The organism is Fulvivirga marina (genome assembly GCF_016775155.1).
In the GTDB taxonomy this organism is placed as follows: domain Bacteria; phylum Bacteroidota; class Bacteroidia; order Cytophagales; family Cyclobacteriaceae; genus Fulvivirga; species Fulvivirga marina.
Genome location: NZ_JAEUGD010000031.1, coordinates 57672 through 288357 on the forward strand (window position 1 = coordinate 57672; position 230686 = coordinate 288357).

Consider the following 230686-nt stretch of genomic DNA (forward strand, 5'->3'; position numbering starts at 1 on the left):
GACCTGTTCCATAAGACCGACCCTATACAATCTGAAGAAATAGCTAAGCTTGAAAATTATTTAAAAACAAATCTTGTGGAACTTGTTGTGCAAATCAAAAAATATAATCCTCAAGTTCTAATTGGCTCCTCAGGCACCTTCGATACATTAAGCGACATTTACTGTGAGGAGAACGGTTTTATAAAAAATGAGAATGATGGCGAAACCCCACTATCTTTGGAAGGGTATTTTAAAATACACCATAGTTTGCTATCAAAAGCAATGGGTGAAAGAATGAAGATTCCGGGCATGATTGAAATGAGGGTTGATATGATTGTAGTGGCATCTTGTCTCATCAACTTCCTACTTAAACTACACTCATTCAATGACATAAGAGTATCCACCTACGCATTAAAGGAAGGTGTTCTAGATCAGATACTTGAAGGGCATTTTTAAGCTATACGCTCGTATATTTCGATTATAATACTAATTTTGCCTGCCTATGGAGGAAATATTTTCAGTTGACAAACTAAGGGAATTTACAATCAATACTTTTTTGGCTATTGGCTGCTCAGAAGCAGATGCAGGCCTTGCTACTGACGTGCTAATAAAAGCAGACCTCAGAGGTATTGACTCACATGGAATTGCTAGACTTATAGGTTACGTAAGACTATGGGAAGCTGGCAGAATAAACCCTGCCCCAAAAATAAAAGTTGTTCATGAAACACCAAGTACTGCTGTCGTAGATGGAGACAGTGGACTTGGCTTGATAGTAGCTCCACAGGCTATGAATATTGCCATGGACAAGGCTGACCAAGTCGGCACAGGTTGGGTTTCTGTCAAAAACTCTAATCATTTCGGCATTGCTGGTTATCATGCAATGATGGCCCTGGAAAGAGATATGGTTGGCATGGCAATGACCAATGCTAGTCCGTTGGTTGCTCCTACCTTTGCAACAGAACGTATGCTAGGCACAAACCCTATTGCTGTTTCAATCCCCACAAAAGAACAGCCCCCTTTTGTAGCAGATCTCGCAACTACTACAGCTGCCAATGGAAAGCTTGAAATCCTTCAAAGAAAGGATAGTGAAGCTCCCTACGGTTGGATACAGGATAAAGCAGGAAACCCTTCAAAAGATCCCCACGAGCTAAAAAACGGCGGTGCGTTACTACCGCTAGGTGGAGATAGAGAACACGGCAGTCATAAAGGGTATGCTTTAGGTTCGATTGTAGATATATTCTCAGCGGTATTCTCAGGTGCGAATTATGGTCCGTGGGCACCTCCCTTTGTAAGCTTTCTTCCCTTATCGGAGAATCCTGTTGGCGAAGGGCTTGGTCACTTTCTTGGAGCCATGCGCATAGACGCTTTCAGACCGGCAGATGAATTCAAGTCTCATATGGATAACTGGATTAGCCGATTTCGTTCCACTGAGGCCATTAAAGGAAAAAAAGTATTGATACCCGGTGATCCTGAAAGGGAAATAGAAGCCATAAGACAAAACGATGGTATTCCCCTGAACATAAATGTAGTTGAAGACTTAAAATCTGTCGCCAAAAAACTTAAACTTGAACAACTTTAGAAAGAGAAATAAACTCTAAAGACCCAGGGTGAATCGTAAGGTCCGTCATTATTGTATGTGAGGTCATACATAGCCAGTAAGTTAACAGCACCTCTGTTGCCTAAAGGTTGCGATATTCCTCCTCCCAATAAGAAGCGAGTAGCACTATCCCTATTATCCCTGTCATCCAAAAGATTAGAATCAAAATTTATATAATCATACTCAGCCTGGGCAAAAAACTGATCAATGCTATAGCGTGTAAAAACATTCCCTCCCCAAAGGTTATCTGATATATCGTAATTTTTAAGCTTAACATATTGGTAAGTAACCCCCACCCCGGCAGACCACTGCTGAGTGATCATATACCCTACAATAGGAGATAGTGTAATATTTGTTTGCTGACTACTTCCTGAAAACCCCATGCCTCCACCAAAAAATATACGATCTTTAAAGGTAGGGTTGTTGTCAAAATCAACATCTTTCTGAGCCATTACCAAACTACTGGCAAAACAGTAAAATAATATCAGGAGTATAAGCTTTTTCATTATTCTTCCACAACTACAAACAGATCTTCTGTATCCTTTTTCATGTAGTACTTTTCTCGAGCAAATTTTTCGAGCAACTCATCATTACTGAGTAGTTCCTCCCTATCTTTCTTTACTTCCTCGATTTTCTGAAGGTAATATGCTTTTTCATCCTCAAGAGTTTCAAGTTGATTTTTCAACTTTATTTGCGAAACAAGATCATTGGCATCAATAAACAACATCCAAACTAAAAAGAAAAAGCTGAATAAAAAGAAAAAGTTCTTCGTGAATTTAGGAAGTTTCATGACCACTGAAGTTAAAGAAATATACCCTTAATTTAATAAGATATTTTTAATGCTAAAAACAAAAAAGGCTTCCTTTGCAATGTTTGCAAGGGAAGCCTTTGATATAAATATTACTTAGAAGTTTCTGCCAGGGAAAACAGCAGTTTCTCCTAGTTCCTCTTCAATCCTTAATAGTTGATTGTATTTAGCCATTCGATCAGATCTGGATGCAGAACCTGTCTTAATTTGTCCTGTATTCAAAGCTACTGCAAGATCTGCAATAGTATTATCCTCAGTCTCACCTGAACGATGTGACATAACGCTCTTATATGAGTTTTGCTTTGCTAGATTAACGGTATTGATAGTTTCTGTTAATGAACCTATCTGATTAACCTTAACGAGAATTGAATTGGCCACGCCTTGGTTAATTCCTTCTTGAAGTTTCTTTACGTTGGTAACGAAAAGATCATCTCCTACTAACTGTACTTTCTTGCCAATCTTTTCTGTCAATGTCTTCCACCCACTCCAATCATCTTCTTCCATTCCGTCTTCAATAGAAATAATAGGATACTTATTAACCCATGAAGCCCAATACTCAACCATTTCATCTGAGGTCAACTTTTGACCCGTTGATGCAAAATGATAAACCTTATTCTTTGTATCATAAAATTCTGAGGAGGCAGCATCCATGGCTATAAATATATCTTCACCAGGTTTATACCCTGCCTTTTCAATAGCTTTTAGAACTACCTCTATGGCCTCTTCATTTGACGCAATATTCGGAGCAAAACCTCCCTCATCACCAACATTGGTAGACAATCCACTATCAGCGAGTACTTTTTTCAAATGATGGAACACTTCAGTCCCCATTCTTAACGATTCCGAGAAAGTATCGGCCTTTACAGGCATTACCATAAACTCTTGAAAATCTATTGCATTATCGGCATGACTACCTCCATTCAATATATTCATCATAGGAACAGGAAGTGTATTTGCGTTCACCCCTCCTATATATCTAAAGAGAGACTGACCAGACTCCTGTGCCGCAGCTTTGGCAATAGCCAAAGATGTTCCTAAAATGGCATTAGCACCTAATTTGGCTTTATTATCAGTACCATCTGCTTCAAGCATTATTTTGTCAAGCAGATTTTGGTCATAAACGGAAAACCCAATAAGTTCTTCTGCCAGAATGCTATTTACATTGTCAACGGCTTTCAAAACACCCTTTCCCATGTAAATTTTCTTATTTCCATCTCTAAGTTCTACGGCTTCATATTTACCAGTAGATGCACCTGATGGAACAGCAGCTCTTCCAAGAATACCATTTTCAGTTACTACATCTACTTCTACCGTCGGGTTTCCCCGGGAGTCAAGGATTTGCCTTGCGTGAATACTTTCAATTAAACTCATGATCTATTATTTAGATTTTATTAATTCAACAAATTGATCGAAAAGATAACGTGAATCATGAGGACCTGGGGAAGCCTCAGGATGATATTGTACAGAAAATGCCTTTTTTCCCATTACATGTATACCAGCTACTGTTTGGTCATTCAAGTGAATATGTGTTGCTTCAACTATATCAGAGCTTTCTACATCATCCGCAGAAATAGAAAAGCCATGATTTTGTGATGTGATCTCACAAAGTCCGGTTGTAAGATTTTTTACTGGGTGATTTAACCCTCTATGCCCATGGTGCATTTTATATGTGGTCACTCCACATGCCAGCGCTAGAACCTGATGACCTAAGCATATACCAAATAAGGGGTGATCATCCGCAAGTATACTTTTAACCGTTTCCACTGCGTATGACATGGATGCAGGGTCTCCGGGCCCGTTGGAAATAAAATAACCATCAGGATTCCACTCTTTCATTTCCTCATAAGTAGTCTTTGCAGTAAAAACTTTGCAGTAAACACCCCTGGAAGCCAAGTTACTCAATATACTGGCCTTTACTCCCAAGTCAAGTACTGCCACTTTTACTGCTGATTGTTCATCACCTACAAAATATGGCTCCTTTGTAGATACTAATGATGACAACTCGAGTCCAACCATAGAGGGCACTTTACCCAACTCAGCCTGTAAGTCATGTCCCTCTAACTCTGACGAAATGATAGCATTCATGGCACCCTTACTCCTGATGTGCCTTACAAGTTTTCGTGTATCTATATCTGCAATTCCCACAACATCATTACGTTCGAGATATTCCTGTAGACTTTCTGTTGCCAACTTTCGACTATACACATAAGAATAGTCATTGACAACTAAACCACTGATTTTAGGAGAATCTGACTCTTCTTCAACATCAAGAACTCCATAATTGCCTATATGACTATTAGTGTTAACGATAATCTGACCATAATAAGAAGGGTCAGTATATATCTCCTGATAACCGGTCATACCGGTATTAAAACAAATTTCCCCTCCTCGGGTACCTTTCTTGCCTATTGCGCTACCCTCGAATATTGATCCATCCTCTAGCAACAAGTATGCCTTGTCCTTATGTTGTAACTTCATTTGCATATTTTTAACCTTCTAAAGCCGTAGTGTTTTTAAAGCCTTGAAATTGGTGATACAAAAATAAAAAAAGGGATTAGATATAAATCCAATCCCTTCAATTTTATAACAATTTTCAATTTCACTTTTCTGATTTGCTATCTTCATTGCTATCAGCTTCCGGCTCTTCTACCTTCTTTTCTTTCTTAGCTTCTGGTTTTGGTGCCTTGGGCTTTTTTTCCTCTGGAGCCTCTGCGGCAGCAGTTTCTGACTTTTTACCTCCTCTACGACTTCTCCTAGTCTTAGTCTTATCGGCTTTCTCCCCACCAAGCAATAACTCATTATAATCAACCAACTCTATAATACACATATCTGCATTATCCCCAAGTCTGTTACCAGTTTTTAAAATCCTAGTATATCCGCCTGGTCTGTTAGTGATCTTTTCGGCAACCTCATCGAACAAAGTTTTTACAGATTGCTTATCGTTAAGGTATGAGAATACAACTCTTCTAGAGTGAGTCGTATCTTCCTTTGCTTTAGTTAACAAAGGCTCAACATATTTTCTTAAAGCTTTTGCTTTGGCAACTGTTGTTGTGATCCTTTTGTTAAGGATCAACGAACTTGCCATATTAGAAAGCATGGCTTTTCTATGAGGAGCTGTTCTGCTTAAATGATTAATTTTTTTCCCGTGTCTCATTTTTACTATTCTTCATCAAGTTTATACTTGGACAAGTCCATACCGAATGTCAAATTCTTGTCCTGAACCAACTGCTCAAGTTCTGCCAAAGACTTCTTACCGAAGTTTCTGAATTTCATCATATCGGAAATTTCCAACCTTACAAGGTCTCCAAGAGTTTTAACATCAGCTGCTTTCAGGCAGTTATATGCTCTTACAGAAAGGTCAAGGTCATTAAGAGAAGTTTTCAAAAGTTTTCTCATGTGAAGCATCTCTTCGTCTACCTGCTCAATTTCTCCACCTTTGTCCGTCTCCAGTTCAATTGACTTATCTGAGAACAACATAAAGTGCTGAATCAAAATATGAGCCGCCCCTTCCAATGCCTTTTCAGGGTGGATAGACCCGTCAGTTTCTATATCAAGAACCAGTTGTTCATAATCAGTTTTTTGCTCAACCCTTGTATTTTCAATGCTATATTTCACATTCTTGATAGGTGTGAAGATGGCATCTATAGGAATATATCCAAACACTTGCTCAGAAGGTTTATTTTCTTCAGCCGGCACATACCCTCTACCTTTCTCTACAGTCAACTCTACCTCCATATCAACCGACTCATCAAGATTACAGATAACCAAATCAGGGTTTAGTATTTCAAAAGCTGACGTACCTTTAGCAATATCTCCTGCTTTGAGTTCCTTTTGATTCTTAACCGTAATAGTTATTTTGTTATCAAAAGACTCACCTACCTTCTTGAACCTAACCATCTTTAGGTTTAGAATGACTTCAGAAACATCTTCCACCACACCTTCAATAGTAGAGAATTCATGCAAAACCCCAGGAATCTTAATTCCTGTAACAGCATATCCCTCTAAAGAAGATAATAATATTCTTCTTAAAGCATTACCAATAGTAACACCGTAACCCTTTTCCAGCGGCTTAAAAGTGAACAAGCCGTGAAAATCATCCGCCTTTTCCATCACGACTTTGTCAGGCATTTGAAATGCTAAAATTGACATAGGTTTTTAACTTTTATAGTTATAGCCTGATACCTATTAGGTACCAAGCTAATAATTCTTTAATGATTATTTCGAGTAAAGCTCGACAATCAGCTGCTCATTTATATTCTCAGGAATCTCATCTCTCTGAGGCATGGCAACTAATTTTCCTACCATTTCACTTCCATCCCACTCTAACCATGGAAATCTTTTAACTCCATGCGTAGCCAGACTATCGGTAATTGCCTCAAGAGATTTTGATCTCTCACGTACCGCTACCGTATCACCTGGTTTCAATGAAAAGGAAGGTATATTAACTATTGACCCGTTAACAACAATATGTTTATGCAACACAAGCTGTCTTGCAGCTCTTCTGGAAGGAGCAATTCCTAATCTAAAAACAGTATTGTCCAATCTAGACTCCAAAAGTTGAAGAAGGATCTCACCAGTAATACCTGACTTTCTAGACGCTTTATCAAAAAGATTAGCAAATTGCTTCTCTAAAACGCCATATGTGTATTTGGCCTTTTGCTTCTCCATTAATTGGATAGCATATTCCGACTGCTTTTTTCTTCTACCTCTACCGTGCTGTCCAGGAGGATAGCTCTTCTTTTGCAGTGCTTTACTAGGGCCAAAAATAGGCTCATTAAATCTTCTAGCTATTTTTGCTTTCGGACCTCTATATCTTGCCATTATAAAATTCTTTTCTCTTTATAAATTATACTCTACGTCTCTTTGGTGGTCTACAACCATTATGAGGTAACGGAGTTACATCCTTTATGGTAGTGATTTCAATTCCAGTGTTCTGGATCGTTCTGATAGCAGATTCTCTACCTGCACCAGGTCCCTTTACATAAACCTCTACCTTTCTCAATCCTTGATCATATGCCTTTTGAGCACAGTCCTGAGCTGCCATTTGAGCAGCATAAGGCGTATTCTTCTTAGACCCTTTGAAGCCCATTTTACCAGCAGATGCCCAAGATATCACTTGCCCTGAAGTATTAGTCAGCGAAATGATAATATTATTGAACGAAGCCTTTATGTGAGCCTGACCAATAGCTTCAACAGCTACTACGCGTTTTTTTGCTTTATCTTTTCTTTTTTGTGCCATTTTGCGTTACGCTATTTTATCTTATTTCGTTGCTTTCTTTTTATTGGCAACTGTCTTTCTCTTACCTTTTCTGGTCCTAGAGTTATTCTTAGTTCTTTGACCTCTAACCGGTAGGCCCTTTCTATGTCTCAAACCACGGTAGCACCCGATATCCATTAATCGCTTAATACTCATTTGTATTTCCGATTTTAGAACACCTTCTACTTTGAAGTTTTCACTAATGATGTTACGGATGGCTGTAGATTCGTCATCTGTCCAGTCCTGTACTTTTTTATCCCTATCCACACCTGCTTCAGTTAAAATTCTCTGAGCTGTGCTTCTTCCAATACCAAAAATATAGGTAAGAGCAATCTCACCTCTTTTGTTATCCGGGATATCTACTCCTGCAATTCTTGCCATAGTGCTTAGCCTTGTCTTTGTTTAAACCTAGGATTCTTTTTATTAATCACGTAAACCTTTCCTTTTCTTCTGATTATTTTACAATCAGCGCTACGCTTCTTTACTGACGCTTTAACTTTCATTTTACAATTACTTATATCGATAAACAATTCGTCCTTTAGTCAAATCATATGGCGACATTTCTAACTTAACTCTGTCACCAGGTAAAATTTTAATATAGTTCATTCTCATCTTACCAGAAATATGCGCTATCACCTCATGACCATTTTCCAACTCCACTCTAAACATAGCGTTAGAAAGTGCTTCGGTAATTGTACCATCCTGTTCAATAGATTTTTGTTTAGCCATATTAAAATTTAAAATTCTCTTCTATAAATTTATGAGTCGTTAAAATCTCTGTTCCAGTTTCAAATATTGCCACTGTATGTTCATAGTGTGCTGAAGGTCTTCTATCTGCTGTCCGTATAGTCCATCCGTCTGCTTCCTGCACTACACTTTTAGTTCCTAAGTTAACCATGGGTTCAATGGCTATTACTAATCCGTCTTTGAGTTTAGCTCCTCTACCTCTTTTTCCATAGTTAGGAACTTCAGGGCTTTCATGTAAATTTCTACCTATACCATGCCCCACAAGTTCTCTTACAACTCCGTAACCGTAGTCCTCAACATAGCTCTGAATAGCATAAGCCAGATCACCTATCCTATTTCCATATACAGCCATCTCAATACCTTTATACAGCGACTCTTTTGTCACTTTTAACAACTGCATAACCTCTTCTGTTATTTCGCCTACCGGATATGTATAAGCGGAATCACTGTGAAAACCCTTAAAGAATACTCCACAGTCCACAGAGATTATATCTCCTTCTTTTAATTCATATTCACTTGGAAAACCATGAACAACATTTTCGTTCAAGGATATACATAATGAAGAAGGGAATCCGTTATAATTTTTGAATGACGGTACCCCCCCATTATCTCTTATAAATTCCTCTGCTATTTGGTCCAATGTGATAGTCTTCACACCAGGTTTAACCATTTTAGCAACTTCTCCATGTGCTTTACCAAGTATTAAAGCACTCTCCTTTATAAGCTCAACCTCTTCTCTGGATTTATAATGAATCATTCCAGATTAAGCTGCTGCTATTTGTGAACGTCCCTTAACTTTACCCGACTTCATCATACCTTCGTAATGTCTCATGAGCAGGTAACTCTCTATTTGCTGTAATGTATCAAGTATTACCCCAACCATAATCAATAATGAAGTACCTCCATAAAATTGAGCGAAGTTAGGACTAATTCCAGTCTTTACCGCAAAAGCCGGCAAAATAGCTACTAAAGCTAAGAAAATAGACCCAGGGAGCGTAATTTTCGTTAGTACCTGATCAATAAACTCTGAGGTTTGCTTTCCAGGTTTTATACCAGGTATGAAACCTCCGTTACGCTTAAGGTTATCAGCAATATCATTAGGGTTGACCGTAATTGCCGTATAAAAGAAGGTGAATAATAATATCAGGATACCAAACACTAAGTTATATTGCCATGAGTAAGGGTCTGAGAATGTTGAACCAATATAAGACCCCACCTCACTTTCCTTCCAAATACCCGCAATTAAAGGAGGTATAAACATCAAAGCTTGTGCGAAAATTATAGGCATAACACCTGATGCGTTTATTTTCAAAGGGATATAATCCCTCTTTCCTCCATAAAGTTTATTACCTATTACTTGCTTAGCATATTGGATAGGGATTCTTCTAACAGCTTGGGTAAGCATTACCACAGCCATTACCACAAAGAATAGAGCTACAATTTCTAAAACGAACATCAACGCCCCACTCATTCCTCTTGACATTGCCTCACTTACCAAAGATCCCGGGAACCTTGAGATGATACCAATCATAATAAGCATTGATATTCCATTACCGATTCCCTTATCTGTTATTTTTTCACCTATCCACATACAGAACATAGTTCCAGATACCAAAATAATCATTGATGAAACCTGAAAGAATGCAGGATCATACATTATAGCCTCAGATGGAATAGTGGCAGCTAGATAACCTGCCGATTGAGCCAATGTTATAGCAATGGTCAAAACTCTTGTAATCTGTGTCAAACGCTTCCTTCCAGATTCGCCCTCCTTTTGAAGCTTCTGAAAATATGGGACAGCCACAGTTAATAACTGAATGACAATAGATGCCGAAATGTAAGGCATAATACCTAACGCAAATATAGAGGCTCGACTAAAAGACCCTCCTAAGAAAGTATTTAATAAATCAAATATTCCCCCCTGCGCTCCGCTGCCTAAAGCATCTGGATCAACACCTGGTAAAACAATAAAAGACCCCAATCTAAACACGATTAGGAATCCTAAGGTATTTAGGATCCTAACTCTTAAATCTTCTATTGAAAATATGTTCTTTATGGTAGTGAAAAACTTTTTCATAATTATAGTTGAGTCACTTTCCCACCTGCAGCTTCAATAGCCTTAGAAGCTGATGCAGAAAAAGCATGAGCGGTTACATCTACTTTGGATTTCAACTCTCCCTTTCCTAATATTTTAATTAGGTCTTTTTTTGCAGCTAAACCATTTTCAACAATTAAATTAACATCAACTGCAGTTGCCTTGGTTTCATCCACTAATTTTTGAATAGCATCAAGATTGATTGCCTTATACTCGATTCTATTAGGATTGGTAAAACCATATTTGGGCACTCTTCTTTGAAGCGGCATTTGTCCACCTTCAAAACCCATTTTTTTAGAGTAACCTGATCTAGATTTAGCTCCTTTATGCCCTCTCGTAGATGTCCCTCCTCTTCCGGAACCTTGACCACGACCAATTCTCTTTTTAGTTTTAACAGAACCTTCAGCAGGTTTTAACGTATTTAATTTCATCTGTTATTTATTTTGCCTAACGCCTGATTACCAGACTCGGAATATATTTTATACTTCAGTTACAGATACTAAGTGACTAACCTTATCGATCATACCACTAATCTGCGGTGTTAACTCTACTTCAACAACTTTATCGATTCTACCTAAGCCTAATGCCTTTATTGTACGCTTTTGTCTTTCAGGCCTTCCTATTGTACTTCTTACTTGCGAAATTCTAACTTTTGCCATCATCTTAACCGTTAAATACTTTAGATAAAGAAACTCCTCGGTCCTGTGCAACTGTAAATGCATCTCTCATATTTGTAAGTGCATCAAAAGTGGCCTTTACTACGTTGTGAGGGTTTGAAGAACCTTTGGACTTTGCAAGTACATTATGCACTCCAGCACTTTCCAGTACAGCACGCATAGCACCACCAGCGATAACTCCCGTACCCGCAGAGGCAGGCTTAAGAAGCACAAAGCCACCTCCAAATTTACCAATAGCTTCGTGAGGTACAGTCCCTTTAATTACCGGAACTTTTACTAGATTCTTTTTAGCGTCATCAATGCCTTTAGTTATTGCATCTGTAACTTCATTAGCTTTACCAAGGCCATATCCAACAACACCATTTCCATCTCCTACAACCACAATAGCAGAGAAGCTAAATCTTCTACCACCTTTAACAACCTTAGCTACACGCTTAATAGCAACAACCTTTTCTTTAAGGTCTATTTCGCTAGCTTTTACTGATCTTATATTACTTTGAGACATAATGCTTTAAAATTTTAGACCTCCCTCTCTAGCACCTTCTGCTAAAGCCTTTACTTTACCATGGTATAGGTAACCATTACGATCAAATACAACTTGTTCTATACCTCCCGCTTTTGCCTTTTCTGCGAGTTTTGACCCTACTGATTTAGAAACATCAATGCTATTTTTCGTCTCACCTAGTTCCCTAGAAGAGGCTGATAACAAAGTATGCCCTTTAGTGTCATCAATAATCTGCGCGTAGATACCTTTATTACTCTTAAAAACAGAAAGTCTTGGTTTTTCAGAGGTACCAGAAATTTTATTTCTGATACCCTTCTTAATTCTGAGTCTTCTTTTATATTTATTGAATGCCATCTCCTTAATTATTTAGCAGCTTGTTTACCAGCTTTACGTCTAACATGCTCTCCTACAAACCTCACACCTTTACCTTTGTAAGGCTCTACAGGTCTCAAGGCTTTAATTTTAGCCGCTACCTGTCCGATAAGTTGCTTATCATTTCCCTCTAGAGTAACTATTGGATTTTTACCCTTTTCAGTTTCTGCAGAAACCTTCAACTCTGCAGGAATGGCCATAAATATACTATGAGAGTAGCCTAAGCTTAGCTCTAGAACATTATTCTGAGCCGTTGCCTTGTAACCTACCCCTACCAATTCTAATTTTTTAGTATACCCAGTGCTAACCCCTTCAACCATGTTATTGATCAATGAACGATAAAGACCATGAAGGGCTTTATGTCTCTTTTGCTCTGTTGGTCTTTCAACGGTCAACACGCCTTCGTTTTCAACCAATTTAAAGGCAGGGTCTATATACTGGGTTAGCTCACCCTTCGGTCCTTTCACCACCAAATTGCCTTCTTTATCGTCAAAGGTGTATGAAATACCGCTAGCAAGCTTTATTGGTTTTTTCCCTATTCTTGACATTGATGTTTATTATTAATTAGTATACGTAACACAATACTTCGCCACCTACATTCATATCTCTGGCTTCCTTATCCGTAATAACACCACGGGAAGTAGAAAGGATAGCCACACCAAGACCATTTAACACTCTTGGCAAAGAATCAGCTGAAGCGTATTTTCTTAATCCAGGCTTACTAACTCTTTCTAAATGAAAGATGGCTGGTTTTTTTGACTCAGGATTATATTTCAAAGCTATTTTGATATTTCCCTGATGATTATCTGTCTCCTCGAACTTATAGTTCAGAATATACCCTTTATCATGAAGTACTTTAGTCATTTCCTTCTTGATGTTAGAAGCAGGAATATCAACGACCCTGTGTTTGGCCTTGATAGCATTCCTCAAACGGGTTAAATAATCTGCTATTGGATCTGTCATTTTCTTCTTTATCTAATGTATAACTGCCGCCCGTATGAAACAGGCCTGCAAAGATACAGAACTATTTTTTTGAATAAAACAAAAAGAGAATCTTTTTACCAGCTGGCCTTAGTAACACCAGGTATTTTGCCATCAGAAGCCATTTCTCTGAAAGTTACCCTAGAGATACCAAACTTACGCATATATCCTTTAGGTCTACCTGTTAGTTTGCATCTATTGTGCAACCTTACTGGTGATGCGTTTCTTGGCAACTTATCAAGGCCTTCATAATCTCCAGCCTCTTTTAACGCCTTACGCTTAGCAGCATACTTTGCCACTAATTTCTCTCTCTTTTTTTCTCTTGCTATAACAGCTTTTCTTGCCATAATATTTTATGATTTACTTGCGTTACTTGCGAAAGGCATACCAAACGCTTTCAACAGTTCGAAACTTTCTTCGTCTGAATCAGCAGTTGTAACAAAAGTAATGTCCATACCACTGATCTTATTTACTTTATCTATACTAATTTCAGGGAAGATAATTTGTTCCTTCACTCCAAGTGTATAGTTACCTCGGCCATCAAAACCTTTATCATTGATGCCTCTAAAATCCCTAACGCGAGGAAGTGCAATAGCCATTAGCCTATCCATGAACTCATACATTTTGTCACCTCTTAAGGTTACTCTGGCTCCGATAGGCATACCATCTCTTAACTTAAAGTTAGAGATTGATTTTTTCGCTTTTGTAGCAACGGCTTTTTGTCCGGTAATAGTAGTTAACTCTTCTATACCTGTATCGATAAGCTTCTTGTCTGCAACAGCAGCACCGATACCTTTATTGATACATATTTTAACTACTTTAGGAACCTGCATTATCGACTTGTACTGAAACTTGTCCTTAAGTGCAGGTATAATTTCCTTTTGGTATTTGTCTTTTAATCTAGGATTAGCCATTTTTAATAATTTCTCCAGTTTTCTTAGAATATCTTTGCAGCTTACCTTTATCGTCTGCTTTTCTTCCCGTTCTGGTGGCCTCACCAGTTGCCGGATCTTTCAGCATCAAGTTACTTATATGAATCGCAGCTTCAGTCTTCTCTATTCCACCTTCAGGATTTGTAGCAGATGGTTTCACATGCTTGGTAACTACATTTACACCTTCGACAACCGCTCGCAACTTAGAAGGCATAACTTCCAGCACCACACCCTCTTTTCCCTTGGAGTTACCTGCAATTACTTTTACAGTATCCCCTTTTCGTATGTGTAGTTTGGGTTGTTTATTTTTTCTTCTTTCCATGATTATAATACTTCAGGTGCCAGTGAAACAATTTTCATGAATTGCTTTTCACGCAATTCCCTAGCTACAGGTCCAAAAATACGAGTGCCTCTTGGCTCATCATTAGCTGTAAGCAATACAGCGGCATTATCCTCGAATCTGATGTAAGAACCGTCTTTTCTTCTTACTTCCTTTTTAGTTCTAACAATAACGGCTTTAGAAACCGTACCCTTTTTCAGGTTACTGGATGAAAGTGCTGACTTCACTGATACAACAATTTTGTCACCAACTGAAGCATACTTCTTACCAGTACCTCCCAATACACGAATGCAAAGAACTTCCTTTGCACCGCTATTATCTGCCACGTTTAATCTTGACTCTTGTTGTATCATCTTATTTAGCCTTTTCTATGATTTCAACTAATCTCCACCTTTTGTTCTTACTCAAAGGACGAGTTTCCATAATTTTCACAGTATCTCCGATACCGCACTCGTTCTTTTCGTCGTGAGCCGTAAACTTGGTAGTTTTCTTAACAAACTTACCATAAATAGGGTGCTTTTCTTTACGTAGTACAGACACAGTAATGGACTTCTCCATCTTGTTGCTGACAACCTGCCCTATTCTTTCTTTTCTTAATTTTCTTGACTCCATGTAAATATTATTTAGCAAGTTCCTTAGCCCTAATTTCTGTTTTTAACCTGGCTATCAATTTGCGCGTTTCTCTGATTTTCATAGGATTCTCGATTGGAGAAATCTCATGAGCAAATCTCATCTTTCTGTATGCTTCCTGCTCACCTGCCAGTTTTTGCTTCAGTTCTTCTATGCCTAATGCTTTAATCTCTGAATTTTTCATCTTTATTATGATTCAACGTAATCTCTACGTATTGCAAACTTAGTTTTAATAGGAAGCTTCATCTGTGCCAATCTTAACGCTTCTTGTGCCAACTCTTTCTTAACACCACCGGCTTCAAAAAGAATTGTACCAGGCTTAACAACTGCTACCCAATACTCAGGTGCACCCTTACCTTTACCCATCCTTACCTCTGCGGGCTTCTTTGTAATAGGCTTATCAGGGAATATACGAATCCAAACTTGCCCTTCCCTTTTCATTGCTCTGGTCATTGCAATCCTTGCTGCCTCTATTTGTCTGGAAGTAATCCATCCAGCCTCTAGGGCTTTAATACCAAATGCTCCAAACGCAATTCTGTGACCACGCTGCGCTAATCCTTTTATCCTGCCTTTCTGCTGTTTCCTGAACTTAGTTCTTTTCGGCTGTAACATAATTTTATGACTTTAGATTTGCGCAACAAGGTGCGCAATCACCTTATGACTTATTTATTTCTTCTACGTTTAGGACCGCTATCTCCAGAAGCTCTTTTTCTTCCTCCTCTTCCACTTCCTCCTGAGTTAGCAACTCCTACATTTGGAGAAAGATCTCTCTTTCCATAAACTTCTCCCTTGAAAATCCATACTTTGATACCAATCTTACCATATACAGTATTGGCCTCACAGATAGCGTAGTCAATATCAGCTCTCAACGTATGCAATGGAATTCTACCATCCTTGTACTGCTCGGTACGAGCCATTTCAGCACCACCTAATCGACCTGATACTTTTATTTTGATCCCTTGAGCTCCAACTCTCATGGCAGATGCTATTGCCTGCTTCATTGCTCTTCTATATGAGATTCTTGCTTGCAACTGCTGAGCAACAGAGTCTCCCACAAGTTTAGCATCAAGCTCCGGTCTTTTTATTTCAAAGATATTGATCTGGACATCTTTGCCTGTAAGCTTTTTCAGTTCTTCCTTGATCTTATCAACTTCGGCACCACCTTTACCAATTACAACACCAGGACGTGCAGTATGAACCGTTAAGGTAATTCTCTTTAAAGTTCTTTCGATGATAACTTTAGAAATACCACCTTTCGGGATACGAGCAGCCATATATTTTCTAATATTATGATCTTCGATCAATTTATCAGAAAAAGTATTTCCACCATACCAGCTGGAATCCCATCCTCTTACGATGCCAAGTCTTAAAGCAATAGGGTTAACTTTCTGTCCCATTATTTATCTTCTTTTTCTTTTTTCTTAGTACTCTTTTCTGCTACAGGTGCCTTGCTATCCAGAATCAATGTAACATGATTAGATCTCTTTCTGATTCTATGAGCTCTACCCTGCGGAGCAGGTCTTAATCTTTTAAGGATTCTTCCACTGTCTACGTAAATTGATTTTACATAAAGATCAGCATCCTCCAGGTCCACATCCTGATTACCTTGTTGCCAGTTAGATATTGCAGAAAGCAACAATTTCTCTAACCTGGCAGCACCTTGCTTAGGCTCAAATTTTAATATGTTCAATGCCTTATTAACCCCTTCGCCACGGATAAGATCTGCAACGAGTCTCATCTTTCTGGGAGAGGTAGGTACATTCTTTAATTTAGCTACTGCCTCCATAATTATCTTTTGCCTTTATCTTTTTTACCTACGTGTCCTCTGAAATTTCTGGTTGGAGCAAATTCACCGAATTTGTGACCTACCATGTTTTCAGTTACGTACACAGGGATAAATTTATTTCCGTTGTGAACAGCGAAAGTGTGTCCTACAAAATCAGGAGAGATCATTGACCTTCTTGACCAGGTCTTAATTACAGATTTCTTTCCTGAATCATTCATGACATCGACTTTTTTCTCGAGTCTGAAATCTATATACGGTCCTTTTTTTAGTGATCTAGCCATTATTTCTTCTTACCTCTACTGATGATTAGATTATTTGAATATTTCTTAGGCGTTCTGGTTTTCTTACCTTTCGAGTAAAGACCCTTTCTAGATCTAGGGTGCCCTCCTGAGGACTTACCCTCACCACCACCCATTGGGTGATCAACAGGGTTCATAGCAACACCTCTTGTTCTAGGTCTCTTACCTAACCAGCGGTTTCTTCCCGCCTTACCTAGTCTAACGTTCATATGATCAGAGTTAGATACTGATCCTACAGTAGCCAGACATGTAACTAATACTTTTCTAGTTTCACCTGAAGGCAATTTGATAGTAGCATATTTTCCTTCTCTTGCAGTGAGCTGAGCGTATGAGCCTGCACTTCTTGCCATTGCTCCACCTTTACCAGGCTTCAACTCTATATTGTGAACGATTGTACCTAAAGGAATTTTTGCGAGGGGTAATGCATTTCCTACTTCAGGAGCTACTGATTCTCCTGATTTAATCTCTTGACCAACCTGAAGTCCTTCAGGTGCCAAAATATAGGTCTTTGCTCCATCAGCATAATATAACAATGCTAAACGCGCAGATCTTGTAGGATCATATTCAATGGCCTTAACAGTTGCCGGCACATCAAATTTATTTCTTTTAAAATCTACAATCCTAGTCTTTCGTTTGTGACCACCACCAATGTAACGCATGGTCATTTTTCCAGAATTGTTTCTACCTCCAGATCTTTTGTTTGTTACAACCAGTGACTTTTCAGGCTCAGACTTAGTAATCTCAGTAAAGGCAGGAGCTATCCTGTATCTTTGCCCTGGAGTAACTGGTCTTAATTTCTTAATTGCCATCTCTTCTTAATGATTAAATTTCGCTGTAAAAATCTATTACTTCACCATCCGCTACCGTTACAATAGCTTTTTTGTATGACGGGGTTCTTCCAGTAACGACTCTGGACTTAGTATACCTGGACTTTGCTTTACCAAGGTAATTCATGGTATTTACATCCTCCACAGTAACTCCGTACATTTTTTCTACAGCCTTCTTAATCTCCACTTTATTAGCTTTGCGATTTACAATGAAACCATACTTGCCTTTCTCATTTAAAGCAGAAACTTTTTCTGTAACCAATGGCTTTATTAAAACACTCATTTTTATTTCTTCAATAAGTTATCAATCTTCTCTACTGAGCTTTCGCTAAGTATTAAATTATCAGCATGCAACACATCGTAGGTATTCAGACTGTCTGCTGTTATTACCTTTGTGTTCTGTATATTTCTTCCTGAAAGTACAACATTTTTACTGTTCTCAGCAAGAACCAATAGTGTCTTTTTATCTCCTAAGGAAAGGGCCTCCAACATCTTAAGGTATTCTTTTGTTTTAGGGGCTTCCATATTGAAGTCCTCAACAATAGCTATACTATTATCCTTTGCTTTGTAGGTCAATGCTGATTTTCTTGCCAACTCTTTCAATTTCTTATTTAGCTTGAAAGAATAGTCTCTTGGAGCAGGACCAAATACACGTCCACCACCTCTAAACACGGGTGACTTTATGCTACCCGCTCTAGCTGTACCAGTACCCTTTTGCTTTTTGATCTTTTTAGTAGATCCACTTATTTCCGCTCTTTCTTTTGACTTGTGAGTACCCTGTCTCTGATTAGCAAGATACTGTTTAACATCAAGGTAGATCGCATGATCGTTTGGCTCGATACCAAATACTTCTTCAGAAAGACTTATTTTCCTTCCTGTATCTTCACCACTATATTTTACTACTGAAATGTCCATTACTTCTCGAGAATTACAGTTGAATTATTTGCCCCTGGTATAGAACCACTTATTAAAATCAAGTTCTTTTCAGGTATGATTTTCATTACTTGAAGGTTAATAGCTTTAACCCTATTACCTCCAGCTCTACCAGCCATTCTCATACCTTTAAATACTCTGGCAGGATAAGAAGCACCACCAATAGAACCTGGGGCCCTTAATCTGTTGTGCTGACCATGAGTACTTTGCCCAACACCACCAAAACCGTGTCTTTTAACAACACCCTGGAAACCTTTACCTTTAGATGTACCAATTGCATCAACGAAGTCTCCTTCCTCAAACACATCACCCACCTTAATTTCCTGCCCCAATTGCACACCTCCCTCAAACTCCATTCTGAAATCCCTAAATTCCACGAGCTCTTTCTTAGGAGTAGTGTTAGCATTCTTAAAATGCCCTAGCAACGCTTTAGGAGTATTTTTCTCTTTACGTTCTCCAAAGCCTAACTGGACAGCTGTGTACCCATCAGTCTCCTCATTTTTTACTTGTGTTACTACACAAGGACCAGCCTCTATCACCGTGCATGGGACGTTTTTCCCAGCGGCACTGTAAATGCTAGTCATTCCGATTTTCTTTCCTATAATACCAGACATTTTAAAATCTTTATAAGCGTACTTTAGCTATAGCTTTTACGGTTTTTCCGCAAAAGGACTGCAAAGATAGTAACTTAAAGCGAGTTACCAAATACTAGTTATTAAATTTTTTAAAGAATAATATTTGGGGGTAGTGCGGTCTGCCTTACTTTACTACGAGGGTGCAAAGATGCGATAAATGTTTAAATATGGCAAGAGTTATTTTCACTGACTTAAATTATTGATTTAAGTCCTCGTTCTCATATTAGGCTTTTAAAGATCTATGATCGATAAACTTTACTGGCTTTCGGCTGGTTTTGGGGTATATGAGTTTAAGAATTTCAGATTCAGACACCTCCTCAAGCCCTGGAGTGACACGTAAAAGTGTTCGGAACTTATCGGCAAGCTTCTTTCTCTCATATTTCACTCCGGTGCTATACTTAACGGTAAGTTCATCATTACCGTATTGGTCAGCAGTTGCCAACACTTGATAGTAACCAATACTATCATCATTATCCAAGAGGTCAAAGATAGCGGGAGGGTAGCAGGTTGTTCCTTTGTATTTTATCAATTGGTTCTTTCTACCTAATACTGGGCTTACTCTAAGCGTATTGCGCCCACATGAACATGGTTCATCTAATATAGCGCACATGTCCCCGGTTTTAAACCTTATTAGAGGCATGGCTTCCACTCCAAGGGTAGTAATAGTAAGCTCTCCCAAGGTTCCTGCAGGGACTGGCTGGCCATGATCGTCAAGGACCTCTGCTACAAGAAGTTCTGGGTGTAAGTGACCTCCCTGTCCTTGCGAACATTCTGTGAATGCAGCTGCCATTTCAGTAGAGGCATAGGTAGAATAGAGTTCGATGCCCCACTTTTCAGTTATCTTTTCACCAAGTGCATTGAGAGAAAGGTCGCCTTTTCTAATGGGTTCCCCGATACATATTGCTTTTTTAACGGAGCTGTTTTTAAAATCTATACCCTCAACCTCAGCGTATTCAATTAACTTAACCAAAAAAGATGGTACAATAATGAGTGCTGTTGGCTTAATTTCCTGTATTGTCTTCCATTGTAACTGAGGCAAGCCCGGCCCTACTCTTACCATACCAGCACCAAGCTCTCTGGCTCCTAGCGCATAAGCTAGACCTGCCATGAACTGACGGTCCAAAGTGGTAGTAAGTTGATATATTTCGCTTTCATCACCTCCAGTGCAAGCCAACGATATGGCTTCATTATATGCAAGCCTTTTTACATCATTCTCTGTTAAAGGAACTGTAACCGCTGCCCCTTCCGTGCCGGAAGTGTTGCAATATTCTACAATTTCAATAGGTGATACACACCAGAAATCCTGCTGATATTTTTGCAAATGCCCTTTGTTTGTTGGCGGAATTAACTTGAGATCATCAATAGAATTAATGGATTGAACATCGACCTGATGTTTATCAAAATGACGCTTATAAAAAGGTGATCTCTCACTCACAAACAAGAGCAATTTTTTAAGTTCTTCGAACTGATGGTTTGATATATCTTCCTTTCCCCTGCTTTCTAATGGAGGTATATTCATGGCCGAATTGACTTTTACTGGATGTTCAGATGTTTACGGCATATTTTCAAGCCTTCCTCGATATGCTTTCTCTCACTCTTTTTGGCGATTTCCAGATCCAGCGCAATATTATAATATTTTTCAGCCTCTTGCCAAGATTCAATACTTTTAAAATAATCTCCCAAGTAGAAATAAGTTAAAAATCCATGAGGGTTACTTTCTATAAATCTATTTACATCCTCATTATGCAAAACAAATTCACCCCCTTTCGCCAGATGTTTCTGAATTTTTCCTCTTATCTCTACAAAATCAATATATCTCTTATATCTATCGGTAAACAAAAAAGCATCTTTACCAATACTCAAAGAGTCCGTATATGTAAACTGTTTTTTCTTTGTCTCCTTGAAAATTTTGTTCAGGTCATAAGCTATAAAATCGCCTAACTGATAAGGAGGGGCGGAGACCCAGGCGATCATCTGCTCCGGTGAGAAAATAACAGAATGATGTGCTATAAGTTGATTAATAGCTTTTTCATTGGCAAGACCTATGTCCTCTCCATCAACACCTCTTTTATCCCTTAGCACAAGTGCTACCTTTTCCGGGTTAAGTGGTGCCAGTGAATCTATCAACTGACCAACACGCTCATACCGGTAATCCGAAACTCCCTCCTGTAAATACTCCTGGTTGAGCGGATCATCTTGTAGTTCATTACTTTGAAAATGATTTGTAATTATCATTTCACTATCATTTTCTTCATATAGTGCGGTTGCTTCCGGGGTTTTCTCAATCAACGCAGCTCTGCCATCCTGCTTCGAACCTATTAGAAAGGTCTCCGCCACAAAAGATTCATATGACCTCGCAATATCATATGCCTCGTCGATGGTTCCAGCATATTGTAAAATCTGTCGAGCAATAATCGACACTGGCGTTTTCCCCATAGAAGGAATACCGGATTTAGCCGAATTGAGCGTCACCGTCAACCCCATTTCGTTCATTCCTGAAACAACGCCACTAAAGCATGCCCAGGTTACTGACATAAATTGGTAACCATCATCAGGATTGTAAAAAGCCACCATTCTATCTTTTGCAAATTCCTCCCCGAAATAAAAATCAAAGTTCCGCCCTATAAGTAATTTGCCATTCTCTGATTTCTCGCCTCTCACGGCAAACGAGGTACAACCTACAAGGTTCATATTCTGCAATGCATGTCCAATATCATGAGCCGCATGATAGCTCAGCCCACGATGGTACTTAGGTGATATATAATCAAATGAGTCAGCCATATATTGTGAAGACCCATATATTTCTTTTAAATATTCTTCGGGAACATATTCATCAAGGTCACGATGAAACCAGCCCACAACATACTTTAAGAAGTTGAGATAAGAACTTGATGGCACTCTATTTTCAATCTCAGTGATAAACGAACTCTCTTTCTCAGCCAGTAGTTGCTGTGCCAAAGCACCAAAAGCTAACCCACGCTCATACGGATCGCCCCGAAGGTAAATTTCCCAGATCTCTTTATCATTTTTATGAATCCAGCTGCCATCGATAGTAGCATAATGATCATCTCCTAAATTTTCAACTTTCACATGGTCTATCTCCTGCCCCCCGGCAAGAGGGGATGACATGTGAACATTAAAAAAATAGATGGCAACTAATACTAACAGCACCAGCACAAAAACACCAAATACGATCTTAATTTTTTTTCTCATTACGTCTATGGAACAGGTCTTTAGTCTCTATATTGATCTTCAATATTTTCTCCCATTGTACCTCTTAATCTTTGCCAAAAACTTTCCCGTTCAGGAAGTGCTTTAAAGTCTTCCTTAAGAGCAATTTCAGGGTCAATAATTACATCTAAGAAGTGTAGCTGCTCTAAAATGGTGTACTGAATGGGCAGATATTTTATTTTAAACGGTCTGCTCTCTGCATATTGTTGCAGGAAAAACGATTGAAAGGGATCTGTAGCCAGGGCTATTTTCTTAAACCCTTTGGACTTTGCTAATTCATATGAATAAAACAGATTCTCAGTACTATGCTCAGCATTGGTTTCTGTAAAAATCAGATTTTCGGGCACCCCTAATTCAATAGCATATTGCTTCATGATGGTACCCTCAATATACGGTGAGTATACTGCGCTTCCAGAATAAATAATATGCTTTGCTAACCCTTTCTCCCAAAGGTATTTTGACCAATATATGCGTGTCTTCATAATATCATGCCATTTACCTTTATAAGGATAGCCGGGAACAATAATGACGTCATAGGGCGCATCCGTTATTGCATCATGATACGTATCTCTAGTGGTTTTCTTTAAATAGAAATAAAGCATTACTATGGACACAAGTGCAACCACATGAAGCCAGAGAACTACTTTAACTATCCTATTTTTAAAGAACCTTTTTAACATCACTCTTCAGTAGTTGATTCAATGATCTTATTCATTAAATAATGGTGACCTAATATCTCCGAGCAGGTGGTGATAGCTCCAATTGTAACCCCTAGCACTCCATGCATGTTAAGGTTCTGACCTGTAAGTAACAGGTTTGGAACTTTGGTCTTAGGCGATATGAATGATTTCAATGGGTTTTTATAATCCTTTTTCACCCCATAAAGTGAGCCATCCTTAGTACCGATGTAATCTCTATAGGTAAGCGGTGTAGAAGTGTAATAAGCCTCTGTATTCTCTCGAATGTCAGGAAACTTCTTCTCCAGTTCATCAAATAATACCTGGGCTTTTTTCTCCTTAAAAGCTTCATACTCTTCTCCCCTGTCAGATTTATGCGATACTGTATTGAATGTGTAGTCCCATTGAGAAGTTTCATCAAAGTGCATATAGGCCATCATTATTATACTATCAGCATACTTTTCGGATTTGCTTGTAGCTCCACTGAACACTGCATATCCCGTTGGCCAGTTATTTTCATATTCAGCTCCGATCCAAACATCCGGATCTATAAAGTGATAGTAATTACAATTAAAATTAGGGATAGTACCTGGCTTAGGAACTATATATAAGATGAATACTGAAATTGAATTTTCGAGACTATTAATCCTCTTTCTATACGCCTTCCTTATTTTGCCTTCCTCTATCATGTCAAGAGTAAGCGAAGGGTGAATATTTGATATAAATGTCTTCCCCCTAAATTTTCTACCATCAGCAAGCACAACATGGTCGACTTCATCACCTTCAAATACAAAGTCTACAACTTCTGCATTCTTTAGCACCCTACCACCACATCGACGAATATTGCGTGATAGCAATATGGCAATCTGCGAACCTCCATCCACACATTTCCAAGAACTTTCAATATATGAGTTAATCACCAGTGCATGAACATACAATGGTGTTTTATCCCCTTCTCCTGCATATAAAAGATTGGTACCAGCCAGTATCATCTGCAATCTCTCATTAGAAGTACAGCTTGCTATGAAATCCCGCGCATTGATATCCAGAAATGGCGCATCATTAAGCTGCCCATTCATTGGCTTAACGTCATACATGGGGAACTTGCTGCACACTTCTCTGATCTTATCACAATACTTGATAATACCTTCTCTCTCTTCAGGAAAGTAGCTACTCATGGTTTCTATAAAGTTATCGTAGCCCTGGGCATACTTATACTCCGTATCATCTCCCTCGAAGGTAACCACATCAAAACCATTCATATCCATTCTCTTCAGTTTAAGGTCATCTACTATTCCCAGATACTTAAAGTATCTATATAGATTTTGTCCCTTTCCCAAACCTCCTATATAATGAATACCCGTATCGAAAATGCGTTTGTTTCGTGAAAATATCTGAAGGTTTCCTCCTATCTGTTTATTCTTTTCTAAAACAAGTACACTATACCCTTCACGACTCAGAATGGTACCACACTCCAAGCCTCCCAGGCCACTCCCAATAATAACTATATCAAAACTTTCCATTTTCAATTTTGGGTTAACACGAAAATTGTGTTCGACGTTCGCTTCGTATTATCAATTACTTCAAGCTTAAACTTATTTCTTTCAGCAAAATGTTGTATTGTATCAGAAGAAATGAAGTTGAGGGTATTTCTTGTTTTGTTAAAACCACTCCCCGTTGAAAATACTTCTGTAAGTTCAGTTCCTCTATGCCTCTCTTTTTTATTAGAGTCTCCATCTCTTATGATCAGTTTACCTCCAGCATTCAGTCTTACCGCCATATTATTTAATAGTGTTTCCTGTTCGCGTACAGTTAAATAGTGCAACACATCGCTTACTATAAATACGTCAGCCTTACCAACCTCTACGTCTAGCACATCTCCATGTTCAAAGGTTATATTTGCCGGTTTATCCGGACAGTTTTGTGCCACAAATATCTTTTCTTCATCATAATCCACCCCCAATATTTCTCGATCTTCACTACTAAATCCCAATGCATACGCCATAGGCCCATAGCCACACCCAAGATCTACGACTCGTCCTTTTTTAGGCACCAATTCATGGAACAATTGATACCCATTCTCAAGTTTGTATTTAACTTTAATATACCACTCAAGGACAGGCCCCTTAAAAAGGTAGTTCTTTAAGATTACTTCCTTAAAAAAGTTCGGATTCTCTTGTTTCTCCCTTAACCTATTATACTCTGACTTAAAATACTTACTGATCTTCTTGGTTCTCTCCCTATAACCAACCCCGTAAGCAGGATCATTATATGCTATTCGAGGAAGAAACTCCGTTGTGATCTCGGTCCTTTTAAGGTAGAAATCGTCACCTCTCGTCATAGCAAAGCTGGTACCATGTAAAAGCACCGGCTGAATATCTAACCTAAAATGTTCTGCCAAGAAAAATGCTCCTTTATGAAAACGACCTAACTCTGCTGTTCTGGATCTTGTACCTTCCGGATAAACTATAATTGAGTATCCCTCTGCTATTATTTTTTCAATCTTTTCGAGTTGATTTTCCAAGCCTTTTGAGGCGAGTATGAAATCAGCATACTGAACGGATTTACCAAAAAGCGGTGAGTTATACACCCAGTCATTGGTCACCATTACTACTTTAGGATTAAACATCAATAAAAGCAGGATGTCCATAAATGAATGGTGATTACTGATGATCACAGACGGTTTGTCAAAATCTATGTTATCCTTTCCGACAACCTTTTTACGAATATTGATCATCACATATATTACTAACCAACAGAAAAATTGAATGAGCTGGTGAAAATAATGTTTCCGCTTTCTCTCAGAAGCCCATGGAATCCGACTAACCCACCTAGCTACAACCAGCATGAGACATCCAAAAACAAAGCAGGTAAACGCCGCAACGGTCCTTAAAAATGAGGCAAACGTAAAAGGAATAACATGCTTCTTCTTTCTCCTAAGAATGAATAAATTATAAAGCATGTGCTCCACGGTAAAAGTGATGAATACTACTGAAAGGATACCAATAATAGCCAGAAAAGCGATTGACTTTAGGGCCGGATGCTCTGCAAATGCCAATACGCCTATACCCAGCAAGGTGGTTACTGTTGAAAGTATTATTGACTTTTTGTATGAGGCCAGGTTATCGGTTCCATATGCGTATTGCTGGGTTAAGCCTCGCACAACAAATATGCTATAATCTATACCTAACCCGAATATGAAAGTACAGATGATAATATTAACAATATTAAAGGTAAGCCCAAGCCAACCCATTAAACCCAAGACCCAAAGCCAGCTTAGTAAAATGGGCAAGAAAGCAATAAGTGCAAGTTCTAACCTCCCATAGCTGACCAACAGTATAAGAAATACCACTATCAAAGAGATGTTTACCAAATTACTAAAGTCCTCTCTCAACAACTCTACCAGCTTATTAGTCAGGTGGGTCTTATCAAGAATCACTATTCCAGATAGCTTTGACAGCGTTTTTAAAATGGCTGGTTTATTTTCCTGCGATAGTGAAATAGTCGATAAAACAGAAACATTCCCATTAGCACCTTTGATCAGTAGCTCATCACCCATGACTGATAAGATATTTTCAATACCTTCCTCCGATATTGTTGTATAATCCTTGCTCAATACCTGGGTAAAACTGGAAAAGGTTCCCTCTCTAAACCCATAGGTTTTAGCTGCTTCATTCAAGCTATTTACTACACTATCACGGCTATTGTTTTCCCAAAAGCTCTTCCAATTTTTCACACCCTCCCTCTGACGCTCTGGTGAGGGTATTATATTATTCAGAGTATAGAAATCATATATGGAATCTTGTGCTTTTAAGCGTTCCATTTCCTTCAGGAGTGCCCTATTAGCTTGCAGTGCTTCATTGATGTTGTTTCCGCTAAAAGCAACATAGATATTATTAGCTGAAAAACTCGAAATAGCATTAATCCTTTCCTGGTAAGTTTCCAGATGCTCAGGCATATAATTAAGCTTAAGCATGTTATTTTCAAAGGATACTTGCTTCCAGGTAAAAAAACTTATGGTTGTCAGTACTACAAGTATAATTCCAGCCCAGGCCTTTTTGTAAAATGGATAGGCTGCCAACCAACTTACCAGTCTCTCTACTAAATTCTTATTGGAGGACTTAGGATTAGGTTTCTCCTCCTCTCTTATGATCATATGTGGGAGGAAAATCAATGTATAAAGAACTGCTGCCAAAACACTTACACCCGCAAAAATCCCCAGATCCTGCAAGGCTGAAGACCTAATAAATGTCAGGGAGAGAAAAGCACAGGTCGTGGTAATACTACTCATCAGCAAGGGAATGGAAAGGTCCTTAAACAGCGCTTTCACATCCTTTTCCTTTTTATAGTGCGTAAAAAAATGCAGAGCATAATCGATAGTAATACCCAGAAGGACTGAACCAACACCTAACGAAATAACCGAAACACTATCTCTTACTACAGCCAAAAATGCAATCGCTACTATTGCTCCAAATACACCAGGAGTAACCACGATAATAAAAGTGCCAGCGTTTCTATAGAAGAATGAGATAAACACAAACAAAGCTACCAGAGCAAGGCTCACTGTAATATATATATCTCCTTTTATACGACCTGCATTAGCCACCGCAACTGCTGCTGGCCCAAAGTATTCTACTTTTATTGCTCGATTAGCTGTTTCAAGGTGGTCCTTCAGTTGGTTAATCCCTTCAATCAATCTCCCGTTATTTGAAGTCTCATTAGGCGGATTGCTTAAGGTCACAAAAAAGATGAGGTGGCGATTATCAGTTGTTACAATATGGTTTTGATACAAGTTGAAGTTATTATCAAGCTGCTGATCTCGCATACGTTGCAAAGGAAATGCCGCCAGCCCCAATGGGTCCTTGATAAGCATTTTTGTCACTACGCCAACCGGTGACAGCAGTTGTTTATAGGTACGCCGCACGGATTGTTCTATGGCCTTCTTTTCAATTCTGGTTTCTATTTGTTCATAATCTTCTGGCTGTAGATAAAAAGGAAGGTGGCTATAGTAATAATCATACATCATCTGCATTTGTTCATCAGGAACTTCCCTGATGATTTCATCAATGAATTCTGAGTAACCAGCAACCAGAGAATCTGAAAATGAGTGTGCTTCTGCCACCAATTGGTCTGGATCTGCCGAAGTTGAATCCTTAAAATAGAGATGCACCACCAACCTGTTGTTGATCTTAAGACCTTCAAAAACTTTATTGACCGATATCACCTGCTCATCCTTCGGAATTATGTTGAGTATATTCTCCTCAAGACGAATAGTCATAGCCAAATAAGTAGCTCCTGAAAGGAAGAGTACCAAAAAAATGAAGGATATTATCCTGCGCGCTCTAACGAATTTATAAATTTGATAAAACAACTTTGACATGCAGTATTAAGATGGGGCTATTTACAATCAGCGACAAATGTAACCAGATTTTCTTACAGGCTGGTAAGACTATCTCTCGCTTCACTTTTCAAAGGTCTTCTTATCATAAAGTACAGCAGAGTTAATAGCCAGGCCAATATTCCCATAGCAAGCGCCAACGCAATAGCACCCACAACATATTGCACCAAATTGGCCTGAATAGTATCGAATGTAATACCTGAGTGAAATAACATATCATTTCTGGGATCATCAACAAAAAGTGCTCCTAACCTATAACTACTATAAATAATCACAGGGATCATGGGAGGAATACTGATATGCGCTGCTACTACAAATAAAGCTTTATTAAGCTTCATCAAATGAGATAGTGCCACACCGACTATCAGCTGATATCCCCAAATAGGGAATATCCCCATAAAGACACCAAATCCAATAGAGAGAGCTTTAATTCTTACGGGCTCTTCCCTATTGAGCAAGTTCTTCTGTGCAAATTTTTTAATATTCTCCCGGGTTAAGGACTTGATGAACCGAAAGGGTATGTAGTATAGCAAGGCGAGTATAAAAAACCATGTGTTTAAAATGCTGATTCTAGTAAAATCAACAAATGGTCTAAAATGAGATATTCGCTTTTTCCCTGGCTCATAATGCACGCGGATAGGGATGTTCCTAACCTTTATTCCCTTCCATGAAGCTTTTACAATCACTTCTACTTCAAACTCAAACCGTGAAGTGATATACCTGATCCCCTGCATCTTTTTAATAGGATACAGGCGATAGCCAGACTGCGTATCCGTTAATTTTACTCCTGTATCAACATAAAACCAGAAATTGGAAAATTTATTACCAAAACTACTCTTACCTGGCACATTTTTCTGGCTCATATTCCTAGCCCCAATAACAAGGCTATCTGGCTCCTTTCCAATCTCTCTTAAAAATTTTGGTAGATCTTCAGCAAAATGTTGCCCATCACTATCTACAGTTATGGCATATTCATAACCCTTGCTTAATGCATATTTAAAAGCTTTTCTTAGCGCAGCTCCCTTTCCCTTGTTTATTTCATGATGGATTATTTGTATTTGGTCACCAAAAGATTTTATGATTTCAAGGGTGTTATCAGTAGCTCCATCATTAACAACAATTACATCTGAAATGTAATTAAGCACATCTGTTATCACTTTTGATAATGTACCTGAGTTGTTGTAAGTAGGGATAACAACACAGCATTTATATTGCCGAAACTGTGATTTGTAATCCATGATAATCACTTCAGTTCAAAAAGGCCTTTAAACTTAAAATTGACCTCACCATTATCAAGAAAGGTACTTGCCGTCGCTGCCAGTCCTTTTGGCACTTCTTTGGTAAGAATATCAAATTTCAATTGGGCATCTTTCGTTGGATCAACCAGTTTTACATATTTAATGTTTACTCCTTCTGACATAAACCATGACTTTCCGGTCTCCTGACTTATGATTTCTTTTAATATTTCCAGAAGACAGACACCCGGAAGTACCGGCTGTTGAGGGAAATGTCCTTTAAAAATGTCATGATCAACATTTAACGATACGTTTACCATGTAGTGCCCTACCTCAGGCTGTACTACCTTACCAAGGGTATATAAGTTTCCTTTTAACATGCTCATCTCTCCAATAATTTCATTTCCATCTTCATCTTAATGTAGCGATGATTTACACATATTTCATCAGGAATGTGATCATCGTTGGTATAAAAGAAGGAAGCTTTAGTCTTAAAAAAAGTAAAAGTATTTTTAGTTTCTGCCTCCCTTACATCATTATTATTGGCTAGTTTAACCTTAATAATCCCAGCTCCTTTTACTTTATAGCCGTCCTTCCTTTTTCTCACTTTATCCGGGTTCTGCAAATCTGTCAAAAGCATAATGCTGAAATCCCTAGCCATAATTTTTCTAATGACTGCCCGTTCCATTCCTTTAGGTACTTTATTCCAGATCAACTCTCCATTCTCAAGCACGAAATCCATTATTGATGGTCCAAGTTTAGATAAAAGAACAACCCGATACGCTTCCCCTTCCTTTTTTACAACCATTAACCCACTAAAGCTATATTCCTTATAGGCAAAAACCGTATTGTAGATGAGCCCATTTTCGGCATGATTTATATATGGCTCTGGCAGATGTGTTTTTTGCCCATAAGCCATTACCGTCATGCATACACTTAAAATTGTAAGGAATAAAACTCGCTTATTTAAAACCATGATCATTGAATTGCGAGAACATTTTACTCTCACTGGAATGAAAATTCGCTATCAGGAATTGATGCATTTATTTTTTTATTGTGGAAGGTTATCAGGGTATAATCTCCTTCGTACTCAAAAAGCTGAATTCTATTCACGGTATAATCACTTTTCTCAAAATAGATATCAATTTGCTTTACATAGCTCTTCAACTGCTCTTCCTGAGGGTTGAGCCTGGTTAAATATAGCTCATTATTCTCCAGATAAGAAATATCAAAACGCTCTTCCTGCAAAACGTTGCCCCGAACACTATTTATGATCAGATCATTTAACTCCTTAAAGATTTTACTATTCTTGATTTCAAATGAATTAACCTTTCCTTCATCATTGATCTTGATCTCCTCGCCATTGAGTAATATGGCATAGTTATAAGGATTGGTGTATGACCACTTTAACAGATCTGGTTTTTTAAAGTGCATTGTACCTGATGACTCTACCCCATTGGATAATATACTCAGGTATTTATTTTGATTAAACTTAGCCTGTATTGTATTGGTTGTCGATGCCATTTGATTGATCCCTTTTTTAAAACTTTGTATATCTTTCATACTTACAAAGTCATCATTCTGAAACAACAGCATTGAAGGGAACATTATCAAGTATATAAGCAACTTACTCATAATCAATTAAGTTTAAATATTTCGTCGATAGTGACGCATGTATAATTCTTCTCCCTGGCATGAAGCAAAATTGCTTCCAAAATTTGAGCCGTTTGCTCTCTGTTATCATGGAGCAATATGACTGACCCCGCCTTTAATTTCGAAATTACCCGTGCGGTTACTTTTTCAGGATTCTTAACCGCTGTATCAAAAGAACGCAAATTCCACCCAATTACCTGCATATGTGTCGTTTTTACTGCAGCAGCAATTGCAGGATTGGTTACTCCGTAGGGTGGTCTGAAACAATTTACTGTTTTACCTGTGATATCTGTGATCAACCTATTTGTCTTTCTTATTTCATCGGCAATTCGCTTTTTTCTGAAAAGAGAAAAGAGTGAGTGATGAGAGTATGAATGATTGCCAACCACATGCCCCTCATCAACTATTCTTTGCGCTATTGCCGGATATTCTTCTATATTCTTGCCAATCAAAAAAAATGATGCTTTTGATTTATACTTGCTTAATATATCCAGTACGCTTTCAGTAAACAAGTGAGGGCCGTCATCAAAGGTAATTGCTATTTTATTTTCAGTATTCTCAGGAAAAGTATAGGCGGATAAAAATACATTATACTTCATTACAGAAGAGCCTATAACTAAAAAGGAAACAAATACAAGAACCGCCAGCACGTAGACAATCCAATGGACGAAACTGAAATAGTCCAGCAAAACTACGCCTGACATAATTACTAAGAACACATTCCGTACTATCACAAAGCGTGTCATAGGGATAACAGGGATATGGTATGATTCACTCCTTGATAGTGATTGTAGATCAATACTTTTGTTAAGCCACTGGTATTATTTCCAGAAATTAGGATCTTGGGAAAAATACATTGCTTACGAAGCATTTCAGACCCCACGTTAAAGGCATATGCAGAAGCAGTAAAATATTCCCCTGTTACTTCTTTGAAATTTATCACAGGTATATCTGGGGTAAACATCTGTATTATCTCTTTATAATATGGATCTCCCAACCCTTCTCCTATACCAAGTATCAATGCATCCACTTCATTGGTATCAACGTTATTGCGCCTTAAAAAGCTTTTTACTCTTTCAGTGATCTGTTGCGTAGTTATATAATTGACGGTATCTAAACCTTCAATACAAACAGCACCATCTATTTTAGTATTTGAAATCATAAAAAAACACGCTCCCTCACCCAATAGAGTGTTTCCACCACAATTCATGTGGGTCAGGATATTATGTACCTCCGATGTCATTTCATCCGTACCACCAAGTAGTACATGGTCAGCACCTTCATAAATGCGCATCATGGCATCGGCAAGAGCGTTTTCAAAAGAATGTCCTCTATTTACATAGGTGAAATTATCTTCGGAACATTGCAGCATTAATGCCAACTGACCAGCGATTGTATTGTGAGTGGATTGAATAAAAGCAGTAGGAGATAACAGTCCCTCCTCCTCATTAATTATTTCCCTTAGAAATTTTTCCGTATCCTTTATACACCCCAGACCAGTGCCCACAACTATTGCATCCGGTTGTCCTATATCTGCTTCAGCAAGCACCTTGTTTCCGGTTGCTACACTCATTTTTATAATCCTACTCATGCGTCGTGCCAACTTCGGATCAATTACACTTTTATAGTCAGGCTCTATCGCTAGTTGATAGGGAAGATCTGATGATTGCCAGACATCCAGGTACTTTTCCGAATCAAAAGTATTCTGCGGCGTAATAGCTGACGATGCTGTGATGTATACCTTCATTATGAAATGTCTGCAAAAATAAGCGATGAACAGTTGCCTCCAAACCCAAACGAGTTAGAAAGCACATGTTGTACTTTCATAGGAGTCAAGGAAGTCACTGGCGATTTGATCACCTCCATTGACCTGGAAAAATTCAGGTTGGGGAATATCATTTGGTGTTGAATGGCCAATATGGAAAATACAGCTTCAATAGCTCCTGCTGCACCCAACGTGTGACCGGTATAAGCCTTGGTTGAACTATATGAAGGAACCTCTGCCCCAAAGACCTCTTTTATCGCACGGCTCTCTGATAGATCATTATTAGCTGTGCCTGTACCATGCGCATTTATATAGTCAATCTTTTCTGGAGGCACACCTGATATGCTCAGCGCCTTTTTCATTGCCATTAAAGCTCCTTTTCCCTCTGGTGAGGAAGCTGTCTGATGGTAGGTGTCATTGGCATTGCCATACCCTACAAGTTCAGCCAGAGCAGTACCTTTTCTTTTATTCAGTGATTGCTCTGATTCCAAAACAAGAAACGCCGCTCCTTCACCAAGGTTAAGGCCTTGACGCTCCTCATCAAACGGCTTGCAGTAAGCTTGATCAAGTATTTTTAGAGAATTAAATCCATTCAGTGTAAACAGAGAAAGAGCATCCGTACCTCCAGCAATTACACAATCTGCCATGCCTGATTTTATCACTCTCCCAGCATTCATAATTGCATTGGCTGAAGATGAACAAGCCGTACTTATAGTTTGCAATATCCCCTTCAGACCTAGTTTATTAGCAACTTTCATTGTGGAATAACCACAATCATGCCCTTGAAATGAAGGTATGTAATCCACTTCTTTCTCCCTCAGCACATCCTGGTAGGCCCACTCTGAAATATCCATTCCTCCAACACTCGTTCCATTGATAAGTGCAGTATTATCCAAAATTTTGGGTGTTAAACCAGCCGTCTCCACTGCTTCTTGGGCTGCTAATATAGCTAGCAAAGTTGTACGTGATGTGATCAAACCTTGTAAGCCAACCAGCTCGGCCAGTTCAGCGTTCGAGACCTTCAGTTCCCCCACAGGCATATCCTGATGAATAGTGCCTAGAAGTGAAGGATTACTTATGCCACTCTCGGAAGATCTCAGAGCAGTAAAATTACTATCTGCACCTATCCCCAAGGACGAAACTATACCGTATCCACTGACATAGACCTTTGGCTGCACGTCACTACTTTTTATTCCTTTCAATAAAAGCTGCTATTGTATTTATAGATTGAAAAATCTCCCTTCCCTCTTCAGGGTTTTCAATTTTCAATCCATAGTTTTTCTCAAGCAACACAATCAATTCCAGAGCATCAATAGAATCGAGTCCCAGTCCACCTCCAAACAACGGTTCATCGTTGTCAATATCTGCTGCATTTACATCTTCCAAATTCAACGCTTCTATTATAGCTGCCTTCAGATTATCTTTAAGTTCTTCCATTTAATTAGAATATAATTTGATTGAAATTTTTATCAAAGTTTTGGGATAATGGGGTATCAGTATCATTTTGACTACTTACAAGATAAAGCTCCGCAACGTAATCATTATCAGAATAATCAACAAAACCAGTGATACAATATTGATAAAGTTCTACTTCAAAAAGGTGCTTCACATAAGTATGCATAAACTCTGCATCTAATTTTTCCATAAGAAAGCAGGTATTTTCTCCTGTAATTTTATGACGGATACAAAGCTCTCCAAGCATGATATTAGGCAGGGTATAGACAAAGACTGCAGGGCTCGGAAAGTAATTATTTTTATCAGCGATTGAGTCATAATGCCTCTTATCTGAGCTTAGTGACGAAGACTTATTTCCCAAAACAATTGCCACCTTTTCCCCATCCCAATGATCAATATGGCTGGTAAGTAGCTCAGTTCCTAAAAATGCAAGCTGACACAGCTCGTCCATTTTAAAGAACTTGGGATATTGCACTGTTAAATACCTGTATAATTCCTTTCCAAAAAGGTTAAATGTCAGGTTTTCCTTATTATTCAAAACAAGCTCGCCATGAGCGTATGCTGAGATTGGGGTAATTCTGCTATGAGCTTGTATATGAAGTTTCATCTAATATTCACTAAACATTTTTATAAACTACTGCTGCATTACACCCTCCGAAACCAGAGGTGGTTTTTAGGGCATACTCACATGCACTAATAGTTTTTATTGACCTTACTATATTGAGGGGCTTTGTAGTACCCATGTTTTGAAACCTTATTGAAGGGATGAGTTCTCCAGCCTTCATCTGCTTTATGGTTATGATTGACTCAATTACTCCAGCAGCACCTAAAGTATGTCCAAAATAACCTTTTAAACTATTCAAAGGTGTACTACCTAAACCTATAGCATCAAAAGCAATGGCTTCCATTTCATCATTAAACATGGTTGCCGTACCATGTGCATTAATGTAAGCGAGGTCTTCAACTGATATCCCGGCATGCTGTAGTGCTCGTTTCACTACCAGCTTCAAACCCTCCCCGGTTCTTGAGGGGCCTGAAATATGGTTGGCATCATTGGACTGCGATCCTGATAAAACCCTGACGAGCTCCCTTGGATTTTTAGCAAGAGATTTATTCCGGGTTATAATCATTGTTCCACACCCCTCTCCCAAAGAAACCCCCTTTCTATCAGCATCATATGGTCTGCATGGTTCATCACTTATAGCTTTGAGGCATTGAAAGCCACTGACCACGAATTCACTCAAGATATCGCCCCCGGTAACAATAGCATGATCATACAGACCTACCTCAATCAACCTTTTGGCAGTTAACACTGCCGAAAGCCCTGAAATACATGCATTTGAAACGACAACTGGTGGATGTAGCAGGTCAAAATGTGCCGCGATGGCATTAGCCATTACCTCCATCTCTATGCGCTTCTTACTAATTGTTCCTTTATAATCCTTTGCCAATAGATCTATATTACCTTTTGTAGAGGACAGTACCAGTAATGTTCGTTGTTTATTAAGGCCAGAAGTGTGACTCAATGCATCGGAAATGGAGTGAATGAACAGTTGTTCAAGAAATGTGTAACTACTCTCCGAAGAACCACTCAATGCCTTCTTGAGATCTTGCTTGAGAACCGCTCCATAAAATGGCTCGGGGTAATAAACACTGCTATGGATTTTATCAATACCAGAAACACCCTTTCGACATGCAGCATGATTTGATGCTGTATCTAAACCCAAGGGGCTGGTTATATTATCCGCAACTGAATATATTTCCATAGTTACTTCACGCCTTGTACGTCCCAATGCTCCTTCCAATTCTGAAAGAAATCAGGAACAGTAAGGTGCAACTCATGCTGTTTAGTTAAAAAAACCTGCTCTGACCTTCCTGTAGCATAGACCTCATTACTGTCTGCATGATAAAGTCTATACTCGAAAATAATCTTTGCTGCCGGTGAATCTATAAAGGTTGTCTCAAGCATTACCGGATCGTTGTATTTTACCGGTTTTTTGTAGTTACAATCTATTTTCACAATAGGTATCAGAAAACCATGATCATCATACACATCCAAATAACCCAGATTGTAGGCTCTCCCGAAGCTTTCACGGCCATCTTCAAAATACTTTATGTAATGACCATGCCAGAGGATACCCATACTATCTATCTCATTAAATCTTACTCTTATTTGAGTTATATCCTTTAGCATTAATCCTGATCTTCTTCCGGTTTAATAAAAATTCTCAGCTCGCATTCAGCTATGGTATTTTCACTTTCATCATAAACACGCGCCATAGCTATTTGCATGTTCATCACTTCATTCACAATCTCCACTGAGGTATTGATGTTATCCCCTACCAATGGCAGTTTGTGGATTTTTAGTCCTTTAACAGAAGCTATAAAACCTACCGGCGCTTCTTTCCGAGATAAATGGGCCTGAATGCCCGCAAATAATGCTGCTGTTTGAGCCATGTTCTCAACGAGTCCCGCTTCCTGCAATTGCCCCTCATTAACCAGCAAATTATCATTGGATACCTTTAACCCAGAGACCACAGACTTTTCGCCATGGCTGTGAAGTGAAGAAACCATTACAAAAGGGTGTCGCTGAGGTATATACTTTAATAACTCGTTTCCTTCTTCCAGTACAGTCATATTTTTAAATCTTAACCAAGCCTAACACATATCAGGCCCTTGAATTAGAAGTTTACTGAACTCTTCAATTATTCAACCTCAGCTCCTTTTACATCTTCACTCCAAAAGTCGTAATAGTTAAACCACTGCATAGGAGACTGCTTTAATTTCCCTTCCAAATGTGTCACATACTGCTCCAGTAACTCCTCAGCACTGGAGTTTGCCTGACGAATTGGGGTAGCAGAAAGGTGATATGTTTTACCTTTACCACGCACGGCATAAGCAAACGAGAAAGGCACCTTAAGCTTTGTTGCAATGGTAAAGGGCCCCAACGGGAAAAAGGCATTTTTCCCCATGAATTCCTTTTGGGCTACTCTACCGCCAGAGGTGAACCTATCCCCGTGCATGCAAATAACCTCTTTATTTTTTAAAGCTGCATTGATCTTGAAGATATGTGACAGGTCGTTTTTAATAGCGATAATGTTCACATTCCTATCTTTCATTACCTGGTCTAGAAAGTTCTTTATCTTCTCATGCTCGGCCTCATAAATCAAGATATTGGTTTTAAGCTTGATCTTATCCAGTAAAAACCCTGCTATTTCCCAGTTTCCGAGATGCGCACTAATCACCACACCCCCAGTTTCCTTCAATGTTCTGAGGTGCTCTACACCATCAAAAGTATAGTTGAACTCTTCTGATTTACCAGAGCCAATGGCCACTTTATCGATCAGGGTCTGTCCAAAAATATAATAGCTCTTATAAACGGACAAAGATGCCTGTACTCTGGCGAGGCCAACTATATCCCTAAAATAGCGATAAATAGCAGAAGTTGATCTCGGAGCAAAGATAACATAGTAACATGCCACTATTCTTAAAAGAACATATGCTGCACCTACTCCCGACTTTTTAAGAATATAAATGAAAATTTGATAACCCAGAAGGCCACCACGTGTTTTGCCCTTCCAAGACGACATTACACTGCCTCGGCTTTCTGAATTACGTATTCGTAGAAATCCTGAAAAGTATTAATACCAACAAAATCCTCCGGATTTACCTTAAAACCAAAGTTACTTTCAATCTCCACCACAAGATCAACATAGTCAAGACTATCGAGGTCCAGTGTCTCTTTCAAATTGGCTTCAGGCTCGATTACCTCAGGTTCAACTTCAAACTCATCCACCAGGAATCCATTTATTTTCTCAATGATCTCGTCTCTATTCATCTCCGTTTTGTAAAATATTTAGTCAAATTTTTTGATGACCAGGCTTGAATTTGTACCCCCAAACCCGAAAGAATTCGACAAAAATAAATCAAAATCCTTTTCTACAACATCAAAAGCAAAGTTTAAATCTTTTAGTTCATCCTCAGGATCCTCAAGATTGATGTTTGGAGCAATAAAACCATTTTGCATCATGAGCAAAGAGTACACAATTTCACTGGCCCCAGCCATCCACATTTCATGACCTGTCATAGACTTCGTTGAGCTGAGATAGGGCTGCTTCTCTCCAAAAACTTTCAGTATTGCTTTTCCTTCATTTAGGTCACCTGCCAAGGTAGATGTAGCATGGGCATTTATATATGCAATTTCAGCTGCCCTTACTTTAGCCTGTTCTAGGGCCATCTCAAGCGAACGAGCCGGGCCATCTATATTAGGGTGAGAAATATGATCTCCGTTGGAAGAAAACCCATACCCAATAACCTCACCCAAAATGTTTGCTCCTCTTTTCTTCGCCGACTCAAGGCTTTCTATAATTATTGTGGCCGCACCTCCACTAGGCACCAATCCATCTCTTTTTTTATCAAACGGCCTTGATGAAGCAGATGGATTTGCTTCCTGGATTGAAAAAGTACCTAACCCATCAAAACTACCCATGGAATGATAATTCACTTCCTGTGCTCCTCCGCATATTACTTTATCCTGCATGCCACTTTTCACCATCATATAGCCCAGCCCAATGGCATGAGAGCCACTGGCACATGCAGCACTGACAGTGAAATTTATCCCTTTCAATTTAAAAATGGTAGCCAGATTCATAGTCACCGTACTATTCATAGACTGGAAGATGGAACCACTACCAATTAAGGCTGTATCCTTTTTTATTCGTAATGTATCGACTGCTTCTATACATGGTTTTGCTGAGCTGTCATTTCCGTAGATGATCCCTACGTTTTCATTTGCCAAATACTCTTCGTCCATATTGGCAAGCTTCATAGCCTCTATAGTAGCCATGTAAGCATATTCTCCTTGCTCCGCAAGACCTATGCGTTGCCTGCGGTTAAGCATGGCCTTCAACACCGGTCTTTCCACAATACCTGTCAAAGAAGACCTGAACCCTAAATTTTTACGCTCGGAATCTAAACCTATACCCGACTTGCCATGATACAAAGAATCCTTAACCTCTTCGAGGTTTCTTCCTATACACGAATAAATACCTATACCGGTAATAACTACCCTGTTCATTTAAACTGAATCTGTTTAATACAGACCTCCATTAATTGAAATTGTTTCTCCTGTAATGTATGAGGAGGCATCTGATGCTAAAAAACCTACTACTTTGGCTACTTCCTCCGCTGTTCCAAACCGACGCATAGGAATTATAGATTTGTATTCCTTCTCGTCGATACTCTCTGTCATCTCTGTCTTTATAAAGCCAGGTGCCACGGCATTTACAGTAATGTTTCTTCTGGCAACTTCCTGAGCCAGAGCCTTTGTTGCACCTATTACGGCTGCTTTTGCAGCCGAATAATTTGTCTGCCCCGGCAACCCCTTTAAGCCGGAAAGCGAAACTACATTGATGATCCTTCCATTTTTGGCCTTGACCATGTCCTGCAACACGCTTTTAGTAACATTATAAAAACCTCCCAAGCTGACATCCACTACGTCATCCCACTCCTCATCTTTCATCCACATCATGAGGTTATCTTTCTTAATACCGGCATTATTAACCAGCACTTCAATTTTTTTTTCTACGTTGGTCTTTTTCCATTCTCCAAGCACCTGGTTAGTTTCTTCCCTGTTGGCCACATTAAAAGGTAAAAGCTCAGCTGCTTGCCCCTCCTGTTCCACTGCAGCTTTCACTTCTTCTGCGGCCGATTTGTTGGAGGCATAGTTTATTAAAATATTATAACCTTGCTTTGCTAGCTGAATGCAAATTGCTTTGCCAATACCACGGGAACCTCCCGTAACCAATGCATATTTCATAGACGTGTTTAATTCTAAATCGTCTTTTTTAAACGATTTGCAATTTATTCATATAATTTTTCACTTCCAATAAATGTATTAAACCTTCAGTAAAGAATTTTCCATCATGAATTTCTTCACTTTTTTCAGGTCATTATAAATGGGGTAGTCACCGCTAAACTCAGGCACCATCTCTCTTATACTTTCATAAATTCTCCTGCTTTGGGAAGACAAGCCTTCCGTCTTTTTCAGATAATCCAATGCCTGCACAATAGAAATCACTTCAATAGTTAATACCTCAAATGTATTTTCAATAACTTTTTTGGCACATGTTGCAGCATTTGTGCCCATACTTACGATATCCTGATTATCATTATTATTGGGTATACTGTGAATATACATTGGGTTAGATAGCATTTGATTCTCAGCGGTAGTTGAGGTAGCAGTAAACTGTACCCCTTGCATACCAAAGTTGAATCCGAGCTTCCCTAAATTCACAAACGGGCTTAACACCCCGTTTAATTGAGGGTTCATCAGAAAATTCAATTGCCTTTCTGCCAGCATTGAAAGTTTAGCGACAGCTATTTTTAGCTTGTCCATCTCAAACGACACGTAGTCTCCATGAAAATTACCCCCATGAAATACATTGCCATTTTCAGCATCAACAATAGGGTTATCATTGGCAGAATTTATTTCTTCCACCAGCAGTTTTTGTGCCTCCACAATGGTTTCATATATAGCTCCCAGTATTTGAGGTACACATCTTAATGAATAGTACTCCTGAACTTTATTGCTAATGATATCCTCTTCTATATGATTATTGTAAAGTTGCTTCTCTCGCTTCCTGATATATTTGCTATCAGCCATACCTTCACGCATCAGCTTTGCAATATGTTGCTGCCCTGAATGTTTCTTTGTCCTGTTCAGTTCGGCTGAAAAATAATCGTCATAGGAATCTACCATTTCGCATATCATAGCTGATATACCCACTGACCACTCAATAGCCCGCTGCGCGTATATGGCATTGATAATACCAATACCTGTCATTACACTGGTACCATTCATTACGGCAAGCCCTTCTCTCAACTTTATAGACATGGGTTGGACACCCAACTCAAAAAACACTTCTTGTGTTGGTCTTCTTTGCTTATTATAAACCACCTCTCCTTCTCCAATCATTACTAAAGCCAGATGTGCAAGTTGCACAAGGTCTCCACTGGCACCAACGCCTCCATGTTCAAAAATAACTGGCGATATTTGGTGGTTCAACAAATCGATCAATACCTGAATAGCTGAAATGTTAACCCCCGAATACCCGAGTGACAGGGTATTAAGCCTGGCCAGCATTGAGGCCTTTACATAAATGGGATCGAGAATATTACCCAGCCCTGAAGCGTGGCTACGGATCAGGTTGTATTGAAGATCCTTTTGCTCTTCCTCGCTTATTTTATACTGCGCCATAGGACCAAATCCTGTATTGATCCCATAGATTACCTTGTTTTTTGAAAATTCACTTAGAAAAGAGTAGCTGTCATTTACGACCTTTCTTGCCTCATCTGTTAAACCTACTCTTCCTGTTTCAAAAACTGCTTTTTCTATATCTGCTAATGTTAATGCCCCCAATCCTATTTTTACCATCACTCTGAACTAAATTTTTACAGTTTTTAAAACTAATTGGTAAACTAATATTTTATTTGCGCAACGAATCACAAAACAAATTATTAAGCTATTATTAAACAAAGTTTTATATTAGTTTTTTGTGATTGGGTAAGACCTTTAGAATTAAATTACTACTGGAATGAATGATTTGGAAACAGAGGAAAAAGTTGATGTACTGGTAATTGGGGCTGGCCCTTCAGGTACAGTAGCCGCGGCTATCTTACATAAAAATGGTTTCAATGTAAAAATTGTAGAAAAACAGAAATTTCCACGTTTCGTAATAGGCGAAAGCTTACTACCAAGATCAATGTATAACTTTGACAAGGCTGGGTTCATTGATACAATTGAAAAAGCAGGTTTTCAAAAGAAGTATGGCGCCAAGTTTGCGGACAAATATGAGGTCTGTGATTTTGATTTCTCCAGCCAGTTTTCTGACGGCTGGACATGGACCTGGCAGGTAAAACGTGACCGCTTCGATCACATACTCGCTGAAGAAGTTATAAAAAGAGGTATTGCCCTAGACTATGAATCTGAGGTAACCGCTGTAAGGTTTAATGAGGACGGCTCTTCTGTAACCCAAGTAAAAAAAGAAAACCACACCTCAAATATTCATGCACGGTATATTGTAGACTCAAGCGGATATGGAAGGGTTCTTCCTCGATTATTAGACCTTAACGAACCATCGAAACTACCTGAACGCAGTTCCTTTTTCTGCCACGTAAAACCAAAAGAGGTTACTAGTGACAAAGAAAGAATGCGGATAATCATTATTGTTTATACGTGTGATATATGGGGTTGGGTAATTCCTTTTGCTGATGGCACTTCTTCTATAGGCATTGTTGGCTCTCCTGATGGCGTCCATAGGTATAAGGGCACAAAGGAAGAACAGATGAGAAAGTGGATAGCAGAGATACCTGCATTGCAAGAGCGGTTTACCGATTGTGAAATGGTGTTTGAACCACGGACCATCACAGGATATTCTTCTGAAGTAAAAAAACTTTACGGCAATGGCTATGTGTTAACCGGCAATGCTTTGGGTTTTGTGGACCCTATTTTCTCATCGGGTGTTACTCTGGCTACTGAGTCGGGAGCACTAGCAGCAGAACTGGTCACCGACCAGCTCGATGGAAAAGCCGTTGATTGGGAAAAGGACTACTCTGAATATATTATCAGTGGTGTAGACGTTTTCAAGACTTTTGTTAATGCCTGGTATTCCGGAGACCTACAAAAAATATTCTTCAGCGAGAGCCCTAATGAAAAGATAAAACAGCAGATATGCTCTGTACTAGCAGGTTATGTATGGGATAACAAAAACCCATTTGTAAAAAAACATGACCGTGCACTTAGTAATCTTGCCAAAATAGTTTCCTCCTAAAACAAATCCTCGGGCTACATTAAGATCCGAGGATTAAATCTTTTGTTAATAATCAGGCAGACACCTATTTCCCTTTTTTATAACGCTTTTTCTCTATTTTAAAATCGTCACCACTTGCTTTAATGGTATTATAAATTGTACGTGCCCAGTAGTTTCTGAATCCAAAACCTCGGGCTTCGGTAGTATAGCTTCGAGCCCAAAGTATTTCTTTGCTGGCAATATCAAAGAAAACCACATAAATAACCGCACTTTGCCTGTATTTATTCAAAGATTCCACCACATACACTAACCCTAAACCTTGATCTGCTTTCTCTAGGTCATAATCATTGATAATTTCCTGGATCTTGCCCTTTTCAAACATATAGCTATCATTGATCACCAACTCATCCACTTCAGGAATATCATTCCTCCGGTCAACTACACTCAGGTCAGTAACTTGCCCCTCTTTATAATAAGCCTTTTGCAGGTCATATTTATCAGCTTCGTTAAGCACTAGATGATTCCAGGCATTAAAATATTTATATTTAATCTCATAGGGTTCATTAAAACCTTCTGACCCTATGCACTTTACATTGGAATAGTCAAGACCACACCAGACAAATTTAGAACTCTCGAATAACAGCTTTCTGCCTGACTGGGCCTGAACAACTAAACACAGAAACATTAAAATCGTTGACAATAAAATTTTTCTCATGGCTAATGGGATTTTACACATCAATTACACTAAAATTATACATAATATTATAAACATATAATCACATGAGCAAGATTTCATCAAGAGGTTTCAGAGCACCTCCTGAAGTACTTTAATTGAATTAATCTCCTTCAGGGAATCTACATTGGTTTGGAAGAACTTAATAATATGATCAAGCATTTTCCTTCTGGAACTATTATTGAGCTTAGCTGACTCTTCATATGAATTATCCATCAACTCTTTAGCTAACTGAGCTTCCTCTGCATAAAAAACATCCAGAAAGTCTGAACTTTCAATACCAAACCCCAGGTATTTGGATAGTTTGAGCATAAATTGAAGGTGAAAGTTCTGATAGTCGCTTTCCAGATGATCCAGAATTTTAATGGAATGGTATATAAATTCAAAAACATCGTGAACATCTCCCTCCTCTTTGACACATTTATATAGGACTTCTGCCACAAACATAGCAATGGCTGTTTTTCTGATATCGGTTGGTATGGTCTGGAAAGGGCTACCACATTTTACTTCCGAAATTCTGTTAATATCGGCCGACTCTTTATAATAAACTACCAGTTCCAATAAAGTCAGGGGTTGGTAAAGGGCTATTTTCCCTTTTGACGACTTACTTCTGACACCATTGACAATATAAGTTTGAAGCCCGAATTCTTCAGTAAACACCTTGGCTATGATCGAGGTGTCCCGATACTTAAAATATTTAAATACAATACCTCTGGTTTTATGAAGCATCAGTTTACTACTGCTATTTTACCAACAAAAGTATCTTCCCCGTCTTCAGAGGCACTGAACACCAAGTATATGCCTGAAGCGGCTCTATTACCATTATAATCTGCAACATTCCATGTAGCAGTACCCCCATTTGCCTGTTCTTGCCAGATCAGCTTGCCTGAGGTGTCTGTAATCTTCACGATAGCGTCTGACGCAAGCCCGGATATGCCTACTGTTCCATTAAAATCTTCTGTTATAGGGTTGGGGAATATCTTAACATCAGAATGTACATCTCTGGCCTCAGTAGCTGTGCCTCTATAGGACACAATACCTTTACTGGTAGCGAAAAACACTTCTCCTGTCTTAGGGTGTATTTCTATATCAAAAACCCGATTATCGGGAAGCGGACTATTTCCTTGATCAAAATGTAATATTTGTTCATCAGCAGCATCATTAAACAGCCATGCTCCTTTTGTGGTCCCAATCCATTTACGATTTCCTCCATCAACTTCAATACTCAACACATCCTCATCTTTGAAGAGCAGCCCATTTTCAAAGATAGGTTCTATAGCATCAACGTTCCCTTCCAGCACTTCGGAAGGTAATGTAAACACTGACACACCATTATTTGTACCTACCCATACCAATCCCTCCTTATCAACAGCAAAGTCATACACCTTATCTCCCTTCAAACCTCCGTTATTAACAACATCCGACAGAAATCTATATATCTTACTTTCAGGTTCATAGACCAGTATACCTCCCTCTACAGACGGATCTGTAATCATCCATACCTGATTATTCACCATCATAACTTTTATCGGATACTGGGCTACAGTAAGATTGAAATCATGCGACGACCAGTTCCCTCCCTTATCCAAAAAATGTAGTGGGTAAGCTGCTCCATAATTAAGCACCCACAACCCTTCATTGGCTTTTGCCAAACCAGAAACTATTACCCGACGCTCCAAAAGATCCAAATTTTTCAGAGGGCTATTGGTCTCGTCAATAATGGCAGTTTCTCCACTGTCAGTAATTTTTAGCAGCCCATAACCTGCAGAGGCCAAGATCAAACTGCTTGATGCTTCATGATATACCCCGTCTACTATATCATTAAACTCAGGAATAGCCCGATTAACACCAGCTGTATTATAGCTTTGCCAGCCATAACTATCAAAAACATAAAAACCTGCCTCATTATTCAATGGAGTTATGCCAGGATTATAGCCACCAGGGAACGCATATATAGAATTACTAAACTGCCCAAACCTAAAAATATCATTTTTGTATGGCCCGTTCAGAGTAAAGGATTGAAACTGTCCTGCATAATCTGAAATTAATCCGTTTTTAGCATCAGCGACCCAGAGATTCCCCTCCTGATCGCCAATGGCCATATTAGCTGCAGTAAATAGATCATTTTGAAGCGGTGTTTGCAGAAGCTGTGAAGTAAGACTTACCACGGCTCCATCATAGATCACTAAAGCACCTCCATCATATGTAGATGCATTATCAAACCCAACACCTGTCAATAAGCCTGTTGCTTGCCATACGCTTTGATACTTGTATAATTGATCTTCATCAATTCCCGCTATTACCATATTGCTCAGCGAAACCACAATTTCTACAGGACCTTCGGGAATGCCATCTCCGGCACCATATCTTTTCCAATTCTGATAGTCCAACAAATTTGTTCCATTCACTAAGTTAGCGGCAATTACTCCTTCCTCGGTAGCAAGAAAAAGGCTATCACTCCAAACAGTGGCTTGGTTTACCTTCAAAGGTTGGGCTCCCGCACCTAACTCTCTGTATGTCTCTGATACTTCAAGTCTATTTAAATCAAACTTTAGCACACCATAGTCGGTGGCCATATATGCAAATGACCCGAAACTTATAATGTGATTTATCTTCTTTGAGCCAATAATTTGCGAAGTAGAGATGAGATCAAGGTTAAAAATTTGGTTATCACGGATTACATCCAGATTACCCGAACTATATCCTATCAACAATTGAGAGGTAGTTTTATCAAAATAAAGTGAGCTAATATCCTCTGCCTGTAAACCATCTATCTTGGATATTTTTGAAATACTGTTGTCTTCCTTATTAAAATAGAAAAGACCGCTTTCCGCTGAGGAAAATATTCTGTTTTCAGCCTCCACAACATGCTCTATATTGTAATAAGAGTAATGTGTACGCCAAGTACCAATGGGTATATCATTTTGGGCCATTGACGAATGCCATGTTACAAAACAGAAAATAAATATAGCTAGTCTGTTCACTTGCTTGATTTACGATCGTTCATTCCTTCAAAGAAGCTTCTTCTACTTCTGGCTTCGTATTCTTGTTTCTCACCGAGCAGAACTTTCCCCTGATCATCTGTTAACCTAAAAGAAAAAGATGCCAGCTCACCCGACCGGGCACATATGGCATGCACTTTAGTAACAAATTCTGCTACCGCAAGTAAGTTGGGCATAGGTCCAAAAGGTTTACCTTCAAAATCCATATCCAAGCCTGCCACGATCACACGCTTACCACTGTTTGCCAACTTATTGCATACTGCAACTATCTCTTCATCAAAAAATTGAGCTTCATCGATCCCAACCACATCACAGTCACCAGCCATGAGAATAATATCATCGGCAAAATCTACAGGTGTAGACCTTATGGCATTTTCATTATGGGATACAACATCACTTTGATGATACCTGACATCAACGGCAGGTTTAAAAATCTCTACCTTCTGCTTCGCGATAAGCGCCCGGTTCAATCTTCTTATTAACTCCTCGGTCTTCCCGGAAAACATACATCCGCAGATCACTTCAATCCACCCTGTCTTCTTGGTTCTACCAAAATTAGGCTCTACAAACATTCTTCAAAAATAGTAATTAGATGTGAGACTTAAGATATACGACTCCGGTTTTGATATTAGAAACAGGAAGTTAGAGGTAAAGATTAGGCATTGAAAAATAGGAAGTTGGTCAAAAGTGGTGACATTCCCGAACTGATTTTCAATCTGAATACTTCATGTGTGGTAATTTACTGGTTTCAGGTACTTTTATTATGATCTCACCTTTTTCTATAATGCACTGGCAGGTTAATCTTTCATTAGCTTTCAGAGCATTCATCTCTGCAAAGCGCTTCTCATGTACGGTAAGGGGGGAAAGGTTTTCTTCACCTTCAAGTATTATTGCCTTACAGGTTGTACACCTGCCTTTACCTCCGCAGGCATGCATCCAGTCAATAAAATTATCCTGAAGCATTTTCAATATTGACACAGACATTTCGTTGCTTGAAATGATTTTGTTATCGAGATTTTTGACAACGATTTTAGGCATATTTACTAACTTTATAGGTGTATTTGCCTGGTAAAGGTATAAACGATAATTGATTAGGGTAATTGAAACGTATGGAAAATAATCTTAATAGTAAGGGAATCGAAGACTATTGCAACAGGTTCTGTGAAGTTATAGCTTCTCAGCATTTTAATAATAACGAAACAATATCAGGGAAAGAGATACTTGAGCTTCAGGAAATAAGGCAGATTAATTTATTCGTAATCAAGTATTTATTATCAGAATGGACAAAGGAAGTCACCAAACTCAAAAGTCCGTACTTCAATTATAATGCTCCAGAAGCTAAAGCTGCATTAAAAGAGTTTATGAATATTCTTTCAAGGCATATCTCTGTAACAAAAGAGCACTTTATGCCTTTGCTAAAGCAAGCCACCAGAGACACTTTACTTCTAGTTTTCTCTCCATATGATTACTACATGCATCTTATTCATGCTCCTGAAACACAGGAATTATCCCTCAAAGAACTCAAAAGAATGTCGAAGTATGTAAAGATCAACAATAATTTACTTCAGGCACTTATAGGTAAAATCGAAGAGCAAGGTCATCAAAGAATCTCTGAAGAGAAAGCCGGAAAGCTGCTTAATGAGGTATTCCACAATATTCAGGAAAGCCCGGCGGATACCGACGAATACCTTGAAGTGTTTTCAAGAGTACTTCCACTTACCGAAGCCATTATTTATGGTGAACCTTCCAAAACAAATGATATTGTCAGTACCAAACAACAACCTCCTGAAGAAAAATCTATAAATGAATTCGTAGAGAATACTGTTTCTACAATTAATGACAAACACTCAATAGAGCATAAACCCACAATTGCAGAAAGTCATCGTAAACAGAAAATCGAAAGCCTGAGAAAACACATCAGCATCAACCAAAGATTTATGTTTATCAATACGCTGTTTTATGGTGACGAAGAAATTTACAACCGTGCCATTGACTATCTGGATAACTGCGAAGATCAGAGATCTGCGTCCCTCTATCTGACTTCCGAATACCCGGAGTGGGACAACGAGAGTGAAGAGGTTGGAGAATTTATGGAGCTTATTGAAAAACGCCTTCCATAGGCGCTTTCTTTATCTTATCAATACCTGCATCCTGTGAGCATCCAGCTTCAGGAAGATAAAAATCAGAATAGTAAACCCTATAAGGGAAGACCCGCCATAGCTAAACATTGGAAGTGGGATACCTATAACAGGAAACAGTCCAATAGTCATTCCGATATTTACAGCAAAGTGGAAAAACAAAATGCAGGCTACACTATATCCATAAACCCTTGCGAAGCGCCATTTCTGCCTTTCTGCTATAAAGATGAGGCGAAGCAGCAAAGTCACAAACAGAGAGATCAAGATAAGGCTTCCTATCCAGCCGTGTTCTTCCCCTATAGTACAAAAGATAAAGTCCGTGCTTTGTTCAGGAACAAAATCAAATTTGGTTTGTGTCCCTTTCAGAAAGCCCTTTCCCGAAAATCCACCGCTACCTATAGCGATTTTGGATTGAGTTACGTTCCAGCCGTATCCCAAGGGGTCCGCATCAGGATTAATAAGTGCTTTGATCCGGTTTTGCTGGTGAGGTTTTAGCACATCTGAAATTACATAGTCAACACTTTTTATCACCCCTGTAACCAAAAGTGCTCCGGCAATGACCAATACTATCCTTTTTGGCGTTCTTTTCCCAAAGAAGATAACAAGTCCAGCAATGGATACTATACCTATATAAAGATACAGGTGATTAGGTACCAATAAGGTTAGAATAAAGATAACCGAAGCGGCTGCACCTAATAAAAGCAGCATGGGGGACATCCCTTCCCTAAAAAAAACAAACAGGAAGATTGAATAAACCATAGCAGTACCGGTGTCGCCCTGCAGCATAATAAGAATAACGGGCAGCCCAATGATCCCAAACAGCACTACCTGATTTTTCATATTATCCATTCTAAACCCACTGGTTCCTATAAATTTGGAAACAGCCAGTGCTGTTGCAAATTTGGCAAACTCCGAAGGCTGGAGTCTGAAAGCTCCTATTTCAAACCATGATTTGGAGCCGGCAACTTCTCTACCAAATACCAGAACGAAAATGAGTAAAAACATTATTCCCCCAAAAATGAAGTAGCCAAAAGTGTCATAAAACTTAAAATCAACAACAAGTATAGTTATAATCAGCACCACTGAGGCAGCAATAAATATCAATTGCCTACCACTGTTTAATGTTGTACTGAATATATTCTGAGCCGCAGACTCATCATAAACCGCTGCATATATATTCAACCACCCCAATATGACAATAAGAAAAAACAATAAAATTGTTACCCAGTCCAACTTGCTTACTATACTATCCGATCTTCTCACTATAAAAACTCTCCTTTCTTCACATATGCCTCTATATGAGGACGCTGAGTCTCTCCTAACAGGTATTTTTCTATCATTAAACTTGCAATTGAAGCCGCAGCTCTGGCACCCTGCCCTGCATCTTCCACATAAACGGAAACTGCTATTTGTGGATTATCCCTGGGAGCAAAAGCTATAAAAACTGAATGGTCAGGCAGTGGATCATTTTGCACAGTTCCTGTTTTCCCACATACCGCTATATCTTTTAATTTTGCCCGATATTGCCCTGTTCCCGACTCTACTACTTTGGCCATAGCCTCAACCGCTATATCAAAGTGCTCAGGAGAAACTGAAGTGTAGTGCTTCTTTGTATACTTAGGAAGCGGTTGGCCTGTTTCTCCAACAGACCTGATCAAGTGAGGGATATAATAGAACCCTCTATTGGCTACAGTAGCAGCAAAATTTGCCATTTGAAGAGGTACTACAAGGTTTTCTCCCTCTCCGATTGCAATAGAATAAATATTAGAATATTTCCACAACCTGTTATTATATGCCCGGTCATAATATGACACACTAGGTACCATCCCTGACTTTTCATTAGGCAGGTCAATCCCTAACGGCGATCCTAAGCCAAAGCTTTCTATATGCTTGTGCCACTTAGCCAGGCCTATACGCGTATCTTCATAAGTATCCTGAGAAATCTCCTGGTTTACAACACGCTTCATTACGGTATAAAAATATGGATTGCACGAGTGCTTAATAGCCCCCACAAGATCTTCAAATGAATGTGGACCGTGACAACCAATTATACCCCTGTTGCAAGCTATTCTGGTATGCCTGTTCACTACCCCTTCTTCCAGTGCCACCATCGCCTGAACAATTTTAAAAATTGAACCTGGGCGATACTGCGCCATTAATGGCCGGTTGAACAGCGGCTTAAGAGTATCTGCGCTTATGGTAGCGAAGTTCGTACTATAGTTTTTACCGGTAAGCCGACTGGGATCATAAGAAGGGCCTGACACAATCGATAATATTTCACCGGAAGCTGGTTCTATAGCCACGATACTACCTGCCTTACCTTCCATCAGTTCCTCACCATATCGCTGTAGGTCGATATCAACAGTGGTTATCAGATTCTCCCCAGCAATGGCAAGTGTATCATATTTACCTCCTTCAAAATCTCCCTTTTCAATACCTCTTACATTTCTGATCTTAAACTTAACTCCCCTTTTACCTCTAAGTTGCTTTTCATAAAAAGCCTCTATACCACTTTGACCAATGTAATCGCCTTGTCTATAGTAATTAAGTGTATCTCTATCCAACTGCCTTTGATTGATTTCACTAACATATCCTAGTGCATTAGCCATAACCGGATATGCATATGCTCTGGTAGTTCTGGCCTGAATATCAAAGCCAGGAAAATCAACCAGATAGTCTTCAACCCTGGCCAAATCAGTATTTGAAAGTTGCTTAATAAAGGTATTAGGTTTAACGTACGAAAAGCCCTTAGTTTTAGACATCTTCTCATACTTGGCTTTAAACTCCTTAGGAGTAATATTGAAAAGCTCACAAAAATGAATTGTATCCAACCTGGTAACTTCCTTGGGAGTTACAGTTAAGTCATATTGCGGAGTATTGTACACAATGAGCTTTCCATTTCTGTCATAGATCAAGCCCCGGTACGGATATTCCACTATCCGGTGAATAATGTTACTTGTTGCAGCCTGAGCATATTTATCATCCAACACCTGAATGGAAAACAGTTTGATCAGAAAGATCATCGCAACGACAATCACAATCAACTGAATTACATTCTTCCGTGAATCATTCATAGTCCTCTCCTCTTATTGTAAAACAGGTATTGCGTAATCAGGATAACGGCGTAAGTAAACCACGTACTAAAAAATGCTTTAGATAAAGTAAAACCAAACAATCCGAAGCCAGCAGACTCCACAAAAAACAACACACAGTGGTGAAGGAAAATGAGTGGCAAAGTATAAAAACTAAACCATTGCCAGCCATTTAACCTAACCGTAGGCATCGATCCGGTGTCATAGCCACCCTGCGGAGTTAGCAGGTTAAGCCAGTAGTTCCTTACAAACATTATAAACACACAAGCGGCTGCATGAATTCCCAGGCTATCGTAAAAAATATCAACAGATATGCCCAGAATAAAGCTCAGAATCATCAGTGTAAGCACACCAGTCTCCACAGGTAACACAAGTAGAAAGGCTATATATAGAAAGCAAAATGATTTATCAAATAGGACCAGATTTTTAAGCAGGAGAACCTGTATTAGCACATACAGAAAGAAAGAAATGATTTGTAATATTAGTCTCCTGTTTAGCATTAAAATTTCTCCGCGTTAATTTCCAAAGAATCTTGTTCAGTTTTCAGGCTGTTTTTGATGAGATACACATAAGAAAGTTCGTTTAGGTCACTAGCCAGCGATATGGTAATATCGTAAAAAAGCGCATCCTCACGAACCTCTACATCTTTAACTACACCCACAGGTATCCCTTCCGGAAATATTGCATTGTAACCCGAGGTAACTATTGTATCGTTTACAAGGGGTTTTACATGCCGGGGCACATACATCAACTGGGCAGCGTAAGGGTCAACACCTGCCCATTTCACGGTAGCCAGGTCTCCGGTTCTTTTTATTTTTGCTGAAATCAAAACATCCCCATGTAATATCGAAGTGATTACTGCAAAGTGTTTTGACACAATTTTAACTTTCCCTACCACTCCGTCGTTACCAATAACTCCAAAACCTGGTTCAACACCATCAACTGCCCCCTTGTTAATAGTTATATAGTTATTAAACCTCCTCGTGGAATTATTTATAACCTTTGCGCTGAAGTATTCATATTTTTTTACAACTGTACTATCGGTTTCAGGAATGGTGACACTGTCTGTTTTTGCTAAGGAGCTATCTTTAACATGGGAAATTTGTATCTCAACAAGTCTCTGATTGAGTTGTTCTAGACGTTCCTTTAAACCTGCATTTTCCTGAGCGAGATCTGCATTAACTCTTGCCAGCCCAAAGTAATCAGAAATATTGCCTGATGACTGTAATAAACCTGCTGCCAACCTATTGGAAGAGTTAAAAAATTTAGCTCCCTGATAATTGTTGTTTTGTATAATGAACCAACTACAAATTATCTCCAGGAAAAGGAATGTCAAGAACGCTCTGTATTGATAAAGAAACAGAAATAATCTTTGCATTTACCCCTTGTTGATTCGAAGTCAAAAATTTAGTTAGCCTAACTACAAAACAATGACTATTACGTCATTAATACTGCTTTAAATGAATTCAGATTTTTAAGTGCATGTCCTGTACCTCTTACAACAGCCCTTAATGGATCTTCTGCTACGTGAATGGGTAATTTAGTTTTTAATGCCAGACGCTTATCCAAACCACGAAGCAAAGCTCCTCCACCTGTCAGGTGGATACCATTATCATAAATATCTGCCGATAGCTCAGGAGGAGAGATCTCCAAAGCCTTAAGCACAGCTTCTTCAATTTTAGAAACCGACTTGTCAAGTGCAAATGCTATCTCGGAATAAGAGATCTTAATTACTTTAGGAATGCCTGTCATTAGATCCCGCCCCCTAATTTCGTAATCCTCAGGGCCATCATCCAACTCTGTAAGCGCTGACCCTACCTCAATCTTCACTTTCTCTGCAGACCTTTCTCCTATCAAAAGGTTATGCTGCCTTCTCATGTAGTCCAGGATGTCACGGTTAAAGGTATCACCTGCAACTCTGATTGACTGGTCGCAAACAATTCCTGAAAGTGCAATAACAGCAATTTCAGTTGTTCCTCCTCCGATATCCACAATCATGGATCCTACTGGTTGTTCGATGTCGATTCCTATACCTATTGCAGCTGCAATAGGCTCATGTATCATATAAACTTCCTTAGCACCGGCGTGCTCAGCCGAGTCACGTACCGCTCTCTTTTCAACTTCAGTAATGCCTGATGGGATACAAATTACCATACGGTGTGATGAAGGGAATATCCTCTTACCGCTATCAATCATTTTGATCATTCCCCTGATCATATGCTCTGCAGCATGGAAATCAGCAATCACACCATCCTTCAATGGACGTATAGTCTTGATATTCTCATGAGTTTTCTCATGCATCTGCATTGCCTCTCTACCTATAGCCAATACCTTGTTGGTATTTTTATCTATGGCTATTATGGAAGGCTCATCTACTACTATCTTGTCTTTATGTATGATTAGGGTGTTAGCTGTACCGAGGTCAATGGCTATATCACTAGAAAAAAAATCGAACAATCCCATGTTATGTTGTCAAATGGTTAGGCTTATCAATAAGTGGAAATTTACAAATTTGTTTCTTTTTAACTTGCAAAATTACATTTTTTTAATGTTTGAAATGGCGTATTCCGGTAAATACCATAGCCATATTGTTTTTATCACAAAAATCAATGGAATCCTGATCTTTAATAGAACCACCAGGCTGAATTACTGATACTATTCCTTCACCGTGAGCGATCTCTACGCAGTCAGGAAAAGGGAAGAAAGCATCAGACGCCATCACTGCACCATTAAGATCAAAACCAAAAGTCTTGGCTTTGTGAATTGCCTGCTTCAAGGCATCAACCCTCGAGGTCTGCCCTACGCCACTAGCCATCAATTGACCATCTTTTACCAAAACAATAGTGTTAGACTTAGTGTGTTTAGCCACTTTGCTCGCAAAGATCAAGGCAGATTTTTCATCTTCAGTAGGAGCCTTTTGGGTCACTACCTTAAGGTCCTCCAACGTATCAGTTTTCAAATCTCTGTCTTGCTCTATTACTCCATTAAGCAAGCTTTTATATTGTTTTTTGGTATTCAGTTTATACTGTTGCTTTAGTATAATCCTATTCTTCTTTTGCTTCAATACCTCTAAAGCATCCTCAGTAAAGTCGGGAGCAATTAATATCTCAAAGAACAAAGAATGCATAGCCTCTGCTGCGTCTTTATCCACCACTTTATTCGTAATCAATACTCCTCCAAAAGCTGAAATCGTATCAGCGGCAAAAGCCCTGTCATAAGCCTCTTTTACCGTGCTACCAGTAGCTACTCCACAAGCATTAGTATGTTTCAGTATAGCAAAAGCGGTATCATCAAACTCTTCGATTAACGAAACAGCGGCATCAATGTCAACCAGGTTGTTGTAAGAAATTTCTTTACCATTCAGTTTCTCCAGCATCGAATCCAAGTCACCGTAGAACGCCCCTTCCTGGTGAGGGTTTTCGCCATACCTAAGCGTCTTTTTATCTCGATGGCTTTGTTTGAAACTACCTACATCCCCATTTCCATTGAAATGATTAAAGATAGCAGAGTCATAATGAGAGCTCATATCAAAAGCTTTGGCTGCAAACAGTTTCCTATCAGCTAGCTCTGTTGCCCCTCCCTTCTCTCTCAACATTTGCTCAACATCGGCATATTGCTCTCGAGACGATACGATTAGTACATCTTTAAAATTTTTGGCTGCAGCTCTAATCAAAGAGATACCACCAATATCAATTTTCTCAATAATATCCTGCTCAGATGCCCCCGAAGCAACCGTCTCTTCGAAAGGATAAAGATCAACAATTACTAAATCAATGCTGGGTATTTCAAACTCATCTGCCTGTTTCTGGTCATCAGCCAACTCCCTTCTGTATAGGATCCCTCCAAACACTTTAGGGTGCAATGTTTTTACACGTCCTCCGAATATTGAAGGGTAACTGGTCAAGTCCTCAACAGCTGTTACCTCCACACCAAGATCCTCAATAAACTTCTGAGTACCCCCTGTTGAAAAAATCTGTACATCATTTTGCGCAAGTAACTTAACTATCGGTTCGAGGTTATCCTTGTAATAAACTGATATTAAGGCCGATTTGATCTTCTTTAAAGACATGAGTTTTAATTAGTATTGAGCGTTAACTAACTCCCTGACCCAGCTCTTTTTATAGCTCAGGGTATGAAAAAATTTCAAGCTGCAAAATTATAAATTTTTAATTGAATTATTAATCACAGATTCTATTACCTGCGGATAATGTTGGTATTCTAACTGATGAACCTTATCAGCTACAATCTCAGGAGTATCTTCTTCGGCAACAGGGCACTTAGCCTGAAATATTATTTCCCCCTCATCGTACTTTTTATTGACATAATGAATACTGATACCTGTCTCTGCTTCACCTGCAGATTTCACGGCCTGATGTACCCTATCACCATACATCCCCTTACCTCCAAACTTTGGAAGTAAGGCAGGGTGAATATTGATGATCCTGTCTGGATAGGCATCTACCAAATTACCCGGAACCAGCAAAAGAAAACCTGCCAGAACAACAAAATCGATTTCATGCTCTTTCAAAATAGAGAGCACCTTATCGGTACTCATCAAGTCTTCTCTACCAAAGATCACAGCTGGCACCTGAAGTCTCTTTGCCCTTTCCAGCACATAGGCTTCAGGGTTATTGGTAAGTATTAAACTCACCTCTATTTGGGCATTACCCTTAAAGTATTCGATGATTCTTTCAGCATTGGAGCCGCTCCCCGAGGCAAAAATGGCAATTTTGGTCATATTATTTTATTAAACAGGATCATGCTCAATATCCCAAGAAACATGATCAATTTGCAATAGTTACTTAAATAGCTTAAGTCCTTAATAGTGTCAGCTCTGGAAAGCTTGTAAGCTAAAAAGCTCAATGGCACAACCAACAACAAACAAAAAAGAGTTACCTCTTTCCCTACAAAAATATAAGCTAAAAAGCACTGCCCTATAAAAAAGGCGAGTGACAATATATAAACAACATTCTTTGTCTTTCTTAACCCATACACCACGGGTAAAGTCCTGCACCCAAAGGTGGCGTCTCCTTTCAGATCTTCCATATCCTTAATGATCTCTCTGATAAGCGTAAATACAAAAGCAAAAAGTGCATAAGCTACTACCAACAGGTTACCTGACCGGAAAAGAATTTCAACAATATAAATGGATAACCCTGTAAGAATCGCCACAACAAAATTCCCTATAAAGGGCATCCTTTTTAACTGATTGGAGTATAGCCAAAGCAAGAGTGCCGAAGTAAAGTTTATAATTCCTATTTCCCATGAGAGCAAAAATCCCAGCCCAATACCTGTAAAATTTAGCACTGTGTGCGCTACCATAGCTACACGCCTCTTCAATACCTTACCCACTACCACCCTATGTGGTTTGTTAATCAGATCAATCTTAACATCATAATAATCATTTATAATGTAGCCCGCTGCAGCAACCAGCACCGAAGATAGCGACAGCAAAAACAGTTCATGGCTAGCCAAATAGTAACTTATACTTCTCTCGGCTCTTATCAGAAATAAGGCCGTGAAATATTGTGCAAACACAATGATCCATAAATTCCAAAACCGGGTAAGCTGTATAAACCCTGACAAGGAAAAGTTATTCGGTCTATAACGTGAGGATGATTCCATCAGGATAAGCTTTTGCCCTGCAAAGGTAAATCCTGACAAGTACTATTACAATAGATAGGCCGTTAGACCCTGCGAAGTTTTTGTTGAAGCATGCAGCGGCCCCGTACCTACAAAATTTTCACTTGTTTCAAAAGCCTTAGGCCTGAATAACCTTAGAACCTCAATGCTACTGAAGCTAGAAAGTTTCTGGTAGCCTGTGGGTAATAATAATTTTCTCTTACAACATAATCAGCTCCACCCTGATAGCCAAATGTATAACCGTTTGAAGCATACAACTCATCAAACACATTATTTACCTGAAAAGTAAAGGCTATATCCTTAATAAGGTCTGTATGTATTGTATACATCAACCTCAGGTCATTCACAAAATAAGCATCTAAAGATCGGTTATCATTTGATGTGTTATCCAGGTATTGCTTACCCACATATTTGGACAGCACGGATAGCTCAAGCCCCCTGATTGGAATGAATGTAATTTGAGAACCTGCTATAATATTAGGTGAGAATGCAATATCAGTATCTTTATATTTATTCTCTATGATGTTGTATTCATCAAAAGCAGGTCCATAATCGTATATAACTTCTCTGAATGAACCTATTTTATTCTGGCTAAACGTAGCATTAGCCATCACCCTCAACCAATCCAGTAGATATACTCGTCCTTGTATTTCAACACCTGTTCTATAGCTATTCCGTACATTAGTTCTCAGAGCACTACCCACGTCGTTGAGTTCTCCTGTTAATACTAGTTGATTTTCATAATCCATTAAATAATAGTTGGCCTGAATTTGATAACCAGAAGTATTCCTTCTAAAGCCGACTTCAAGGTTTCGCAAAGTTTCATGCTCGGGCCTGGATGGAGAATCTATAAAATCACTACGCACCGGCTCTCTATTAGCTATACTGTACGAAGCATAAATATTACTACTTGCATCTAGTGTATATACAAACCCAAATTTCGGATTGAAGAAATCATATTTAGCTGATAAACCTAAAAGCCTTTGATCATTATCAAGCCCGGCAACATTATATTTTACATTACGGTATTGCAGATCACCAAAGGCACTCAATTTTTCTATTAACTGGTAGTTAACTTTCATAAATACATTAAAGTCATTTTTATCCCCAGTATTGTCATAATACCTTTGCTCAATGGAAGTACCCTGAGCAAACTCAGCCCATATGATCTCTCCAAAGTGATCCCCTTTATATATGTTATAAGCCCCCCCTAATACAGCATTCAAACGCTTGCTTTGGTAATCAAGTGAATAAGTGAAGCCATAAAAATCATTGTCTAGCCATCTTCTTCTGATCAGGTCAGTGGAGGTGATAGTAGTATCTCCAATAGTTAGGTTCGGCAGACCATATTCCTCAAAATCATCACCCTCCCTAAATTGCTCATAGTACCCTCTCCCATGAGTATAGTGCAAAGATATGTTAGCCGCAAAGTCAGACATTAATTGCTGAGACAAATGCAATTGATAATGGTCTTGTTGGTAGTCATCAACCTCATCTTCATACATATACCAGTTAAATGTTCTCCCTGAAGTTCGAAGATTTTCTGCCTGCGCATCACTTACTCCATTATTGGTAATTACAGCTTCTATACCTTCAATATCATTTTCCAGAACAGCCTCTGGCGTACCGTACCATGATTGGTAGGTACGCTCTTTACCTCCGAACACCAGAGCTTTAACCAAAGTGGTTTTACCATAAAAGCCACCAGACAAATAATAAGAATTCAAATCGGAGGTTGCCCTGTCTATATACCCGTCAGACGCAATTTTTGATAATCGCCCATTGAAAGTCCACTTGTCATCAATCAGGCCTGTACCAAAACCCAGTGTATGTCTCCTGGTATCGAACGAACCAAAGGAATTGATCAATTCTCCATAGGGTTTTGCCTGCTTGATGTTGGTTTGCAAGTTGATAGTACCTCCAAAAGCTCCCGCGCCATTAGTAGAGGTACCCACTCCACGTTGTATCTGTATATTTTCTGTTGACGATGCTATATCCGGAATATCCACCCAGAAAACTCCTTGAGACTCGCTATCATTGAGTGGCACTCCGTTAATGGTCACATTTATTCTCGTCGCATCACTTCCTCGTATCCTTAATCCGGTATACCCAACTCCTGCCCCCGCATCCGAGGTGGTAACCAAAGAGGGCGTCCAATTAAGTACAAATGGAAGGTCCTGCCCCAGGTTATTATCTTCAATTTCCTCTCTATTTACTACAGTAAAAGTAGTCGGGGTTTTATCATTTGCCCTGGTAGCTGAAACTATCACCTCATCTGTCATATAAACATCGGGGGTTAAAGCTACTTCCAAACTCTCATTATCCGTTATATTCAGCTTCTGTTCATGAGTATTATACCCTATGAAAGTTACCTTTAATAAATAATCACCAGCATTAACCTTCTCAAACTGAAACAAACCATCCGCACCTACAGGCACTACTCTTTCTCCCAAAAACACATTGGCAGCCGGGAGCACCTCTCCGGTTTCAGCATCTTTAACCGTACCCTTAACAACAAATTGTCCGTGAGTAACATAAGACAACATCAGCAATGAAGCCGCGATAAACAATACCTTCATCTTGAACTTTAATTATTCTGTTAACTAAACCCGAAACAGGGGGTTCCCGGATCAATTTTAACATACCTCCCTACGCCAGCATTACCCGGATCAGGTTTCAACTCATCAATTCTCAGAGTCGTGGGTATAATCTCAGCCCTTGTATTTAGGCACCCCTATTTACTTGTAAAGGTACCAAAAAGTGGTTATTATCTCAAATAATGATAAATTCGTCAGGTAAAACCGCAGAGCAATTTTATCTTTGGCCCTATAGCCTAATAAATTATGTATAAAGTAAACGTTAACAACAATAGTTTTGAAGTAAAGCTTAAGGACGGTCAGATAGAGATTGATGACCAGTCTTTTGAGTGGGACATTGCCAAGATTAACGATCAGTCATACCACATCATTAAAGACAACAGTTCATACAGGGCTGAAATTGTTGAAGCTGACTTAAAGAATAAAAATGTCACACTGAAGATCAACGGCAATAAGTACGATATAGAGCTTAAGGATAAGTTTGATCTACTTCTTGAAAAACTTGGCATGGATGTATCTGCTTCTGCACAGATGAATGATGTTAAGGCACCGATGCCCGGGTTGATCTTTGAAATTCAGGTATCCGAGGGAGATGAAGTAAAAAAAGGGGATTCAATAATGATACTGGAAGCCATGAAAATGGAGAATGTTATCAAGGCTGGTGGTGATGGAGTAGTGAAGTCAGTGAAGGTTAAAAAAGGGGATAGCGTAGAAAAAAATCAGGTGTTGGTCCAATTTTAATAATCACCCCTGAAATATTCATTTATCCCTGTTATATTTGCAGCAATTTAAACTAAAATAATCTTCCTACTTTCAATGAGATATAAACGAATATTACTGAAGCTTAGTGGTGAATCTTTAATGGGATCTGGACAGTATGGCATAGACCCTAACAGACTGCTGCAATATGCAAATGAAATTAAAGCGGTAAAAGAAAAAGGGGTTGAAATTGCCATTGTTATTGGTGGTGGAAACATCTTCAGAGGTGTAATGGCAGAAGCTGCAGGTATAGAAAGGGTGCAGGGAGATTATATGGGCATGTTAGCCACTGTAATCAATGGCATGGCTCTACAAAGTGCTCTTGAAGGCGTCGGACTTTACACCAGGCTAATGTCTGGTATAAAAATGGAGCAGGTTTGTGAACCATTTATCAGAAGAAGAGCTATCAGACACTTGGAAAAGGGAAGGATCGTAATTTTCGGCGCCGGTATTGGTAACCCGTACTTCACCACTGACTCTACAGCAAGCCTCAGGGCAATAGAAATTCAAGCTGATGTGGTACTAAAAGGAACCCGCGTTGATGGTGTATACACTGCTGACCCTGAAAAAGACCCTACCGCCGAAAGGTACTCAGAGCTATCATTTCAAGAGGCATATGAAAGGAACCTTAACATCATGGATATGACAGCCTTCACTTTGTGTCAGGAAAACAACCTGCCTATTATTGTATTTGATATGAATAAACCGGATAACCTGCTGAATATTCTTCATGGCGAAAATGCCGGTACTTTGATAACCTAACTTTCACCTATTTCTTATACTTAGAAAGATAATCTAGACAAAACCATGGAAGAAATAAACATGTACCTTGACGAGGCCAAGGATTTAATGAATAAAGCTATTAAGCACGTAAGCAGTGAATTGGTAAAAATCCGAGCGGGTAAAGCAACTCCAAGCATGCTGGAAGGGTTAATGGTAGTTTATTACGGAAACCCAACCCCAATTAATCAGGTAGCATCTGTTACCACTCCTGATGCCCGGACACTGATGATCAAACCGTGGGAAAAGAATGTAATTCCTGAAATTGAAAAGGCTATCATTAACAGCGACCTCGGTCTTAACCCTCAAAACGATGGGGAGCAAGTGATTATCAATGTACCACAGTTGACAGAAGAGAGAAGGGTTACACTAGTAAAACAGGCTAAGCATGAAGGAGAACAAGGCAAGATCAGCGTCCGAAATATAAGAAAAGAAACTAATGACAACCTTAAGCAACTTCAAAAAGATGGAGTTTCTGAGGATGAGATTAAAAGAGCCGAAGATAAAGTCCAGGCTTTAACTGATGAATTCAATAAGAAAATTGATGAAATTCTAGTTAAAAAGGAATCCGAGATAATGACGGTTTAATATTAGTATTTGAAATATTAAACTTAAATACTTGACTTAAAAGCCACTATAGTGGCTTTTTTATTTCCTGTATTCAACGCTGTTCAATAAGCCATTGACTCCCTAAGTTAATCTAAAAAATATCATCAAAATTGGTAGCAATACCAATCCTCACACCAAAATCCTGATATTTCCCATCATAAAAAGAGGTGACTGCTTCTAGCCTGAATACGCGTAAAATATAGTTTATACCATAGCCTAATTCAGTATACCCCGAACTGGTTGTTACATTATTGATCAGATGGTTAACGAAAAAGCTTTCTCTAACTCCTGATAGTCTGACCAAAGGCATTCTGGTAATCAAAAACTTACGGAATTGATAATGCAAGTTTCCTGAAAAATACTCTTCATTAGTACTAAAGGTATAGTAGTCAAGCATTCTGAAACTACCAACGGGGTCAGTAGTTACAAACGGCGTCCTATTTCCAAGAAAATGCTTATAATCCATAAAATACATTTTATCATTATTAAGAAATGTACCAGCTCTGAGCATAACATCCACGTGACCTCGTATACCAATGTTGAACCCATATTTAAAGTCCAGCTCAACCATATCGTAATCAACTTCACTATCAAATGTTGAAATACCCTTTATATAACTTAGTTGAATAATGGGTGAAGATTTATCAATTGCAGATTTCTTCCCATTATAAATCTTGTACTTTACCCATGGCTTGTACACAAAATTCACCTCGGCAGTTAGCGCTCTATGCTCTTGAAATGTGGTCATCGGAATAGACAGACTTAGGGGAGCATTAGCTGTAAAACCATCGCCTTCAATATCAAAAAACCTATAATCAGTATTATTGAATAACTCTCTACGCTCGGCCATTTGCATATTCAAACTCATGTTCAGCTTACTATTGATTTTCTTTTTATAAGAAAATTCAAGAAAGTCCTTCTCATAGATTTTCATATAATTTCGCTCCAGAAACAGAGTCATAAATGTATTAACATACCGGTTTATTGGTTCATCATTATTAAACTGGTTGATGTACCTTCCAAAGGTAAGTACTATATCGCTTCGATTGTCAAAATCCCCAAAACCATAGCCCAGATCAAATTTCCCTGAAAGCTTTTCTCTTGCAAATGCATAACGTACGGTAGGCTTCAGACTTAACCAATTCTTGTTATCAAATGTTTTTGTAAAAGAAATTGCATAATCAACATTAAAGCCTTCTACAGTATTATAGTTAGTACCTAAAAGTGGGGTATGAATCCGCAGATGTGTTTTATCTGCAATCTTATATGTGTTACCAATAACAATATCCTGAATATGAAAGCCTTTACGTTTGGTTGTTTTTAATGTATCTCCCTCTCGCTCCAACTTTTCGATATTGGCCAAACTATCAGCTGTTGCATACCCTTTCTTCTCAGCCTGAGTCAACGGCACTGGCCTTATGTTTGCCCAAAAGCTTGAATCCTGCTCATAGGCGAGTGTATCAACCTTGAAGGTCCGGTTCGATATAATATCAGGCTCCTTTTGCTGCTTAAGCTCCATTTTCTCATATGCCCTCATAATTTTTCTCAATTGCTTCCTCGTCACCTCCTTCCCCGAAGTAAGCATCTCCTGTATCTCACTAGTCTCTTCGTTTTTGACCTGTTGTTCCAACTTACCAGCTAAATCCTCCTCAACTTTTTCATCTATCACCGCTATTTCCAAATCCAGATCGGGATTGATCTCTATCTTATAGTCACTCACTGTAGCCAGGTAATTACCCATAAACTCAAACCCCAGCACTTTCCCTTTAACATAAAACTTATGGGTGACAGGCAGCCATACATTTTTCTCCACCGGCTCATAGGTTTGCTCAATACGGAAATTTACTCCAAGCTTCGTTACTTTAAGGTCAAGACTATAAATACTCCAGTAATCCTCAACAATATTGATATAACCTTCAAAAACATTATCCCCTCTGGAGCGTGGAATAACTTTTATTTTGCTCACTTCAAAACCCTGATCTCTATAAGTACCATCATAAACAAACCTATAGTAAGAAAAGGCTTTAGGGGATAAGGGGGAAACTGACTTAGCCACCTCAGGTTCATAAAAAGACCCATTTACATAGGCATTCGGATCAGTATTATTATCATCACCTTGGGTATAAATAGAAATCACCTTCTCATTATATATATTAGGTCTGACATACTCTATATCACTAACAGATTCCGTAATAAATACCCGATCAGGATCAAACCCCTCTTTTTCCATGGCTCCTTTCATAAAAAAAGGGTAATCTATTAATTGCCCTGTACCTTTGATATATACCCTTGCGGTATATCGATCTACTTGCTGTGTATGAAACTTACTTTTGGCAATAGCCTTTCGCATAATGGTATACGCTGGGTCCTCCTTACCTGCCAGTATTTCAATATCCTTGAGCAGCATTACCTGCGTACGAAGCACTACATTCAGTTCAATAAAATCTTCGTTAACCTGAACTTCCTTTAACAGTGATTCGTAACCTACATATTGAAAAATAATTTGATAATTCCCGGGAGCTAGTTGAATTTCGTAGTATGCTTCAGCATTGGTGGTAGTTCCCGTACCGATTTCCTTCACATATATTGTAGCAAATGATAATAGTTCTCCATCGTCCCCTTTAACTACACCTCTCACACCTCCTGCATGAGCCAAAACTGTACTGAAAAAACATAACACTAACAGTACAAGCAGATGTTTACACTTCATGAAATTTATTTTGATATCAGAATACTAAGCAATGACGAGATACAAGAAATAATGTTACATATAAAACTTTTTTCCACGAATCATCTCTTCAACGCTATCAGGAACAAGATATTTAACAGATTGTCCTTTTTTTACACAATTTCTAATGAAGGTAGCCGATATATCAAGCATGGGTGCCTCCACCATTCTTACATTGGGATGACCCTTAACTTCAGAAGGCTTCGAATTTGGCCTGGGGTAAACATAAAGCCCATACTGATCCAGTATTTTATCATGATTTTTCCACTTGGGGAAACTTTTAAGGTTATCCTCTCCTATGATCAGTTTAAACGAATAGTCAGGATGCTTTTCAGTTAGATATACCAAGGTATCTATGGTATAACTTGGCCTGGGCATATTAAACTCAATATCTATAGCCCTAAGGTTATAATTATCAAAAATTGCGGAGTTAACCATATCAAACCGATCAAACTCATGTAAAAGTGATCTTCTCTTCTTGAATGGATTTTGTGGAGACACTACAAACCACACCTTGTCAATATCCGTCGTTTCCACCATTACATTGGCAATAATGAGATGCCCAATATGAACCGGATTAAACGACCCAAAAAACAAACCGATCTTCATGTAAAGATTTTTTCTGTATTCAGACTCTACGCAAAACTGTTATATAGCCTTTACGTCTGAATTGATGAAATTATCGACTAATTCTTCTGCTTTTTTCAAAGACTCATCAAGATCTTTATTGATGAGGGTAACATCAAATTTATCTTCAAATGTCATCTCAAACTTCGCCTTAAATACTCTTTGCGACAGGCTGTTTTCTGTCTCAGTCTGGCGATCCATCAAGCGATCTTTGAGTTCATCTATGGAAGGTACCTTTACAAAAACTGCCAGTGCTCTTTCTCCAAAATATTCCTTTAAGTGCAACCCACCTTTGACATCCACATCAAAAATTACATGTCTACCTTCCTGCCAGATTCTTTCAACCTCCGACTTTAACGTACCATAGAAGTTACCAGCATATACTTCCTCCCACTCTATGAACTCTTCATTATCGATTTTCCTCTTAAAATCTCCAGGGGTGAGAAAGTAATAGTCCTTGCCATTCTCTTCATTTCGTCCACGTTTATCCCTTGTACAAGCGGATATCGAAAACCCTAGCTTAGGGTTGGTGGCCAATAAATGTTTTACAATAGTTGTTTTACCCGATCCGGATGGAGCGGAAAAGATAATAGCTTTACCGTTATGCATTATTTATTCTTCAGCGCCTTGAAATACTTTGGACTTGATCTGGTCTACAAGGTCACTGGGTACCTCTTTATCGTAACATTTTTGCTTTATCAACTCTTTGATAGCCTTATCAACGTTATAGATCTCATAGTAAGGCATGCAGTTCTCAATATGTTTTTTGAAATATTCCTGCTCTTTAGGACCGGCTTCTTCATCAAGAACCAGATTAAGTATCTTCAGACACTCCTTATGGTCTGGCTGAACGCCTTGAGCGTTCCTTGACGAACTTTCGTCAAATGAATCTGTAGAGGATAATCCCATAAACTATCTAATTTTTGTATCCCATTTTTTTTGCATAATCGCTGAGCCTCTCTTTCAAGAGGTTTCTCGCTCTGTGTAATCTGGATCTTACTGTACCTATGGGAATATCCAAAATTTTGGCCATCTCATCATACTTAAAGCCTTCCAGGTCACAAAGAATAATAACTGTCCTAAAATCAACATCCAGGGAATTAAGCGCATTGGAGATTTCATCTCCAATCATATCCTGTACCGTCTCAATACGCAAATCCGTGGTTATAGATTGATCAACATCTTCAGAGTTATAAAAAGTTTCAACCTCCTGATAATCCACCTTAGAAGGCTGTTTACTTTTCTTCCTAAAGTCGTTAATAAAGCTGTTTTTCAGTATTCGAAACAACCACGCTTTGGCATTAGTTCCTTTTTCAAACGATTCGATAAACCTGTACGCTTTGAGATATGTATCCTGTACCAGGTCTTTGGCATCATCTTCATCAAAAGTTAACCTGTAAGCAAAGTTATACATTGAATCTATATGAGGGAGAAACTCCTTTTCAAAGGTCTTTTCCTTCTCTTTTTGCGAATAACTTTGTCTTCTAGTCTCGGACATTGGGTCAAAAATAATAATTATGGATTAATTTATGGTCTAATATCTGTTATTACTTTCCTATACGTAAACCATTTCTTTTTGTGTCTAATATATACGCAATTAAAACTGGTCATAGATGTCTCTTATTTTGTTTCAGACAATTCACCATAATGAGAACAACGAAATAAGCATTTGGTTAAGTGCTTCTTAGAAATTAGGAAATATTACAGGAATTCAAAATGACAAGAATCATTAGCTTTGTCCGATGAAAATCACATCACGCACTTATGGCAATCACCAATGGAGAATACTCAGTTCTCCTGAAAACATAGCTCTATTTGAGGTAATTGCTCAAAAAAAGTATGCGTTGATAAACCCGCTGAAACAACACCATCGGAGCCTTGTATACCACATTGAAATCAATGGCAAGGCATATGTATTAAAAGTACCTCTGGAAAAGAATAAGAGGAAGTGGATCCGGTTCACCACACTTTTCAGAGACGGTGAAGCCTTCAAAAACATAAAAGGAATGCTTAAGTATGAGGAGCTTGGCTTGCATACTACCAAGCCTGTTTTAGCTGCCGAAAAACGAGTATCCGGAATGGTAACAGACTCGTGGTTACTCTACGAATACCTTGATGGTGAACCTTGTCTGGATCACGAAGAGTATTACCCTTTGGTGATCGATGAATTGAAGTTGATCCATGAACGTGGCTATCTTCACGGAGATCCTCAGATACGTAATTTTTTATTCAAAGACGGAAACATTTTCGTTATTGACAGCAACCCAAAACCAATAGGTCTTACTGGCTTTTCTCGTGCTTACGAATTTGCCTACCTCAGAAAAAGTGCTCCGGGTATAGAAAAGTATTTCGGAGAAATCAATGATTGGTGGCTTTACCGCCTGGCTTACTGGTACGACATCTATGAAAGGAAATTTGTACGCACCAGAAGAAAAATAAAGAAACTAATTCTTTTTAAGAACTAGGTATTCCTCAGTCCGGAAGTACTCTTTATAATAAGGGCTTTTAGTTATTTCCCATTCTTTAAACCAAGGAAAGTTCTTGTCATTTTTTCTTTTGGTGTCAACCACAATATAATCCATCCCGAACTCTGCAGCTATTGTCATTAACTCTTTCTGAGACAGCTTACGTTTCTCCTGATCTTCGATATATTCATATGTTTTGAAAGAGCATATTTCATAATCACCAATACCATTATAAATAAACTCCCACGGTGCCAGAATTCTTGAACAGGGCTCCAATCGAGCCAGTAATTGCTCATGTGACGCTACAAAATCGCTATTCTTGCCATATATTTTGACAAACGACATTCCTGCAAAAACAAAATGCGCCACAACAGCAATCGTTAAAGCTGTTTTTACCACAACTGATTTTGAATCTCGCAAGTGATAAATCACTAATCCGGTAATCATCACCATAAATGGCATCAGATACACGAGGTAACGTGGGCTATGACCACTTGTAAACACACCAACCGTGATTATCAGAATAATTGTATATGCCAACAACCTGTAATACTGTTGCTTTAACAACCTAAACCTCGTAATAAGCGCCAATATGAAAAGTCCACTAACACCCCATACATCCTGATCCCAGAAGTAACGTTTGTGCTCATTAAGCAGACGTGCAATATTATTCCATATAATACCAAATATACCTCCCTCAATCTTCTCCCCAAACGAATCCTGGTGAGTTGGCCAGTGCTGCATTTGGTACTTGTAAGTTTCGATGCTATCCATATCCCATAGGCCAATTGAATAAATGGAGCATACCAAACCTGTAGTTACAGAATAAATAACCAGCCCCTTCCACTGCCTGAAAAACAGTAAAAACAAAAATCCCGCAATCGGAAATACCAGAGCATTAAGGTGTGTAAGAAAAGCCAACCCGGCAAACACTGCCCCTAATATGTAACGCTCTACTTTTTTATTTTCGATCGATTGGTATAAAAAAACGAATGACAAAAAGCCCAAAGTCATTACCATCACTTCGGGTCTGAACATAAAACTTCTATGAATTAGCTCAGGAATGCCCAAAAACAGCACTAAAATCAAAAGCGCCAATTGACTCGAGTTATTCAGGTATTGCTTGCTAAAGCGATAAACAAAGTAAATGCACGCAAGAAAAAGTAAAAAAATGAAGGTCTTAAATATATAAACATTCCAGCCAAAAAGAGTGATCAGCAAAGCTCCGGTCCAAACAAACAACTTATGAAAAATAAGCATGTCACTGGACCAGTTAAAAACCCCCGGCATGCTTTTCAATTTCACATTTCCTTCTTTCACAAGCCAGTAGGCCTGCTCTCCAAACCATGGCTCATCCTGCTGAAGGTATCTGTGGTAAAGGCTGATTAAATACAGGATTGCTAGTAAGCTTATGATACTAATCAGGAACTTCCTTGAAAAAAAAGTGTTGTGAAATCTTTCGATCATAGGAAAGTAATATATTTGACCCTTCTTTTTAACTTCATGCTTTTGAGGATATGCAATTATGAGAAATTATTTGGCAAAACCATTTGTTTGGGGAACGGTTTTATTTTTGGTAATTGTGTTGGTACAGCTTACCCTATCATTTGATAAAAATGGGGGACGCTTAATATATCCAATTGATGACACTTATATTCATATAGCCATAGCCCGGAATTTCGTTGAATTCGGACAATGGGGAATAAGCAAATATGAATTTTCCTCTACATCTTCTTCTCTGCTATTTGGCTTAGTACTGGCATTTTTCTTTAAATTATTTGGAGCGGTAGAGATTATACCGTTATTGCTTAATATCCTTTTCTCTATTGGTTTAATCTATACCGCAGAACGATATCTTAGCAGTCAGAAAATAGATAAATATATAATTATCATCACATCAATATGTCTGGTGGTGTTTACGCCACTAACGTCCATGGCCGTTAGCGGTATGGAGCATACTCTTCACATAGTCCTTACTATATGCTTTGTATTTGAGGGTTCAAGAATCCTTTCAAAAGAAAATATTACGTTTAAAGACATAGTACTTGTTTCAATTTTAGGTGTGTTAATTGCCATGGTTAGGTATGAGGGACTTTTTCTCATTGCCACATTTAGTACAATTTTCTTTTTAAGAGGATACTATATCAAAAGTATCGTCTTTTGTTTAATCGCCATTAGCCCAGTTATCATATTTGGACTTATATCGATAGAACAGGGTGCATATTTTTTACCCAATACTATTATTGCTAAAAGTAATGCCGGAGAACTCTCCGACAATAAATTATGGGATTTTATATATAAAACAGGTGATAAATTCCTATATCATATAAGCCGGTTGTACCTTACGGTGCCTATCGTATTGTTATCATTTATTTTATACTATGAACGTAAGCAAAAATGGTCATTAATTTACTATACAGCCTTAATGACTCTGGCAGCTATTTTACTTCATTCTGCTTTTGCCAGTGTCGGAAGGTTCTTCAGATATGAAGCATACCTGATGGCCCTATCTGTTTTTTCCATTGCATTGTGGGTCGGGTTGCACAAAGAGAACATAGCTGCTTATTTTAAGAACTATCCCTATCGTACAGTTTTAATAGTTCTATTATTGATGGCACCTGCTGTAAAAAGATCATATAGAAGTATAGGTCGTACAGTGCAGGCTACTCATAATATTCATGATCAGCAAATTCAGATGGCGCAGTTCCTCAATCAAAACTACAGTGAGGCCACCGTTATGGCCAATGATATAGGTGCCATCGCTTTTTTTAACCCTGACCTGAAGGTTATCGACATGGTCGGACTTGGAACACTTCAAACTCTTGACCTGATAAGAAAATCAAACAGTGATCAGGAAATGAGACATGGCTATCAAAAAATCGCTAAGGAAAACCACGCCAGCCTTGCATTAATATATGATCATTGGTTTGAAGGACAAATTCCTGAACAATGGAAAAAAACTTTTACATGGACTATAACGAATAATGTCATTTGCGGGGGGACTACAGTTTCATTTTATGCCACTGATCCGAAAGAAGTTGATGAGTTAATGAAAAGTAATAATAATTATTCTTTGCCAGATGATGTAGAAGTAAAAAAATTAGACTTAAGTAATTAAGGAATAATTAACTTAGACACTGTATACCCATGTTGCCCCTCTATATGAATAAGTAGCATACTTCCGGAAATGTCATTTGATAAGGGGATGTTTATTGTTTTTCTTCCAACTCTTTTTTTATCTACAAATACTAACCCTGTCAAATTAACTATTTTATAAGCATAAATTAATTGACTGGAATTAATCACAATTTCATTTCCGGCAAAATGAATTTTCACCATCTGTTTATCAATATTCTTTGAAGATAAAACTATTGATGAAGTAATTACATCCGATCTAAATTTTTTGAGGTTTTCATGCATTAGTAAGGCCTGACCTTTAGTAAATAAATTCATACAACTATCATCTGAAAGATCCATGAAATTCTGAACCATATCAAGAGTACCGCAGCTTGTTTTACCTAAATCACATCCGGCAGACGGCGCTTCTTGTAAGGGGGTATCGGAAAGTCCATCATCAACATCACAGGACTGCCCGTCTCCCCATAGATGGGTCAACCCCAACCAATGCCCTATTTCATGAGTAGCGGTCCTTCCCTGACTATATTCCTCTGCCAAGTTTCCTTGAGTTCCAAATGCCTTATAATCAATCGCCACGCCATCCACTAATGAATCCGTACCAGGAAACGTGCCGAATCCATAAAAGCTATCAGCTAAATTCGTAACATAGATATTTAAGTACCTTCTGGTGTCCCATACATTTTTACCCCCCAATGAATCAAAAAACAAACTGTTATCACCCTCAAAAAAAGGCTTATCTGTAAAAGTTCGGGTAATTCCATTAGTACTATAACCAAGGGGGTCCGAACTGGCCAGCTTAAAAAGTATTCCGGCATCTGCTGCCACTGACTTAAAAACTTCCAATGTTAAGGAGGCATCTGTATTTAACCTGCGGTAATCCCTGTTAAGCGCATTAATTTGAGAGTGAATTTGTTCATCAGGAATGTTTTGTTCGTCAGTTGAATATACAACATGAACAACCACATTTATAGTTAAAACTTCATTTTCTAAACGTGTTGATCCATGCCCATGCTTATAAGCATTGTTAATGGGCTGTTCCTGCTGAACGAGACATCTTGACTTCTGCCCATACACAAAGCATGGGACAATTAGTAGAATAACGCCACAAATCCGATTTAGCATTACCATCATTGAACATAACAAGCTCACAAATTAACAAACCTAAATACTTTGCTCTTACCTGAAAACAATACCTTTAGATAGTATACTCCAGGAGAAAAAGTACTGACATCAAAGCTGATGGTAGCTTCTTCAAGAGAGGTATCCCTTATTTCCAAAGCCCTTCCCCAAGAATCATATATACCTATTTGAACTTTACTCTGCTTATTTAAGGTAATATCCAGATTTAATTCACCGTGTGTTGGGTTTGGATAAAGACCTGTTTTTAAAATCTCTGTAAAGAGCAATACTTCATCCTCCACTTGCTGCCTTAATAACCTGACAGTAATTGTTTTAATTCTGGTACTATTGCATTGTCCATCACTAACGATCAAACTGGCATCATAACTCCCCTCCGTTAGATATACATGATATGGATCAGACTCAAAACTAGATACTCCATCTCCAAATGACCACTCATAACTTGCGGGTGACGGGTAGGACAGATCAATAAACTGCAAAGTATCGCCGACATCAACAATGCTTGATGCCAAAAACCGGGCAGTTATTGGCTTCGGATCATTTATAACATTAATGGTATCTTTCATTATACAACCGCTGCTTCCTTCAACAGTCACAAAATATTGGCCAATACTACTCACCTCTAATACGTTTTGAGATGAAATTACGCCCGATAGTGAACTCCACTCGTATAATGCCTTTTCAAAAAATGGCACCTCAAGCAACAAATTACTATTTACACATATTTTAACAGTATCCGGCAGATCGAAAGTTAAATCAACTATCTCAACTTCATCTCTAGCCAAACATCCCAGGGCATTAGTGACCTCAACCCAGTATGTGCCAGAATTGACCGCATTGAGTATCCTGTTTGTTGATCCGTCAGACCATAGGTACGTACTTCCCAAATTCCCGGCGTCCAGGCTTATACTCTCTCCATTACAGATGCCTTTATCCGCCCCTAAGTCAACCATCGGTTGATTTTCTGCATTTAAGCAATCACCAAATTCACAAGATTGTATTATAACAGTATGTGTTGCAGATTTTGTACACCCAAAGTTTGTTGATGCATCTAAGGTAACCTGATATGTTCCACTGTTCGTATATACTTTTTCAGGATGAATATCTGATGAAGACGTTCCATCCCCGAAGTCCCAGGTAAAGTTTAAACCTCCTGAAGAAATAGTAGTATTATTTGCGAAGAAAACAGGCTCATCAGCGCAGGCCGCTGTATAATCAAAGTCAACAACAGGAGCTTCATATATCTGAATTTGCTCCTGTATCACATCAGAGCACCCAGCATTGCTTACTACTTCAAGGCTTACTGTATACACTCCTTCCAACAAATATGAATGCGATGGATTCTGAAGTGATGAAGTTTTCCCATCACCAAAATCCCAGGAAAAAGAAAGACCATTGGTACTTAAAATAGTTGAATCTACGTCTGATAAGTTCTGAAAGACCACGTTTTCCCCCATACAGGCATTGTTCACAGAAAACGCTGCTATTGGATAAGGCGCCACATAAACATCCATAAGTTCAATATCAGAACAACCATACTCACTCTCTGTGGTCAGTTCAACTGTATACTTTCCGGGAGAAGGATATTCATACTGCGGGTTCATTTGTGCCGATATATCCGTATCGGTCATTGGGTCACCAAAATTCCAACTATGGGTAAGATTTCCTTCTCCTGAAGAGGTATTGGTAAAAGAGGTTGTTTCGCCTATACAAACAATAGCAGATGTAAAGGAAGAAGATGGAATTTGCCTTTCGATTAATTGAATAGTATCTGAATTTTCACAACCACTCTGGTTACTAACAACCACACTATAGGTTCCTGAACTTGAAACTGATATGATTTGTGTTGTCTCCCCTGTAGACCATAAATAAGTATTTCCGGGATTACCTGCATCAAGCACAATATTATCCCCAGCACAAAAGTTGACCACGGGTTCTCCCAAATCTACAGTTGGTGCTGAGGAACAGTTAGCATCTGCCAGGGTAAGCCATACAGCATTAGTAAGATTCTGACCCGTAACTTCAATAATATTTGAAGCTGTATTGATTATTCCTCCCAACTTTTCCCAGGTAGTTCCGTTATCTGAAGATGAATATATTGCAAGGTCACTTTCAGCAATTCCATTCAGCTCTGGGGTCAAATAAGAAAATTTCAAGCTTTGAATAAAATCTCCTCCAATCAACTGCACTTTATACATTCTTGCAATACTCCCATCAGACACACTGGCAGTTGATGTATGTAATCGCTGAATGATAGTTCCTCCGCTGATATCACCTTCAAGGTACAATCCCAAACCTCCAAGACTTTCTGAAAATGATGGATTCGAATTTACAACATAATTAAGATAACCACTTCCGGTGCTGTATATTCTGTTGTTATCGGTTTCTAATTCCAATACACCACTAAACCCCAAATCAATAAAACTATTGTTAAGGTTCAGACTTCCGTTGGAAAGAGACAAATTATTCTCTACAGATATATTTCTTTGAAGATTAACAGTGCCTGCAGATTTATTTAAATTCAGATCATAGAAAGTTAATTGCGAGTTCCCTGAAATAGCCTGATCCATTGACCCATTCATTATGACCATTCCATTATTATCAAGAAAAAGCTCAAAACCCGAATTGTTAAGTATATCACCAGTAATCCTGACCTCCCCAACATTTGTAACTTGAGGATCAAAATTAGCATTAAGGGATCGAGGTTCATTTTGATAGTCTCCCTGTATGTTAAGGCTGGTACCAGGCAATATATAAATAGCGGCACCCTCATTGTACAGAGTTGACTGTGCATGTACCAGAGCTGTACAAAGCAAGCACAACAAAGTAGTTTGAAAAATAATATTTCCCTTCACTGATAATGCTTCAAAGTTTCATAATAAAAGCCAACACATAATAGGGAGGACGATTTTCATGGGCTTGGCTTGAGCCTGCGGTCGCAGTAGCTCCAAGTATAGTATGCGTATGTGAACCAGCTGTACTTGTAGTTGGATCGGCTATATTAAAACCATTTTGACCCGTTGGAGAATATACAACGTTAGATCCTCCCGCGCCATGTTGATCCATAGGCACGGTGTGAGTATGATTTCCTGCAGCTTGGGTATATAGAGTTCCATTGCCATGGCTATGGCTAGGCATTTGAGACTGTGTTAAGGTGACAGACTCACTACCACCTGTCTTTCCGTTTGTGGCTCCTCCTGTACTTCTATTTCCAGGTTGATTATAATCTGTAACCGAAGGATTGTAACCAATAATAAATCGACCTCGCAAATCCGGTGTACCATTGGTTCCGTTACATAATGCCCAACCTGTAGGAGGTGTACTCCCGGACCACATAATTATTCCTCCTTTTGGAACCGGGCCATTTCCTGAAGCATTTAGCCCGTAGCTGGTAGCACTGACCTCACCTGTCACATTAACATCTCCTGTATGACTTATATCACTGCTACCGGCACTTCGTACCATTTCATTGAGAGCAAACCAACCCGCATTGTAAAAATAAAATCGACTTTCATCCTTATTATAAACCAGTAAGCCCTCAGCCGGAGAACTAATGAGTGTCATTTCTGCACTCGTCATCCTTGGAATCAAAATTCCTTTATCATTAGCATTTATATCCAAAATTGACGATGGATCTGGATTAGGATTGTTAACCCCAACCTGCCCAAACAACACTGAAGTAAATAAATACGCACATAAAAAAAGTAATGTTCTCATACTAAAAAAATATTTTTAATCCTGTAATTTTCATTCAATTAGTTCAGCTATTATGCCTGACTTAATAACCTCGCCATCATTTTGGTAACACCTCACCTCATATTTATATGTATGGCCTTCTGACAAATCTTTGTCACGATATTGCATATCTTTTAACAAACCTGTTACAGGTCGTAAAGTATTTTCCGCCTCTCCTTTGTAGATAATAAATCCTTTACATTCTTTTCCTTCGTATTCCCAGATGATATCCAGTTGCTTCTTCCGCTTATTATATTTCAGCTTTACCTCCTTAAATTTGCCGCTTACCTGTTTTATAGCAATCTCCGCTTTCATCACATTCGAAAATTCTGAGGCATTTCCACTACTATCTACAGCCTGTAGCCGATAGCTAAAATTACCTCCCGTTGATGCTTTAATCTTATAAATGTTTTCAGAAGCTGGGATCTCTGCAACGGCATTCCATAGATCTCTTTCCTTTGAACTTTGGAGCACATACCCTTTTACATCTGGTTCAGGGTTTTTAAGCCAAAGGATTTCAATGGAGTCACCTGACACTAGCACTTGTTTGATAAAGGGTTTTACCGGTGCCGTGACATCCGGCATTCTGGCTCTGACGACTTTTGATGGTTCACTTCTGTTGTATGAAGTATCCACTGCCACAATTTTATATAGAAATGTATTTTTAGCATTCTTAGGCAATGTTTGAGTAAAAACGTTCCCTTTTAAAGGTTGGGAATTTAAAAGCACATAATTCTTACTGTCATTTTCATTAACTGTTCTAAAAATTAAGTACCCTCTCAAGTCAGGTTCTTCATTGGCTGCCCACGATAAAACAAACTTCCCTGTGTCTGACTTTATTGTAACACCTTCAGGTGATGCAGGAGGAATCACATCTTGAACTTCAACATAAACCGGGGAAGACACCCCTTCATTCCCAGCATAATCCACAGAGGCTACAGTGTAATAATAATTACCCGGGTAAGCTACCTGATCGAAAAACACCGTATCTGAATGAGCCAGTAAATTAGAATTTACCAAATCATACGGCCCGTCAGAGAGTACGCTTCTATATACATTGAAACCGGCCAGGTCTTCTTCCGGAACAATATCCCAGGACACCTGAATATTTAATGTATCCACTTTTCTAAGTAAATTAACAGGTGCTTTAGGTGGAGTCACGTCCTCGACCTGAACTTCTACCGTCTCAGAGCGTTGAGTTTCACCTCCAAAGAAGTCCGTTCCGGCTATTTGATATTTATAAATCACGCCCTGACGCAAGCTATCATCCCGGTACATTATACCAGATTGAGGGGCATTGGCATCTTCGTTTTCGGAAAGCACAATAGGCCGGCCATTTAGTTTTATTTCTTTACCATCTATTGATGATGTCCGGTAAACGTTTACCCCATAAAACCGCCCCTCTTCAGCAAGCCATGAAAAATTGGCCGTATAGTCTTCCAAACTTGCCTTAAAGGATTGAACAGGTGCTTCAGCCATATACTCACCGGCCGTTATTTCAGGTGAAGTAGCTAATACCGATTCTTCTCCATTATTAATGATCCGAACCTGGTACTGATAGGTGTCACCCCAATTTATACTCGCATCATCGTACTGTATGCCCAAAAACCGACTGAACTCCATGCTCTGAAATGACTTGATAAATAAATTGATCAACAAAAAGCCCTCCGCCTGTTCCGGATTATCATTCATGATCTCTACCATTACCTCCAGATCCTCATCCTCCTGCAAGGCCTCCATTGACACTGTGCTTTTCTTTAAGACCGGTGTGGAGTTTAGCTTTGTCCATTCATCTTCACTGGACTGTCTGCGGTATACATTAACACCCTCAGGATACCATAGTTGTTCTGTATACCACTTGACGTTGATAACAGGCGACTCCAATGATGTATTGGGTGCGTTCTGTACCAGAACTCTTCCTGTTTGGGCGAAGAGGGAACTAGCAGTTAGAGTTAACAGAATTATCGATAGTATTTTCACAAAAAAATTCATATAATATTTCACCTAAAAAATATTCCCATAACCACTTACATAATTAGCTATAAAGATTTTGATAATTGATTCATTCTAGCCGATGCGTATACTTGGGAATACTTCCCCCAATAATCTTTTATTTTTCTAATGATCCAATCAATATCAGATTCACTTATTTTGGTTTCGTCCAAATAATTTTTTAGTGGTTTGGGAATTTTCGTTTGTAAACTTCTCTTTACTGACATATTAAGCATCTCGTCTAAAACCAAAATGCTCTTATCAGCATTATATAGTTCTCTTAATTCATTTAAGGCATCAATTAACCGTTTCCAACTATTCTTGAAATTCTCAAACTCAAGCAAGCCTTCCTGTATACTAGTTTTATTACCAGTTCTCAATAGCTGCCGACTCTTATTAAGTAACACTATATTTTCCCCTACAGCGGCTCTAAAGTAGTCAAACAAGGGATCCATAATCCTATAAACAACATCAGCCTTACTTAAGCCTGGATTATCTTCTATATATTTAATAATGTGTTTCATTACCTCATTATCTCAAAAATTACCTCATACCCATAGATTCCATCAACATTTTCCGTTAACTTCTTTACTTCCTTTAAATAACCGAACCCTCTGCTTCTGGCATAATCCCCAGTGATTGTTTCAAATACCGCCATGGATTCATCCATCCTTTCCAGTGCCTCCTCGAAACGAATAAGATTAATAGACTTGTTATCGGGAAGATCTGGATATAACTCACTATTTTTCACCCACAAAGCCTTGATACCGTTTACATTATTTCTCCCGAAATGATACAATGCCATATCTAATGCATCTTCCGAAACACCCTTTATTTGTTGGTTATTCATCCCAGTCGGCTTCTTTAAATTACCAATCAAATACCCTTCTTCAGTTAATCCAATTTTCCCAAACATATCTTTACTATTAATATTTGGGCCTGTTTTATATTTAAAACTAAATGTAAGTTCATTGGAGTAACCTGTACCTAAGTCATTATTAGTAGTTTTTTGCATAAAAAATATTCCATCTTGCCTCTCGTAAGTGAGTAATGCATTCTCTTTCTTGATAAAGAGTTTAATTTTCTCCTCAAAACTTAATTTGCCCCCTCCTGTAACTCCATGAACCCACTGTTGCCAGCCTTTATTTTTTATATCAGCTGATACCTGATCCGCCGCCTTTCCGGGATTGTTTTCCAAGTAATTACTTACAAATCGAATATCATCAATTTTATCAGAGAGATCTGTAATTTCAGCATTGTCAAGAACCTCCCAGGCATTAACTAACTTAGCATCCTCATCAATAGCATCCGTAAGCAATTTCCCGGCTTCAGTACTTTCATCAGTGGCGGCTTTAAACCTCTCCCATTGACATTGGCCAAATCCACTAAACGTGATAAGTGTCAGTAAAAAAATAAATAGAACTCTCATACTCTCTTTCCCAAAAACTATTATTTACATTGAAAATTTTTCACCCGTTCTAGCACCTCCGGATTTCTTCTTAAGCGGTCATTTACACCTACTCTATTTAATTGCGTCCAAGCTTCTACCAGTTCAGGAGCCTCATTGTACTTAACCAGTAGCTTATCGTTGGCCAGTATATCATCTAAAAGTTTACTGCTCTCTAGTGGATCTAAGACATCGATATTTGCCAAAAGCTTAGGATTTTTAATATTATCTCGCGCTCCTGGCATTTCCAAAAGCTTAGTAATTTTAACATCATCGACTCTAAAAATTGCAGCGAGATAATATCTATCTGCATCTTTAGGAAAGAGTTTACCTATATTAGAAATGGCTTCTGCACCAAGTCTGGTCAACTTCACCTCTCCACCAGTAGCAAAAGGCACCGCCATTCCGGCAGCATAAAATGATGCATTTGCATAGTCACCCTTAGTCAAACTATAAATCGTTCCTGCAAAATCGAATACTATATCCAATCCCACAACGGAGAATACGACTGAGCCAGCATCAATCACGGTTTCTATCGGATCTGGCACTACCCACAACGCCTCATCGGGAATATTATATTGACTTATAACCTCTGAGCGAAAACCTGTATATTCTTCATAGATATGATTTGAAACAAATTCATGTATATATTCACGGATGTAAGACTCTTTAATATTTTCCTCTATAGCTACATATTTATAATCGCTTAGCTCCCTCTCCTGCTCCATTAACTCGTGATACCTTGTGAAGAAGTGAATATTTGCTGCCCGGTTAAAAGTGGTTGGGTGAGCATTTAGTTCTTTAACTTTTTCATAATATTTATTAGCTACACTAATGTTTTTATCTTCAAAATACCTGAAGGTAAGTACTCTATCTTGCCCGGTAATATACGATGAAGCTGTCTTTTCCACGTATTCAAGTTTGCCATCAAAGCGCATTATAAAGCTCAAAATGGTGTAGGGTTTGGCAAGGCCTGAATAGACTTCATTAAAGTACTCCAGCAAGTCCGTTAATGCTTTGCCATTTCCGTTCTCTCCGTACCCACTATTTCCTGGAAAAGGGAAAAATACATCTTTAACACCTAAAGCCCCTGTATTATATCTAATGCTTGCATCTTCATATACAGTGTATGGTATCGTTATAATTAATTCGGTTTGACTAGCTCCCGCCTCTTTATTTACGTCTTCGCTAAATTTCTTCCAATCAACCTTATCCAAATAATACTCAACTTCCTTAATGATGACATAAATAGAATACTTGCCATCGGTTTCCTGATTAAATGCTTTGATCTTGTCTTCGATATGTTTGGAGTTAGAGGGATTTATTGCATTAAATTTCTCTGAGATACTCACAAATCCGTTTGAACCTTTTAATTGTTTAAATGACGCAACAAACCGGCTTACATCACTGGCGTAATTAGCCGCCTTTTTTTCTTTTGTATCCTCCACATAAGCTGCAAGAGGTTTTTGATTAATAATGGTAAGCTTTGAAGCATCAGCAAGTGTAAATTCATCTGTTGTTTCCGACTGCGGTTCATCTCCTTTATAATCCCTCAACCCCTGTATATAAGCATCCACATGTTTTTCAAACACTTCATTATGATCCTGTCCTGCATATTTAAAAGAAGAAACTTTACCATTCATCTGCTCTTTGAGTCCGGAGAATGCTTTACCGGGATATACTGCACGTTGAAAAGCATGAGTAGGCACAAGATCTTTATCTTCAGTTTTACCGAGGTAATAAAGCGTAAGGGGTGTAATTCCCAAGAGGGCATGCCTTCCTGTTTCATCTTTGGTCAGATCACTCTGATTATATGCAGCTTTAATTGAAGCCTCAATGATTTCCTGCGTGTTAATGGGGGATTCCTTGGTAGCAGAAACTTTTTTTCCATCACTGGAATATCTGAAATCCAAAAGATGCCCATTTAGCAATACATAGAGTGATATTGCATTCTGCTCAGCCAGCTCAACAAGCTTTTTATTTACGCTTTCAGTTTCTGTAACAAACGGCTTCCCAATCGCTTTTACATGTGTCTCCTTGTTCAGAAAGTCGACATCTGACAGGTCTATAATGTAATTATTCTCAGCACTCTTTCCATTACGCTCATTCCAAGTATTTTGAGCTATTTGTTTGTTCAACCTTTCTGTTATGATCTTCACCAGCTCCGGATTGCCATCATTGGCCGTAGCTATGGCAGTAATAAAAGATAACAAAAAGGCTAATCTGTATCGTTTTTTATTCGGCATCTCCTGCAACAATGTTAATTTGTTCATTCACATAGTTTATCACCATGGCTTTAAGCTCTGTTCTGTTCTCTGGCTTGCGGGTCATATTAAGAATCAGATCGGCTATCAGTTCAGGGCTATTGTCCCTAATGCTTTGGGCAAACCGGTTAATGGTCTCCTGATCATCAATAACTCCTGCAAGAAACGTTTCAATATTAATCTCAAGCACAACTCTGGCTGCAGCCAAAAAAAACTGACGATGCGACTCTATCATTGCATTTATATTCTCATCGCCCCTTAAGGCTATCAAATCAGCCTGGGTTCCTTCAAAACTGTCCTCTACCTCCTCAAAATATATAATATTATTATCGCCTTCCTCAGCATTAACCGTAAGCTGATAACCTTCACTCTGTAAATAGGTAGTATGTTGCTGCCCAATCGCCTCTTTCAGCCCCTCTTGCGCCGTGGTTAAAGAATCAATTTTCTCTCTCGCGGCCTGTACTCTTTCCCTAATAACCTCTTTAAGTAATTCCTTTAATATTTCTTCAACATCGAGATTAAACTCCTTCACAATAACATTAACTGAAATAGATCCGTCAGCAGATGAAAGTGTGACCACCTTCTGCCCTACTTCGCTAACATCAACACTCGCTGTCATTCCATCTGGATTAATTACTCCCTCCCACTCTACAGTTTCACTATCTGTTATAGCTCGTAGCAGAATCGGTTCTTCATTTTTCCAGACCTCTATATTATTTCCATGCACATAGTTCTGATCATTGAATCGTAGAGCAAGATTTGGAATCATTGAATTACCCAACAGCTCCTTAATTCTGGTCATTCCCTTAAAAAGCACTTTATTAACAGTTTCTTTAGCACCTGCGGGTGCGGAAAACTCCTGAGAAGTCAATTCGGCATTCATTTGACTTGCAACCTCATTTAGATTTATATCAATTTGTTCACTGCCCGATAGGGTAATCTTCACTTTATATAGGGTAAGTTCATTATTAGGTACAAAAATCACATTGGAAACTATATAAGGAGCATTTTTCGAATCATCCCTTGCCAGTGAGATTTCATTTAACTTTTTAATAGTCCAATGCTGATCTTCTATTAAGCCATACGGATAGAAATTAACAAAAGAAGACTCTTTAAATTCATAAATCTCACTTTGCAACTCTCCATTAAAAAGAAATGCACCCGCTATGTCGCCAAGTTCTGAAGCTCCTTCGGCCAGTCCTTCCAGATCAACACGATCATTCACATCTACATTAGAATAAAGAGAATATACAGTTACCCAATCCCTTAACCGTCTAAAGAGTTTTCTTTTGTCTACAGAGTCTGCAGGTATGATTGAATATGAAACTGACATTGATTTATCAATTATTTCATGCCCTGTATAGGCCTGCCCCCATTCAGGTATCAGTATCAGTGCAAATATCAATATGCTAATGGTTCTATATACCATCATATTTCATGTTCAAGTTCTGCATTGAATTTCAAAGTAACTATGCTAAGCAGCCGCACCCTTCCTTTGAGTGTTCCCATCAACTTAGAGGGTTTGGGTTCAAATATCAGAAGCAAATCTCCCTGGGCATAAAGCTCCAGTACTGAGAAACTCTTCCACTTTTTAAGCTTAAGCTTATAGTTTATCAAAACATTAGCCCAAAGATCAACCCAAACACCGGCACGAAGTAGTGCGAAATCAGGCTTGTAGCGTACCGCAGCAACTACACCAAACGCAATACCCGCATCCAGTGCGACATTGGCTTTAACGACGGCAAAATTCATTGTAGGGCTCTTTGCATAGATAGAGTACTGCACACCAAGCCCCAACTCAGCCTCACTCTGACTAACCATTAACCATCCCGTAGGTGCCCATCCGGCACACCCAGGTTGTACCAGTATCCTGTCATCACGGTTACCGATCTCAACTCTCCACTTCCCGGGTTTGGTATCTACGAGCACCGAAGCATTAGCACAAAGCTGCCCGGGCTTTTTTATCTCGACTTTCCCGTAGCCAATAAAATGTTTCTCTGCTGAGTTATAATGAAAATAAAACTCCCCTTTAACCGCTGCATTTTCATCAATTTTATTGACTTCAGGGGCCTCATTCATTATTTGAATGTTCCCATCAAAAGTAATTGTATAATCTCCACTGGTACGGGTATTCATTTCTCCCGCCACATCGAGACGCATCGTTTTCCCATCGTTGTTAGAGTCGAAGAAGATCAGGTTCAGGTAAGCTCCGTATTTATTTCCTTTATCAGGAAGAATGCTTTTTACCGGATCGTCAATCATATGATGGTAAAATCTTCCGGAAATACCTACTAATTGAGCAGGCCCCATATTAATCGGTTTATCCAAAGGCCGTGCTTCTTTTTGAAGAGCCTCCCCAGGCTTACTGTTATCACCGGGAGGTGTAATCTGGCAGAACCAATAGCCGAAATCGTCTTTTTTACCGTTGATATAAACTGCCTCAAGACCAAATTTTGTGGGTAGTTTAAAATCAAAGCTCATATCCCCACGCCAGATATCTCCGTAGTCCGGATCATCAGCAGTATAAGAAATATACCCTCCAAAGCTTACTATTTTAGTATCTACAGATACAAAAACCGGATCCAGGGCAAAAATATCACGTAAATCAGGGTCCTTAAACTTCTCTCCGACTGTAGCAAAATCTATGGGTACATCTATGCCTGTAACCTGACTGATTGCATTATTTAGCTCATCTCCCAATATTTGCTGAGCCTGATCGGCTAAAGCGGCGGTAAGCAAATCCTCCGCTCCACGTTTTATCCGACCAACTATATCACCTGTATTTATATTGGAAAGTATCTCACTTCCGGTTGAAGAAATCATGCCTGAAACATTATCAAAACTTATTTGCTCAAGCGTTTTATCTCCAATTTCTTTTAAGAGGTCTCCTGTACTACGAGACAACTGCCTCAGTATAGCGTCAATATCCTGACCCTCTAAGGCAGCTACAACGGCATCAGTGCTCTTTTCCTGGATATGGGCATTAATTTTAAGAGCTATGTCCTCAGCAATAAATGTGGTTATAGGTGAAGTAATATTTTGATCTACCGATAATATAACAGCCTGATTAACTTCACTAATTACCGCATTGGCCACTGTCTCTCCTAAATCTTCAATGGCTGGCGATAGATCAACTTTGTCATTTTTTACCGTATTGGCTATCTCTTTGGTAATACCATTGACAAGTGCAGAAACCTTATCTGACACTTCGCTGGTCACTATATCAGTTAGCTCCTTAACTTCACTCCTTATTCTATTATTTACATTGTTTGCTCTGGATGTAATGGAATCCCGGACTTTAGCAGTTAACTCTTCCACTACACGTTCTACCATATCTCTTACCAGCTCCTGCTGCCTGGCATTAAGATGAGACATAATACCACCAATTTCCCTATCCTTCGGGTTTACTATATCACCTCCGGTATATAACTCTGCCGTAACACTTTCAATATTGTTTGTGCTGGAAGAGCCTGAAGTAAGCCTTTGCAAATCATCCTGGACCTTGTTTGTAATTTGAAGCTGTCGTGCATCCAACCTATCTTTCAAGTCTTTTTCCGCGGAAGAATATTCAGCCTGAACCGCCTGGAAATCCACACTACCATCTTCATTAAAAAAGTTTAATTCACCTTCAGCAGCGTATCCTTCCCCGTCTGATGCCACCAGCAAGTCATTGGGCATAATAGTATAAACATTGACGGCAGGAGGGCCGTTATTCCCTGCAACATCATCCCCTAATACTGCTTTTGCTGCTATGGCAAATGAGTAAAGTTCATTAAACCTACCTGCGGCAATGGCATCTATAGTAATATCATATTCGCTTAACTTCCCTATAACCTGATAGTCCAAAGGCCTGACCCCGTTTGGTCTGTCAAAGCCAATACGGTAATCCCCCCAAGCTTTAAAACCCGTTACAGACTGTAGCTCTACACCCATAATGGGCCATTCCAAATCCACAGTCATGTTAATTAACTTCTTATCCTCAAATACACCTCTGGAGATAGTAAGCTTTACTTCCTGTTCACCTTTACCCTCATTAAAAACGTAAGAACTTCCTTCCAATCCTTCAAGGTAACCTGGCTGGATTCCATCATTGGTAATTGATGCTGAAAATTCAAAGCCACTATCAACGCTAAAAACCGGTATTAACAACTCCCCCTGTATATTTCCGGAGTTAACATGATTATCTACAATTTCCAGTTCTATATTTTTCAGATCCGATGGGAATTTATTGAAAGTAGCTTTGTGACCGAAAGATTCGGAAAACTTGAAATCTATACCATCGGCATCAAGAAGAGCCGTGGCCTTATTATCCCGATTCTTGCCAAATTCACTATATACCTCCTGATTTAAGGCAAGCTGAGAGTAATCATCTATAAAACTTTCATAGTATACCTGAAGATCTTCTATAAAAAGTCCTTTCCAGGATTGGTCTGCTTGGTTCTCATAAGCCAGCGTATCTTCAGAAAAATCAAAAACTACAACTTTCGGATGCAAAAATATTCCGGTATTTTCCACCAATAATATATTGTTGAGAAGTGTGAGGGAATCGCTTTTGAAAAAGAACAATTGATTTGTCTCAGGAAAAGGTATGCGAATAGATCCTTTAAAGCTTCCCTTTATTTTTTCCGGAAGTTCAACCTTGCCCTTAAACCTTTGACGGAAGGTGTTATCCTTTATTAGGAAATCTGATTTTTCATCAAGTTGAAGCTCATACCCATAGGGTTCTAATAATTCGAAATTATTGGCATTACTTAAAAGCGCTGACCCTAAGAGAGTAAACCTATCATAGTTTAGCCATGTCCTGACTGATCTTACAACTGCCTTTTCTGTAGAATTTACCGGATGGGGCAAATTCCAGTTAACTTCCCCTTGAATATCAAGGCCTTCCTTGTTGAGCCTTAATTTGCGGGCAAGAAAAACAGCCTCTCCATTTATTTCTTCTTCGGGTGTGAGCTTAATTTTCTTTATTTCAGGATATTCGTAAATAATGTCTCCTTCCTCTAAAACCCAATAACTAGCAATCCTTTTTAGTCTTAGGTTTTCTAATTTAACCTCCAGGCTATCAGTCTTGCTCACTCTGATCTTACCCGTTCCGCTAAAGTTCAATGAATCATTATTAGCAGAAGTTAGCACCCTGACTTTATGAGTTCCTGCATAAAACCAGTCAACGAGGGGTGGGCCTTTAAATGTCCAAACTTCGCTTTTAGCTACTTCCTGATTTTGAGTCATAGCAGTTACCTGCCACGCATAGTCCGCCGCAGGTTTTAGCTTTTTACTAAGCACCACATCCATCCCTCGCTGTGAAAGGGTAGGTGAAGTTACCTGTGAATGCCATAAAGGAGTGCTAACCATTGCTTCTTCAGGTTGCTGCCCTTCTTCAAGGTTGACAATATCAACCCTGTATTTAAATAATTGCTGATCCAGCTTCTTATCAGGCGCAGACCATTTAAAGTACAGCAAATCCTTTTTGCCGAAGAGTTTCCCATTATCAGGTTCCACAAGATCTATTTTCCCTCCTTCAGGATAGCCATAGTGAAACCAGCAAACCTCGCTCAACCCATTATTCTTATAAAGGTCCCTACCACCGATATCCTGGGCCGATATCTGATAGACATATGTCTTTCCTATATCTAAAGGTGGGGCTGAGAGATCATAGATGAAGGACGGGGCCTGCAAAACATCCGACCTGAATATCTCGAGAACTTTTCCATTATTAATTGCTGTAAATGGATCGGCATCAGGGTCGGTAACTTCGTAAACAATCAATCTATACTCAGTTCCTAATGAATTAGGAGATAGTGAATTTGATAATTGCCACTGAAAAGAAATATTTTGTGGTAAAGATGGATCAATAACGGCACCACATAATGGGCTTATAACCTTTGGCGGATCATTTAAATTCAGCCAGGCTGTAGCGCATGAAGTGTTAGAAAGTAATTTACCAGTAGAGTAATCAAGTATTTCAATACAAAAAGTATAAAGACCTTCCGGCAACTTCCCATTTTTGTACACGGTAGCCCCTCCCCCTGAAATAATCATATTATTCGGATTGAGATAACCTGCAAGATCAGCCCCTAAAAGCTGCGTAGTTACACCCGGCACCACTGTAATGGGTTGAGAAGGAAAATAATCAGGCTTGGTTTCCAGACGCAAAGCTGTACTTTCAATGCGAACTCTAAGTTTTACTGTCCAGGTTGGTTCATTAAAATCATTAAAAACAAAACTTGTGCTTAATAGATTACTTCCCGGCTCAATGTAATCGCTAAGGTAAGTCGAGTAAGGAGCATTGACCATGGTACTGGCCGAAACAGGGAATTTCTGCTGCCCAATCAGTTGAGTAACACTCAGTAAGAACAGAAAAAATATTACAGCTAATTTCCCGGGATTATTAATTCTACTAATCATTTTAATCAGTTAGAAAAATTAAAATTATATGTTATACCTCCTCTGAATTCCGAAAAGGAGGGCACTCCTTCAACATTCGCCTCTCGCCTGAGAAGTGAAAGATCCATAGAAAAGACATGCTTTTGCTTGTATTTCAATGAGCCGTTTAATCGTGCTATGATATTTGTACTAATTAAACTGCCTTGATTATAAGATTGGATCAATGATGATGATACTGAAACTCTCAGAAGTTTCTCAAGCAGCAAACGACTAGCCATTAACGAGGGACCTCCCGAAAGACTCTCAACACCATTAACTTCATTGCTGTTTACATTAAAATTGGTGGACAGGTTTAAATTTCTCTCTGTATAATTAACTGTATACCCGACGTTACCATTATAAAAAACGGATAGGTTATCCTGATTATCATCGGCATTTTGGTAACTACCATTTAATGACAAACTTTTCTTAATTGACTCACTGCCGAAATTATAGCTAATACTGCTGTTTATGCTATTGGTAACCTGAAGGTATAGCAAGGTATCGATTTGGTCAAACTCTGATTGTTGAAAAAATTGCGTAAGAGTAGAACTTGTACTAAAATTGCTATAGCCTGCCGTAACATTGACACCATTAGCCAGACTTAAAGAAGAGTTAAGGGATCCAATAAACCTACGGACATCCGATTCCTGATCTCCATTTAAATTATTCCGTTGAACGCCAGCGCTGGTAGATAGACTAAGTTTTCTTTTAAACATGCGCCAACCCGCTGTGCCGGAAATATCCTCAATATCGTTTATGAGAAAAGGCGACCCCAAAGTCCTATACTCCGGATCTATTCGTCTATACTTCAAACCAAACTGAAAACTACTTGCGCTATATACCAATTCACCCTTATATGCTCCGTTGAATTGAGAAGACACTCTTGGGGTAAATAAACCTCCAACATTCTCAGCATATTTATAGTCTCTCAGCTCCGTTTCTGGTGAACGAATGTCAGAAGTAAAAGCACTCAAAGCATACTCAGCGGAAAAACTTACTCTCTCTAAAATTTCCCTTTTCAAATTCAGCCCCAACACTAAATTTTCCGAAGGTGTGATACCCAATTCCGCCGTAATTGAATCATTAATTGAATACCTGTCATCCTTGGCCCTAAATGAAATAATATCTACTTCTCCCTTCTTCTGCACAAGGGTCACTTTGCTGCCATATGCCCATCGCTCAAATGAAGGCAACCCAAATTCCAGATCATTTATATTCCCTTCCAATCGAGCCTTGGCCAAACGGCCATAGAAACCACTTACCCTAACAGGTATATTTTCCGGGGATACCTCTATACCCGCTCCAAGAAATATATTACCTCCATAGGTAAATTCAGAAAACTGCATACTCCTGTACCCCAAATGAAGGGTTACAAATTTGTAAGTCGGGCTTATACCAAACTGATTAAAGGGCAGAGGGTATCGAAAACTTTGATCCTGCTGACTAATTGTAGCTGAAAATGGCGCAGAAATTCCTTTGTATGAAAAGGTGAGATTACCTGAAAGCAACCAATAAAACGGATCTCTCCTAGCCTCAATACCTGAAACACCATACCTCATGGCGGTGGCATTGATACCTCCAGATATTTTAAGCTTCCCTTGAGCAGTACCCTGCAAGGAGATTAAAATCAAAATTAACGCAACAAAGCAACTAAAACGCGACAACGGTGAGTATTATAGTTTAAAAAACAAAGTGCAATATAGAATAAAAAACCAGTGCCTATAATTTAAATACCAGCAGAACTCTTTCCAAATAATTTTTTATTCAAATGAGATTTTAATGCCTTAACTTTTAAAATTTGTAACCCATAAAATGAGAAATTTTAATTATTTCTGTTCACCTTATGTTCAAATATGAACAAAACTACGCTCCCTGTCCCTTCACATTTAACCTAATTATCCTCTTTGGGCATTTCCTTATTTTGGCACGATAATGGTTAACAAAAGAAAGAAACTAGTTAAAACTCAATTTTACTAAGGTTAATTTTGAAATTTATCACAAAACAAAAGAGCGCTAACTTTTTAGCGCTCTTTTGTTTTCAGGCTATTTCCCCTCTACTTTCTTGCTAATAACAAGCCTGACTTCACAAGATTTATAAACTCTATTCTATACCCCTCCTGATCTTTTCCTTTAGCAGACTGGGCCATCTTAATCACATCATCATAAGTCAAATTGCCTTTAAACTCAGAATCGCGAAGTAGCATACCAAATCCCGCAACAGCTGCAGACCAACGGAAGTTATCTGAAGTTTTCTCTATGTTTACATGGCTATCCAGCAATGCATGGGTTATCAATTTACTCTGATCTCCATCAGGTTGTTTATACCTAAGTTTTATAGTCATCAGTTCTTTTGACTTCATAGCCTCAGAAGAAATTTTACTTTCCTGGTATTTCAAATCATCGATAGGATCAAATTGACTATCTACACCTACAGGAATAATCTCATACAATGCAGTAACGGTATGGCCTGCTCCCAACTCTCCTGCATCCTTCTTATCATTATTGAAATCTTCATTTTTCAGAGCCCTGTTTTCATAACCAATCAGGCGGTAAGCCTTTACTTTTGCAGGATTAAATTCCACTTGTATTTTCACATCTTTAGCAATGGTGAATAACGTTCCTCCAAACTCATTCACAAGCACTTTTTTCGCTTCAAGGATATTATCAATGTATGCATAATTTCCGTTCCCCTTATCTGCTATGGTTTCCATTTTAGAATCCTTATAATTACCCATACCAAAACCAAGTACGGTAAGAAAAATACCATCATTACGCTTCTCTTCTATTAGTCGCTCCATCTCCGCATTACTTGAAGCTCCAATATTAAAGTCTCCGTCAGTTGCAAGAATAACCCTGTTATTACCACCTTTCTTAAATTGCTCTTTAGCCACCTTATAGGCCAGTTGAATACCGGCACCTCCAGCGGTAGAACCTCCGGCCTCCAGCTTATTGAGGGCATTAAGAATGGTTTCTTTATTATCACCACCTGTCGATGGAAGTACAAGTCCCGCAGCCCCGGCATACACTACAATCGCCACATTATCCTGAGGCCTTAGCTCATCCACTAACAGTTTGAATGCGGACTTGAGTAAGGGTAATTTATTAGCTGCATTCATAGACCCAGATACATCCAGTAAGAACACAAGATTTGATGGAGGTAAGTTCTTAGTAGGTATTTTACGCCCCTGCAAGCCTATGTGTACCAGCTTGTGCCGATTATTCCAGGGTGCAGTTGAAATCTCAGTATTGACCGAAAAAGGATCGGTACTTTCAGGTTGCTTATAGTCATAGCTGAAGTAATTGATCATCTCCTCAATTCGTACCGCATCTTTGGGCGGAAGCTGGCCATTATTCAAAAACCTCCTCATGTTGCTGTATGAGGCCGCATCTACATCTATTGAAAAGGTTGATAAGGGATTTTTCAATGCTCCATGAAAGATATTTTCATGTATGGCATCATATTCCTCAGTATTATGAACAGGATAACTTTCTGTCTCATACATCACAGGCGCTCCGCTCATATCAGCAGGCCGGGTAACAGCGTAACTCATATCTTTCTTTTCTTTTCCGGGTTTTCTCTTATTTGTTATCACTACCTCTTCAAGCTTCCTTACATCGGGTTCCATGGTTACATTTATCTCTGTCTTTGAGCCAACCTTAACTTCCTTAGTAACATAACCTATCATGGAGAACACCAGTATTGGAGTTGTTCCTGATACCTTCAGGCTATAGTACCCATTTATATTTGTAATCACTCCGGTGGTTGTCCCTTTAAGCACTACATTAACACCCGACAGCGGGCTTCCACCTTCAGTAGCTGTCACAGTTCCTGTAACAACCCTTTCCTGAGCATACATCACATATGATATGATGAGCAACATGATAAATATTCCGATCCTTTTCATAATTCTTAATTTTTGGTAAAAACTTCACTATCATGATGCAGGCGTTTTCGGAATTCCATAAACTGTTATGATTTTTTTTTAGATTAGGAACTTAGTCACTATTGAGATGTCAAATTCCCCAGCCTCACATACTGAAGAGAAGAAACTTATACACCTGTATAAGCAGACGGGGAATATGGAATATGCCGGAAGACTCTTCAACAATTACATGCACCTAGTTTATGGTGTTTGTCTAAAGTATTTAAAGAATAGAGAAGAAAGTCAGGATGCCGTAATGCAGGTTTTTGAAAAACTCACGGATTCCTTAAAGAAACATGAGGTTGAGAATTTTAAAAGCTGGTTATATGTTTTGAGCAAGAATCATTGCCTGATGAAGTTAAGGTCAAAAAAATACCAGAGTGAAAGAACTGTCGTAGATATTTCTGAAATGAATATGGAAAACACACTGATCATGCATCATAATAATGAGCCAGCTCTAGAGGATGACCTCAGCAGGCTGGAAAAATGTATTGAAGAACTACATAATGAACAGAAGCAGTGCGTTCAGTTGTTTTACCTTGAAAGTAAATCGTATAAAGAAATAGAGATACTTACCAGGTTTGAACTAAAAAAGGTTAAAAGCTATATTCAAAATGGTAAGAGGAACTTAAAGAACTGTATGGAAACAAAAAGTGAGCAATAGAAAAAACGATATTGGAAGCACACTATCTCCCAAGGTCATTGAAAAATACCTTAATGGAGGACTAAGTCATAAAGAAATGCATGAGGTAGAAAAGCTCATGCTCAATTCTGACTTCGATGCAGAAGCTATGGAAGGTTTTGAAGAGGTAGGAACATCGACAATGCAACAAGACCTTTCTCTGCTAAAGCAAAAGATTGATCATGAGGTGAAGCCAAAACGAAACATTATAATCTGGATTAAAATAGCTGCTTCGGTTGCCCTATTGGCCATTACGACGGCGATATTATTTAATATAGATTTTTTTAATCCTGCAAAGCAATTAGCGAAATCAGAGGTTGAGGAGAAAGTAAAGCCCAATACAGGTATCTCAGAAAGTGGAACTACCCCGCAACCTGCACCTATTCAGGATAGCCTAATAGCTTTAAATAAGAAGGAAATAGAAAAAGAAGCAGATACAGAAGCTAGAGAAAGTAAATCTGAGCGACAAAAACCATCTATTACTACAGATAATAAAATCGTTGAACAGCCTGGTGCAGACATGGCCATGGAACCAGAGCCTTTAGTAGAAGCAAAAGAGGAGCCCGCCGAACTGACAAAAGTTGAGAAAGAGCTGGCAATGACCGAAGATGTCGATCATATTGCTTATGAGGATGTTGAAATCGAGATGGTTGAAGAAGTGGTTGCTGATGAGGTACCGGATCCTGAAATTGAAGAGGCGTTGAAAGGTAAAGTTGCGGGGGTTCAGGCAACAGAAAATCCAAGAGCTGTCTCTAAGGCCAAGAAAAAAAGAGAAGAAAGTAAAGCAATGCTTCGTAGTGCAACACAAGAGGAATCAGTCTCCCAAAACGTAAGAGGACAAGTAACCTCTACCGATGATGGAACAGGCCTACCAGGTGTAAATGTGATCATAAAAGGTACCGCAACAGGTACGGTAACGGATTTTGAAGGTAATTATGCATTAAATATCCCGCAGGGAACAGACCCTACGTTAGTGGTCTCCTTTATTGGGTTAAACCCTAAAGAGATTAATGCAGCCGGCCAAAGCGTGGTAAACATTGAAATGGAGCCGGATGCAACTCAACTATCGGAGGTAGTGGTAACAGCTATGGATGTGGAAAGAGAGCAAAGATCATTAGCGTATTCTGTACAGACAATAGAAATGGACAAGGACAACAGGGCTGACATAGTACCTGCAAGCCCTGAAGGGGGAAAGTCATCATTTAAAAATTATCTTCAGGAAAATGCCAAGCCCATTAATGGACGGGAAGGCAAGGTAGTGGTTGAGTTTGAAGTAACTCCCACAGGTGATCTTATTAACTTCAGGATTGTAAGAGGTCAGGGTGCAGTCCTTAACAAGGAGGCCATTCGCTTAATCAAAGAAGGCCCCAAATGGAGCCCTGCTTTGCGTAACGGTACCCCTGATCAGGATAAGATCAGGGTTAAAGTAAAATTTTAATTTCTCCTTACCGGTTCAATCCAGTTTACCCTTTTATTCAGGAGTTTTTTCACCTGGCCAATCATTTTTAAAATCAACCCAGTAGTCTTTTACTGTCTTCTTCATTTCATCATGCAATAGTAAAATACCAGCAAGGTTAGGCAGCGTCATCAATGCGATTGTTATACCTGATAGTGTCCAAATAATTGTTGTATCTGCAAATGAAGCGAAGAAGAAACCTGTGACATATAGCAGTCGATAATAAACAATGTATTTGCTGCCAAAAAGATAAGTTGTAGCTCTATCACCATAATACGACCATGAAATAGCTGTTGAAAAAGCAAAAAGAACCAATCCTAATGATACAATGTACTGCCCCCAATCGCCGAGAAAACTTCTCTTAAAAGCCTCAATGGTAAGAGGTGCACTATGCACAAGGGATTCTCCTTCAAAAACAACTGCACTACTAGGGTCTATTACATCTCCATTAGCCACCTCCAGCGTACCCGTATATAGACCATCGGCATTATAAACTTTCACATTATCAGCGATAGAACGGGCATGTACTAACGTAACATCACTCATTACCACTCCATTCTCAATTTTCAACTCACCTGTATATTGTGTCATACCTTGCCCTTCAACAAGATATTCATAAAGTTTTTGTTTATCTTCTGGCTTATTTTCATCAAACTTAGAAGTAAGCACATCAAGCTCAGTATATTCGAACTGGTTGGGCATTTTATCTTTCCATGCACCAGAAGAAAGAAGTACTAAACCTGTAAGAGTACATATAACTATTGTATCGATGAAAGGCTCTAATATTGCCACCATACCCTCTGAAACCGGCTCATGAGCTTTTGCTGCTGCGTGAGCAATAGGTGCAGATCCCTGCCCCGCCTCATTAGAAAACAGTCCTCTGTTTACACCTCTGTTAAATGCAAACGCTAGGTTTGCCCCTAAAAATCCACCTACAGCAGCTGATCCAGTAAACACATCAGAAAAGATCGAAACTATTGATGGCCAAATATTTTCATAGTTTGTAGCGATAACGGCCAAAGCACCAATGAAATAAATAATCGCCATTGAGGGCACCAACTTTTCAGTCACTTTTACAATTCTGGTGATACCTCCAAGGATTACAAGTGCTAGAATTACTGCAAGTACAGCTCCTGTTATCCACTGTTCTATACCAAAGGAGGTGAATATTGAGCTTGCGATCTGGTTGATCTGCGGAAGGTTCCCAGTACCGAATGAAGATAAGATTGTTGCAAAAGCGAAGATCCCACCCAACCAGGCAAGGTTCAACTTTTTCCCAAAAAGCTTGAATTCAGCATTCTTCATATAGTACATTGGCCCACCTGCAATACGCCCAGTTTCATCCTTTTCTCTGTACTTATGAGAGAGTGTCACCTCCACAAACTTTGTAGTCATCCCTAAAAAAGCAGTGACCAACATCCAAAACAAGGCTGCAGGACCTCCCAGGTGTATAGCAAGGGCAACACCACCAATATTACCTGTCCCCACTGTTCCTGAAAGAGCTGTTGCAAGAGCCTGAAAATGCGATGCATCCCCCTCATCTCCTGTTCGATCAAACTTCCCTTTCACAATTTTTAAAGCGTGACCAAAATATCTCAGTTGAGGAAAACCAAGATAGAAGGTAAAGAATAATCCTGTTCCTAATAGTGCGTATGGAAACCAAACAGCACTGCCTATGTAGCTATCAATAAGAACAAGAAAATCGTTGAGCGTCTGCATAATTTATTATTCGTTTTTTTGCACGAATGGCAAATCTAATAAATTAATCATGATGGCAAAACCGTTTTTATTTCGTGAATTCCAAACCTATTCAAAGTTCCATTAAAAGTTTTTAGATAAAAGTCAAAAAAAATCGCCCCTAAACTTAACTTTGCAAAATTTTCAACGTTTGAAATGCTTATCCACACAGTTTTATTAGTGAAGAATTTAGCGGTAATTATTTTAATATTTTTTGTTAGCGGCATTTCGCTAACTGCCCGGTCTCAATCCTTAGATGTAATCAAAAATATCAGGAATGAATTATTTTATACGGATTTCAATTTTAACAAGTGTGAGAAATACTATAATTATATTGTAAGTCTCAATGATAAGTCACCATTGATTCAAGCCTACCAGGCAGCAGCGGAATCGCTAATGGCAAAGCACTCTTGGAACCCCCTAAACAAATTTTCTTATCTAAAAAATGCTCAGGAGCTCCTCAATGATGCGGTGAAAGCTGACGAGGAGAATCCGGAAATACGTTTTCTAAGGTTGTATATTCAACGAAGTATACCTTCTTATATGGGTATGAGTGGCGATATTGCAGAAGACAAAGCTGCCATACTCACACACCTTGACAAGTTAAATGTAGAAGAATTGGGCCGTGATATTGCCACTTATATAGCCACCTATATGGCAGCCACAGACCTTACTACAGCCCCTGAAGCCAGTTTAATCAAAGAAAAGCTAGAAGTTAATTAAACTACTTTCTTACGTATCTGCTTGGCATAGGTCCTACTTACAGGGAAGCTCTTTCCATTTTCCATTTTTACGATCAGGCCACCATTAAAGTGTTTTTCTATCTCTTTTAAATAATTAAGATTGATAATAGTAGAGCGGTGTACTCTTATAAATACATCTGGGTTAAGCTTTTCCTCCAACTTACCTATACCTGAAGAGCTCAAATACTGATCATTCTTTGTAGTTAATATAGTATAATCACCGGAAGCTTCGAGATGCACAATGTCTTTAACCTCCAAGTTGAGCAGTTTCTCTGATTTTTGCACGAACAGGTGGCTTGAATATTTACTTTCTTCACCGCCCGATTTAATATTCATCAATAAATCCTCTACATTGGTTTGCTCTGCTTTTATGCGCTCTGTAGCCCTTTTTATCGCCAATTTAAATCGCTCTTCATCAAGAGGTTTAAGCACATAATCCACTGCATTCTTATCAAAAGCCTGAATAGCATACTGATCATAGGCCGTAGTAAAAATAACATAAGGTTTATGAGTGATCGCCTCCAACACGTCAAAGCCGTCCATGCCCGGCATCTGCACATCCAGAAAAATCAGTTTTGGTTTTAATTTATCGATTTTCTCAACAGCATCTTTTCCTTTTGAGCATTGGCCAATGACCTCAACTTCGGGGTAAGGTTCAAGAAATTCTACCAGCAAATCACGGGCTAATTTCTCATCATCTATTATCAGGCAATCTATTTTCATGGTATGGTTTTAATTTATTTATCAATGGGTTTATTGGTCATGTTGGTTAAAGTATTTCCTCAAACCAGAATCAGTAAGAAATTAGAACAATACGTCATATTACTATACTGCAACAACCCAGTTCATTTTTAGTTAATCAAGCTGATACTGCTTCAAGTGCTCTATTAGTCTCCACCTTTTGCTCTTCTTGTTCAGGGGGTAAAATGAAGCTCACTGTGTAGCCATCCTGACGTGCATTAATGTGCAAACCTGCATATTTTCCATAAATACTCCTTAATCTTTTATCAGAATTTTTAAGCCCCACACCTGTAGAATTGCCATCCAAAACCTTCTTAGCATTTACCCCAAGTCCATCATCCTTTATCTCAAAATATATACCCCCACTTATCCTTCTCACCATAAGCTTGATAGTACCTCCTTCATCCTTAGGAGCAATACCATATTTCACTGAGTTTTCCACCAAAGGTTGTAATACCATCGGTGGAATACCGACACTCAGACAAGTTGGTTCAACATCAAGTTCATACTTTAAACGGTCACCGAATCTCACTTGTTGAATTTTGATATAATTTTCAATAAAGTCAAGTTCATGGATTAATCTTACCTTATCACCTGAGTGAGAATCAAGTGCATACCTAAATACGTCAGATAATTGCGTAATAACTTTCCGTGCCTTTTCCTTACTGGTGCTAATGAGTGTACTGATAGAGTTCAGTGTGTTGAATAAAAAATGAGGATTGATCTGAGACCTAAGCAACGAGAGTTCCATTTCCTTATTTTTAAGAGCCAACTCACTCTTTTCCTGCTCTTTCTGCCTAAGACTCTCAAAGTATTTAATGATGTAATAAACTGCAACTGTTATCAGATATTGATCATAGATCCGCATAGCATCCCAACTTAGGAGATCAAGCATGTACTCCTTCCAATCGTCGAAATAAACCAGCCCATCAAGATAATAATCAAAATAATAAGAGAGGTAGCTGATACACATAAAGTAAAAAAACACCCCGAAGAGGTGCCCTACCACTTGCACTGGAACTTTGAACTTAAACAACCAGTTGGTATATATAAATGTGAGTCCTACCAGTATACATACAGTTTCGAACAGGTAAAAACCATTCCATAAAACTGAAGTTGTGTAAGGTCTAAAAGCCTGCCATTCAATAATAGAACTCACAGCATAGTTGATAGCATACCAACCACAGATTAGCAAATAAGCTATCTTCCAAATCTTCGGTATCTTCTCAATTATAGTCAAAGGCTAATACTTTTATTATACTAATTTAAGCATTCAAACTTATATTAGAGATGATTTAAAAATTTCTTTAGTTATATATTTTTAGAAAAAGATGCGTTAATTAAGAATAGTTCAAATTATAAGATGTAATATCCCCCTTTCAAAATAGTTATCATAACAACAAATATTGACAAAGTGCAGTTTCGTTTACATCTTTGACCTTTAAAAGCCGGCACGGCTTACAAACAAATCACTATATGCGGCTTTTATGTCTCACATTGCTTTTATGCGTCATACATTTTTTTGCGCATGCCCAGTCTACGATTACAATTTCGGGAAAAATTGTAGATCGGGAGACAAGCGAGCCATTAATTTTTGCCTCTATAGGTATAAGAGGTAAACCCATAGGCACAATATCAAACTCAATAGGTGAATTTGATTTCCATATACCATCCAACCTTAAAAATGAAATTTTAGTTATTAGCATGCTGGGTTATGAAAATATGGAGGCGCCCATAAGAAACCTTTTGCTAAAAGACACCGTTATTTTCAGGCTTAACAAGGCCGTACAAATGCTTGATGAAGTGGTGATCCAAGACTCACTAAATGGTGGTGACATTGTAAGCATTGCCCTTAACAGGATAGAGGAAAACTACCCTATGACACCATTTTTACTAGATGGCTTTTACCGTGATTTGAAAAAAGTAGGTGGTATATATTTCTCATTATTAGAATCAGCTGTAAAAATTTATGATGAGGATTATAAAGAACCTAGAAACAAAAACAGACTAAGAGAGCGCGTAGCTCTTATGGAGGTTCGTAAAAGTTTGGGGTATAACAATAAGTTTACGAAGTATTTTGACCAGAGCAACCTGCTTGAAGAGTTACTATTGCATAACAACATTAGATACAGGCAGTTCCCATCAGAACAGTTGTTTTTCGATAGCTTTAAAAGGCTGAGAACATCATATTATAATGGACACCGCGTCTTTGTGGTTTCTATTGACGCTGACTATCACCTAAAGCTGTATATAGCCACTCAAACTTATGCTATCATCAGAATGGAGTTTGAAAGAAGCTACAATGATGCCATCATCAGGCGTAAAAAAAACCTGGTTAGTAAATACATTAGCGATAAGAAGGTCATAGATTTTAAGGAGTATGATGGCAAAATGTACCTTAGCTATATGAACCTGACTTCCAAAATCAATTGGTATGATGAAAATACCAATAAATTAAAGTTTGAAACTGAATTATTCCAGGAGTTGCTAATCAACAAGATACACCCCAACCCAACGGAGCGAATAGGAAGCACTGAAAGAATGAAAAGATATGGACTCCAGTATCAGGATGAGAAGTATAACAAAAAATTCTGGGACAACTATAATGTCATAAAAGACACTCCTCTGGACAAAGAAATAGTCAATGATCTGGAAAAGCTAGGTAGTCTGGAAGAGCAATTTGAATACTAATCTAAAAATCAGGTAACTTATCGCCTTGTATTACCTGATATCTCATCCAGCTTTCTACTTTCAGTTAAAACAACGTACTTAGAGTCAATTAAAAGCCAACTATAGACACGAAAACACCCCGGTGGCCAAGGCGCTTCCGGGGTGTTTTTTTAATCGATTTTCTGGCTGCTTGTTTTTAGTTTACCAATTACCAATCAATTTATAGCCAATTATGCTTTTTAGACTCCTCCAATAGGGCCTGCTTTTCTATAGGAACAACACCTACGTGCTCACACACCAACCCTCCTCCAAGGTTAGAAAGCGCAGCAATAAGAAAAGGTGATAAGTTTAAAGCTACAGCAATTGCGGCAATGCTAATTACAGTATCCCCGGCACCAGACACATCTGAAATTTCACGAATATGCGCTGGTATCAAATGCTTCTGCCCGCCATACTGAATATACACTCCTCTTTCAGAAAGTGTTATCAAACTACCCTGGCTGTTTAGTTTGGAAATCAACGTCTCAACAGAACGTTCTATTTCAGCCTGATCATTTTTCTCAAAGTCAACCTTCAAACCTTCCTTAAGCTCTTTTAAATTGGGCTTAAACAAAGTCACCCCTTTATAATTAAGGAAATTTCGTTTTTTTGGATCTACCACCACGGGTATGTTATTACTCTCTGACAGCTCAACTGTCTTTTTAATGAGATTTTTACTGATTACTCCTTTGTCGTAATCTTCAAAAATAATAACATCAGCAGTTGGAAGTACTTGTTTAATTTGCTTCCAAAGGTGGTCTTCTTCCTGTTTGCTCAATAGTCTATCCGTCTCCTCATCCACTCTCACCACATGCTGATGCGCAGTCATGATTCGAGTTTTTACCGTAGTTGGCCGTTCAGTGCTAAACACAATGCCTTCTGATGAAATATTTTTTTCATGTAGCCTTTCTATAAAACGCTTTCCGTTATCATCATCTCCCACTACCGCACATAAGATTGGCTCAGCTCCTAACGATTGTATATTGAGTGCAACATTGGCAGCTCCACCCAATCTGAAGTCCCGTTTCGTAGCTCTAACCACAGGAACGGGAGCTTCAGGAGATATTCGTTCTACAGCACCCCAGATGTAGGCATCCACCATTACATCTCCTATGATCAATACCTTCAGTTTATCAAAGGCAGCAAATATCTCTTCAATGGATTTATATGGCATTAAGACAATTGGCTTAAAGCTTCCTTAATTCGTTTTAGAGCTTCACGGAGTTCTTGTTCAGATGCTGCATACGAAAGTCTTACACAATCAGGATCTCCGAAAGCTTCACCTGTAACCAGAGAAACATGTGCTGTTTCCAAAATGTACATACACAAATCACTGGCATTGTTTATTTTAAGTTCTCCGGCTGACTTCCCAAAGTATGAACTTACATCAGGAAAGAAATAAAAAGCGCCTTTAGGCATATTGGTTTTGATACCAGGAATTTCCTTCAATAGTTCATATACTAATTGTCTTCTTTCTGCATAAGCTCTAGCCATCTCCTTGGTCGGACCAAGATCACTGGTCAATGCAGTAAGGGCAGCTCTTTGAGCAATAGAGCAATTGGCAGAGGTGATCTGTCCCTGCACTTTGTTGCAGCCTTTGGCAAGCCATAACGGCGCACCAACGTAGCCTACTCTCCACCCAGTCATAGCAAAGCCCTTAGCAAAGCCATTCACCGTCACAGTGCGATCGATCATGCCAGGGAGTGAAGCCATGCTTACTTTCTCTTCCGTATAGTTAATGTGCTCATATATTTCATCAGCAATAACTATGACGTTTTCATGCTGCTTAATTACTTCTGCTATCTCCTCCAGTTCTTTTCTTGTAAAGACAGAGCCGGTAGGATTACAAGGTGAAGAATAAATAACAGCCTTTGTCTTATCTGTAATAGCTTCATTCAACTGCTGGGCAGTAGCTTTGAAGTCATTTTCAATACCTCCTTTAATAAAAACAGGTTTTCCTTCTGCCAGTTCAATAAGTGCAGAATAACTCACCCAGTATGGAGAGAACACAACAACTTCATCTCCTGGGTTAAGTAGTGCCAGCATAACATTAGCAATAGACTGTTTTGCTCCGTTAGAAACCACAATATTCTCAGCCTTGTAAGCTATTTTATTTTCGTCATTCAGTTTTTTAGCTATGGCCTCTCTCAAGTCCTGATAGCCGGGCACGGGTGGATAAGCAAAATATTTACCTTCATCAATAGCCCGTTTAGCTCCCTCTTGTATGTGTTTAGGAGTCTTGAAATCGGGCTCTCCGAGACTAAGACTTATAACATCAATACCTTGGGCCTTAAATTCACGGGCCTTTGCCGCCATAGCTAGCGTGGCGGACTCTTCCAGATTCATAATGCGATCTGACAGTTGGAAGGTTAATAATTCACTCATTTTTGTTTGTATTTTAAAAACGAGCCAAAATTATCGATTATACCATTCACTTACCACAAAATTGAAATACTTTTAATATCAGGACATATAGATGTACTTCATTCAAAATCAAGCCTTTTGGATCTACAGAAGTTGCGAGAAGTATAATTTTATTAAAAAATGACCAAGACTGATATTCCTTAAACATCAGACAAATTAATCTTGCTGATAGGCCGTCCTGCTCAAGATGCTTCTTCCCAGAGTAATTTCATCAGTATACTCCAGCTCTCCACCTATGGGTATGCCCCTGGCAATGGTACTTATTTTTACACCAAATTGCCTCAGTTTTTTGGTAAGGTAAAATGCAGTAGTATCCCCTTCCATGGTAGGGCTAAGTGCAAATATCACCTCTTTTACCTCATTTTTATTATTTTCTATACGCTGTAGCAGTTGATCAATATTGAGTTCCGAAGGGCCAATTCCTTCAATAGGAGAAATGACTCCTCCTAAAATATGATATAACCCAGTATATTGAGCTGTATTTTCAATAGCCAAAACGTCTCGAGTATCCTCTACCACACAAATTATTGACCTATCACGCCTGTGGCTAGCGCAGATATTACACACCTCATCGTCTGAAATATTATGACAATCCTTGCAGTACTTGATTTTGGTCCGCAATTCTGTAAGTGCTTCCGTAAGTTCGGCTGTAGTGCCCTCCGGCTCTTTCAACAAATGTAAGACAAGCCTCAAGGCAGTCTTTTTCCCAATCCCAGGTAACTTAGAGATTTCTCCAACCGCATTTTCAATTAATCTAGAAGGGTATTCCATATCTAACCTCAAAGATATGTAACACCGCGATAAACAAAAAGATTATCTAGTATCCTGAATTATTAGTAAATATAATTGTGGCAACCTCGAGAGAGGCCTTAAGGAAATGATATTTTGCAGTTACATTAAGTATTATATAACCCGAGCATCGATACCTTCATCACAAATTGCCTCCTGCATTGGCTTGAGGGTTTTAAGAAGGCCTCTTTTCACTGAACACTTGCCTTTAAAATGAATTATATAAGCACATTGCTCAGCCTGCTCCACTGAATGATTACATACACGAACCAATGTATCAATCACATGATCAAATGTATTGACATCATCATTGAACACCATGAGGTCTTTGATATCTGCAACATCATCTAAAACTTCAACAAGTTCTTCTTCTTTATATCCGAAATCCATATAGAGCCTTAGTTTGTTGTCAAAAGTAAAAAAAAATTACAACTTTAGCCGGAATATTCCATGATTTATGACTCCAACTTTAGTAATAACTGTAATTGCCGTCTATTTTGCTTTATTAATTACCATTTCTCTTATCACCACCAAAAGAAGCGATTCAAGCACCTTCTTTACCGCTAACCGGCAATCACCGTGGTACTTAGTAGCTTTTGGAATGATCGGAGCATCACTGTCCGGAGTTACATTTATTTCCGTACCGGGATGGGTTGCTGATACTCAGTTTGCATACATGCAAATGGTACTAGGATACTTGCTCGGCTATCTGATTATAGCCACAGTATTAATGCCTATGTACTACAGGTTAAACCTTATCTCCATCTATGGTTATTTAGAGCAACGTTTCGGATTCTGGTCCTATAAAACCGGGGCCTTTTACTTTCTGCTTTCAAGAGTGATCGGCTCTTCCTTTAGGTTATTTCTGGTTGCTGGCGTTCTGCAGATATTCCTGTTTGATGCCTGGGATGTTGACTTTTCTGTTACCGTGTTAGTAACTATAGTACTCATTTGGCTATACACTTTCCGAGGAGGTATAAAAACAATCGTATGGACGGACACACTTCAAACATTATTTATGCTCTCTGCAGTAAGTATTGTGATTTACCTGATCAGCAAGGACCTTAACCTTTCCCTGGGCGGCATTACCTCAGCCATCAAAGAAAGTGAATATTCTCAAATATTTTTCTGGGACTGGCAGACAGGAAAGAATTTCTTCAAGCAGTTTTTTGCGGGTGCCTTTATTGCTATTGTGATGACTGGCCTGGATCAGGATATGATGCAAAAGAACCTTACTTGTAAAAATCTTGGTGACGCACAAAAGAACATGTTCTGGTTTTCGATTATCCTTGTATTTGCCAATCTACTGTTCCTGTCGATGGGAGCGCTACTATATATATATGCAAATAGCAATGGCATACCTCTTCCGGAAAGAACCGACAACCTATTTCCCATGCTGGCCAGGGACCATTTCAATATCATTGCAGGCATAGTCTTCCTTTTGGGAATAATCGCAGCGGCCTATTCAAGTGCTGATTCAGCTCTCACAGCACTTACCACTTCTTTTTGCGTAGATTTCCTCAACTTTAAAGAACACGAAACCACTCTGGCATTTCAGCATAAACAAAGGAATACGAGACTTATAGTACACCTAGGCTTCTCATTGCTTATGTTTTTGGTGATTATTCTTTTTAAGAAAATAAATAACGATGCCGTAATAAGTGCAGTATTTACAGCAGCAAGTTACACCTACGGGCCTTTGCTAGGGTTATATTCCTTCGGTTTATTTACGAAACTTCAAGTACGGGATTATGGAGTTCCTATAGTATGCCTCATCTCTCCAGCACTTTCTTACTGGCTAAACATTAATTCTGAAGAGCTACTGAATGGCTATAAATTCGGCTTTGAAATACTGATTGTCAACGGCGGGATCACCTTCGTGGGATTGCTGTTACTTTATAAAAAAAGAAGCCGTCCCTAACCAGGGGACGGCTCAAAAACTGTTCTCGTTAAAACCAACTAAAAACGAGTGATACAGCTTCTTTTCAACCTAACCAGTTTGATAATTACAACACTCATGCCAGAACTAAAATGGTTATTAAAACACCTTAAAAACAGCAAAAATAGCCATCAACTGTCCCTTCAAGAGAAAGTTATCCCAAAATGAAGCTCTTTAAATTTTATTCACTAACTATCATTGACACTAAAAACTTGCCGAGACATAAAAAGCAAATGGTGTGAGAACTTAAGGAAACACATAGAGAGTAAAATACGGACAGAAGGTAAAGCCAGGTTATCAAAATATAGATTTTGCTGAAGCATAAAAAAGCCATCCCTAACCAAGAGATGGCTTTTTACTGCTTCTCGTTAAAACCAACTAAAAACGAGTGATAACAGCTTGTTCAACCTAACCGATAAAAGAATTACAACACTCGTGCCAGTCGTTAATCATGATTGAGCCAGTATTCAGGGTCATTCAAGCACTTCAATCGAACCAAAAAGAGAAAAAAACCAATTTGATTTACTTATTTCTGAAAGGTGATGTAGCAGTTTGAGGAAAGATGAAAGTCAGCATGCAATACCCTCATTTCACGCTTGTAAACAAAAAATCCCCTGAAGGCCTGGCTCCAGGGGATAATTCGTTGTCTATAGTTGGCTTTAATGACTCTAAGGTAATAGGAGCAATTAAAAACTGAAAGGTTCTATCGACAAACCGCCTAATCCACTGTTAAAGAGCACATAACAAAGATGGGTGTGCCTAACAAGTGACAAAGCAATAGAACTATAAAAAGAAAGGCCGCCCCTAACCAAAGGACGGCCTAGCTGTACATGCTAAAACCAACTAAAACCAGTGTACAGCTTTTAGTTTGACCCAAACTAACTCACTGATAATCAATAGGCATGCCAATACAAAAACCCCTCAATATGACAAATTCGGGCATTTATTTTATAAATATCATCTCAATTTGAGAAGGTAATTCCCAGAACGATCTTGTCTGATTTTACACTCAATCAGCTCGTCCTTTTAGAGGAAAATTACTTATATACTCCTCTCTCAAAAAATCACAACAACCTCAAAATTAGTAATTTACAAAGTTTAATATTAGCTTCTTTAGCAAAAGATCAAAAAATGAAGAAAATACACAGCAATAGGACGGCAAGATAAAATCCAAAGGTGTGATATTCTAACAACACAAAAAGGCCGTCCCTAGCAGGGGACGGCCTAAAAACGAAATTTTAAAATAACAACAAGTAGTGTGCCAAATCCATGCTTAAAACAATATTTAGATTCCATCTGGGGGAAATTTATCGCTACCGAAGAACAGCCCAGAAATTTTTAAACGAAGAGCACCCTTTAATAAATAACAAAAAAGGTTTGAGATTCTCTTAAATAGCCAACTCAATGGCAGGGTCCCAAAATCTGGCTTTGAAGTCCACAACCTTATCCTTATTGATTTTAATATTTTCAGACTCCAACAATCTTTGCATTTCATTTGGATCGTCAAAGTGATTTTTACCCGTTAGAAGTCCTTCACGGTTGACCACACGATGCGCTGGAACATCCTGCATACCATGTGCAGCATTCATAGCCCAACCTACCATGCGCGCACTCCCTTTAACACCCAGATAGTTAGCTATGGCTCCATAACTAGTAACCCTTCCTTCAGGAATTAGCTTTACTACCTCATAGACGTTTGCAAAAAAATCTTTGTTCTTATGCTCCATTGATGCAAATGAAATTAATTATTTTGACGGCCATTATTTTTGGACTATTTTAAAATGGCGAAAGCCTTTTTAGGCTTTGCATAGATAGTTGCAATTTAAATTCATTTTAATAAAACTGCTCAATGTTTCAAAAAATAGCCATAGCGATAGCTTTCTCTCCCAGGCTGCAAACCTTGTTGGCTGAGGCAAAGCGAACTCAGGAGCTATTTAATGCTGAATTGTTACTAATCCACGTAGGAACACATACGGATAAGGACGATCAGTTTATGAAGGAGAACCTGAAACAGGCAGGGCTGAATAATGGCCGAGTACATGTAGTATGGGAATCTGGCAACCCTGCAACAGAAATACTGGCCTCCTGCCGCCGAGAAAAAGTAGACCTGCTCGTAGCCGGCGCACTCAAAAAAGAAGACTTCATTACTTACTACCTGGGGTCTGTTGCCAGGAAAATATTAAGAAAAGCTGATTGTTCGGTATTAATGATCACTGAACCCTCCGCTGAGAGCGATCCATTTGAGAAAATTGTAGTTCATGCCGAAAACAGCCCTTACGCAATAGATGCTATAAGAGCCGGTGTTTATATTGGCAAATCGCAAAAAGCAAAACAGCTCCACATAGTTCGGGAAATAAAACTTTATGGCCTGGCAATGTCGGTAAGTGGTGAGCTTACGGAGGAAGAGCTATCAGAAACACGCAGAAACATGGTTAATGATGAGATTCGAAATGTTGAAAAAATACTGGAAAATATGGATACGGAGGGATTGAAAATAAATATCAAAGTTATGTCGGGCAAATCTGGTTTTGAGCTCGCAAAATTTTGCAGCCGTGTAGATGCTGATCTCCTGGTTGTTGGCTCACCACACCGTAAATTAGGCATATTCGACAGGATGTTCCCCCATGACCTGGAATATATCTTTGCAGACCTGCCCTGCGATTTACTCATTTTACACCCAAGAAAGAAATAAATGGATAAGCTTAACCATAGCGAAGTTATTAATTTACTTATCCAACTGGGAGTTATACTTAGTTTCGCAAGGCTAATGGCCGAATTTGCGCGTAAGTTTAACCAACCCGCTGTAGTTGGTGAGATTCTTGCCGGTATAATACTTGGCCCTACTATATTAGGCAATGTAAACCCGGAAATTTTTGCCCTGTTGTTTCCCTCTACTGGAGCCTCTGCTGTGGTATTGGATGGCTTCATTCAGATTGCTGTAGTGCTTCTGCTATTCATTGCAGGATTGGAGGTGGATCTCCATATCGTCTGGCAGCAAGGGAAGCAAGCCTTATCTGTTAGTATGATGTCACTGATTGTACCATTTGTGGCTGGCTTTATTATTACATGGTTCTTTCCTGATCTCTTTGGCTATGTAGAAGAAGAAAAGAAACTGGTCTTTGCCATGTTTATTGGTACCATGATGGCCATAACGGCCCTTCCAGTGGTAGCTCGGGTCTTAATGGATCTCGAAATTTTCAAAACGAGAATGGGGATGCTCATCATTGCTTCGGCAATGATCATAGACCTCCTGGGCTGGATCATTTTTACGGTTATACTGAATATGATGGGCAACGCCTCCGAAACACTTAGCCTTGGCCGAACTATATGGATCTCAATAGGTTTTACCATTTTAATGCTAACGGTTGGCAAAGGATTAATCAATAAGTCCTTACCATGGATCAACAAAAGACTGGCATGGCCAGGTGGCTTGCTTTCACTTTCTCTGGCATTATGTTTCTTGGCAGCAGCTTTCACTGAATATGTGGGTATTCACAGTATTTTCGGGGCCTTCATTATGGGAGTAGCCCTTGGAGATTCAAAGCATCTTTCAGAAAGAGCAAAAGAGATCATTCATCAGTTTATCAACAATATTTTTGCTCCACTATTTTTTGTGTCTATAGGCTTGGGCATTGATTTCATCTCTAGCTTTAACCTACAAATTGTACTGGTGTTGCTGATCACTGCGTTTATATTCAAAATATTTGGTGCGACACTTGGTGCCAGGATGGGCGGACTTACAAAATATGATGCTTTTGCAGTTGGTTTTGGCATGAACACCCATGGTACTTTAGAGGTAATTCTAGCCGCAATTGCACTTCAAGCTGGGTTGATCACCGACGAAATATTTGTTGCAATACTTGTATTGGTAGTAGCTTCAATCCTTGCATCAGCACCTCTAATGAAGTACTGCCTGCAGCTTAATGCATCAAATAAAAAGGATTCACTCAATGAAGAATAATAATGAACATATGATGAGTATAAAATGTTACCCAATTAATACCAAGAACGCTTTTACTCAGTTAAATATCTTTATCTTCTACCATTCAAACATTAATAATGTTATTAGCAGAGTAGAGTTGGCTTAAGGTAACCTCATTGAATACATTTGTAAAATATATAAAAAGCATGGCTATGTTTAAGAATCATAAAGATAATAAAGTGTCTCAGGACCTTATCAACTCCAATAATATCATTGGTAAGGGGAGCACTTTTAATGGAAATATAGATACTTATGGCAATCTTAGAGTAGAAGGAAGAATTATTGGTAATATTCGCTCCAAATCAAAAATCGCCGTAGGTCAATCAGCTGTCATAGATGGTAATATTCTGGCCCAGGTTGCAGAACTCGAAGGCGAAGTTAAAGGGTCCGTTGAAGTAACGGATGTCCTTATTTTAAAACCCACTTGCAGTATCTCTGGTGATATAATTGCTAACAAGCTAGTAGTAGAAGCGGGGGCAAAATTTGATGGAAAATGTAAAATGGGGACTGCCAAAAGCAAGGTTGATTTTGAATCCAAACCGGATGATAAGAAGTCTCCATTAAAAGCTGCAAGAAACGGCTAATCAAAATTTAAAATAATCACACATTAGCAATGAGGCTGCCAAAAAAGCAGCCTCATTTTTATTTGTAACCTATAACCTATTTCACTATCATTCTTCTCAGCACCTTCTGATTTTTAGTATTTACCTCATACAGATAGATCCCTGGCTTCAAATCAGCTATATTCACCTGCAGGGCATAAATCCCAGCCCCTTGTTGGCTTTTACCCATAATATCCTTTACCAAATTACCCTGAAGATCTGTAATCGAAATGTTAACTTGAGATTGTTCGGCCAGTACATAATGAATTGTAGTCTGGCTACCCGCAGGGTTTGGATAATTCCCTATTAACAAAACAGGCTGCTTTTTAACTGAATTTGAAAATGTCTGTTCCGGGGCACTCTCTCCATATAAATTAGTTACAGTCATTGGTAATGAAGTCTGGTTTAACCGCGCATCTCCACTGTTCACATACCAGCTTTCGCCATTTTTCTGTCCGGCAGGAAGCGTTTTAACATCACCTACGTAGTACCAATCAGCCTGAGCTTTGCTATTGTTCAAAGTAAGCACAAAATAACCATGTTACTTGAGACCGGTATTTTTAATATGAGGGTTAAACAAGCCTACAAGCCATGTCAGGAAGCCTTCTGAAATTCCGGTAAATTAGCCATCAACTCTTTTGCAAGCCTGTGTTTTGTTTAAATGAAGGAATTATGAACAAAAAACAGGTAATCTGATGGTCAACAAGTTCTGGATTCACAAAGCTTATTCCACATTTTTATGACACAATAATCCTCAGCTACTAGGATGAAGTAAGAAAAGAACTTATTTTTAAGTCATCTGGGATAAGTCACAGCTGGATTTTATTTTAAACAAAGCGTACCAGAAACTATTATTAAATATTTATGAGTCGTGCGCAACCGTTTTATATAAAATTTTGTTTATTTTGTAGTATAAATCTTTTTGTATGAAAATTGTCGAGCCGTTATCCTTAACAATTGCAAAAACTCTGGCTGATTTGCTGGAGGATAGTATTTCAAGTATAAGCCTTGATGTATTGGCCTATAAACTTAATGCTACATCGGGAGATGTAAGAAAAGTGATCGAAAGCTTTTCTCAAAAAGGGCTGGTCCGATTAGTAGATAATCAAATCTATCTTACCGAAGAAGGGCAGTCTAAAGTGGCATAGTCTCCTTCCCATGATATTCGAAAACCCTTATCTACCTTACCTATTTACCTTTATTGCCGCCTACCCCATCTCAATGCTTGAGTATGGGCACCGGAAATTTAGAAAGAATTACCTATTACTTTTTAAAATTTCTTTTCCATTCCATTTATACGGTATAGCACATGGCCTGTTAGCAACATTCATTTATTGGGTATTATTCAAAAAGAATCTACTCCCTGGGGGAGAAGTAGCGGCCATACTTAACCCATTGACTATCGGATTAGGAATAAAAGGTATTACCAACCTCAATTTTTACAATATTGTATCCTCTAAGGGAAAAGAACCATCAGATGATAAAGTACAGATCATCCCTGTAGGCCCTAAACTGGTTATGGACTCCATTGAAAAGTATTGTGAAACATTGATCGAAGATAATCATGACCATTACCTGGATGCCTATATCCATAAATCAATTGAAGCATTAAGGCAGATTCCGCCGGCAACTATAAGTCAGGAAATTCAAAAGTATTTACCTCATAGCCTACCCAAGATTGTAAGGGAAACCTTCATGGAAGAAGTGAAGCAGAACATTGGGGACAACAATGGTGATCTTTATTTTGCTATGAGGCTTTTCGCTAATCAATATGGCCTTAACCGGTATAAAAAATTTGTGACTCACATCACCCGAAAAAGGCAATGAGGAGCGGGCAGAAATTGGCGATCCGATCAATTAACCATTACCTCTGGTAACAAAGGTTTTTCTACTCCAGCCCCCCATTTAAGTCTTAATGCTATTGAGTTTCGTTGCTTTTACAAGCTCCTTCTCATTGAAGAAGGATAAAGGTGGGGTAGCTCTCTATAAGCCTGTATCCAAGCCTGGCGCATGTTAAAGCCCACATAAACCTAGGCTACAGAGTTTTTAGCATCGCCTACCAGATAATCAAGCTATGGCCCGATGTGAATATCCATATCATCACCTAATTTAAATGTGGCCAATACGGATATATCCGGATAACCAAGATTAAGCTTATTCTCACCTTGAAATCCAAGTACATTGTATTCTGCTTTAACTCCTTTGGTAGAGTAATTTAATTCGGGTTGAATGGCAAACCCGAGAGCAACCATCAATAGGGTATAAATAGCGATATGGAATCCCGTCCTCACATTCTCATCTTCCACATCATCTATATGGAAGTTACTTAAGTTCAAACCTCCTTTTATACCTCCTCGCGGTGTCTGAGCCATTACTGGTGATAGGTGGGCTAAAAGTAGTGTCGTTGAAAGTACTGCCATTCTAAATGGGTTCATAGTCATTATACTTTTTGATTATGGAAATCAAATGAAACAACTATGCCATATACTCAAAATCTGCACTATTCGCCAATTTCAGCAGATTTTAGGCATATTTAACTACTTTCATTCAGAAAAAAATGTGTAATGGATTTCCCACCCTGTAGACCTTATCTACAATATCAACCTGAAAGCTTTCGCCACATGGCTACCAGCCATGCTCCTCCTCCGATACTGATTAGGCTTAGCACTATGGCCGGCATGGTATTTTGATATATCCAATAACCGGAAGCAAACAGTGCACAAAAAACGGTGATACTGCCAATGAACACACTTAATACCTGTAAGCTCAGGTTGTTTTTGACCTCAGGGATATCAATATTATCATTCTTGGCATTTCTCACTACCGACTCCCACCCCGGGCCAGCAGGCTTTACTTTCAGATAAAACTCCCTCAGCTTCTCCTTACTGGTAGGTCTGGTAAGCATGGTTGCGACAAACCAAATACCGGTGGTAATGGTAATCCCTAACAACAGTCGGTAATGGTTAGGTATAGGATCGAACCCAAGGCCTTCATGCACAAATTCAAAATACACTGCTATAAAAAAGGATGCTACCATACCTGCTAACTCCGTGTAGGCATTAATTCTCCACCAAAACCAACGTAAAATGAATATGAGGCCTGTACCTGCACCGATTGTCAATAGAATACGGAACGCCTGAATGGCATTTTCAAGGTAGAGTGCCATAATCGCAGCAAAGACCATCAGTAATACCGTGGAAAGCCTGCCCAGATTTACCATTTCTTTATCAGAAGCTTCCGGGTTCACAAATCGCCTGTAAACATCATTAACTACATATGAAGATCCCCAGTTTAGGTGCGTTGAAATAGTTGACATAAATGCGGCTATCAACGAAGCTATTACCACTCCCAACAGACCATGTGGCAGATAAGTAAGCATGGCCGGATAGGCAAGGTCATGCTGAACTATGCTGGGATCAAGATGTGGAAAAGCTGCCTGAATGGACTCAAGCGTAGGAAAAACAACGATGGAAGCCAGAGCAATAATTATCCAGGGCCATGGCCTCAAAGCATAGTGGGCTATGTTAAAAAACAATGTGGCCCCGACGGCATGCTGCTCATTTTTGGCAGACAGCATCCTTTGTGCAATGTACCCGCCTCCTCCGGGCTCTGCACCAGGGTACCATACGCTCCACCATTGTACCGCCAGCGGTATGATGAACAAGGGGATCAGGGTTTCTGTATCATTAAAGTCAGGTAGAATATTCAATTTCGGGATCACCGCCTCATGCGAAAGCATATTGGTCATGCCACCAACTTCAGGAAGGTTTACAATAACATACGAGGCCCAAATGGAGCCGATCATAGCAATAATAAACTGCACAAAATCAGTGATCAAAACACCTTTTAGCCCTCCCAAAGAGCTATAAATAACCGTAACAACTGAGGCTATAAGCAGAGTTTGTATAGGAGAAAGACTGAGCAAAACCCCTCCTATTTTAATCGCTGCCAGACAGACCGTTGCCATAATCATAATATTAAAAAACACTCCCAGATAAATGGCCCGGAACCCTCGAAGAAAAGCTGCTGCACGACCGCTGTACCTGAGTTCATAAAACTCGAGGTCAGTAAGTACTTCTGACCTTCTCCATAATTTGGAATAAACGAAGACCGTAAGCATACCGGTCAGCAAAAAGGCCCACCATTCCCAGTTACCTGACACACCATTCTGACGTACGATATCGGTTACGAGGTTGGGTGTATCTGCTGAAAATGTGGTGGCCACCATGGAAACACCCAACAACCACCAAGGCATATTCCGGCCTGATAAAAAGAATTCGGATACACTGGAACCTGCCTGCCGGGCAACGACAATTCCTATTACCAACGAGATTACAAAAAATGCAATTACGGAGATCCAGTCAATGGTTTCTAAAATCATGAATAGGGGGTGTTAAACTTTGATAATAATATTTCTTTTGTATAAAACCCATGTAGGGATAAACATCACGAGTGTAAAGAGCATTGCATAAATAAAGGAGGGCAAATAGGGGTCTGTAATAAAAGATGATAACCCTCCAAAAAGCCACTCTTGTACACTTAGATTTTCTGATAATTTTAAGGCCACAATCAGACTGGCCATAAGCATAGATAGCATGTATACGAATAAGGCATTCATCCCAAAGGCCTTAAACGGGGTCCAGTATTTGCTACGAAGCATCTTAACATCAAGAAGCCAATAGAGGAATGCCAGAAAGTGCATGGCTATCCCGCCTGTATAGAGTACATAGGAGCTAGTCCATAAACTCTTATTGATTGGAAAGAAAAGGCTCCAGAAAAGAGCTACCACAATCAAGATATTAGCCGCGACAAACAATTTGATCAATTTGTCTTGCGGAGTTAAATCCTTATTACTGATCCACTGACCGGCAACCATCCCTAGCATTCCAGTCACGATAGCTGGCAAAGTACTGAGTACACCTTCCGGGTCCCATGTTTTAGTCACCGTCCACATATGTCCCTGCAATAACATTGAGTCTATCCATGCGGCAAGATTTGCTCCTCGCTCAAGACTTCCCGTATCCACACCCGGTACAGGTATGATCAGGAACATCAACCAATAAATGAGTAAAATTATACTGCCTATAGCGATCTGGGTTTTACGATTAGTTTTTAGGAAAACAACAGCACAAACCAAAAACACAATGGCTATTCTCTGAAGCACACCAGGAATCCTTAGTTCGTACAAATCAAAATATGGAAATGCATTTAAGAAGAGGCCTATTAAAAAAAGGGTGACACTCCTCTTGATAATATGCTGTATTACTTTCTTATGGTTTTCTTTCTGATTGGCCACACGGCCAAGCGAAAGGCAAATGGCAACGCCCACTATGAACAGGAAAAACGGAAACACCAGATCAGTAAGTGTGCAGCCATGCCAGCTCGCGTGTAAGAGTGGCGGATAAACCGTAGACCATGATCCTGGGTTGTTGACCACGATCATGGCTGCTATGGTTATTCCACGAAACACGTCTAAAGAAAGTAATCTGTTACTCTTGCTCAAGTGATGTCCGCTCCTTAAAATTTTTATCTACAAGTACCAATTTTGCAAAACCTGCGGGCATATGAAAAACCGAGAGATTCATATAATCAAAATAGCGATATTGATGATATACATCGTCTCTGTCATTCACGCAAAGGTCAAGGCCCATCACCAATTCGTCTTTTGGCGACTTCCCGATCTCTTTCCAGCTAATAGCTACTTCCACCTGGTACCCCTGATCTTTATCCGAAGGGTCATTCACAGTACCTGACACCTTCACCGCGGTTTTTGCATTGCCATTCCAACTGTTGTTGTATTCGCCATTCTTCAAACTTCCGCGATCATCAATAATAGCATTCATCACGTTAACATGGTATGCCAGATCATCATCTTTCCAATCTTTGGTCTGATCAAAATCCGTATCAAGCAAAAACTCGATACCATCATCCATATGAAGACCTTCTTTATCTCGTGAATTGGCAAGTGCCTGTAAATTAGAATTCTCAACCTTGAAGGCAAAATACAGGTTCTTTTTATCCCACTTTATCGCAAACTGGCATGTATCACTCCAGTTCAGGTGTTTTGATGGAACGAAGTAATTCCAGGTAACATCTTTCCAGTCAGACAGTTCCCCATCAACTGTAACGTTATCCTCAACCCGATAGGCTGCAAGCACTCCTGAACTCCTTTTGACCAACTGCTTGATGGAACCAACTACCTGTAAGTCGGTTCTTCCACCCTGCTCACGGCTTTGCTCCAATTTAGCCATTGCACTGTTATAGTTATTCAGCTGGCTCATTACATCACCTTCGTTCAACTTACCGTCTAAAGCATCAAGTCCAATTTTCGCTATGGCTGATAGGTTAGCAGACAAGTCATTTACCGACCAAAGCACCGGAGATCTAGCAATTACAGGAGTTAATTTCTCATGGTTCTCCTTCCATAGCTGAAGCCATTTCCTGATTTCTTCTTCGGTTTCGCTTTTACCATTAAGATAATCCACCACCAGTCTTCCAAACACTCTGGCATCTGGTGCATCAGCAATGGCAGCATCCGCAAAAAGAACAAATGGAGAATAAGTCTTGTACATAGCACCTCCCGGGTTTCTTCTGTAACCCTTTAATGGTTCCACCACATTTGACAGTACCTTCAATGCCGTTACATCCTGCTGCATGGCAAGGTTGCGTAGTATTACATCGCGGTTCCTGATATGTGTAAGTTCATGTTCTTCAAGCAATAAGCTTATTTCTCCCATTCTTTCATACATGCTATCCACATCCCTCACTTCTGCAGGAGACCATAAGCGCTCAGCAATAGCAGCCGTTCTGGGCCAAATCCTGGAATCTACAGTGGTAGGTGTCACCAATTCACTCCACATAGTAGCCTCACCTCCGAGTATATTTTTCTTCTGCTCATCTGTAAGCCTGGAGTTTGCGGGTATAGGATCATTCAGATAGTGCTTGTAGGCAGGTTTCATCAGATCGATATAGTACCCGTTAGACAAAATGGTTTTATAACCGAGGCTGGCGGCTTCAGCCAAACCCTCCTGACCTCTCCACGAATGTATAATTGCATTTTTTGGCAGATCCGGCTGTAAAATTTCGTCCCAGCCTACCATTTTCTTATTCTGCTTATCCAGCACCTTTAATAATCGCTTATTGAAATAGTTCTGAAGTTCATGATTATCCTTTATTCCATTTTTCTTCATAAACTTCTGGATATCCTGATTATGATCCCAGTGATGTCCTTCATTCTCGTCTCCACCGATATGGAAATAGCTATCAGGGAACAATGCTGCCATCTCCGTGAAAAGATTTCCCAACACCTCATAGGTCTTTTCATTGGTTGGGTCCAGAGTCGGATCAAATATTCCTGAGTTTCTCTCTATAGAGTAAGGCCCTGGAGCACTTGCCAGCTCTGGAAAAGCAACCAGCCAGCTTGAAGCATGACCAGGAACATCGAATTCAGGATAAACTCTTATACCACGTTCATTGGCATAACGAATGATCTCTTTGATGTCCTGTTGGGTAAAATATTTTCCATCAGAAGCTTTTTCATGAAGTTGCGGGTAGACTTTACTTTCCACTCTAAAGCCCTGATCATCCACAAGGTGCAGATGAAGCACATTCATTTTGACAGCAGCCATTCCATCCAGGTTGCGTTTAACAACATCTATGGGGTGAAAATGTCGAGACACATCCATCATCAGACCTCTCCATGGAAACCGAGGCTGATCTTTAATCTCAACCGCTGGAAAATAATAGCCTTCCTCATCTGCCTTTAACAGTTGAAGAAGGGTCTCCATCCCCCTCAGGGCACCTATATCAGTGATTGCGGATAATACAACCTGATTCTCATTAATGGATAATTGATAAGATTCATCTTCACCAAACCGGATTTCTCCCGGACGTTGCGTTTTGATTACCAAACCTGCATCTGCTTTAGGTGCAGGAGTAACAAATTCCTGAGTAAAGAAAAAGCCTGTCTTCTTATCCAGCCTTCGCAACATCCGTGTCGCCTGTGCAAATAACCTCTCATGGGCTTTACCCTCATGAGTTATGGAAAAATCCTTATTTAATCTGAATTTCCCCTCCTTTACCTCCACACTGGCCGGATAAGGCATGAGTGTCAGATCGTCGTGGGTGACGCTATCTGTGCCCGAGAAACCTAACCCAGAACCCAGACACAGTAACATCACGATTAAACTCCGTTTTATATTCATCAATAGTTCAGTCTACAATTAAAATTTATATCTCTTAAAGCCTTCTATTGCCTCATATTCCGGCAGACCCAGTTTGTCGTACAACATGGCCGTAGCATGGTTTCTATCTTCTGCACGCATCCAGAACTCCCGGGGGTCAGAGCCAGGGAAAAGGGCCGTATCTTTTTGAGACTGATGTTTGAATATGGCCTTTCTTTTTCTGGTAAGCTCATCTGGGCTAATAGGTACTGCCATTTCAATGTCATTGGTATCCCACTCTTGCCATGCTCCTCTGTAGAGCCATACCCAGCAATCATTCATCCACTCCTCTTCTTTTAGCCTTTCTATGGCTTCGAAGATCGCTGCGAGACATACCCTGTGCGTACCATGAGGGTCGGAAAGATCTCCTGCTGCATACACCTGGTGAGGTTTTATTTCTCTCATCAGATTCATTATGATGGCAATATCCTCTTCTCCTAAAGGTTTCTTTTTAACCAAACCGGTTTCATAGAAAGGCATATCCAGGAAATGAGCCTTGTCATCACTTAACCCTACATAGCGGCAGCCTGCCTTGGCTTCACCTCTTCTGATGAGTCCTTTAATGGCTTGCACCATCTTGCTGTCCACATCTCCGGGCTTTTTGTTTTTAATGGTCTCTACAATGTCTTGGTACGTTGCTTTACCATCCTGATTGCTGATATCATATTCCGCATTAAAGTCACGGAAGAAGTCTGCAAAGCGAATTACGTCTTCATCAAAAACCGCAATATTTCCGGAAGTCTGGTAAGCTACATGCACATCATGTCCCTGATCTACCAGGCGTATGAATGTACCTCCCATAGAGATCACATCATCATCCGGGTGGGGACTGAATATCAGCACTCGTTTTTTCTCAGGATTAGCCCTTTCCGGCCTGTGGGTATCATCAGCGTTTGGCTTACCTCCCGGCCAGCCGGTAATGGTATGCTGAAGTTCATTAAAGATCTGAATGTTGATATTGTAAGCAGGACCATGTTCTGCAACAAGATCACTCATACCATGGTCATTATAATCACGATCGGTAAGTTTCAGGATTGGTTTTTCCAGTTTAAGACTCAACCAGATTACAGCTTTCTTTGCCAGATAGTTATCCCACTTGCAGGTTTTTACCAACCATGGGGTTTTCTCACGTACCAGCTCAGCAGCTGAACCGTCATCAAGTACCATGGTAGTATTGGGGTGGCTCTGCAAATAGGTAGCAGGTACACTATCTGTAACTTCACCTTCTACGGTGCGGCCAATGATCTTGGCTTTACCTTCGCCCCACGCCATGAGTATGATGCGCTTTGCCTTCATAATGGTACCTACCCCCATTGTAATAGCTCTTCTCGGCACATTTTCTTCACCGAAGAAATCGCTGGCGGCATCCAGGCGGGTAATGTGGTCAAGGGTGATCAGCCTGGTTTTGGAATTGATATGCGAACCCGGCTCGTTAAAACCTATGTGCCCTGTTCTACCGATACCAAGGATCTGCAAATCTATTCCCCCCAGGTCTTTGATCATCTGCTCATATTGCTGACAGAAAGACTCCACCAATTCATAAGGGAGTGTTCCGTCAGGTATGTGTATATTTTCTTTATCAATGTCTATATGGTCAAATAAGTACTCATTCATGAACCTGACATAGCTCTGTAATGCATCCGGCTCCATAGGGAAGTACTCATCCAGGTTAAATGTTATTACATTCTTAAAACTCAACCCCTCTTCTTGATGTAGCCTTACCAGCTCATTGTACACTGAAGTAGGTGAAGATCCTGTAGCAAGACCAAGGACACAATGCTCTCCTGCTGCTTGCTTTTTCCTGATCAAATCAGCTATCTCATTAGCTATTGCCAGAGAAGCCTGCGTAGAGTTATCAAAAATCTCGGTATGTATTTTTTCAAACTTCGTTTTTTCCGTTAAGCCGGCAGGCTGATGTGCCAGGCTCCTATGTTCTTCCAGTGTTTTTGCCATTTCTTCTAGTTTTATTAATTTACAATTACCATCTGATTTTCAAGGTGTTCCCACACCAATGCTCCTCCACCCAATACGGCCATTTCATCGTCTTTCAAGGCCGAAGGAAGAAGTACTATCGGATCAGGATATGTGCTATACAAATATTTTTTGATGCTTTCGAGTGTTGGTTCGAGCAGCAGCGGGCCTGCATTGGCCACTCCGCCTGCAAGAAAAATTGCTTCAGGATTGAACATAGCCACCATATCGGCCAGTTTATACCCAAGAATATCACCGGTAAACTCCAGCACCAGCAAAGCCATTTTGTCTCCACGAAGAGCTTCCTGTCCTATTACGGTCGGGCTTAACTGACCTGCAGGAATGGACCTTAGAGAAGAATCTTCTTCATATTTGGAGAGTAATTTCATGGCGGTACGGACTATACCCTTAGCTGAAACGTAGGCTTCCAGGCAGCCCTTTTTACCACATTGGCATTCGCGCCCACCTACTTTTGCAGAAGTATGCCCCAGTTCGCCTGCTACATCGTTTTGACCATGTACAAGCGCCCCTGACATATAAATACCACAACCCAATCCTGTACCTATGGTTACCGAAAGGAAATTGTTCATATGCCTGGCAGCTCCAAATTCCTTTTCACCAACAGCAGCGAGATTGGCATCGTTGGTAACAATAACCGGTACGTTAAAATAATTTTGCAAATAGCCCCGAAGGTCTACCGGACTGTTCCAAAGCAGATTCACTGCTCCTTCTACAACTCCCGTAAAGAAGTTTGCCTTTGGAGCACCAATACCAATGCCCAAAATCTCACCTTCCTGCCCAAGATCAGCCACCAGCTGATCAATGTGGTTACTAAGAGCCACAAGGAAAGCCGTTTCATCCGGGAAATCGCGGGTTGTGAATCGCGATTTGCTCAGTATCTGCCCATCGCGGGTTACTGCTCCCAGTTTAGTGCTTGTGCCGCCTACATCTATGCCTACTGCTATGGCCATTTGACTTTGTTTTTCTATTAGTTTTTTGTTTTGCTTCCATTGTCAAAAGGCAAGAGTTGCCCACCCCTGCCTATTTACAGGGTTACACTGAGTGGCTGAATAGAATCCGTAGATATCTATTCAGCTTAACTCAATGCGACAAGGAATATCTTTGATTTACTGTTTTATCAGTCTACATCCCACCACACACTTGTTGTCATCAAATCGGGCTTACCCCCATTTGCTGCGGCCACATTATCCGCATTTAATGTCAACTCAGAGGTAGGGTATACCAGTCTTGAAGGTACTTTGCCATCTGTCAGGTTAGACAGATATTGAGCACCTACCTGGTCAGGTATCAAGTTCGTTCTTCTGGCCAGCGCCCAGGCTTCATAACCGTTATTCAACAGGGACAACCAACGCTGTCTCCATACTTTCTCAAGGTTTTCAGCGGTCGTTCCTGCCAATACAGCTTCAGGCTCATTAGCTATAAAGTCGTCAGCATCACCTCCATCAACTCCGGCATAACTCATATGAGCTTTTATACCTGATTGGTACAAGTTTTCTGCATCTCCGGCAAAGCCTAACAGTGCAGCCTCAGCCTGAAGGAAATATGATTCTGATGCAGTAATGATGTAAGCAGGTACAGGATCATTCTTCTTTTCTCCTCTTAATAACCCTGTTGGTTTAGATACATAACCATATTTTGGAGGTGCCACCAGGTTAGGCTCAAGACCCGCGTATGTACCAGGTACACTATCCGCTTCCATGGCAATTTTTTCAAGTCTTGGGTCATTGTTGTCTTGTAGGAGTCCTACAACTTTATCACTAAGCGCCCAACGAGCTTGATTATATTCAAATGAATGCCACACATCTTCCTGGCCGCCCATCAACTCATTAGGGTCACTAAGGAAAAGCCCGTCCTGAGCTCTGTAAAATACTGCTTCGTTACCGGCATCAATCAAAGGGTTGGCTAAAGCATCAGTGATTACACCATTAATAAATGAACCATCACCGGCTGCTTCAAAAGCACCTCTTGAGCGCAGGGCCATTCTTAATCTTAAGGTATTGGCAAAAGCTATCCAGTTAGCAGGAGTACTTTGGTATAGGAAATCACCAGTTGAAAATGATAACTCCGAAGCACCTTCCAACACATCAATTTGAGCGCTGAGGTCTTCTATGATTGCTTTGTAAATATCCTTTTGACTATCATAAGTAGGCTTATAAGCCACTTCTGACCGAGGTTTGATCACATCTGTATAAGGTATATCACCATACATATCTGTCATTTTCTGATAAAACCACCCCGAGATGATCTTTACCACGGCCACTTCCTCCTTATCCTCTTCAGGATCAAGCAATTCACGAAGGGCATTTAAGTGTCCTGCCACTTTAATGTTAGACGACTCCCATACGTTATCAGTCCACCCCTGATTGTTGGTGTAGGCTGTACCTGGGAACCAGGCCATATCGGCAAAGTTGTAAACATAGTGGTGCGCAAACTGAGAAGAATAGATGATGTTACCTCTCCAGGTAATGAACCTAGGCTCACCGAAAGCATAGATCTGAACGGTTGCCATCACACGTCTTGGTGATGCTGTGTTCGGGTCAATTCCATTAGGATTCGAATTGATCTCCTCAAAGTTTCTGTCACATGAAGTGATCAGGAAAAGTGAGAAGAAGAATACTGCTCCTTTTATTATATTGATATTTAATCTTTTCATAGCTTTAATATTTTTTTATAAAAGGTTCCTCTCTTAGAATTCCACTGTTAATTGAAATCCATGACTTCTCGTTGGAGGAAGACCATAACTATCTATCCCTTGCAGGTTGCCACTGCTAAAGCTTGATTCAGGATCGATATTATCTGTTTTCTTATGAAGTATTGCCAGGTTTCTGGCCACATAACCTACCTTAACTCTATTGATAAATGTGTCATTAAACATGCTTGATGGCAAAGTATAGCTCAATGATAGTTGTCTCAGTTTTACGTAGTCAGCATCATAAACCCAAGCTTCGGAAATACCACCTAGTCTGCCCCAGTAAACGTTAGGATCTACACCTCTTGCCGCAACAGTAGGGTCAAGGGTTCCTCCTTCATTACCATCAGCATCAACTACTGTAGCTCCGGCGGGCACCATTATACCATTACCTCCAGAGTAGTACGCTCTACCATTAAGTGTTTCCTCGAGCACACCCATGCTGTGCATATCGTTTTCAGTCAGAGAATAAAGCTGACCTCCTGAACGGATATCGATAAGGAAACCAAGGCTGAATGATTTGTAGCTAAAGGTATTATTTATACCTGCTAAGAAATCAGGGTTAGAGTTACCTATTACACCCACTTCACCGATTACTGGCAATCCATCTTGTCCGTAAACAATGTTACCATTGTCATCACGGGTATAAGTAGACCCTACCAGGTCTCCATAAGGACGACCCGTGCTGGCAAATACCTGGATACGGTTGTTAAAATCACCACCCAAACGCAGGTCTTCCAAATCATACTCTGGTGCCAGGCTTAGCACTTCAGACGTGTTTTTAGAGTAAGAAAGTCTGATATCCCAAGTGAAATCTCCTTTCTTTACAGGTTGTGCTGTTAAACCAAGTTCAACTCCTTTGTTCTGAATTTCTCCACTATTAACTACTACAGTCTCGCTTCCCGTGGTTTTAGAGATACCCACATTGAAGATCTGATCTTTAGATTTTGAGTTGTAATAAGTCAGGTCAAGCTTGATCCTATTGTTAAGGAAACCCAGTTCAGTACCGAATTCTACTGAAGTAGTTTGCTCTGGCTTCAGGTTCGGGTTTTTCAAAGAAATACCGTACTGACTTCCTTCATATGGAGTAGAGCTACTCTCATTTCCATAGTAAAGGAATACTTCTCCATTATAAGTATCCTGAGAAATGATGTATGCATTGTACAAGTTGTAAGGTGTAGTACCATTACCTACTTGTGCCCACCCAGCTCTCAACTTGGCAAAAGACAGTACGCCCCCGTCAAGGTTGAGCATATCACTAAGTATGGCTGTGGCTGTAACAGATGGGTAAAAGAATGAGTTATTATCGGCAGGAAGCGTTGAAGACCAATCATTACGGCCAGTAGCTTCGATAAATACTACATCCTTGAACCCAAACTGAAGTGAACCAAAAACAGAGTTTACCTTTTCGTCGCTTTTCAGGGTACTCCCTACTTTATTTTCAAAGTTGTTGATGGAGTTCAAACCCGGAGCTACCTGATCGTTGGCAATTATAAATGTGCGGTCGCCAAAAATTCTGTTCTGGCTCACACCTATGTTTGCTCCTAAAGAGAATTGCTCGCTAAGGTCTTTGCTAATATTTAAGATCGCATCATAAGTACGTCTGGTTTGCTTTGAGTTTTGAACCGTCATAGTTCCATCATAAGCCTGTGGATTTGCTCCAATAGGACTGATGTCCTCAACATCGAATACGGAGTAGTCCTGAGAAGCTCTTACCTGGAAGTTCATCCAGTCCGTAAGATCGTATTTCAATGTGATCAACCCGAGGTAGTGGTCACGTGAATCCTTATTCAACTCTCTGTCGGCAAGGTAGAATGGGTTAATACCGTAGCCCCAGTTGTTAGACTCATATGCACCAGGTAAGCCTGAGATCGGCGACGCAGAATATTGCTCAGCAATATCAGCACTGATACTTCTTGGCTTTAACAGGAACCCTTGCATAGGGTTAAATCTTGACTCACCAAATTCTAAACGGTTGGTAGCATCAGTCTTGGTGTAAGTAACTTTAGTGTCTACATAAAACTTATCAGTGATGTTTGACCCTAACCTCAGATTAAATGAGTTTCTTTTAAAATCAGAACCAGGGTTGATCCCTTTGTTATCCAGATTGGTATAACCTAATCTGAAAGTAGCTCTGTCATTTCCTCCGTTAACTGATATTGAGTTAGTGGCGGTAACACCGGTACGGAAGAAGTTATCAAAGTCATCGCCGGCAGCTGCATAAGGAACAGTACCCTGACCATCAAACCTCGCTACCTGAAGAGAAGGATTTATTGCAGGTCCCCAGCTTCCTACAGCATCAATATCATGAACTGCTTTTTGCTGAGCACCATCGTAGCGTCCCTGACCGTATTCGTTTTGAAAATCAGGATTGATCAAAGGACTTTCAAAAGTCAGGTTGGAGTTAAGCGTTACGCCTATCCCTTTTCTATTGATACCTTTCTTAGTTGTGATCAAAATCACACCATTAGCACCTCTGGAACCGTATAATGCCGCAGCGTTTGGTCCTCTAAGTACTGAAATGGATTCGATGTCTTCCGGATTGATATCCTGAATAGGAGAGCCGTAATCTTTGTTTCCTGAAAAGTCAGCTCCTTCACCTTCACCACTATTAAGTACAGGCACACCATCTACCACAAACAGGGCCTGGTTATCTCCCAGTAGTGATGAGTTTCCACGGATAACTACCCGCGTAGATGACCCTGGCCCGCCATTGGTTTGAGAGATCTGCAAACCGGGGACTTTTCCTGACAGAGAGTTAACAAAGTTTACTTCTTTGGCCTCGGTTAGCTCTTCGCCTTCAACCTCCGAAACCGCATACCCAAGCGACTTCTGCTCACGCTCAATACCCAGGGCAGTAACCACAACTTCTCCCAGTTGTGTAATGTCTTGTGCTAGTGCAACATCGATCGCAGACCGGTTGCCTACGTTAACTTCCACGGTTTTGTAACCGATGAAAGAAAAGATCAATTCGGAACTTTCTTCCGGGACCTCAAGGCTATACGCCCCGTTGACGTCACTTGTGGTACCAATACTGGTACCTTTCACGATGATGTTCACTCCTGGTAGCGGAGCTTGCTCATTCTCATCGATAATCTTACCGGAGACCTGACGCTGCGCCATTACGTTTAATGTAAGCAGCGGCACCAGTAAGCCAAATAGTAAAAACTTTTTCATAAATATTAGGGGTTGATTCTGAACCTCAATTTGACACCGAATTGACGAAAAATAAAGTTTAAGGCTTTTTATTAGCTGAATGGCAGGAGTTTATAGCTGTTTGGTAAATTTTGATATACGGAGAGAAACATACCCCTAAGCCAGGGGCAGACCATTAAGAATTAATACCAAAAAAATTAGTATGTTTATTTTAGATCATCATAAAAGCACTGAACTGATGGAGGCATTTACAATATCATTGCGCGAAAAGGAAAACACCACCGACATAAAGAAGGCGGTGATCAGGTTAGTGAAAAAACCGTTGGTATATCATCTGGTTTTCTGGATCAGTTACTTCCTTTTTAATACGCTCAGGTGGGGGAGTTACTTTGATGACTACTGGTATTCTCTACATTCCAATCTTGTCGAATTTCCAATCCACATTATATTAGTATACATTAACCTTTATTACCTGCTGCCCCGGTATATCCCCAACAGATTGCCCAAGTATCTGGTGTTACTATTCTTTGCTATACTGGCCATGTCTCTGGTACGTATAGTACTTAACTACCAGTTTGTAACTACAGAAGTATGGCGTGAGTCGGTAATCAAGGAGCAATCCTTATTTGGGTATAATTATATAATTGCTGTTTTTATTGGAGAACTGTATGTGGTGGGACTCACCACCGCCATAAAACTTATTATAGATTGGGTAAGAACTCAAAGACGAGCAAGAGAACTGGAGCGAAGGAACCATGAGACAGAACTGTCATTTCTAAGATCTCAGGTTCAGCCTCATTTCTTTTTCAACACATTAAATAACCTCTATTCTTTGACACTTGACAAATCAGATAAAGCTCCGGAAACGGTATTAAAACTTTCTGACCTGATGAGCTATGTAATCTATAAAGGTAAAAACAATAAGGTCAGCCTGGCAGAAGAGGTTACACACATTCAAAACTACATCGATCTGGAACGGCTAAGGTATGGAGACAACCTGGTTGCCGAAATAAATATATCCGGAAACATCCAGGGCAAATTTATTCCTCCACTTATACTTATGCCTTTCGTAGAAAATAGCTTTAAGCATGGCGCTCTTTATAAAAATGGAGCCATGCCTATAAGTATTAGTCTGAACATCAATAGTAATGTGCTTTATTTTAAAGTGAAAAATTCCAAAGGAAGTAAATCGCGCCATGAGCAGAGTAGTAATTCCGGCATAGGCATTCAAAACACCCTGCGAAGATTGGAATTGTTGTATGATAAAAACTTCAATCTTGATATCATTGAGGACGAACACTCTTATCAAATAGCGCTTAAAATAACACTCGATGAAAATTAATTGCCTCATAGTGGATGATGAACCCTTGGGTATCAATGTGATAAAGAGGCACCTAAAAGGGTTTGATGATTTCGAAATTGTTGCCTGCTGTAGCGATGCCATGGAGGCTTTCCAGGTATTGAAGGGCAACAACAAGATACACCTGATGTTTCTTGACATCAATATGCCGGAACTAAGTGGTATTGACTTCATCAAGAGCCTTGACTCCAAGCCGCTGGTGGTAATCACAACCGCTTACCGCGAGTACGCCGTGGAGAGTTTTGAGCTAGACGTATTTGACTATTTGGTCAAACCCATAGCTCTCTCCCGCTTTGTAAAAAGCATAGATAAAGTCACTGAATATTATCGCGCCTTCAACTCGGCAAAAGGGAAAACAAAAGAAGAAAATGATTATATCTTTCTGAAAGTAGATAAGAAGATAGTAAAAGTGTTCTTCTCAGAAATACTCTACATCGAAAGTCTCAAAGATTATGTTAGAGTAGTTACCCAATATGAAAATTTTATTACTCACCACAATTTAAGAAGTATTACCAAAGCCCTTCCTGCAAATAAATTTATCCGTATCCATCGCTCATATACTGTTGCTACAGACAAAATCAGAGCTCTGGAAGGCAATATTGTAGAGGTGCTGGACAAAAAACTACCCATAGGTAGAAATTACCAAAAAAAGATCAAGAAGAAGATACTGGATGAAGGAAATTACTAACCGCTCATATGATTCATTCACCTATCACTTCTACAGGTAATCTAAAACTTATATATTAGAGCTCCCCTAAGAAACGATTCATTTCTAAATTTGTAGTTATCAGAAGGAAACGATCCTAATTAATGAGAAATATTTTTATTCTGCTTGTGCTTGGATGCTTTCAGTTGGCTCATGGGCAAACAACTCCATATTTTGTATTTCCAGACAATTTTGCCTGGAATGTAATTGAGGAGGGGGACACATTGGAGTTTGATCTTAAAATACACCCGGGTAATTCAAAAGACTACCTCTATTCCATCTATGGTGACCGCGGTTTGTCCTTACGTTTTGATTCGCTCGGCAGCTTCTTCTGGTCTCCGTCTTATGACTTAGTAGACAGGGTCCGTGAAAAAGAAGAGTTCAGTGTGATCTTTGAGGCTGTATCAAAGGACGGTAAAAAAATAAGGAAGGAAGTACCCTTCACTGTGCTTCATAAAAACAGGCCCCCTGTGGTTGATGAGCTTCCGGTTTTCTATGTAAAACAATATTCAGCCAATGAATTTAACCTCAATCAGCTCAACCAAATCAGAGATCTTGATGAAGATCCTATAGTTTTTAAACCTATTTTATCTGCTATGCCGGAAGGTGCCGACCTTACCGAGCTTGGCATCTTTACCTGGAAACCATCAAGAAACCAGTTCAGAGCTTTGAGGCGTGAACCACTAAAGGTTTCATTCATTGTACAAGACCAGCCAGAGAAATCAGAGGTTACAGGCACTTTGGTAATAGCACCTACGCAGCTAGACCTTCCTCCTGAAATTACAATGGTACCCAATGACACACTCCTCACTATAGATGAAGACGAGGTGCTAAATCTGAATTTTTATGTATCTGACCCCAACGGAGATGATAATATCAAAGATGTAGGATTTGTTTCTAACGACATGCGGGTATCAAAAACCTCTCTAAAACGAAACACTGCTACACAATGGGAGTTTACCTGGATCCCTGGTTATGACTTTGTAGGTGAAGCTGAAAGCAGCAGCCTCGTAGAGTTGATCTTTTATGTTATCGATGAATCAAACAAAAGGTCTGAAAGGGCTCTGAACGTTAAGATAATGGACACAGAAAACCTGGAGCAAAAAGACCAGAGATTATACAGTAAATACAGAAGTATGTTGGTTCAGACTATGGACCTCATAGACCAACTGGACGAAAACCAGAAAAGGCTAAACAAACAGCTAAGACAAGCTAAAAAGGGAAAAAGAAAAAGGTCTATACTTAATGCCTCTCTAGGTGCCATCACTGGTGTATCACCCGTGTTTATGGAGAATGACAGCAAAGATTATGTCACAGGGGTTGGAGGTACAGCTGTAATGACCCTGGGTACTCTGGAAGCCACCGAAGTACTTGGCCGGTCAAAAGATGATATTATGGAAAAGCTCAAGCTTAATATTGATATTAGAAACCAGTTACAGGCAGAGGGTGACCAGTTTGCAAGACAATACGCACTAAAGTCACAGCGAAGGGATAAAAACTTTTATGTAGACATTGATAAGCTTAAAGCTCAGCTCAACAACAAAAAAATGATTTTGCTAGAGCTTGATGCCGGCTGGGAAAACCCAAATAAGTCCACCGACAAAAATATCCGCAAAAAATTCCCGGATTTTAACAATGAAGGCTTTGAAGAATAGGAAGGGCCAACTCTTTCATCCTCTTCTCTGAGTTTTCACTGAAAATGAGACAGGTATATATTTCAACAAATAGATTGCATGTTTAAACTTTTATTATTTATTAGGGTTACTAAACTATCTTGAACCTAATATAGGTCAGATGTATAATATTATAGTTGGAACCTAATAGAAATTAGATGGGCCTGTTGAGTATATTCGAATCAGACAAAGATGGCAGAAGAAAAAGTCATATTAAGAATTTGATTTCTGTAGCAATGGCAGATGGTCATCTTGCCGATGAGGAATGGGCTCTGCTCTCCAAAATAGCACATCATTTGGGCATGAGCAGTGAAGCCATTCAAAATATCAGAAACAACCCGGAAGAAGTAAAGTTCATTGCTCCTAAAAAGTATGAAGAAAAGCTTCAGCAAGTAACCGACTTGGTTGCGGTAATGATGGTTGACGGCGATATAGACCAGAATGAATTAGAGTTATGTAAAAAATTAGCATTAAAACTTGATCTGCTACCCCGTGTAGTCAGTGATATGATTAATAATGCTTGTTATCAAACGAAAGAGAATTAAGCGCTCAGCTCTATCAGGTATCAGGCCCATTCATTTTTCTAATACAAAGCTTACAGTTATATTGCTTCATGACTGAAGCAATAGAATTTAAAACCAGCGATAACCTTAAGCTCTGGGGACAGGTATGGTTTCCGGAGACAGACGCAAAAGGCATAGTAATCCTTATCCACGGGTTTGGAGAACACATTCAACGATATGATCATGTAGCCAAAGCCTTCAATAAAGCTAATTATGTTTTAGCAGGCATCGATCTCAGAGGCCATGGAAAATCAGAAGGCATAAGAGGGCACACTCCTTCCTACAATCATCTTTTAAATGATCTCAGACAATTTACTGATATAATCAAAGACAAATTTTCCACGCTGCCACTTTTCATTTATGGGCATAGCATGGGGGGTAATGTTACTGCCAATTTTCTACTCAGGGGTAATGAGCAGGATTTTACAGCTGCAATAATTACCTCTCCCTGGCTGAAGCTCAGGTTTGACCCTCCCAAAATAAAGGTAGCCATGGGTAGGTTAGTACGTAAGATCTACCCCAAATACGCTGAACATAACAATCTGAACCCCAACGACCTCTCTAGAGATACCGCTGTTGGTAAGGCTTACGCAGAAGACCCATTGGTAAACAACAAAATAACCACGGAGATGTACTTTTCAATTGTAGAAGCAGGGGACTGGGCTCTTCAAAATGCTACCTCCATTCAGACTCCGGTGTTAACCATGCACGGTACCGATGACCCCATTACATCACCACAAGCTTCCGAAATGTTTGCCAGAAAAATGACTTCAGAGTATAAAGTATGGGAAGGCATGTATCATGAACCTCATAATGAATTAGGAAAAGAAGAGGTTATTGATACAATTGTGCAATGGGTCAAACAACACACGCCATGAAAGTTGGTATTCTCATATTCAATGAGGTGGAGGTCCTGGATTTTGCTGGACCATTTGAGGTCTTCTCTCTAACAGAAACCCTGGACAGAACAAAAATATTCGATGTATCGCTGGTAGGGCAAACATTACAAACTATTAAAGCCCGTAATGGACTTCAGGTAGTACCCAATTACAACTTTGAAAGTCACCCTCCCTATGATATTGTCATAATACCCGGAGGCTATGGAGCTGTGGAAATAGAAATTAATAACGTTGCGGTGATTGAATGGATCACCAAACAGTACAATACAACAAAAATTCTGGCTTCAGTCTGTACCGGGGCTTTTTTGCTGGCTAAGGCCGGTTTATTAAAAGAGCGGAAAGCTACAACACACTGGATGGATCTTTACAGACTTGAAAATGATTTTCAGGATATTGAAGTCATTAGGGGTGCAAAATTTGTAGACCAAGGCAAAATCATAACTTCCGGTGGCATTTCAGCAGGTATCAATATGTCGTTCCACCTTATAAAAAGGCTTTTCGGAGCTGAAATTGCTAAAAACACTGCAAGAAGAATGGAATACAGTATTAACATTTAGATAAAAGAATAAACTATATAATGTCAACACCAGTTATCGAATCAGAAAGGATTTCATTAATGAGTACAACAGAACCTGATCTGGATTTTGTTACTGTACTTGAGTCGCACCCGGATAATAGACACTACATTATGACTTACACCAGAGAGCAACACCTTGGAGTAATAGCTGACAGTAATGAACAGCATTTGATTATAATTGATAAGGGAACTAATGAAAAAGCAGGATTTGTTATACTGGGGGGATTAAATAACCCACACCATTCTCTTGAGCTAAGACGAATAATCGTAGATAAAAAAGGAAAGGGACTAGGTACTGAAACGTTACAATTAATCAAGAAATATTGTTTCGAGATACTACAGATGCATCGGCTTTGGCTCGATGTAGTAGAAGACAATCAAAAGGCAATTTATATTTATGCCTCGGCCGGATTTAAAAGTGAGGGCCTCCTCAGAGAGGCTGCAATTTTTGATCGAGAGTATAAGAGCTTGAAACTTATGTCAATACTCAAAAATGAGTATTTAGCGGAATAAAAATCATTTATTTTTTCCGAAAAGTCAGGTTACATTAGGATAACTTATTGAATCTATTAAGTATCCAAGACTATTAATAAACTTATAACCAATTAGATATGAAATTAAACCATCTCCTAAAAACATATTTATTTACCCCAATAGTCATAACTCTTTTTTCATTTACACTTTCCTTTGCCCAGACTGTTAACAGTAATTGGGAGCAGGATTTGTCAAAGTCCATGGAAGCGTTCAGCAATTGTGAAAGTGCTGGGGGCAGTAGCAGTGAATGTTACAAGTATCTAGGCCAATCTATTAATACCGTATATAAAATCAATGACTTTTACTCTAAAGAAAGTGGTAGGTATATGAGCCCTAATGAAATTGCCGACTTTGTTAGTAACGAGGGAAAATGGGAGCTTCTAGGACATGCATATGATAAGAATGCCCTAAATAAAGCCCAGGATTATGCTAATTCCAAAAAGGCAACAATTGCTGTTTATAAAGGTGAAGATGGTCAGGGTCATGTAGCTTTAATACTTCCAGGTGATCTACAAGCTTCTGGTTCGTGGGGCATCAAGGTCCCTAATTCAGCCTCATTCTTTCTAAGCAACTATAAGAAGTCATATATTGGCAAGGGTCTTTCATACGCTTTCACCAAGGACATGTTAAAAGATGTAGTTGTTTATAGCAGAAAATACTAATAAAGCCTCCGTACCCCGCTTACTCTTTCCCCGCTCCAGGAAAGAGATATGGCGGAAGCTATTTTCATCATATCCCTTAGAAAGCACTCCTAATATTTAAAGTCTATATATTCTATGCTTATATTCGGCGAAAATTTATAAGCTGAATATCATGTACCTTTTCATACCCGGTCGCCACCACATTCTTACAGATTTTCAATTCAAGTACCTGTACCGATTGGTTAACACCAGTCTGCACGCAGTCAAAGATGTAAACGGCAAAACCATTGGAAATAATGAGCCTGTTGAGGCCATTATATTTGCTGTTACTTCTGCCAATCATGCCGGCACAAAGAGAAACCCTATTCCCTTTTACCTCAGGGCTATGATGATCCAGGAGTTTTCCAAAGACCTGCCTGTACCCTGCTATGTCTATGGCGTCGACGATGTTGGTGTACTTGAAAACTTTGCTTCTTATACTTTGAAACAAGTAAGACACCAAAGTGACCAGGCACTCCGTCTTGCTCCTGAAAATACGCTTGTTGTTTGTTCAACCCCAGTGATGAACATGTATGAAGCCATAGGCTACAGGATACTTCCTGCTGAGCTTCAGGACCGGAAGACCCAGAAATTTCATGCGCCCTTACCCTGGGATATTGTAGATCTCATTACCGCCAATGATACCTGGGAGTCTGACGATGAAATTATTGATAAGCTTCACATATCCAGCTATAAGATTTGGAAAAACTACAGGCTAGGCCAAAAAGTTCAGACGATCCTCAATGATCCGATCATTGGAGATGATGGAGACATCACCGAGTCGAGAGATTATGGCAGCTATGTACGCCAGATGGATGAAATAGCAGAAATTAAGTACAAAGACACCGCGGCGTACATCCAGCCTGGCAAAATTGGAGATATAGGTTGTGCCGTAGGTTCATGGCTAAAGCAGGCCAGTGAAGACACTAAACTGCGTGAGTCTGACTTCTATGGTATAGAAGTCGCCCGCCAACTGTTTGACATCTGCAACCAGAGAAAACACAATGGCGAGTTTGGCAATCCCAATGTGTTCTTTGCCCAAAAGAATGCCGTAACCTCATTGGTCTTTGAGGATAACTCCATGAACACGATCCATACTTCGTCTTTGACTCATGAGATTGAATCATATGGTAGCCGGGCCGACCTGTTGAGTTTTATTCAAAACAGGTATAACGAGCTTGAAATGGGTGGCGTATGGATCAACCGCGATGTAATAGGCCCCGAGGATGGTGATGCCATGATTTATATGCAACTCAACCAAACCGACGGTCGCAACGAGGATTTTGAAAAGGAGTTTGATAGCACGGCTGACCTCTGTAATTACCTAAATGAGCTCTCTACCTTTGCCCGCTTTAAGCGGTTCACCAAGGATTTCAGAAAACAAGAAAACGACCAGATTCAGTATGATATCAAAACCATAAACGGTGAAGAATACATCTACCTTAAGCTCAAAGATGCTGCCGAGTACATGCTCACCAAAGACTACACGGACAACTGGCAAAGCGAAATGCACGAACGTTTCTGCTTCTGGAGCATCAGCGACTGGAAACAAAACCTGGATGAAGCAGGCTTTAGAATTGAAGATAGCTCCAATGCCTACACCAATCCATGGATAGCTCAAAATAGATTTGAAGGTAAAGTAAGGTTATTTGCTCTGGAAGATGATATACTGAAAGAACTGCCTCATCCGCCGACCAATGCTTTGATTGTGGCGAGGAAGGTTGGGTAGAGTCGATTCTATCCCTGTAAGATGGGAAGAGTGTGTGTGGTTCGGAATCAACTTGTCATGTACTTCTTTACTTTTTGTACTATATTCAATAATTGAACGGACGCTCAAGATCATAAAGGGTCCGTAGCGGATGTGCTACCGGGGTGGGATCATATTTATTTGTCATCCATATTGAAAATTGCTCCTATGAAGATCGCAGAGTCCTCTACGAGTCTACGAGAGACTCTGCTGGGAACGAAAAAAAATCCAATTATAGCCGGCATACTTACCCCAATCGGTTGCAGGATCGCTGCACTTAACCTACGACCTAAAATAAGGAAGACATTAAAATTCACTTACCCTTGGTAGATACCAACAGCTCCCTTACATCAACATCAAGTGCTTTAGCTACCTGAAACAAACTCTCGATTCTTGGCTGCATATCATTTCTACACCACTTTGAAATCGTATTGGAGTTCATATCTATCTCTTCAGCTAACCAATTGTTTGTTTTGCCTCGTTCTGCCAAAACTGCTTTTATCCTGTTATAAATAGGCTTAGCCATTAACATCTCTTTTGATTCTCAAGTCAAAAATAAACAAGAAAAACAAACGCATGACAGACAATAATATGCTTTATTAGAAGATTTAAAGATCTTTAAATAAACTTTAAAATAATTTTATAGTTACTTAAAATTCTATGTATGGAAATTAAAGATTTGATCATTCAACTTATCTGCCAAGATCTTAAACACAACAGACTAACCAAATCGCTTTCAAAATTAGGGTTAGACGATCGTGGATTATATGATCTTGATATGCTAACCATTATATATATCTAATTTAATGGGAGTGCAAGGAGACAAACTATCTGATGCATTTTCAGATGTATGCTTCAATTTTTTGAAGGAAGTGGATCAGATCAATAGCTTTGAATTGGAGAATGAAGTTTCTCTCATTGCTACTCAATGCTATGAGATGTTGAAATCTTTAGTGGAAATAGAGCCCCTTCTGGGCCGTATTTAATCTATTTCTCCCTACCTAGCTCAAGCTTCCGTGACTGTTGCACAACTGCTTATGCTACATAGCAATGTCTCGTCCTAAAATACGCCTGCATGTGTCACTAACGAAATCAAGCTACACCCATCATAGATATCAGTTAATCAATAACTTAACTTATAGACTTTATAAACAAGGTTGGAGTTTGCTATTAAAAGAGGATAAAACAGGCTTCACATGTAGCAACAAATACATTAGAAAAATCTGGTACTTGGCACAAAACATTTTAAATTGCTTGAAGCGCAAGAAAATCAGGCCAAATTTGCAGGTCTGAATTTTACCTAACTACCTAACGAATGACCTTAACTAAAATATATGTATTTCTTTTTACCTTCTTTCTCTCACTGGGAACTCTTCATGCCCAAAACTGCAATAAGCTCTCGGCAAACGAATGGACTGAAGTACAAAGTTATGCCAATAGTATAATACCTGTGGTTTTGTACAAGCTGTACCCTGCTCCCTCCGACGATACCGAAAGACAGTCAAGGCTGGACTCTCTGAAGACTCACGATTATACGGCCTATGTGCAATTGACGAATGGGATCCGCAGCTTTATAGAAAGCACCACGCCTGATCAGCAAACCTGTTTTTACAGTGTGGCTGATAACGAGATCGTTTTAGAGTGGATCGGTTTCATCTACCGGAAAAATGCTCCGGAAAACAAGATGCTTTCCCCAGAATTTCAAAAAGGTTGGGGTATACTGGCAGAATGGAATCAGGGGGCACTCAATCCCTTTCAGGATGCAGAGGCTTACTTACTCACTCTTAAAGGTATGGCAGGATACACCTTTGCTAAAGAGCGATCAGGAGGGCACCTTCGCCTGTTAGTAGGTCCATCAATGTATTACTCAGGCAAAGACACTCAGTTTTTGCTTACCACAAGAGCTGAAGTACGCTTAAAGGATATTCAAGCAGCCCCTGTTTCCATCGGCACTATAAAATTTATTGCTGAGGGCAGCACCGACATTGATGGCCTATGGGTGTTTGGGCCTGGTGTAGGCGTGGAACTACCCAGTTTTGGCGTTCAGCTATTACATCAATGGCATACTGATGCCATTAAAAATCATCTTGAAATCGGAATTTCGTATCGATTCCTAAACTGACAGAACAATGAAAAGAGCTTTAATTACTAGTGGTGGTGGAGCAAAAGGAGCATTCACTGTGGGGGCACTATCCTATATGTTTGATAACAACCTGGCTGATTTTGACCTGATCAGTGGTACAAGTACAGGTTCCCTGATTGCTGCTTTTGCAGCAGCAGGAGACATCGAAACGCTGAAGGATGTATATACTAATGTCAATAACAATGATATTATTGCTACAACCAACCTTGTCCGGCAACTTCAGCAAGGCAAGCCTTATTTGTTAGACAGCTACCCTCTGGTAAAATTGATCGATGAAAAAGTTACGGATACCGTATACCAAAAAATAGTCAATGGCAATACCATTTTATGCCTTACTGCGGTGAGTCTTCAAACCGGAGCCCCTACTATCTTTGCAACCAAAAGGATCAACATACCCGCTGGCTATCAGCTTAAAATTATCCAGAATATACAGCAGTTGAAAAACGCCATGCTTGCCAGTAGTAGCCAGGGAGGGTTTCTACCGCCGGTTACTATTGACGGAGAACAAATGATAGATGGCGGACATAGAACGGTAGTCCCTACAGCTGCCGCTATAGCCCAAAACCCAGATGAGGTGATAGTACTTAGTAACAACCCTAAAAGTATATTCCCGGGAAACCCGAACTACACCAGTGTGGTTGATACTATTCTCAGAGTAATTTCAATCTTCATACAGGGCGTTCGTGAAAATGATTACAAATTGCTCGACGATTATGTCGCTAATTCTATTAATAAAAAGGCCTTCTACATAGAACCCAATGCGGATCTGGATGAGCAAAACCCAACAGGGCTGAGGTTTGACAAGTTCCTGATGACACAATGGAGAAGTCAGGGGGAAATAAAAGCAAAACAGGTTCTTTCTGCGGCTGGTGTTCCCGGTGGCGCATAATTGCGGGCTGTCAGGGGATAGTCTATGGGAGGTCTTTAGCGAACACTCCCCATGTTCTATCCCCCGACAGAACATCAACCATTCAGTTTCTTGTTTTTCATGGTTCGGCCGGTTTATCGATTAACAATATTTGCAGATGAATAGGGGAAGGTCAGGAAACAACTCACGCTTCCTGAGGTGAACCGGATTTGCTAATTCCCATCTTTTTAAGCACAAAATCAATAGACCCCACACCCAGGTAGCCTCCTATAAGACTGATAACAAATACACTAAAAGCATTGAGCAGAAAGTCCGGTGCATAATCAATAATATCAAAGACGATAATAGTCCAATACAGCACCATACCTGTAAACAATCCCGTAAAGATTCTCCACTTTTTTGTCTTATTCCCTTCGTGAAAATAAGATATGAATCCTCCTACAAGACCTCCAACTATGCTGGCGATTATGATGAGAATTGGCCAGGTCACAATTACCGTATTGTTATTGGTGTATAGATTACTGGAAACGGCTCGTACTTTTACCGTACCAATAAAGCTTTTAGGAGCAAACTCCGCCTTGCTTTCGAAGTGGTCGGGCATAATAGTAAAGCTCTGAGGGGTGACCTCCCCACCCCCTTCGCTGATCTCAAGACTGACCTGCCATGGGGTCTTTACAGTAAGCGCCGCACTATCTTCGTCCAATAACCTCACCAGTATGTCAGACTTTTCAAGAAAGTGGATGGAAGGCGGGCTGCTTATACACTGAATATATGTGACCGGTGGTACAAAGTGAATCTTAACATTGTTCACCACTTCTATATCTGGTGTGGCTATAATTTGCAACTCTACATCTTCCTGATCTTTACTGACCAGTTTCAGAATACCCGGCTCCTCCCCCTTTACCACCAGTTGCTGTGGGTGTACACTTCCATAACTAGGAATAATATTTAGCCTGACTCCATCGGGATACAAGCTCGCCTCATCAAAAAGAAACAGACTTATTTCTGCACTGTCTTTGCCATTAGCCTTAAAACTGCGACTCTGAGCAAAAGCTTTGATATAAGATTGGTTACCCGGTTGATACATGGCCAGACGCACTTGAAAATCGTCATATTTATTAATAATGAGGCTGCCGTAACGCGGCGTAACTTTTAGAAACAAAGAGCCGGAATAAAGCTCTGGGTGAACAGCAGTCAACTCTAGTATACCTGCATTCTTAAGAATAATTGAAGTATGTAGCATAGACTGTCCTTTGTTAAAATGTACACTTTTGATCTTATGGTCCTTCTTGATGGTGTTGAGCAATTCCACATCCAATTCTTTTGGAGCACCTGCAGGTTGGTTATTATCATTAACAAGTTCTATAGAAATATGTAAAGTATCCCCCACCTGCGCCAAACGCTTCTCCCTTTGGAGATGAACCAAAATCTTGGTAGGTATGCGCCTTTTAATACTCATGAGCGAATCCTGCCTTAACTTTATCTTCTCCGGAAGGCCGATTTCTTTTACATCTTGTTGCTGTACCTGTTGCTGTGCAAGGTCATTATCCTCTATATCTGCAACGATACGAAACCCTAATGCCGGCTCACCTTCTGAAGTTTTGTTTCCAGGCTTACTGGTCATCACCATTTGATTTTCCTCATAATTCATAGTAACAGGCAAGCGTACTTCTTTTGTGACAACTGAATCATCATACTCATACCGCCCCAAAAGGGTATGTGTGGAGCCCTCCTCAGAGTCTTCCGATTCTTCAACACGCTCTATTTTAAACTTATTAGGAAGTTTTTGCTTTATTGATGACTGAGTGGCCTGATATTGCAAAGTATCTACTTTTGATGGATTCAGGTTGATATATCCTCCGGCTAGCTTACCCTCCTTGAAATTAAAACTGCCATCTTCAACGCCTATCACTCCGTAGCTGGCGGAATCTTCACCAAACCAAATCCCTTCACTGACCTGCTCATCAATCTTTACATCCACCTCATCCGTTCTTTTAGAATCGCTGCATCCAGCAACTAAAATGAGTATAATCAAAAAAATATAGATTGGGGTTTTGGTTTTCATAGTCTGTACTCTAATTGTAATTCAAGCTAATGAATTCTTTTTTAATTTAAATCAATCACTGAGGTAAAATTACATCATGAATAGAATCAACAACACTTTTCTCCCCAATGGCTAACCACTAAAGAAATAGCTGAATCCCTAAACAATACCACCCCCTTTTCGTATTTTGATGGTATGAAACCCATTGAAACTCTTTCAAAAGCTAAAGCCAAAAATCTTATTATTCATTCACAACTATTTCCACATGCCGGGTCAAGTTCCCTCGACGTAATTCGTCAGCTCGGTTATGTTCAAATAGATACCCTGGCAGTAGCAGAAAGAGCTCATCACCATATATTTCACACCCGAAATACACAATATCAGAAAGACGAACTGATGGAAATGTTAAGAGGGAAACAGATTTTTGAATACTGGAGCCACGCGGCCTCCTATTTACCTATAGAGGATTACCGTTACAGTCTGATAAGAAAACAGGAATTTGCTGATGGGAAATCGCACTGGTTTCGTCAAAACAAGAAAATGATAGCCTATGTGCTGGACAGAATAAAAGCAGAAGGGCCGTTGCAATCCAAAGATTTTAAAGATCCCAGCCATAACTCAGGTGCCTGGTACAAATGGAAACCTGCCAAAGTTGCACTGGAGCAGCTTTTTATGGAGGGAAAACTCATGGTAGCTGAAAGGGTTAATTTTCAAAAGGTTTATGATCTGACCGAACGGATACTTCCTGCTCATGTAGATACATCCATGCCATCGAAACAGGAATTTCATGAGTATCTGATCATAAGAACACTCACTGCGCAGGGGATTGCAACCCTAACCGAGATCACTTACTTGCGCAAGGGACTTAAAAGCCATATTGAAAAGGCCTTAAAAAAACTGATAAGTGAAGGGAAAGTGAAGGCTGTCAGCATTGAAGGCATTGATCAGACATACTTTGTCCTGGCAGGGCAGGGTGCCTATGAGACTAATAATGCTGCACATATTTTGTCTCCATTCGATAACCTCATTATTCAAAGGAAACGAGCTCAGGAAATTTTTGACTTCAATTATCAATTGGAATGTTACGTACCTGAAAAAAAGCGCAAGTTCGGATACTACTGCCTTCCCATCCTATACAAAGACCAGCTTGTTGGCAAATTTGACCCTAAGGCTGATCGCACAACCGGCATTTTCACAGTCAAGTCTTTTTGGCTTGAAGCTAATTTTGAGCCAGACGAGGATTTCACTCATGCCTTTGCTCAAAGTCTAGGTCGGTTTGTAAGTTTTTGTGGCTGCAGAAAATTGAAAATACTTAAATCGAGGAATAACCCGGTATTAAAGGAAATAGAAAAAAGGGTAAATTCAAGATAGATAAATAGCCTTCAGATTTACCGACAGGATCTTTTTATGCTAAATTGAAAAATGAATTGCATCAAGTGTAACGCGGAAGTTCCTGAAAGAAACATCAATATTCACGAGGACATTGTAATCTGCGATGCGTGTGGTATAAAATTCAGCCCATCTGATACGGTTAAGAACTATTCAAAAGGTCCTGTTGACTTAACCAATCCTCCAAAAGGAATTAAGGTCACAAAAACGGCAGGTAATCTTATGGTCATTATCAACATCCGCTCATGGACATCTGTATTTTGGATATTCTTCTCAGCAATACTCTCTGTTGTCTTTGTCCTACTCACTATGACATTCAAGATGTCCGAAATGGCCTTACATATAATTGGAGTAGCTGTTGCATTGATCTTTGTCTGGGTACAAACACTTTTAAAAATGTTCGGGAGAATTGAACTCAAATTCGACAACCATATCGGGCATTTTTTTATTGGAGTTGGAAATTTGGGGTTGAAAAAGAGCTTTCTATGGCGGGACATTCGCTCTATGGAGGATGAGTTACTCCAGCGCAAGCGTCTTTTAGATTTAGATGGTGAATTTGCTTCACGAACCCTGGTTCTGCGTGGTATAAAAAACATTTCTTTTATGGTAGCATTGAATCAGGATAAAAGAAATTATTTAAAGACCCTGATATTACCTTTTATAATTAACGCAAAGGATAGGGAGTAATGGGAAGTATTTTTCGGAATGAAGCTAAAAAAAGGGTGCGAACAAGTACTTAAACTAAACGTTAAATCTACATAAAACAATTTTACGGCCGTCCGCACCCAATCTTTTAATTAGCCTAGAATAAGCTGTACATTCAAATCAAGCCTGATCTGGTCGCCAACCACTATGCTCCCTGCCTCAGTTACTGCGCTCCATTTCAGTCCAAAATCTTTTCTGTTTATTTTTCCGGTGATCTCAAAGCCTGCTTTGGTATTGCCATACGGATCAACAGCCTGTCCATTAAACAATACGTCCAACTCCACTTCCTTTGTAATATCCCTGATGGTCAAATAGCCTTTTAGCTTGTATTCATCTTCCCCCTGCTTCACAAATGAAGATGAGATAAACTTAAGCTCAGGATATTCTGCCGCATTGAAGAAATCATCAGATTTCAAATGGGCATCTCTGTCGCTGTTTTTAGTATTTACGCTATCAATACCAGCGCTAAACTCTATTTCAGCATCACTGAAGTCATCATTTTCAGATTTTACAGTACCCGAAAATTCATCAAATGAACCGGTAACCGTTGAAACCATCATGTGTTTTACTTTAAAATGAATTTCAGAGTGAGTAGGATCTATTGTCCAGGTTTTAACTAATTGTGTCGTTTCCATTTTTGATAATATTAAGTGATAATATTGATTACTTTAAAAATTTATTCTTCGATCATAGGTACCTCCATCAGCAGCACCCTGGCATCACTGTCGGCGGTTATGGTCAGCTGTTCTATATCTGTCAGCCCAAAGCCATCCCGTCTGTTCAGAGCCTGGCCATTGATGGTCACATCTCCTTCAATCACAAAGGCGTATACTCCGTTTCCAGCTTTTTTAATTGTATAGGTGTCTTGCTTGCCGGCCTCAAAATCGCCCAGATGAAACCAGGCATCCTGATGGATCCACACCCCCTGATCATCAGGGTTGGGAGATAATATTTGGTAGAACTGATTCTTCTTTTTCAGATCGGCAATGGATATCTGATCATAGCGGGGTTTCACGTCTTCCTGATTAGGGAATACCCAAATCTGAAAGAATTTCACTTCCTTATCCTTGTTTTTATTGTATTCACTATGGATGATTCCTGTCCCGGCACTCATCACCTGCACATCTCCTTCTTTGATCACCGTAACATTGCCCATGCTGTCTTTATGCTCCAGGTCGCCCTCTAGCGGTATAGAGATGATCTCCATGTTTTGGTGTGGGTGCGAGCCAAAGCCCTGTCCTCCGGCAACCTGATCATCATTTAAAACCCGAAGCGCGCCAAACTGCATTCTTGTAGGGTCAAAGTAATTAGCAAAGCTGAAAGTGTGACGTGATAAAAGCCATCCATGGTTTGCATATCCTCTGGTATCAGCTTTGTGTAATACGGTTTTCATTGTGTTCTCCTTCTTGTTTGGTAAATGATTGAAGCCAACTTGCTTTGTGCGCTGGTCTTCCTTAGATGAATTCGAAAAGACTTTTGTGAGACCCAGTGATATGGAGCCTAAAGCCAGTGTTGATATAAACTTTTTTCGTTTCATCCTTTTTTTGTTTTGTTCTAATAGATAAAACGGAAGGAAGACCGAGCAGGGTATTACAAAAATGTCGGGTTGGACTATAGAAATGTCGGGAATTACGGCTTTGGAAGGTTTTGTAACGGTGATCGGTGGTTGGTAAGTGGTAAGCGGTGGGGTCTTCCAAACATCCCTTTGAGGGGACTGACCACCTCCCTCAAGGGAGGATTTGAGGAGTACAAAATTACCCCTGACTTTGGGCTTGTTTAGGAATTACTAATGGTATACTGCTTTCTGAATTCCAGTGGTGTGAGGCCGACTTTCTTCTTAAAGAAGGAATTGAAATGCAAAGGCTCTTTAAACCCCAACGTGATGGCAATTTGCTTCACGGTTTCATGAGTATGTATGAGCAGTCTCTTGGCCTCACTAATAATTCTGTCAATAATGTAGTCTTTAGCCGTACAGCCAATGGTATTTTTCACTACCTGGTTTAAGTGTTTTGGAGTTAGAAAAAGTAAACCGGCATACTCTGAAACTTTATGGAGCTTACGAAAATTCTTTTCCACCATCTTTCGAAAGTCAATGAGAACACAGGAGGTAGCAGAAACTTCCGGAGGCTGGCTCTTTTCACACAGACTTACACATTCAATTAAAAATAACTTTAGCCATGCCCCTACAGCCTCTTCTTTGTAGGCATTTTCTTCTTTATAGGATACATAAAGTGATTTAATAATCACCTCCAATGTTGCTCTTGTTTTATCATCGAGGTAGATAGGAGGGCTATCGCTATAACTTTTAAAAAGGTTAATCTTAAGAATGAAGTCTTGCGATATTCCACTGGCACTAAGAAAATCGGCAGAGAAAGTGATCACCCAACCTTGCGGTCGTTTGGGCGTATGGACCTGGTGGATCTGTCCGGGGCTAATAAAGAATACCTGATTATCTTCAATATCATAGGTATTAAAGTCTATCAGGTGAAAGCCATTCCCATGCTGCACCCAAACTATAGTGTAAAAATCATGACGGTGAGGCTCCGTAGTTTTCCCCTCAGTATTGTCAAAGATAGTTTCCATCTTATCGATGTTAAAAAACCGATTGGGATGCTCTTCATTCTGAAGATGATAGACTTTTATTAAGGGGCTTTCTTTCATTACTTAATAAAGGTAATTGATTAAGGCCTGATTGAAAACAACCTCATTAAAAAAGCCCGGAACTCAAATTCCGGGCTCATCATAAAAATTACTTAATAGCCACACCCAGCCTATCATTTCTCCATGATCATGGTCACTCCCTGCCCTCCTGAAGCGCATACAGAAATAAAGCCACGGCCTGAGCCCTTTTCATTCAACAACTTCGCCATGGTAGCAATTAATCGACCACCGGTAGCAGCAAAAGGATGTGCCGCTGCCAGGCTGCTGCCTTTGATATTCAACTTACTTCTGTCGATACTGCCCAGTGGCTTATCGTAGCCAAATGTTTTCATAAGCGCTGCGCTTTCCCATATTTTGAGGGTTGTCAACACCTGCGCTGCGAAAGCTTCATGAATCTCATAAAAATCAAAATCCTGCAGATTTAAATTAGCCTTTTGCAGCATTCGTGTGGCAGCATGGACAGGTGCCATCAACAGGTTTTGCCTTTCATTGACAAACTCAATAGCAGCAACTTCTGCAAATGAGATATAGGCCAACACTGGCAAATTGTGCTCTTGAGCCCATTCTTCACTCGCCAACAAAACACAAGAGGCCCCGTCAGAAAAGGGCGTTGAATTCCCCGCAGTCAAAGAGCCGTTGATGGGGTCAAAAGCAGGTTCTAAACGGGCAAGCTTTTCCATACTGGTGTCTCTTCTCAGGTTGTTGTCTCGATCAAGACCGAGGTATGGGGTAAGCATATCACCTAAGAAGCCCTCATCATAAGCTTTGGCCATTTTTTGATGACTCTCCAAAGCAAACCTGTCCTGATCTTCGCGGCTTATGCCATAGTGCTTCGATGAAATCTCGGTATGACCACCCATCGACAACTTGGAACGCCTTTCATCAATGCCCGGAGCAACAGGGACCAAATGCTTCGGGCGGATTTTCATAAATTGTTTAAGCCTCCCGCCAAAGGATTTTGCTTTCCTGGCCTCAAGCAGTATCCTCCTCAACGGCTCACTAATTACTACAGGTACATTGCTGGCAGAATCTACCCCTCCTGCTACACCGACATTAATCTGTCCCAAAGCTATTTTATTGGCGATGTATATCGCAGCTTCCATCCCTGTGGCACAGGCCTGCTGTATATCACAGGCCGGAGTAGCCGGATCAAGCGATGTGCCCATAACGCTCTCGCGTATCAGGTTAAACTCCCGCGTATGTTTGATAACTGCCCCGCCGGCTACTTCTCCTAATCTTTGCCCTTGTAACTTATATTTACTGACCAGCCCATCAAGAGAAGCCGTCATCATGTCTACATTACTGGCATAGGCATAAGCAGTATTGTGCCGTGCGAAAGGTATTCTGTTGTATCCCACCACTGCGACTCTGCGAGGTTCTTTATGTATTAACATATATTATTAATTTAAAAATGACTGATTCATGACCATAAGTGCCTCTTGAGGAGACTTGCGGCTCAGAGCACTTATTTGTGCAGTATCGCCGACGTGTATTTCATGCTCTTCTCGCTCCATGGCTTTGAGGAGTTCCTCTGCTACTACAGCAGGGGAAATACCTTGCCCTCCTCCAATTTCTTTCGAAAAGGCTGTGTTAACCAAAGGCGGTATCAATTCAAATACCCTGATCGACGTGTTTTTGGAAAGTGTCAGCCTAAGCGATTGCGTATAAGAATGTAAAGCCGCTTTACTGGCAGCGTAAGTAGACAGCATGACAGGGGGAGCAAATGCCACCATCGAGGAAACATTAACAATAGCCCCTTCCTGTTGTTTGTTCAGTAAGGGCAGCAATTCTTCGTTCAGTCTGACAATGGAAAGGTAGTTGGTTAAAATTTCTTCGCTGGCAGCTCCAAAACTATTCGTGTTATTTGATAAGTGATGTAAAAAAGCCTTTCCCGCATTATTAACAACTACATTAAGCTCAGGAAATTCCTGATTAAGTCTCTGTACAAGTTGTTCAACCTGTTGTGCATCGGTAACATCAAAAGGTATCACCACTGCATCCTTAAGTTGTTTTTGAGCACTCTCCAACCGAGAGGCATCTCTACCTGTAATAATGACTTTGTTTCCCTTTTCGACGAGGGCTTTTGCAATTTCGAAGCCGATTCCGGCACTACCACCAGTTATCAGCACTGTATTATCTGTAGTTTTCATATCTTAAAATTTACATTTCATACCGATCGGTATATTTTCAGCTAAAAATTTTTATTGAAGATCGTATATCATTTTGCGAACAGAGCCCATGATCATGTTAAGGTATTCTACTTTACCCGTAACCTTAGAGATCATAATTGCCCCCTCCACGGTTGCAAAAATGGTCAGGGCTGCCTGCTCAACATTAATATACTCCCTGAATTCACCTTCAGACACACCTTTTCTGATCAGAAAAGCAATTTTATTTTTCCAGTCAATTACGGCTTCGGCTGCCCGGCCTTTTAACTCGGGATGCGTATCATCAGCCTCAACAGCTGTATTGAGCATAGGACAACCACCCTGAGGAAATAAGTGTTGAAGCGTGTTATCTAAGTAAACTTCTGTATAAGCAAGCAACTGCTCTTTGGCCGAACTATGCTTGCCCATCTCTTGCTCAATAAGATTATTGGTTATTTGAAGATTGTGATCAAATACTGCCAGAGCTACGGCATCTTTATTTTTGAAATTATTGTAGATACTACCCTTGGTAAGGCCTGTAGCCTTCTCCATATCACTCAAACTAGTTCCCACAAATCCTTTTGTATTAAATACAGGAGCAGTTTTTTCAATAATATGAGCCTTGGTTTGTTCTGTTTTTGACATTACCTACTATTTTTCTTCTCTTTAAATACCAATCGGTATATTCTGCATATATACAGAATTCACATTAGGTAACAAAACTCCAAGACATAAATATATACACCCGTATCTCCAGGCACCTAATGCGGTTGGATGTATTTCATGAAAATTTATTTACTTTTAACCCTGAGGTTTACATCCGTTTCCCGTAATAATTCGCTTTGATGAAAGAACGTTTTCTCAAAACCATGCACGCGCTAACCGAGCTACCTTTAGCACAAGAGGAAAAACTTTTGAAATTGATCAGAACTACCTCTGTTGCTCGGGGTGAACATTTTATTCGTGAAGGTCAGGTTCCTCGCCAGTTTGGTTTTATAGGCAAAGGGTTATTCCGCTATTATTACGTAGATTACAATGGCAATGAGTTTACTAAAGGCTTTTTCCCAGAGGGCACATTTTTAAGTTCCTACAGTGCTATGATCCAAAACAGGCCGTCTTATTTTAATATAGAGGCTCTGGAGCCATCAGAAATTATCACCATTGATTTTCAGCAGTGGAAATCCTTATCTGCTGAACACCCTTGTTGGAATACTTTCCTTGTAGCTATTCTCGAAAAAGCTTTTACAAAAAAAGAAAATCGAGAACGGGAATTTCTATTATTTGATGCCGAAACCCGATACCGCTCATTTCTTGAAGAGTACCCAGACCTATCTCAAAGAGTCAAACAGCATATGATTGCATCCTATCTGGGCATAACACCCGTAGCTTTAAGCCGGGTACGACGAAAAATGGGAGTAACTCACACTACATAACCATCTATCACCAAACATTTTACTATGCCGTTAACATAGGTTAATGACATTAGCCGGTTTCATCCGCTACTTTGAATTAAAAAGCAGAGATATGAAACTAAACAACAACACCATTCTCATAACCGGCGGAAGTTCCGGCATTGGCCTCGAACTTGCCCGAAGGCTTCACAAACAAGGAAACAACATTCTTATATGTGGCAGATCAGAAGAAAAGCTTAATAATGTAAAGCATGAAATACCTGGTATCCATGACTACCCCTGTGACCTCTCTATAAAAGCACATAGACAAGAACTGTTTCAATGGGTGTCAGATAATCACCCTTCATGCAATATATTGATCAACAATGCGGCAACCGTGCACAAAACAAACTTTTCAGAAGATTCAAAGATGATTGAGAAGGCTGAAAATGAGGTGCAAACTAACCTTATAGCCCCAATCACATTGAGTAAGCTTTTTTTGCCATTGCTCATGAAAAATGAAAATGCCTCCATCATCAATGTTACTACAGGCCTCATTTATGCCCCAAGAGCAGCTTATCCTATCTACAATGCTACCAAGTCGGGTCTGCATGCCTTCACTCAAGTGCTGAGACATCAATTGAAAAACGACCCCATCAGGGTTATTGAGGTCATAATGTCGGCCGTGGATACGCCATGGCATCAGGGCAACCCTCCTAAAATGGCGATTTCAGTTGAAAAAGCAGCAGCAGAAATGCTGAACAAATTGGAAAAAGGTCAGGAGGTAATTAAAATAGCCGGAGTAAAAATTCTTTATATACTCTCGAGGATTGCTCCGGCTTTTGCATTCAGAAAGATTAATCAACTATAGCATGTCATAATGTTCCAATCGCGTTTTGAATAACCATACTATTTTGGCTCAAAACACTATATACTCAATTCCGATTGAGATAAGCTTCCATATTAAACTTATTCATTTTGTCGATTCACCTCAAAAAGTTTACTTTGAAAACTGCAACCATCTACAATATAATATGATCACCAACTCTGACGTACTTATCAGACCCGTAGAGTTGTCTGATGTAGAAACCCTTATGGAGCTAGGAAGCGTAACTTTTAAAGAAGCTTTCGGAACTGTTAATACGCCTGAAAATATGCAGAAGTATCTTAATAGTAACTTCAACCAAAAGGTTTTAACTGCTGAGGTAAAAAACCCTGAGTCAATGTTCTTTTTTGCTCAACAAAGTGAACAGGTGATTGGCTATCTAAAAGTCAATCTCGGTAATGCACAAACTGAAAGCATGCCGGATAATACTATGGAAATAGAACGAATCTATGTACTGGCAAAATACTACGGAAAAGGCATAGCAAAATTACTATTTGAACAGGCCATAAGTGTAGCAAATCAAAACAATATCACAACCGTATGGCTTGGTGTATGGGAGGAAAACCCAAGGGCCATAAAATTCTATAAAAAGAATGGTTTTGTTGAATTTGACAAACATAACTTCATTCTTGGAGATGATGTGCAGACCGATATACTCATGAAGCTGGCATTGAAATAACAGCACTTCTTCAAGTTTTTCTTTTTTATGGGTAACAATAGCAAATGACTATTGATATAGGCTTGATTGCTGGGTAAGCCGGCCAAATCAAGCGTAAGCCGAAAAGCTTTATGAGTAGGCACCATTAAAAACCCAATTAAAAATGAAAAAGTTAAGTTTAAATCAACTTAAGGTGAAAAGTTTTGTAACCGCTGTTAATGATAGTAACAACTCACAAACTATCAAAGGTGGTCTTTCAGGAGGTGCCTGCGTACCCGTAGAAGGCTACCCCATAGATGTAGAGTGGGCTCTAGGTACCCGAGGTGGCTGCACACAGTGGGAAAACATGTGCAATGGTTAAGTTTCTCACCCAGTCTGTAATGCAGGCTGGGTTATTTATTATGTATGAATAGCGCATTTTGACTTTTAACCTCATTCAACTATTACTTCCCGGCTACAGTTATTGAATCTTGTAACTGATAATACGCAATAAGCTGTGAACTATCCAAAGAAGCATTACTCACCAATGTCTCTATCGATTTTGTAACATTGATGTGACCGTAAATTTTGTTGCCTGAATGTGACCTTTTGTACTGTTTAATATTAGTAAGCAAAGCTTCATTAATATCTCCTGTATCCGGATTAACTGCAATTTGCAGATTCATACCTCTGGACCGTCCTCTAAATATCAGGGCGTCATGTGTTATGTTCCTTAACAAATCATATTGTATAGAATCTCTGGAAATAGCCGATTTCCACCTCTTATTTTTTTCAAAATGCCCCGTAGGATGTTCAAAGATTAATTCAAAAACCTGCCTCAGATAGTTAGTAAGTCCTCTGTCAATTGCAAATATGGATTATCGCTTCAAAAAATCCCCCAACTTCTTCAATCCCCGTTTCCTCAATTTAGGAAGCAACCGGATCAGTAATTCTGCTGTTGAGTAGGCATCACCCAAAGCGGTATGGCGTTCCAGAGGTTCTATTCCATATCTATCCAACAGGGCATCAAGGGTATAATCCTTCGGATTAATACCTGCACTACTCATGCGAGGTTGTTCCAACCTGATGGCCAGTTGGGCAGTATCAAGCAAGTAATTTTTAATCTTCAGGCCTGGGTAATATTTATGCAATACTTTGTTGACAATGGCAACATCAAAATCAATGTGTTGGGCCACCAGTACCGCACCTTTAATGTAGTTAAGAAAAACCTCTATTACCTCTTCGGGTTGCAAACCGGCGTTACTTTGACGCTTGGTTATACCATGGATGGCAATATTTTCAGGTCGACTTTCATCAGCCCAGGCCACATAGCAGTCCAAGGCCGAACTAACTTCTATTTTATTGTGGGTACAACTTACTGCACTAATAGAAAGTAACCTGGCCGTTTTGGCATCAAGTGAAGTAGTTTCAGTATCAAAAACCACAAACCGGATATTTTCCAGCAATGAGCTTTGATCAATATTGCGACAGCTATCAAGATATGACCTGGCAAAAGCAGGAAGGTCCTTCCCTGAATTATTACCAAATATTTTTGAGAGCAGGTTCATTAATTAAAGTAACTAAGCTGATAGCGCAATTCTAACATTTGCTGTAGTTGGTAAATGGGCTCAAAGGTATTCCTTAAAATTTGCCTGTCCAGCTTTCCCAGGCTCTCAATAGTTATGAATCTTCCTGAATCATGGTGAATAAAACCATTGAGTGCCCTGATCCTCATCAGGTACTCATATGAATCAGCCGCAGCATGATACAACTCCTGCCTTTTGGGCTCTTCCTTTGCCAAAAGATGGTAACGGGCTACCGTATTCATTTCATCCAGTTGTCCTGTTTCCAGCGACAACACCCTCGCAATATCTACCAACGGCATCATGGCCCGTGCCTTAATGTCAAACTCATGCTGATGTTCCCCCGACCTCTCTACCACAAAGTTTTTAAAGAAGCTTAATGGTGGCGGATTTTTTAGTGCATTTTTTGCCAGGAAATTAAGAAAGATCCTTTCTTCATTGATTTCCTTTTTTAAGTGGTCTTTCAACTGGGTAATTAAGACTTCAGAGCCATAAACCCTCCTATAATCAAAAAAAATGGTTGAGAGCATCAGTGCCTTTTCCTGGGGTTGCCTGATCCACCCTGAGAAATATTTCTTCCACTCACTTAAAGGTTGGCACCATTTCGGGTTACCTGCCATCATATCTGCCGGGCAATATTCAAACCCTGCTTCTGCCAGCATTTGGTTCACCTTGCCTGCCAATTCCAGAAAATACTGCTGTACCTTTTCTTTATCGGCTGTACTGCCCTCTACGTCTTCATAAATAATCGCATTATCCTGATCCGTACGAATAAGTTGTTCGGAACGCCCTTCACTACCAAGACAGACCCAAGAAAAACCAACAGGTTGAGGCCCTGAATTTTCCTGCATTTCCTGAAGAGCCATGTCAATAACACGGTGGATGATCACATCATTGATGTGTGTGGTTAATGATGCTGTTAAACTTATGGATACCTGCTGTTCCAGATAAAAACGGATCAGATCATCGGCCTGATTGCGCAAATCGATTAACCTTTGAAAAGTGGCAGCCTCTTCCATAGCGTACACTAATGTAACCGGGTGGTTCTGATGCGCAGCCATCAGATCACGCTCGCTGAGCATACCAACAGGTTCTCTATCAGCAGTAATGCATATATGTCTGATCTTATAGCGCAACATCTTTAGCAAATAGCTGGAAAGAGGTTGCCCCAAGGGCATGGTGATAACTTCTCCTGACATGATCTCCTTCACCGGAGCTTCAATGCTCACCTTGCCGGTACTTACCTTTTCACGAAAGTCAGTATCGGTAACAATGCCCGCAATATCACCAGTGGAATGACGTAAGACCATTGACCCAATCCTTTTATCACTCATAGTTATGGCTACCTGCTTGATGGACTCATCTGGCGACATCCACACCAGTGCTCCGTGGGTTTTCTCTAATGGTCGGTTCCAATTAAGCAGTGCCCCTGAATCCTGGTAGGGAATCCTTTTCGCTACGTTGGCATCCAGTACATTGGCCTGCCCACCGGCAAGCCCTGCGGCAAAGAACATAGCTATCTGGCTATGGCTTTCCATCAGGGGTTTAAAATATGCTATAGGAATAGCGTATATAAGACTTTCTTCAGCACTTCTGCCATGAAAAACATAGGGCTTACCACTCAGCATGGCGCGTACGCCAAAAAGATCTCCTTCATCACATATATCCACCAACACCACGGCATCTGCTTCCTGCCTTTCCAGATGAATAGCTCCTTCTTTAACCACAAAAAGATAACCTTTCCCTTCTTCCCCCTGCCTGAAAACATAATCACCCGGTTCAAAATGGTTGACTACCACTTCTACAGAAATGGTGTAAAGCTCCTCCTTTGACAGCGCTGTAAAAGGAGGATACTTTTTCAGAAAGTCCGCTATTCGTGAAGCAATAACATTTCCTGCCATCTCTCCGGGATTAATTCAAGAGTTACTTATTGAGCACCCGAAATGATCTCCTCAACCACCTCAGGATTAAGTAGTGTTGAAGTATCACCCATACTGGAGGTCTCTCCAGTGGCTATTTTTCTCAATATCCTCCGCATGATCTTACCCGATCTTGTTTTGGGTAGCCCCGGAACGATCTGTATTTTGTCTGGCTTGGCAATGGGTCCTATAATTTTTGTCACGGTCTGCCTGATCTCTTCAATCAGATTAGATTCAGAACGGCCTTCCATATCACAGATGACATAAGCATAAATACCCTGCCCTTTAATATCATGCGGATATCCTACCACAGCAGATTCTATTACTTTCGGATGCTCATTTATAGCATTCTCCACTTCAGCAGTTCCCATTCTATGACCAGAAACGTTGATCACATCATCTACCCGGCCTAATATCCTGTAATAGCCATCCTCATCCCGCTTCACACCGTCACCAGTAAAATAATAGCCCTTAAATGATGAGAAATAGGTCTGTCTACACCTTTCATGATCACCATAAGTAGTCCTCAACATGGACGGCCAGGGGAATTTCACGCAAAGATTCCCTTCAACGCTATTACCGATTAACTCCTTACCGTCATTATCAAGTATCGCCAGTTGTATACCTGGTAAAGGTAACGTGGCATATGACGGTTTCGTAGGCGTAACGCCTGCTATTGGCGAAATCATGACGCCACCGGTCTCCGTCTGCCACCAGGTATCTACTATCGGGCATCTTCCCTTTCCTATATGATCATGGTACCAATGCCAGGCTTCCTCATTAATGGGCTCACCCACAGTGCCTATCACCTGAAGTGAATCAAGTTTATATGGCTCTATCGGCTCAGTACCATAGGCCTGAAGCGCCCTAATAGCAGTAGGTGCAGTATAAAACTGGTTTACTTTATGTTTATCACAAATAGCCCAGAACCGTCCTGCATCGGGATAAGTCGGCACACCTTCAAACATTAAAGTAGTGGCTCCTGCAAGCAATGGACCATATACTATATAGCTATGACCGGTAATCCAGCCAACATCAGCCGTACACCAATAAATATCTCCCTGAGAGTACTGAAAAACATTTTGGAAAGTATAGGTGGTATACACCATGTAACCTCCACATGTATGAACTACTCCTTTAGGTTTGCCGGTAGAGCCAGAAGTATAAAGAATAAAAAGCATATCTTCTGAGTCTACGATCTCTGCCTGGTTTTCAGTGCTTACGCCATCAATGGCTTCATGCCACCAGATATCTCTACCTGATTTCATACTCACCTCCTGACCTGTTCTCTTGAGCACTATGACTTTCTCTATGCTTTCCGTTTGCTCTACTGCCTCATCTACTACATCTTTAACGGCAATTTTCTTGGCTCCACGGAAATTACCATCCGAAGTAAGTACCATTTTCGCCTTACAGTCATTAATACGGTCCGCTAATGACGTTGCTGAAAAGCCTGCAAAAACAACAGAATGCACTGCTCCTATCCTGGCACAGGCCAGCATAGCTACTGCGGCCTCGGGCACCATCGGCATATAAATAATTACTCTGTCTCCTTTAGATATACCTTTTGCCTTCAGAACATTGGAAAATTGGCAAACCAACCCATAAAGCTCTTTGTAGCTGATCGTTCTTACCTCTTCACTAGGGTCATTAGGTTCCCAGATAATAGCCGGTTTGTCTCCCAAAGTATAAAGGTGGCGTTCAAAAATATTTTCAGTGATATTCAATTTTGCATTGGTAAACCACTTCACATCTGGTTCCTCAAAGTTCCAATCCACTACCTGATCCCACCTTTTTTGCCAGTGAAATGAATCCGCTATCCTGGCCCAGAAATGCTCAGGATCCTGAACACTTTTTGCATACTCATGAATATATCCGCTAAGGGTTTGTATTTTATTACTCATAATTTCAAATTTTTCAAATTTAATCAGCCTGCCAGTTCATTGACTTTATCCACTAGTTTTTTTGTAGAAAAAGGTTTTGTCATATAAAAATCCGCTCCTGCTTCATACCCTTTCAAAATATCCTTTTCCTTACCCTTCGCAGATAAGAATATTACTTTGGCTTCCAACTGTTTGTTTTTTTTAATGTAACTGCACACCTCATAACCATCTACCTGAGGCATCATAATATCCAACACCACAATGTCTGGTTCTTCATTATCAACGGTTACAAGTGCCTCTGCACCGTCTCTTGCTATAAACACTTCATAACCATTCTTCTTCATCAAAAACTCTAATGACATAATGATATTTGGCTCATCATCTACTATTAGTACTTTCTTCATTTAACTGCATTATTCCAGGAATACTAAAGGTAAATATGGCCCCATTCGACCCATCGTTCTTTACCCATATTTTCCCTCCGTGTTTTTCAATTATTTTTTGACAGATGGTTAAGCCTAGTCCACTACCCTCTTGTTTTTTAAGTGTCTGGTTTTTATCCTGATAGAAGGCCTGAAAAATAAGTTCCTTACTCTCTTCCGGTACGCCTGGGCCATTATCCATGACCATCAGCTCAACCGATCCGCTATCTTCAGTCGTTAAAATAGTAATTTCTCCGGCTTCCTGGTCACAAAACTTGATAGCATTTGATACAAGATTGAGAATAACTTGGGTCAACCTATCTTTATTTCCTCTAATTGACGGCAATTCTGGGCTCAACCTAGTCTTTAAACTAATTTTTCTACCCAAGACATGTTGCTTTATGGAGTTAAGCGATTCCCTGACCACATCATTGAGGTTCAGGGTATAAAGTGGCAACTCCAACTGGCCACTCTCCATTTTTTCGAGATCCAGCACTTGATTAATCAACCGCTCCATACGCTGAGTTTCCTCCACTATAATAGACAGGAACTGGGCACGCTCTTTCTGACTCAGGTCACTATTGTCATGCAGTATCTCCGATAGTGCTCTAATAGAGGTAATGGGTGTGCGCATTTCATGGGTAACTGTTGAGATAAACTCATCCTTCAGTTGATCGAGCTGCCTGAGTTTTTCATTGGCTTGCTTAAGTTTTTCCGTAGCCTCCTGCAGCTGCCTGGATTTTATAGTAAGCTCCTTATTATCAGAAATATACTGTTGAGACTCCCTAAGTATGCCAAACACCTCCGATATATCTACTGCCTTTTCCTCTTTAACCACCGAAGAAATCAACACACGCGCAGAAGTTGAGCCTACCACTCCTGAAAGCAGGTTTTCGGCATAATTTACCGTTCTGTAATCGGCCTCAAGTAACTCTTCATTGATATCATTTCTATACATAAACCTTTTGAAAGCCCTTTCGGTACGTTCAACCCCCAGAAACTGAGCGAGCAGGTTTTTAATATCTGCCAGGAAGGCCTTTCCCTTCCATACCACCGAACTTTCATAAGAAGAAGAGTACTTGAAAATATCGACAAAGATCTCAGCCTGATTGATTTCCTGCGAAGACCTTTTCGAGATCACTGAAACAATCAGATAGGTAAACAAATTGAACATCAGACTCCAGAAAAGCCCCCGGACAATATAGCTCATGGATGAAAGTCCCAGGAATTCCTGCGGGCTAAGCCATGAGAGACCGAAGAGGCCTTTAACAGCAAAATCTGTGGGAATAACACCGGTATTTACGATGGTAGGAATAACCAGTGTATAAAACCAGATGATAAACCCTACGATCAATCCACTGAACGCTCCTTTGCTATTACCTGTTTTCCAGAATATACCTCCAATTATGGCAGGTGTAAACTGAGCCACGGCGACAAACGAAATCAAACCAATAGACACCAAAGAAAACTGCTCTCCTACATATTTAAAGTACAGGTATGCCAGCAGTAGCATCAAGAGGATCATATACTGTCTTCCCCTTAGTACCACCAGGTTGAGTTTGCCTTCAAATGGCCGTGACAATCTTCTGCTCTTAATAATCGTCGGCGTAATGATATGGTTACTGATCATGATACTTAATGCTGAAGTAGATACTATGATCATACTGGTAGCTGCAGAAAAACCTCCGAGGTAAATGAAAATAGCCATAAACTGCCTGTCATATGCCAACGGAATAGCCAGCACATAAGTGTCCGCATCAATGGGCTGCCCGGCGAAGATCATTTTTCCTCCTAATGCAATGGGCAACACAAACACGTTGATACAGAGCAAGTAGAGAGGAAAAAGCCACATAGTTTTCTTCAGGTGACTTTCATCTCTGTTTTCTTTTACTGCTACGTGAAACTGCCTCGGCAAGAAAAGGAATGCCATGGCTGACAACATATTCAGCCACATCCAATCACCATATTCACTCTTGTTGATCGTAGTCAGTCGCTCATAGTCAGGAAGAACCGTTGCCGCAGTAAATACATCATCAAAACCATCGAATATGCCGTAGGTAACAAAAATGCCTACGGCCAAAAAGGCCACCAGCTTAAAGGTTGATTCGAACGCAATGGTTGTAATCAGTCCAATATTCTTTTGATTGGCATCAATGTTCCTAACCCCAAAAATTATGGTGAACGCGGCAAGGACAATGGTAATATAAAAGGCGGTATCCTGAAAGAACCTGAGTGATGCCGTATTAGACATTTGCTCATTGGTCAATATGGAAAAACTGTTTGAGATAGCCTTGATCTGAATAGATATATAGGGAAGTATCCCTAACAGACAAAACACTGTTACGAAAGCCCCTAAAGAGGCCCTCTTCCCATACCTGGATGTAATAAAATCAGCCAAATTGGTAATGCGGTGAATCTTACTGATCCTGATGATCTTTCTGAGAACAATCCAGAAAACAGGGGCGATCAAAATAGGGCCGACATATGTGGTCAGGAAGTCCAACCCCTGATTAGAAGCCCGTCCTACACTACCATAATAAGTCCATGCGGTACAATATACGGCCATAGACAAGGCATAGATATAAGGTGATTTCAGCCAACGTTTCTCGGCATTTTTTTCAGCCCAAGCTGCTATTAAAAACAGTAGAACAAGGTATATGAAAGATAATATGATTACCAGCCACTTAATTTCCATCTTCCCGATCCTTCAGGTGCTTATTACTGATCCAGAATGATAAAATGATGAGCAATAACCAGACAGTCAGAAAATAAAAAAGCAACATGGGTACCCCTGAGACGGCTTGCCTGATGTTAAATATTTCTATTAACGGGTAATGGAACAATAGAAAAAATAACACAAACATGATAACAAGTACCGATGTTGCTTTTCCTTTCATATTTTACTCTTTTAAAGTAAGAAACCCGATCTTAAACAAGCCCCATAACAGCGCCAGCGACAACGCACCCACGCCTACCGAGGCCAAAAAGCCTACATTGTAGGCAGATTCAAAATAGAATCTGCCTATCAAGGTAAGGGTTCCGTAAATACTTATGAAGAGTATTGTTATATTTTTATTGAGTTTCATAATCCTGAAATTAATGGTTATGAGCCTCTCCTGCACCTCTGGGGAACCTAATGTTATCCACCATTTCCTGTACCTCTTGAGGTGGTGCTTTTGTGGCACTGCTAACAGCAAAGGACACCGCAAAATTTATCAGCATGCCGATGGTGCCAAAACCTTCAGGGCTTACACCAAACCACCAGTCAGCCGAAGTTGTTTCTCCAAACAGGTTAAATTTAAATATCAGCATATATAGCAAAGTGATGCCTAATCCTGAGATCATTCCCGCAATAGCACCTTCCTTGTTCATTCGCTGATAGAATATGCCCAGAATAATGGCTGGGAAGAAGGAAGCTGCCGCTAACCCAAAAGCCAAGGCTACTACAGCCGCGACAAAGCCCGGTGGGTTGATACCGAAATACCCCGCAATAATCACAGCTATCACGGCCGATCCCCTGGCAACCCATAGCTCCTTGGCATCAGAGATGTCTGGTGCAAATTGCTTTTTGATCAGGTCATGTGACACCGATGTTGAGATTACCAATAGCAAGCCTGCTGCTGTAGATAGAGCCGCAGCCAATCCTCCTGCTGCCACCAGGGCAACAACCCAGTTGGGCAGATTGGCAATTTCAGGGTTAGCCAACACCATGATATCTCTGTCTATTACAAGCTCATTGGTTTCTGCATCTGCCACATATTGAATAATCCCATCGTTGTTCTTATCCGTAAAGCTGAGTAGACCGGTTTTTTCCCAGTTGTTGAACCACCCTGGCATAGAAGCATATTCTTCGTTACTTACCGTTTGGATAAGATTGGTACGGGCAAATGCCGCTACTGCCGGTGCAGTGGTATATAAAATAGCTATAAATACCAACGCATAGCCTGCGGAGATCCTTGCATCACTCACTTTAGGTACGGTAAAGAACCTTACAATTACGTGAGGTAGTCCTGCAGTACCCACCATAAGTGCAAAGGTGATAAAGAACACATCTATCAATGCCTTATTACCATTGGTATAAGCAGCAAATCCAAGCTCTTCATGCAAACCATTTAGCTTGTCAAGCAGGTAAGTCTCACTGCCATTAATAGTACCACCGAAACCCAGCTGTGGAATAGGGTTATTGGTAAGCTGAATGGAAATAAAAATAGCTGGCACCATAAAGGCAAAGATGAGAATGACATATTGTGCCACCTGAGTGTAGGTAATACCTTTCATCCCTCCCAATACAGCATAAATAAATACTATAAACATACCAATGTAAACACCACTATTAATATCCACTTCAAGGAATCGGCTGAATACAACACCAACACCTCTCATTTGCCCCGCCACGTAGGTAAACGACACAAAGAGCGCACACACAACAGCTACCGTTCTGGCTGTATTAGAATAATATCGGTCACCGATAAAATCAGGAACGGTGAATTTTCCGAATTTTCTTAAATACGGCGCGAGAAGTAATGCCAGTAGCACATAACCTCCCGTCCATCCCATGAGGTAAACCGCTCCATCGTAGCCGGCAAATGAAATAATACCTGCCATAGAGATAAACGAGGCTGCTGACATCCAATCTGCCGCTGTTGCCATACCATTAGCCAGTGGTGGTACTCCACCACCCGCAACGTAAAAATCTTTTGTAGAACCGGCCCTTGACCAGATTGCTATTCCAATGTAAATCGCGAAGGTCACCCCCACGATAATATATGTCCAGGTTTGTACATCCATGATTCTAATTATTTTTCGTCTACATCAAATTTTTTATCCAGTTTGTTCATCAGCGATACATATACGAAAATCAAAATGACGAACACATAAATGGAGCCTTGCTGGGCAAACCAGAAGCCAAGAGGAAATCCCCCGATTTTGATACTATTGAGTGCATCAGCGAATAATATTCCTGCTCCGTAGGATACTAAAAACCAAATAATCAGCAGCACCACAAGGTAAAGGAGGTTGCGCTGCCAATATGCCTTCATTCTTTCTTTGTTCATAGGTTTAAATTTTAAAGGAAAATATGTGTTTGGAGCACCAAACCATTCACACGGTCAGGTTCTGCTCCTGTATAGTTAGATAATGTAGAGTTATACTCAACTGTAATCTTGGCACTATGACCATTGAGGAAGAAGTTTGCTCCCAATTGGAACGTATTACCTGCTTCTTCGAAAGCTTCAAAATCACGTGTACTGTAAGCCAAATAAGGCATTAATCTGAATTTTTCCGAAAATTCCGGAAAAAGATAGCCTACATGCCCATACACCGATGACCCTGTGCCATAGGTGGTACCCAGGTTATAATTCTTGCCATAATCAAAATTATAGTATGCTGCATAAGCATTAATGGCACCTTCGCCCATGGGCGCATCATAAAATGCATCAACTGAAAAATGCGTCACATCATTACCTGAAAGATTACCGGCTGCATCAGCAGTAACGGTGCCATCCGCATGGTTAAAGAACCCTGCTCCAATATTGAAAACCGTTTTCTTTCCCATGTATGTACCTACACGATAAGGCAGCTTGTTTGACTCCTGGTCGATAAACTGATAGTCAAGGTACCCGGTTATGATCATGCCCGCATCTTTGCCCAGTACTTGTCTTCCAGAATAGGTAACCGTATTAGGAGCTGGCTGATCAGTAGACCCCAGTGCATTCACTATAGGTTCGTTCATAGCCAGAGAGTAATTAAGTGCTCCAAAGCGACCTTTAGCATAAACTCCCAGATGGCGGGCAAATTGATCAGAAAGACCAAGCTGGGCCCAGGCCTGCCGGTAATTATCCAAGGTCATAAAGTTTAGTGTACTAGCACTGGTAAGCCTGCTTAAACCATTCCAATAATGTAGACCTGCACCTACGTACAGCGACTCGTCAGTTGAAACTTTAAACTCTGTCCATGCACCATGCAAAAACAGTTGCGGACCGTCACTAGCCCGGGCATCACCAATAGGGTCAGCATTGCTACCGGTTAGTGAGTTAAGACCAAAGTGGGTCAAAATCAGAAACCTGGGAGAAATTTGTGCATAAGCTAAAAAGCGTGATCTTCTCATACGCATGGTAAAACCACGGCTATCATCATCAAGATTGCCATCTTCAGCCCATATCTGGTGCCAAGTAATAAACCGGATGTATTTTTGACCACTCTCATCCAGTTTAAGGGTCATAGGTTTATAAGAGTGATCAATCTCTTTCTTGTCTTCTTCCTGTGCAAATGCCATTATTGGTAAGAGTAAGGATAATAGCATGCCATAGAAGATTTGGTAATTAATCTTTTTCATATGGAGTGAAATTTTAGTTTCGTTTTAGTAAGGGTTAAAGACGGCCGCCTAAAATTTCATTGAAGATTAATTTTGAGATTTTTAAGAGCAAAAGTGTAAACAGGGATATAGTTTTGCTAATTAGTATAGTTAATCTTTAAATCGCTCCCACTTAATCAGCATAAATTTATCTCCCAATTCGGTAATCAGCATACCAGATCCACCCATATTAGCCGGATTTGAGATAAAATCCTGAAGTTCCTGATGGTTGAGTATTTTGTAGGTAGGCCTATAGTCGTAGCGCTCCGGCGCTTTAATGTTGTACTTTCTCACCCAGTTCATAACAGAGACATGGCTTACCCCAAGCAACCTTTCAATCTCCCTGAGACTAACCCCTTCAAGGTATAGCTGCAATGCCTTGATGACGTAATAATCATCAATCTTCTTTCCTATTTTATTAACTGTAAAGTAATAGGAGCATTTTTTACAGTGAAAGCGCTGTCGGTTGTTGACCACACCGCTCTTAATAACTTTCTGGGAACCACATTTTGGACATTGAGGAATATGCATAACTATATTAAGTTAGCATAAATATATTTATTTAGCAAGAAATAGTTATTAAGGGATAAGAGTTGTTAGATTTCTGACGATCAGCGATGATTGTGTTTAATCTGTATGAAGAACTCTCAGCATGAAAGTATCGCCATTGCGAGTAGGTATGACGAAGTAAGCCCTGTCAAACCTTCAAAGCACAATAGAGTACTAACGGATTTAGAGTTTTGTAACTTTTCCTTCTCTCCTATAGCAGCCCTCCCAGCCTACAAACCACCTAAATACACCTGACTATGTGCATCTTAAAAAAATCCAACGGGTTTCAGTTATCGATGATCAATATCACGCTTATTCCCTGATAGCTCTCATTGACCTTATTATTATAAATCTGGAAATTGAGACAAATACAAACAGGAAATATAATGTCAACTCATATCAAAAACATTGCCTTTTTGCTACTGTTATTCATAGCTTTTACGGCTGACGCCCAAGACAAGCCTCACTATAACTTTAAAGACCTGATCCATGACAGTCGTGAAGAACTAGAAGCTCTTGCGCTTTATCCGGATGATATACGTGAAGCTATTTTAGATGTATGCCTTTACCCTGAGATATTGGTAAAAATAGGCGCCATACAGGCCAAGACAAGAGATTCTTTCCATGAATTGATCCAATACCAACCACAACAGGTACAACAAAATTATTGGGAACTGATGCGCTACCCTGGCCTGGTAGAAAAAATTGTTGATGGCGGCCAGAAAACTCGAAGTGAAATAAAAAAAATCCTGGAAGACTACCCTTCCGACATACACGAAATCGCGCTGAATTATGGCGTCAGTCGCCTACAAACTCTGCAAAAAATTGCAACCATCAACCGAGAAGCCAACGCAACGCTGGAATTGCTATTAGAAGACTACCAACCCGCAACCCGTGAAAAGGTAAAGTTGCTGCTTAAGTTTCCTGAAGTACTTCATGTAATGGTTGAGCATATCGACCTAGCAGTGATTGTAGGTGACTATTATAAAAACGACCCAAACTATGTAAGAGCAAAAGCCGACTCTCTGCAACTGGCAGTATCTAAAAAACATATGGAAGATGCTGAGGCCTGGAAAAAAGGCCTGCAAGAAGATCCTAAGGCATTAACAGAGTTCGAGGCTGCATCAAAAGAATTTAAAGGAGAGAATGGCTATGATGAAATTTATGACCCTATGTACCCCAACCCTGCACCAAAAGAGGAAAAAGAAACAAAGAAGGAAGTAAAAACTGATGTTTATATTTACTATGACTATTACCCCTACCCATTCTGGTTTGGCTATCCGACATGGTTTCCTCATGTATATTGGTATCGCTACCCATACTGGTATCACTGGGGCTATTATTACGGTCCGCAAAGCTCTATACTTCTTTTTGGTCTTCCTTCTTATTATTACTTCTACTGGTATTTTCAATACCCGATACACTACTACCGCTATCCACACCTTTCTGATTACATTATCAGATATTACCGTGGGCGGTCTGGCGTAGGTACCGCAAGAAGTAGTAGTCTTGATTTATCTATAGATGAGTATAGAAGAGTCAGCAGGGACCATATGCTGGATGACATCATCAATGAGGATAATAATGCGCTCCGTAGAGAAAAGATCAGGGAGTATGGATACTTTGAAGAAAGTTACCGTCAGCGATCTGAAAGTCGTACAAAAGAGCCTATTTCAAGAGATAAGTACCTGCGAGAAAACAGCAGTCGTTACCCTTACCTATCCGGAACAACGAAAACGGTTAAATCTCGCCAAAGCAACCAGGTTAAATCCAGAGCAAACCAAAGTATCAGGATAATACAACCTTCTTCCCGCTCCATAGAACTTAACAGGGCGAGGGAACAGCATCAAAGCACATGGGAAAGATCTTCCTTTAACCGTTCAAGACCTTCTTCGGTAAGGCCATCTACACCTACTACTAAAAAGCGGGGTAGAAAGAACTACAAATAGTGAAAGCAGGATGCTATACCAATTCCAAAAAGTTTAGTTTGGCGTAGCATCCTTAAATTATCTTCTATCATTTTCAAACGGATCAGTACTCGTTCTCTATAAACAGTTGGTTTTTCTTTATTAAACTCCCTTGGTTAATTTTTCCCACTGGCGTAAACAACCCCTCGATTTGCCGTTTTTATACAAGTTGTCTTTACAATACACATGCTATGTTTGTAATATCAAAGGCAATAATTTTAAACTTAAAAAACACACCATGTCAATAACAGAAAAAAGCAACATCACAGTAGAAGCAATGGTAAATGCTCCGGTAGAAAAAGTATGGAAACTCTGGACTTCACCTGATGATATCACAAAGTGGAATAGCGCATCAGATGATTGGCATACTCCATCGGCAACCAATGACCTTCGTGTTGGAGGTAGATTTACTTCACGCATGGAAGCTAAAGATGGCAGCATGGGTTTTGACTTCGGGGGAGTATACAGTGAAGTGAAATCATATGAGGTGATCAAATACACGATGGATGATGAGAGAAAAGTGAGTGTTTTATTTAGTGAGGAAGATGCAAAAACAAAAGTGACTGAAACTTTTGAAGCTGAAGACACAAATTCTGTAGAAATGCAAAGAAACGGCTGGCAAGCTATATTGGATAACTTCAAAAAATACGCTGAAGCAAAAAAGGGGCAGTGATTCTCTCTCTTACTTGATTGATTTATCATTAAACTTTTGTTTAACGGACTTTGAAATTGCAAATTCCGAAGCCATGCCATCCCTTACTACATAGAACCTGACTTATTCTGATTGTATAATACTGGAAACTGCAGCCCTTGTTATCTGGAAACATCTAATAACCGAGATGATAGGTTAGATCATTTATACCTTCAACTTATTGAAATGAATATCCCTGATATGGGTATTTATTTTCTTAACACCATACTGAGTACGGGGATATCCGCATGAAAGACCATGGTATCCGTTACACTTAACAGATATGCGGGCTTGCCCTTACGAGCGTGGGTAATCATAGTTATGAGATCAGGTTTGTTCCGTTTCATAAAAGCGAGCATCCCTTTATCTTTATCAAAATCATTGTAGATGAATGATCTAAAGTTCACATTTGACTTTTCAGGGATATACTTTTCCATCCTGGCTTCCGCAGTAGCAGTATCCGTGAAGTTGGCCGGTGTATTTACATAAAGGAGGTCCACCTTGGCACCAATGACCTCCGCCAGCTCGGTGATGGTCTCAATAGCAGAGGAGATATCCTCTTCGAAATCTGAAAGAAATAATATCCTGTCAACAGACTGCATTTTAGAGTTTTTCTTCACAGACAGCACAGGACAGTTAGCCATTCGGATAACACGCTGTGTGATAGAGCCTACAAATAGCTCTTTAGTCTCATCTGCTCCATGTGCACCGATTGAGATCAAGTCTATTTTTCGATCTTTGGCAAACTCCACAATAACCTCATAAATGACACCTCCCTGCACATAGGTCTTTACCTTACAATTTTCAAACAGAGCATCAGCTAAAAACTTCTCCAATTTCATTTCTGCTTCAACCACACGGGATTCAATTTCAGGAAACTCCTCTTTTGCCTGTACAGAAATGTTGTTCCAGTCTGATGGTGCTTGCACAACATGAAGGAGATAGACAGTGGAATTAGTCTTTTCAGCTATAAATACGGCTTTTTTAGCTGCGTTATAAGAGAAGGGAGAAAAATCGATAGGCACAAGAATGTTTTTCATAACTATGGGAATTATAATTCAACGAATCTCACCTTTTCAGTCAGGTTAATAAAATTAGTCCAATACATATTTTCCCAGTATGAGCCGCGTCAATCATCCCCATGATTTATATCATGTTTATTTCATCCGGCTTATTCTACCTTTCCTTGTCTTTTGAACAACACTGCTATGATCGAAATCTGGAGATTTCTTGCCGGGGTGGGTCTTTTCCTCTATGGCATGGACATGTTGGAGAATGTATTGAAGAAACTGGCGGGGCGCTCGTTCAAGCTATTTCTAAGAAGGTATACTCAACGACTATTCACATCGGTAACTGGAGGAGCATTGATCACTGGTTTGCTACAGAGCAGTTCCGTTGTATCACTTTTAGTACTGGCTTTTGTGGAGAGTGGCATCATCTCATTTAAAAATGCGTTGGGTGTTATATTGGGTGCAAATGTCGGTACCACACTAAGCAGCTGGATTGTTGCTACAGTAGGTTTTAAGTTAGATATTGAAAGCTACTCCCTTCCAGTGATCGCCATATCGGCCATAGCAATGTTCTTCCTTCACAAACAAAAGCAGCTGTACCATAGCGCCAAACTGTTTCTTTCCTTAGGGTTGCTGTTTCTAGGGCTTAGCTTCATGAAAGCTGGCGCTGAGATCATAGTTGAAGGTGTAGATCTAGGGCAGTATGCTCATTATGGTTCACTGATATTTGTGTTGATAGGCTTTATCATTACCACCTTGATACAATCAAGTTCTGCAACTGTGGCCATTACGCTCACAGCATTGTATACAGGTGTACTAGACCTAAATATGGCTGCTGCTGTAGTTATAGGTTCAGAATTGGGCACTACCATAAAAATAGTGCTCAGCGGTGTACGCGGATCGGCTGATAAAAAGCGTGTAGCCTGGAGCAACTTCTTCTTTAATGTAGCTACAAGCATTATCGCATTCCTTCTATTGCCCTGGCTTATTATTTTTATTCGTGACATCATTCTCATCACTGATCCCTTGTTAGCCCTTGTAGCATTTCAAACCACAATCAACCTGCTCTCAATCATTATGTTCATGCCCTTCATCCACTGGTTTGCCAAATGGCTGGAGTATATGTTTAAAGCTAGTGATGGTGATGAAGTGTCATTTATTACTCAGAACCTACCCGTAGTTCCCGAACTGGCAATTGATGCCATGTACCATGAAGCAGAAAATCTTTCTAAAAAAAATTTAGAATTCCTGAAACTGGCTGTAGCCGGTAGTTCCAGACCATCCGGTGAACATTTTTTCAGCCACCTGAAATCATTAGCTCAAAGCAGAATATCTGATGAAGAGATGTATGGCAAGCTTAAGCAAACCGAAGGTGACATATTGGAATATTATGCCATACTACAATCAGAAGATCTGGTTACTGAGCAATACGATCTGCTGAATAAATACATTACGGCTGTACGTAATAATATACATGCTGCCAAATCACTCAAGGATATCCATCATGACCTTAAAGAGTTTGGGAATACAGCAAATGACACACTTTATGAACATTACAATCAAATAAAGAAAAGTTGGCTCGAATTTGATGCTTCATTTCAACGTTTAATGGCCATAGATGATCACGCTCTACTCTTTGAAGAACTTACGACAGTCATGAAAGCAGCATTTGTTCACTACAACGATCAGAATCTCCTAATCATAGAAGAGCTCAAAGGCAAAAAACTGTCAGAGGTAGAGACATCTACATTAATGAATGTACAACGAGAAATACTTTCAGCTAAAAAATCGCAATTGCGCGCACTAGCCTACCTGAAGTTAACTGCTAACCAGGCGCATGAATTTGAGTTTTTACCGGAATTTTAATGGAAAGAAGATGAAAAAGATCATAGTTTATTGGCTCCCCATGCCGGCCTTAGGCATGATCAACGGGATTGCTCGAGGCGCTATTTACGGTGAATCCCTGGGGGAGCCCCTTGCGCACCAGGTTTCAGCCCTCACATTAATGCTACTACTTCTGATTTATGGTGTCATTATTCGCGGTAAACTCAACCTGTCTAGTATACTTATTACCCTCAAGCATGGAGCCATTTGGGTACTACTTACAGTACTTTTTGAGTTTATTTTAGGGCTATGGGTATTCCAGCAGCCGCTGGAAGAAGTCCTCTATAACTACAATATTGCAGAAGGACAATGGTGGCCATTCGTATTGCTTTTTGTGTTTGCACTTCCTTTTCTGCTAAAGTATGGATCAAAAAGAAGGTTAAGTAACGATTAACCAGTTCTTGCCGATAAGCTAATAAAAGCTCATAATATCCGCCAAAACCTGAACATGCTGCGTAAATTCTGCCCTTAAGCTTCAATATTTCACTAACTGCTTTTTCAAATTATGACATTTATCATTAAAGTGCATGCAGGTTTGTCATCGTCATCTGAGTTCATGACTATTAATTTTATATAAAATTAAAATTACGATGAACACAGCCATTACAAACCTTACTGAGGCGTTAGCTTATAAACTGGATGAGCTTTATAACGCAGAAAAGAAATTAAAAATTGCAATTCAGCTCTGTATTGAACAGGCAAATTCACCCGTACTAAAAAAGGAACTGGAAGAATACGCAGAAAGCTGCAGCTACAAGCAGCTTAAGCTAGACCGCGTTTATAGCTACCTCATGAAAGAACCGGGCAGCAGCAAGGACAAAGTCATTGATGCGTTGATCAATAACCTGAAACAAGTCCTTAAAGCAACAATACATGGTGAAATGAAAGACGTTATGCTAATCTCTTGCCTGAAAAGCATCAATTTCTACAAAATGGCTGGGTATGAAACAGCGCTTGTATTTTCATGGGAGCTAGAACTGGACACAGCCTCAACTCTACTTGAAGAAGTACTGGGTTGGGAAAAACAAACGCACAGCAATCTGTCACAAATTGCTGTAATTGACGTGAACACTAAAGCGGAAGAATATAACAATAAACCATAAAAAATGCTAGGTAACCTAACAGACAAACAAATCGACTACGTGCTATATAGCCAGACTATAGGTCGGATCGGATGCTATGCAGATGGTGAGGTGTTTGTTGTGCCTATAACATATGTCTATGATGGCCAGTATATTTATGCTCACTCAAAAGAAGGAAGAAAAATTGAAATGATGCGCACTAATAAAAAAGTGTGCTTTGAAGTTGAGTCTATGGATAATCTGGCCAACTGGCGCTGTGTGATCCTATGGGGCACCTATGAGGAGTTAACAGATCCGGCAGAGCACAAAAAAGGTCTACAGGCTCTAAATGACCGGTTTATTCCCCTGATAACCAGTGAAACAACCCATCCACATCCACCAACTACAATCCCTCAGGTAGTAGAGAAAGTGAAGAAGCCAATAGTTTACAGAATCAAAGTGGAAAGGAAAACGGGTAAGTTTGAAAAGAGCCAGGATTAATCTAGTTTACAAACCGGAGTTTTAAAGCTCTTTTGTTAAACTCCATACTAACTTCTCTCTTCGAGGCAAACTGTACCTCAGAATTAATCAATCTTTGGGCTATTGAGATCCTGCCTGCTTATTTACTCATCGCCACTTTTCCTTTTAGCCTTTTCCTGCTTTTTGAAATACCTACGAAACAGGAAGTTATGTTTCATAGCTTCCATATTTTCACTAAAGCGTGCGGTACCTTCTTCAATATTTTCGAGGCTATTATTTAGTTTATGTAGTACGAGCGTATCAGAAAGCAATGCTCCTACTGTACCCCCACCCTCCTTCACATTTTTAAGCAAATCACCCAGGTCATTTGCCGCCTTGGCAGTTTCCTGGCTAGCCTTATGAATATCAGCCAAACTACCTTTTAAGTTCGAAACAAGGACCGTATCCGAAATAAGTGCACCTGCCAACCCCTGCCCTTGTTTAATGCTTTTGGCCAGGTCGGCAACTTCAGATGCTGCATAAGATGCATTTTTTCCCGCCAACCTGATATTAACTGCTGCCTGCTTCAAGTCTTTAGCAATAAGTGTATCTGACAATAACTGCCACAGGCTATTGCTATTATTTATTTTACGGGTAATTTTTCTCAGGTCATTGGTTATAGCAGCAATATTATCATTCGTAATATTAAGTGTCCGAAGCATCGCATCCGTTTCTATGGGCTTTTTCGAATAAATCTTATCTCCTTCCTCCACCGGCGCGGCCACTTCTTTTACAGAGTTAATATTTATTAACTGATTACCCATAAGGCCATCAGTGCCTACTGAGGCCACCGAATTCTTTTTAATAAAGCGCCTGGCCCCTTTGTCAATAACCATAGTGACCAGTATTGACGTATCACTTTCAATGGCTATCTCCCTGACTGTGCCCACATCAATACCGGAAAACCTAACGTTATTGCCGGGCATCAGGCCACTCACATTTTGAAAACTTGCCTGTATGGTAAACGTGGAGCCGAACAGATTCCTGTTGCGACCAATCATATAAAGTGAGAAGATCAGGAATAGCAGGCCTGCAAGCACGAAGAGTCCCAGCTTTGTATTGTCCATTGGTTTCGTTTTCATCTTTTCTTTCTTTTATACTGCCACCACTAAATAAAAAAGTTACGAACTTTCTCATCTTCCGACTGACTCAGTTCGCCATACTCACCTTCTGCATAACATTTCCCTTCAATAAGCATCACTACACGGTTTGAGGTAATGCCAATACAATTCATATCGTGAGAAATGATTATCGAAGATGCATTATATTTCTCCTGTACCTTCAGGATAAGTTCACTGATCTCTCTTCCGGTAATTGGGTCCAGTCCGGTTGTAGGTTCATCATATAAAATTATTTCTGGCTTCAAAATAAGAGTTCGCGCCAGTGCGATCCTTTTTCTCATACCTCCTGACAGCTCTGAAGGCATCATATCCACTGTATGCGCCAGACCTACATCGGTCAAAGCATCCATGACCAAACCATCTACCTCAGACCGCTCCTGGGTTTCCTTCATCCAATGCCTCCTGAGTGGAAATTCCAGATTCTCTCTAACAGTCATAGAATCATACAAAGCATTACTCTGAAAAAGAAACCCAACTTTTACCCTCATTTTATCGAGTTGTTTCTGGTCATAATTACCAATGTCCTCTCCAAGTACTTTGATAGTGCCATTCTCCGGATACAGCAGCCCGATAATGCATTTGATCAATACAGACTTACCCGACCCTGACTTACCAAGCACCACCAGGTTTTCTCCTCTGTACAACTTCATAGAAAAATCCCTCAGTACATGGTTATCACCAAATGACTTATTCAATTTATCTATTTCTATAACTGCTTTGGCTTCCATGGGTCACGTGAGGTTTAAAAGATCCGTAATCTGAACTGCAATCAGATCTATAATAAAAACCAGAAGTGACGCCACAACAACCGCAGAGTTTGCAGAGCGCCCGACACCCTCAGTTCCCTTCGTAGAATAATAGCCTTTGTAGCAACCTATCAGGCCTATCGCAAAACCAAAAAAGAAAGTTTTAATGATTGAAGGTACCATGTCACCATAGCTTAAGGCATCAAACACCTGAGCCCAGTACAAATGCCAGCTCACAGAACCACGAATGTTTACCCCCAAATAACCACCATATAGGGAAATGGCGTTTGAAAGGTTTGAAAGTACAGGCAGCATTAGAGTAGTTGCCAATATCCTGGTTACGATCAGATACTTGAAAGGGTTAGTCCCTGACACCTCCATGGCATCTATTTGCTCCGTTACTCTCATAGAGCCCAGTTCAGCACCCATTCCGGATCCAATCTTACCAGCACAGATCAATGCCGTGATCACTGGGGATATTTCTCGAACCAAGGAAATGGCCACCATGCTAGGCAGCATAGACTCTGCCCCAAACTCAACCAATGTAGGCCTGGATTGAATGGTAAGTACCAGCCCCATGATAAAGGCTGTAATGCCTACAAGGGGTAATGATTTATACCCAACCCAATAGCACTGACGAATGAATTCGCGAAATTCATACCGAGGCTGAAACCCCTCGCTAAAAAACCTTCCTGCAAATTTGGCTATATGCCCAACTTCTTGCAGAAATTCGCTTTTCCTGAAAATTGAAAACAGATCGGCCATAACTCATAATTTCTCAATAATAAAATTGAGAAGCAAACCCGAAGATCGCTGTGATATTAGTCAGGAGACGGCATGATACATATCATGGGAGGAGCTTTTTAAAAAATGGCCAGGCTGATCAATAGAAGATCTATTTTTATCAAAACCCTCTGTGCTAGTTCCCGGCCAGTGGTTATTACAGATATTATATTATGTAAGTGAATGTACCGCCTTCTTCAAATGGTCATACGCCAAGCCGATCTCATGTTTAAAATTATGCTGATCGCCTTTATCTGACGCAAAAGCACTCCTTGCGTTTTCCACCAATTTATCTATCCTTTCGCGAGCCTCTTTCATATGCCCTTTGAATGAAGCTTTAACCTCAATCTTCTTCAAAGAAAACCACAACCTCAATATCTCAAGCTTGATCTTAAACTTTTCAAGTTCCTGTTCAAAATATTCTCTTTCTTCTGGTAGCAACTTTTTTAGCTGCGCTTCCAACTGCTCAATAGCATGCGTTATTTTTGATTTTTGTTCTTCGAATACGAGAGATGTATCCGCCTGCCCCAGATTGAGATGCTGCTCAAGTACTTCAAGTCTTCGCTTAATGTCTAAAGTTATGGTTGACAAATGTTGAACAAAGGCTGACTGCTTAAACTCAGCAACTTTTAGCTTTAGCTCCGTTTTTATTTCCTCAAACTTGTCCCTGGCCTCCGCCTTACCCAATGAGAACTGAAGCACCAACTCATCCACTTCTTGCTGAGTTTCTTTTAGTTTATCAGCTATTCTGACCAGAATAGGTTTATCGGGCGTTTTATCCATGGTTTCCAAGATGTTTTAAAGCATATGATGTTGTGTTAGAAATTTATATATACGGTCCGAACTATTCCGCTATATAATTAGGGCAAGTGCTTAGGCATTGGCTCAAACTAACCTATTCAGCATCAGCATCAGCATCCGCCAAGGCAAAAGTAATCTGTGCATTGACGCGATACTCCACAATTTTGCTATCCACAACTTTAGCGCTATGATCTTTGATGTAAATAGAACGTATATTATAAAGTGACTTTGCTGCCTGTTGTACAGCTTGTTGTGCAGCATCTTCCCAACTCACTTTGGAGCTGGCAAGCAATTCCAGAACTTTAAGTACCATAATGTTGACCAATTTTATTTTCAACAAAGTTCGCCAGCGGAAGCACAAATAAAGATGACAACACTCACCAGAAATCAAGATTCCTGTCATATAAAAGGTCTGCCAAAAACGGATTTTATCGATTTGCACCCATAGCTTTTAAACAAAAACAGCAGCCAAAAAATACTTTTCAATTCACATCAACGAATTAAATACATAAAGTCACAACCCCCATATTTACAATTAAACAATTGAAAATAAGACAATTAACAAACCAAAAATCAACAACCCCTCAATAGTCCACCCATACTATTTTAAAAACTGCCACCGGTCTGCTATCATGAACCGATAATTTGGCTTCAGAAGTTAAAACAGTATTCATGAAAAGATTTAAAGATAAAGTAATTGTAATAACCGGTGGTGCCAGCGGTATTGGCAAGTCTGCCGTAAATAAATTTTTAAACGACGGCGCTACTGTTGTCATTTGGGATGTAAATAAAGAACAAGGCCAATCAACACTCGCCGAGGCCAGAAACAATGGCTCTATTGTTGATTTCATGAAAGTCAACACCACCAACCCGGAAGAAGTGGAGCAGGCCACCAGTGCTACCATAGAGAAATTTGGAAAAATTGACGTATTGATCAACAATGCAGGTATCACGCGTGATGCAACTATCAAAAAGATCACTTACAGCGAGTGGCAGCAGGTGATAGATGTAAACCTTACAGGTGTATTTAACTGTACACGATCAATAATCCCTCGCATGATCGATAAAAGCTATGGACGTATCATCAATACTTCATCAGTAGTAGGCCTCTATGGTAATTTTGGACAGGTAAACTATGCTGCGACCAAATCGGGAGTTATCGGTATGACCAAAACGCTTGCTAAGGAATTGGGTAAGCACAATATTACTGTTAATGCAGTGGCTCCTGGTTTTATAGCTACAGAAATGGTCAAAACCATACCTGAAAAGGTTATCAACCTGATGATTGACAAAACACCTCTGAAACGATTAGGTACACCTGAAGACGTGGCTAATACTTATGCTTTCCTGGCATCTGATGAAGCGGCATTCATCAGCGGTGCGGTAATCAGTGTAGATGGTGCGGTAACTATTTAAACAAAAGAAATTTATGAGAAAGGCAATAATTACCGGTACAGGGTCTTTTGCTCCTGCAAGAAAAATTCCGAATTCCTATTTCAATGAATTGCTACAAGAAGATGTTGATACGTGGCTGAAACAAAATGTAAATATCCATGAGCGGCGGTGGTGCGAAGAGGGGGAATCTGTGGCGGACCTCTGTGAGCACGCCGCTCTGGAAGCCCTTGAAAATTCAAAACTAAATGCCAGCGATCTTGACCTGATCATTGTAGCAACAGATACTCCAGAGTTTATTTCGCCCTCTACAGCCGCCATTTTACAACATCGGCTTGGAGCGGAAAAAGCCGGAACCTTTGACCTAAACACTGCCTGCGCTGGATTTGTAACAGCTTTTGACGTTGCAGCCAAATACATACAGGCCGACAGCCAATACAATAACATATTGATCGTTGGCGGTTATGCTATGAGCAAACACCTGAATATGCGTGATAAAAAAACCGTTACTCTATTTGCTGATGGTGCCGGCGCAGTCATCCTTTCCGCCAGAGAAAGTAACAACGGACAGGGGTTTATTACCTCTAAACTCTACACCAAGGGTGAATACAATGAGTGGATGGGCATCTACAGCGGCGGCACAAGGCACCCTGTTAATCAAGATGTTATCGCTGCTAATGATCATAAGTTGAAATTTGTTCATAAATTCCCGAAAGAACTTAATCCGGAAATATGGACAGATATGATTGTAAAAATGTGCCGTGAAATGGACATTGAACCGGACGATATCAATCAATTTCTGGTAACACAGCTTAATTTCAATTCTATTGATGAAACGATGGACAACCTGGGAGTAAGTAGAGAAAAGGCACATAAGATCATGGATAAGTATGGTTATACGGGATCAGCATGTATACCTATGGCATTGCATGATGCCATCAGCAAAGGTAAAATCAAGAAGGGTGATCTGATTATGCTGGTGGGTTCCGGCGGAGGCCTGGCCTTTGCATCAGCGGCTATTAAATATTAATAACTATGGGTTTAGCATCAGATAGTCACGTATTAAGCACCTGGGTTCTGGTCATTGTCTACATGACGGTGATCTTAACCCTTGTTATTCGCGGAGCGCTGAAAACAAAAAATATCAGTGACTATGCAGTGGGCAGTTTGGGCTTTTCACCTTATGCCGTAGGCATGGCCCTTGCTGCCTCCATGACCAGCGCTGCTACTTTTATTATCAATCCCGGGTTTATTGCCCTATATGGCATCAGTGGGTTTATATCTTTTGGTATAGTAATGCCCCTGGCCATATTTGGTTCGCTAATCATACTCACCAAAGGCTTTAAAAAATATGGTAGCAGCGTTAAGGCACTTACTATGGCCCAATGGATGGGAAAAATGTATGAAAGCAGATCGTACAGAATATTCTTTGCTATACTATCCCTGTTACTGATCACTTTCATTGTACTCATCTGTGTTGGTCTTACCCAAGTGCTTTCCAAGTCTCTCAACCTGGACCCTGCCTTAGTGCTTATGGCCGTAGTAATATTTGTATTTGGGTATATGATGTTTGGCGGAGCCAACTCCATGGTTTACACTAATGCCATTCAAGCCGGTATCATGCTGCTAGTAGCCTTTATTCTGCTGGGCTCAGGCGTGGAATTTTTTGAAGATGGTATCTCTGGTTTTTTGGCTAAACTTAATGAAATCGATAGTAACCTGACTAAAGCAACCAACCCTGAAAGCTTCCTTTTCAGAGACTATTTTGAGATCATATTTTGTCAGGTGGTTATAGGCATCGCCATTGTATGCCAACCTCACATCATTACCAAATCGCTACTACTCAAAGAGGATAAAGACGTGAACCAATACCTTATAGTAGGTATCATTGCATTAGTTATTTTCTTCTTTGTTGTATTCTCCGGACTATATGTACGCCTCTATTTCCCTGATCTTTCAGTCAATGGGCAGCCCATACCTATGGATGGCTTAATTTCAGCATATGTGGTAAGCAAATTCCCCGTATACCTGGGCATCATTGTAGTTTTGGGACTAATCTCGGCAGGTCTATCCACATTAGAAGGACTAATCCAGTCACTTAGTGCAACGATCACTACAGATCTTATTTTACCGATTTTCGGAAAGTCCACTGCCCTAAAATCGGACCATAATCAGATCACTGTCAATCGCATGGTTATCCTGTTGTTAGCTGTAGCCAGCTATGGACTATCATACAATCAATTGGTCAACCCTAATTTAAGTGTAGCCATATTTGCCCAGAATGGCGTATATGCCTATTTTTCAGCAGCTTTTGTACCTGTATTATTCGGTACATTCTTTAAAAATGTATCACTAAAAACGGTTTTCACATCATCTGCAGTTGCCATTCTTGTACATTTTGGAGTATACTACGGACAAATAACAAGCTATATGAAAGAGCCGGTCAACAACCCTGCGATAGCTGCTACCTTTGCTATTATATTTTCCCTGATCACAGGTGTGGTTTTACACCTTACCTTTAGTAAATCATTTAACCGACAGACCCTGGCACAAAATGCATAACCTTGATTGGATCAGTAAATGGGCAACTTACAGCCCTGACAAAGTTGCGTTGAAAGATTATGCCACAAAGCAAGAGCTGACTTACCGTCAGCTTAATGACAATGCACTAAAACTTGCAGACATCTTAAAAAGTGAATACGGCTTAGAAAAAGGTGACCGGCTGATGGTTATCGCCGAACATTCCTCTCTCTATGTCACACTTTTTTCTGTAGCTCAAAAAACCGGAATCATCCTTGTCCCGGTCAATTACCGCCTTTCTGCAAAAGAAATTGACTACCTTATTGGCAATTGCACGCCTAAACTGGTGCTTTATGAAAGTAACTTTCAAGCTTTGGTAATGCAGGCCTCTGCCAACAGCCAAACCAGTATTCTGAATACTCAAAAACTGATAGGTGAAATGAAGGGTCGCAATTTCAAAACAGACTTCCCTAATTCTGAATTAGATTTTGACGACCCTCTTTTCATTCTTTACACCTCAGGAACGACCGGCTTCCCAAAAGGCGCTTTGTATACCCACCGCATGTTATTTTGGAATAGCATGAACACGGCGCTTAGTCTGGACGTGGTATCCAGCGACTTCACCATTAATTGCATGCCGGCTTTCCATACCGGTGGATGGAATGTACTGATTACGCCACTGTTACATAAAGGAGCTACCATAGGTATGATGAACAAGTTTGATGCTGATCAGGTACTGAGCCTTTTGGAAAGTGAACAGGCTACCATCTACTGGGGAGTGCCTACCACCCTTAAAATGATGCTGGAGTCACCTTTATTCGAAAATGCTGACCTTTCAAGTATCAGGTATTTCCTCTCGGGTGGAGAAGCGCTTCCCCTTGAATCGATACATCAATGGCACAAAAAGGGCATTAAAATACGACAGGGTTATGGGTTGACCGAGGTCGGCCCTAATATTACCTCACTCCACCACAATGACGCTGAACGGAAGATCGGCTCTATTGGCAGGCCCAACTTTTATGTGGAATCCAAACTTGTCAATGAAAGTGGGGAGGAAGTAAAACCTGGAGAAATTGGCGAATTTTGTCTTGGAGGTAATCTGGTTACAGCCGGTTACTGGAATAATCCAGAAGCCACTAGCGACGCCATAGTAGACGGATGGTTCCGCACTGGTGACCTGATGAAGCAGGATGAGGAAGGCTACTTGTACGTAGTAGACAGGCGTAAAAGTATGTTTATTTCCGGTGGTGAAAATGTTTACCCTGCTGAAGTGGAACGGGTACTATTATCACACCCGGCCATTAATGAGGCCGCGGTCATAGGTGTGAAAGATGAAAAATGGGGGGAAGTAGGCAAGGCCTTCATCGTTATCAAAAAGGAAGAAGCCCCGTTAGAAATGGAATTAAGAGGTTTCTGTCTGGAGCACCTGGCTAAATATAAAGTGCCCAAATATTTTGAGTTCATCTCAGACCTGCCCAAAAACGATACAGGAAAAATAAACAAGAAGGCCCTTAAAAGCGCAGTATCATGACAAAAGTTATCCATATTCTAAACTTACTTATGCTTATGGCTATTGGCTTATATGCTCAGACCGAGCCTCCTCAAAAGATCAGTGAACTGATCACTCCCTATAAATACAAAACCCATTACCTCGAAATTGATAGCCTGAAGATCGCATACATAGATGAAGGGGCCGGTGATGAAACCATTCTGTTTATCCACGGGCTAGCTACATATCTTCCTTCGTGGGATAAACTGATCGAACAGCTAAAAACCCAATACAGGTGTATAGCTGTAGACCTGCCAGGGTACGGACGTTCTTCCAAAGGAGATTATCCCTCAACCATGTCATTTTATACTTCTGTGCTACAAAAGTTCAGCACCAGCCTTAAGTTGGACAGTCCTGTACTGTGTGGGCACTCCATGGGCGGCCAGGTAGCCATAACCTATGCTTTGAAGCACCCCGAATTTGGCAGCAAGCTTATTCTAATTGCACCAGCAGGTATCGAAACCTTTGATGAACAGAACCAACAATGGTTTGGCAACTTCTTCACTGCCCAGGCAGTAGCATCGGCCAGGGAGCAACAAGTCAGGTACAACTATGACCTCAACTTTTATCAAACACCAGCAGACGTAGAATTTATGATCAACGACAGGCTGAGAATGGCTGAAGCTGCTGACTTCATGGTTTATTGCAATGCTGTAGCCGGTGGCGTACAAGGCATGTTAAATGAGCCTGTATTTGACCAACTGGGCAAAATCAGTCAGCAAACACTCATCGTATATGGAGAGAATGACAACCTCATCCCTAACCAGATACTCCATAAAAACCTGACCACAAAAGAGATCGCTGATACAGCTGCTGAAAATATACCTGGCAGCCAATTGGTTATGATCCCGGAGTGTGGACACATGGTGCCCTTTGAAAAGCCAATAAATTTGAGTAATATCATCGATCAATTTCTGGAGGAATGAGTTGTGAAACCGAAACTGAAAAAGTTTACTGAATTTGCCAAAAACGTATTGCCGCATGAAGCTTCGTATTTGCTGAAAATTCAGAATTTCGAAGACCCTGAAAAACTGTCTATCTTAAAACTGATTGCTGAAAACAGTAGTGACAGTTCCAAGTCCCATCCATTCGATCCTTCAATTGATAAAAGAAAATACTCACACATTAAGAAATGGATCGAAACCCGGCTTGAAGCAATCGATGTAGATATTGATTTTGAATGGATCAATGAAATAAATCGAAAGGTAGTAACGGATGCCATTACTCCAAAAGAAGAAAGGGAACTGCTAAGAAAGATCAGCAACTACGAACATCCGGTTTACAATTTCATGAAGTTTTATGAACTGGCACTTAATTTCAGACACTTTTTACTCATCCGGCTGAGTTATGATAACCATAAAGTGGTCAATGAATTTGTGAAAAAATATAAAGAGGTTTACGAAGAAGCCAGAGACATTAATGAAAGGCTACACCAGGCGACTGAAGACATTATTGACCACTATGCCTCTAACCGTACGGAATCCAATAGCTGGGAAGACTGGCTCAAATCTATATTCTACAATAAAGAACTGGATGGCAACAGTCGCTTTCTGGCTGTAATACGCCTTACTTTCATGTATTTTAACTACAGAGAGTTTGACAAGCTGAAAGGGGTGTACGACGACCTTGATGAAATGCTTAAAGAAGGCAAGTTTTATACCCGCAGAATTCTCTTTAACTACTACGCCAACAGGCTCATGCTCCACTCTAAGTTTGATGTGTCGCAGCAGGCAGAAGAGTACGGTTACCTATCCATCCGCCAAAAAAATAGCGACCATCTACAGTATTTAAACAACTTCAGCGCTATACTCTTGCGACAGGGCAAGATTGATGAAGCCCTTAACCTCATGAGAGAGTCAATGACTGAGATGAGAAGCTCTAATAACTTCCATAGCAAGATTGGCTTTGTAGCATTTTACATGAAATGCCTTAACCTCAACGGGCAGCCAGAAGATAGTGAGTCTTTTGCAGAAAGCTTTTTGCGCATGAACAAAGACCATGTACTCAACAAGAGGTGGTATATTTTCTTTACCGCCTACCTTCGCTCACTCATGCTACAGCAAAAATATGAAAAGGTAATAACCGTATGCAAACGCTACCAACTATTGCAAAGAGATGAGGCTGATAAGCGTAAGTTGACTTATCTGCCCACGGTAAAATGGTACTACGATGTATCACGTTATATGGAAGGCCGAATGAGTGATGAGTCTCTGATTGAATCGATAAACTCTACGGTAGACTCATTTTCTAACAACCAGCATAAGTCTGCTCTTGTCAGAGATCTTTTTAAAGACTTAAAAAGTCATATTCCGCACCTCATTGACAAAATAAAATCACATTTTTTTTTCGAGACAACATCAAACTGATTGTCATCTTGTTAAAGCTATTCTCATACAGATTACCGGTTTTGTTCACCCACCATTAATTGGGAATTATAAATTATTTTGGTTATAATATACCTAAATAAATACGTTCAGTCCCTGCTCAAACATACTTTACATCCACAATTACGCAAACCAAAATCTAAAACATATGTGACTAACTCTTTTTAGACCACTTTAAACCTTAACCCAACAAAAAATGAAAAATCAACTTAAAAACCTTTTGATACTGGTAACACTTTTCTCATTTATGATGAGTTGCCAGGACGAAGAAACCATGGTATCACCAGATCTTGCTGATGCCGATAGTCAAAGCCTCTTTCAGGATGGACAAGACGACTTCATGATTCCGGCAAAAGTTCAGGAGCAGATTGATCAAACTTTCGAATTCTGGGCCAAAAACTTCGCTGACGCAGACCTGCAGCCTGTCGGTATTGAAAAACCAAAGAAGATAACAGACGAATCGAAGAGGCAGGCCATTATGGACAACATCCTGGCACCCGGCTCTCATTATGCTACTTATGATGGCGAGAGTCTGTCGTCAATGAAAGTATTTCAGGTAAAGGAAATGAGTAACTCTGGACGCTTTACCCAAGCTACCCGTCAAACCATGGACAGCAGGCTACAGGTAGGCCAGGGCTATGCGCTTTTCAAATGGAAGTACAAGGGCACTGAGTTTTCAACTATTTATGTGTATGATGAAAATGGTTTTGTATACGAACCTATGGCTGCTTCTATTGCCATAAAAAAAGACAACATTGACCCCAATGCACGTACCAACTGGATCCAGAACTTTGATCTTCTCTGGGTTTGGGGTGGCAAAAGAGGAGAAGTGAAAATAACACACAGTTCTACCTGCAGCGGCAGCTTGCTAAATGACCATAGCGGATGGTCTACAGCTTACATGTCGCTAGGCAGCGCACAGGCCGAAATCCTCCCTAATGGAGCCAACACGTACAAAGGTTCTGCCTCATGGGGCTATGCCTGGGCCACCAGCCCTATTACAGTGTCAGTTACTACAGATTGGGGTGCTTCCGGCACATATCAAGGCATCAATTGGAACGGCAAAGTCAATGCTTCGATAAGCGGCACCTTAGGCTCCAGCGGAAAAGCTACAGGCTTTGATGTTATCGGTTGCTAAAAAACCGGCAATACCAGATTGATATAGTCATGATCAATTTAGAATAAAAAGAGTTAACCCAATCTGGTAAGCGGCCAGGTTTAATCCTCATCGTCTCCCTGCTCCGATTTATGTCGGAACCAGAATTTAAAGACGGGCAGGGTTAAATTTGGCCGCTTTTATTTTTTCAAATCAATGTAGGCAGCTCTCCCTCAACTCGTACCAGCCCCCCAGGCTTTATCTTGTCCGGTGGTTTATGCCTTTGCCGGGTTTACAATAAAGCTTTATCAAATCCCCAAAAGGCTTGACCCAATGCCGGGCGTTACAACTAGTATTCCATAGATAATTCAAATATTGAACCGCATAAATAAAGAAAGTCGAAGGCACTTTTTAATACCATAACATATTGATAATAAAATAATTAAAAATATTTACCTATCAATACTGCTTTTAAGTCAACCCCTGGTATCTTTTATGTAAAATGCCAGGGGTATTGGTATTTGACTAGGTTTAATCCCTAAGTCATTAAAAAAACCTACAACTATGAAGAAATTAGTGATCATTGCGTTCATAACCTTACAGGCGGTAATCCCGGCTCTGGCGCAACAAGGCGGTATCACAGGAAAAATAACAGATGTCTCTGGCGACCCTTTGATTGGTGCAAGCATTATTATTGAAAATACTACAACAGGTACTACTACCAATGTAGATGGAACATTTAGCATCAGCAACCTTGCTCCACAAACCTACACCCTCCAAATCTCATATATTGGCTATGAGAATTACCAACTACAGGTAGAAGTTGGCAATAGCATTACGAATATTGGTGAAATTGTTTTAAGTCAGTCACTCCTCATGCTTAGCAACCAAATAGTGATCTCTGGTACCCGAAGAGCGGAGAAAGTTACAGAATCTCCGGCCACGATTGAGCTTATCTCTTCGAAGCAGATAGAAGAACTACCCTCCTTTAACCCCGGAGAGCTACTGGCAAGAGTAAAGGGTGTTGATTTTGTTCGGTCAGGAGTAGTGGGAACAGGTGTAAACATTCGCGGATTTAACAGCAACTTCAATGCTAAAAACCTGCAACTCAATGACGGCCGTTATGCCACACTTATAGCTACCGGACTTCCTTTCGGACCGCTGACAACACAGATCAAAGAAGATATAGAGCGTGTAGAAGTCATACTCGGGCCCAATGCAGCACTTTACGGACCTAATGCACACAACGGACTGGTCCATACCATCACCAAAGACCCCAGAACATCAGAAGGTACAACCATTGCTCTGGGAGCGGGAAATCAAAGTATGTTTACTTCAAGGGTCAGGCACGCCCAGGTGATCAACGATAAGCTTGCTTTCAAAATAACCGGTGAGTACACCCAAGGAGAGGAATTTGACTTTGTAGATTCGGTCTATATCGACAGGTTAGATGCTAACGGAAACCCGGGCCCTGATGGCATTAAAGAGGGCTATGAGGAGTTGGAACTTGACAATGACTTCAACTTTTTGAGAGGTGAAGCTGCCCTGTATTATAGCGTAAAAGAAGACGCTGACCTCATATTTAGCTATAGCGGAAGTAATAGCACTTACCTGGCCCCTACTAATGTAGGTAGAAATCAGATCATCGACTGGAAAGTTAATCAGTATCACATTCGGTACACTTCTCCACGATGGTTTGCTCAGGCCTATATGAGCACCAGTAAAACTCAGGACACTTACTCTATAGACGATCGCACCAAAGCATATTATGCAGGCCTGGATGCAGGCCTTTCAGATGCCGAAGCCAGAGGAGAACAGTCCTATGCCACAGGTGCCAGATTCATAGATGATTCTCAGCGTTACAATGCCGAGCTACAGTACAACAATACTTTTGGTGAATTTGAAATTGTAGTGGGTAGCCAGTGGCAACGCGACCTGGCCAACAGTGAAGGCACTTATCTGCTGGATCAAAATGAAGATGACTACATCCAGGTAGATCAAATCGGCGTTTACGGACAGGTAGAGAAAAAATTTGGAGGAAGATTAAAAACTGTAGTTGCTTTCCGAGGTGACAACCATGAAATATATGGGTTTAATTTTATACCCAAAGCGGGTATAGTAAGAACGGGCGAGCTGGGTTCATGGCGACTGACTTATGGTCAGGGTATAGCCGCTCCTACCATCCTCAACATGTACGGAGACCTTTTCAGCGGGCTGATCCTGGGTAATGCAGAAGGTTTTACTCTTGCAGATGGCACCACCATAGAGAAGCAAACAGTGGAAAAAGTGCAGACTTTTGAACTGGGCTACAAGGGCCAGCTTACTCCTAAAAAGCTGTTTATTGATGCCAATGTTTACTACAACATTTCTGAAGACTTCCTCAGCCCTGTTACCGTGGTTGGAGTGACTACCGAAAGAGGTGGCGTTCCTATCAGCCAGGTACAAAGTGGCTATGGTGTATACGGGGGCTTGGTGGCCACTTATGTGAATTTCGGAAAAGTAAATACTTACGGTGCTGATCTTGGCCTGACCTATGCTATAACCGACGAATTAAGCGCTACACTCAATTATTCTTATTTCGATTACAGTGTTGATAAAGATGATTTGGCTGCAAACGATTTCAATAAAGATGGTAAAGTAAACAAACTGGATGTTTTGGTAAATACCCCAAATAATAAAGCCAGCCTGGGTTTCAACTATAGCTCAGAAAAGTGGTTTGGCACCCTGTTTACCCGTTGGGTGCAGGAGTATGACTACTTCTCCAGCTTCCAGATTGCCGCAGAAACGCAAGACCTTGTTTACCGCGGTGTGCCTATTAAAGAGAATGCCCGCAGTGCAGATACCTGGAATTATGGCCCGTTGGGTGGTTTCGTTAATGTAGACCTGGGACTAGGCTACAGGATCAATAAAGTATTTACAGTATCAGGCCAGGTAACTAACCTCTTCGATGCCGAGTTTAGAGAGTTCACAGCTTCTCCGTTCATTGGCAGATTATATTCCCTTGAAGTAAAAGCCAGCTTCTAACCAAAAATAAACTCATAATTTGTTGTTGCACTCTGAGTGACATTGGAGTTAAGAGCCCGGGTAATGCCCGGGTTTTTTAGCTCTCTCTAATTATAAAAATGCCCTTCCTAATAACTGGAAGTATTAAATCATATAAACAGTTGATAAATGAGGTTTTCGGGTCGGCCTTGAGCAAAATGCGTTCCGCTGACGGTAGAAGCCGTCAGCGGAGGCCGTAAGAAATTCAAAGAGAGGAACGGTTAAAAAATCAATACTGTTTGACCGTAGGGAGTTTATTGATTTTCAGTGGAACTCTTTGAATTTTAGCATTTTGCTCACAGCCCTTGCTCATCCATAGCAGCTACGCGAAGGCGATGCTTGAATTTTTTGCTTACTTTTTGTTTCAAGACAAAAAGTATGAAACTTACCTATGAAAAGTTAGCTATGGCAATTATTTAGAATACCCTAATTAATTTGAAAACAAGAGTCAGTAACTCACACTTTCAACATTCGGGGGTAAATGGTCAATATTATTTTTTTGCCGGTAAATTCTAAAGCCTATGGAAGGTAGCGTAAAAAGCTCAGTGGTTTGATAATAATAATAAGGTCCGGTTAAACATATTTCGGGACAAAGCACAATCCCTTTTATGGGTACCTCGTGTCCAAACCGATAGGCCGGTAGGAAAATGGATCGATCTATGGTGTCTGTATAAAAGACATCTTCTTCTACCGCCCTTTGAAAGGCCAGGCCAGAAGCCACATACAACCTTTTCTTTTTGCCAAAGTTCCACTGCAAAAGCACAGCAGCCGACAATACTTCAAAGGAATCATCCCCTTTATCGTTATTAAAATAATGGATATAAGGGCTGATTGAGAGATGGTGTTTTAAATGGAATTCTGATCCTAATTGTACGGAAAGACCCGTATAGTACATTTGAGCATCACCTGTAAAATAAAAGCCGAGGTAGTTGTTCCATTTTGACTGAGCACCAAGCGAGCCGGAAAAAATGATCAGTAAAAAGAAGAAGACTGACTTCATTGTAAAGTATTCAGAGAGCTTAAAACTATTTAAGGTTAAATTTTATCTACCGGGGTTATCCTCTTATTTCTTCTGCGTTTTCATAATCGGCTTCGGTGAAGGTGAATCTGCTTACCGTGTTAGTATCATCTATCATTTTCAAATCATAATTGTTCTCATACAGAATGTTTCGTTCTGAATATGATCCCACGTAGATCAAAACTCTTTCAGCATCAAATTCTACAAGAATAGAATCCCCTTCAAAAAAATATTCTGGCGGTAAGAATCCACCCCCTGGCTCCGAAGTCTCAAATTTTTCAAATTCCCACACATCCCCTTTATTTAAGAGTTGAATAGTTTTTTGGAGCGTTTGACTCTCCCTGTCAAATGACTTTAAAGTCAACTCATGATCAGAGTCGTTTACGATCATGTATCTCGAGTATGTTTTCTTGCCCCAATCACAACAACAGCCATATAGCAGTATTACTGCCATTAGCGAAATAGTTATTTTTTTCATCATTAAATATTTTAATACCGTTATTAAATAATTCATCTAGCGAGGCTACCCAAGCCGTCTGATAATGAAAAGCGAAATGGCTACTCCAGATCCAATCTATACTCAATAAATGTGTTATTGGCATTATCCTTTTCTTCACTAACTTTTATGAAGTTCTCTTCGCAAAGAGCATTAGAAAGCATTTCGCAGTTATCGCTTTGGTCAAAATGATTCAAAATGCTTGACCCGGAAAATATCTTCAGTGAATCAAAAGCAAAAGGTTCAACTGATAGCAAACCACTTTGAGAAACTCTTGAAATTTGATAAAGGATTTCAGTCGTGTTACTGTCCATAATCACCTCTGACTGTTGTCCTAAGTTTCGAAAGAAGACCATTCTTACACTCTCATTTAGAGTATTCTTAATTGAATATGCTCGAGAAGTATACGGATCGCAATCATTACAATAAGTATTACAGGAACCTAGTAGGATTAGAAATGCACAAAACATTAATTCAATTTTTTTCATAACTATCAGAAGTATAAGCCCTCTACGCATCACTTTGCAGAGGACTTATCGCTTAAATTTAACCTCCTATTTCCTCTGCATTTTCGTAATCAGCCTCTTTGAAGGTGAATCGATATAGTTCGTTGGTGATTACTTCGTAAGCATCATTTAATAAAATATTTCTACTTGAAGGTTGAATATTTATCCTGTTTTCTAAGCTTATGTTTGTGTATGTAATAATCTTACTACTGTCGAAGATCACAATTACTGAATCTGCACCTAATGCTCCTTTAGCAGCAATGCCTTTACCAGTATCATTATCTGAATACCCTTCAAAAATTACCCCTTTCCCTATTATATGTCGTGTTTGCTGAAATATTCCATAGCTATAGAAATCCATTTTGATTTCATGGAGAGTGCCGTTTTCGAGACTGTAAGTTCTATTTACACGATCCTCAGTCTCACAGTTTTGTAGAAAACACAAAACCATACAAATACCTATTATTTTCATTGTTCTCATTTTAGTTAGTACCAGTTTGTAAATAACTCGTTAAGAAATTGCTCCGTTTTATTGTTATGTAGGTTTCTGATATTGCTTTGCCATTCGATCCATGATCTTGCTCCCTTCAAACCTCGTTCAAGTTGCAAAATGGTGTATCCGGAAACTCTATCATTTGGAAAAGCAATATTACCATTGTGGTTTCGTGAAAATCGCTGGTTTTCACTATCAATCATGTCAACAACAATAGATGTATAGACTCTATCTTCATTGATCTCAAGTTCTTGATAGTTCCCACCATCTGTTGTTTCAGTACCATACTCATACCCTACAACTCCCAAAAGATTTCTATATCTTTCTTGGGCAAACTGCCACTCTACCCCACTTGCCCAGCTTTCGATCACCGCCTCACTACTTTCTATCTTAGCTCCATAGGCCCCTAGCACCAACAGTTTAAATGCACCTCTGTCCATATCCCAGTGAGCAGCATGAGCCAGTTCATGAGCTGTCGTTGCATAAACTCTATCTGACCTTCTATTCCATCTTCTTACATAGATGGAAGGAAGAGCACCTCCGGTTCTTGCATACATAGCTGCATGGCTGTCCTTCTCAGTTTGTCTCTGCTTAATGTCCGCGGCTATTTTCACCTGGGGCTTTAAATCACTATTCCTGGGAGGGCTGGAAAGTCCAAACCTGTTTCCATAGTAATAATCTCTGGCAGCCTGAAATATCAAAGCGTAATACTGATGTCTGTCGGAAACCACAGTACTTCCTGCACTTCCAAAATCCTTATTCCAGTTTCCTCGCCGCTTAGGGCCGTTATAGGTGGCTTGGCCAAAAGTGCCTGTTCTGATACTAAAATGGTATTTCTCCCACCTTAAACTATAATTTGCAGATCGCCTGAACCTTCCGGGAGCTGAATAAAACCCATTATTATTCGTCCAGCCAACATGGGTGGTAAACCACCGCCTGGCCCTAACTTCCGCCCCAACAACAGGAACAAACCTTCCTACTACACCATCCCATACCCTTATTCTACCCGCAGGCCTCCATTTGCTCTTTTTTGCATAGACATTATCCATCACCTCTTCTTCCAGATTGCCTGTAATACGAAGAGCTTCATCTACCAGCGTTTCCACCCATTCGGCTGAGGCAAACCTGCCATGGCTCTCATCCGCTTCGTCACTATCTTCATCGGGAATGTATAGCTCGGCCAGCAATTCATACTTGACTCCGTCAGGGAGCTTTTTGTCTGCCTCCACGGCGCAGTATTGATAGGTAGGCTGGTCAACCGGTACTTCGGGGTCATGGTAGAAATCTCCGGGCTGGTCGATTTCATAATCCAGCGGATAGGAGTAAAGGATGAGGGTAGAATCCTTTTGCAGGATAGACAACTCATCTTCTGTCTTTGGCTTAAACCGTATGTAAAGGTGGGTGGTTGTTATCTCCACATCTTCACTGTTAATTCTTCCGTCCGGACTTGAAGCCTTTAGGTTTTCCAGAGCTTTCCTCATGTTTTCGATCGCGTAAGGGTTTTCCAGCTTTTTGCCGAGCCGGGTCATCCCTGCCATATCTGACGCTGTCAGATAATTTGGTTGTTCTTCCTGAGGCTTAATTGCCTCATCTTTTTGGCAAGACCATGTAATTCCCAAAATTACAGCCCCGACCATCATGGACCGCAGTCTTCTGATTGTCATCTGTTCTTAAATTATTCATAGTGAATATGGGGTTTTAGTGTTTTCACCAAAGGCCCGCTTCTAAGAAACATGGGGGATTTTCAAAGAAAAACACGGGTATGTCCGCACCAAAAATGGTCACGAAAAACAAACCTAACGGATACCGCCAGCCCTTGATTTTCTTAGGACTGCCCGCTCAATAAAATGCCTTTTTGATCTTGTTTAATTACTCTCTTAATTCCTTATGGGGATCCGGAATTAGTTCAATGCTTCCTTCCTGAAACATTGTTTTTGGCCGTTGCCATTGCGGCCTTTACCACTATTAGACAGGCACAAAGTACAATCTCCTCCGCTATCTTGCAAGTGTTCTTTCCCACCGACACAAATCACCTTCCGAAAAGAAATCCTTATTCAATACTTAACATAACTGTAATTCAGCAGTTTGAGTCTGAGCAGGATTATGGTAAAAAAAATTAAAAAATTTTCGCAAGGCGTACAATCTATATGACTGTTTATCAATAGAGTGCAAATGATATGCAGTATTCTCTAACTGATGCAGGTAAAGTACAGTATTTGTTGAGCAGTGTGAGTTGAAAACGGTGAACTGCAAATGAAGCGATCAGCCTATAAGGTTCTGTACCAATAATTAGGGGACTGCTTCCTCGTTCCTCGTCGCAGTGACGATAATAGACAACGCTAATTTGTGTTTCTTCAAGATCAGAGATTTGACCATTTACAGCCCCCGAATGACCTAAAATAAGATAAGGTGTTCACCCAGACTATGCTGGATCAGTAGCGGATGCTATGACCAGGTGGGGATACCTTTTAACTATCCAGTTGGTTTAATCTGGAAATTACCTGAACTAAGAGCTCATTTTGAAGCTTCATTAAACTCAGCAAATTGTGCGTAGCATTCAGGTTCTCAAGCTGTAGTGAAAGAAGTTGATTTATCTCCTCCTGAGAGTATTTTCTATCCATTTCAAAAAAATTTAATTAATTATTAAATGCAAATTAAATAGTCATTACATCTTAATGCATAATATATATTATGTAATACGATGCAAATATAGCTTAATTCTATGAATTATATACGACATTGAAATGAACTAAATTTGACTGTATCGCTATTAAAATATAGTAATACGATTCAAATGACCTCTAAAAAGCAAATCAACAGAATACGTGTAGTCCTTGCTGAGCAAGACAGAACCAACAAATGGCTGGCTGAAAAAGTAAAGAAAAATAGAACGACTGTTTCTCGCTGGTGTACCAATGACATGCAACCTTCCCTTGAAACTCTTATCAAGATTGCCTCAGTACTAAATGTTGACGTGAGAGAGCTTTTATATCCTACAAAGGAAAAGTGATTTAATCCAACTGGTTGTAGTTAAACGTAGCGGTCCTACAGGTTAAGATGAAATAGGGTGTACGCACGGACTAATTCATTGATGTTGTCATAATAGAGCGATGATTCATTACCAAATAATTGAGCGGACGCTCAAGTATATGCTGGGTCCGTAGCGGACGCTACCAGGGGGAGAATCGGTCTTCATCACCTTGATAGCCAAAGTGAGCAACTTCCTCTCTACTTCCTTTTATCATTTATCACATCATTATACTCTATTTCCCATAAGCCTAGATAAGCTTCGCAAAAAGTGACTAACAGGTATCGGTACTTTCCCAATATCTTTTTTATGTCCTCAAAAGGAAGTAACCGCTTCTTTATCTCATCGTACACATCATAGTAGATAATTTTTTCATCATGATCTGTGTAATTAAAAAATACTAGGTTGTTTGTACCTCTATGGTTTTGTACAAAAAACAGTATTAGTTCCTTAAAGAACCGATTAAGTACATAAAGAATTAACTCCTCCTTATCTTCATGTGTAATCATTTCTTCCTTGACTATATAATTTAGCAAACTGTGCGCTTTGACTTGTACATTATAAAGTGCATTCAAAAAATGGAAAAGCTCATGACTAATTTTTTTCTCCGCATCTAAAAACAATTTTATAGCTTCATCATCATAGTCCTCTGCAGTAAGAAATATCTTCTCCTCATTAGTTTTCAAATTAATCACTAGCTTTTGGTTTGTAGAATGTTCAGTTATGTAATCAAGGTGCCTTGATTTGATGTTGTCCAACCTAAAAATGAAGTTATTAACACTAAATTTAACCTTTGAATTAATTTTCGTTTTGAATTTATATATTGGTCTGTCGATGTTATTGATTAATTCATAGGTGAGTTTTTTTACTTTTTCGCTCCTTTCATCCTTTCGCTTTTCTTTCGAGAGGGTGAATGATCTATAACCGATAGTCGCAGCAACGGTTAACAAGAGAGCATTTAATAAATTAAAAATACTTTGAATTCGTTCTTGGTTGAAGTCAAAATAGCTACTTAAGAATATTACAGAGACAATTATCAATAGAACATTAAGGAGGATTAGAGTTACTTTAAATCCAGTTGTAGGGATTAGTTTCGTGAACCTATCAAGTATTTTCATGAGCTCAATATATCACGAATTATGAACTAAACGAGAGTTTGCTATATTAAATTACCTTTCAAGATGTCTTTCAACATCTATGTAAATTGCTATTCAACGTATCCTACTACCCCTGCGACTCATCAAACAATTTCGCCTTCCTGGCAATCTCCTCAGCAGAGTCCTTTGAGTATTCTATTTTATGTCCTCCTTGCAATAAATAGATTTGCTCCAACAAACGATTCTGCTCTTTCATCAACTGCTTCTGATCTTCCTGATTTTGAACTATTGTGTTAATTTTCCAATACCATAACATAACTGCACGCAACAGAAGAAATAGCAAAAATGCTACAACCAAAATGGTGATTCCGTAGAAAATTAAGTCCATAATTATTAAGTTTTTAAAACATCCTCAATGTACCAGTTTCACCACCCCCACCCCAACAAACTTTCCCAACGTCACAAATTACTTTCCGAAAGACACCCAATTCGAAAATTTTATGTCCATCTGCACTTTGGCAGTTTATTCAAGATAATGAATTGACAAATAAAGTTTGGGGCTCTTGTGAGGTATGAAAGCAGAAAACAGGGCTGGTGGTACAGAATAGAGTTTTTCACTATCTGCCATTAGGTATTTTCACCTATAAAATTGGGCAAAAACACCTAATTATGGCGAGTTAATTCAAGCTTCCACCAACTCTTTTTATTATTGATATTACTTATAACCCGTGACATTCTTACTCAAGAAAAGTATTTTTGACCATGACCCGAAATGAAGCTGATCTTCAAATAAAAAGTACTCTTCAGAACATCATAGGCAACCACACCGCTGAGATCGAAGATTTTGTCCAAAACCTGTCGGTCATACAGATGCCGAAATCAGGTTTTCTGGTCAGGGACGAAGATAAATGTTCTAATATCTACTTCATCAATCAGGGAGCCTTCCGCACTTTTCTTCAGGTTGAAGGGCGCGAAACAAATACCGAGTTCTTTTTTGAAAATAGTTTTGCAGGGGCTTTTACCAGCTTTTTACTGGATACCCGAACTTCACTCAATATACAGGCGATGGAGCCGGCTGTAGTTATGGAGATACCTAAGGTGTTGCTGGAAAGGTATTATCAGATCAACCCCTGCTGGTATGCTTTGGGGAAGTATATTTTCGAAAGAGAATTTATAAAAAAATGTCAGCGGGAAAGTGACTTTCTAGCAAAGAAAGGTATCTGAATCTGCTGGATCAGTACCCCAATATTGAAGATCGTATTCCCGGGTATCATATTGCCTCGTTTCTGGGCATACATGCTGAGTCACTGAGCCGCATTAGATCAGGAAAGCTGGCATAGATTAACATAGATCAATGACTATATTGCTTCAACACGCTTTACTTTAAACCAAAAACAATGGACAAAAGAGTAAAATTTGATTTTGAATTCTTCTTCACCAATGGTGGCAGCATTAAAGGTGAAGACTTCAGGCTGGATATTGCAGGTGATGACATCAGCGACAAGGAGCTGGCTGATTATATCACCAAAGATATGAGGTTACTCATGGTCGGTGAAACCAGAATTCTGAACAAGGAAATTATCACGGAGCCTCACAAACGAAAACCTATCAACCAAAACACGGGGAAACCGGTACTGATTGACCTTAGCCATACCATAGAGGACGGGTTAGTAACTTATAAAGGTCTGCCTGCCCCCATAGTTTGTGATTTCCTGAGTCGTGAGGCCTCTAAAGATATTTATGAAGAAGGCACGCAATTCCAGATTGGAAAAATAGAGATGGTCACCAATACGGGGACCTATATCGACTGTCCTTTCCACCGTTTTGAACATGGCAAAGACTTGTCTGAAGTTACTTTGGAAGCTTTTACTGATCTTGAAGCCATCGTTATCCGGGTACCCTATACCGAGGCCAAAGCGATTACGAAAGAGCACCTGCAAAACTATGAAGTGAGAAACCGTGCCGTGCTTATACATACGGGTTGGGATGAGCACTGGAATACCGAAAGCTACTTCGAAGGCAATCCATTCCTGACCCAAGAGGCTGCCGAGTACCTGGTCAGTTGTGATGTAAAGCTTGTGGGTATCGACTCTCTGAATATTGACGATACCAGTGGTAACAGTCGGCCTGTACATACCGCTTTGCTGGGGGCAGAAATATTGATCGTAGAGCATCTTTGCAACCTGCAATTACTACCCAATGATGGCTTTACTTTCAGCGCAATACCTCCTAAATTTAAAGGTGTAGGTACCTTTCCGGTGAGGGCTATGGCGAAGGTGAGACAGTAAGTCAAAGGTAGTATTTATTTAAAATTCGCGATTCGCGAATTGACTCTTTATACAATGCTATGAAAAAGAAATTGCTCATAATTTCTCTAAGCTTAATACTGGCATACTATGGAAGCTTTCTTGTCTTTGGGAAAAATGCATTGGTCCATAAAATTAAAGAAGACAGTCACTCCAGCTACAATACCTACCGCTGGACTACGCATGTCAACTTAGTCAGTAACATGGATCTTACCCCGGAACAGCTGACTGCTTTTAATTCATTATGGCCTTCGTCCAATCTGGATTTAAACTTTAAGCAGGTCGAAAGTTTTGAGCAGATCCCTGATTTCAACAAGGAGAATACTTATCACTATATTTTAATCATCAACACGAAAGTTTTGCCATGGATAAGTATTGAAGAGTGTGAAAAAATAGAGGAGTACGCTGCCTTCTGGCAGATCGATTATGTCTGGTGTTTTTTTACCTGGATAAAAGTGGGTGAAGAAAGTCTGGGTATGTCCTGATATTATTAACTCAAATAATAAACCCGCGTATACAGAACTTAAAAGGCGTTTTACTCGTAAAATGTCTCTGACATGAAAGCCATTCTTATCCTGATTTTCTTTGTTTCGTTTCTCTCCCTTTTCGCTCAACAAAGGGACTCGCTGGAATCCGCACTTTCAGGTCAGCATGGCAAAGAAAAGCTGATCACCCTGCACAGGCTAATAGAACATCTCCACAGTACCGGCGATAAAAAGGAACTGAAGTATGCCAAAGAAGCCAATGAACTGGCTGAAGACATTATCCATAGCACCAATAAACTAATCACGAAAGACGAGCTTTCTCTGAAGCCGGTCTCTCATTACTATTTAGGCAGGGCTTATTACAATCGGGAACAGTATAGCAAGGCCAAAGAGTATCTGGATAAAGTACTTCCGGATATTGACCTGATGGACAATGACAAGGCCAGCCAAACCTTGGCCTACCTGGAGCAGCTTGAAGATAAAACGGACGATCGCACGGCAGTGGGTACCTTCCTGAAGAAGAATCTGGAAAACATTGACCTTGGTAACAAGGTCTCATCTGCTACGGAAAACATGAGCTTGTCTACCACCCTCAAGCTGGCCCGCTACCATGAAAAAAACAACAACTATGTAAAGGCTATCGAGCAGTACGAAAAGGCCATCAACCAGTACAAGGATCAGGGGGAGAGTGAAGAGGTTTATTTCTATATGAACCATGTGGCTTCTCTCTACGAAAAAAGTGGCCAGTATCACACCGCTATCAACTACTATGAAAAGATCAATGATCAGGTAGGGATCAAAGAAGATACGTTGCAGGTAATGATGAATAAGAAACGTATTGCACAGCTGGAAACGATAGAAAAGGAAGTGTCCAAACTCACCCCTTCTGCGCTGGACAAAAAGACCAACATTACTCACTTCGCTGCTCCCGAACTTCCTCAGGATAAGTTCAAGCGGCTGGCAGATCAGATGGAGGCTCAGCATGACTTCAAAAAGTCGTTGGAGTACTATAAAGAATATGTGGCGCTTCAGCGTGCCTATGAAAAGCAGCAACAGGAAAAAGAACTCGCCTTGCTGGAGCAGATCAACTACAATGAAAACAAGGAGCGCGAGATCAAACTGCTGCAACAGGAGAAAGAAATTCAGCGCATGCGACTCTCAGAAAACGAAGCTGCCATGGAGCAGGAAGCAAGGTTTCGCAACATGCTGATCATTGGCACCTCACTACTGGGTGCACTGGCCATAGCCTTGTGGCTGATGTATAACATGAAACGCCGTAACCATAACCGGCTGCAATCTGCATATCAGGACCTGGAAAGCACCCAGGATCAGCTTTCAGAAGCAGAAAAGAAAATCAGAAACCTGCTGGGCCAGCAGGTTTCCGGTGCGGTAGCGGATGCGCTCATTACCACGGCTGAAAGTGACAGGATCGATAAGCGCTTTGTCTGCGTTATGTTTTTGGATATCAGAAATTTCACTCCTTTTGTAGAAAACAAGACGCCCGAAGAGATCATCCAGTTTCAAAATGATGTGTTTGGTTTCATGATCGATATCATCGAGCAACACAATGGCGTGATCAATCAGTTGCTCGGAGATGGTTTTATGGCCACATTTGGTGCCCCTGTCTCTACCGAACATGACTGCGACAATGCTTTTGAAGCTTCCAAAGAGATTATCCGTGAATTAGAAATCCGTGCTGAACAAAATATCTTACCTGCCATACGCGTAGGCATAGGCTTACATGCCGGAGATGTGGTGGTAGGCAATGTGGGCAATGCGCGTCGCAAGCAATACTCCATAACCGGAAACCCGGTAATCACCGCTGCCAGAATAGAGCAGCTCACGAAAGAGTTTGGTGTTCAGCTTCTGGTTTCCAGAGAAGTCTATGAAAACCTCACTGTCAAACCTGATGTATTGCCTGATTTCAAAGCTGTACACATCAAAGGCAGGTTTGAACCGGTAGAGACCTGGAGTGTGATTTAGTATTTTAGTGATCGGTATTTGGTAATGGGCTTCTTATAAGTAAGTTCGAAGTCGGGGGACTGGAGACCGAAGAAGTGACAGTTGACTGGTAAACAGTGAACGAGGTGTAAAGAATCTGGATTTTGAATATTTCTACGACACTAACTATCCCCATGAGGGGATTATAGGGGTGTTTAAAGCGGTAAACAGTTAACAACTATTTCATTGGTCTCCATGGTGTGAAAATATTGAGCATTGTAGGAAACAGCCTCCGGATTGGAGCTATTGAGGCTATTGATAGCGCATCTGTAGTTGACAGTAAGCCCGTAGCTTGAAAGAGGCATAGATCAATTGTCTGAGACAATCTCCAGTTTCAATTTTCCGGCTACAGATTTCATTTCAGCTGTAAAAGAATCGTAGTCAATGCTTCTTGACAATTCGATGGTCTTCCCATTGTCATACTCAAGTGATCCGATATACTCATTATAGCTCACCTGTCTTGATCTACTTCTTGAGTTTGCCATGTAGGCATTTTTCTCCTTACGGACTATTATTCTATTCAGGGTTTGAAAATTGACCAAATCTTTTTTCACACTGATCCACAGGAATTTGAACGAATCGTTGATCTCTTTTTTATCATTATCAACCGTTAAATCATATTTGGTAGAAAATGCAATGAGGTTTGCCACCACCAAAATAAGGTCAAAAAATCCTGTTTTATTATTAACCAGGTTATAGATGATCAATACTGCACTCCCCAGCGCCAACGTCCACCTGAGTCCAGCTGAAAAATAGTAATCAACAAACCTCGTTTTCATCTAAATAGAATTAAAAATTACAGTCTATAGATCTTCAAACTTAATCAAATATTTGCAATCTGATATGGTGAGGCCGAAATGTCCCTTTGAGAAAACTACAGAGGTGCTTTTCTAACTAGTAAAGTGCCGTTATGGAGACTGGATCCGGACGTAGAACACCCTCCAGCCTGCGGCCACCTCCCTAGGGAGGATTAGGGCCGTGCAAGAAATATGGAATGCCAACTTTTTTAGAATTGCTTCCCTGCAGAGTCTCTTGTAGAGCTTGTAGAGGACTCTGCGTCAGTACGAACCACTTTTCTTCACCTACCTTAATCTTATCGCGTAAAAAGCACCTCCGCAAGCGACATCAAGATTTATATTACCCAAACCTGATTCTCACCCATACAATGAGTTTTTCCTTCAGGGGGCCAGCCAGTCCTAATTATTGAAATGACTGGTAAATGGTTATCAACCGCTGCGCACTTTCCTCTGGGGTTATATCCCTTTGAGGGGTACCCAACATTTCAAAACCCACCATAAATTTCTTAACAGTTGCTGATCGCAATAATGGCGGATAAAAATGCATATGAAAGTGCCACTCCGGATGCTCTTTACCATCAGTTGGTGCCTGGTGAATACCGGAAGAGTATGGAAAAGACACCTCAAATAATCCGTCATAGGTCTGGGTAATCTGCCTGAGTGCTCTGGCAAAATCTTCCCTTTCCTCCTCGCTCATTTCACCCATATGCGATATTGTCCTTTTGCTCACTATCATAGTCTCAAAAGGCCAAACTGCCCAAAAAGGAACCAGTACAACAAAGTGATCTGTTTCTATTACTATGCGCTCATTTTTCTGTAGTTCTCTGTTGAGATAGTCACCCAGTAAAGTGCGGCCATGCCTCTCAAAATATTGTTGCTGCATGACCATTTCCTTTGCAGGCTCATTAGGTACATTCTCCGTTGCCCAGATCTGGCCATGAGGATGGGGGTTACTACACCCCATCATCTCACCTCTGTTTTCAAAGATCTGAACATATTTGATCTCGGACCTGGCTCCCAGTTCCATATATTGCTCCACCCAAATGTCTACCACCTTTTTAATATCATCAATAGCCATTTGAGATAACGTCAGGCCATGATCAGGTGAAAAGCAAACGACCCGACATATGCCCTGTTCTGATTTGGCTGTGAACAGGTCATCTTCAAACGAAACCTGCACATCGCTAAGCAGCGCAGGGAAATCATTGTCAAATACATAGACCTCTTTGTAATCCGGATTTGCTACACCTCCAACCCTCTCATTACCTGGACACAGGTAACATCCGGGATCGTACTGCACTGGTGATTTACCTTCTTTCTTCTCTGTCTTACCCTGCCACGGCCGCTTCGCCCGGTGAGGAGATACCAGCAGCCACTCACCTGTTAAAGGGTTGTACCTTCTATGCGAAGTGGTATTTAGTTTGGTTACATTCGTCATGAGCCTTTAGTTGTTTATATGTTCTGAAATAAAAAGCTCACTGGTACCAGCGGCAGACGCTACTTCATAAATCTCAGGCTTGATCTCAAATCGCTGCTGATAAGCATCACTAATAGCCTGGGCAAACTCATCTTTATAGGCTTTCTCTACAATGTTGATGGAGCAACCACCAAAGCCTCCTCCCATCATTCTGGCACCAACGATCTGAGGTTTGTTGATGGTAAATCCTATGAGAAAATCCAGTTCAGGACAACTCACTTTATATTTCAGAGCAAGTCCATAGTGCGAATCATAAAGGTTTTTACCAAAACCCGCTAAATCCCCTTTTTGTAACTGCTCACAACTTTCTAGTACGCGTAAATTTTCTTCAATAACAAACTCACACCGGTTGAAAACATCCTCCCCAAGTTCGGAAAGCAGATGTTGTAACATCGTAAGCTTAACATCTCTAAGGCTCTCAACTTCAGGATAATGTGCTTTAATGACCTCCACCCCACGAAAACATTCTTCTTTTCTTGTATTGTAAGCAGAGGTAGCCAGGGAATGGCTCACGCGTGAGTTGCAGAGCATAATACAGTAGTCATCGAGCTTTAGAGGAAAGTAATAATGCTCCAGAGACCGACAGTCTAGCCGCAAGGCATTATCCTTCTTACCCATCACATTGATGAACTGGTCCATAATACCACATTGCACGCCCACAAACTCGTTCTCCGCTTTTTGTCCCATTTTTATGATCTCTAATGGATCAATACCTAATGAGAACAGCTCATTTACCGAGAAGATCAGACCACATTCTACCGATGCCGATGACGAAAGGCCTGCCCCGATGGGGATATTTCCTCCAAAAACGATATTGAAACCCTGGACGTCATACCCTTTCTTTTGGATCTGGTCTACTGCTCCAATGATATAGTTTGCCCATGACTTGTCTGATGGTTGAATATTATCCAGATCAAAAGTGGCTGTTTCATCGAAGTACGTCGAGTAGACATTACAGGTCCGGGTGCCATTTCCAGATATGGCAAAATAAGTCTCTTTATTGATTGCCGCCGGTAGTACGTAACCACCGTTGTAATCTGTGTGTTCTCCAATCAGATTGATTCTTGCCGGAGATCTCACCAATAAATCCGGCTGGCCATAAATATTTATAAATGCTTTTTGAATTTCGTGTGCTTCCATTACCAAAATATGATGTATAAAACTGCAAGTATTAACATGATACCCATGGCTGAAGCGTTGAACCAGGGTGAAGTTGAGAAGAGTCCTTTCTCCAGATTAATGGCTTTCGGGGACACCTTACCGGCACTGAGAGAAACCACAACCATTAATGCAGAAAGCATAAGAAACACTACGCCCATTTGGTCAAGAAATGGCATGGACGGAAACACAAGATCAACAATGATACTAAACGGTACTGAGGCAATGGCTGTCCACAATGCTCCACTTGCTGAGGCTCGTTTCCAAAACAAGCCAAACATAAACAGCACCACAATGCCAGGGCTGACATACCCTGTATATTTTTGTATAAACTGGAATACTTGCTCTTCACCTCCTAATAAAGGCTGAGCCACAACTACTGCGGTAAACATGGCCAGCAGACCTACGATACGGCCAACGGTGACCAAATGGCTTTCAGAAACTTCTTTCTTGAGTGATGGTTTGTAAAGGTCCATGGTAAAGATCGTAGCGGTACTATTCATCATGGAGCTAAGCGAAGACAGGGCCGCTGCGATCAGGGCCGCAAAAGCCAACCCTTTGATACCGGTAGGTACCAGGTTGGCCAACAGCCACGGGTAAGCAGCATCATACCTTTGAATATCGGCACCTAACACAAAAGCCGCAATACCAGGGATCACCACTACCATAGGTATGAGTAATTTAAGGTACCCCGCAAAGGCCAACCCTTTTTGGGCCTCACCAATACTCTTAGCCGCCAATGCTCTTTGTATAATGTACTGATTACATCCCCAATAGCTCAGGTTTGCAATCCACATTCCTCCTACAAGCACAGATATTCCCGGAAGGTCTTTATAAAAAGGGTTATCCGGTGAAAGGATCATATCAAACTTCTCAGGAGCCTTTTCAAATAGAAGAGAAAGGCCTTTTAAAGCTCCGGCACCATCACTAACCGCATCAAGTGCCAGGTAAGTGGTGATCAGCCCACCGAAAATCAAGAAGACTACCTGCACAACGTCGGTCCAGGCTACGGCTTTCAGACCTCCATAGATGGAGTAAGCTACGGCCATTACTGCCAAGCCTATAATTGATTGCCACATGGTGATGCCCAGCACAACTGTTAGGGCTAAAGATGAAAGATAGAGCACGGTGGAAAGGTTAACGAAAGTGTATAAAAACACCCAGAACACTGCAAGTACCGTTCTTATCCGCCCATCGTAACGCTGCTCGAGTAACTGTGGCAATGTAAAAATGCCTTTCTTTAAAAACACGGGGAGAAAAAACTTGGCTACAATCAGCAGGGTAAGTGCTGCCATCCATTCGTATGTGGCTATACCCAAACCAAGGGCAAAGCCAGATCCTGACATGCCAATGAATTGCTCTGCAGAAATGTTAGAGGCAATCAGAGATGCTCCGATGGCCCACCAAGGCAGTGATTTGCCAGCCAGAAAGTAATCGCTGGAATCTTTGGTATGCCCCTTTTTTTCCCGACTGACCCAAAACCCAATAAAGATGATCAGGCAGCCATAGGCAACGAAAATAATGATGTCAATGGTCGATAGGTTCATTACATTTTTTGTTTGTTTGTAAATTGATTAAAGAATCTGGCATAGAAAATTTGTTACTAGCTTCTATACCAAAAGCAAGACATAACATAGCTCCAGGGGCAAGAGTTATGAGTCCAAATTCATTATTAAAAACGTTTACAGAGCACTTTACCGGTTCAACTGCAATATTGTTTCTATTATATAAAGGTAATACCTGAAAGAAATTGTACCCCTCAGTTCCCGTTTGTTGCCAAATGTCAACAGCCATTTTCAACGTAGGGTAAGCCAAGGTAAACGCTGCCTTACCAGTATCATTTAATTGAAAAGTACCATCGGACTACTACTTTTCAACCCGACGAAAATCGTAGAATTTTCCGTCTTCTGCAAACTCTATGCTGGGTATCATGTCCTGAAGTACTAATTGCTTATCGGTATGGAGCCTGATGTACATTTCACCTGTAGAAGGGTATGTATTAAAACCGGGTTTCTGCCGTCTCCAATCAGTATTTCATAGTCGTCAAATTGTTGCTACTCACTTTTATCTTGTTGGGAAAGGAAGACAGCTTGATCAGCCCCATTCGGCTTAAGCACTTGTTAGCAATTGGTAATCGGCTAATTGCTTGCCACTAATAATGCATCAGGAATCTGACCGTTAATAATAAAGTAAATGATGGAGATTTTGAATTAATGAATGCTTAAGCAGACATTCAGGAATGGGGGAATTTGGACAGGATAAGCTATAGCAAGTTATCACTGTCCATGAACCAGATGAAAATTACAAAGAAGTATCAGGCACTGGTTTTAGCTTGTTATTGATAAACGTTAAAAAATCTTCTAATTCTATTGGCTCGATCATATGCACTGGAATTCTTAATTTCTTCGATTTTGGTCCTTCATTATAATGTAAAAATACCTTCTTAGGGTTTACCTCTTCTACTTTGGTAATATCACTGAACTTAATAAACCTGGTAGAAGAAAGTAGGCTTAGCTTTATTTCTAAATGGTCCTTTTCAATTTTAATCAAGTCTTTATCTTTTTGATTATAAGCCACTACCAAGTGGAGTATTGCCACTGCAACCATCTCAACACGGCCAGCAAATACGAGTATTATAGAAGCTACTAAAAAGAAGTATCCCAGATTTGTTTGTTTTTGGGTAAATTTCTTACTGGTTTTAATTGATTTCATTTATTTTTTGTTCGTTCGTTAACCCCCAATGGTAAAGATCATCAGGGTTTGAAAATCTTGTTAAAAACTCCAAGTAAGGAGTATCAATGCCATTAAGTTTAAAGGCTTGATTCTATCCCCTCCTCAGCCTAAACCCCTCCTTTAAGAAAGAATGACTTCTGAATGATAGTTTTATAGGGCCACTTTAGGCTTTGTTGTTGATAAACTCGTCTTTTTTTAATTTGTCCAAAACTTTACGGGCACCCATTGCCCCAATTAGCCCAATAGGAACAAGGATTCCCGAGGATATTAAGAAAACCATTGCACCTGACTTTACCTTACCTATTTTAATCAGCCCTATTCCGATAATGTTGAACAGAACGATTATTCCAAAGAAATATGGAATAAATGGGTACTCTGGCTCAATGGATACAATCAAGGCTAACACACAATGGATACCAAGCCCTAAAACCATTTGGTTGTTAATCATAATTACTTGTTATTAAATTAGTTATATGAACTTATAGATATGGGGGGGGCTGCAATGATAGGAAAACTTATTTTCCTATCATTGTAAATTTTAAGCATTAAGAATATAATTATCAAGGGGTTAAGCAAAAAGGCCTGTGCCACTCGCTCCCTAACCATGAATGGGTTTAAGGAGGAACCTTAGAGGTTGACTTTGATGTAGTAAGTGTAAAATGATAAACTTATTTGGCTTGGGTGGATAAGACAATCAGGTAGGATTGATGTTATCACAAGCAAAAGAAATGCAATTTTTTAGCTTCATTTTTTGTAAATTATATATTGAGCCCATAACGACTTGATCCATAAAAAGTCGTGAGGGGTTGGGTTAAAAAGAAAAGGATTCGTAACTCTCCGGTCTTGGCTCCCAATACTCAGTACCAATATCTTAATAACTTAAACTTCACAGGTATGAAATGGATGTATCAAATTGCTCAAAAATCGAAAGCTGCTATAGCTCTGGCCATTGTTTTCTTCATCATGCTTTTGACCAACATCGTGGATAAAAGTCACTTTTCAGCGCTTCAGAAGGCCTTCACGACAGTATATGAAGACAGGCTGGTGGTAGAAAACTATATTTATAAGTTATCAGTTCTCTTTAACCAGAAAAAGATGCTGATTGAGAAAAATGGGGACGCCTCAACCCAGCACGACAACTCTATACAACAGCTTATATGGAAATATGGGAAAACCCAACTAACTTCAGATGAGGCCATATATTTCAAAAAGCTACAAGCAGATATTCAGCAACTCAACATGCTGGAACAGCAATACATTTCCATGCCTGAACCTCACCTGATCAGTAGAATTGAGCAACAGCATAAAAACATATCAACCCATTTGGGGGTGTTATCAGATATTCAACTTACAGAAACCAGAAGGATACTTAAAAACTCTGACCAGCTTATAGCCAGTAGTAATTTCAATTCATATCTGGAAATCAGCTCCATTATTGTTATCGGACTTATTATTCAGGCTTTAATCTATACTTCTAAGTCCATAAGACCCCGGTTCAGACAAAATAGTCAACTGAATTAACGCTGAGATTTTCAGTGGTTATTCACTCAGCGATTCCAGTTCTATGCGGTTCTCCAATTCTGGATAAAAAGTAATTATGAAACCATAATTATGAAAAGACTGGCTCATTTTAGTACTGTCCCTAACAAGGTCATGCTTTACACTCAAAAATTCTTCCGTTTGCCCCTGTTCATCCACCATCACAAAGGTTGAAGCGGTTTCAATGTAAGGATCTTCAATAAATTGGCTCAATTTCAACTGCTTGAACCGAACCTCCGAGGCAACTGAAGTGATATCAACCACATTCGCCTTTTCTTCAAAGCTAGTACAGTCCATGCACACAAGCCACTTGCTCTGAGATATCAAACGATATTTTAAGGGTATTTCCTGACCGGTCAATCCTTCAAAGCCATCAGCATCTGTAAAAGTCAAAGTATCGCCATTAGCAGTCTTTACTTTCATCACTGTAGTGAGATAATCGGCAGGCATGACTAATTCCTCCTCCACGGATATAACTATGGCATCAACTTCAATATATGTTGAATCAGAGCCTTCATTTTCCTTCTTTGATATACTGGGCTGATCCTCTTCCGTTTTGGGCTTTTTAGAGGTTTCACTTACCAATAAACTATCATCCACTATTTCGTTTTTCTCAGAAGTATTTTGTTTACTGCATGAGAGGCTGACCATGGTCAGTATTAATAAAATGTAATAAACAGGTTTCATTCACTTATTGTATTGAAGGTTATTAACCAGGTAAAACTAATAGCTTATTGCCATCAAATGAAAGAAATATTGGATTAGCCCCAGTTTATTTCTTCCCGGCTCGCTATCTCCCTTTTTCGCTCCTCCCAAGTGCTGAAGACTTCTTCGGGGCTCATGTGTTTAAGTTGCTTCCATTTTATCATGGTATCCAGATAATAGTTTCCCCTGACCTCGTCAAAAAATGTAAAGGTATCACTTAGAAGCTCCTGTAGGTTATCAAACCTCTTTACCTCAGACTCCTGGGCCAATGACTTAAGCTGGTCTTCCATACTGAGTTCAAATAAAATCAGGGATCTTAGTACATGAAAAACCACCTCCTCTTCATTACCCTTCAGCACAGCCAGACGAACCCTTAGCATTACAGGTGAAGAATACATCCCGCCTGATTGGTCTTCTGCAATAACCGTCAAAGCTTCCAGTCCCTCTATTGAAGGTTTAATGATATCGCTCTGATGCAGCAGGCACCGCTCTTGGTACTCTATATAATGCAGAAAAACGGAGGCATTAGCTTCTACAAGGTTTATATGGTCCTTATAGCATAAGGTAGCCTGGTTGCGGTAGTTTATTCCTAGTGCATCATTGTTTTCTGAGAAGTAAATATCAGAGATGGCCTCCAGTGCCATAGCTTTATAGTAAACTTCAAACGATGCATCACCCACCTGATCGATCAATCGTTGAAAGTGAGATATGGCCGTCTCCAGGAGATCGACACAACTATAAAATATCCCTTCGTTATGAAAAAAATGCCCAATCTCTGTCAGTTGCACCCGGGTAGTCTTTTGTTTCTGCCACTTCTTGGCTTCACCGAGCCAGTACAAGTAATCCTTTTCCGGGAAGAGACTGGTATCCATTTTATACCACTCCATATGCTCTCTTAGCCTTTTGAAAGCCATAGCAATAGTCAGCTGAACTGCATATTTTTTATCAGCAAACGACATGGCCAGCGCTCTGAATTTTATTAACTCACTCCCCCTAAGTTTATGCCATTTTGCATATCGACCCTGAACCTCAGCCTCCGACTGTCCTTCTTGTTTCTCACTTTTCCTTTTCTCATAGGGTATGTGGATCAGTTGCAGGTATAAAAACCAGTCGCCTTCAGCGGGATCAAGGGCAATGGATGTATTGATAAATTCAAGTGCTCGATACCAGCTTTTATCATCAAAATACCGGTATTCGGCCAACATATTGTTGAGTATGGCCAGCTGCTGGTAATTTTCCTGCTGATCTTCGTGAACCGCCAGCATATTGGACTGAACTGCTCTTTCAGCCTCATTAAAATAATACTCTACCTTGCTATCCTTATTTGCTATAGCATTTTCAAGCAATATCATATAAGCCCGGCTGTAAACATCCCACTGCATTTGCTCCACGAGCATGCTCATCTTTTCCGCAATGGGAAGCAATAAAGATACACCGACATCAGTAAGTTTTCCACAGGCAAAGTCATAATCCATTTGACTGAATAGGGAAAGGTATCCATCGTACGCAAGCTTTTCCTTTTCAGCAGAAGTAGCTGACCCCATATACTTTACATATAATTTGTCCAAGCCTTCCAAATCCCAGCGTCCTGCCAGCCTTTCTATACGGCTATAAGCTAAGCCTTTTTCAGCATCTTCATCGTCGAGAAAATAATTATTAACCTGCACGTAATCTACATTACCCGTGAGGTCGTGATCGGGTGTAAATTGAAAGTGCTCCTCATCAAAGTAATACGCCCAAAAATAAACATGAAAATTGTCTTCGACCTTATGCTGTTTTTGATGTTTTATCAGCTGGATATACTTCTTCTCATCCAGGTATTCAAAATAGCTGCTGGTACGGCCAAGTTCATCATCCTGATACCTTTCTACAGCATAAACCGGGAATTTTATAAAGGGAATATTCTTCACCGTCAGGTTGGTTTGCCCAGCCCCTTTCAGTTCACTAATATATTCATTGATTTTATCACTACGATCAGAAACGGCTACCACGCTCCTTTTACCTTCAAAGTGGGATTCAACTATCTGCATTACATGACAAAATTATATAGATGCTTATTTGACCTCCATCCATTTACTCTCCTCTCCAAACTCACCATCATCAGAAAAAAGTTCGGGTAAAACAAGATATGTACCTTCCAATGGTTCTGAAAGCTCTCCTGATTTTTTGTTTACAATATAATGACGGAAAGCAGTTTTATTATTGGTATTGACATAATAATGATCATCATCTTCGTAAATTTCATGATTCATAAATGGGAAGGGTAATTTTAAAAGCCCCTTCAGATAAATTATAGCTTTCCTCTGCTCTTTATCAGGTACAAAGAAGTTATTTTGATAAAACCAGTCGTCGAAAGGTGAAACCTTCCTGCTCATTAAGCAAACAGATATATCATACTCCAGATACCTGCTTTCCGGAATATAACGGATTAGCCTTCTGAATTTCACTCTCACTTCCTGTTGGTTTGACCAAACAGAAGCCTCGTAATCTTCAGGTAGTATCCTGAACTCATTCTGCTTCTCCGATACTAAATCCCAAGCCATTTGTATGAGCACCTGTCTGCCTTTCGACAGCAAGCTGTTAATATCTTCCTCCATATTTCATTTAGCCTTTTGAAAAATAAAATAAGTGATCCGCATCGACGGACTAGACAGGGGTTTCAGTTAAATACCCAATCATAAGTTATTATAATGCAGATCATTAAATACACAACAACAGGATTTTATAAAATTCTACACTCCTCATTGCCTATTCACATGAATTTCTGGGTATAGGTAAGTTTAATGGTACATACTGCATAACTTATATCCCCAAAACTACCTCTTGGAACAAACTGATAAAACACTAGTTTTTGGGTTTTAAAGAAATCACTAGAAATGGTGACAACACCGAATCTTGTCTACAAAAGAGCCTCAAAAAGTACAGTACTTTTTGGAAGTGGATTAGGTAAGTGAACCTATATAGGTCAGGTTGTATCAAAGCTCCTAGGCCTCGATACAACCATAACACTACCCGGCTAATTAATTGCCATTAACTTCGAATTCCACAATTCTTGTATAGTTATCAACCCCGGGATCGGTCACTAATAAGGCCACATACCTTGTTGTAAGGTTCACAGCATAAGTATTACTATTAGCTTGTCCACTGTTGTTGGCATTTACAATAGTGTACCATGGTCCGGTAAATGAATTACTATACTGGATCTGGTAAGCGCGTGTATTTGATGAAGTAGGTTCACCTACACTACCTGCGTGGAACACTTTAAACTCTTTGATGTTACGCAGCGATCCCAGGTCAAGGGTCATCCAGGATGTCCTCGTGCTTCCATTGCTTACCCATTTGGTACTGCCTGTATAGCCACCATCATAAGCCTTATTACAATCATATTGGCTGCTATATGCAGAGCTTCTGTCACAGTTTATTGCACTTCTGGCCCAATTGGTCATTGTTCCGCCTCCCCCAATGTCAGGGCAGTTAACCACACTTGAGCCTAAGCCACCCAATATACCAATGCGGGTATTTTGTGTAGCCGGAGGGTTTACATCATAGCATGGCCAGTTGAGATAGTTATAAACTTCGATATGAAGATGGCAACTTCCCCAGCAAGTATTTCCACTTGTACTACCTGTGGAGAAGGTTGTACCAATTTTTACCGGTCCGCTAAGATTCAATACCGTACCTACACTATAAACCACATCACTAGCCAGGTGCGCATATAAAATCCACCCCAACTGATATTCTATTCCATTATATACACCTATAATTTCCCATTTCTGTGTATATCCTCCCTGACTGTACGAACCACTTTTACAGGCATAACCAAACTCCAGGAGCTTGGCTTTTAATGCCTGAGGAGCCTGACCTCCGGGGTACTGTATAGCATTTACATCCAGGTATACATCTTTATAGCAGGAGATAAAATTGCCAAAGTCTGCTACAGAATTGCCATTATCCAGCCAGAAGTCTCCCGACCAGTCGCCATACCAGTATATGCCATGTGACGGTGGTCCCCAATAACTGGTGGTCTCAGTTTTACCACTGTAAGGACTATTTACTGAAACTGCCAGACCGTAGGGGTTATCAGTCCTACCTGTAAGTGATTTTGTATCTCCTTTGTAAAAGTCACTCTCCACACTTTCAATGATCAGGTCTTCATGAATAGGTGCCTTTGGCTTGACATTTCCTTCATCTGATCTGTCTCCCGGAAGCACGGAAGTGTAGCCATCCATAAAATCGCCCGGTTGCTCACGATCCAGACCGGATTCATTTTCTTGCTCACTACATGCCAGTAGCATGAATGAGACAAGCATTACTGTAATTCCACTTTGAAATAGATTCTTCATAATAATAGTGTTGGTTTAGTTGAAAATAAAATTTTGACAATCAGTCAAATGGTTTGCGGTAATAACCTCCAACTAAACAAGGAATAACTGACAATATTTAGAAAAAAAGTACTAGGACATTACTAGTACTCCCCCAAGAAAAACTTGTCAAAAGGGAAAAAAGGACTCCTAAATATTAATAAGAATTACATCCTCATGCATTTTCTGTCTTATGATAGATACGGGTAAGGAACGCCGGGCAAAATAATAGAATAGTCCCGTAATTGTTATCGCTTTGTAAACCATTAACCTAAACACCCCCCCACACTGCCAAAATGAAATTAACTTACATGCTATGTTTGTTGTTTATAGTTTCAAATCATGTTACAGGTCAAACTCAGAAAGACAGTCTTTTGACCGTATTGCCAACTGCTAGTGATACCGGCAAGGTATTGATCTATCAGGAACTCGCTCGGCTCTATAGCCATGGTTCTACGGACTCAGCACTCTACTACACTAACCTGGCTCTTGCCCAAAGTGAAAAAGCTGACTATGAAAGTGGGAAAATTCGATCATACTGGATATTAGGGCTGTTATACTCCAACCAGGGTGACTTTCCTAAATCTATAGAGTACTGCAAAAAAACACTAACTGTATTGAAGGATAGCCTTCAGATAAGCAGCGTACTCAATAATCTTGGCGCGGCTTATTTTGATATGGGGGCATGGGATGAGGGTATAAAATATTCCTTGCAGTCATTAAAGATCAAAGAAAGGCACAACGCTACTAAAAGGCAGTTGGCCTCAGCTTACCAAAACCTGGGGGCGTGCTACCAAACCATTGGTGACTTTAATACTGCACTGACCTATGCCAATGATGCCTATAACTTGTACGGGGAAATCGATAATAAACTTAAGCAAGGAGATGTAATGATGAATATAGCTCTCATCTATCAGGAACAAAATGATATACCCAAAGCAAGGGAGGCATTTGCCAAAACCATAGACATACAAAAAGAGATCCAGAATCTCAAGGGCTTATCTAACACATACTGTGGTGTTGGAGCCCTGATGCATCAACAAAAAGAATATGACAGTGCCTTATTTTTTCTTGAACAATCCCTCAGCCTGGCCAACTCAGTACAAAACTACCATTACATCATCATGTCTACGGTTAACGTTGCCAGTGTTTGGTTTGATAAGGGCAATTACCAAAAGTCTATAGCCCTTGCGCGGTCTGCCATTACAGGACTTGATTCGCTACCCGCCCTAAGGTTGTTGAGAGATGCTTATGAAATTCAGGCCAGATCATACGATAAATTGGCAATGACCAGCCAAGCGCTGGACAGTTATAAGCATTTCTTCAGTTACCGCGATAGTCTGCTCAATAAAGAAAAGCTTCAGGACATCCATGACATGAAACTTCGCTATGAGACTGAAAAAAAAGAAATAGTAATGGCCCAGTTAAAAGCTGAAATTATGACAAAGAAGGCTCAGGCCAGAACCTCTGCTTTTATGGCTCTGCTCAGTTTTCTGGGTATTATTGCCCTAATTTATATCTTAGATCTTAGATCAAAACTGCACAAACAGCATCTGACGCAATTAGAAATAGAAAAAAAACAAAAGCAATATGAATTGGAGATGAAGGAACAGGAGCTTTCCGGACTAAGCATGAATATGCTGGTAAAAACCAATACGCTCAAACTGATCAAAGAAAAAATCTCCACCGGTAATGGCTCTTACAATGCTGAAGCCATTAAAGCCATTGATAATAACCTGAAGTTTGACAAAGAATGGGATGTTTTCAAACTACATTTTGAAAAGGTACATCAAGGCTTCTTCGATCGTCTTTCAAAGACTTGTCCCAATATTACTCCTAATGAGCAGAGGTTATGTGCCTATTTGAAAATGAATTTTTCAACGAAAGAGGTCTCCAGGATCGCCAATGTATCGGTAAGCGCTATCGACAAATCGAGGCAGAGACTGAGAAAAAAACTAAATATTGACTCAAAGGAAAACCTGGTATCATTTATTCAGGGGATATAATGAACAAGCCTCTATTAGTAAAGTCTCTCGCAGGGAGTTCTTTACACAAAGAGTGGTTCCTTATATGTCCAAAACTGATCTCATTCATACTGATACCTCAATTGGTACAGAACAATTTTCGAAAAGCTCTGCCGGGAGCCAGGAGGCTGAGTTGCCAATGTATATGCAACTAATACAAGTGGGGCAATCACCACTTATCCATGTGATATTTTGGCATGCACACTATCTAAGATCTCCTCCACGGTCTCGTTCTCTTTCAGATCTAGCTTCTTTTTTAGGCGGTGCCGGGATTTTTTAACACTTTCTGGAGTAATACCTAAAACAGAGGCGGTTTCCTTGATGGTCAGCTTCATTTTTATTAAGGTTGCCTGACGTATCTCTGCCGTGGTTAAATTCGGGTAATGATACCTTAACGATGCTATGAAATTAGGATACACGTCTTCAAAAGCTTTTTTAAAGTTCTCCCAGTCATCATCTGTAACTATATTAAACTGAAGGACCTTATTGAACTTTTGAATTTTCACATCATGGGTTGCATTCTCTTTAAAAATTTTCAGTTCCTTATTGACCTTTTCCACCAGCTCAGTTTTCTCCTTCAGGTTACGTATGCTATAATTGAGCAACTGCCTTTTACTGTCAAGGCGCTTTTTCATTAATAGATAACGGCGATTAAAAATGAGAAAACCAATGATCAACAACGATACTAAAACACCTATCATTGCATTTCTCTTTAATAGATTCGTTTTGTGGCGCTGATCTATTAGCTCCATATTAAGCTTATGTTTCAGCCTCTCCATGGCCTTCACATTTTCCAGGTTCTTCAAACTATCATGAAGGGTCATATATTTGGACTGATATTCATAAGCTTTCTCATAATCCCCCAAGGCATGAAATGCCTCGTTCAAGCGTTTGTAGCCATCAGATATGTCATGTTTTGAACCTGAAAGCCTAGCAAAATGTAGAGCCTTTTCTGCTGATGCCAATGCCTCCTCAGGGTGCTTTTTTTTCATATATATAGCACTAATTGCACAATGAGCACGTGAAAGAAGAATGATGCTTTCCTTTTTGGAGGCATACTCAAGAGCATATTTTTGAGCCTCCAATGCCTTATCAAGTTCCCCCTCTTTAAAGTAAATCTTGCCCATGGCATTATATACACTACCCAACCTTATTTCAATATTTTCCTCCTCTGCTATACTGAAAGCTTTACTATAATATTCCAAAGCAAGTTCGTTATTGCCCTGCTCTGCATAAATGTAACCGATATTTTCCAGCAGCAGCCCTACCATGTATGGGTTCTGCTCTGATTCCCACAAGCTGAGTGACTCTTTGTAATATTCGAGAGCCTCTTTATCCTGATCGAGTGATTCATGAACAAGCCCTAGAAAGTTGTAACATTTTGCCATTCTAGCCAGGTCATTATTTTCTTTGCTCTTTTCCAGTGCGTCATACAAATAGTTCAGAGCTTTCGGGCTATTTCCGGAATGGTCATAATAGTATGCCAGTAAAAAATCTATTTCAATAAGCCCAGTGGTATAGCCAATTTCTCTTGATATTTCCGTTGCTTCATCCGTATATTTAAAAACATCACCCGTAGCAGTATATGTCTGTATATTGGCCATTTCAATTAACGCATTTACCCTGCTGGTGTCTTTCTTTGACAATTTTTTCAATACCAGATTCAGGCTATCAAGCTCACGCACATACTTTTGAGAAACAACCGTATGACCTAAAAAGCAACAGACCAATATCGCAAGTATGAACTTGGTACTGATAATTTTACTCAACAAATACTTGAATTCTAAGAGGTTAGATAGTGTAGAACATATGCTATTTGGATGGAGCTTAATCAATGAGTTCATTTAAATTTAAATAAAGAATAAGTTATGTCTCTAACACACTTTATTGAAAAAACCAACTCAAGGGTAAATAGGCAATTATTAGCATTAAATTCAAATAAAATAGTACTAATATTATTCGCTATTTTGAAATACCAAGCCCTCTACTACCTATTTATCAAGTTTTTTCGCACAATACAAGAAAAACATTTAGCATAAGAAAATGGTTTACTCATATCTTGGTCAATTATGCAGCAATCACAATAAAAGGTATTGCATTTCATAGACAAGTATTTCAAAGCGCTAACAAACGAGATAAAAGCTAAGAGAAAACTGGCGTCTGCTTTTTATAACATAATAAAAGTTACACTCCCAGTTCTCCATATTAACTCCGCTAATCATTAGAAATACTGGCGTTCAAATTGTTTAATACCTCATCAACAGACTTATTTTCACTCAGTTCAAGCTTCTTTTTTAAGCGATGTCGCGATTTTTTTACACTTTCCGGTGTGATCCCTAAAATTGATGCGGTCTCTTTTATGGTCAGTTTCATTTTAATTAAAGCCGCCTGACGTATCTCTGCTGTAGTCAGATTAGGATAATGGTACCTTAATGAAGCTAAAAAATTCGGATAAACATCTTCAAAGGCCTTCTTAAAGTTCTCCCAATCATCATCTGTAACAATGTTGAACTGTAGCACCTTGTTGAACTTTTTGATTTTCACATCATGGGTTGCATTCTGTTTGAAAATTTGCAACTCTCTGTTAACATTTTCTACAAGCTTTGACTTTTCTTCCAGACTGCGAATACTATAATTCAACAACTGCCTTTTACTATCGAGTTTCTTTTTTATTATTAAATAACGACGGTTAAAGATGAGCATACCAATGATCAGCAACGCAACCAAAACACCAATCAAAGCATTTCTCCTCAATACATTTGCTTTGTGTTGCTCATTTACAAGCTCAATTTCATGTTTATACTTCAAGTGTTCTATTGCCTGCACATTCTCCAGGTTGCTCAAGCTATCGTGCAAAGCCAGGTACTTTGATTGGTATTCATAAGCGTGCTGGTAATCACCTAATTGTTGAAGAGAAGTGTACAAACGTTGATAGCTTTCCAACATTTCATGTTTTGAATTTGACAACCTGGCGAGATACAGAGCCTTTTCTGCCATGGCAAAAGCCTCCTGTGATTGATCATTGACCAAATAGACTTCACTCAAACTACCGTACACCTCCGATTGCAGCCTTGTACTTTCTATTTTTATGGCATACTCCAATGCAGATTGTTGATACTCTAATGCTTTGTCAAAGTCCTTATCCTGATAATAGAATTCTCCCAAAGAATTGTATAAAGTCCCAAGACGTCGGTCCAAATTATTTGCTTTAGCTAAATTGAAAGCTTGGTTATAATATTCTAGCGCTTGTTTGTTATCTCCTTTAGTAAAATAAATGCCTCCTATATTTTCCAGTATCAAGGCTTCCATATTCGGATTTTTCTGTTGTTCCCAATATGTGAGGGATTTATTATAATGAGTTAATGCCTCGGGGTACTGGCCCGAAGATTTATGAATGTACCCCAAAAAATTATGACAATTGGCCTCTAAGCCTCCATCCTGTATTTTTATGGATATATCGAGGGCTTTGTACAAATACTCCAATGCATTTACATAACGTCCTGAATTATCAAAGTAGTACCCAAGCACAAAACAAGACTCAATTATGCCGGACTGATAATCCAGTCTTTCAGATAACTCCAATGCCCATTTAGCATATTTTAGTGTCTCTCCGGTAGGCTTGAAAGTCTGCAGCCTCGCCATGTTGATAAGTGCATTAACCCTATTTGTATCTTCCTCAGGTAATACCTCCAAAACTTTGCTTATACTATCTATTTCTTGCTCGTACTTTTGTGAAGCAGCCATATGACCGTAAAAAGAACCTAGCAACATCAGAAATACAAACTTAACCTTGATGATTTTTCTTAACCAACACTTTACTTCTGATAGACAACATAATGCAGCACAATCACTGCTTTGAAAGAGCTTAATCAATAAATTCATTTTAGTTTATAGAAAAGAATAAGTTGTGTTACCAACACCCTTCACGGGGAAACCACTTCAAAGGTAAGTAGGTAATCGTTAGCATTAAATGCATACAAAGCACAGCGAATAATTGTCTACCTTTTTGTCAACCAAAACCTCCCCCTTTTTGTCTACCAAGGTCAGTTGCACAATATCAGGAGAAGGTTTAGCATTGAAGTATGGTCAATCTACCCCCTAAGTCTGACGGTTACCTCACCCAGGGATCATACCACCCAGGACTACACGTAAATGATACTAAAACAAAAGCAATAGAACATGCTCAATCAATACCTGGCTGCAAAAGAATACCTGCACATTGACTACGATGAAGGCAGCCAAGCGCTTTTTGTTACTTGGTTGGCGCCTGCAAAGCCAGAATTTTTTAAAACAGGCATGATAGAAGTAACACGCTCTTTAAGGCATTTCAATACAACGAAGGTAATTTGGGACACTCGCAAATTGGGCATCCTACCTTTAGAAACGCAGAATTGGCTCGCAAATATTTGGATATATGAAGCTATAAAATCCGGATATATGTATGCTGCATTTTACACACCTAAGGATTTTCATGCTGAACTGGCATCCGGTAAGACAATGAACACTTGTATAAACAACTGTGCAAATGCAAGAAGAGCAGCCTTTTTTGACACCCTGGAACAAGCAAAAGAGTGGATTCAACAATTTTAAAATAACCAAAATCAATTCAATAATGGTACCAAAAGAGAACCTGGGATTGCTTTCCTTTTTAATCCCTGTCGTAGGTGTTATAATAGCTGTTCTACTTTTCCTGATATTAGGCTGAGCCGATACCTTAAGACCAGCTGCCAACAATTAAATTAAACCATAAATTACCAACAGCTATGGAGAAAAAGTTTAGAATGTCTAAATCCTGAAAGTGGTTATTGCCCCTAAATTGAGGGTAAACCAAACAATAAGACTTTTCTAGTGTCAGTATGCTTTAATAGCTTCAAAACTTTAGTAAAAGGTGGGGTTTTGAGCTGTAATACCTAGCTTTGATATAGGTTTTCCATACCTATCAACCGCCTCCCCATGCAGGACATATTCAGAGAACATATAGAAAAAGTTATACCCCTAACAGATGAAGAGTTTGCATTTGTGTTTTCCCATTTCAGTTATCAGCGCTACAAAAAGCGACAATATCTTATCCGGGAAGATGACCATGTAGAGCATGCATACTTCGTGGTTTCAGGGCTTTTGAAATTGGAGTATACTGACTTATCGGCAAAGCGGCATATCGTATCATTTGCTATGGAGGACTGGTGGGAAACTGATTTTATGGCATACTTTAATGGCACAAAGGCTACCATGTCACTACAGTGCATTGAAGATACAGATGTACTTTGCCTTTCACTGGCAGATTATCACAAGCTATGCAGCGGTCTCAAAAAGATGGAGCGCTTCTTTCTTAAAAAATCAAACTCAGGGCACATTGCCTCACAACAGCGTATATTATCATTTCTTACCTCCAATGCCAAAGAAAGATATGACCAGCTACTTCAACAATACCCTTCCTTATTTCAAAGAGTACCGAAAACTTTACTTGCTGCTTATTTAGGTATTTCGCGAGAAACCCTAAGCAGGCTTTCTTATTAGTTTATGTAATCTGTGATGTTTGTCACACAACAAAAAGTGGTTGCTTGTCCACCTTTACATCGTAAAATTTATGAATCTGTTATGCTCATAAGCGTAACATTAATAATAGGTCAATGGATAAACGAATAATTAACCCATGGAAATGGCAGGACGAACGTAGCTATGCGCAGGCTATTGAAGTAAAACGGGCTGAAAGTACACTTTACTGTTCTGGGCAAACAGCGGTAAATGCTGATGGCCAATCAAGCACTGGTGATATGAGAGACCAACTCACAGAGGCTATACAGAACTTAGAGCAGGTTATTGATGAAGCAGGGTTTGAATGCAAAAACATTGTAAGGCTAAATGTATTTACCACATCTTCCGATGAGCTTTTTTCCTGCTTTGACATTTTTCAGGATTGGGTAACGAAACATGATATCAAACAAGCGAGCACTTTATTAGAGGTAAAAGGTTTGTTTGAAACTCTTAAGGTTGAACTTGAAGCTACTGTAGTAAAATAATTGCCCGAAAACTCGATGAACCGGTTATCTCATGCATCACCTATGTGGTAGCCGGTTTAGAGACCATCACTTGTTCTCTTAACTGATTTCTGGCTTGCATCAGGCAGAATTGTGAGTCATTTAAAGAAATACCCAATATTTTGGAGATTTTCATATGCCCATACCCTTCTATTGCATACAGGTTGAAAACCATCCTGTTTATTGGTGAGAGGGAACGAATGGCTTCAATGGGCTTACCGGTAAGCTGTTCATGGCTCATGTTATTGTCATGATCTTTACTGATCCCTTTAATTTTATGGTAGTGTTCAACACATATATTTATCAAAATTAGTTTGAACTGTTCCTTCAGTAACAACATGGTATCCGTGTCCCCATTTCTGTGAATTTGATTCAGTTTATTTAACAGTTTTAGAAAACCTTTATTTACAAGGTCAACACATTGTTCTTCCACATCAGCATACCGGTAACAAACGCTCATAGCAAAGCCATGGAGCTGACGATACAGTTCCTTCTGACATTGACGATCATTATTAAGGCATCCATTTAGTATAAAAGTAATATTCCGGCCGGTCATATATGGTTTGGATAGCATAATATTCCAATCAGTTAAGTGGGGCGGGATATCTTAACCGGTCAGGTGTAATTCAAGCGCATACCTGCATGGGGTACATGCAGGTATTATTAAACTTATGTCAGCTTAGTTATTACTATATATTCCTTTCAAAAACCCAGAAAGTGACTCTGGCTTATGACCTAGTATCTCTTCCAGGGTGCCCTCTGTATTTTCGAAATCATTGTTTTTTATTCCAGCTGCAAATAACACAGACATGTATACAATACCTTCAGGCAAGCCAAACTGTTTCAATGTGTCCTCAAACTCCTTCGGGTCAGGGCTATTATAAGTTACTTCTTTGCCGGAAAGGGCGGATAATTCACGAGCAATATCTGAAAAAGACACTGCCTCTGCACCTGTAAGGTAGAAGGTTTTGTTTTCAACCCCTTCACCTGTTAAAACCCTGGCCGTGCCTTCTGCCAGGTCTGCTCTTGTGGCAAAGGCAACTTTACCTTCTCCGGCAGGAAAATAAACCCCCGTTTCAAACACCTTCTCTCCCAAAAACATCGGGATTACATCATAGTAAAGTGTATTTCGCAGAAATGTATAAGTAAACCCGCTGTCCTTAATGTAGGCCTCAGTTTGAAAATGATCTTCCAGTAAAGGCTTTAGTGGTGAAGTATTAATATCTTTCATAGCCACACTGGTATAGAATATGTGCTTAACACCAGATTTCTTTGCTGCATCAACAGCATTTTTGTGTTGTTGCAACCGGTTGTTAAAATCACTGGATGAAATCAACAGAAGCTTTTCAACTCCCTGAAAAGCAGCTTCCATAGAGGCCGGATCGTGATAATCTCCAATTCGAATGTCAATACCTTGGGCTTCCAAGTCTTTCGCTTTTTCGGCGTTACGAACCATACCTGCAATTTGTGATGCAGGCACTGACTTTAATAGGTTTTCTATAACCAATCTCCCTAAGTGCCCGGAGGCTCCAGTTACTAAAATCATAATAATTATTGTTAAATGTATCTATTTACTTTTTGTTAAAGGTTAAACAAATGAACCCTATATGGTTACTTACACTCATTAGGTGTGCATGCCGCACCACTTGAGACTTCTGTATCTACATGCTCTTGCTGCCGGTGGCTATAAGCGGTCTGCAACATATGGGTAAAGTCAGCCACAGGCATTGCTCCGCTATATAGAGCCTTTCTGTCGGTCACGAACGAGGGAACCCCTCTAACCCCCAAATCCTGAGCTACTGAGATATCCTCTCCTACTTCAGAAGCGTAATCTGTGCTTGCCAATATTGTTTTTACCGTTTCCTCATCCAGTCCCACTTCCTGAGCTATTTTAAGCAGTATAGTATGGTCCTCAATGTTTTCACCATTGGTAAAATGGGCCTGAAAAAGCCTTTCTTCAGTTTGATCCGCTAAACTGACTGACTTTGAATACTGGATCAGGCGATGAGCATCATAGGTATTTGCCCAAGCTAGCTTGTCCATGTTATAAGTAAGGCCTGCATTACTTGCCATGGCAGTTACATGTTCATTCATTTGTTTTGCCTGCTCTGCCGTAGTACCCAGGTGCTCCGCCAGTGCCTGGTTGTTATCTTTTCCGGGCTTGTGCTTGGCTTGTGGCATGATTTGAAAACTTCTCCAAATCACTTCTATCTCTTCTTTATGAGGAAATTGTGATAAGGCCGTCTCAAAATTGCGCTTACCTATGTAACAAAACGGGCAGGCTATATCTGACCATATTTCAACTTGAATTTTATCTTGTAGTGCAGCCATACTTAGTATTTTATCTATTTGAATCTTTTATGACGGGTGTAATTCATCTTGCTCAGGTATCACCCTCTATATCAAAAGTACGGTCATATAGGTTACCAAGATATATTTGTTACCTTTTGGTAACTAGTTACCAAAAGGTAACCATCAATATTTTTACTTATTTTTGTAAGCCCGATAACTTGCAACTTAATAGCTCTTATATCCATTGTTATTAGAAACAGCTTATCAGTGAATTCAAATAGGTTGATAAGCAATAAGTAGCATTAAAGCCTTTATATGAAGAAAAAGAAAGCACCAGAACGCCCCACTCAATGTAGGGTTTTGATACAGGGGGTAAGAGATACTCAGGATTTATTGAACGGCAAATGGAAAACACCGATCATTGGCGCCTTGTACTACCGAGGCAAGATGAGATTTATGGAATTGCGCAGGGAACTGGATGGCATTGCACCCAAAATGTTGTCGCAAGAACTTAAAGACCTGGAAATGAACCATCTTGTAACCCGTACGGTTCACAACACTATGCCTATTACAGTGGAATACGAGCTCACCGAGCAGGGAAAGAGCCTGAACTCGATTATCGATGCCATGGGTAGATGGGGCATCAAGTACAGGGAGCAAATGTTAAGGGCATAGATTCTATTTTATAGTTACCTAAAAACTGCCTTTAAGAAGTTAACCGTGTATTTCCATGTAGGTTCAAACCATGGGTGTACCAGCCAAAAAGAATGAGGTGTACCCTCTAGGGTATGTACCTTGTTGTAAATATGATATTCATCTAAAACTTTAATCATATCATCTCGACCTGCGTGGAACCTCGACTGGGCACTATTGATGAACAGGGTTGGTGGTGTTGTCCGGCCAACATACTCCAGGGGTGAAGCCTCTTTCCATACTTCCGGAATTTCATTTTTGTACCCTCCCAACCACTTGGCTGCATACTTACCTTCTTCTGCTTCAGGATGCACGAACGAAACAATGCCATCAATATTAACGATGGCCTGTATAGTGCTCGAATGTTCTAAATACCCTTCATCTCCTTCCAGTTTCTTTAGTGCACCGGTTACTCCCAGCAGTGTAGCCAGCTGTGCTCCTGCTGAGCATCCTAATACGGCAATTTTGTTAGTATCAAGTTGGTACGTTTCTGTATGTGCTCGCATCCAGCGAACAGCGGCTTTAAGATCATATATGGCGGCCGGATACTGCGCTTCAGGACTCAACCTGTACTCCGGAACCACCGCTACATACCCGTTAGCCGCCAAATGCTGCGCCATTGGCACCTGATTGGCCTTTTCACCTGAGCTCCATCCTCCGCCAAAAATCAGTAGTACACCAGGGTACTTTTTATCACCTTTCAGAGCGGGATGAAAGATATCCAAAGTAAGGTCACGCCCAACATTTGCGTATGGTACATCATAGTTCTCCTCAATACCATCAGTTTTTTTGGGGGAGATTGGGGCTATCTCCGGGTAATGTTTTTTGAGTTTAAGATATGCACTTCGGATAGAGTACGAGGTATCACGCGGGTAGTCAGCCTGCTGGGCCTTAACCTTAATGATGATAATCAGCAATAGTAAGGTATAGTAATACTTTTTCATCGAGGCTGATAATGTATGGTACGACGCTCTTCATTACTTTGCATGGCCAGTTCTATTATCCGTATAGTGTTCCTTGCCTGTTGTGGTGTAACCTGAAGTTCAGACTTACCGGCAATGGCCTGATAAATGTTTTCATAGTAAGTAGCATAGTTACCGTTCTCACTTTCCACAACTTCCCTGTAGTCTCCCTGCTCATCCTGATAGTTGATGGTACCCCATTGACTCTCTGATTCTTTCCCCCAATCCTGGTCCGCCAGTGATTTCTTTGCTTCGTCAAGTGTAGCCTCCTGAACGTCAAGGCCATACTTAACAAAGGACCCCTTGGTTCCCAGCAAAATGTATTTGGGCAACGGCTCTTTGACCAGCATACCTGATTTGATAGTCACCTTGATACTTGCGTAATGCAAAATCAGCTCAAAGTTATCAATGATGTAGCTGTTATCGCGCTGTATGTTCATAAAGCAGGTAATGGCATCTGGTAAGCCAAAAAGTACCTGCGCCTGATCGATCAGGTGCGAACCGAGGTCATACAACAGACCCGTGCCAAGGGAGCCTTCTTCTTTCCAGGTATCTGGTTTAATAAAATTCCTGAAGCGGTCGAAGTGGCTCTCAAATTCTACTAAACGGCCTAGTTTACCACTTTCCAGTACTTTTTTCACTGTCAAAAAATCACTGTCCCACCTGCGGTTTTGATAGACTGAAAGTACTTTTTGTTTTTCCTCGCCCAGCTTTATCAATTCATCTGCCTCTGCCGAGGTAACAGTAAATGGCTTTTCCACCACCACATGTTTACCGGCCAACAATGAGGCATGGGCCAGTGAATAATGTGCACTATTGGGAACAGCCAGTACTACAAGATCTATCTCAGGGTCATTGATAATATCCAGGGTGTTGGATACAATTTTAGCCTGGGGATACCTGCTTTTCGCAATTTTGATATTCTCTTCCCTTGTTTCCCTTATTTTGACCAAGCCCAGGCCCTGCACGTGATCTATCAAGGGTGCATGGAATACACGCCCGCCCATGCCATAGCCTATTAATCCTACTTTTATATTCTTCATGTTTGTGTGTCTGTTTGATAAGTTACAGCCCATTGACTGTTTATCGGATACAATCGTGAAAAGTTGTTTTTCCCGGGAAGTTATTTCGCTTTACAAGATATGTCATTCCTTTAGAAGAGCATTTTCAGACTTTATATCCTTTAACCCTTCGAAAATGAGTTGTGCTACGGCTTTCGCGCCCTCCGGCTGAAAATGGGTATTATCACTTTCCCCTTCCGGATACGCTTCATATTTACCGGCAGGAAGGTTCATAAAATAATTTTGGGTCACATACTCCCTTCCTTTGGCTGTAAAGGCATCAATTGAGCGCTGGGTAAGGTCTATTACCTGTACACCGTATTCCTTAGCCACATCTTTTGCAGCCTGAGGGTAGTCGCCATGTACATTTCCCAATTGGCCATCCTTCCAGGGGTAGTTCCTGTTTACCGGGGTAAGCAATATTGGTATGGCTCCTTTTTGAAATGTTTGCGTAATATAGAGGCGCAGGAACTCTTTATACCCTTCAATATTGACATAACGCTCCGGTTTGTTTTCAGCGGCGTCGTTATGACCAAACTGTATTAATACAATGTCATTTTTTTTCAGGTTATCATAGACACTGCGCCATCTTCCTTCCTGAAAAAATGTGCGTGTGCTTCTTCCTCCCCTGGCCCTGTCGTCTACCTCCACGCTATCTCCACGGACTATATGTTTTACTTTTTTAAGACTATCGGCTGTCATAAATTGTTGAAATACCTGTCCCCACCCAGTCATAGGATAGCGGGTCTTCATATAGTCCTTCCCTTCATCATAATTATCACTGTAATCCGCCACAGTAGAATCTCCAATCAGGTATATGGTAACTATTTCCTGTTTTGCCAAAAAAGATGTTGCCAGCAGGCCAAGGGTAATGACCAGTATTATTCTTTCCTTGATGTTCATGTCAGGTCAGTCTTTTAAGTATTGAACTAATTCAGGTAACTCCTCCCTCACTTCCTCTATCACCAGGTCGCATACCCTAAAAGCTCCGTATGGAGAAAGATGGGTATTATCTGTTCTTCCATCAGGTAACGATGAATACTCTCCGGGCTTTATATGCAGAAAAAGTTGCTTTGAACTTTCTGCACCATAATTGATAAGCAGTTCCCCGGTTTTTTCCTCAAGGTCAAGTAATGGTACTTTTTCTTCTTTGGCTACCTGGCGCACCACCTCCGGATATTTCCCATGGGTATCGACAAGCTTCCCTCTTTCATCAAATTTTCTACGTACAATAGGCGTTGCCAGCACAGGTTTTCCTCCTTTAGCACGGGTATCTGCGATGTATTTCTTCAGGTTGGCCCGGTATGCTGTATCGGGATCGGCATAGCGGTTGGGATCTTTTATCTTTTGATCATTATGCCCAAACTCTATAATCACATAATCACCTGGGTGAATGAGTGACAGCACTTTGTTCCAGCGGCCCTCGCCCATAAAGCTCTTAGTACTGCGACCGTTTACAGCATGATTTTCTATACGCACCCCGTTTTCAAAATATAACGGAAATACCTGCCCCCATCCTTTTTCAGGGTTCCCATTCTTAAAAGGTTTATTGGCTACGGTAGAGTCGGCCACTAGAAATATGGTGATCTCATCATCCTGCATCAAAAAGGCGAGCGGGCTAAACAAGAGTAACAGTATGAATGTCTTCATTTTTTAATATTAAGGTTTCAGATAGATTGGCATCGGTCTATTTTACTGAAGCTTTACTGCCTTCTTTTTTACTTCACTACCTATCTGAATCTGCTCCTGATCAATTTCCCTTTTATTAAAATGAATATTTTCAGAAGCGTTACCCAATACACGGACTGCTGGCTCTTTACCTCTCTCATAGTCCAGCTTATCGATATTCACATGCGTACCGTTATAAATGGTAAGTACATTACCTTTCTCCCGTATCACCTTCACATGCTTAAAAGTTATCTGATCTGAGTCTATTATTGTAATACCATTTTTTGCCTCAAGTATGGCATTTTCCAGAGTCACATTTTTAAGTTTCATTTCAGGAAGCCCTTGGAATAAAGCCGCTGTGCCCGATCCGGTAGCCGTGATGTCTTTCATAAATATGTTTCTAAACGCAGGGGTCTCTTCAGTTACAGGTATCGGTTGATGGTCTGTTTGTGCTGCTTCCTGCCCCTCTTCCAGAATAGGTGATTGGCCTCCGTAGAACATATTAAACCTTATAGCTTCCGCCGGAATATCTATCATATCAATTTGGGAGATATAAATGTTTTCAACAATTCCGCCACGGCCTCGGGTACTTTTAAACCTCAAACCGATATCGGTACCCATAAAGGTGCAGTTGGAAATGTGTATATTTTTCACTCCTCCTGACATTTCACTACCTACCACAAAGCCCCCATGCCCATGATACACTATATTGTTTTTAATAATTACATTCTCCGTCGGTATACCACGTTTACGACCATCTGCATTCTTACCTGACTTAATACACATGGCATCGTCACCTACATCGAAAGTATTGTTGTAGATCAATACATTTTTGCTAGACTCCAGATCGAGTCCATCACCGTTTTGCGAATACCAGGGGTTACGGACGGTTAAATTTCTGATGATCACATCTTCACACATCAACGGATGAATGTTCCATGCCGGGGAATTCTGGAAAGTAGGCCCATCCAGTAACACGCGTTTACAGTTGATAAAGCTTACCATAACGGGCCTCAGAAAATCTTTAACCGCCTCAAATTCTTCTCGAGTTTTGAAGGGAGGTACGTTAAAATTATGCACTAGCTCATTGGCCTTTGCATAGGCCTCTGACGGATACCAGACCTTACCATCATCACTTAAAACGCCTCCTGACTTGATCAGCCTCTCCCATTGTGAGGGGGCCATTTTACCTATTTTTACCAACCTCCAGGCATCTCCCGAACCATCAATAACTCCTTTGCCTGTTATAGCTATGTTTTCAAGATCTCTTCCATAAATGGGAGACTGACAACGGTAGGTATCTAACCCTTCAAAGCTTGTCCCGATCAGTGGGTACTTGCTCTTATCTTTGCTAAAAACAATCAAGGCTCCCTGCTCAACATGCAGGTTTATATTGCTTTTGAAAACAATGGGACCTGTCAGCCATATCCCTCGGGGCACAATAAGTTTGCCCCCCCCTTTTTCAACAAGTGCGTCAATGGCCCTTGTAAAAGCACTCGTATTGTCAAATATACCATTACCCACTGCATCGTAGTCCTTTATATTCGTGGTATGATCAGGAAAAGAAGGGGTAGCCACTTTAGGCATATCAAACTCAACTCCTGCATATATGTTATCTTCCTGACTTCTTCCCTGATGGAATGAAAGTACTAATAATAGCATGAATGCCTTAAATATATTCTTTCGCATACTGATTGTCTCCTTGTTGTTTGATAATCTGGTCTAATTATTCTATGGCCTATTACAAAGGTGCTACCCTAAACCAGTCATAATCCGCATATCCTGAATCATTGATTTTATCCTGTCTGATAGCGAAAATTCCAACTTTAGCACCTATCCAACGCCCGGGTACTGCTGTGAACGCTTCTCCTACAGCTTTAAACTTTTTCCCTTTCTCGCTATAACTAAACTGACATTTGGCATCAGCACGAACTTCTACCCTAAAGTAGGCTTCGTTACCTTTGAGTTTTGTGATAATCTCCTGTTTTTCTCTATTGCCGTGTCTTACGTCTTTTGCTATTGTAAACACTACATAGAGTCCATCTTCCTTGCTAGCCAGGCTGATGTGTGCATAGTCTTCACCCATGATCAGCAGACCAGTCTGCTCATTCTCCAACTCTTCATTGGGGTAGAATGTTAGCTTAGTTGTAACAGCAAACTCTTTGGCGGGAAACTTCTGAAGTAACAGATTAGGTGCTCCCCACAAGCTCTTTGCATCCTCTGGCAATTGATCTGTATAAAGTCTTAGATAACCATCTGCAGCATTGGGAAATGCCCAGCTTGCTTTTGGGTTGGCATGCCATTGCCATTGTACCCCCAGTTTGTTGAGCCCGAATTCATCGCTGTCCGGAGGGGTTTGTCTGGGGTAACTCTTACCCACATTCGGCTTTTTATAAACCATTACGGGCTGACCTTTACCGTCGCCATCCCTATCTTCTCCGATCACCGGCCAGTCGTTTTTCCACTCCATGGGTTGCAAATGTACGATACGGCCATAAGCCTCCTTATCCTGAAAGTGTGCAAACCAGCACTCTCCTGACTCCAGTTCTACCCAACCTCCCTGGTGCGGTCCATTAATGGCTGTTTTACCCTGATCCATCACAATACAGTCTTCATAGGGACCATATACATTTTTGGAACGCAGCACAGTCTGCCAACCAGTGGGCACTCCTCCTGCCGGAGCAAAAATGTAGTAGTAGCCGTTTCTTTTATAAAATTTCGGGCCTTCTATCGTTGGGTGGTTTTCATGGCCATCAAATACAATGGTGCCTTCATCTAGTAGCTTGGTACCATCCGGGTTCATTTTATTGACTACCAGTACACTTTTTATTCCTGCCCGGCTGCCCGCAAAGGCATGTACAAGCCATGCTTTGCCATCATCATCCCAAAGTGGACATGGGTCTATAAGGCCTTTCCCCTCCTGCACCAAAACAGGAGCTTCCCATGGTCCTTCAGCCTTTTTTGATTTTACCATGTAGATGCCAAAATCAGGATCACCATAGTAGATGTAAAATTCGTTGTTATGAAAACGAATAGAGGGCGCCCATACACCATTCCCATGCTGAGGCTTTGAAAAATGATCCAATGGAGCCTGGCGATCAAGCGCGTAACCTATCAGCTCCCAGTTTACAAGGTCTTTCGAGTGTAGTATAGGGAGGCCAGGAATAGCATTGAAGCTTGAGGCTGTCATATAAAAATCATCTCCCACTTTGCAAATGTCGGGGTCTGAATAGTCAGCATAAAGTATTGGGTTTTTATAGGTTCCATTCCCCTGATCTGCCACCCATACTTCTGACAGTTCAGTATTTTGAGCCTGGGCTTTATGGCCTGTAACAAAGATGATCACACAAAAGAGTATGGGTTTCAATAATTTGTTGGTTTTCATATGCACTTTAGTTCTCCACATTATCATTAATTTTTTGGTTGGGATTCCAATCTTTGAATATCTTTTCTAAAGTAAATTTCCCGAGTTCATCTGCATTCAGCTGGTGGGACCATTCCACTCGCTCACCCTTTGTTGCTCCAAGGCCTGATGAATTATATTCGGCATAGAAAGTTGTACTTTCTGCCTCAGGTTTGGTCCAATTGTGCCACCCTTTAGGCTTTATGTGCTTGCCCATTTCACAATTGATAAATACGGTTTGAGCATATGGACGCCAGGGTCTGCCGAGGTACACACTTTGATCGGGAGCATTCCCTGTTAATTTGCAGTTGATAAATACAAACCCGTAGTCCGCAGTTTGCTCTGTAGATGCCGCAGTGATGTAGCTACCTCCTTTTTTTGAAAATATCACGCAGTTCTCAAACACGGCCGTTGACCATCCGAAAATGAAATCTGTAGTGCCTTCAATGTAACAGTCTTTATAATATTGTCTGCTATTTTTACCATGAGGGTAAAGAGTATCCTGAAAGCCCAGAAAGCGGCAGTTTTCAAATATCACCTTATCTCCATCGATACGTACTGCCACAGCCTGCCCTACAGGGCCTGAGGAATTTTCGAAGGTAATATTACGTGCTGTAAAGCCCTCTCCAAAAACAAAGAAGCCTGATGACCCTGAGGTACCTATTTCTTCTCCAAATCTGTTGGTCTTTGATGCGTAATCGTCATAGGTGATGATGGTCTTGCTGACGTCTTCCCCTATGAAAGTAACATTGGTTTTGGAGGCTGGAAGGATCAGTTTTTCCTTATACCGCCCACTTTTAATCAGGATGCGGGTTTCATTCTTTCTCAAATCGGGCACCGAATTGATCGCTTCTTGTATGGTTTTGAAATCACCACTTCCATCGCCAGATACAACAAAATCGTAATCTGCTCCAAATAGGGATGCAGAGACAAATAAAAAAAAGCTGTTAAGGATCAATTTCATTTCTTACTGGCCTTTTACAACTTTATCATACTCCAGAGAGGCCATAATAAATGGACCAACGGCTTTAGGATCGTTATCTCGTTTTTTCTCGTTGATGTAGTACTCGTAAGTACCACTTCTATAAGGATCACCTCCAAGACCTGCTACCGCACATACCTGGGTTATGCTAATGGCACCGTCAGGCTCCGTTTTGATGAGATTTTTAAGCAGCCCTTGGTAAGCCTTTTTTCCATTTTCGGCAAACTCCTGATCCAGATACCCTTTCTCAACACCCTTTAATAAAAAGTAAGCAAACATGGATGACGCCGATGCTTCGAGGTAATTACCCTCCTTACTTCCCATATTCACCACTTGGTACCACAAGCCAGTAGAATCCTGAAACTTGACAAGGCCAGCAGCCATTTTATTGGCAATATCCGTGATCATTTGCCGTTTGGAATGATCTTCAGGTATATAATCCAATACATCAACCAAAGCCATGGCAAACCAGCCCATACCACGCCCCCAGAAATTTGGAGAGAGTCCGGTTTCCTTATCAGCCCACTGCTGTTCCCTGCTTTCATCCCAGCCATGGTAGTAAAGTCCGGTTTCAGGATCATAAGCATATTTATCGATCAGGTAGATCTGGTTAGCAACATCATCAAAAAGTGCAGGTTCATCAAAACTTTCGGCATATTTGGCCAGAAATGGCGATCCCATATAGATACCGTCAAGCCACATTTGATGTGGATATCTCTTCTTATGCCAAAAGCCACCTTCGCTAGTACGTGGATGCTCCTTCATCTGATCCCTCAATGTCTGAATAGCCTTCTTGTAATTTTCTTTACCTGTTTCTTTGTAAAGATCTATAAGAAATTTGCCCGGGTTTACTCTATCGATATTGTAGTCGCTTTGTTTATAGGTTTTTATCTGACCTTCAGCATTGATCATGGAGTCTGCATAAGCCACAGCATAGTTGTAATAAGCTTTATCACCTGTGGCGTTCCAAAGCTTCAGAAAGGCTGTACAAACGAGGCCATTGGTGTATTCCCATTTAGGCTTTGGCCTGAAATCCAGGTATTGTGGATCAGGGGTTCTTTTTATTTCCGAATTTGCCATTCTTACGGCTATTTCCACTCCACTGGCATTTGAGCTTACAGTAGTCGCAGGAATCTCGGCTTTAACCTCCTCTGTAGCTTTTCCATCCTTTTGACCGGAACAAGCTGCTAGTAAAATTCCCGATAATAAAATGATAGCCATGGGGCTAAACAGCCTGGCGTCGCAAATTGAACACGATTTGCTGCCTTGGGGTAGAACATTACATTCTTTCTGCATAAGTTGTTTTTTTCTGTTTTTTGATATTTCTATCACTTGACTATTTGGTTTAAGTAAACTTCTATGTTGGTGTACGATTTATCCAGGCTATACTCAGTGGCATCATGACCATCTTCGGGGTTTAAGCCTTGTTTGGCTTCCCATTTATCGGGCATTCCATCTTTATCAGTATCCCCAGGAGCTTTTTTTGCCTTGAGCTCTGGCCATCCTCCTACATCTTTTTGAGAGTCAATAATGCCATTGCTAATGCCCGCGGTGCCTTTTCTCACCTCTTCTACAATTCTCTTATCCACGGCATCCCTGCAATGACTGGCTCCTGCCTGGGAAAGCACGGTTTCATAGGCCTCTTCAGCTGTTTGCATAGCTATGGGTATAGTTTCAAAAGGCACTTCTACTTTGGTACTTTCTGGGTTCTCGCATTGTATGCCTCCTGCCCAATTATTATAGGTTACCTGTTC

224 protein-coding genes (2 of these 224 only partly in view) are annotated in these 230686 nt (G+C 40.0%); 62 read left to right on the forward strand and 162 right to left on the reverse strand.

Annotation, left to right across the window (positions count from 1 at the left end):
- Positions 1–435: the final stretch of a Ppx/GppA phosphatase family protein gene (locus JMN32_RS09160; protein ID WP_202856019.1), read on the forward strand. 498 nt of this gene lie to the left of the window's left edge; 435 of the gene's 933 nt are visible here — the last part of the coding sequence; its start codon lies beyond the left edge, outside the window; its stop codon occupies positions 433–435.
- A 46-nt stretch (positions 436–481) separates the two neighbouring features.
- Entirely contained in the window at positions 482–1558 is a 1077-nt protein-coding gene (locus tag JMN32_RS09165) for an Ldh family oxidoreductase (RefSeq protein WP_202856020.1), read from the forward strand.
- Here JMN32_RS09165 and JMN32_RS09170 read toward each other — a convergent pair.
- The 55 genes from JMN32_RS09170 to JMN32_RS09440 form a co-directional block, all read right to left on the reverse strand.
- The gene (locus JMN32_RS09170) at positions 1555–2082 is read right to left on the reverse strand and encodes a hypothetical protein (protein WP_202856021.1); all 528 of its coding nucleotides are present in this window, start codon (positions 2080–2082) and stop codon (positions 1555–1557) included. The genes JMN32_RS09165 and JMN32_RS09170 overlap by 4 nt on opposite strands.
- Positions 2082–2366, reverse strand: a complete 285-nt coding sequence (locus JMN32_RS09175) for an FtsB family cell division protein (RefSeq protein ID WP_202856022.1) — start codon at positions 2364–2366, stop codon at positions 2082–2084. The genes JMN32_RS09170 and JMN32_RS09175 overlap by 1 nt, the downstream gene beginning before the upstream one ends.
- A gap of 114 nt (positions 2367–2480) precedes the next feature.
- Positions 2481–3755, reverse strand: a complete 1275-nt coding sequence (gene eno, locus JMN32_RS09180) for a phosphopyruvate hydratase (protein WP_202856023.1) — start codon at positions 3753–3755, stop codon at positions 2481–2483.
- 6 nt (positions 3756–3761) lie between these two features.
- Positions 3762–4862: a glutamine-hydrolyzing carbamoyl-phosphate synthase small subunit gene (gene carA / locus JMN32_RS09185; protein WP_202856024.1), complete on the reverse strand. Its 1101-nt coding sequence runs from the start codon at positions 4860–4862 to the stop codon at positions 3762–3764.
- A gap of 121 nt (positions 4863–4983) precedes the next feature.
- A complete protein-coding gene (rplQ, locus tag JMN32_RS09190; protein WP_202856025.1) occupies positions 4984–5538 on the reverse strand; it encodes a 50S ribosomal protein L17 in 555 nt (184 codons plus the stop codon).
- 5 nt (positions 5539–5543) lie between these two features.
- Entirely contained in the window at positions 5544–6533 is a 990-nt protein-coding gene (locus tag JMN32_RS09195; RefSeq protein WP_202856026.1) for a DNA-directed RNA polymerase subunit alpha, read from the reverse strand.
- Positions 6534–6599: 66 nt separating this feature from the next.
- Positions 6600–7205, reverse strand: coding sequence for a 30S ribosomal protein S4 (gene rpsD, locus JMN32_RS09200; protein WP_202856027.1), 606 nt, complete (start codon positions 7203–7205; stop codon positions 6600–6602).
- A 25-nt stretch (positions 7206–7230) separates the two neighbouring features.
- The gene (rpsK, locus tag JMN32_RS09205; RefSeq protein WP_202856028.1) at positions 7231–7623 is read right to left on the reverse strand and encodes a 30S ribosomal protein S11; all 393 of its coding nucleotides are present in this window, start codon (positions 7621–7623) and stop codon (positions 7231–7233) included.
- Between the two features lie 21 nt (positions 7624–7644).
- The gene (gene rpsM, locus JMN32_RS09210) at positions 7645–8022 is read right to left on the reverse strand and encodes a 30S ribosomal protein S13 (protein WP_202856029.1); all 378 of its coding nucleotides are present in this window, start codon (positions 8020–8022) and stop codon (positions 7645–7647) included.
- A gap of 5 nt (positions 8023–8027) precedes the next feature.
- Positions 8028–8144 (reverse strand): type B 50S ribosomal protein L36, encoded by a 117-nt coding sequence (ykgO, locus tag JMN32_RS09215; protein WP_002695078.1) that lies wholly within the window; start codon positions 8142–8144, stop codon positions 8028–8030.
- Between the two features lie 7 nt (positions 8145–8151).
- Positions 8152–8370 (reverse strand): translation initiation factor IF-1, encoded by a 219-nt coding sequence (gene infA, locus JMN32_RS09220; RefSeq protein WP_202856030.1) that lies wholly within the window; start codon positions 8368–8370, stop codon positions 8152–8154.
- 1 nt (position 8371) lies between these two features.
- Entirely contained in the window at positions 8372–9145 is a 774-nt protein-coding gene (gene map, locus JMN32_RS09225) for a type I methionyl aminopeptidase (protein WP_202856031.1), read from the reverse strand.
- A 6-nt stretch (positions 9146–9151) separates the two neighbouring features.
- The gene (secY, locus tag JMN32_RS09230; protein WP_202856032.1) at positions 9152–10465 is read right to left on the reverse strand and encodes a preprotein translocase subunit SecY; all 1314 of its coding nucleotides are present in this window, start codon (positions 10463–10465) and stop codon (positions 9152–9154) included.
- A gap of 2 nt (positions 10466–10467) precedes the next feature.
- Positions 10468–10914 (reverse strand): 50S ribosomal protein L15, encoded by a 447-nt coding sequence (rplO, locus tag JMN32_RS09235; protein WP_202856033.1) that lies wholly within the window; start codon positions 10912–10914, stop codon positions 10468–10470.
- Between the two features lie 48 nt (positions 10915–10962).
- Complete coding sequence (gene rpmD / locus JMN32_RS09240) at positions 10963–11142, reverse strand: 50S ribosomal protein L30 (RefSeq protein WP_317191771.1); 180 nt, start codon at positions 11140–11142, stop codon at positions 10963–10965.
- Positions 11143–11146: 4 nt separating this feature from the next.
- Entirely contained in the window at positions 11147–11665 is a 519-nt protein-coding gene (gene rpsE / locus JMN32_RS09245; RefSeq protein WP_155173956.1) for a 30S ribosomal protein S5, read from the reverse strand.
- Positions 11666–11671: 6 nt separating this feature from the next.
- Positions 11672–12019 carry a 50S ribosomal protein L18 gene (gene rplR, locus JMN32_RS09250; protein ID WP_202856035.1) on the reverse strand — a complete coding sequence of 116 codons (348 nt, stop codon included), beginning with the start codon at positions 12017–12019 and terminating at the stop codon, positions 11672–11674.
- An 8-nt stretch (positions 12020–12027) separates the two neighbouring features.
- The gene (gene rplF / locus JMN32_RS09255) at positions 12028–12585 is read right to left on the reverse strand and encodes a 50S ribosomal protein L6 (RefSeq protein ID WP_202856036.1); all 558 of its coding nucleotides are present in this window, start codon (positions 12583–12585) and stop codon (positions 12028–12030) included.
- 16 nt (positions 12586–12601) lie between these two features.
- A complete protein-coding gene (gene rpsH / locus JMN32_RS09260; RefSeq protein ID WP_202856037.1) occupies positions 12602–13000 on the reverse strand; it encodes a 30S ribosomal protein S8 in 399 nt (132 codons plus the stop codon).
- A 95-nt stretch (positions 13001–13095) separates the two neighbouring features.
- Positions 13096–13365: a 30S ribosomal protein S14 gene (gene rpsN / locus JMN32_RS09265; protein ID WP_155211318.1), complete on the reverse strand. Its 270-nt coding sequence runs from the start codon at positions 13363–13365 to the stop codon at positions 13096–13098.
- Positions 13366–13371: 6 nt separating this feature from the next.
- Complete coding sequence (gene rplE, locus JMN32_RS09270; RefSeq protein ID WP_202856038.1) at positions 13372–13932, reverse strand: 50S ribosomal protein L5; 561 nt, start codon at positions 13930–13932, stop codon at positions 13372–13374.
- Positions 13925–14272 (reverse strand): 50S ribosomal protein L24, encoded by a 348-nt coding sequence (rplX, locus tag JMN32_RS09275; RefSeq protein ID WP_202856039.1) that lies wholly within the window; start codon positions 14270–14272, stop codon positions 13925–13927. Before rplX ends, rplE begins: the two co-directional genes overlap by 8 nt.
- Before the next feature lie 2 nt (positions 14273–14274).
- Positions 14275–14643, reverse strand: coding sequence for a 50S ribosomal protein L14 (gene rplN, locus JMN32_RS09280; RefSeq protein WP_202244611.1), 369 nt, complete (start codon positions 14641–14643; stop codon positions 14275–14277).
- Position 14644: 1 nt separating this feature from the next.
- Positions 14645–14902 (reverse strand): 30S ribosomal protein S17, encoded by a 258-nt coding sequence (gene rpsQ, locus JMN32_RS09285; protein ID WP_202856040.1) that lies wholly within the window; start codon positions 14900–14902, stop codon positions 14645–14647.
- A gap of 7 nt (positions 14903–14909) precedes the next feature.
- On the reverse strand, positions 14910–15104 hold the full coding sequence (gene rpmC, locus JMN32_RS09290; RefSeq protein WP_202856041.1) for a 50S ribosomal protein L29: 195 nt from the start codon (positions 15102–15104) through the stop codon (positions 14910–14912).
- 5 nt (positions 15105–15109) lie between these two features.
- Entirely contained in the window at positions 15110–15532 is a 423-nt protein-coding gene (gene rplP, locus JMN32_RS09295; RefSeq protein WP_202856042.1) for a 50S ribosomal protein L16, read from the reverse strand.
- A 50-nt stretch (positions 15533–15582) separates the two neighbouring features.
- Entirely contained in the window at positions 15583–16317 is a 735-nt protein-coding gene (rpsC, locus tag JMN32_RS09300; RefSeq protein WP_202856043.1) for a 30S ribosomal protein S3, read from the reverse strand.
- A complete protein-coding gene (gene rplV / locus JMN32_RS09305; RefSeq protein ID WP_202856044.1) occupies positions 16317–16706 on the reverse strand; it encodes a 50S ribosomal protein L22 in 390 nt (129 codons plus the stop codon). The genes rpsC and rplV overlap by 1 nt, the downstream gene beginning before the upstream one ends.
- 2 nt (positions 16707–16708) lie before the next feature.
- Positions 16709–16987 carry a 30S ribosomal protein S19 gene (rpsS, locus tag JMN32_RS09310; protein ID WP_155173943.1) on the reverse strand — a complete coding sequence of 93 codons (279 nt, stop codon included), beginning with the start codon at positions 16985–16987 and terminating at the stop codon, positions 16709–16711.
- Complete coding sequence (gene rplB, locus JMN32_RS09315; RefSeq protein ID WP_202856045.1) at positions 16987–17814, reverse strand: 50S ribosomal protein L2; 828 nt, start codon at positions 17812–17814, stop codon at positions 16987–16989. The genes rpsS and rplB overlap by 1 nt, the downstream gene beginning before the upstream one ends.
- 13 nt (positions 17815–17827) lie before the next feature.
- A complete protein-coding gene (gene rplW / locus JMN32_RS09320; RefSeq protein ID WP_202856046.1) occupies positions 17828–18115 on the reverse strand; it encodes a 50S ribosomal protein L23 in 288 nt (95 codons plus the stop codon).
- 2 nt (positions 18116–18117) lie between these two features.
- The gene (gene rplD, locus JMN32_RS09325) at positions 18118–18747 is read right to left on the reverse strand and encodes a 50S ribosomal protein L4 (RefSeq protein ID WP_202856047.1); all 630 of its coding nucleotides are present in this window, start codon (positions 18745–18747) and stop codon (positions 18118–18120) included.
- Positions 18747–19379 carry a 50S ribosomal protein L3 gene (rplC, locus tag JMN32_RS09330; RefSeq protein WP_202856048.1) on the reverse strand — a complete coding sequence of 211 codons (633 nt, stop codon included), beginning with the start codon at positions 19377–19379 and terminating at the stop codon, positions 18747–18749. The genes rplD and rplC overlap by 1 nt, the downstream gene beginning before the upstream one ends.
- 244 nt (positions 19380–19623) lie before the next feature.
- Positions 19624–20919, reverse strand: a complete 1296-nt coding sequence (locus JMN32_RS09335; protein ID WP_202856049.1) for a phenylacetate--CoA ligase family protein — start codon at positions 20917–20919, stop codon at positions 19624–19626.
- Positions 20920–20933: 14 nt separating this feature from the next.
- On the reverse strand, positions 20934–22613 hold the full coding sequence (locus JMN32_RS09340; protein WP_202856050.1) for a C45 family autoproteolytic acyltransferase/hydolase: 1680 nt from the start codon (positions 22611–22613) through the stop codon (positions 20934–20936).
- Positions 22614–22633: 20 nt separating this feature from the next.
- Positions 22634–23311 (reverse strand): YdcF family protein, encoded by a 678-nt coding sequence (locus JMN32_RS09345; protein WP_202856051.1) that lies wholly within the window; start codon positions 23309–23311, stop codon positions 22634–22636.
- Complete coding sequence (locus JMN32_RS09350) at positions 23311–24831, reverse strand: phytoene desaturase family protein (protein WP_202856052.1); 1521 nt, start codon at positions 24829–24831, stop codon at positions 23311–23313. Before JMN32_RS09350 ends, JMN32_RS09345 begins: the two co-directional genes overlap by 1 nt.
- 2 nt (positions 24832–24833) lie before the next feature.
- Positions 24834–28688, reverse strand: a complete 3855-nt coding sequence (locus JMN32_RS09355) for a trifunctional MMPL family transporter/lysophospholipid acyltransferase/class I SAM-dependent methyltransferase (protein ID WP_202856053.1) — start codon at positions 28686–28688, stop codon at positions 24834–24836.
- Between the two features lie 53 nt (positions 28689–28741).
- Positions 28742–29944: a DUF2062 domain-containing protein gene (locus JMN32_RS09360; protein WP_202856054.1), complete on the reverse strand. Its 1203-nt coding sequence runs from the start codon at positions 29942–29944 to the stop codon at positions 28742–28744.
- Positions 29945–29949: 5 nt separating this feature from the next.
- Entirely contained in the window at positions 29950–30327 is a 378-nt protein-coding gene (locus JMN32_RS09365) for a hotdog family protein (RefSeq protein ID WP_202856055.1), read from the reverse strand.
- Complete coding sequence (locus tag JMN32_RS09370) at positions 30324–30923, reverse strand: hypothetical protein (protein WP_202856056.1); 600 nt, start codon at positions 30921–30923, stop codon at positions 30324–30326. Before JMN32_RS09370 ends, JMN32_RS09365 begins: the two co-directional genes overlap by 4 nt.
- Positions 30924–30946: 23 nt before the next feature.
- A complete protein-coding gene (locus JMN32_RS09375) occupies positions 30947–31576 on the reverse strand; it encodes a LolA family protein (protein WP_202856057.1) in 630 nt (209 codons plus the stop codon).
- 2 nt (positions 31577–31578) lie between these two features.
- A complete protein-coding gene (locus JMN32_RS09380; protein WP_202856058.1) occupies positions 31579–32340 on the reverse strand; it encodes a polysaccharide deacetylase family protein in 762 nt (253 codons plus the stop codon).
- Positions 32337–33341: a beta-ketoacyl synthase chain length factor gene (locus JMN32_RS09385; protein ID WP_202856059.1), complete on the reverse strand. Its 1005-nt coding sequence runs from the start codon at positions 33339–33341 to the stop codon at positions 32337–32339. Before JMN32_RS09385 ends, JMN32_RS09380 begins: the two co-directional genes overlap by 4 nt.
- A complete protein-coding gene (locus JMN32_RS09390) occupies positions 33341–34561 on the reverse strand; it encodes a beta-ketoacyl-[acyl-carrier-protein] synthase family protein (RefSeq protein WP_238354409.1) in 1221 nt (406 codons plus the stop codon). Before JMN32_RS09390 ends, JMN32_RS09385 begins: the two co-directional genes overlap by 1 nt.
- Positions 34542–34796 (reverse strand): phosphopantetheine-binding protein, encoded by a 255-nt coding sequence (locus tag JMN32_RS09395; RefSeq protein ID WP_202856060.1) that lies wholly within the window; start codon positions 34794–34796, stop codon positions 34542–34544. The genes JMN32_RS09390 and JMN32_RS09395 overlap by 20 nt, the downstream gene beginning before the upstream one ends.
- Positions 34797–34800: 4 nt before the next feature.
- On the reverse strand, positions 34801–35421 hold the full coding sequence (locus tag JMN32_RS09400; protein ID WP_202856061.1) for a beta-ketoacyl-[acyl-carrier-protein] synthase family protein: 621 nt from the start codon (positions 35419–35421) through the stop codon (positions 34801–34803).
- Positions 35422–35431: 10 nt separating this feature from the next.
- Positions 35432–36580, reverse strand: coding sequence for a beta-ketoacyl synthase N-terminal-like domain-containing protein (locus JMN32_RS09405; RefSeq protein ID WP_202856062.1), 1149 nt, complete (start codon positions 36578–36580; stop codon positions 35432–35434).
- A gap of 2 nt (positions 36581–36582) precedes the next feature.
- Positions 36583–37008 carry an acyl-CoA thioesterase gene (locus tag JMN32_RS09410; protein WP_202856063.1) on the reverse strand — a complete coding sequence of 142 codons (426 nt, stop codon included), beginning with the start codon at positions 37006–37008 and terminating at the stop codon, positions 36583–36585.
- A complete protein-coding gene (locus JMN32_RS09415; protein ID WP_202856064.1) occupies positions 37008–37451 on the reverse strand; it encodes a hypothetical protein in 444 nt (147 codons plus the stop codon). The genes JMN32_RS09410 and JMN32_RS09415 overlap by 1 nt, the downstream gene beginning before the upstream one ends.
- A gap of 68 nt (positions 37452–37519) precedes the next feature.
- Positions 37520–38404, reverse strand: coding sequence for an LpxL/LpxP family acyltransferase (locus JMN32_RS09420; RefSeq protein ID WP_202856065.1), 885 nt, complete (start codon positions 38402–38404; stop codon positions 37520–37522).
- Positions 38404–38652: an acyl carrier protein gene (locus JMN32_RS09425; RefSeq protein ID WP_202856066.1), complete on the reverse strand. Its 249-nt coding sequence runs from the start codon at positions 38650–38652 to the stop codon at positions 38404–38406. Before JMN32_RS09425 ends, JMN32_RS09420 begins: the two co-directional genes overlap by 1 nt.
- A gap of 18 nt (positions 38653–38670) precedes the next feature.
- On the reverse strand, positions 38671–39891 hold the full coding sequence (locus JMN32_RS09430) for a beta-ketoacyl-[acyl-carrier-protein] synthase family protein (protein WP_202856067.1): 1221 nt from the start codon (positions 39889–39891) through the stop codon (positions 38671–38673).
- Positions 39892–39906: 15 nt separating this feature from the next.
- Positions 39907–40632: a 3-oxoacyl-[acyl-carrier-protein] reductase gene (gene fabG, locus JMN32_RS09435; protein WP_202856068.1), complete on the reverse strand. Its 726-nt coding sequence runs from the start codon at positions 40630–40632 to the stop codon at positions 39907–39909.
- Positions 40633–40710: 78 nt separating this feature from the next.
- Positions 40711–42249: an HAL/PAL/TAL family ammonia-lyase gene (locus tag JMN32_RS09440; RefSeq protein WP_202856069.1), complete on the reverse strand. Its 1539-nt coding sequence runs from the start codon at positions 42247–42249 to the stop codon at positions 40711–40713.
- Positions 42250–42409: 160 nt separating this feature from the next.
- Here JMN32_RS09440 and JMN32_RS09445 point away from each other — a divergent pair, with 160 nt between their 5' ends.
- Positions 42410–43645, forward strand: coding sequence for an NAD(P)/FAD-dependent oxidoreductase (locus tag JMN32_RS09445; RefSeq protein ID WP_202856070.1), 1236 nt, complete (start codon positions 42410–42412; stop codon positions 43643–43645).
- A gap of 64 nt (positions 43646–43709) precedes the next feature.
- Here the strand turns inward: JMN32_RS09445 and JMN32_RS09450 are convergent, their stop codons facing one another.
- The 5 genes from JMN32_RS09450 to JMN32_RS09470 form a co-directional block, all read right to left on the reverse strand.
- The gene (locus JMN32_RS09450) at positions 43710–44339 is read right to left on the reverse strand and encodes a hypothetical protein (RefSeq protein ID WP_202856071.1); all 630 of its coding nucleotides are present in this window, start codon (positions 44337–44339) and stop codon (positions 43710–43712) included.
- A 90-nt stretch (positions 44340–44429) separates the two neighbouring features.
- On the reverse strand, positions 44430–45086 hold the full coding sequence (gene recO / locus JMN32_RS09455) for a DNA repair protein RecO (RefSeq protein WP_202856072.1): 657 nt from the start codon (positions 45084–45086) through the stop codon (positions 44430–44432).
- On the reverse strand, positions 45086–47341 hold the full coding sequence (gene porZ / locus JMN32_RS27630; RefSeq protein WP_202856073.1) for a type IX secretion system anionic LPS delivery protein PorZ: 2256 nt from the start codon (positions 47339–47341) through the stop codon (positions 45086–45088). The genes recO and porZ overlap by 1 nt, the downstream gene beginning before the upstream one ends.
- Complete coding sequence (locus JMN32_RS09465; RefSeq protein ID WP_202856074.1) at positions 47338–47931, reverse strand: thymidine kinase; 594 nt, start codon at positions 47929–47931, stop codon at positions 47338–47340. The genes porZ and JMN32_RS09465 overlap by 4 nt, the downstream gene beginning before the upstream one ends.
- Before the next feature lie 139 nt (positions 47932–48070).
- Positions 48071–48397, reverse strand: a complete 327-nt coding sequence (locus JMN32_RS09470) for a 2Fe-2S iron-sulfur cluster-binding protein (protein WP_202856075.1) — start codon at positions 48395–48397, stop codon at positions 48071–48073.
- Between the two features lie 71 nt (positions 48398–48468).
- On the opposite strand from JMN32_RS09470, the gene JMN32_RS09475 reads away from it, so the two are divergent.
- Positions 48469–49479: a hypothetical protein gene (locus tag JMN32_RS09475; RefSeq protein WP_202856076.1), complete on the forward strand. Its 1011-nt coding sequence runs from the start codon at positions 48469–48471 to the stop codon at positions 49477–49479.
- A 9-nt stretch (positions 49480–49488) separates the two neighbouring features.
- Here the strand turns inward: JMN32_RS09475 and rodA are convergent, their stop codons facing one another.
- The 9 genes from rodA to JMN32_RS09520 form a co-directional block, all read right to left on the reverse strand.
- Complete coding sequence (gene rodA / locus JMN32_RS09480; protein ID WP_202856077.1) at positions 49489–50760, reverse strand: rod shape-determining protein RodA; 1272 nt, start codon at positions 50758–50760, stop codon at positions 49489–49491.
- Positions 50760–52571: a penicillin-binding protein 2 gene (mrdA, locus tag JMN32_RS09485; RefSeq protein WP_202856078.1), complete on the reverse strand. Its 1812-nt coding sequence runs from the start codon at positions 52569–52571 to the stop codon at positions 50760–50762. The genes rodA and mrdA overlap by 1 nt, the downstream gene beginning before the upstream one ends.
- Positions 52568–53089, reverse strand: a complete 522-nt coding sequence (locus JMN32_RS09490; RefSeq protein WP_238354410.1) for a Rod shape-determining protein MreD — start codon at positions 53087–53089, stop codon at positions 52568–52570. The genes mrdA and JMN32_RS09490 overlap by 4 nt, the downstream gene beginning before the upstream one ends.
- Positions 53089–53967 carry a rod shape-determining protein MreC gene (gene mreC, locus JMN32_RS09495; protein ID WP_202856079.1) on the reverse strand — a complete coding sequence of 293 codons (879 nt, stop codon included), beginning with the start codon at positions 53965–53967 and terminating at the stop codon, positions 53089–53091. Before mreC ends, JMN32_RS09490 begins: the two co-directional genes overlap by 1 nt.
- A 59-nt stretch (positions 53968–54026) precedes the next feature.
- A complete protein-coding gene (locus tag JMN32_RS09500; protein WP_202856080.1) occupies positions 54027–55052 on the reverse strand; it encodes a rod shape-determining protein in 1026 nt (341 codons plus the stop codon).
- Positions 55053–55134: 82 nt separating this feature from the next.
- The gene (gene purH, locus JMN32_RS09505; RefSeq protein ID WP_202856081.1) at positions 55135–56658 is read right to left on the reverse strand and encodes a bifunctional phosphoribosylaminoimidazolecarboxamide formyltransferase/IMP cyclohydrolase; all 1524 of its coding nucleotides are present in this window, start codon (positions 56656–56658) and stop codon (positions 55135–55137) included.
- Positions 56659–56745: 87 nt separating this feature from the next.
- A complete protein-coding gene (gene purN, locus JMN32_RS09510) occupies positions 56746–57327 on the reverse strand; it encodes a phosphoribosylglycinamide formyltransferase (RefSeq protein WP_202856082.1) in 582 nt (193 codons plus the stop codon).
- Entirely contained in the window at positions 57324–58214 is an 891-nt protein-coding gene (locus tag JMN32_RS09515) for a geranylgeranylglycerol-phosphate geranylgeranyltransferase (RefSeq protein ID WP_202856083.1), read from the reverse strand. Before JMN32_RS09515 ends, purN begins: the two co-directional genes overlap by 4 nt.
- A gap of 152 nt (positions 58215–58366) precedes the next feature.
- Positions 58367–60811, reverse strand: coding sequence for a TonB-dependent receptor (locus JMN32_RS09520; protein ID WP_202856084.1), 2445 nt, complete (start codon positions 60809–60811; stop codon positions 58367–58369).
- Between the two features lie 264 nt (positions 60812–61075).
- On the opposite strand from JMN32_RS09520, the gene JMN32_RS09525 reads away from it, so the two are divergent.
- The 3 genes from JMN32_RS09525 (at position 61076) to frr (ending at position 62956) form a co-directional block, all read left to right on the forward strand.
- Complete coding sequence (locus tag JMN32_RS09525) at positions 61076–61570, forward strand: acetyl-CoA carboxylase biotin carboxyl carrier protein subunit (RefSeq protein WP_202856085.1); 495 nt, start codon at positions 61076–61078, stop codon at positions 61568–61570.
- Positions 61571–61645: 75 nt separating this feature from the next.
- Positions 61646–62350 (forward strand): UMP kinase, encoded by a 705-nt coding sequence (gene pyrH, locus JMN32_RS09530; RefSeq protein ID WP_155170827.1) that lies wholly within the window; start codon positions 61646–61648, stop codon positions 62348–62350.
- 45 nt (positions 62351–62395) lie between these two features.
- The gene (frr, locus tag JMN32_RS09535) at positions 62396–62956 is read left to right on the forward strand and encodes a ribosome recycling factor (RefSeq protein WP_202856086.1); all 561 of its coding nucleotides are present in this window, start codon (positions 62396–62398) and stop codon (positions 62954–62956) included.
- Positions 62957–63068: 112 nt separating this feature from the next.
- Here the strand turns inward: frr and JMN32_RS09540 are convergent, their stop codons facing one another.
- From JMN32_RS09540 to JMN32_RS09560, 5 genes are read right to left on the reverse strand one after another with little or no spacing between them, the layout of a single operon-like run.
- Positions 63069–65687: a DUF5686 and carboxypeptidase regulatory-like domain-containing protein gene (locus JMN32_RS09540; protein ID WP_202856087.1), complete on the reverse strand. Its 2619-nt coding sequence runs from the start codon at positions 65685–65687 to the stop codon at positions 63069–63071.
- A 54-nt stretch (positions 65688–65741) separates the two neighbouring features.
- Positions 65742–66314, reverse strand: a complete 573-nt coding sequence (nadD, locus tag JMN32_RS09545; RefSeq protein ID WP_202856088.1) for a nicotinate (nicotinamide) nucleotide adenylyltransferase — start codon at positions 66312–66314, stop codon at positions 65742–65744.
- A gap of 39 nt (positions 66315–66353) precedes the next feature.
- The gene (gene gmk / locus JMN32_RS09550) at positions 66354–66941 is read right to left on the reverse strand and encodes a guanylate kinase (protein ID WP_202856089.1); all 588 of its coding nucleotides are present in this window, start codon (positions 66939–66941) and stop codon (positions 66354–66356) included.
- Positions 66942–66944: 3 nt separating this feature from the next.
- Positions 66945–67241, reverse strand: a complete 297-nt coding sequence (locus tag JMN32_RS09555) for an anti-sigma factor (RefSeq protein WP_202856090.1) — start codon at positions 67239–67241, stop codon at positions 66945–66947.
- Positions 67242–67248: 7 nt separating this feature from the next.
- Complete coding sequence (locus tag JMN32_RS09560; protein ID WP_202856091.1) at positions 67249–67830, reverse strand: sigma-70 family RNA polymerase sigma factor; 582 nt, start codon at positions 67828–67830, stop codon at positions 67249–67251.
- Positions 67831–68074: 244 nt separating this feature from the next.
- Between JMN32_RS09560 and JMN32_RS09565 the strand changes: the two genes are divergently transcribed.
- Positions 68075–68797 (forward strand): lipopolysaccharide core heptose(II) kinase RfaY, encoded by a 723-nt coding sequence (locus JMN32_RS09565; protein ID WP_202856092.1) that lies wholly within the window; start codon positions 68075–68077, stop codon positions 68795–68797.
- Here the strand turns inward: JMN32_RS09565 and JMN32_RS09570 are convergent.
- On the reverse strand, positions 68777–70264 hold the full coding sequence (locus tag JMN32_RS09570) for an ArnT family glycosyltransferase (RefSeq protein ID WP_202856093.1): 1488 nt from the start codon (positions 70262–70264) through the stop codon (positions 68777–68779). The two genes, JMN32_RS09565 and JMN32_RS09570, sit on opposite strands and share 21 nt — an antisense overlap.
- A gap of 58 nt (positions 70265–70322) precedes the next feature.
- Between JMN32_RS09570 and JMN32_RS09575 the strand changes: the two genes are divergently transcribed.
- Positions 70323–71915, forward strand: a complete 1593-nt coding sequence (locus tag JMN32_RS09575; protein WP_202856094.1) for a hypothetical protein — start codon at positions 70323–70325, stop codon at positions 71913–71915.
- On the opposite strand, the gene JMN32_RS09580 is transcribed toward JMN32_RS09575, so the two are convergent.
- The 11 genes from JMN32_RS09580 to JMN32_RS09630 all read right to left on the reverse strand — a co-directional run bounded on the left by JMN32_RS09580 (position 71912) and on the right by JMN32_RS09630 (position 92844).
- Positions 71912–73057 carry a zinc metalloprotease gene (locus JMN32_RS09580; RefSeq protein ID WP_202856095.1) on the reverse strand — a complete coding sequence of 382 codons (1146 nt, stop codon included), beginning with the start codon at positions 73055–73057 and terminating at the stop codon, positions 71912–71914. The genes JMN32_RS09575 and JMN32_RS09580 overlap by 4 nt on opposite strands.
- 23 nt (positions 73058–73080) lie before the next feature.
- The gene (locus tag JMN32_RS09585; RefSeq protein WP_202856096.1) at positions 73081–75891 is read right to left on the reverse strand and encodes a PKD domain-containing protein; all 2811 of its coding nucleotides are present in this window, start codon (positions 75889–75891) and stop codon (positions 73081–73083) included.
- Positions 75892–75940: 49 nt separating this feature from the next.
- Positions 75941–76792: a phage baseplate protein gene (locus JMN32_RS09590; RefSeq protein WP_202856097.1), complete on the reverse strand. Its 852-nt coding sequence runs from the start codon at positions 76790–76792 to the stop codon at positions 75941–75943.
- A 30-nt stretch (positions 76793–76822) separates the two neighbouring features.
- Complete coding sequence (locus JMN32_RS09595) at positions 76823–78802, reverse strand: fibronectin type III domain-containing protein (RefSeq protein ID WP_238354411.1); 1980 nt, start codon at positions 78800–78802, stop codon at positions 76823–76825.
- Positions 78803–78849: 47 nt separating this feature from the next.
- Positions 78850–79326, reverse strand: coding sequence for a hypothetical protein (locus JMN32_RS09600; RefSeq protein ID WP_202856099.1), 477 nt, complete (start codon positions 79324–79326; stop codon positions 78850–78852).
- Positions 79326–80231: a hypothetical protein gene (locus tag JMN32_RS09605; protein ID WP_202856100.1), complete on the reverse strand. Its 906-nt coding sequence runs from the start codon at positions 80229–80231 to the stop codon at positions 79326–79328. Before JMN32_RS09605 ends, JMN32_RS09600 begins: the two co-directional genes overlap by 1 nt.
- Positions 80232–80251: 20 nt before the next feature.
- Positions 80252–82522: a hypothetical protein gene (locus JMN32_RS09610; protein WP_202856101.1), complete on the reverse strand. Its 2271-nt coding sequence runs from the start codon at positions 82520–82522 to the stop codon at positions 80252–80254.
- Positions 82485–83945: a hypothetical protein gene (locus JMN32_RS09615; RefSeq protein ID WP_202856102.1), complete on the reverse strand. Its 1461-nt coding sequence runs from the start codon at positions 83943–83945 to the stop codon at positions 82485–82487. Before JMN32_RS09615 ends, JMN32_RS09610 begins: the two co-directional genes overlap by 38 nt.
- Positions 83942–88918 (reverse strand): methyl-accepting chemotaxis protein, encoded by a 4977-nt coding sequence (locus JMN32_RS09620; protein WP_202856103.1) that lies wholly within the window; start codon positions 88916–88918, stop codon positions 83942–83944. The genes JMN32_RS09615 and JMN32_RS09620 overlap by 4 nt, the downstream gene beginning before the upstream one ends.
- Before the next feature lie 5 nt (positions 88919–88923).
- A complete protein-coding gene (locus JMN32_RS09625; protein ID WP_202856104.1) occupies positions 88924–90570 on the reverse strand; it encodes a hypothetical protein in 1647 nt (548 codons plus the stop codon).
- A gap of 423 nt (positions 90571–90993) precedes the next feature.
- Positions 90994–92844 carry a vWA domain-containing protein gene (locus JMN32_RS09630; protein WP_202856105.1) on the reverse strand — a complete coding sequence of 617 codons (1851 nt, stop codon included), beginning with the start codon at positions 92842–92844 and terminating at the stop codon, positions 90994–90996.
- A gap of 106 nt (positions 92845–92950) precedes the next feature.
- Here JMN32_RS09630 and JMN32_RS09635 point away from each other — a divergent pair, with 106 nt between their 5' ends.
- Positions 92951–93526 carry an RNA polymerase sigma factor gene (locus tag JMN32_RS09635; RefSeq protein WP_202856106.1) on the forward strand — a complete coding sequence of 192 codons (576 nt, stop codon included), beginning with the start codon at positions 92951–92953 and terminating at the stop codon, positions 93524–93526.
- Positions 93516–94982: an energy transducer TonB gene (locus JMN32_RS27635; protein WP_202856107.1), complete on the forward strand. Its 1467-nt coding sequence runs from the start codon at positions 93516–93518 to the stop codon at positions 94980–94982. Before JMN32_RS09635 ends, JMN32_RS27635 begins: the two co-directional genes overlap by 11 nt.
- A 33-nt stretch (positions 94983–95015) precedes the next feature.
- On the opposite strand, the gene JMN32_RS09645 is transcribed toward JMN32_RS27635, so the two are convergent.
- Complete coding sequence (locus tag JMN32_RS09645) at positions 95016–96719, reverse strand: alanine/glycine:cation symporter family protein (RefSeq protein WP_202856108.1); 1704 nt, start codon at positions 96717–96719, stop codon at positions 95016–95018.
- A gap of 198 nt (positions 96720–96917) precedes the next feature.
- Between JMN32_RS09645 and JMN32_RS09650 the strand changes: the two genes are divergently transcribed.
- A complete protein-coding gene (locus JMN32_RS09650) occupies positions 96918–97460 on the forward strand; it encodes a hypothetical protein (RefSeq protein WP_202856109.1) in 543 nt (180 codons plus the stop codon).
- Here JMN32_RS09650 and JMN32_RS09655 read toward each other — a convergent pair.
- On the reverse strand, positions 97457–98203 hold the full coding sequence (locus tag JMN32_RS09655; protein ID WP_202856110.1) for a LytR/AlgR family response regulator transcription factor: 747 nt from the start codon (positions 98201–98203) through the stop codon (positions 97457–97459). The genes JMN32_RS09650 and JMN32_RS09655 overlap by 4 nt on opposite strands.
- A gap of 136 nt (positions 98204–98339) precedes the next feature.
- Positions 98340–99461 (reverse strand): sensor histidine kinase, encoded by a 1122-nt coding sequence (locus JMN32_RS09660; RefSeq protein WP_202856111.1) that lies wholly within the window; start codon positions 99459–99461, stop codon positions 98340–98342.
- Positions 99462–99697: 236 nt separating this feature from the next.
- On the opposite strand from JMN32_RS09660, the gene JMN32_RS27815 reads away from it, so the two are divergent.
- On the forward strand, positions 99698–100912 hold the full coding sequence (locus JMN32_RS27815) for a carboxypeptidase-like regulatory domain-containing protein (protein ID WP_202856112.1): 1215 nt from the start codon (positions 99698–99700) through the stop codon (positions 100910–100912).
- 199 nt (positions 100913–101111) lie between these two features.
- Here JMN32_RS27815 and JMN32_RS09670 read toward each other — a convergent pair whose 3' ends face one another.
- The 4 genes from JMN32_RS09670 to JMN32_RS09685 form a co-directional block, all read right to left on the reverse strand.
- Positions 101112–102104 (reverse strand): bifunctional heptose 7-phosphate kinase/heptose 1-phosphate adenyltransferase, encoded by a 993-nt coding sequence (locus tag JMN32_RS09670; RefSeq protein WP_202856113.1) that lies wholly within the window; start codon positions 102102–102104, stop codon positions 101112–101114.
- On the reverse strand, positions 102104–103315 hold the full coding sequence (locus tag JMN32_RS09675) for a pyridoxal phosphate-dependent aminotransferase (protein WP_202856114.1): 1212 nt from the start codon (positions 103313–103315) through the stop codon (positions 102104–102106). The genes JMN32_RS09670 and JMN32_RS09675 overlap by 1 nt, the downstream gene beginning before the upstream one ends.
- A gap of 195 nt (positions 103316–103510) precedes the next feature.
- The gene (gene recR / locus JMN32_RS09680) at positions 103511–104125 is read right to left on the reverse strand and encodes a recombination mediator RecR (RefSeq protein WP_202856115.1); all 615 of its coding nucleotides are present in this window, start codon (positions 104123–104125) and stop codon (positions 103511–103513) included.
- A gap of 132 nt (positions 104126–104257) precedes the next feature.
- Positions 104258–104533: an ATP-dependent Clp protease adaptor ClpS gene (locus tag JMN32_RS09685; protein ID WP_202856116.1), complete on the reverse strand. Its 276-nt coding sequence runs from the start codon at positions 104531–104533 to the stop codon at positions 104258–104260.
- 67 nt (positions 104534–104600) lie between these two features.
- Here JMN32_RS09685 and JMN32_RS09690 point away from each other — a divergent pair, with 67 nt between their 5' ends.
- On the forward strand, positions 104601–106064 hold the full coding sequence (locus JMN32_RS09690; protein WP_202856117.1) for a sodium:solute symporter: 1464 nt from the start codon (positions 104601–104603) through the stop codon (positions 106062–106064).
- A 1406-nt stretch (positions 106065–107470) separates the two neighbouring features.
- Here JMN32_RS09690 and JMN32_RS09695 read toward each other — a convergent pair.
- Complete coding sequence (locus tag JMN32_RS09695) at positions 107471–107809, reverse strand: MGMT family protein (protein WP_202856118.1); 339 nt, start codon at positions 107807–107809, stop codon at positions 107471–107473.
- A gap of 122 nt (positions 107810–107931) precedes the next feature.
- On the opposite strand from JMN32_RS09695, the gene JMN32_RS09700 reads away from it, so the two are divergent.
- The 3 genes from JMN32_RS09700 (at position 107932) to JMN32_RS09710 (ending at position 110648) form a co-directional block, all read left to right on the forward strand.
- Positions 107932–108774, forward strand: a complete 843-nt coding sequence (locus JMN32_RS09700) for a universal stress protein (protein ID WP_202856119.1) — start codon at positions 107932–107934, stop codon at positions 108772–108774.
- Complete coding sequence (locus JMN32_RS09705) at positions 108775–110043, forward strand: cation:proton antiporter (RefSeq protein WP_202856120.1); 1269 nt, start codon at positions 108775–108777, stop codon at positions 110041–110043.
- Positions 110044–110216: 173 nt separating this feature from the next.
- Positions 110217–110648 carry a bactofilin family protein gene (locus JMN32_RS09710; RefSeq protein ID WP_202856121.1) on the forward strand — a complete coding sequence of 144 codons (432 nt, stop codon included), beginning with the start codon at positions 110217–110219 and terminating at the stop codon, positions 110646–110648.
- A 76-nt stretch (positions 110649–110724) separates the two neighbouring features.
- Here the strand turns inward: JMN32_RS09710 and JMN32_RS09715 are convergent, their stop codons facing one another.
- On the reverse strand, positions 110725–111195 hold the full coding sequence (locus JMN32_RS09715; RefSeq protein WP_202856122.1) for a T9SS type A sorting domain-containing protein: 471 nt from the start codon (positions 111193–111195) through the stop codon (positions 110725–110727).
- 397 nt (positions 111196–111592) lie between these two features.
- Between JMN32_RS09715 and JMN32_RS09720 the strand changes: the two genes are divergently transcribed.
- Positions 111593–111814 (forward strand): hypothetical protein, encoded by a 222-nt coding sequence (locus JMN32_RS09720; protein ID WP_202856123.1) that lies wholly within the window; start codon positions 111593–111595, stop codon positions 111812–111814.
- 10 nt (positions 111815–111824) lie between these two features.
- On the forward strand, positions 111825–112493 hold the full coding sequence (locus tag JMN32_RS09725; protein WP_202856124.1) for a hypothetical protein: 669 nt from the start codon (positions 111825–111827) through the stop codon (positions 112491–112493).
- 245 nt (positions 112494–112738) lie between these two features.
- Here JMN32_RS09725 and JMN32_RS09730 read toward each other — a convergent pair whose 3' ends face one another.
- From JMN32_RS09730 to JMN32_RS09765, 8 genes are all read right to left on the reverse strand, one after another.
- Positions 112739–113101, reverse strand: a complete 363-nt coding sequence (locus JMN32_RS09730) for an outer membrane beta-barrel protein (RefSeq protein ID WP_202856125.1) — start codon at positions 113099–113101, stop codon at positions 112739–112741.
- Positions 113102–113265: 164 nt separating this feature from the next.
- Positions 113266–115047: a sodium:solute symporter family protein gene (locus tag JMN32_RS09735; protein ID WP_202856126.1), complete on the reverse strand. Its 1782-nt coding sequence runs from the start codon at positions 115045–115047 to the stop codon at positions 113266–113268.
- Between the two features lie 12 nt (positions 115048–115059).
- Positions 115060–116169: an acyltransferase family protein gene (locus JMN32_RS09740; protein WP_202856127.1), complete on the reverse strand. Its 1110-nt coding sequence runs from the start codon at positions 116167–116169 to the stop codon at positions 115060–115062.
- Positions 116156–118843: a family 20 glycosylhydrolase gene (locus JMN32_RS09745; protein WP_238354426.1), complete on the reverse strand. Its 2688-nt coding sequence runs from the start codon at positions 118841–118843 to the stop codon at positions 116156–116158. The genes JMN32_RS09740 and JMN32_RS09745 overlap by 14 nt, the downstream gene beginning before the upstream one ends.
- Positions 118844–118888: 45 nt before the next feature.
- Positions 118889–120841, reverse strand: coding sequence for a glucosamine-6-phosphate deaminase (gene nagB, locus JMN32_RS09750; RefSeq protein WP_202856129.1), 1953 nt, complete (start codon positions 120839–120841; stop codon positions 118889–118891).
- A gap of 14 nt (positions 120842–120855) precedes the next feature.
- Positions 120856–121830 (reverse strand): ROK family protein, encoded by a 975-nt coding sequence (locus tag JMN32_RS09755; RefSeq protein WP_202856130.1) that lies wholly within the window; start codon positions 121828–121830, stop codon positions 120856–120858.
- Between the two features lie 167 nt (positions 121831–121997).
- Positions 121998–123533: a SusD/RagB family nutrient-binding outer membrane lipoprotein gene (locus tag JMN32_RS09760; protein ID WP_202856131.1), complete on the reverse strand. Its 1536-nt coding sequence runs from the start codon at positions 123531–123533 to the stop codon at positions 121998–122000.
- A gap of 33 nt (positions 123534–123566) precedes the next feature.
- Entirely contained in the window at positions 123567–126746 is a 3180-nt protein-coding gene (locus JMN32_RS09765) for a SusC/RagA family TonB-linked outer membrane protein (RefSeq protein WP_202856132.1), read from the reverse strand.
- A gap of 181 nt (positions 126747–126927) precedes the next feature.
- Between JMN32_RS09765 and JMN32_RS09770 the strand changes: the two genes are divergently transcribed.
- The 9 genes from JMN32_RS09770 to JMN32_RS09810 all read left to right on the forward strand — a co-directional run bounded on the left by JMN32_RS09770 (position 126928) and on the right by JMN32_RS09810 (position 135446).
- Positions 126928–128067: a sensor histidine kinase gene (locus tag JMN32_RS09770; protein ID WP_202856133.1), complete on the forward strand. Its 1140-nt coding sequence runs from the start codon at positions 126928–126930 to the stop codon at positions 128065–128067.
- Positions 128057–128773, forward strand: coding sequence for a LytR/AlgR family response regulator transcription factor (locus tag JMN32_RS09775; protein ID WP_202856134.1), 717 nt, complete (start codon positions 128057–128059; stop codon positions 128771–128773). Before JMN32_RS09770 ends, JMN32_RS09775 begins: the two co-directional genes overlap by 11 nt.
- Positions 128774–128895: 122 nt before the next feature.
- Positions 128896–130446 carry a hypothetical protein gene (locus JMN32_RS09780; RefSeq protein ID WP_202856135.1) on the forward strand — a complete coding sequence of 517 codons (1551 nt, stop codon included), beginning with the start codon at positions 128896–128898 and terminating at the stop codon, positions 130444–130446.
- Between the two features lie 185 nt (positions 130447–130631).
- Entirely contained in the window at positions 130632–131009 is a 378-nt protein-coding gene (locus tag JMN32_RS09785; protein ID WP_202856136.1) for a tellurite resistance TerB family protein, read from the forward strand.
- A 68-nt stretch (positions 131010–131077) separates the two neighbouring features.
- On the forward strand, positions 131078–131905 hold the full coding sequence (locus JMN32_RS09790) for an alpha/beta hydrolase (RefSeq protein ID WP_202856137.1): 828 nt from the start codon (positions 131078–131080) through the stop codon (positions 131903–131905).
- The gene (locus tag JMN32_RS09795) at positions 131902–132483 is read left to right on the forward strand and encodes a DJ-1/PfpI family protein (protein ID WP_202856138.1); all 582 of its coding nucleotides are present in this window, start codon (positions 131902–131904) and stop codon (positions 132481–132483) included. The genes JMN32_RS09790 and JMN32_RS09795 overlap by 4 nt, the downstream gene beginning before the upstream one ends.
- Positions 132484–132503: 20 nt before the next feature.
- A complete protein-coding gene (locus tag JMN32_RS09800) occupies positions 132504–133016 on the forward strand; it encodes a GNAT family N-acetyltransferase (protein WP_238354412.1) in 513 nt (170 codons plus the stop codon).
- A gap of 98 nt (positions 133017–133114) precedes the next feature.
- Complete coding sequence (locus tag JMN32_RS09805) at positions 133115–133699, forward strand: hypothetical protein (protein WP_202856140.1); 585 nt, start codon at positions 133115–133117, stop codon at positions 133697–133699.
- A 151-nt stretch (positions 133700–133850) separates the two neighbouring features.
- The gene (locus JMN32_RS09810) at positions 133851–135446 is read left to right on the forward strand and encodes a class I SAM-dependent methyltransferase (protein WP_202856141.1); all 1596 of its coding nucleotides are present in this window, start codon (positions 133851–133853) and stop codon (positions 135444–135446) included.
- Between the two features lie 331 nt (positions 135447–135777).
- Here JMN32_RS09810 and JMN32_RS09815 read toward each other — a convergent pair whose 3' ends face one another.
- Complete coding sequence (locus JMN32_RS09815; protein WP_202856142.1) at positions 135778–135990, reverse strand: helix-turn-helix transcriptional regulator; 213 nt, start codon at positions 135988–135990, stop codon at positions 135778–135780.
- A 280-nt stretch (positions 135991–136270) separates the two neighbouring features.
- Here JMN32_RS09815 and JMN32_RS09820 point away from each other — a divergent pair, with 280 nt between their 5' ends.
- The 3 genes from JMN32_RS09820 (at position 136271) to JMN32_RS09830 (ending at position 138496) form a co-directional block, all read left to right on the forward strand.
- Positions 136271–136450 (forward strand): hypothetical protein, encoded by a 180-nt coding sequence (locus JMN32_RS09820; protein ID WP_202856143.1) that lies wholly within the window; start codon positions 136271–136273, stop codon positions 136448–136450.
- A gap of 329 nt (positions 136451–136779) precedes the next feature.
- The gene (locus tag JMN32_RS09825; RefSeq protein ID WP_202856144.1) at positions 136780–137586 is read left to right on the forward strand and encodes a hypothetical protein; all 807 of its coding nucleotides are present in this window, start codon (positions 136780–136782) and stop codon (positions 137584–137586) included.
- A gap of 7 nt (positions 137587–137593) precedes the next feature.
- Positions 137594–138496 carry a patatin-like phospholipase family protein gene (locus tag JMN32_RS09830; protein ID WP_202856145.1) on the forward strand — a complete coding sequence of 301 codons (903 nt, stop codon included), beginning with the start codon at positions 137594–137596 and terminating at the stop codon, positions 138494–138496.
- A 163-nt stretch (positions 138497–138659) separates the two neighbouring features.
- Here JMN32_RS09830 and JMN32_RS09835 read toward each other — a convergent pair whose 3' ends face one another.
- Positions 138660–140540, reverse strand: a complete 1881-nt coding sequence (locus JMN32_RS09835) for a TIGR04086 family membrane protein (protein ID WP_202856146.1) — start codon at positions 140538–140540, stop codon at positions 138660–138662.
- Positions 140541–140714: 174 nt separating this feature from the next.
- Between JMN32_RS09835 and JMN32_RS09840 the strand changes: the two genes are divergently transcribed.
- Both JMN32_RS09840 and JMN32_RS09845 read left to right on the forward strand, forming a co-directional pair.
- A complete protein-coding gene (locus JMN32_RS09840; protein WP_202856147.1) occupies positions 140715–141890 on the forward strand; it encodes a winged helix-turn-helix domain-containing protein in 1176 nt (391 codons plus the stop codon).
- A 51-nt stretch (positions 141891–141941) separates the two neighbouring features.
- Positions 141942–142595, forward strand: a complete 654-nt coding sequence (locus JMN32_RS09845) for a hypothetical protein (RefSeq protein ID WP_202856148.1) — start codon at positions 141942–141944, stop codon at positions 142593–142595.
- A gap of 110 nt (positions 142596–142705) precedes the next feature.
- Here JMN32_RS09845 and JMN32_RS09850 read toward each other — a convergent pair whose 3' ends face one another.
- The 6 genes from JMN32_RS09850 to JMN32_RS09875 form a co-directional block, all read right to left on the reverse strand.
- Positions 142706–143248, reverse strand: a complete 543-nt coding sequence (locus tag JMN32_RS09850; protein WP_202856149.1) for a YceI family protein — start codon at positions 143246–143248, stop codon at positions 142706–142708.
- 41 nt (positions 143249–143289) lie between these two features.
- Complete coding sequence (locus tag JMN32_RS09855; RefSeq protein WP_202856267.1) at positions 143290–144006, reverse strand: pirin family protein; 717 nt, start codon at positions 144004–144006, stop codon at positions 143290–143292.
- 383 nt (positions 144007–144389) lie between these two features.
- The gene (locus JMN32_RS09860) at positions 144390–145196 is read right to left on the reverse strand and encodes an AraC family transcriptional regulator (RefSeq protein ID WP_202856150.1); all 807 of its coding nucleotides are present in this window, start codon (positions 145194–145196) and stop codon (positions 144390–144392) included.
- A gap of 191 nt (positions 145197–145387) precedes the next feature.
- Positions 145388–146668, reverse strand: a complete 1281-nt coding sequence (locus JMN32_RS09865; RefSeq protein WP_202856151.1) for an acetyl-CoA C-acetyltransferase — start codon at positions 146666–146668, stop codon at positions 145388–145390.
- A 6-nt stretch (positions 146669–146674) separates the two neighbouring features.
- Positions 146675–147424: an SDR family oxidoreductase gene (locus JMN32_RS09870; protein WP_202856152.1), complete on the reverse strand. Its 750-nt coding sequence runs from the start codon at positions 147422–147424 to the stop codon at positions 146675–146677.
- Positions 147425–147475: 51 nt separating this feature from the next.
- Complete coding sequence (locus JMN32_RS09875; RefSeq protein ID WP_202856153.1) at positions 147476–148066, reverse strand: TetR/AcrR family transcriptional regulator; 591 nt, start codon at positions 148064–148066, stop codon at positions 147476–147478.
- A gap of 200 nt (positions 148067–148266) precedes the next feature.
- Here JMN32_RS09875 and JMN32_RS09880 point away from each other — a divergent pair, with 200 nt between their 5' ends.
- From JMN32_RS09880 to JMN32_RS09895, 4 genes are all read left to right on the forward strand, one after another.
- A complete protein-coding gene (locus JMN32_RS09880) occupies positions 148267–148854 on the forward strand; it encodes a Crp/Fnr family transcriptional regulator (protein WP_202856154.1) in 588 nt (195 codons plus the stop codon).
- Positions 148855–148945: 91 nt separating this feature from the next.
- On the forward strand, positions 148946–149683 hold the full coding sequence (locus JMN32_RS09885; RefSeq protein ID WP_202856155.1) for an SDR family oxidoreductase: 738 nt from the start codon (positions 148946–148948) through the stop codon (positions 149681–149683).
- 163 nt (positions 149684–149846) lie between these two features.
- Positions 149847–150377 carry a GNAT family N-acetyltransferase gene (locus JMN32_RS09890; RefSeq protein WP_202856156.1) on the forward strand — a complete coding sequence of 177 codons (531 nt, stop codon included), beginning with the start codon at positions 149847–149849 and terminating at the stop codon, positions 150375–150377.
- Positions 150378–150519: 142 nt separating this feature from the next.
- Complete coding sequence (locus tag JMN32_RS09895; protein WP_202856157.1) at positions 150520–150717, forward strand: pinensin family lanthipeptide; 198 nt, start codon at positions 150520–150522, stop codon at positions 150715–150717.
- A gap of 82 nt (positions 150718–150799) precedes the next feature.
- Here the strand turns inward: JMN32_RS09895 and JMN32_RS09900 are convergent, their stop codons facing one another.
- The 12 genes from JMN32_RS09900 to JMN32_RS09955 all read right to left on the reverse strand — a co-directional run bounded on the left by JMN32_RS09900 (position 150800) and on the right by JMN32_RS09955 (position 163025).
- Positions 150800–151075: a hypothetical protein gene (locus tag JMN32_RS09900; RefSeq protein ID WP_202856158.1), complete on the reverse strand. Its 276-nt coding sequence runs from the start codon at positions 151073–151075 to the stop codon at positions 150800–150802.
- 138 nt (positions 151076–151213) lie between these two features.
- Entirely contained in the window at positions 151214–151903 is a 690-nt protein-coding gene (locus JMN32_RS09905) for a 3'-5' exonuclease (protein WP_202856159.1), read from the reverse strand.
- Positions 151903–153819, reverse strand: a complete 1917-nt coding sequence (locus JMN32_RS09910; protein WP_202856160.1) for a DUF294 nucleotidyltransferase-like domain-containing protein — start codon at positions 153817–153819, stop codon at positions 151903–151905. Before JMN32_RS09910 ends, JMN32_RS09905 begins: the two co-directional genes overlap by 1 nt.
- Before the next feature lie 26 nt (positions 153820–153845).
- Complete coding sequence (acs, locus tag JMN32_RS09915; RefSeq protein WP_202856161.1) at positions 153846–155741, reverse strand: acetate--CoA ligase; 1896 nt, start codon at positions 155739–155741, stop codon at positions 153846–153848.
- Positions 155742–155764: 23 nt separating this feature from the next.
- Positions 155765–156124, reverse strand: a complete 360-nt coding sequence (locus JMN32_RS09920; protein ID WP_202856162.1) for a response regulator transcription factor — start codon at positions 156122–156124, stop codon at positions 155765–155767.
- Complete coding sequence (locus tag JMN32_RS09925) at positions 156099–158837, reverse strand: sensor histidine kinase (protein WP_202856163.1); 2739 nt, start codon at positions 158835–158837, stop codon at positions 156099–156101. The genes JMN32_RS09920 and JMN32_RS09925 overlap by 26 nt, the downstream gene beginning before the upstream one ends.
- A complete protein-coding gene (locus tag JMN32_RS09930; RefSeq protein WP_202856164.1) occupies positions 158827–159039 on the reverse strand; it encodes a hypothetical protein in 213 nt (70 codons plus the stop codon). Before JMN32_RS09930 ends, JMN32_RS09925 begins: the two co-directional genes overlap by 11 nt.
- A gap of 3 nt (positions 159040–159042) precedes the next feature.
- Complete coding sequence (locus tag JMN32_RS09935) at positions 159043–159228, reverse strand: hypothetical protein (protein WP_202856165.1); 186 nt, start codon at positions 159226–159228, stop codon at positions 159043–159045.
- 10 nt (positions 159229–159238) lie between these two features.
- The gene (locus JMN32_RS09940; RefSeq protein WP_202856166.1) at positions 159239–160930 is read right to left on the reverse strand and encodes a sodium:solute symporter family protein; all 1692 of its coding nucleotides are present in this window, start codon (positions 160928–160930) and stop codon (positions 159239–159241) included.
- A gap of 8 nt (positions 160931–160938) precedes the next feature.
- Complete coding sequence (locus JMN32_RS09945; protein ID WP_202856167.1) at positions 160939–161196, reverse strand: DUF4212 domain-containing protein; 258 nt, start codon at positions 161194–161196, stop codon at positions 160939–160941.
- An 11-nt stretch (positions 161197–161207) separates the two neighbouring features.
- Positions 161208–162476, reverse strand: coding sequence for a porin (locus tag JMN32_RS09950; RefSeq protein WP_202856168.1), 1269 nt, complete (start codon positions 162474–162476; stop codon positions 161208–161210).
- 129 nt (positions 162477–162605) lie between these two features.
- A complete protein-coding gene (locus JMN32_RS09955) occupies positions 162606–163025 on the reverse strand; it encodes an IS1/IS1595 family N-terminal zinc-binding domain-containing protein (RefSeq protein ID WP_202856169.1) in 420 nt (139 codons plus the stop codon).
- A 404-nt stretch (positions 163026–163429) separates the two neighbouring features.
- Here JMN32_RS09955 and JMN32_RS09960 point away from each other — a divergent pair, with 404 nt between their 5' ends.
- Positions 163430–164992, forward strand: coding sequence for a hypothetical protein (locus JMN32_RS09960; protein WP_202856170.1), 1563 nt, complete (start codon positions 163430–163432; stop codon positions 164990–164992).
- Between the two features lie 256 nt (positions 164993–165248).
- Positions 165249–165683, forward strand: coding sequence for an SRPBCC family protein (locus tag JMN32_RS09965; protein ID WP_202856171.1), 435 nt, complete (start codon positions 165249–165251; stop codon positions 165681–165683).
- A 227-nt stretch (positions 165684–165910) separates the two neighbouring features.
- Here the strand turns inward: JMN32_RS09965 and JMN32_RS09970 are convergent, their stop codons facing one another.
- Positions 165911–166741 carry a universal stress protein gene (locus tag JMN32_RS09970; RefSeq protein ID WP_202856172.1) on the reverse strand — a complete coding sequence of 277 codons (831 nt, stop codon included), beginning with the start codon at positions 166739–166741 and terminating at the stop codon, positions 165911–165913.
- 168 nt (positions 166742–166909) lie between these two features.
- On the opposite strand from JMN32_RS09970, the gene JMN32_RS09975 reads away from it, so the two are divergent.
- From JMN32_RS09975 to JMN32_RS09990, 4 genes are all read left to right on the forward strand, one after another.
- Entirely contained in the window at positions 166910–168577 is a 1668-nt protein-coding gene (locus JMN32_RS09975; RefSeq protein ID WP_202856173.1) for a Na/Pi cotransporter family protein, read from the forward strand.
- A gap of 10 nt (positions 168578–168587) precedes the next feature.
- The gene (locus tag JMN32_RS09980; RefSeq protein WP_202856174.1) at positions 168588–168989 is read left to right on the forward strand and encodes a hypothetical protein; all 402 of its coding nucleotides are present in this window, start codon (positions 168588–168590) and stop codon (positions 168987–168989) included.
- 196 nt (positions 168990–169185) lie between these two features.
- Complete coding sequence (locus JMN32_RS09985) at positions 169186–169698, forward strand: YciE/YciF ferroxidase family protein (RefSeq protein WP_202856175.1); 513 nt, start codon at positions 169186–169188, stop codon at positions 169696–169698.
- Between the two features lie 3 nt (positions 169699–169701).
- The gene (locus JMN32_RS09990) at positions 169702–170157 is read left to right on the forward strand and encodes a pyridoxamine 5'-phosphate oxidase family protein (RefSeq protein ID WP_202856176.1); all 456 of its coding nucleotides are present in this window, start codon (positions 169702–169704) and stop codon (positions 170155–170157) included.
- 122 nt (positions 170158–170279) lie between these two features.
- On the opposite strand, the gene JMN32_RS09995 is transcribed toward JMN32_RS09990, so the two are convergent.
- The 5 genes from JMN32_RS09995 to JMN32_RS10015 all read right to left on the reverse strand — a co-directional run bounded on the left by JMN32_RS09995 (position 170280) and on the right by JMN32_RS10015 (position 173939).
- Complete coding sequence (locus JMN32_RS09995; protein WP_202856177.1) at positions 170280–171257, reverse strand: MlaD family protein; 978 nt, start codon at positions 171255–171257, stop codon at positions 170280–170282.
- Positions 171258–171283: 26 nt separating this feature from the next.
- On the reverse strand, positions 171284–172024 hold the full coding sequence (locus tag JMN32_RS10000) for an ABC transporter ATP-binding protein (protein WP_202856178.1): 741 nt from the start codon (positions 172022–172024) through the stop codon (positions 171284–171286).
- Positions 172025–172027: 3 nt separating this feature from the next.
- Positions 172028–172807, reverse strand: coding sequence for an MlaE family ABC transporter permease (locus JMN32_RS10005; protein ID WP_202856179.1), 780 nt, complete (start codon positions 172805–172807; stop codon positions 172028–172030).
- Positions 172808–172996: 189 nt separating this feature from the next.
- Positions 172997–173608 (reverse strand): hypothetical protein, encoded by a 612-nt coding sequence (locus JMN32_RS10010; RefSeq protein WP_202856180.1) that lies wholly within the window; start codon positions 173606–173608, stop codon positions 172997–172999.
- Positions 173609–173720: 112 nt separating this feature from the next.
- Positions 173721–173939 carry a dodecin family protein gene (locus JMN32_RS10015; RefSeq protein ID WP_202856181.1) on the reverse strand — a complete coding sequence of 73 codons (219 nt, stop codon included), beginning with the start codon at positions 173937–173939 and terminating at the stop codon, positions 173721–173723.
- Between the two features lie 359 nt (positions 173940–174298).
- On the opposite strand from JMN32_RS10015, the gene fabG (JMN32_RS10020) reads away from it, so the two are divergent.
- From fabG (JMN32_RS10020) to JMN32_RS10055, 8 genes are all read left to right on the forward strand, one after another.
- Positions 174299–175042, forward strand: a complete 744-nt coding sequence (gene fabG / locus JMN32_RS10020; protein WP_202856182.1) for a 3-oxoacyl-ACP reductase FabG — start codon at positions 174299–174301, stop codon at positions 175040–175042.
- A 13-nt stretch (positions 175043–175055) separates the two neighbouring features.
- Positions 175056–176048 carry a 3-oxoacyl-ACP synthase III family protein gene (locus JMN32_RS10025; protein WP_202856183.1) on the forward strand — a complete coding sequence of 331 codons (993 nt, stop codon included), beginning with the start codon at positions 175056–175058 and terminating at the stop codon, positions 176046–176048.
- 5 nt (positions 176049–176053) lie between these two features.
- On the forward strand, positions 176054–177580 hold the full coding sequence (locus JMN32_RS10030; protein WP_202856184.1) for a sodium/pantothenate symporter: 1527 nt from the start codon (positions 176054–176056) through the stop codon (positions 177578–177580).
- Positions 177573–179069, forward strand: a complete 1497-nt coding sequence (locus tag JMN32_RS10035; protein ID WP_202856185.1) for an acyl-CoA synthetase — start codon at positions 177573–177575, stop codon at positions 179067–179069. Before JMN32_RS10030 ends, JMN32_RS10035 begins: the two co-directional genes overlap by 8 nt.
- Positions 179066–180013 (forward strand): alpha/beta fold hydrolase, encoded by a 948-nt coding sequence (locus tag JMN32_RS10040; RefSeq protein WP_238354413.1) that lies wholly within the window; start codon positions 179066–179068, stop codon positions 180011–180013. The genes JMN32_RS10035 and JMN32_RS10040 overlap by 4 nt, the downstream gene beginning before the upstream one ends.
- A gap of 3 nt (positions 180014–180016) precedes the next feature.
- Positions 180017–181453, forward strand: a complete 1437-nt coding sequence (locus JMN32_RS10045) for a hypothetical protein (protein ID WP_202856186.1) — start codon at positions 180017–180019, stop codon at positions 181451–181453.
- Positions 181454–181667: 214 nt separating this feature from the next.
- Positions 181668–182609 carry a hypothetical protein gene (locus tag JMN32_RS10050; protein WP_202856187.1) on the forward strand — a complete coding sequence of 314 codons (942 nt, stop codon included), beginning with the start codon at positions 181668–181670 and terminating at the stop codon, positions 182607–182609.
- Positions 182610–183131: 522 nt separating this feature from the next.
- Positions 183132–185591: a TonB-dependent receptor gene (locus tag JMN32_RS10055; protein WP_202856188.1), complete on the forward strand. Its 2460-nt coding sequence runs from the start codon at positions 183132–183134 to the stop codon at positions 185589–185591.
- A gap of 466 nt (positions 185592–186057) precedes the next feature.
- Here JMN32_RS10055 and JMN32_RS10060 read toward each other — a convergent pair whose 3' ends face one another.
- From JMN32_RS10060 to JMN32_RS10085, 6 genes are all read right to left on the reverse strand, one after another.
- Positions 186058–186609 carry a hypothetical protein gene (locus tag JMN32_RS10060; protein WP_202856189.1) on the reverse strand — a complete coding sequence of 184 codons (552 nt, stop codon included), beginning with the start codon at positions 186607–186609 and terminating at the stop codon, positions 186058–186060.
- A 55-nt stretch (positions 186610–186664) separates the two neighbouring features.
- Positions 186665–187081: a hypothetical protein gene (locus JMN32_RS10065; protein ID WP_202856190.1), complete on the reverse strand. Its 417-nt coding sequence runs from the start codon at positions 187079–187081 to the stop codon at positions 186665–186667.
- 104 nt (positions 187082–187185) lie between these two features.
- Positions 187186–187479: a hypothetical protein gene (locus JMN32_RS10070; RefSeq protein ID WP_202856191.1), complete on the reverse strand. Its 294-nt coding sequence runs from the start codon at positions 187477–187479 to the stop codon at positions 187186–187188.
- Between the two features lie 190 nt (positions 187480–187669).
- The gene (locus tag JMN32_RS10075) at positions 187670–188101 is read right to left on the reverse strand and encodes a hypothetical protein (protein WP_202856192.1); all 432 of its coding nucleotides are present in this window, start codon (positions 188099–188101) and stop codon (positions 187670–187672) included.
- Between the two features lie 14 nt (positions 188102–188115).
- A complete protein-coding gene (locus JMN32_RS10080) occupies positions 188116–189786 on the reverse strand; it encodes a hypothetical protein (protein WP_202856193.1) in 1671 nt (556 codons plus the stop codon).
- A gap of 804 nt (positions 189787–190590) precedes the next feature.
- Positions 190591–190743 (reverse strand): hypothetical protein, encoded by a 153-nt coding sequence (locus tag JMN32_RS10085; protein WP_202856194.1) that lies wholly within the window; start codon positions 190741–190743, stop codon positions 190591–190593.
- A 173-nt stretch (positions 190744–190916) separates the two neighbouring features.
- On the opposite strand from JMN32_RS10085, the gene JMN32_RS10090 reads away from it, so the two are divergent.
- Positions 190917–191132, forward strand: a complete 216-nt coding sequence (locus tag JMN32_RS10090; RefSeq protein WP_202856195.1) for a helix-turn-helix transcriptional regulator — start codon at positions 190917–190919, stop codon at positions 191130–191132.
- 218 nt (positions 191133–191350) lie between these two features.
- Here the strand turns inward: JMN32_RS10090 and JMN32_RS10095 are convergent, their stop codons facing one another.
- Positions 191351–191845 (reverse strand): hypothetical protein, encoded by a 495-nt coding sequence (locus JMN32_RS10095; protein WP_202856196.1) that lies wholly within the window; start codon positions 191843–191845, stop codon positions 191351–191353.
- 529 nt (positions 191846–192374) lie between these two features.
- Positions 192375–192635, reverse strand: a complete 261-nt coding sequence (locus JMN32_RS10100) for a hypothetical protein (RefSeq protein WP_202856198.1) — start codon at positions 192633–192635, stop codon at positions 192375–192377.
- Between the two features lie 374 nt (positions 192636–193009).
- Between JMN32_RS10100 and JMN32_RS10105 the strand changes: the two genes are divergently transcribed.
- The 4 genes from JMN32_RS10105 to JMN32_RS10120 all read left to right on the forward strand — a co-directional run bounded on the left by JMN32_RS10105 (position 193010) and on the right by JMN32_RS10120 (position 197021).
- Positions 193010–193471: a Crp/Fnr family transcriptional regulator gene (locus JMN32_RS10105; RefSeq protein ID WP_202856199.1), complete on the forward strand. Its 462-nt coding sequence runs from the start codon at positions 193010–193012 to the stop codon at positions 193469–193471.
- Positions 193472–193644: 173 nt separating this feature from the next.
- Positions 193645–194535: a cyclase family protein gene (locus tag JMN32_RS10110; RefSeq protein WP_202856200.1), complete on the forward strand. Its 891-nt coding sequence runs from the start codon at positions 193645–193647 to the stop codon at positions 194533–194535.
- Positions 194536–194594: 59 nt separating this feature from the next.
- Positions 194595–195038, forward strand: coding sequence for a hypothetical protein (locus tag JMN32_RS10115; RefSeq protein ID WP_202856201.1), 444 nt, complete (start codon positions 194595–194597; stop codon positions 195036–195038).
- Between the two features lie 72 nt (positions 195039–195110).
- On the forward strand, positions 195111–197021 hold the full coding sequence (locus JMN32_RS10120) for an adenylate/guanylate cyclase domain-containing protein (RefSeq protein WP_202856203.1): 1911 nt from the start codon (positions 195111–195113) through the stop codon (positions 197019–197021).
- Between the two features lie 326 nt (positions 197022–197347).
- Here the strand turns inward: JMN32_RS10120 and JMN32_RS10125 are convergent, their stop codons facing one another.
- From JMN32_RS10125 to JMN32_RS10155, 7 genes are all read right to left on the reverse strand, one after another.
- A complete protein-coding gene (locus JMN32_RS10125; protein ID WP_202856204.1) occupies positions 197348–197818 on the reverse strand; it encodes a hypothetical protein in 471 nt (156 codons plus the stop codon).
- A gap of 421 nt (positions 197819–198239) precedes the next feature.
- The gene (locus JMN32_RS10130) at positions 198240–199274 is read right to left on the reverse strand and encodes a UDP-glucose--hexose-1-phosphate uridylyltransferase (RefSeq protein ID WP_202856206.1); all 1035 of its coding nucleotides are present in this window, start codon (positions 199272–199274) and stop codon (positions 198240–198242) included.
- A 6-nt stretch (positions 199275–199280) separates the two neighbouring features.
- Positions 199281–200453: a galactokinase gene (galK, locus tag JMN32_RS10135; RefSeq protein WP_202856207.1), complete on the reverse strand. Its 1173-nt coding sequence runs from the start codon at positions 200451–200453 to the stop codon at positions 199281–199283.
- A complete protein-coding gene (locus JMN32_RS10140) occupies positions 200453–202018 on the reverse strand; it encodes a sodium/sugar symporter (RefSeq protein ID WP_202856208.1) in 1566 nt (521 codons plus the stop codon). The genes galK and JMN32_RS10140 overlap by 1 nt, the downstream gene beginning before the upstream one ends.
- Positions 201999–202265 (reverse strand): aldose epimerase family protein, encoded by a 267-nt coding sequence (locus JMN32_RS10145; protein WP_202856210.1) that lies wholly within the window; start codon positions 202263–202265, stop codon positions 201999–202001. The genes JMN32_RS10140 and JMN32_RS10145 overlap by 20 nt, the downstream gene beginning before the upstream one ends.
- Positions 202266–202772: 507 nt before the next feature.
- The gene (locus JMN32_RS10150; RefSeq protein ID WP_202856211.1) at positions 202773–203183 is read right to left on the reverse strand and encodes a hypothetical protein; all 411 of its coding nucleotides are present in this window, start codon (positions 203181–203183) and stop codon (positions 202773–202775) included.
- A gap of 184 nt (positions 203184–203367) precedes the next feature.
- On the reverse strand, positions 203368–203652 hold the full coding sequence (locus JMN32_RS10155) for a hypothetical protein (protein WP_202856213.1): 285 nt from the start codon (positions 203650–203652) through the stop codon (positions 203368–203370).
- A 446-nt stretch (positions 203653–204098) separates the two neighbouring features.
- On the opposite strand from JMN32_RS10155, the gene JMN32_RS10160 reads away from it, so the two are divergent.
- The gene (locus JMN32_RS10160) at positions 204099–204725 is read left to right on the forward strand and encodes a hypothetical protein (RefSeq protein ID WP_202856214.1); all 627 of its coding nucleotides are present in this window, start codon (positions 204099–204101) and stop codon (positions 204723–204725) included.
- 18 nt (positions 204726–204743) lie between these two features.
- Here the strand turns inward: JMN32_RS10160 and JMN32_RS10165 are convergent, their stop codons facing one another.
- The 4 genes from JMN32_RS10165 to JMN32_RS10180 all read right to left on the reverse strand — a co-directional run bounded on the left by JMN32_RS10165 (position 204744) and on the right by JMN32_RS10180 (position 209791).
- Positions 204744–205430, reverse strand: a complete 687-nt coding sequence (locus JMN32_RS10165) for a hypothetical protein (protein ID WP_202856215.1) — start codon at positions 205428–205430, stop codon at positions 204744–204746.
- 74 nt (positions 205431–205504) lie between these two features.
- Positions 205505–207478, reverse strand: coding sequence for a hypothetical protein (locus tag JMN32_RS10170; protein WP_202856216.1), 1974 nt, complete (start codon positions 207476–207478; stop codon positions 205505–205507).
- 24 nt (positions 207479–207502) lie between these two features.
- Positions 207503–208045 (reverse strand): hypothetical protein, encoded by a 543-nt coding sequence (locus tag JMN32_RS10175; protein ID WP_202856217.1) that lies wholly within the window; start codon positions 208043–208045, stop codon positions 207503–207505.
- 423 nt (positions 208046–208468) lie between these two features.
- Positions 208469–209791, reverse strand: a complete 1323-nt coding sequence (locus tag JMN32_RS10180; protein WP_202856218.1) for a discoidin domain-containing protein — start codon at positions 209789–209791, stop codon at positions 208469–208471.
- 314 nt (positions 209792–210105) lie between these two features.
- Here JMN32_RS10180 and JMN32_RS10185 point away from each other — a divergent pair, with 314 nt between their 5' ends.
- Positions 210106–211815, forward strand: coding sequence for a tetratricopeptide repeat protein (locus JMN32_RS10185; RefSeq protein ID WP_202856219.1), 1710 nt, complete (start codon positions 210106–210108; stop codon positions 211813–211815).
- Positions 211816–212009: 194 nt separating this feature from the next.
- Here JMN32_RS10185 and JMN32_RS10190 read toward each other — a convergent pair whose 3' ends face one another.
- Positions 212010–213677, reverse strand: coding sequence for a tetratricopeptide repeat protein (locus JMN32_RS10190; RefSeq protein ID WP_238354414.1), 1668 nt, complete (start codon positions 213675–213677; stop codon positions 212010–212012).
- 370 nt (positions 213678–214047) lie between these two features.
- Positions 214048–215715: a tetratricopeptide repeat protein gene (locus tag JMN32_RS10195; RefSeq protein WP_202856221.1), complete on the reverse strand. Its 1668-nt coding sequence runs from the start codon at positions 215713–215715 to the stop codon at positions 214048–214050.
- Positions 215716–216012: 297 nt separating this feature from the next.
- On the opposite strand from JMN32_RS10195, the gene JMN32_RS10200 reads away from it, so the two are divergent.
- The 3 genes from JMN32_RS10200 to JMN32_RS10210 all read left to right on the forward strand — a co-directional run bounded on the left by JMN32_RS10200 (position 216013) and on the right by JMN32_RS10210 (position 217853).
- Positions 216013–216423, forward strand: coding sequence for a hypothetical protein (locus tag JMN32_RS10200; RefSeq protein WP_202856223.1), 411 nt, complete (start codon positions 216013–216015; stop codon positions 216421–216423).
- Positions 216424–216786: 363 nt separating this feature from the next.
- Positions 216787–217350: a Crp/Fnr family transcriptional regulator gene (locus JMN32_RS10205; RefSeq protein WP_202856224.1), complete on the forward strand. Its 564-nt coding sequence runs from the start codon at positions 216787–216789 to the stop codon at positions 217348–217350.
- Positions 217351–217463: 113 nt separating this feature from the next.
- On the forward strand, positions 217464–217853 hold the full coding sequence (locus tag JMN32_RS10210; RefSeq protein ID WP_202856226.1) for a RidA family protein: 390 nt from the start codon (positions 217464–217466) through the stop codon (positions 217851–217853).
- Positions 217854–217893: 40 nt separating this feature from the next.
- On the opposite strand, the gene JMN32_RS10215 is transcribed toward JMN32_RS10210, so the two are convergent.
- From JMN32_RS10215 to JMN32_RS10225, 3 genes are all read right to left on the reverse strand, one after another.
- Complete coding sequence (locus JMN32_RS10215) at positions 217894–218427, reverse strand: RNA polymerase sigma factor (protein ID WP_238354415.1); 534 nt, start codon at positions 218425–218427, stop codon at positions 217894–217896.
- 123 nt (positions 218428–218550) lie between these two features.
- Positions 218551–219417 (reverse strand): SDR family oxidoreductase, encoded by an 867-nt coding sequence (locus tag JMN32_RS10220; RefSeq protein WP_202856229.1) that lies wholly within the window; start codon positions 219415–219417, stop codon positions 218551–218553.
- Between the two features lie 65 nt (positions 219418–219482).
- Positions 219483–220202: a DsbA family oxidoreductase gene (locus tag JMN32_RS10225; protein ID WP_202856230.1), complete on the reverse strand. Its 720-nt coding sequence runs from the start codon at positions 220200–220202 to the stop codon at positions 219483–219485.
- 276 nt (positions 220203–220478) lie between these two features.
- Here JMN32_RS10225 and JMN32_RS10230 point away from each other — a divergent pair, with 276 nt between their 5' ends.
- The gene (locus tag JMN32_RS10230) at positions 220479–220838 is read left to right on the forward strand and encodes a winged helix-turn-helix transcriptional regulator (protein WP_202856231.1); all 360 of its coding nucleotides are present in this window, start codon (positions 220479–220481) and stop codon (positions 220836–220838) included.
- Between the two features lie 14 nt (positions 220839–220852).
- Here JMN32_RS10230 and JMN32_RS10235 read toward each other — a convergent pair whose 3' ends face one another.
- The 9 genes from JMN32_RS10235 to JMN32_RS10275 all read right to left on the reverse strand — a co-directional run.
- On the reverse strand, positions 220853–221800 hold the full coding sequence (locus JMN32_RS10235) for an alpha/beta hydrolase (protein ID WP_202856232.1): 948 nt from the start codon (positions 221798–221800) through the stop codon (positions 220853–220855).
- Positions 221797–222861 carry an oxidoreductase gene (locus JMN32_RS10240; RefSeq protein WP_238354416.1) on the reverse strand — a complete coding sequence of 355 codons (1065 nt, stop codon included), beginning with the start codon at positions 222859–222861 and terminating at the stop codon, positions 221797–221799. Before JMN32_RS10240 ends, JMN32_RS10235 begins: the two co-directional genes overlap by 4 nt.
- A gap of 102 nt (positions 222862–222963) precedes the next feature.
- On the reverse strand, positions 222964–223782 hold the full coding sequence (locus JMN32_RS10245; protein ID WP_202856234.1) for a rhamnogalacturonan acetylesterase: 819 nt from the start codon (positions 223780–223782) through the stop codon (positions 222964–222966).
- A gap of 6 nt (positions 223783–223788) precedes the next feature.
- Positions 223789–224529, reverse strand: a complete 741-nt coding sequence (locus JMN32_RS10250; protein WP_202856235.1) for a rhamnogalacturonan acetylesterase — start codon at positions 224527–224529, stop codon at positions 223789–223791.
- A gap of 42 nt (positions 224530–224571) precedes the next feature.
- Positions 224572–226236: a glycoside hydrolase family 28 protein gene (locus JMN32_RS10255; RefSeq protein WP_202856236.1), complete on the reverse strand. Its 1665-nt coding sequence runs from the start codon at positions 226234–226236 to the stop codon at positions 224572–224574.
- A gap of 52 nt (positions 226237–226288) precedes the next feature.
- Positions 226289–227932: a glycoside hydrolase family 43 protein gene (locus JMN32_RS10260; RefSeq protein WP_202856237.1), complete on the reverse strand. Its 1644-nt coding sequence runs from the start codon at positions 227930–227932 to the stop codon at positions 226289–226291.
- 7 nt (positions 227933–227939) lie between these two features.
- On the reverse strand, positions 227940–228914 hold the full coding sequence (locus tag JMN32_RS10265) for a pectinesterase family protein (protein WP_202856238.1): 975 nt from the start codon (positions 228912–228914) through the stop codon (positions 227940–227942).
- A 3-nt stretch (positions 228915–228917) separates the two neighbouring features.
- Positions 228918–230153, reverse strand: a complete 1236-nt coding sequence (locus JMN32_RS10270) for a glycoside hydrolase family 88/105 protein (RefSeq protein ID WP_202856239.1) — start codon at positions 230151–230153, stop codon at positions 228918–228920.
- Positions 230154–230260: 107 nt separating this feature from the next.
- Positions 230261–230686, reverse strand: the 3' end of a protein-coding gene (locus JMN32_RS10275; RefSeq protein WP_238354417.1) for a pectate lyase family protein. The gene runs 897 nt beyond the window's last position; only the last 426 of its 1323 coding nucleotides appear in the window; its start codon lies beyond the right edge, outside the window; its stop codon occupies positions 230261–230263.

Coding starts and splice junctions, on each gene's coding strand:
- JMN32_RS09165 (WP_202856020.1), top strand. CDS start 482: ATGGAGGAAATATTTTCAGTTGACAAACTAAGGGAATTTACAATCAAT.
- JMN32_RS09170 (WP_202856021.1), bottom strand. CDS start 2,082: ATGAAAAAGCTTATACTCCTGATATTATTTTACTGTTTTGCCAGTAGT.
- JMN32_RS09175 (WP_202856022.1), bottom strand. CDS start 2,366: ATGAAACTTCCTAAATTCACGAAGAACTTTTTCTTTTTATTCAGCTTT.
- eno (WP_202856023.1), bottom strand. CDS start 3,755: ATGAGTTTAATTGAAAGTATTCACGCAAGGCAAATCCTTGACTCCCGG.
- carA (WP_202856024.1), bottom strand. CDS start 4,862: ATGAAGTTACAACATAAGGACAAGGCATACTTGTTGCTAGAGGATGGA.
- rplQ (WP_202856025.1), bottom strand. CDS start 5,538: ATGAGACACGGGAAAAAAATTAATCATTTAAGCAGAACAGCTCCTCAT.
- JMN32_RS09195 (WP_202856026.1), bottom strand. CDS start 6,533: ATGTCAATTTTAGCATTTCAAATGCCTGACAAAGTCGTGATGGAAAAG.
- rpsD (WP_202856027.1), bottom strand. CDS start 7,205: ATGGCAAGATATAGAGGTCCGAAAGCAAAAATAGCTAGAAGATTTAAT.
- rpsK (WP_202856028.1), bottom strand. CDS start 7,623: ATGGCACAAAAAAGAAAAGATAAAGCAAAAAAACGCGTAGTAGCTGTT.
- rpsM (WP_202856029.1), bottom strand. CDS start 8,022: ATGGCAAGAATTGCAGGAGTAGATATCCCGGATAACAAAAGAGGTGAG.
- ykgO (WP_002695078.1), bottom strand. CDS start 8,144: ATGAAAGTTAAAGCGTCAGTAAAGAAGCGTAGCGCTGATTGTAAAATA.
- infA (WP_202856030.1), bottom strand. CDS start 8,370: ATGGCTAAACAAAAATCTATTGAACAGGATGGTACAATTACCGAAGCA.
- map (WP_202856031.1), bottom strand. CDS start 9,145: ATGATTCATTATAAATCCAGAGAAGAGGTTGAGCTTATAAAGGAGAGT.
- secY (WP_202856032.1), bottom strand. CDS start 10,465: ATGAAAAAGTTTTTCACTACCATAAAGAACATATTTTCAATAGAAGAT.
- rplO (WP_202856033.1), bottom strand. CDS start 10,914: ATGAAATTAAATACGTTAAAACCTGCTGAAGGTTCTGTTAAAACTAAA.
- rpmD (WP_317191771.1), bottom strand. CDS start 11,142: ATGGCAAAAGTTAGAATTTCGCAAGTAAGAAGTACAATAGGAAGGCCT.
- rpsE (WP_155173956.1), bottom strand. CDS start 11,665: ATGTCTCAAAGTAATATAAGATCAGTAAAAGCTAGCGAAATAGACCTT.
- rplR (WP_202856035.1), bottom strand. CDS start 12,019: ATGGCATTCAATAAATATAAAAGAAGACTCAGAATTAAGAAGGGTATC.
- rplF (WP_202856036.1), bottom strand. CDS start 12,585: ATGTCAAGAATAGGGAAAAAACCAATAAAGCTTGCTAGCGGTATTTCA.
- rpsH (WP_202856037.1), bottom strand. CDS start 13,000: ATGACAGATCCAATAGCAGATTATTTAACCCGTTTGAGGAATGCTATC.
- rpsN (WP_155211318.1), bottom strand. CDS start 13,365: ATGGCAAGAAAAGCTGTTATAGCAAGAGAAAAAAAGAGAGAGAAATTA.
- rplE (WP_202856038.1), bottom strand. CDS start 13,932: ATGGCTAATCCTAGATTAAAAGACAAATACCAAAAGGAAATTATACCT.
- rplX (WP_202856039.1), bottom strand. CDS start 14,272: ATGGAAAGAAGAAAAAATAAACAACCCAAACTACACATACGAAAAGGG.
- rplN (WP_202244611.1), bottom strand. CDS start 14,643: ATGATACAACAAGAGTCAAGATTAAACGTGGCAGATAATAGCGGTGCA.
- rpsQ (WP_202856040.1), bottom strand. CDS start 14,902: ATGGAGTCAAGAAAATTAAGAAAAGAAAGAATAGGGCAGGTTGTCAGC.
- rpmC (WP_202856041.1), bottom strand. CDS start 15,104: ATGAAAAATTCAGAGATTAAAGCATTAGGCATAGAAGAACTGAAGCAA.
- rplP (WP_202856042.1), bottom strand. CDS start 15,532: ATGTTACAGCCGAAAAGAACTAAGTTCAGGAAACAGCAGAAAGGCAGG.
- rpsC (WP_202856043.1), bottom strand. CDS start 16,317: ATGGGACAGAAAGTTAACCCTATTGCTTTAAGACTTGGCATCGTAAGA.
- rplV (WP_202856044.1), bottom strand. CDS start 16,706: ATGGAGGCAGTAGCTAAATTAAAGAATGTACCTACCTCTCCCAGAAAG.
- rpsS (WP_155173943.1), bottom strand. CDS start 16,987: ATGGCTAGATCACTAAAAAAAGGACCGTATATAGATTTCAGACTCGAG.
- rplB (WP_202856045.1), bottom strand. CDS start 17,814: ATGGCAATTAAGAAATTAAGACCAGTTACTCCAGGGCAAAGATACAGG.
- rplW (WP_202856046.1), bottom strand. CDS start 18,115: ATGAGTGTTTTAATAAAGCCATTGGTTACAGAAAAAGTTTCTGCTTTA.
- rplD (WP_202856047.1), bottom strand. CDS start 18,747: ATGGACATTTCAGTAGTAAAATATAGTGGTGAAGATACAGGAAGGAAA.
- rplC (WP_202856048.1), bottom strand. CDS start 19,379: ATGTCTGGTATTATAGGAAAGAAAATCGGAATGACTAGCATTTACAGT.
- JMN32_RS09335 (WP_202856049.1), bottom strand. CDS start 20,919: ATGAATATACCTCCATTAGAAAGCAGGGGAAAGGAAGATATATCAAAC.
- JMN32_RS09340 (WP_202856050.1), bottom strand. CDS start 22,613: ATGAGAAAAAAAATTAAGATCGTATTTGGTGTTTTTGTGCTGGTGCTG.
- JMN32_RS09345 (WP_202856051.1), bottom strand. CDS start 23,311: ATGTTAAAAAGGTTCTTTAAAAATAGGATAGTTAAAGTAGTTCTCTGG.
- JMN32_RS09350 (WP_202856052.1), bottom strand. CDS start 24,831: ATGGAAAGTTTTGATATAGTTATTATTGGGAGTGGCCTGGGAGGCTTG.
- JMN32_RS09355 (WP_202856053.1), bottom strand. CDS start 28,688: ATGTCAAAGTTGTTTTATCAAATTTATAAATTCGTTAGAGCGCGCAGG.
- JMN32_RS09360 (WP_202856054.1), bottom strand. CDS start 29,944: ATGGATTACAAATCACAGTTTCGGCAATATAAATGCTGTGTTGTTATC.
- JMN32_RS09365 (WP_202856055.1), bottom strand. CDS start 30,327: ATGAGCATGTTAAAAGGAAACTTATATACCCTTGGTAAGGTAGTACAG.
- JMN32_RS09370 (WP_202856056.1), bottom strand. CDS start 30,923: ATGATCATGGTTTTAAATAAGCGAGTTTTATTCCTTACAATTTTAAGT.
- JMN32_RS09375 (WP_202856057.1), bottom strand. CDS start 31,576: ATGAGTAAGTTGCTTATATACTTGATAATGTTCCCTTCAATGCTGTTG.
- JMN32_RS09380 (WP_202856058.1), bottom strand. CDS start 32,340: ATGACACGCTTTGTGATAGTACGGAATGTGTTCTTAGTAATTATGTCA.
- JMN32_RS09385 (WP_202856059.1), bottom strand. CDS start 33,341: ATGAAGGTATACATCACAGCATCGTCAGCTATTACGCCGCAGAATACT.
- JMN32_RS09395 (WP_202856060.1), bottom strand. CDS start 34,796: ATGGAAGAACTTAAAGATAATCTGAAGGCAGCTATAATAGAAGCGTTG.
- JMN32_RS09400 (WP_202856061.1), bottom strand. CDS start 35,421: ATGAAACTTCATATACAAGCTCATAGCAGAATTACCCCAATCTCAGCA.
- JMN32_RS09405 (WP_202856062.1), bottom strand. CDS start 36,580: ATGGAAATATATTCAGTTGCGGATAATATAACCAGCCCCTTGGGTTTA.
- JMN32_RS09410 (WP_202856063.1), bottom strand. CDS start 37,008: ATGCTAAAGGATATAACTCAAATAAGAGTAAGATTTAATGAGATAGAT.
- JMN32_RS09415 (WP_202856064.1), bottom strand. CDS start 37,451: ATGACTGTACTGGAAGAAGGAAACGAGTTATTAAAGTATATACCTCAG.
- JMN32_RS09420 (WP_202856065.1), bottom strand. CDS start 38,404: ATGTCGTCTTGGAAGGGCAAAACACGTGGTGGCCTTCTGGGTTATCAA.
- JMN32_RS09425 (WP_202856066.1), bottom strand. CDS start 38,652: ATGAATAGAGACGAGATCATTGAGAAAATAAATGGATTCCTGGTGGAT.
- JMN32_RS09430 (WP_202856067.1), bottom strand. CDS start 39,891: ATGAACAGGGTAGTTATTACCGGTATAGGTATTTATTCGTGTATAGGA.
- fabG (WP_202856068.1), bottom strand. CDS start 40,632: ATGAAATATGCATTGGTTACGGGAGGTTCCCGTGGTATTGGCAAAGCA.
- JMN32_RS09440 (WP_202856069.1), bottom strand. CDS start 42,249: ATGGTAAAAATAGGATTGGGGGCATTAACATTAGCAGATATAGAAAAA.
- JMN32_RS09445 (WP_202856070.1), top strand. CDS start 42,410: ATGAATGATTTGGAAACAGAGGAAAAAGTTGATGTACTGGTAATTGGG.
- JMN32_RS09450 (WP_202856071.1), bottom strand. CDS start 44,339: ATGAGAAAAATTTTATTGTCAACGATTTTAATGTTTCTGTGTTTAGTT.
- recO (WP_202856072.1), bottom strand. CDS start 45,086: ATGCTTCATAAAACCAGAGGTATTGTATTTAAATATTTTAAGTATCGG.
- JMN32_RS09465 (WP_202856074.1), bottom strand. CDS start 47,931: ATGTTTGTAGAGCCTAATTTTGGTAGAACCAAGAAGACAGGGTGGATT.
- JMN32_RS09470 (WP_202856075.1), bottom strand. CDS start 48,397: ATGCCTAAAATCGTTGTCAAAAATCTCGATAACAAAATCATTTCAAGC.
- JMN32_RS09475 (WP_202856076.1), top strand. CDS start 48,469: ATGGAAAATAATCTTAATAGTAAGGGAATCGAAGACTATTGCAACAGG.
- mrdA (WP_202856078.1), bottom strand. CDS start 52,571: ATGAATGATTCACGGAAGAATGTAATTCAGTTGATTGTGATTGTCGTT.
- JMN32_RS09490 (WP_238354410.1), bottom strand. CDS start 53,089: ATGCTAAACAGGAGACTAATATTACAAATCATTTCTTTCTTTCTGTAT.
- mreC (WP_202856079.1), bottom strand. CDS start 53,967: ATGCAAAGATTATTTCTGTTTCTTTATCAATACAGAGCGTTCTTGACA.
- JMN32_RS09500 (WP_202856080.1), bottom strand. CDS start 55,052: ATGGGATTGTTCGATTTTTTTTCTAGTGATATAGCCATTGACCTCGGT.
- purH (WP_202856081.1), bottom strand. CDS start 56,658: ATGTCTTTAAAGAAGATCAAATCGGCCTTAATATCAGTTTATTACAAG.
- purN (WP_202856082.1), bottom strand. CDS start 57,327: ATGACCAAAATTGCCATTTTTGCCTCGGGGAGCGGCTCCAATGCTGAA.
- JMN32_RS09515 (WP_202856083.1), bottom strand. CDS start 58,214: ATGGAATCATCCTCACGTTATAGACCGAATAACTTTTCCTTGTCAGGG.
- JMN32_RS09520 (WP_202856084.1), bottom strand. CDS start 60,811: ATGAAGGTATTGTTTATCGCGGCTTCATTGCTGATGTTGTCTTATGTT.
- JMN32_RS09525 (WP_202856085.1), top strand. CDS start 61,076: ATGTATAAAGTAAACGTTAACAACAATAGTTTTGAAGTAAAGCTTAAG.
- pyrH (WP_155170827.1), top strand. CDS start 61,646: ATGAGATATAAACGAATATTACTGAAGCTTAGTGGTGAATCTTTAATG.
- frr (WP_202856086.1), top strand. CDS start 62,396: ATGGAAGAAATAAACATGTACCTTGACGAGGCCAAGGATTTAATGAAT.
- JMN32_RS09540 (WP_202856087.1), bottom strand. CDS start 65,687: ATGAAGTGTAAACATCTGCTTGTACTGTTAGTGTTATGTTTTTTCAGT.
- nadD (WP_202856088.1), bottom strand. CDS start 66,314: ATGAAGATCGGTTTGTTTTTTGGGTCGTTTAATCCGGTTCATATTGGG.
- gmk (WP_202856089.1), bottom strand. CDS start 66,941: ATGCATAACGGTAAAGCTATTATCTTTTCCGCTCCATCCGGATCGGGT.
- JMN32_RS09555 (WP_202856090.1), bottom strand. CDS start 67,241: ATGGGATTATCCTCTACAGATTCATTTGACGAAAGTTCGTCAAGGAAC.
- JMN32_RS09560 (WP_202856091.1), bottom strand. CDS start 67,830: ATGTCCGAGACTAGAAGACAAAGTTATTCGCAAAAAGAGAAGGAAAAG.
- JMN32_RS09565 (WP_202856092.1), top strand. CDS start 68,075: ATGAAAATCACATCACGCACTTATGGCAATCACCAATGGAGAATACTC.
- JMN32_RS09570 (WP_202856093.1), bottom strand. CDS start 70,264: ATGATCGAAAGATTTCACAACACTTTTTTTTCAAGGAAGTTCCTGATT.
- JMN32_RS09575 (WP_202856094.1), top strand. CDS start 70,323: ATGAGAAATTATTTGGCAAAACCATTTGTTTGGGGAACGGTTTTATTT.
- JMN32_RS09580 (WP_202856095.1), bottom strand. CDS start 73,057: ATGCTAAATCGGATTTGTGGCGTTATTCTACTAATTGTCCCATGCTTT.
- JMN32_RS09590 (WP_202856097.1), bottom strand. CDS start 76,792: ATGAGAACATTACTTTTTTTATGTGCGTATTTATTTACTTCAGTGTTG.
- JMN32_RS09595 (WP_238354411.1), bottom strand. CDS start 78,802: ATGAATTTTTTTGTGAAAATACTATCGATAATTCTGTTAACTCTAACT.
- JMN32_RS09600 (WP_202856099.1), bottom strand. CDS start 79,326: ATGAAACACATTATTAAATATATAGAAGATAATCCAGGCTTAAGTAAG.
- JMN32_RS09605 (WP_202856100.1), bottom strand. CDS start 80,231: ATGAGAGTTCTATTTATTTTTTTACTGACACTTATCACGTTTAGTGGA.
- JMN32_RS09610 (WP_202856101.1), bottom strand. CDS start 82,522: ATGAACAAATTAACATTGTTGCAGGAGATGCCGAATAAAAAACGATAC.
- JMN32_RS09615 (WP_202856102.1), bottom strand. CDS start 83,945: ATGATGGTATATAGAACCATTAGCATATTGATATTTGCACTGATACTG.
- JMN32_RS09620 (WP_202856103.1), bottom strand. CDS start 88,918: ATGATTAGTAGAATTAATAATCCCGGGAAATTAGCTGTAATATTTTTT.
- JMN32_RS09630 (WP_202856105.1), bottom strand. CDS start 92,844: ATGAAAAGGATCGGAATATTTATCATGTTGCTCATCATATCATATGTG.
- JMN32_RS09635 (WP_202856106.1), top strand. CDS start 92,951: ATGTCAAATTCCCCAGCCTCACATACTGAAGAGAAGAAACTTATACAC.
- JMN32_RS09645 (WP_202856108.1), bottom strand. CDS start 96,719: ATGCAGACGCTCAACGATTTTCTTGTTCTTATTGATAGCTACATAGGC.
- JMN32_RS09655 (WP_202856110.1), bottom strand. CDS start 98,203: ATGAAAATAGATTGCCTGATAATAGATGATGAGAAATTAGCCCGTGAT.
- JMN32_RS27815 (WP_202856112.1), top strand. CDS start 99,698: ATGCGGCTTTTATGTCTCACATTGCTTTTATGCGTCATACATTTTTTT.
- JMN32_RS09670 (WP_202856113.1), bottom strand. CDS start 102,104: ATGCCATATAAATCCATTGAAGAGATATTTGCTGCCTTTGATAAACTG.
- JMN32_RS09675 (WP_202856114.1), bottom strand. CDS start 103,315: ATGAGTGAATTATTAACCTTCCAACTGTCAGATCGCATTATGAATCTG.
- recR (WP_202856115.1), bottom strand. CDS start 104,125: ATGGAATACCCTTCTAGATTAATTGAAAATGCGGTTGGAGAAATCTCT.
- JMN32_RS09685 (WP_202856116.1), bottom strand. CDS start 104,533: ATGGATTTCGGATATAAAGAAGAAGAACTTGTTGAAGTTTTAGATGAT.
- JMN32_RS09690 (WP_202856117.1), top strand. CDS start 104,601: ATGACTCCAACTTTAGTAATAACTGTAATTGCCGTCTATTTTGCTTTA.
- JMN32_RS09695 (WP_202856118.1), bottom strand. CDS start 107,809: ATGGAGCATAAGAACAAAGATTTTTTTGCAAACGTCTATGAGGTAGTA.
- JMN32_RS09700 (WP_202856119.1), top strand. CDS start 107,932: ATGTTTCAAAAAATAGCCATAGCGATAGCTTTCTCTCCCAGGCTGCAA.
- JMN32_RS09705 (WP_202856120.1), top strand. CDS start 108,775: ATGGATAAGCTTAACCATAGCGAAGTTATTAATTTACTTATCCAACTG.
- JMN32_RS09710 (WP_202856121.1), top strand. CDS start 110,217: ATGTTTAAGAATCATAAAGATAATAAAGTGTCTCAGGACCTTATCAAC.
- JMN32_RS09720 (WP_202856123.1), top strand. CDS start 111,593: ATGAAAATTGTCGAGCCGTTATCCTTAACAATTGCAAAAACTCTGGCT.
- JMN32_RS09725 (WP_202856124.1), top strand. CDS start 111,825: ATGATATTCGAAAACCCTTATCTACCTTACCTATTTACCTTTATTGCC.
- JMN32_RS09730 (WP_202856125.1), bottom strand. CDS start 113,101: ATGAACCCATTTAGAATGGCAGTACTTTCAACGACACTACTTTTAGCC.
- JMN32_RS09735 (WP_202856126.1), bottom strand. CDS start 115,047: ATGATTTTAGAAACCATTGACTGGATCTCCGTAATTGCATTTTTTGTA.
- JMN32_RS09745 (WP_238354426.1), bottom strand. CDS start 118,843: ATGTTACTGTGTCTGGGTTCTGGGTTAGGTTTCTCGGGCACAGATAGC.
- nagB (WP_202856129.1), bottom strand. CDS start 120,841: ATGGCAAAAACACTGGAAGAACATAGGAGCCTGGCACATCAGCCTGCC.
- JMN32_RS09755 (WP_202856130.1), bottom strand. CDS start 121,830: ATGGCCATAGCAGTAGGCATAGATGTAGGCGGCACAAGCACTAAACTG.
- JMN32_RS09760 (WP_202856131.1), bottom strand. CDS start 123,533: ATGAAAAGATTAAATATCAATATAATAAAAGGAGCAGTATTCTTCTTC.
- JMN32_RS09765 (WP_202856132.1), bottom strand. CDS start 126,746: ATGAAAAAGTTTTTACTATTTGGCTTACTGGTGCCGCTGCTTACATTA.
- JMN32_RS09770 (WP_202856133.1), top strand. CDS start 126,928: ATGTTTATTTTAGATCATCATAAAAGCACTGAACTGATGGAGGCATTT.
- JMN32_RS09775 (WP_202856134.1), top strand. CDS start 128,057: ATGAAAATTAATTGCCTCATAGTGGATGATGAACCCTTGGGTATCAAT.
- JMN32_RS09780 (WP_202856135.1), top strand. CDS start 128,896: ATGAGAAATATTTTTATTCTGCTTGTGCTTGGATGCTTTCAGTTGGCT.
- JMN32_RS09790 (WP_202856137.1), top strand. CDS start 131,078: ATGACTGAAGCAATAGAATTTAAAACCAGCGATAACCTTAAGCTCTGG.
- JMN32_RS09795 (WP_202856138.1), top strand. CDS start 131,902: ATGAAAGTTGGTATTCTCATATTCAATGAGGTGGAGGTCCTGGATTTT.
- JMN32_RS09800 (WP_238354412.1), top strand. CDS start 132,504: ATGTCAACACCAGTTATCGAATCAGAAAGGATTTCATTAATGAGTACA.
- JMN32_RS09805 (WP_202856140.1), top strand. CDS start 133,115: ATGAAATTAAACCATCTCCTAAAAACATATTTATTTACCCCAATAGTC.
- JMN32_RS09810 (WP_202856141.1), top strand. CDS start 133,851: ATGTACCTTTTCATACCCGGTCGCCACCACATTCTTACAGATTTTCAA.
- JMN32_RS09815 (WP_202856142.1), bottom strand. CDS start 135,990: ATGGCTAAGCCTATTTATAACAGGATAAAAGCAGTTTTGGCAGAACGA.
- JMN32_RS09820 (WP_202856143.1), top strand. CDS start 136,271: ATGGGAGTGCAAGGAGACAAACTATCTGATGCATTTTCAGATGTATGC.
- JMN32_RS09825 (WP_202856144.1), top strand. CDS start 136,780: ATGACCTTAACTAAAATATATGTATTTCTTTTTACCTTCTTTCTCTCA.
- JMN32_RS09830 (WP_202856145.1), top strand. CDS start 137,594: ATGAAAAGAGCTTTAATTACTAGTGGTGGTGGAGCAAAAGGAGCATTC.
- JMN32_RS09835 (WP_202856146.1), bottom strand. CDS start 140,540: ATGAAAACCAAAACCCCAATCTATATTTTTTTGATTATACTCATTTTA.
- JMN32_RS09840 (WP_202856147.1), top strand. CDS start 140,715: ATGAAACCCATTGAAACTCTTTCAAAAGCTAAAGCCAAAAATCTTATT.
- JMN32_RS09845 (WP_202856148.1), top strand. CDS start 141,942: ATGAATTGCATCAAGTGTAACGCGGAAGTTCCTGAAAGAAACATCAAT.
- JMN32_RS09850 (WP_202856149.1), bottom strand. CDS start 143,248: ATGGAAACGACACAATTAGTTAAAACCTGGACAATAGATCCTACTCAC.
- JMN32_RS09855 (WP_202856267.1), bottom strand. CDS start 144,006: ATGAAAACCGTATTACACAAAGCTGATACCAGAGGATATGCAAACCAT.
- JMN32_RS09860 (WP_202856150.1), bottom strand. CDS start 145,196: ATGGAAACTATCTTTGACAATACTGAGGGGAAAACTACGGAGCCTCAC.
- JMN32_RS09865 (WP_202856151.1), bottom strand. CDS start 146,668: ATGTTAATACATAAAGAACCTCGCAGAGTCGCAGTGGTGGGATACAAC.
- JMN32_RS09870 (WP_202856152.1), bottom strand. CDS start 147,424: ATGAAAACTACAGATAATACAGTGCTGATAACTGGTGGTAGTGCCGGA.
- JMN32_RS09875 (WP_202856153.1), bottom strand. CDS start 148,066: ATGTCAAAAACAGAACAAACCAAGGCTCATATTATTGAAAAAACTGCT.
- JMN32_RS09880 (WP_202856154.1), top strand. CDS start 148,267: ATGAAAGAACGTTTTCTCAAAACCATGCACGCGCTAACCGAGCTACCT.
- JMN32_RS09885 (WP_202856155.1), top strand. CDS start 148,946: ATGAAACTAAACAACAACACCATTCTCATAACCGGCGGAAGTTCCGGC.
- JMN32_RS09890 (WP_202856156.1), top strand. CDS start 149,847: ATGATCACCAACTCTGACGTACTTATCAGACCCGTAGAGTTGTCTGAT.
- JMN32_RS09895 (WP_202856157.1), top strand. CDS start 150,520: ATGAAAAAGTTAAGTTTAAATCAACTTAAGGTGAAAAGTTTTGTAACC.
- JMN32_RS09905 (WP_202856159.1), bottom strand. CDS start 151,903: ATGAACCTGCTCTCAAAAATATTTGGTAATAATTCAGGGAAGGACCTT.
- JMN32_RS09910 (WP_202856160.1), bottom strand. CDS start 153,819: ATGGCAGGAAATGTTATTGCTTCACGAATAGCGGACTTTCTGAAAAAG.
- acs (WP_202856161.1), bottom strand. CDS start 155,741: ATGAGTAATAAAATACAAACCCTTAGCGGATATATTCATGAGTATGCA.
- JMN32_RS09920 (WP_202856162.1), bottom strand. CDS start 156,124: ATGAAGAAAGTACTAATAGTAGATGATGAGCCAAATATCATTATGTCA.
- JMN32_RS09925 (WP_202856163.1), bottom strand. CDS start 158,837: ATGGAAATTAAGTGGCTGGTAATCATATTATCTTTCATATACCTTGTT.
- JMN32_RS09930 (WP_202856164.1), bottom strand. CDS start 159,039: ATGAAAGGAAAAGCAACATCGGTACTTGTTATCATGTTTGTGTTATTT.
- JMN32_RS09935 (WP_202856165.1), bottom strand. CDS start 159,228: ATGAAACTCAATAAAAATATAACAATACTCTTCATAAGTATTTACGGA.
- JMN32_RS09940 (WP_202856166.1), bottom strand. CDS start 160,930: ATGGATGTACAAACCTGGACATATATTATCGTGGGGGTGACCTTCGCG.
- JMN32_RS09945 (WP_202856167.1), bottom strand. CDS start 161,196: ATGAACAAAGAAAGAATGAAGGCATATTGGCAGCGCAACCTCCTTTAC.
- JMN32_RS09950 (WP_202856168.1), bottom strand. CDS start 162,476: ATGAAAAAGATTAATTACCAAATCTTCTATGGCATGCTATTATCCTTA.
- JMN32_RS09955 (WP_202856169.1), bottom strand. CDS start 163,025: ATGCATATTCCTCAATGTCCAAAATGTGGTTCCCAGAAAGTTATTAAG.
- JMN32_RS09960 (WP_202856170.1), top strand. CDS start 163,430: ATGTCAACTCATATCAAAAACATTGCCTTTTTGCTACTGTTATTCATA.
- JMN32_RS09965 (WP_202856171.1), top strand. CDS start 165,249: ATGTCAATAACAGAAAAAAGCAACATCACAGTAGAAGCAATGGTAAAT.
- JMN32_RS09970 (WP_202856172.1), bottom strand. CDS start 166,741: ATGAAAAACATTCTTGTGCCTATCGATTTTTCTCCCTTCTCTTATAAC.
- JMN32_RS09975 (WP_202856173.1), top strand. CDS start 166,910: ATGATCGAAATCTGGAGATTTCTTGCCGGGGTGGGTCTTTTCCTCTAT.
- JMN32_RS09980 (WP_202856174.1), top strand. CDS start 168,588: ATGAAAAAGATCATAGTTTATTGGCTCCCCATGCCGGCCTTAGGCATG.
- JMN32_RS09985 (WP_202856175.1), top strand. CDS start 169,186: ATGAACACAGCCATTACAAACCTTACTGAGGCGTTAGCTTATAAACTG.
- JMN32_RS09990 (WP_202856176.1), top strand. CDS start 169,702: ATGCTAGGTAACCTAACAGACAAACAAATCGACTACGTGCTATATAGC.
- JMN32_RS09995 (WP_202856177.1), bottom strand. CDS start 171,257: ATGAAAACGAAACCAATGGACAATACAAAGCTGGGACTCTTCGTGCTT.
- JMN32_RS10000 (WP_202856178.1), bottom strand. CDS start 172,024: ATGGAAGCCAAAGCAGTTATAGAAATAGATAAATTGAATAAGTCATTT.
- JMN32_RS10005 (WP_202856179.1), bottom strand. CDS start 172,807: ATGGCCGATCTGTTTTCAATTTTCAGGAAAAGCGAATTTCTGCAAGAA.
- JMN32_RS10010 (WP_202856180.1), bottom strand. CDS start 173,608: ATGGATAAAACGCCCGATAAACCTATTCTGGTCAGAATAGCTGATAAA.
- JMN32_RS10015 (WP_202856181.1), bottom strand. CDS start 173,939: ATGGTACTTAAAGTTCTGGAATTGCTTGCCAGCTCCAAAGTGAGTTGG.
- fabG (WP_202856182.1), top strand. CDS start 174,299: ATGAAAAGATTTAAAGATAAAGTAATTGTAATAACCGGTGGTGCCAGC.
- JMN32_RS10025 (WP_202856183.1), top strand. CDS start 175,056: ATGAGAAAGGCAATAATTACCGGTACAGGGTCTTTTGCTCCTGCAAGA.
- JMN32_RS10030 (WP_202856184.1), top strand. CDS start 176,054: ATGGGTTTAGCATCAGATAGTCACGTATTAAGCACCTGGGTTCTGGTC.
- JMN32_RS10035 (WP_202856185.1), top strand. CDS start 177,573: ATGCATAACCTTGATTGGATCAGTAAATGGGCAACTTACAGCCCTGAC.
- JMN32_RS10040 (WP_238354413.1), top strand. CDS start 179,066: ATGACAAAAGTTATCCATATTCTAAACTTACTTATGCTTATGGCTATT.
- JMN32_RS10050 (WP_202856187.1), top strand. CDS start 181,668: ATGAAAAATCAACTTAAAAACCTTTTGATACTGGTAACACTTTTCTCA.
- JMN32_RS10055 (WP_202856188.1), top strand. CDS start 183,132: ATGAAGAAATTAGTGATCATTGCGTTCATAACCTTACAGGCGGTAATC.
- JMN32_RS10060 (WP_202856189.1), bottom strand. CDS start 186,609: ATGAAGTCAGTCTTCTTCTTTTTACTGATCATTTTTTCCGGCTCGCTT.
- JMN32_RS10065 (WP_202856190.1), bottom strand. CDS start 187,081: ATGGCAGTAATACTGCTATATGGCTGTTGTTGTGATTGGGGCAAGAAA.
- JMN32_RS10070 (WP_202856191.1), bottom strand. CDS start 187,479: ATGGTCTTCTTTCGAAACTTAGGACAACAGTCAGAGGTGATTATGGAC.
- JMN32_RS10075 (WP_202856192.1), bottom strand. CDS start 188,101: ATGAAAATAATAGGTATTTGTATGGTTTTGTGTTTTCTACAAAACTGT.
- JMN32_RS10080 (WP_202856193.1), bottom strand. CDS start 189,786: ATGACAATCAGAAGACTGCGGTCCATGATGGTCGGGGCTGTAATTTTG.
- JMN32_RS10085 (WP_202856194.1), bottom strand. CDS start 190,743: ATGGATAGAAAATACTCTCAGGAGGAGATAAATCAACTTCTTTCACTA.
- JMN32_RS10090 (WP_202856195.1), top strand. CDS start 190,917: ATGACCTCTAAAAAGCAAATCAACAGAATACGTGTAGTCCTTGCTGAG.
- JMN32_RS10100 (WP_202856198.1), bottom strand. CDS start 192,635: ATGGACTTAATTTTCTACGGAATCACCATTTTGGTTGTAGCATTTTTG.
- JMN32_RS10105 (WP_202856199.1), top strand. CDS start 193,010: ATGACCCGAAATGAAGCTGATCTTCAAATAAAAAGTACTCTTCAGAAC.
- JMN32_RS10110 (WP_202856200.1), top strand. CDS start 193,645: ATGGACAAAAGAGTAAAATTTGATTTTGAATTCTTCTTCACCAATGGT.
- JMN32_RS10115 (WP_202856201.1), top strand. CDS start 194,595: ATGAAAAAGAAATTGCTCATAATTTCTCTAAGCTTAATACTGGCATAC.
- JMN32_RS10120 (WP_202856203.1), top strand. CDS start 195,111: ATGAAAGCCATTCTTATCCTGATTTTCTTTGTTTCGTTTCTCTCCCTT.
- JMN32_RS10125 (WP_202856204.1), bottom strand. CDS start 197,818: ATGAAAACGAGGTTTGTTGATTACTATTTTTCAGCTGGACTCAGGTGG.
- JMN32_RS10130 (WP_202856206.1), bottom strand. CDS start 199,274: ATGACGAATGTAACCAAACTAAATACCACTTCGCATAGAAGGTACAAC.
- galK (WP_202856207.1), bottom strand. CDS start 200,453: ATGGAAGCACACGAAATTCAAAAAGCATTTATAAATATTTATGGCCAG.
- JMN32_RS10140 (WP_202856208.1), bottom strand. CDS start 202,018: ATGAACCTATCGACCATTGACATCATTATTTTCGTTGCCTATGGCTGC.
- JMN32_RS10145 (WP_202856210.1), bottom strand. CDS start 202,265: ATGGCTGTTGACATTTGGCAACAAACGGGAACTGAGGGGTACAATTTC.
- JMN32_RS10150 (WP_202856211.1), bottom strand. CDS start 203,183: ATGAAATCAATTAAAACCAGTAAGAAATTTACCCAAAAACAAACAAAT.
- JMN32_RS10155 (WP_202856213.1), bottom strand. CDS start 203,652: ATGATTAACAACCAAATGGTTTTAGGGCTTGGTATCCATTGTGTGTTA.
- JMN32_RS10160 (WP_202856214.1), top strand. CDS start 204,099: ATGAAATGGATGTATCAAATTGCTCAAAAATCGAAAGCTGCTATAGCT.
- JMN32_RS10165 (WP_202856215.1), bottom strand. CDS start 205,430: ATGAAACCTGTTTATTACATTTTATTAATACTGACCATGGTCAGCCTC.
- JMN32_RS10170 (WP_202856216.1), bottom strand. CDS start 207,478: ATGCAGATAGTTGAATCCCACTTTGAAGGTAAAAGGAGCGTGGTAGCC.
- JMN32_RS10175 (WP_202856217.1), bottom strand. CDS start 208,045: ATGGAGGAAGATATTAACAGCTTGCTGTCGAAAGGCAGACAGGTGCTC.
- JMN32_RS10180 (WP_202856218.1), bottom strand. CDS start 209,791: ATGAAGAATCTATTTCAAAGTGGAATTACAGTAATGCTTGTCTCATTC.
- JMN32_RS10185 (WP_202856219.1), top strand. CDS start 210,106: ATGAAATTAACTTACATGCTATGTTTGTTGTTTATAGTTTCAAATCAT.
- JMN32_RS10190 (WP_238354414.1), bottom strand. CDS start 213,677: ATGAACTCATTGATTAAGCTCCATCCAAATAGCATATGTTCTACACTA.
- JMN32_RS10195 (WP_202856221.1), bottom strand. CDS start 215,715: ATGAATTTATTGATTAAGCTCTTTCAAAGCAGTGATTGTGCTGCATTA.
- JMN32_RS10200 (WP_202856223.1), top strand. CDS start 216,013: ATGCTCAATCAATACCTGGCTGCAAAAGAATACCTGCACATTGACTAC.
- JMN32_RS10205 (WP_202856224.1), top strand. CDS start 216,787: ATGCAGGACATATTCAGAGAACATATAGAAAAAGTTATACCCCTAACA.
- JMN32_RS10210 (WP_202856226.1), top strand. CDS start 217,464: ATGGATAAACGAATAATTAACCCATGGAAATGGCAGGACGAACGTAGC.
- JMN32_RS10215 (WP_238354415.1), bottom strand. CDS start 218,427: ATGACCGGCCGGAATATTACTTTTATACTAAATGGATGCCTTAATAAT.
- JMN32_RS10220 (WP_202856229.1), bottom strand. CDS start 219,417: ATGATTTTAGTAACTGGAGCCTCCGGGCACTTAGGGAGATTGGTTATA.
- JMN32_RS10225 (WP_202856230.1), bottom strand. CDS start 220,202: ATGGCTGCACTACAAGATAAAATTCAAGTTGAAATATGGTCAGATATA.
- JMN32_RS10230 (WP_202856231.1), top strand. CDS start 220,479: ATGAAGAAAAAGAAAGCACCAGAACGCCCCACTCAATGTAGGGTTTTG.
- JMN32_RS10235 (WP_202856232.1), bottom strand. CDS start 221,800: ATGAAAAAGTATTACTATACCTTACTATTGCTGATTATCATCATTAAG.
- JMN32_RS10240 (WP_238354416.1), bottom strand. CDS start 222,861: ATGAAGAATATAAAAGTAGGATTAATAGGCTATGGCATGGGCGGGCGT.
- JMN32_RS10245 (WP_202856234.1), bottom strand. CDS start 223,782: ATGAACATCAAGGAAAGAATAATACTGGTCATTACCCTTGGCCTGCTG.
- JMN32_RS10250 (WP_202856235.1), bottom strand. CDS start 224,529: ATGAAGACATTCATACTGTTACTCTTGTTTAGCCCGCTCGCCTTTTTG.
- JMN32_RS10255 (WP_202856236.1), bottom strand. CDS start 226,236: ATGCGAAAGAATATATTTAAGGCATTCATGCTATTATTAGTACTTTCA.
- JMN32_RS10260 (WP_202856237.1), bottom strand. CDS start 227,932: ATGAAAACCAACAAATTATTGAAACCCATACTCTTTTGTGTGATCATC.
- JMN32_RS10265 (WP_202856238.1), bottom strand. CDS start 228,914: ATGAAATTGATCCTTAACAGCTTTTTTTTATTTGTCTCTGCATCCCTA.
- JMN32_RS10270 (WP_202856239.1), bottom strand. CDS start 230,153: ATGGCTATCATTTTATTATCGGGAATTTTACTAGCAGCTTGTTCCGGT.